Source organism: Endobacterium cereale (genome assembly GCF_009617585.1).
Taxonomy (GTDB): Bacteria; Pseudomonadota; Alphaproteobacteria; order Rhizobiales; family Rhizobiaceae; genus Neorhizobium; species Neorhizobium cereale.
Map to the genome: position 1 here is coordinate 115,142 of NZ_WIXI01000050.1, position 230,686 is coordinate 345,827.

The following is a 230,686-nucleotide window of genomic DNA, read 5'->3' on the forward strand; positions in this document are numbered from 1 at the left end:
GGCGGGCTTGCGTCTGCCGGAGGTGCGGGTCCCTGCCATGGGGGATGCTTTCGAAGCATTGTGCCGCTGGCTGGAAGGTGGCGGACCGAAACGCATTCTGGCGCTTGGTCCGCTCACCAACATTGCCGCCATCGCATTGGCGCGACCGGATCTTGCCGCTCGTATCACCGATCTGGTCTGGATGGGCGGCGCGGTGACAGCCGGCAATCACACGGCCTCTGCCGAATTCAACGCCTTTGCCGATCCCGAGGCCATCGCCATCGTCCTTTCGCACGGCATTCCGTTCAGGATGGTCGATCTCGATCTCTGCCGTCAGGTTCTGGCGGCACCGTCGGATGTTGAACCGGTGCGCTCCGCCGGGGGACGCAACGCGGCTCTGGTTGCCGATCTTCTCGACGGCTTCATCGCCATCGCCACGAGCCGCGGCCGACCGGCCATGGCGCTTTATGATGCCGTCGCCGCCGTCGCATTCATCGACGAAGGCCTTGTCGAATGGCGGCCCGCACGCATCGACGTCGAACTTGCCGGCACCGTCACGCGCGGTCGGACCGTGGTGGAGACGCGATCCGGCAAGGCCGAATTCAACGCCGCCTATGCGGCGACTATAGCGGTCGATCCTGCGCGGTTGATCATTCTGGAAACATTGCATGGGGAGGGAAGCCGTTGAACGAGATCATTGTTAACGTCCATAAATTCATCGATCCCGATTTGCGAAGCCGCGCCATAGCCGCGGCCCGCGGTGATGCGCCTTTCGATGTCCTGATCACCGGCGGCACCCTGGTGGATGTGATGACCGAAGAGCGCCGCCTGGCTGATATCGGCCTGATCGGCCCGATTATCGCCAGCGTGCATGCGCCGGGCAGCCGCTCCGATGCCGACGAGATCATCGACGCCACCGGCGCTTTCATCACACCGGGCCTGATCGACATGCATATGCATATCGAAAGCTCGATGGTGACGCCGTCCACCTACGCGGCATCCGTCATGCCGCGTGGTGTCACCACTATTGTCTGGGACCCGCATGAATTCGGAAATGTCCATGGCGTCGATGGCGTCCGTTGGGCCTGCGAGGCGATCAAGGAACTGCCGTTGCGTTCGGTCGTGCTGGCGCCGTCCTGCGTGCCCTCGGCTCCGGGCTATGAAACAGCCGGGGCGGATTTCGATGCGTCCGTGATCGAAGAGTTGATGCTCTGGCCGAAAATCGGTGGCCTTGCCGAAGTCATGAACATGCGCGACGTGGTGAGCCGCGAGTCGCGCATGGCCGCCATTATGCAGGTGGCGCTGGCGTCCGAAAAATTGGTCTGCGGCCATGCCCGTGGTCTGACCGGTGGCGATCTCGCCGCTTTCATGGTGGCTGGTGTCACCTCCGACCACGAACTGACCTCTGCGGCCGACCTGATGGAAAAGCTGCGCGCCGGCCTGACGATCGAATTGCGCGGTTCGCACGATCATCTTTTGCCGGAATTCGTCGAGGCGCTCAACACGCTGGGCCATCTACCGTCGTCGCTGACGCTATGCACCGATGACGTCTTCCCGGACGATCTCCTGAAGGGCGGTGGCCTTGATGATGTCGTGCGCCGCCTGGTGCGTTACGGCATGAAGCCGGAATGGGCGCTGAAGGCTGCCACCCTCAATGCCTCCAACCGCCTCGACCGCGCCGATCTCGGCCTGATCGCTGCCGGTCGCCGCGCCGATATTGTCATCTTCGAGGATCTTGCCGATTTTCGCGCCCGCCATGTTTTTGCAAGCGGCACGGAAGTGGCGCGGTCGGGCAAGATGACCGTGGCTACGCCGCTGATCGATACCGGGCCGCTGACGGATTCCGTCAAGCTCTCGTCTCTGTCGGAAAATGATTTCCGCGTCGCCTCCAACGGTTCGCGGGTCAAGCTAGCGGTGATCGACCGTCCTCGTTTCACGCAATGGGCAGAGGCCGAGGCCGATGTGGTGGGAGGTTATGTCGTGCCGCCTGAAGGCACGGCGATGATCGCCGTGACACATCGGCACGGTGTCGCGGAAACCTCGACCAAGGTTGGTTTCCTCGGCAGTTGGGGTAAGTGGCGCGGTGCGTTTGCCACCACGGTTGCGCATGACAGCCATAACCTCACCGTGTTCGGTGGCAATGCAGCCGATATGGCGGTAGCGGCCAATGCCGTCATCGATGCCGGCGGTGGTTTGGCTGTTGCAGCGGAAGGCAAGGTGATTGCCATCTTGCCGTTGCCGCTGTCGGGACTGGTTTCCGATGCACCGCTGTCCGATATCGCGGAAGGTTTTGCGGCCGTTCGCTCCGCCATGGACACGATTGTCGAATGGCAGCCGCCCTATCTCATCTTCAAGGCATGCTTCGGCGCAACGCTCGCCTGTAATGCCGGGCCTCACCAGACTGACCGCGGCGTCGCAGACGTCATCACCGGCAAGCTTCTGGAAACGCCCGTCATCGAGACGTTGCGCTGATGCTATCGTCGGGGACGGGGTCTACAGCGTCGTGCGCCATATATGGCGCACGACGCTGTAGCTCCTTTGACTTGTGCATCGTACTTTCCGAAACCGTGCCGGTTTTCGGGTCGATGCACTAGGACCTCGTCTCCGGCGACATCGCACCGGCAAACATGTAACCGACGCCGCGCACGGAACGGATCAGGTGCGGCTTGGCCGGATCGACCTCTATCTTCTTGCGCAGACGCGCCACCTGGGCGTCGATCGACCGGTCGAACACATCGAGATCGCGGCCGCGCGTCTGGTTCATCAGCACTTCACGGGTGAGGACGCGGCCGGCATTGCGGGCAAGCACTGTCAGCATGTCGAATTCGCCGGTGGTCAGTTCGATTTCCTCCCCGGTCGGGTTGAGCAGACGGCGACGTGACTGTTCGAGCTTCCAGCCATTGAACTCGATCGCATCGGATGTTTCCGCAACATGCGTTTCCACCGGCCGCCGGCGGCGCAGAATGCTGCGAACGCGGGCAAGCACTTCGCGCAGGTGAAACGGTTTGGCCATATAATCGTCGGCGCCGACTTCCAGCCCGACGATACGATCGAGCACGTCGTCGCGACCGGTCAGCATGATGATCGGAATGTCGGACGTGGTGCGAATTTCGCGCGCAAGCGTCAGCCCGTCCTCGCTCTGCGGCAGAACGAGATCGAGCAGGATCAGGTCGATCGTGTGCTCGGCCATCAGCTTGCGCATGCCGGTGCCGTCTGCGGCGCCGTGCACGACAAACCCTTCATCCTCGAAGTAACGTGCGACCATCTGGCGAATTCTCGCCTCGTCATCCACGATCAGAATATGGTCCGCACGCTTCTCGATCTTCGCCATTCGCAGCCCGACTCAAAGTCTCTGTTACACACCGTCACACGATTTAACGCACGGTAACATGCACGGCATCAACGTGTCACCGCGACGCAGCAAAACAGGACCTGTCAAATGCTTATCGGGTTCAGGGGATTTCGCGATGCTGTCGGTTGCATATAGTGCTGAAGCAAAACACGTAACGGCGGCAAGGCTTGCTCCGCAGCCGGAGCGGCTGGAAGAAGTTTTTTGTGCGGTGCCGCGCGAATCTTTTGAAGCCGGCGAGGGCGTCTTCTGGGAAGGCGATCAGGCAGACCACGTCTTCAAGGTTTCGGAAGGTGTTCTGCGTGTGTTCAAGATCATCGCAGATGGCCGCCGCGTCATCACCGGTTTTCTTTATGCCGGTGATCTTGTCGGCCTGTCGCTCAAGGATCGGTATCTCTACAGCGCCGAAGCCGTCACGCCGGTTCGCCTGCGTCGCCTGGCCCGCAAGCCTTTTGCCGAAGCGCTCGAAAAATGGCCGGACCTGCGCCCGCAGTTCTTTGCCCGCGTCTGTGACGAAATGGCAACCGCTCAGGACCAAATGGTGCTTTTGTCGCGCAAGAGCGCCGAGGAACGTGTCGCCACCTTCCTGATGCTGCTCGCCCGCCGCTTGCATGGTTGCCACCCGATCGGTCGCCGCATTCACCTGCCGATGAGCCGTCTCGACATGGCCGACTATCTCGGCCTCACCATCGAAACGGTGTCGCGCACCATCACCAAGCTGGTTGCGCGCGGCGTCATCAGCCCTGAAGGTCGCCATGATTTTGCGATCTGCAAACCGGGAAAACTGCTTGCGCTCTGCGGTGATGGCGATAGTTACGAAGATACGATCGACCGCGAGCCAAAGATGCGTCAGGCGATCTGGCCACACTAACGGCCAGGATTGGGATACGGCATGGACGACCAAATTCTCGGACAGGGCGAGGGCGACCTCGCCCTCAAACTTTCTGTACTCGACCCGCTGCACATCGTTGTGCACGATGCAGATGGCGTGATCCGCAACTGGAGCACCGGCAGCGGCAGGCTGTTCGGCTGGTCCGGTGGCGAGGCGGTCGGTCGCACGCTTACAGACATCCTCTCGCCGGAAGAAACCCTGTCGATCCCGGAGATCGATGCCGTCATCCGCATGTATGGCCGCTGGAAGGGCAATCTCGTCTATCGTCACCGCGATGGTCATCCGATTTCGGTGTTGAGCCGCTGGCTGCATCTGCCGCAGGGCAAAGGCCAGCCGCCGCTGATCATGCAGGTCAACGAGGATTTTGATGCCGCAGCTTCGATCCGTGAGGATCTGGCGGCGCGCGAGGCGCATTTCCGCTCCATCCTGCAGACCGTGCCGGAAGCCATGGTCGTCATCGACGAACTCGGCATCATCACCTCGTTCAGTTCTGCCGCCGAAGACCTGTTCGGTTATCAGGCAAGCGAGGTCGAGGGCCGCAACGTTTCCATGCTGATGCCGAACCCGGATCGGGACAACCACGACCGCTATATCGGCAAATATCTCGCCACCGGCAATCGCCGCATCATCGGCATCGGCCGCGTGGTCAAGGGTTTGCGTAAAGACGGCACGACATTCCCGATGGAACTGGCGGTCGGCGAAGCTCTGTCGAACGGCAAGCGCGTGTTCACCGGTTTCGTGCGCGATCTCACCAGCCGTCACAAGATCGAGGAGGAGCTGCGTCAGGCGCAGAAGATGGAGGCGATCGGCCAGCTGACCGGTGGTCTTGCCCACGATTTCAACAATCTGCTGACCATCATCAGCGGCAATCTGGAAATCGCCGAGGCGAAGGTGACCGATCCCAAGGTGCAGGTCCTGTTGCGCGAGGCGCAAGGGGCGACGGATGACGGTGCCAAGCTGACCGGGCAATTGCTGGCCTTTGGCCGCAAGCAGCCGCTCAACCCGAAGCTCACCGATCTCGGCCAGATGATCGCCAGTTTTTCCGAACTGATCCGCCGCACGATCGGTGATCGCATCGAGTTGCGTACCGTCGTGACCGGCGGCGCCAACGAGGCGCTGGTCGATGGGCCGCAATTGCAGAACGTGCTGCTGAACCTGACGCTCAACGCGCGTGACGCGATGCCGGAAGGTGGGGAACTGTCGATCGAGGTCAGCCGGGTCTACCTCGATCAGGATTATGCGCAGATGTACCCGGAAATGCGGGCCGGCGAATATGTGCTGATCGCCGTGACGGATACCGGCATGGGCATGAGCGAGGATGTGAAGGTGCGTGCCTTCGAGCCGTTCTTCACCACCAAGCATGGCGGCGGCGGCACGGGACTTGGCCTCAGCATGGTCTATGGTTTCGTGCGCCAGTCGGGCGGCCATATCCAGCTGGAAAGCGAGTTGGGGCAGGGCACCAGCCTGCGCGTGTTCCTGCCTTCGGTCACACGGCAGACCATGGCGCTCGAAGATTCATCCGTGACGCTGGATCAGCCGGCAATCGTCGCCGGAACTGAGCCGGTTCTTGTCGTGGAAGACGATGCGCGCGTGCGCCGCATCGCGGTGGCGCGGCTGGAAACGGCCGGTTACATCGTGCATCAGGCCGGCGGTGGCGTCGAGGCGCTGGAAATTCTCGGCAAACATCCAGACATCGTGCTGCTGTTCACCGATGTCGCCATGCCCGGCATGTCGGGTGACAAGCTGGCACAGGAGGTGCGCAAGCGCCGGCCGGATATCAAGGTGCTGTTCACCTCCGGTTTTGCCGAGCCGGAAGTGGCATTGCAGCAGTTTGCCGAACATTCGGCGTGGTTGAAAAAGCCGTATACCGCTCGTGAGCTGGCGGCGCAGATGCGGGCGTTGCTGGACTGAGGGTTTTTAATGATGGGTTGGCTGGTATTTGTTGGGGGCGAGACGGTGCGGCTTGCCTCTTCTCCCCGCGCGCGGGAGAAGGTCCGGAGCGACAGCGAGGGGATGAGGGGCAGCAACAGTGCTGAAGTTCGAGGCTCTTGCCCCTCATCCGCCTGCCGGCACCTTCTCCCCGTTTTACGGGGAGAAGGGTCTATGCCGCACCGTCCAGTTCCACACGCAAATGACCCAGCCCCTCACACCGGCTGCAGATGGATCGCCCGTGACTTCATTACCTCCTGGAACAGTTCCTGTCGGCCGATATAGATGATGGCACTGTCCTTCATCTCATCCATCACCTTCAAAATCTCTTCCTGCGTTTCCGGCTCCAGCCCTTCCAGGGCATCGTCAAGGACCAGCCATTTTGGCGCGGTGAGCAGCACGTTGGCGAGGCGCAGGCGGGCCTGATCGTCTTCTTCCAGCACCCGGTCCCAGCGTTCGTGCCGGTCGAGATCGCCGGCCAGCCTTTCCAGCCCGGCGCGTTTCAGCGCATCGGTGATCATGACATCGTCGAAGCCTGAGGGATCGCGTGGATAGGCGACGGCGGCGCGCAGAGGTGTGTCGGGGAAATAACGGCGCTGCGGCATGAACAGGATATCGTCCTGCGGCGGCATGATGATGTTGCCCTTGCCCCATTGCCACAGGCCGGCCATGGCCTGGAACAGCAGGTGGCGGTTGACGCTGGCATCGCCGTTGACCATCACCCGTTCGCCGGGCCCGATGGTGATTTCCGCTTCGGGAATCTTCAGGCCGCGATCGGTGGGCGTGCCGGGTGGGCCGGGCAGAACGGATAGATCCCGCAACACCATTTTCTGTTCCGCGCCATAGCTCTGGGTCAGATCGGACTCTGCAATGTCGGGCTTGTCCATTTCCAGAAGCGCCTTGCGGAAGGTGGAAACGCGGTAAAGCGCCGCCTTCCAGTCGGCGATCTGGCGAAAGTTGTCGATATACCAGCGCAAGGCCGCATTGACCTGCGTGAAGGCGCCAACCGCCACCATCAGCCAGCCAAAAGACAACATGCCGTTGAAATAGACCGGTGAGGCGATCAGGATCGGCGCCACCAGCGTCAGCCAGCCGAAACCGGAGGAGACCCATGTGAGGTTGGTGATGGCAAGCGCCTGTCGCCAGATGACGGCGAGCACCACCGTCACCGCATTCTGGATCTGGCCGCGTTCGCTGCCTTCGCCTCTGGCCAGCGTGATCGAGGCAAGGTTTTCGTTGGCATGCATCAGCGAGAAGCGTAGTTCGGCTTCCTTGGAATACCGCTCGGCATTGATGACTGGCAGGTTACGGCCGACAAAGCTGCTGAGCAGCGACGCGGTGCCGGCATAAATGAGCGCCGCCCAGACCATGTAGCCGGGAATGGCGATATGGTGGCCATAAAGATTGAAGGCGAAATCCGCCGAAATTTCCCAGAGTACGCCGATGAAGCTGACCAGCAGGATCGACGAGCTGACGAGACCAATCGACAGCGACGTGGTGATTTCCGCCAGATTGCGGGCATCCTCGTGCAGGCGCTGGTCCGGATTGACGCCGATCGCGCCAAAATTGGCAAGTTTGATGGCTCGGCCCGCCTTCATCCACTGGTCGATCAGGTCGCGCGTCAGGCCCTCACGCATGGAGAGCGCCATCATCTGGTTGAGAAACGCCTGAATGACGTTGAGCACCAGCAGCACACCGGCAATCACGACGAAGACTTCGAGCTGGATAAGAAAAGCATCGAGATCGCGGCGCTGCAGGCTGTCGTAGAAGGGCGCGTTCCAGCTGTTGAGGCGGTATTGGCCGTAGGTGGTGGCAAGAATGATGGCGAGGAGGGCGATGGTCAGCGTGAGGATGCGGGTCTTGATTTTCGTGCCCCAGAAGGCCCCGAGCATCATGCGCAACTGCGCCAGAAAACCGAAATTCGACGGGTCTATTTCAAGCTGGGCGAGTTGGCTTTCGCTCTCGGTGATCTGCGCCATGCACTCATTCCATCAAACAGGAAGGCCATCACAACAATCAGGATGGGCGCTTCCAGCCTCCTTTATACCGGCAAAGGGTAAACGGGTTACTTTGCCGGCGTGCAGCGGTTGATTTTGCAACTGCTTCCGCAAACTCCTGTAAAACTGCGACTTGACGACGCCTGATATGCAGAAGGACGTCTTTCGCATGTGGAAGTTTCCGCGCAACTGTGAGATGGGAAGAAAAAAGCTCGTTCGGACACAGAATGCCGGCGGCCACAAGACCATGGAACAGTCGAACCAACGGGAGCATGCCATGAAGACCTTTCTGTCAGCAGCCACGCTTACGCTCAGCCTCAGCGTTTCCTCGCTCGCGGTTGCCGAGCCGATCAAGATCGGCCTGATCACCACGCTGTCCGGCGGCGGTGCCGGCCTTGGTGTCGATACGCGAGACGGTTTCATGCTGGCCATCAAGCAGTCCGGCAACAAGGATATCACCGTCATCACCGAGGATGACGCGCAGAAGCCGGAACTGGCCGTGCAGATCGCCGACAAGATGATCCAGAGCGATCAGGTTGATATTTTGACGGGTATCGTCTGGTCGAACCTGTTGATGGCCGTGGCTCCGTCGGCCAATGCGCAGGGGAAATTCTACGTCTCCACCAATGCCGCACCGGCGGCTCTGGCCGGCGCAAAGTGCAATCCGCTCTATTTCAATGCCGCCTACCAGAACGACAATCTTCATGAGGCCATGGGCGAATACGCCAATAAGGACTACAAGAAGATCTTTATCATGGCGCCGAACTATCCGGCCGGCAAAGACTCGCTGACCGGCTTCAAGCGCTATTACAAGGGTGAACTGGCAGCTGAAGTTTACACAAAGGTCGGCCAGGCCGATTATGCCGCCGAGATCGCCCAGATCCGCGCCTCTGGCGCAGACGCCGTGTTTGCCTTCCTGCCGGGCGGTATGGGGATTTCCTTCATGAAACAATATGCCCAGTCAGGCGTCAAAACGCCGATCATGGGTCCGGGTTTCTCCTTCAGCCAGGACGTTCTGCCGGCGATCGGCGATGCCGCGCTTGGCGTGAAAGCGTCCGGTCAGTGGGTGAAAGATCTCGACAACGAGGCCAACAAGAAATTCGTGCCGGCCTTCCAGAAGGAATATGGCCGCCTGCCGTCGCTTTACGCTGTGCAGGCCTATGACGCCGCGCAGCTGATCCTGTCGGCCGCCTCCAAGGCAAGCGTAAAGGACACCAAGGCCTTTGGTGAAGCGATGCAGGCCGCCGACATCCAGTCGCCGCGCGGAAAGTTCAAGTTCAATACCAACCTGCACCCGATCCAGGACATTTACGTCACGGAAGTGGTGAAGGAAGACGGCCTGCTGACCAACAAGACGGTGTCGAAGATCTTCACCGATCACGGCGATGCCTATGCCAAAGACTGCAAGATGTAAGGATTTTTGGTGATCCTGTCTCTTGCCCTCGAGCAGTTGCTTAATGGCCTGCAGCTCGGCGTCATGCTGTTTCTCATGGCGGCCGGGCTGACGCTGATCTTCGGTGTCATGGGCCTAATCAATCTCGCCCATGGTTCGCTTTACATGGTCGGCGCATTCGCCTGCGCCGTCGTGGCCGCTGCCACGGGTTCGTTCTGGATCGGGCTGGCGGCCAGCCTCGTCTGCGCGGCTGCGGCCGGCGCGATCGTCGAGTTTCTGGTGATCCGACGGCTGTATGATCGCGACCATCTCGATCAGGTGCTGGCCACATTCGCGCTGATCCTGATTTTTTCCGAAGGCGCGCGCTGGGTGTTTGGCTCGTTCCCGCTCTATCTCGACATTCCGCCGCTTCTTTCCGGTGCGGTGCCACTGCCCGGCATCGAAGCCTATCCGCTTTATCGCCTCGCCATTATCGGGGTCGGTGCGCTGGTGGCCTTTGGCCTTTATCTGCTGATCTCGAAAACCCGCCTCGGCATGCGTATCCGTGCCGGTGAAAGCGACCGCGAAATGATCGCCGCCCTGGGTGTCGATATCCGCACGCTTTATACCGTCGTTTTCGCGCTCGGCTCTGCCTTGGCGGGGCTTGCCGGTGCTCTGGTCGGTGCGTTGCAATCGGTGCAGGTCGGCATGGGCGAGCCGGTGCTGATCCTCGCTTTCGTGGTCATCGTCATCGGCGGTATCGGCTCGATCAAGGGCGCGCTGGTAGGCGCGCTGATTGTTGGCCTCACCGATACGCTGGGGCGTTTTCTGCTGCCGTCTCTGCTTGGTCTGATCCTGCCGGCTTCGACGGCGGGTGCGGTTGGCGCATCGCTGGCGGCCATGCTGATCTATATCGTCATGGCGCTGGTTCTGGCGTTTCGGCCGCGCGGCCTTTTCCCGGCAAACGCATGACCGGCATGAGCATGACCCGCGAAAACATCATCAATCTCGTGCTGGCGCTGCTGCTGCTGGTCGCGCCTGTCGCGGCCAGCCAGATGGGCCAGCCGTTCACCGTCACGCTTGCCACCCGTATTGCCGTTCTGGCACTGGCTGCTACCGGTCTCAATATCGCGCTCGGTCTCGGCGGTCTCGTGTCCTTCGGTCATGCCGTGTTTTTCGGAATCGGCGGCTATGCGGCGGGCATTCTGGCAAGCCACGTCTTTTCCGGCGAACCGATGATGTTCGGTTTCGAAGGCAGCAACCAGATGCCGGTGATCTGGATCTTTGCCGTCATCGCCTGCGGGCTGGCAGGCTTGGTCATCGGGGCGATCAGCCTTCGGACATCCGGCGTCTATTTCATCATGATCACGCTCGCCTTTGCGCAGATGATCTATTATTTCGCCATTTCCTGGCCGGCCTATGGCGGCGAGGACGGGCTTTCCATTCTGGTGCGCAACCAGTTTCCGGGCATCAACACGATGCTGCCGCTGAGTTTCTTTCTGCTCTGCTACGGTGTGCTGATTGCCTGCATCGGCCTGTTCGCGCTTTTGCGAAGTTCGCGTTTCGGCGCGGCGTTGCAGGCGGCACGGCAGAACGAGGTGCGGGTCGCCTCCGTTGGTATCTCGCCCTATGGTATCAGGCTGGCGGCATTCGTCATCTCGGCGATGATGACCGGCCTTGCGGGTGCGCTTTATGCGGATCTGAACAAATTCGTCAGTCCCTCCATGTTGTCGTGGCACATGTCCGGTGAACTGATCGTGTTGATCATTCTCGGCGGCACCGGCCGTCTGTTCGGACCTGTCGCGGGGGCGATGCTCTACGTCATTTTCGAGTTTGCACTCGGCGGCATCACCGAACGCTGGCAGCTCTTTCTCGGACTGATCCTGCTCGGCGTCGTGCTGTTTGCCCGTGGCGGGCTGATCGGGCTTCTGGCCGGAAAGGCGCGTCATGGCTGATCGTCCGGTTCTGGAAATCACCGATCTCGTCAAAACTTTTGGCGCATTGCGGGCCACCGATGGCGTGACGCTCGACCTGCGTCCGGGCGAAATCCATGCGCTGATCGGCCCCAATGGCGCGGGCAAATCGACGTTGATCCACCAGATTTGCGGCACGGAAAAACAGGATAGCGGCACGATCCGTTTCGCCGGTCAGGATATCGGTCGTTTGGGTGTCGCCGAGCGGGCGCGGCTGGGGCTGGGGCGGACATTTCAGGTATCGTCGCTGGCGCCAGAGTTTTCCTCGCTGCGCAATGTCATGCTGGCGGTGCAGGCGAAGGCCGGATCCAGCTTTCGTTTCTTCAAACCCGTGATGCGTGACCGTGGGCTGATCGATCAGGCAATGGCCATATTGGAGCGCGTCGGGCTGGCCGGGCGTGCAAACATTCCTGCGGCGGAATTGTCGCATGGCGAACGTCGTCAGCTTGAAATCGCCATTGCGTTGGCACTTGGGTCAAAGGCGTTTCTGCTCGATGAACCGATGGCGGGCATGGGGCCGGAAGGCTCGAAACGGTTGACCGGCTTTCTTCATATCCTTCGCCATGAAGCGCCGATCCTCTTGGTCGAACACGACATGGATGCGGTTTTTGCGCTCGCCGATCGCATCTCCGTGCTGGTTTATGGCCGCATCATCGCCACCGGCACGGTGGAGGAGATCCGCCGCGATCCTGCCGTGCGCACGGCCTATCTCGGAGATCATGCCTGATGCTGCTCGAGGTTCAGGATATCACCACCTTCTACGGCAGCAGTCAGGCGCTTTATGGCGTCGATCTCACGGTGGCCGAAGGCGAGGTCGTGGCCCTGATGGGCCGCAACGGCATGGGCAAATCGACAACGATCAAGTCGATCTGCAATCTGATGCCGCCGAAATCCGGTCGTATTTCCTTCAGCGGTCATTCAACCGAAAAACTGCCGCCGCACAGGGTTGCGCGGCTCGGGGTCGGCCTTGTGCCGGAAGGCCGGCGTTGTTTTGCGAACCTCACCGTGCATGAAAACCTCGTCGCCGCCGCGCGTCCGGGGGCATGGACGCTCAAGCGGGTCAATGACCTGTTTCCGCGTCTCGATGAACGGCATGCGCAGATGGCGAAATCGCTGTCGGGTGGCGAGCAGCAGATGCTGGCCATCGGTCGGGCGTTGATGACCAATCCGCGCCTGCTGATCCTCGATGAGGCGACCGAAGGGCTGGCGCCGGTCATCCGTCAGGATATCTGGCGTGCAATCCGTTCGCTGAAGCAGGATGGCCTGTCGATCCTCGTGGTCGACAAGACGCTGTCGGAGCTGCTGCCGGTAGCGGATCGCTGCGTCATTCTCGAAAACGCTCGTAGTGTGTGGAATGGCCAGCCGGATGCGCTGACATCCGACCTGCAGGATCGTTATCTCGGGATTTGATCTATTTCGGAACCAAGTTTTCCGCAGACATGTTATCCTCCTTCAAACGGCAGGAGGACCCGTCATGCAAGACCATACCGGAATGCAAGATCGAGAAGCCCGCAAGTTCGGCAGCAGTCAGCCGAATATCGCCCGCAGTTGTGGCACGGGTGAGCCACATCATTCAGCGGACCCCGCGATGGCGGATATGCGCCGTGCCAAGAAGGAATTCGACGGCGACCGGCCGGCGGGTCAGGTCAGCCATATCGTCGATGCCGGGGATTCCGGTGGTTATGTGACGCCTTACGAGATCGACACGGATGATGATCCGGCCGAGCGCGAGGCCCGGCGGTTGCGGGACGAGGCGGAGTAGGGTTCGTTCAGGTGAGTGCTGCTTGTTTTACGCTGAAATCCGAGATTTTGTTGCGTGAATAGGCCTTAACATCCGTTATCCCGGCCTTGAGCCGGAATCCGGCAGTCACGCGTCTGCGCGACGAATGAGACCCTTTCAGCCCAAGGACTTGGGCTGGCTGGATTCCTGTGACAAGCACAGGAATGACGAAGGGAAGGGCCCGTGCGGCACTTCATAAACTGGTAACGGCGCGTTTCGCTTCAAGCCTTTTTCGCAGCAAGCCTTCCCGCCAGCGCCGCAATCCGCTCCATCGCGGTTGCCAGCACATCTTCCGGCACGGTCAGCGAAATGCGCAGGAAACCGGCGGCCTGATCACCGAAGGACGTCCCCGGCATCACCGCCACCTTTTCCTCGCGCAACAATTCCCAGGCGAATTCCTCGCCGCCCAGACCGGTAGCCGTCACATCCAGCAGGATGAACATGCCGCCTTCCGGCAGCATCGGTTTGACCAGATTGCTGCCGGCAAAGCTTTTCGCGACGATTTCAGCGCGGCGGGCGTAGTTGCCGCGCATCACGTCGGCGGTGTCGAAATGTTTCGAGAGCGCCAGCGCCGTCATGTCGGAAATGAACGGTTGCACGCCAAAAAGCATGGTTTCGGAAACCGGCAGAACCTTTTCACAAAACTCTTCCGGGCCAGCCGCCCAGCCGCTGCGGAAACCCGGTGCGGCATGCGACTTGGAGATGGAAGAGACGGCGATGGTGCGGTCGGCCAGTTCCGGGATATCGAAGGGCGAAGCGAATTTGATGCCGTCGAAGATCAGTTCCTCGTACACTTCGTCCGAGACGATCCAGAGATCGTGCTTGCGGCAGACCTCGCCGATGGCGGCAATTTCGGCTTCGCTCAGCACGGCGCCGGTCGGGTTGTGTGGCGTGTTGAGCAGAAGCACGCGGGCTTCCGGCGTGATGGCGCGTTCGAGATCAGCGGCCTGCAGGTGGAATTTCTTCTCCGGGCGCAGCGGTACCGGGATCATGTGGGCGCCGGTGGAGGCGATGACGCCTTCATAGGTCGCATAAAGCGGATCGCCGACCAGCACTCCGTCGCCGCGTTCAACGAGACCGGTCATGACGCCGTAAAGCGCCGTCTGGGTGCCCGGGAAGCAGAGAAAATTGCGTTCGCTGACGCCAGCGCGGCGCTTCGAATATTTGTCCACCAGAGCCTTCAGCACGGCTGGTTCGCCACGGCCATTGGAATAACGGGTGCGGCCGGCATACATGGCGCGCGAGGCTTCATCGAGCAGTGCCTGATCTGGCGCGACATCCGGTTCGCCGATCGTCAGCTCGATAATGTCCTCGCCGGCTGCCTTCATGCGGCGTGCATTGGTGTGGAGAGCCCAGCGACCGGAGCCGAGATGGGCGAGGCGGTCGGTGATGGAGGCGTAACGCATCAAATGTCTTTCTCGGTTGGTGCGATCACCGGGTGGTTTTCTGTGCCCGGTGTGGTATGTTCTGATGGGGAAAGTTCGCCGGATTTGAGGCCGAGCAGAGCTTCCACGGAGCGGAAGGCGAGGGCGGATAATTCCCCCTCGGCAAAAAGGTCGTTGGCCAAAGTCGCCTCCAGCCACAGCCCATCCAGCAGGCCGGTGAGCGCGACGGTATGGTGGCGACAGCGGGGGATTTCTTGCGTGCGGCCGTTTTCCGTGAAGAAATCGCGCAGAAGATTTTCGAGCGCTGACAAGATCGCCGTATAGTGTTCGCGGTGAATGGCGGCAAACACCGGATCGTGCGGGATATGGCCGATAAAGGCCGCCCAGAGCGACAGCATGCGGGGGTCGGTGACGGTGGCGGAATGGTTGGCATCGATAAAACGGCCAAGCCGCCGTTTTGCCGTGCCGGTGCTGTTAGCGGCCTCGATGGAGCCGGAGGTCATGGCCGCCATCATCTCGCGATAGGCGGCCTGCATCATCTGGTCCTTGCTTTCGAAATAATGCCGGATCAGCCCGCCGGTGACGCCGGCACGGGCCGCAATCTGGCGCACGGTGGCGCCCTGTATGCCGAATTCGGCAATACAGTCGAGCGTTGCGGCGATGAGATCCTCACGCCGCTCCGCTTCGCTTGCCCGGTGAAAGGTCCGTCGGCTCAATGGGTCTCCTTAGGCGGGAGTCTTCTCCCTCAAGATCGGTCGGGTCAGGCAGGTCGGCCCGCCTTCGCAGGCGATGCACAATGCATCTGCCTCAAAGGTTTCCACTGTGCAACCATGCGCTTCCATCGCCGCCTTGGTGGCGGGAAAACCGCTGACCATGATGACATGGTTCGGCGTCACCGGCAAAACGTTGAGGTTGAGGCCGTTGCTATCGGCAAAATCCGCTTCAGGCGCGTGGATCAGCGTGTAACCACGTTCGCGCAGCAGCATGTAGAAGGCAGCCGGCATCAGCGGCGCATGCACCAGCGCCAGTTTCGGGGCAAGCGGGCTCATCACCGACATCAGGTGCAGGCAGGCTTCCTCACCTTGCCAAAGCGGCAGGTCGAAACCGAGAACGGTGACGCCGATGGCCCCAAGGATCGCCTGCATCTGTTCGATGCCGGCCTGATTGGAGCGCACGCCGCGGCCGATGGCCAGCGTCTCGTGATCCACCCAGATGCAATCGCCACCCTCCACCGTACCCGGCGCTTCGATGCGGCCAAGGATCGGGATGCCGGCATCGCGATAGGTCTTTTCGTGCAGGTCCGGTTCGGCTGATCGCAGCGGCTTGCCCATGCGCAGGATCACGGCGCCCTTGTCGGTCATCAGGGAGGGATCGTGGGTGAACATTGAATCTGCGAGACCGTCGCCGTCATCCTCGATCCACAGAACCTCGGCGCCGGACTTTTCCACAAGGTTTACAAACACCTTGTGCTGCTCGATGGCCTTGGATGCATCAAAGGTCGGGCCGTAGTGCCACTTTGCCGCGTCGGCGGCGAGAAGGCTCTTTCCCGGTCGACGCATGACGACCCGCAAAAGCCGCTCCGACATGGCCTGGCAACCGTAATCACTCATCTAATAACCCCTAGAAATGTGTGGGTGGATCATCTGTGGATAGCGCGGAAGCCCTGCCGGGCCCTGCCTAAAGCTTATTATACGCTTGAGTAATTTTTGGACAAGTGCAAAACTTGCATCAAAATCGGGCTGCAATTCCAGCAGGTAGTCCAGTGATATGCGCTGGGGGAACAAGTCAAAACAGCAGATCGGGCACAAGATAAGCCCGGCGGTGACGGTGTGAATGAGTGATACGGCGCAAGCCATTGAGGTCAAAGACCTCCACAAGCGGTTTGGCCCGCTTGAGGTTCTGAAGGGTGTATCCCTGACGGCCAATCAGGGTGATGTGATCGCCATTATCGGCGGTTCGGGTTCCGGCAAGTCGACGCTCCTGCGTTGTATCAACATGCTGGAATTGCCGAGCGCGGGTTCGGTCACGGTCCATGGCGAAGAAATCCAGATGAAGCCCGACGGTGACGGCGGCCTGATGCCGGCCAACCGCCGACAGGTTCAGCGCATCCGCAGCCAGCTTGGCATGGTGTTCCAGAGCTTCAATCTCTGGCAGCACATGACCGTTCTCCAGAACGTCATCGAAGTGCCGGTGCATGTGCTGAAGCAGCCGCGCGACGAGGCGATTGCCGTGGCCGAGACGTTGCTCAAGCGTGTCGGGCTTTACGAGAAGCGCAATGCCTATCCGGCCTTCATGTCCGGCGGCCAGCAGCAACGTGCTGCGATCGCGCGTGCGCTTGCCATCCAGCCGCTGGTGATGCTGTTCGATGAGCCCACTTCGGCGCTCGACCCGGAACTGGTGGGCGAAGTCCTTACCGTCATCGGCGATCTGGCGCGCGAAAAGCGCACGATGATCCTCGTTACCCATGAAATGAAATTTGCCCGCCAGGTGGCGAGCCATGTGGTCTTCCTGCATGGCGGCGTCATCGAGGAACAGGGACCGCCACAGGCGATTTTCGAAAATCCGCAATCGGAGCGGCTGAAGAAATTCATCAGCTCCATTCATTGAAGCACCAAAAAACCTGCCATTGCAAAAAAGGGGACGAACCATGAAGAGCATTTTGAAGACCGTTGCGCTTGCCGCACTCGTCGGCGTTGCCGCTGTCGGCGCCGCATCGGCTGAACCGATCAAGGTCGGCGTTGCCGCAGAACCCTATCCGCCGTTCACCTCGCCGGATGCCAGCGGCAAGTGGGTCGGCTGGGAAGTCGATTTCATGAATGCCGCCTGTGCCTCGGCCAAGCTGGAATGCGTCATCACGCCGATTTCCTGGGATGGCCTCATTCCGGCGCTCACCAGCAAGAAGATCGACGTCATCATGTCGTCCATGTCGATCACCGAAGAGCGCATGAAGACGATCGACTTCACCGACAAGTATTACAACACCCCGACCGGCATCATCGGCCCGAAGGCGGAAAAGTTCGATGCCACGGCTGAAGGCCTGAAGGGCAAGATTCTTGGCGTGCAGGTTTCCACCATCCATGCCGAATATGCCCAGAAGCATTTCAAGGATGCCGTCAGCGAGATCAAGGAATACCAGACCCAGGACGAGGCCAATAATGACCTCGCCGCCGGGCGTCTCGATGCCGTTCAGGCCGACCAGATCACGCTCGACAGCTTCCTGAAATCCGATCAGGGCAAGGAATGCTGCGAAGCCAAGGGCAATGTCGTTGACGATCCGGCCGTTCTCGGCGCCGGCGTCGGTTTCGGCCTGCGCAAGGGTGATGAAGAACTGAAGGGCAAGCTCAACGCTGCCATCAAGGCGATCCGCGCTGACGGCACCTACGACAAGTTCTCCAAGGACTATTTCGACTTCAACGTCTACGGCAAGTGATTGCCTGATGGATTGCGGTTCCGGCGCATATGCGCCGGAACCGTTTTGTTTTCTGATCCTCCTGACGGAGCCGAGCCTGGAATGGCGGTAATTTCATGGACCTGAGCCTGCTTGCTCTTTCTCCCCCGGGATGGGGCGGCGTTCTGCTGGCCGGTCTTTTCAGCTCGCTGCAGCTTGCCGTCGGCGGTTATCTGCTCGGTCTCGTGATTGGCGTCGGCGGTGCGTCCGGCAAGCTTTATGGCGGGCCGATCGTGCGCGACCTTCTGGAAGTCTACACGACACTGGTGCGCGCCATTCCCGAACTGGTGCTGATCCTGCTGCTCTATTACGCCGGCACCGATCTGGTGAACCAGTTGATGCATCTGCTCGGTCTGCCGTCGATGGATATCAGCGGGCTTGCCACCGGCATTTTTGTCATCGGCGTGGTGCAGGGGGCGTATTCGACCGAGGTTCTGCGCGGTGCCATCAAGGCCATTCCGGCTGGCGAGATAGAGGCAGCGCGGGCCTATGGCATGTCGCCATTTCTGACGTTACGCCGCGTCACGCTGCCGGCCATGCTGCCTTATGCGGTGCCGGGCCTCTCCAATCTCTGGCTGATCGCCACCAAGGATACCGCGCTGCTGGCCGTTGTCGGGTTTTCGGAGCTGACGCTGGTCACCCGGCAGGCGGCCGGCTCGACCAAACATTACATGACCTTTTTCCTGGCTGCCGGTGCGCTTTATCTCGCCGTCACGCTCGTTTCGAATGTCATCATCGGCATGATCGAAAAACGTGCGCGCCGTGGCATGGTGCGGGAGGCGTGAGGTCATGATCAAGGACGAAGCCACCATTTTGCCCGCCTACAAGCCACCGAAGGCCCGCAGCCTTCTTGAGCCACATCGCCTATTCCTGATGGCGGTGTTTGCCGGCATTTTCGCCTGCGCCGTCATCTACATGCGCTGGGACTGGCTGCCGAAATATCAGGACCGCCTGATCGCCGGCATCTGGCAGACGCTGGTCCTGCTGTTCACCACGGCGTTTTTCGGATTTCTGCTGGCCGTGCCGCTCGGTCTTGCTCAGGTCACCGGGCCAAAGCCACTGAAATGGCTGGCCAACGGTTTCTGCACGATCATTCGCGGCACACCGCTGCTGTTGCAGCTTTGGCTGCTCTATTACGGTCTCGGCTCGCTGTTTGCGCAGTTTCCGGAAATCCGCCAGTCCTTCATGTGGCCCTATCTGCGGCAGGCATGGCCTTATGGTTTTACGGCGCTGATGCTGTCTTTCGCCGCTTATGAGGGCGAAGTCATGCGTGGCGCCTTTGCCGGTGTTCCGCGTGGCGAGCTGGAAGCGGCACGTGCCTTCGGCATGCGGCCTTTCACCATGTTCCGCCGCATCTGGTTGCCGCGTGCGATCCACCGCTCGCTGCCGACGCTGAACGGCGAAACCGTGCTGCAGCTGAAATCGACACCTCTCGTCGCCACCATTACCGTGGTAGATACCTATTCGGTGATTTCGAAAGTGCGTCAGGACACGTTCCTGACCTATGAACCACTTCTGCTGCTGGCGCTGATCTATCTGGTGCTGACCGGCATTCTGGTCGTGGCCTTCCGCTTTCTGGAAAACCGCATCCCCAGCCGCGGCGCGTGATCTTTCCCTAAAGCCTGATTCTTCCCAAAAGAAAGGCGCTTCCCTCATATGAGGGAAGCGCCAGACGGGGAGGTATCCATGACGCGCCGTCGCGGTTTGAAGCGCCGGCACATTCTCTCAACAACTTCCGCGTGATTTGGTTCCGTCGATACTGACGCTTTCATGTGCTGCCTTCGCGTGCATTGGCGGCGCATCGCTTTCATCCGGATTGGGAAGCGGCACTTCGTCGGGCAAACGATCCGGCTCCGGCTCGTCGATCGGCGACGGTTCCGGTTTCCAGTCCGGCGGCGGCATTGGCGGCGACTCGATTGGTTCCTGCGGGTGCGGCGTCATCATCATCTCCCCTATCTGCATCTTCATTGTCTGCGAAGTCTCTTTGGAAACCCGGCAAAGGCCACGAAGGTTCCGGTCAAAACCCGCAAATTGGGAACCGCCTTAAACCCGCCTGCGTTATCGGCATGATTGAAATGCACGTAGAGCAGAGAGGAGAGGTTGAGCGATGACCCATGTCCAAATCCATTTCGATGCCTGGCTTCGCGATGCATTCGCAGCCGAAGGCCAGTCGATCACCATGCTGAGCAGTCTGGCCAAGCGTATCCAGAATTATCCAGATCTGAAAACGCGCGTGGAGGATCACCTTGTTGAAACCCAGGCACAGCAGGAGCTTTTGCGCGGCCTTTTGGAGCGCACTGCGGGACCACCTCTGATCCGCAGCGTTGCGGGGCGTCTCAGCACCGCCGCGCAGGGAATCAGCGGCATGCTTGCAGGTGACGAGATCATCAAGAGCGCTATGTCGACTTATATCTTCGAACAGGGCGAGATCGCCAGCTATCAGGTTCTTCTGGCTGCTGCTGATGAACTCGGTGACGAGGAAGCCGAGGATGTGCTGTCGCGCATTATGGAGCAGGAGGTCGCCATGGCCAGCTGGCTGCATGACCATCTCGATGTGCTGACGCGCATCTACCTGATGCGTGACGAACGCGACCTGCAAGCCAAACGCTGATAGGGCAAGCAACAAAAAACCGCCAGTTGAGATGCTGGCGGTCGCGTTTCTCGACGTTGAAAACAAGAGGTCAAGCGGTCAGGGCGCGCTCGATATCGCTCTTGGTGCGCGCGCCCTTATGATAAGAGAGCATGATGCGAGCAGCCAGATCTTTAGCCGCGAGGCTGTCTCCGGTGAAGCCGTGTTCAGCGCGGGCATCGTCATAAAGCTTCTGTAGAAATGCCAGATCGTTTGGATCGAGCGTTGGATATGCCATGGATGAATACATGTTTCTGCCTCCACATGGGGGGCGAAAGCTGTTCAGGCCAATGGTCGGCCTGCTCTTCCAGTCGCGGCCGCCCTTTTTCGTCCTGGCCGTCGATGGTATGAGGCTACGCCTTTGCCGGGGCTTTGCAAGGCAAATGCATGCTGCAATACGGCAGCGAACGCCGACAGAATGAAACGCCGGCCGAGGCTTTTGCGACGCTGTGAAGCTCTGTCAGTTTTTCTGTGTCTTAAAGCATTGAAAACATTCGTTTTATAGGCGACATTTTAGTAGTTTTCGGAGACTTTAAATCGGTGAAAATCGACCGATGACCTGCTTTTCACAAAATTGCGAGATGCCGTTTCTCCTCGCCAAAACCGCGCCAATTCAGGCGGAAATGTAGCGCGGGCGGGCGTTTCGGAGATAGCCGAGAAGGCCTAAAATCAGTGCAAGCCCGGTGCCGATGATTGCGCCGGCAATGGCGCCACCGGCAATCAGGACAGGTGTTGCGGGCGGCCAGGTTTTCGATTTCGGCGGTACCGGGTTGGAAATCACCCGCACATTGCTGGTGTCGATTTCCTGTCGCTCGCTGATCTGGTTGGTGCGGGCAAGGTAGGTTTCGTAAACTGCGGCCTTGGCGCGGGCATCGCGTTCGAGTTCGCGCAGTTGCACCTGTGCGTCATTGTTGGTGTAAACGGTGGCGCGTTCGGTATCCGAGCGGCTGCGCAGTTGCCCCAGCGTAGCGCGGGCCTGATCACTTTCCTGTTTTGCCTGCTGGAGGATACGGTCGGCTTCCTCGGCGATCGCGCCTTCCAGCGTGGCACGTTCCGATTGTAGGGCGACAAGGCGCGGGTGGCGGCTGCCATAGGTGCGGGCCAAGGCGCCGATCTGCTGTTCAAGCACAGTGTAATTACCGCGCATCGTGGTCATGGCTGCGGAATCGAAAATGGTGGCGCTCGTTGCACGGCGATCGGCTACGGCGGAGCGCATCTGGTTGTAACGTGCATCGGCCTGGATCAGACGCTGCTGCGCATCGAGAACCTGCGTGTCGAGTGCACTGGAGATGCGGCTGCTAGTTAGTTCGCCGGCACTCGATTGCAGCTTGTTGTCACGCTTGAACTGCTCCACTTTTTCTTCTGACTGGGTGACGGATGTCCGCAACTCATCAAGACGCGCATTGATGCTGGCGGCGATGCGGCCGGCGCTTTCGGAAGAGGACTGGAAGAGCTGCGACTGGAATGCCTCGACCACGGCGTTCGAAAGTCGGATGGATTTCTCCGGATCGGAAGTCCAGACCGACAGAACAACAACGAAGGAGCGTTCCTCGCGCGTGGCCTTGATGCGCTCCTCGAGTGCGCGTTGAACGGATAGTTCGCGGGCTTCCTGCGATGTGTCGCCACCGCTACTGCCGAGAAGCGAGGAGAGGATGCTGGGTTTGAAGAATTCAGTATCCTCGGTCAGCTTCATGTCGCGGATGACCTGGCGTAGGACATTGCCGGAGGTCATGACACGGATTTTGCTGTCGACTTCGAGAAGCTGCGAATCCCGCTGCGGGTTGACGGCGGTGAGATCGTCCGGCGTGACGTTGAAGTTCGAAGGGTCGACGATCAGATCGGTATAGACAGTGTATCGCGGTGTCGTCGTAGCCGAGTAGCCAAAGGCAATAACCGCACCCAATATCGCCATGAACACGATCAGCGCGATGCCCCGCTGCAGCCAGCGCAGGACATGGCCGATACCGATCCGGGTAACGCTCTGCCACTGCGCCTGCAGGCGGGCTTCCAGTGCGGAAGAGCCGTCATCATCCCATGTGGCTTCGGCCTGCGATGCGCTAGCCGGAGCGCTTGCCGGTGCGGGGCGATTGTCACGATAAGTGCGACGAACCGGATCGGCGTCGCTCGAGATGGGGTCCGATTCAGCCTGATCAAGCAACGAGCCGGTCGATGGCGCGCGCTGCAAGGCGGCATTTCCCCGCACTGCACGGCGATTGTCTTCTGGCTCGTTGGAGCGGAACATACTCATCCTCCATCCCGCGCGCGGGAAGAATTCACACCCCCCTAGAATGTTTCAATCGCATGAAAAACAGGTTAATTTAGCAATGTTGATTATTTGTCGGCTTTGGCAGCCTGTGGACATTGTCAGGCCGCCTGCGAGGCGTCGATGGCCGGCGTGACAAACGCGCGGCGCCAGAGTTCCGTAGATAGGATGCCGACAAAGGCAGCGTTATCGCGAAAACCGCTTGCCGGCTTGGCCGCGCATTTGCGGGCGAGCATGGCAACGGCGCCGGGATCGAACAATCCGCCCTCGGCGATTGCCGCTTCGTTCAGGATTGCCGGCACGTAAGCCTGTCCCGCCGAGGTTGCAAACGAAGCGCTGTCCGGCGCGCGATAAGGCTGCTTTGAGCGGTTGGCGACGACGGATGGCAGGAGATCGCGGGCGACGCGGCGCAGAATGTGCTTTTCTTCCAGCCCCTTCAGCTTGAGGCCGGGCGGCAGGCGGTTGGCGAATTCCACGAGGCGATGGTCCAGGAAGGGGAAACGTCCCTCAATGCCATGCGCCATGGCCATGCGGTCGCCCTGGCTGGAGAGAATGTAACCCGGCAACAGGAAACGCATTTCCAGATATTGCGCCTGATTGAGCACGTGCCAGCGGGAGAAATCTGCGGGCAGGCGCGAGGCCAGTTCTTCCGCAGCGTCATAACCCGCCAACTGTTCCTTCAGGGCGGCGGAAAAGAAGATCTTGGCCGATCCGGTATTGCGCAGGCGTGGGAGCAGCGCAAACAGAGGATCGTTCATGTCATCCTTCGTCACCCCGAAAAAGGAAGAGAGGTAGCTGGCCGATTGCTGTTTCAGGCCGGGCAGGTAGGGATAAAGTTTCTTGAACAGATGCGGGCGGATTTTTGAACCCGGCTGGCGGGCGCAAAAACGCCGGACCTTGGCTTCCTTGAAAATGTCGTAACCGGCAAACACCTCGTCTGCGCCTTCACCGGTCAATACGACCTTCATGCCGTTTTCGCGCACCAAGCCGGAAAGCTGGAAAAGCGGTGCGGGCGCGGTGCGGATGATCGGGCGTTCGGTGAAGCGGATGACATCGGGAAAGCAGCCGGCGATTTCGGTTGGGCCGCAGGTGATGGCGTTGTGGCGGGTGCCAAGCGCCATGGCGACTGCCATCTGATGCAGGCTTTCGTCGTGCTCCGGGCTGTCGAAGGTGACGGAAAAGGTGTTGAGGCCGGCGGGGGCCATCGGGGCGGCGAGGGCGGTGATCAACGAACTGTCCAGACCACCCGACAGATAGGCGCCAACTGGTACATCGGCGCGCATGCGCAAGGCCGTGGCATCGGTCAGAAGAGCGCGCAGTTCTTCCACCGCCGCGTCTTCGTCGATCGCGATGTAATCACCGGCATCGGCAAATTGCGGCTGCCAGTAAGGGCGGATATCGACGCGGCCGTTTTCGATGGTGATACGGGTCGCCGGTTCCAGCTCAAAGATGTCGCGAAAAGCGGTGCGTGGCGCGATCGGTGCCCAGAGCGTAAAAATCTGGTCGAGGGCGAACGGATCGAGTTCGGCGACGATGCCCGGTATCTGCAAAAGTGCCTTCACCTCTGAGGCGAAATAGAACGTGCCTTTGCGCTCTGCGTAAAAGAGCGGCCGAACGCCCATCCGGTCACGAGCCAAAAGCATGCGGTGACGGCGTGCGTCCCATATGGCGAAGGCAAAATCGCCGTTGAGGCGCTGCAGGCAGTCATCGCCAAAAGCCTGATAGAGATGCAGGATGACTTCGGTATCCGAGCCGGTGCGAAAGCGGTGGCCGGCAGCCTTCAGCTCGTCGCGCAGTTCCACGTAATTGTAGATTTCGCCGTTGAAGACGATAGTGAGGTTTTCGTCGCCTTCGGTCAGCGACATCGGCTGCTGGCCATCGCCGAGGCCGACGATAGACAGGCGCACATGTGCAAGGCCCAAGCCGGGAGTGGAATGGATGCCGCGTTCATCCGGGCCGCGATGGGCTATCGCCTGCGCCATCGATGTCAGCAGCCCTTGAGACTGCTCCATCGGCACGCCATCACCCAGAAAGCCCGCAAAACCACACATGAAAAACCCTCAGCGCCAGAGTTCACCTAAGCAAACCCGGCTGCAAGGTCGGTTAATGAATGGCCGTTCTCCGGTGCAGATGTAAAACGAGGTGAACCAGCCGTTAAAGGCTGCGCATCGACAGTATCAGCGTCGGCCAAAGCTCGGAAACGGTAGGGTGGATCGGCACTGCCCAACGCAACGTGTCGTAAGGCATGCCGGCATTCATCATGTCGAGCACGCCATGGATCGCCTCATCGCCGCCAGTGCCGAGAATGGAGGCCCCGAGGATTTGTCGCGTGTCGGCATCGGCGATGATCTTCATGAAACCGTGCGTCTCGCCTTTTTCGATGGCGCGGCCGACGCGGCTCATTGGTCTTGTGCCGACGAGAATGTTTTTGCCGCTTTCCCGCGCCTGCTTTTCCGTCAGGCCGACACGGCCAAGTGGCGGATCGATGTAAAGTGCGTAACCGGGGATGCGGTCGGAAACCTTGCGGTTCTGGCCATCCAGCAGATTGGCGGCGACGATCTCGAAATCATTATAGGCCGTGTGGGTGAAGGCGCCGCGCCCATTGCAATCCCCCAAGGCCCAGATGCCTTCGGCACTGGTGGAGAGATCGTCGTCGACCTTGATGTAACCGCGTTCATCGACCTCGACACCGGCCTTGTCGAGGCCGAGATCATCGGTATTGGGACGGCGGCCAACGGCAAGCAGCACATCCGAGCCGATTACCTCTGGTTCGCCCTCGGTGCAGTTCACGCCGACGGCGACACCGCTTTCATGGCGACGAAAACGAATGCATTCGGCACCGGTGCGCACGGTAATGCCCTCCGCCTCGAGGATCTTGCGAATAGTATCGGAGACATCCTCGTCCTCGCGGGAAACGAGGCGCGGGCCTTTTTCGACCACTGTCACCTTGGCGCCGAAACGGCGATAGATCTGCGCGAATTCCAGACCGATATAACTGCCGCCCACCACTACCAGATGTTTTGGCACATGCTCCAGCATTACGATGGAAGTGTTGGTGAGATAAGGCACTTCATCGATGCCGGGAAAATCCGGAATCGCAGCGCGGCCGCCGACATTGAGGAAGATTTTTGGCGCGGTGATCACTTCGCCGCCGATGCGCACCGTGTTTTTGCTTTCCAACCGGGCATGGCCTTCGATGAAGGTGCAGCGCTCCATGCCGCGCAGCCAGGTTTCGTTGTTGTTGCGGGCATTCAGCGTCACCTGATGCGAGCGCAGCTTTACCCGTTTCATGTCGATGCCGATTTCACCGCCGATCGTCACGCCGTAATCCGCGCCCCGGCGAGCCAGATGTGCGGCGTAAGCGCTCGCCACCAGCGCCTTGGTGGGCATGCAGCCCGTATTGACGCAGGTGCCGCCGACGAGTTTGCGCTCGATGATGGCGACCGTTTGCCCGGCCTCCGTGAGGCGACCGGCCAGTGAAGGTCCGGCCTGACCGGTACCGATGATGATGGCGTCGAATTTTTGGCTCATGTGGCAACCAGTGTCGCGGGGATCGATGAAATGATCAGATAGGCCGCGATAATCGCAATGCCATCCTCGATAAGCGCCGCCGGAAGGTCTTTTTTGAAGGCGGTGGCGAGTTTTGTGCGCGCGGCTGCACCACCGTAAGTACCGATGACGGCTCCGATGATGCCCGCAACCAGGCCGCCGATCCAGACACCACTGCCGGCGCCGATGGCTGCCCCGGTAAGCGCTCCCATGATCAGGCGTGCGCCAAATTGCTGAGGCACTTTGCGGCTTGGTGTTGAGGGCAGTTGGTCGGTGACCAGTTCGATGATGGCAAGCACGGAGAAGATGGCGACGGCCCAGAACGACCCCATGAAGGACAGCCATGTGCCGGAAAGATTGAGCCAGCCGAGCCAGGCGGCCCAGCTGATTGCGGCGGGTGCGGTCATGGCCCTGAGGCCCGCGACCACACCGATGAGAAGCGCAAGCAGATATGTCATGAAACCCCACTCCCTCTCAGATGCTGCGGCCAGACAGGATTGCGAGGCGTTCGCAGCCATCACAGAGATAAGCATTGTTCATGTTCTCGCGAAAGCTGCATTTTTCAATCGTCAGATTTGCACGATCTCTTGCTGCGTGGTGACAATCGTCACGTCTTCATTACAATGATGTTATCGCTAAGTGCGGGAGGAGGAGCCCGGGCTTTCTTGAAAAACCGTTTTTTCCTGATTGTGGTCGGGCTGGCAGCCGTGGTGCTGGCGCTGATCGTGCACGGCAGTCATGTCGCCGGGCGCAGTTACATGCACGAGGCGTCCGAGCAGGCCGGCACGACCTTGCGCCTTGCTGTTTCCGCGCTCGACGGACATCTGCGTCGCTTCGAGGCGCTTCCGGCGCTGATTGCAGATCACGACGATGTCGAAGCGTTGATCGTCGATCCCGCCAATCCGGCCTTGCGCGCTGCCACCAATCTCTACCTCAAGGACATCAACGCCCTGCTGAAATCCTCGGACATCTATGTGATGACCATGGACGGCATGACGATTGCCGCCAGCAATTTCGACAGCGATACCAGTTTCGTCGGCGAAAATTTCAGCTACCGCCCGTATTTCCAGGAGGCCGCGGTGGGTCAGCAATCACGCTTTTATGCGCTCGGCACCACGTCCGCCAAACGCGGCTATTATTTTTCGTCACCGATCGAAATCGGCGGCACGATTTTTGGCGTCATCGTCTTCAAGGTGGATATCGACGGCATCGAGGCGTCATGGGGGGATGGTGACAGCCGTATCGTGGTGTCTGATCCGCAAGGCATCATTTTCATGACCGGCACGCCGCGCTGGCTCTACAGCAGTTTTCTGCCGCTGACGCCGGAGCGGCTGGCCAATACAAAAGCCTCGCGGCGTTATTCCGATGCGGTTTTGCGCGAACTTCCCGTTCAGGGTGCAAAGGACGGCGACCATGCCATGCTGTCGATATCGGAAGAGGGGGCGGACAAGGAATTTCTCTTCCTGTCGCAGCCGATGCCCGAAGCGGGCTGGACGGTGGCGGTGCTGATGGACACAGCGTCCGTGCGGGCACAGGCGCAGATCGCCACCATCGTTGCGGTTCTGCTGGTCTGTCTCGCTTTTCTGGGCGGCGCTATTCTGGTGCAGCGGCGCATGCGGCTGGCGGAACGCATCAAGTTGCAGGCTGAGGCGCAGGAAAATCTGGAACGCCGGGTGGAAGAGCGCACCGCCGATCTCGCCCGCGTCAATGGGCAGATCAAGCAGGAGATTGCCGAACGTCGGCTGACCGAACGGCGTTTGCGGCGCACGCAGGCGGATCTCATCCAGGCCGGAAAACTGGCGGGGCTCGGGCAGATGTCGGCGGCGCTGAGCCACGAATTCAACCAGCCGCTGGCGGCGACCAAAACCTACGCGGACAGTGCGGCACTGCTGATCGAGCGGGGCCGTCCGGGCGAGGCGAGCGACAATCTTCGGCGCATTTCGGCGTTGATCGACCGCATGGCCTCGATCAGCCGCCACCTGCGCAATTTTGCACGAAAGCCGGAGGAAAAGCTGTCGGTCGTGTCCTTCGATGACGTGATGCGCGACACGCTGGAAATCGTCGATGCGCGGCTGCGCGCCGCCGATGCGGCATTGCGGGTCGAGATGGATACTCCGCCGCCCGTGGTTTTGGCCGGCGCGGTGCGGCTTCAACAGGTGCTCGTCAACATCATCACCAATGCCGCCGATGCCATCGAGGGGCTGGAGGATCGGCGGATCATCGTGTCCGCCGGCCGCAGCGATGACGGGCGTGTGGTGATCACCGTGCGGGATCATGGCCCGGGCGTGCCCGCCGCCATCCGCGAGCGCATTTTTGATCCGTTCTACACCACAAAGGGTGTCGGTAAGGGATTGGGGCTTGGCCTGTCGATCTCCTACAATATCGTCAAGGATTTTGGCGGCAGCCTCAGTGTGACAGATCATCCGGAGGGTGGCGCGGTGTTTGCCATCGAGTTGACGTCTGCCGATGCCGCCATCGGGAGGGCCGCCGAATGAGCGAACAGCGCGTGCTTCTGATCGACGACGAGGAAGAGTTGCGGCGCTCCACCAGCCAGGCGTTGGAACTGGCGGGCCTGCAAGTGCAGACCTTTTCCAATGCCGATCATGTGCTGGAACTCACCGGTTTCAGTTTCGACGGCATCGTGGTCAGCGATATCCGCATGGCTGGGCTGGATGGCATGACGCTGCTGCACCGCATCCGCGAGCTTGATGCGGAAATTCCGGTTATTCTCGTCACCGGCCACGGTGATGTGCAACTGGCGGTGAAAGCGATGCGCGAGGGGGCGTATGACTTTCTCGAAAAGCCGTTCACCATCCAGCATCTGGCCGGCATCATCCGCCGGGCGCTGGATCGGCGTGCGCTGGTGCTGGAAAACCGCCGGCTGAAAGCCGTCGCTGGCAAGCGTGACGATCTCGAAACCCGGCTGCCGGGGCGCACGCAGGCCATGGTCGATCTGCGCTATGCCATCCGCGCCATCGGGCCGACGGATGCCGATACGCTTGTCATCGGCGAGACGGGCGTGGGCAAGGAAGTGGTGGCGCGGGCGCTGCACGATGTCAGCCCGCGCGCCAATCGGCCGTTCGTCGCCATCAACTGCGCGGCGCTGCCGGAAAACCTCATCGAAAGCGAGCTTTTTGGGCATGAACCGGGCGCTTTTCCGGGCGCGCTACGCTCGCGTTACGGCAAATTCGAGCATGGTCGGGGCGGGACGATCCTGCTCGATGAGATAGGCTCCATGCCCTTCGATTTGCAGGCCAAATTCCTGCGTGTGCTGCAGGAGCGGGTGATCAACCGGCTCGGCTCCAACGAGACGGTGGAACTCGATGTGCGGTTCATCGCGACGAGCAAAGTGGATCTGGAGGCGGAAGTGCTGGCCGGGCGTTTTCGCGCCGATCTGCTCTATCGGCTGAATGTCGCGACCGTACATGTGCCTTCGCTGCGGGAAAGGCGTGCGGATATCCCGCTGCTCTTTCTGCAATTGGTGCGGGAGGCGGCGGCGCGTTATGGTCGTGAAGACCATCCGATCTCGCATGAACTTCTGTCTGCCGTGGCGCAACGTGACTGGCCGGGCAATGTGCGAGAACTCCGCAATGCCGCCGACCGGCTGGTGCTCGGGCTTGATCTCAGTCCAGCCGATCCTTCCGGTTCTGCGAAATCGGCTGACGGGCGCTTGGCGGAGCGCGTAGCGGCTTTCGAACGCACCGTCATCGCCGATGCCATTGCCGCGCATGGTGGGGCGCTGAAACCTGTTTATGAACAGCTCGGCATTTCCCGCAAAACGCTTTACGAAAAGATGCAGCGGCATGGGCTGGACAAGAAATTGCTGGGCATCGACTACGCCTATGTGGGCGAGGGAGATGTCTGACGCACTGCATTCCGTATGAATTGCCGCCTAATGGGTGGAAACATACCCACCTGACAATCGTCATGGGTGGAAATCCACCCAATCAATGCCACTCGACACCGGAAAAACTGGCAAGTGCAGACCGGCTGATTGCGCGTTACGTCGAAGCTGCGGACAGATAGGTCATTCGGGCGTTGCGGGAGGAGCCGTGGCCGTCCGGTTGTGGTTTATCTGGGAGGGTAACAATGAAAATCCTGAATACGATGCTAGGCGCGACGGTTTTTGCCGCAGCGGGTGTAATTTCTTCTCCCGCCTTCGCACAAGACTATCCGACGCGCTCGATCACCATGGTCGTGCCGTTCGCAGCCGGTGGCCCGACCGATACGGTCGCGCGTCTCGTCGCCGAATCAATGTCAAAAGATCTCGGCCAGCAGATCATCGTTGAAAACGTCGGTGGCGCCGGTGGCACGCTCGGTGCCGGTCGCGTCGCCAATGCCGATGCCGATGGCTACACCGTGCTGCTGCATCATATCGGCATGGCCACCAGCGCCACGCTTTATCGCAAGCTGCCGTACGACACGCTGAACGCCTTCGAATATGTCGGCCTCGTGACCGACGTGCCAATGACGGTCGTTGCCCGCAAGGATCTCGACGTCAAGGATTTCAAGGGTCTTGTGGAATATGCCAAGGCCAATAGCGACAAGGTGACGGTGGCCAATGCCGGCATCGGCGCGGCATCCCATCTCTGCGGCATGCTGTTCATGTCCGCCATCCAGACGCCTCTCGTCACCGTACCTTACAAGGGAACCGGCCCGGCGATGACCGATCTTCTCGGCGGTCAGGTCGATATCATGTGCGATCAGACCACCAACACCACCAAGCAGATTCAGGGCGGCACGATCAAGGCTTATGCTGTGACCTCGCCCGAACGTCTGGCGATCTTCAAGGATATTCCGACGGTTGCCGAGGAAGGCATGCCGGCCATGCAGGTGGGTATCTGGCATGGGATCTACACGCCGAAGGGTACACCGAAAGAGGCCAATGAACGCCTGTCGAAGGCGTTGCAGGTGACGCTGAAGGATCCGACCATCGCGTCCCGTTTTGCCGAACTCGGCACGCTGCCGTCACCGGAAAAGGATGGCACGCCGGAAGCGCTGAAGGCCAAGCTCGAAAGCGAAATCGCCCGCTGGGAGCCTGTTATCAAGGCGGCTGGCCAGTACGCGGACTGAGTTGGGCCAGTTGTTGCCTGATCCTTCACCCCTCCAGCAAGAGCAGCGCTAAGACATTGTGATGGAGCCGCTTGCTCCCCGTGATCTCCCTCTGAGGGGGAGATGTCATCGAAAGGTGGCAGAGGGGGAGCAACGTTGCGGCAGAGACGTGGAAAATGGCATTTCGCCGCAACCACCACCCTCTGCCCTGCCGGGCATCTACCCCGCAAGGGGGATCGGCCGAATGGTACCGCTGCAATCACTGTTCGAAGGCTCTGGCCATGAGGAGAAGAAACCTCGGGCAGCAGGCGGCACCACCACCGATCCACACGCATCGGAGACACCATGCATTCTCTGAAATTCGACAAAACCAATCTCATCTGCGGGCTGATCTTTGTCGGCCTAGGCATTTTCTTTGCCCTGCAATCGCTCGATCTCGAACTAGGCACGGCGTTTCGCATGGGGCCGGGTTATTTCCCGTTCATCCTCGCGCTTGCCCTGATCCTGTTCGGCGGCATCATTCTGGTACAGTCACTTCGGGTGGTGCATGAGCCGATCAGCGGCATCGCCTGGCGTGGCATGCTTTTCATTCTTGCAGCTCCCATTCTGTTCGGCATCACCGTGCGGGGCCTTGGTTTTGCTCCGTCGCTGTTCATTTGCTCGTTCGTGGCGTGCTTTGCTTCTACGCGCATGAAACCGCTTGCCGCCGTCGCCCTGTCGGTGACGGTGACGGTGTTTTCGGTACTGGTGTTCACCTACGGGCTGGGCCTGCCTTTCCGCATTTTCGGCCCCTGGCTCGGCTATTAGGATCAGCGCGACATGGAACTTTTTGACAATCTCGCGCTCGGATTTTCGACCGCAGGCTCGCTCGCCAACCTGTTTTTCTGCCTGATCGGCGTGCTGCTCGGCACCCTGATCGGCGTGTTGCCGGGCATCGGCGCCACCGCCACCATCGCCATGTTGTTGCCGATCACCTTCCAGCTGGAGCCTGTCTCCTCGCTGATCATGCTGGCCGGCATCTATTATGGGGCGCAGTATGGCGGCTCGACCACCGCCATCCTCATCAATATGCCGGGCGAATCCTCGTCGGCCGTCACTGCCATCGACGGTTACCAGATGGCCCGCAAGGGCAAGGCCGGTTCCGCATTGGCAATCGCCGCCATCGGCTCGTTTTTTGCCGGCACGGTGTCGACCTTCCTCGTCGCCATCTTTGCGCCGCCTCTCACCGAAGTGGCGCTGAAATTCGGCGCCGCCGAATATTTTTCGCTGATGGTGGTCGGCCTCGTCTCCTCCATCGCGCTGGCGCATGGCTCCATCATCAAAGCGCTGGCCATGGTCTCGCTCGGGCTGCTGCTCGGCCTTGTCGGCACTGACATCTATTCCGGCGCACCGCGCTTCACGCTCGGCATTCGTGAATATTCCGACGGCCTAAACTTTGTCGCCGTCGCCGTCGGTATTTTTGGTATCGCGGAAATCCTGCGTAACCTCGAAAACGAAAGCACCCGTTCGGTGCTGATGTCCAAGGTCAGCGGGTTGATGCCAAGCCGAGAGGATTTTCGAGCGATGATCGCGCCGGTGCTGCGCGGCACGGCGGTCGGTTCCATTCTCGGCATCCTGCCGGGCGGCGGTGCCGTGCTGGCGGCATTCGCCTCCTACACGATCGAAAAGAAGGTTTCTAAACATCCAGAAGAATTCGGCCATGGCGCGATTGCCGGTGTAGCTGGACCTGAAAGCGCCAACAATGCCGGCGCCCAGACCTCGTTCATCCCGCTTTTGACGCTCGGCATTCCGGCCAACCCAGTGATGGCGCTGATGATCGGCGCGATGATCATCCAGGGCATCGTGCCTGGCCCGAATGTGGCGGCCGAACAGCCCGCTTTGTTCTGGGGCATCATCGCCTCGATGTGGATCGGCAACCTGATGCTGGTCATCCTCAACCTGCCGCTGATCGGGCTGTGGGTGAAGCTCTTGACCATCCCCTATTACGTGCTGTTCCCGATCATCATGGCCTTCTGCTCTATCGGGGTTTATAGCGTCAATTCAAACGTCTACGACCTCTACGCCGTCGCCTTCTTCGGCTTCATAGGTTACGTGCTGGTGAAATTGCGCTGCGAGCCGGCGCCGCTGCTTCTGGGCTTTGTGCTCGGGCCTCTGCTGGAAGAGAACCTGCGGCGGGCGATGATCCTGTCACGCGGGGATGCAACGACTTTTGTCACGCGGCCGATCAGTGCCGGTCTGCTGCTCATCGCAGCGCTGGTTCTGGTGGTTGTCTTCCTGCCCAGCGTCAAGGCCAAGCGCGAAACGGTGTTCCAAGAAGAGGAGTGAAACTTCGGCGTAGGCACGAACCTCCACCATCGTCATCCTCGCCCTTGTGGCGGGGATCCAGCCGCGCCGCGTCTGCGGCGCTGTAGACTCAACGACATCAATCTCGAACAAAGTGTTTTCTCACCGCGCGGACGCGCGGTGGCTGGTCCCGGCTCAACCCTCGGGTAAAACCCGAGGGCGGGAAGACGACGGAGAGGTCGTTATTCGTCCGCCAGCCTCTGCAGATGCTGCAATTCGCCAACCGGTAGAGGCCCCGCAATCCGCCGCAAAAGCATCTCGCCCATCAAAAATCCTGCCTCGGTCAGATCCTCGTAAATCGTCTCCACCCTCGGGCGGATCTGGTCGAACAGGCCGGAGGTCTGCTTGGCGACAAAATCCACTTCTCTACCGGGCAGAAGACCGTGATCGTGGCAGGCTGCCATGATCGCCATGGCCACCACTTCACCGCCGCAGACGAAACCGTCCGGTGGTGACGGTTGGCTCAGGCGTTTGTCGAAATAGTGCCGGATATCGTCGGACTTGCTGTCCAGCGTGATGCCGGTGGCGATCTCGTAACCGATGCCTTCCTCGCGCACCGCTGCCATGAAGCCGTGGCGCATGTGATGGGCGAAGGTGAATGTTTCCGGTGGCAACACGATTGTCAGCTTGGCGCAGCCCGATGCGATCAGCTTTTTGGCTGCCCGATAGGCGAAATCGTAATTGTCGTAATCGACGAAGGGATGCGGTGTCGCAAGCTCGGTGCGGCCATGACAGATGAACGGAAAATCGTTCTGCATCAGCAGTTTGACCCGCTCGTCCATCGGCTCGGTGCGGGTAAAGATGATGCCGTCGGCGAGACGGTTGCGGATGATGTGGCTGACCGGTTCGATCTGCGGGCTGTCGGAAAAATGCGGTGAGATGACAAGGTGATAAGGCGTGCCGCGTAGCGCCGAGGTGACGCCCTTGATCATCGAGGTGGCGTAACCGAGAATTTCCTCGTGCGGATCAAGGATCAGGCTGATGACATTGGTGCGGCCTGTGCGCAGGCGCTGGGCGGCACGGTCGGGCAGGTAACCGATTTCGGCTGCCACCTGCGCCACCCGCTGGCGCGTTTCGAGCGCGATCTGCGGCGCGTCGGCCAGCGCCCGCGATACGGTCGTCACGGCAAGTCCGGTCAGGTCGGCAATTGTTCGCAATGTGGGTTTGGCGGCATCGCTGCCGCGCCCAGCACCTTTCGTGCGCCGTGCGGGACGGCGCTCCTCCAGATCGTCCAGCGGCATGTGCGGTCCTCCTCCACGACGCGCGACCGGCTGGAGGCCGCACGACATTCTTGAAAACGTTGCAAAAGCCAACTGATATTTCAAGTTCTGTTTTGGCTGATCCGTGTATTTCGATGAAATTCAGGCGTTTAGGCAGATTTCGCCGTTTTTGATAAACTGCAATTGCCGGGTTGACACCCACCGTAGTTGTATCGTTATAAATTTGCATATCCGGAGAGGAGCCCGGATTTGAGGGAGAGACATCATGAACATGCGTAACTTCGCCAGCCTCGCTGCTGGTGTTGCACTTGTGGCAATGGCTGCCGGTTCGGCAAAAGCTGCGGAAGAAGTTGAAGTCCTGCACTGGTGGACTGCCGGCGGTGAAGCCGCAGCGCTCAACGTGCTGAAGGAAAACCTCGCCAAGGAAGGCGTTTCCTGGAAAGACATGCCGGTTGCCGGCGGTTCGGGCGTTCAGGCCATGACCGCGCTTCGTGCCCGCGTCACCTCGGGTGATCCGCCGACCGCCGTGCAGATGCTCGGTTTCGACATACGCGACTGGGCCGAACAGGGCGTCGTCGGCAATCTCGACGATCTCGCCGAGAAGCAGGGCTGGGGCAAGGTCATCCCGGAAGCGCTGCAGGCGTTTTCGAAATATGACGGTCACTGGATCGCAGCACCCGTCAACGTTCACTCCACCAACTGGCTGTGGCTGAACAAGGCCGCCTTCGACAAGGCTGGTGGCAAAGAGCCCGCCAACATCGACGAGCTGATCGCGCTGCTCGACAAGTTCAAGGAACAGGGCCTGACCCCGCTCGCCCATGGCGGCCAGCCGTGGCAGGACGGCACGCTGTGGGAATCCGTCGTTCTTTCGACTGGCGGCATGGATTTCTACAAGAAAGCCGTCATCGATCTCGATCCGGCCGCTCTTTCGGGCGATCAGATGAAGAAGGTCTTTGACACGATGTCGAAGCTTCGCACCTATTTTGACCCGAACTTCTCCGGTCGTGACTGGAACCTGTCGACGGCTCTGGTCATTGAAGGCAAGGCCGGCGCCCAGCAGATGGGTGACTGGTCGAAGGGCGAATGGCTGCGCGCCAACAAGAAGCCGGGCACCGATTTTGTGTGCATGCGCTTCCCCGGCACGCAGGGCAACGTTCTGTTCAACGCCGACCAGTTCGTGATGTTCGATGTGGGTGATGCCAAGCGCGACGCGCAGATGAAGCTTGCGTCTGCTGTCGAGGATCCGGCCTTCCAGATCGCCTTCAACACCGTCAAGGGTTCTGTTCCGGCCCGCACCGACGTGCCCGGCGACCAGTTCGACGATTGCGGCAAGAAGGGCATCAAGGATGTCGCCGATGCGGCAAAGGCCGGTACGCTGGTCGGTTCGCTCGCCCATGGTTACGCCCAGCCCGGCGCCATCAAGGAAGCCGTGTTCGACGTGATCACCCAGCATCTGAATGGTCAGATCGATACGGCGACGGCCTTGAAGCGTTTGCCGGAAGCGGTTGCTGCTGCCAAGTGATTTGGTGCGGGGTGCGCTCTGTGAGTGGAAAAGACCCCGCCCCAAACCCCTCCCCACAAGGGGGAGGGGCTTAACACGGCCTCACTGTTCTAACTTAATCGGGGCAGGCGTTTGCCGCATGTTTTCTCCCTCCTTGAGGGGGAGATGGCCGGCAGGCCAGAGGGGGACTTTGGCCAATCCCACCACTTGGCCTCATGTCCGGAAGACCTGCCGACATTTTTCCGAACTCTGCCGGAGATCATCATGACCACAATCGAACCGGCCACTGCTTCACCGCCGCGCCGTTCTTTCGCCGATAACCTGCGCGGCTGGCTTCCAAAGCTCGTGCTGGCGCCGTCCTTTGCGGTGATCCTGCTGTTCGTCTACGGTTTCATCCTGTGGACCGTCTATCTGTCCTTCACCAATTCGCGCATCCTGCCGGTCTACAAACTGGTCGGTTTCGATGCCTATGTGCGCCTGTGGTCGCAGCCGAACTGGTATATGGCGATGAAGAACCTCGCCATTTTCGGCGTGCTTTATATTGGCATCTGCATTTCCATCGGTCTTGGCCTTGCCATCCTGATGGACCAGCGCATCCGCGCCGAAGGCATCCTGCGGCCGATCTTTCTTTATCCGATGGCGCTGTCCTTCGTCGTAACCGGCACGGCCTGGAAATGGTTTCTCAATCCCGGCCTCGGCATCGAAAACACCATGCACAATCTCGGCTGGGAAAGTTTCAAATTCGACTGGCTGGTGAACCCGGACATGGCGATCTACACCGTCGTCATTGCCGGTGTCTGGCAGGCCTCCGGCTTCGTCATGGCGATGTTTCTGGCGGGCCTGCGCGGCATCGATGGCGAGATCATCAAGGCCGCCCAGATCGACGGCGCGCCGCTCACCAAGATTTACCGCCGCATCATCATTCCGATGTTGCGCCCGGTCTTCCTGTCGGCCTTCATCGTGCTCGCGCATATGGCGATCAAGTCCTATGACCTGGTGATCGCGCTCACCGGCGGCGGTCCTGGCAATGCCACCGAACTGCCGTCCACCTTCATGTATTCCTACACATTCACCCGCAGCCAGATGGCCGTCGGTTCGGCCAGTGCGGTGATGATGCTGATGGGCATCACGGCGATCATCGTGCCTTATCTCTATTCCGAACTGCGGGAGAAACGCTGATGAGCGGCGCTGTCCACGAAACCGTCAGCGGCGGCTCGGCTAAAACCGCTCGCATCGTCATCTATGGCCTGCTGCTTCTGCTCGCCGCCATCTATCTCCTGCCGCTCTATGTGATGCTTACCACCTCGCTCAAATCGCTCGACGAGATCCGTGGCGGTGACATGCTGTCGCTGCCGGCCTCGCCGTCGATTGCGGCATGGACAAAAGCATGGGGCGAGGCTTGCATCGGCGTCACCTGCACCGGCATCAAGGGGTATTTCTGGAACTCCATCAAGATGGTGGTTCCGGCGGTGATCATTTCCACATTGCTCGGAGCGCTGAATGGCTACGTGCTGACCAAGTGGCGTTTTCCGGGCCACAAGATCGTCTTCGGCATGATGCTGTTTGCCTGCTTCATCCCGTTTCAGGCGGTGCTGATTCCGATGGCGCGCATGCTCGGCATGATGGGCATCGCCAACACCACGACAGGTCTTGTCTTCGTGCACGTGATCTACGGCCTCGGTTTCACGACGCTGTTCTTCCGCAACTATTACGAGGCGTTTCCGGACGAATTGATCAAGGCGGCGATGATGGATGGTGCCGGTTTCTTCCGCATCTTCTGGCGCATTCTTCTGCCGACATCGGGGCCGATCATCGTCGTCACCGTCATCTACCAGTTCACCAATATCTGGAACGACTTTCTGTTCGGCGTGTCCTTCTCGTCAGGCGGTTCCTCGCCGATGACGGTGGCGCTCAACAACCTCGTTGCCTCCTCCACCGGCGTGAAAGAATACAATGTCGACATGGCTGCTGCGGTGTTCGCGGCGCTGCCGACCCTGTTCGTCTACATCGTCGCCGGACGCTATTTCGTGCGTGGCTTGATGGCCGGCGCAGTCAAGGGATAAACTCATGAGCTTTCTTGAAATCAGGAACCTGCGCAAGAAGATCGGTAATGTCGAAGTTCTGAAGGGCATCGATATCGAGCTGGAAAAGGGCGGGTTTCTCGTGCTCGTCGGCCCGTCCGGCTGCGGCAAGTCCACGCTGCTCAATGCCATTGCCGGCCTTTTGCCGCTGACTTCGGGCGATATCGTCATCGACGGACAGGTGGTCAACGACCTGCATCCGTCGCAGCGCGATATCGCCATGGTGTTCCAGTCCTATGCGCTTTATCCGAACATGACGGTGGAAGAGAATATTGCTTTCGCGTTGGAAATGCGCGGTGTGCCGAAGGACGAGCGTGCTGCGGCGGTGAAGGTTGCAGCAAAAACGCTGCAGATCGAACACCTGTTGACCCGCCGTCCGAGCCAACTGTCCGGCGGCCAGCGCCAGCGTGTCGCCATGGGCCGTGCGCTGGTGCGTAAACCCCGCGTCTTCCTGTTCGATGAACCGCTGTCCAACCTCGACGCAAAACTGCGTGTCGAAGTGCGTGCGGAAATCAAGTCGCTGCACCAGAACACGCATGCCACCATCGTTTACGTTACCCACGACCAGATTGAGGCGATGACGCTGGCGACCAAGATCGTCGTGCTGAAGGAAGGCACGGTGCAGCAGATCGGCACGCCGGCGGAAATCTACAATCTTCCCGCCAACCTGTTCGTCGCCGACTTCATGGGCTCGCCGGCCATGAACATGCTGGATGGCAAGGTCGTCGGCTCCGGCTCCGAGGCGCGTATCGCATTGTTCGGCGATCAGAACATCACGGTCCCTGTGCCGCCGACGGTGGCCGCCGGTGCGTTGAGCGAAGGTCAATCCGTATTGCTCGGCCTGCGGCCGGAAGCGATCACCGATACCAGCCTGCTCGACCCGCAAGCCCGTTCGATCGCCGAAATCGAGGCGCCTGTCATCATGACCGAGCCGACGGGGTCAGACACGTTTGTGACAGCCGAGCTGGGGGCCAAACACTTTACCGCCCGTACCCGTGCGGAAGTGTCCTGCCAGCCGGGAGAGCGTTTCCGTTTCGCCTTCAATCTCGACAAGGCAGTCGTGTTCGATCCACAGAGCGGCCTGCGCCTCTAGTCTTTTTTCTACTTGCAGATCATCAAGGGAAGTCCCGGTTATACGGTGGCTTCCCTCTGCATTTGCGCAGCTGTTCATCGTGTGATCGCTAAAAATCCTTTTAAATTATATGCTTATTCGAGGTGAAGATTTCGATTTCATGAGCATCGCACACAATCCAACTTGGCCTCGCGCTTGAATTCGGTTAGAAGGCGTTAACCTCTTTGGACGGGACGAGGGTCAGGACTATCGGAATGCGAATGGCGGGGGCCGCGAAAAAATCTCCGGACTCGAAAGAGTTGAGTATGTTGCATGGGTAGGTTTTCACACCTTTTTCCCAAGGCGACCATTGGCGCCTATCTGATCGCTTTCGCCGCCGTCATCGCTCTTCCGCTTCTAGCCTTCGTCATCTTTCTGATGTTCCAGCTGGAGCAAAACGAGCGCGAAAAACTCAACAGCGAAACCGCGGAAGACGCCCAGATCCTCGGCCGCGCTGTCGATCGCGAGCTGCGCGACATGGCGACAACGCTGCGGCTGCTCAGCAATTCACCGGAAATCGAACGGGGCGAGTTGGCCGATTTCCACCGGCGCACCCAATCCAGCCTGCGCGGCAGTTCGCTTTATGCGCTGCTTGTTGCCGAAGATGGCCAGCTTCTCCTGAACACCCGCGTGCCGTTCGAGACCGCGCTCGGCAAGATGGGCAACATGCCGGCGCTGAGTTCCGCCTTGCGGTCAGGTCGCACGGAAGTGTCCGATGTGTTCCGTGGCGCCACCAGCGGCAACTGGGTTTTCAACGTGACCCTGCCGCTGCCGAAGGAAATGCGCGGTGATGTCGGTGCCCTGATCCTGACGCAAAATGTCTCGGAACTCAAAAACGTGCTGTCGACCGAGGGCCTGCCGAAAGACTGGTCAGTGGCGATCGTCGATCAGACCGGCAAGATCGTCGTGGCTGACGGCGCGACGGAGCTGACCGTGGCAAGCCCGTTCCCGGCCAACATGCTCTCCCTGATGAGAGGGCAGAACGGCACGATCGAGGATGTCGGTGGTTCGCCGCGACAGATGTACGGTTATTACACCCATCCCGAATGGTCGTGGAAAGTCGTCGTCTGGGGGCCAATCGCCTCCGCGCAGGAAAGTATCCTAAGCACATGGCGTTACCTGATTGCCGGTAGCGGCCTTCTGCTGCTCATTGGCTTCGGTTTTGCCTGGCTGGTGGCGCGGCAGTTACGGGTGCCGATCCGCCAGATTTCCGAGATGGCCGACCGGATTGGTCGGGGTGAGATCGTATCGCCGGTCGAAACCAAAATCATCGAAGCCAACCACGTGGCGATTGCGCTCTCCAACGCTTCTTTTGACCGTAGCCAGGCTGAAGACCGCATTCATCTGATTCTCCATGAACTCGTGCACCGGACGAAAAACATCCTGACGCTGATCCAGGCGATGATGCGCCAATTGGCCCGACAGGATACGACGATGGATGAATTCCAGAAGGCGATCAGTACGCGCTTGCAAGGGCTTGGTCGCTCGATCGAGGCACTGGCGCGAGAGCAGTGGGCCGGTGTGCCGATGCGGCGTGTCGTGGAAATTCATCTGTCGAATTTTTCCGAAACGCTTGATCGCGTGGACATGCACGGCGAGGATTTCGTTCTGAAGGCGGAAGCCGTGCAAAACCTTGGTCTCGTGCTGCACGAGTTGACGACCAATTCGATGAAATACGGTGCCTTGTCCTCGCAGAACGGACGTGTGCAGATTTCCTGGTCCGACGTCGCCGCCGAAAGTGGCGAGCGGACGCTGCGGCTGGTGTGGGAAGAAAGCGGCGGACCGCCGGTGCGTGCGCCGTCTTCTACCGGTTTTGGAACGACGATCATCAAGCGGCATGCGGCGGCGGCCTTTGGCGGCCGCGCCGATGCCGAATATCCGGTCGCGGGTTTCCGCTGGACGCTGACGGCCCCGCGCCACCAGTTGGAGCGCACGGCTGAAGACCGCCGACGCGAAGCCGCGCGGCTCGGTTAGTCGGTGGACACGATCTCCACCGTACAAACGGCAAGGTGACGGAACTAGTTGGATGACATCGCCGTTTTGCGAAAATGGACGCGTATTCATCCACCTCCGTTTCCGAGCCCGGCGAAGGGCTCGCCATTCTCTCCACTATCGGCCTGACCTATGTCAGCGACAGAGAGCCGGGAATCCGCCGTCTGCGGCGCGGCAAGGGGTTTTGCTACAAGCTACCGGATGGCTCTCATCTGGCCGACAAGGCGCACAAGCTGCGCATCGGTGCGCTTGGCCTGCCGCCAGCCTATGAAGATGTGTGGATCTGCCTTGATCCGAGCGGCCATCTGCAAGCCACTGGTTTCGACAGCCGCGGGCGAAAGCAGTATCGTTATCATACCGACTGGCAATCATTCCGCAGCGATTTGAAATACGATCAGATGATCGAGTTTGCAGAAGCGCTACCGAAGATACGCCGCAAGGTTCAACGCGATCTTGCTGAAGGGCTGGATGGACCACAGGCGGTGATCGCCGCATTGGTGGCGCTGCTGGATGCCACGCATCTGCGGGTCGGCAATCGTGCCTATGCGAAGGAAAACAAGACCTATGGCGCGACCACGCTTTTGAAGCGGCACATGGTCCTGTCGGATGACAGCATGGTGCTGAAATTCTCCGCCAAGGGTGGCAAGCGTGTCAGCCACACGATCCGCCATCCGCGTCTGCAGCGCATTCTCGAAACCATCGCGGATCTGCCGGGCCGCCAGCTGTTTTCCTGGCCGGATGAGGACGGCGTCCCGCGCGGTATAGACAGTGGCCGCTTGAACGCCTACCTGGCCGCCGCTTCCGGTTTGCCGATCTCGGCCAAGACTTTTCGGACATGGGGCGGCAGCCTGGCCGCTTTCATGGCTGCATGGAAGGCGGCAGCCGATGAGGAGGTCGTGCGTATCAAAATGCTGACGGCAGCCGCGTCGCAGGAATTGCAGAATACGCCGGCGGTATGCCGCTCCAGCTATATCCACCCCGGCATTCTGGCCTTGGCGGAGGATGTGTCGCCGTTGCAGAAGATCATGGCCACCCCGAAGCTGGTGGAAAAGGAGACAAGCGGTCTCAAGGCCGATGAGCGGCGGTTGCTGGCGTTTCTGAAGCTAGTGGGTTGAATCGGTTAAGTCGCAGCTCCCCTGTCATTGCGTGGCTCTTGCCGTCACGAGGCTTTTGCCTCCGGGTAACCTCTGCCCAGTCATTCTCCAGCTCTCCGTCATCAGCCTCGGGTTTGACCCGAGAACCCATACTTCACCCGCTGAGTGTGTTTGGCCGTGGATCCTCGCGCCTAGCCCGAGGATGACGAGAGAGAGAGGGGAGGGCCTACCAACCTGTTACCCCCAGCACAAAAAAACGCTCGCCGAACCGGCGAGCGCTATCTGCATTCCAAATTTCGACAGGGCGTTACGCCGCTCGTCTGTGCAAGCCTTCCTGCACTTCCTCGACGATCTTGCCGACAAAAGCCGGAAGGTCGTCCGGCGAGCGTGAGGTTATGATGCCGTTATCAACGACCACTTCCTCGTCCTTCCACGAAGCACCGGCATTTTTCACATCGGTGCGGATCGATGGATAGGAGGTTGCCTTGCGGCCACGCAACGCATCGGCTTCGATCAGCAGCCACGGCGCATGGCAGATGGCCGCCACCGGTTTGCCGCTTCTGACGAAATCGCGCACCACCTTCATGGCGTCCTTATCGGCGCGCAGCTTGTCCGGGTTGATCTGGCCACCTGGCAAAACCAGCGCATCGAATTCGTCGGCGTTGACGTTGGCCGCCTGCAGATCGACCGTGACGCTGTCGCCCCAATCGGTCTTGTCCCAGCTTTTGATTTCACCGGTCTTGATCGACGCGATTTTCACGTCGGCGCCTTTGCTTCTCAACTCGTCGAGAGGCACGCGCAGTTCGGAGCGCTCATAGCCATCGGTCGCGAGGATGAGGATGCGCGCGGAATCGATCTGTGTCATGCAATTCTCCTTTTGTTGTTCGTTGCGGCCGTCACGGGTGATGTCACAGGCGGCCGGTGGAAAGATCGCGTCCGTTGATGGAGGCAGGGACGCTCATTTCTTCCCGAGGGGATCGCGGCAGAGGAAGCGCAACGGCTTCCGGCACGACCACATGAGGCTCATGGATCGCAACGGTTTTCACCGGCTGCGGTACCCGAGCGATGTTGAAGAGACGGCTCAGTCTACCTAGAATATGGGTCATCGTGTATCTCCGTCGCCCGAAAAGGTCTTTTGCCTTTTCCATGAAGAGCTAACCGTGGGCGGGGATAAACGTTCCAAAGGAACTCGGCAGCGATCTTCGAGAAGACCGCTCACGGTTTGCCGGATATGTCTGCTTCAGATCGGCACGACAAGCATGGCACAAACGGCAACTGCAAGGACGACGCTGGCGGCTTCAAACCATTCTCTGGTCATTGTTTTTACTCCCTGAATTGTGAAGTAAAGAACGATCATCGAGCATTTCAGTTCCACACAATCGCCACATATGTGAACGCGGTCCTAGTGACCGTTATCGAGCTTCTGCTGGGCTTTCATCCGTGCGCGCGCAGCTTCCAGAATGGAACCGGTTTCACGCGCAGCAGCCGTTTCGATGGCAAATCCCTCGCCCGGCGCGATGCCGGGATCTTCTTCGTGATCCTTGAACGTCGCATCCTCGGTCAGCCTGTGCAGCAAGGCTTTCGTGGTTTCCTCGCCACCCATCATTGCCGCTAACCAGGTTATCATCAGTTCGCGATGCGCGTTGAGACGACCTTCCAGTTCTTCCGGTGAGAGTGCAGGCATCGGCAAATTCTCCTTGGTGGTGACGGTTACATCGGCAGATAGAGGAGAGGTCGGGCGAGGGAAGCCCTGTCGGGTTTTTGCCATATTTCGGTTTCCGGACGGAACGAAATGCCGCGCTGCATCATTAATGGCCGAACCTTCACTCATCGGGGCGCGGCATGGATATGACAGTGAATAATTTCGAGATCACAGCGGGATCATGGACCCAGCTCGGCGCCAATTTCGACGGCGAGGGCACCAATTTTGCGATCTTTTCTGCCCATGCCGAGCGCGTCGAGCTTTGCCTGTTTGATGCAAGCGGGTCCCACGAGGTCGCCCGGCTGACCTTGCCAGAATATACCAACGAAATTTTTCACGGTTATGTGCCCGGACTCAAGCCCGGTCAGCTTTATGCCTACCGCGTCCATGGTGTCTTCGACCCGGAAGCCGGCCATCGCTTCAACGCCAACAAGCTGCTGATCGACCCTTATGCCCGCGAACTGGTGGGCGAGTTCAAGTGGAATGAGGCGCATTTCGCCTATGATCTGCTCGCCGAAGACAAGGATCTGACCTTCAACGAGCTGGATAGCGCGCCCTATACGCCAAAATGCAGGGTGATCGACCCCTATGGTTTCGACTGGGGCAAGGATGCCTCGCCGAACATCTCATGGCCGGCGACCATCGTCTACGAAACCCATGTGAAGGGTTTTACCCAGCTCAACAAGGCGATCCCGGAAAAACTGCGCGGCACGTTTGAAGGCATGGGCCACAAGGCGACGGTAGATTACATCAAGAGCCTCGGCATCACGTCTGTCGAACTGATGCCGATCCACGACTTCCCGCAGGATCAGCATCTGCTCGACAAGGGGCTCAACAATTTCTGGGGCTACAATTCGATCGGCTTTTTCGCGCCGGCCTCGCGCTATTACGGCCCGAACGGTATCGCCGGTTTCCGCGACATGGTGCGGTCGTTCCATGATGCCGGTATCGAGGTCATTCTCGACGTGGTCTACAACCACACGGCCGAAGGCAACGAGCTTGGTCCGACGCTGTCCTTCAAGGGCATCGACAACTTTTCCTATTACCGCACGCTGCCCGACCAACATCGTTACTACATAAACGATACCGGCACAGGGAATACGGTGAACACCTCGCATCCGCGCGTGCTGCAGATGGTGATGGACAGCCTGCGTTACTGGACCGAACACATGCATGTCGACGGTTTCCGTTTCGACCTCGGCACAATTCTCGGCCGCGAGCCGGAGGGTTTTGACCAGCGCGGCGGCTTTTTCGATGCGGTGACGCAGGATCCGGTTCTGTCGAAAACAAAGCTGATCGGCGAACCTTGGGATATCGGTCCGGGCGGCTATCAGGTCGGCGGCTTCCCGCCGGGCTGGGCCGAATGGAACGACAAGTACCGCGATACAGTGCGCGAATACTGGAAGGGCGACAACGTGCCGACCGATTTTGCCGCGCGCCTGCTCGGTTCCGGCGATCTTTACGATCAGCGTGGCCGCCGCCCGTGGGCCAGCGTCAATTTCGTCACCGCCCATGATGGTTTTACGCTGAACGACCTCGTTTCCTACAATGAGAAACACAACGAGGCGAATGGCGAGGACAACAACGACGGCCATAACGACAACCGTTCCTACAATTACGGTGAGGAAGGCCCGACCGAGGACGAGGGCATCAACGCGGTGCGCGAGCGCCAGAAGCGCAATTTTCTCGCCACGCTGCTGTTCTCGCATGGCACGCCGATGCTCTTGGCCGGCGACGAGTTTGGTCGCAGCCAGATGGGCAACAATAACGGTTATTGCCAGGACAGCGATATTTCATGGGTCCACTGGGAGGACCTGCCGGAGACCTGCGAGGAGTTGCGCGAGTTTACGCGTCAGCTGATCGGTCTCCGGCAGACTCAACCATTGCTCAGACGCGAAAACTGGCGCGACGGGCTGGATGTGAAATGGTTCAATGCCGGCGGTGGTTTCCAGACCGCGGAGCAGTGGGAAGAGGGCTCGACGATCGGTCTTTATCTCGGTCGTGGCGACCTGAAGGAGGAAGAGGGCATCTGGCACGACGTGCTGATGCTGTTCAATCCGTTCGAAGGCACGGTGCCGTTCCGCATCCCGCAATTCGGCGAGGGCGGCTGGGTGCTGGAATTGACCACGGCTGATGTGACCAAGCATGGCCAGGTGATCACCAAGGAAAAGGATTTTGAGCTGGAAGGCCGCAGTCTGGTGCTCTTCCGCCGGCCGTGAGATCCCCACCGTCTTCCTCGGGACATGCCCGAGGAAGACGTTTGGCGCAATCTCGTATATTCCTTATTTCAAGGCGGGTTGATCGACCCGCCTTATTTTGCGATCACTCTCCAATAGAATTGCGCGAGGGAGACGCATCATAACCGCCGAAAAGAACAAGCATAAGTCCGTTCTGTCTCGCTTGGGCTCGCAAAAGCTGCCGATGCCGTGGAAAATAACGGTCGCATTCTGGGTGGCAATAGCCGTGTTGATGCTGTCGGCGATCGCGACCCAGCATATGGAATGGTACGGCGTTTCCAGCCGTTTGTTCGCCTATATGGCGCTTTGCGCGGTAGGTTATGTCATCAGCTGGCTTTGCCTCGTTTATGTGAATACCCGGCATACGGCGAGGCGGCTGACTGGGCGCAGCCGCGAGGATAAATCGTGACCCTCTTCCTGCGCAGCTATCTGATCTCGCTTGGCTTCTTGCTTGGTGCGGGTGGCGTCGGCGCGCTGCTTCTTGATTGCAGCGGAAAACTGTCCATCGGATGGCTGGGTGGCATCGTCGCGGTTGCTATTGCTCTGTTCGGCACTGTTTTGCTGTTCGTCGGCATGTTTGGTAGCCCGGCGCGAGTCGAAGTCTGGGTAGACTGGACGTCGGTTCACGAAGGCAGCATCGTTCTTGCCATCGTGGCGCTGCCGCTGTTTTTGATATTAAGACTTTTCCAGCATATGGACCGCCGCCCGCCTGTAACGCTTCCGATCACCGAGATTCGCGGAAAGCGTGCCGAGCGTCGGCAGCGTGCAGAGCTTAGGCAAAAACGCCATCAGTAAACCTGACGGCGGGCGCCTTCGTCGCTGGCTGGCGTCGTGCCGCGCACGAGACTATTGTAGACATTGGCGTATTGCTCGGCGCTGCGTTCCCAGGAAAATTTTGTCTTCATGCCCTGGTTCTGCAGGCGTGCCCAGCTGCGCGGGTCGGCATAGGCATCGAGCGTGCGGCGCAATGCCAGTCGCAGGCCGTCGGTGTTGACCGGGTGGAACTGGAAACCGGTGGCGACACGGGCGGAAATTGCCGCGTCATTGGCATCGATGATGGTTTCAGACAGGCCGCCGGTGCGCGAGACCACCGGCACGCAGCCATACCGCAACGCATAAAGCTGGGTGAGGCCGCAAGGCTCGAAACGCGAGGGCTGCACGATGGCATCGGAACCCGCATGGATGAGATGCGCTGTCGGTTCGCCATACCCGATATGCACGGCCATGCGGCCGGGAAAACGGTCGGCGGTTTCCAGCAGTTTCTGCTCTATGTCGTGGTCGCCCTGGCCGAACACGATGATACGCCCACCTTTGAAGATGACCTCGTCGGCCGTATCGGCCAGCATGTCCATGCCCTTCTGCCAGGTCAGACGGCTGACGGCGGAAAAGATTGGGCCATCGCCGCGATCAAGGCCGAAGTGGTCTAGCAGGGCATTGCGGTTGGCGCGTTTGCGGCGCAGGCTTGTGCTGTCATAGGTCTGCGGAATATGCTCATCGGTGGCAGGATCCCATATATCCATGTCGATGCCGTTGACGATGCCGCGCAGGATCGTCACACGTTCGTTCAGCACGCCATCCAGCCCCATGCCGAAACGCGGGGTCAGGATTTCGCGGGCATAGGTGGGACTGACGGTGATGATCGCATCCGCCGTCTGCAAGCCACCTTTCAGGGTGCTGATATCGCCAAAATATTCAAGGCAATCCATCGATAGAGCGCTTTCCGGCAGCCCCATGAAGGGAAGCAGGCTGGAATCATACTGGCCCTGGAAGGCGAGGTTGTGGATCGTGAGCACGACGGGTGTCTTGCAGCCCATTTCACGCATGTAGACGGAGGTCAGGGCCGATTGCCAATCGTGGGTATGGACCAGATCCGGCAGCCAGCCGGGCAGGATGCCATTGGCGATTTCGGCGCCGGCGAGAGACAGCGCGGCAAAACGTTTCCAGTTGTCGGGATGATCATTGCCGGACTGGTCGACATAGGGGCCGCCCGGGCGGTCATAAAGCGTCGGGATGTCGAGGACAAAAAGTTCGAGATCGCCGACCTTGCCGTGCAGCAGCGAAGCGCGCTCACCAAGCAGGTCTTCGAAGACCAGCAACGGCACATGCGAACCAATCGCTCGCATGACGGCCGGATAACCCGGCACAAGCGTCGTGGTCTCTATGCCGGAAGAAAGCAATGCCTTCGGAAGCGAGCCTGTGACATCGGCTAGACCACCCGTCTTGATCAGCGGGAAGACCTCGGATGTCACTGAAAGCACGCGCATGGACTGCATTTCCCCCTTACGAAACAGCTGGCCGGTGGTACGGCCCATATTCTTGCGCGCAATAACGGCAGCGCCCGATTTGTTGCGCATGCCCGCCTGTTCGAAGGTTATAGGTGCATTCATGGTCATGCCTGCCTCCCACATGCTTGCCCCGCATATGCCAGGTTACAGGGGGGCATGCGAAAATGCCTGATACCTGCGTGGCAAGGGGCGTCATCGTCCACCTCAAGGTTCCACGCAAAAGGTAAACGAAACCAATGCTTCACAACAAAACTCGTCAATTACAGACAAAACAATACGTTTGCCGCGGAGATATCCGCGGCAGCGCCATCTATGTGAAAGTCGAAACCGTTTTAGTCGGCAGCGAGCTTTTTGGATCTTGTCTTGGCAGCCGGTTTAGCGTCGGCGGCAATCGCCTTAGCTTTCACAGGCTTGGCGGCCTTTGCAGCCGGTTTTGCCGGTGCCGGCTTGGTTTCGGCTGATTTGGTTTCCGCCGCCTTTTCTGTCGCTGGCTTGGCCTCTACGGATTTCGCAGGGGCAGCCTTGTCAGTTTTCGGCTTTGCAACGTTAGTTACGGCTTCAGTTTTTTTCGTCGCTGCCTTTTCGGTGGCAGCACCGTTGACCTTGGGTTTCTTGCCCTTCGGCAGACCCTTGGTCACACCAAGCGGTGCAAACAGCAGATATTCCTGCCGTGCCCTTTCCCAGTGTTCGCTATCCTTGCCTGTCGGATAACCTTCTTCTTCCCACAACGTGTAGGCACGCTTACTAATCCACTCGTGTTCGGATTCCGCCATGATTACGTCTCCGTTCGCCCGACTGTCACAACAGATGACACTCGCAAAAGTTCCGTTACGCAAGGTAATTTTTTGTGCGGTGCGTCTTTTTTTATTGGAACCTTTTTTAGATCTCGCCGTTCGAGCAACGGGAGGAGATCAGACATGCAAAACTACTTCGATATATTGCCCCACTCGACGGGCTGGATTTACGTGATTGGCGGCATGCCCTCGGCGTCTTATCCAAGCTATGCTTTATGCCTGAAAGCAGCACATCTGCACGCCGAACGTGATCGGCACAGACTGCAGAAACCCGTTTTCCGCCGGCAGGAACTTGATGGCGGAATGGCGCACTGCGATCAGAATGTGACCACGCCCTATCCCCAGATACGCTCCTGAAAAGACATCTGGATGACACGTCAAGGCCCGCCGATGGCGGGCCTTTTATGTTGCGACGCGATAAAATCACGCTGCCTTTTTGGCTGCGGAATTGACGGCGGTGGTGGCAAGAGTGGTCAGCGTCTCGTCGGTCTTGCTTTCTTCGGCAAGCGTTTCTGCCAGCAGCGCCGCAGCTTCCTTCATGCCAAGCTGCTTTGCCCAGGCGACGAGCGTGCCGTAACGGCTGATTTCGTAATGTTCGACAGCCTGCGCGCCGGCAAGCAGGCCAGCATCAAGTGCTGGCGTGCCCTTGAATTCATCCAGGATTTCTTCGCCTTCGGCAAGAATGCCCTCGATGGCGTCACAGGTCTTGCCCTGCGCGCGTTTGCCGATGATCTCAAAAACCTGTTTCAGGCGGTCGATCTGGCCTTCTGTTTCTTCCTTGTGGGTCAGGAACGCCTGCTTCAGCTTTTCGTCCTGTGCGCCGCGGGCCATCTTCGGCAGCGCTTTCACGATCTGGCGCTCGGCGTAATAGATGTCCTTGAGGGTTTCATAGAACAGATCTTCCAACGTCTTCGTTGTTGCCATGACAGGCGTCCTCCTGATTTGCGGGTGATCTTTGAAAAGAAATGTCTGATCGACGTGTGTGATAGACGATCAGCTAACCGGCAGTCGGTCGAATTGTTCCTGCCGTGTCCGCAATCGTACGAACGCAGGAAGTCATGGAACCCGACGAGAAGCGCCGCCGGATCTGATCTCGGGATGAAGATGAAGGGAAGAAAAAGATCAGGCTTTGTCGACGAGTTTTTCGTGGAGAGCTTTCTGAAGGTCCTGTGCCAACTTCAACAGCCGGTCCGGAACATCTTCCTTTTCGATTTCGGTAAGGAGAACGGCAACCTCTTGCGTCACCCGGCTGCCGAGCGTGGCGGGGTCTTCGGGAACAAGCGTGCTGTCTTTCGTCATTCTCGCCTCTGCCGCATGGAGCCGCCGGATTGTGCCGGGTCCTTGATTGCCCCCAAGCGCTTCAGTCTACGGGCGCATGCTTAACTATTCGAAAGCGCAGAATGACAGCCCAAGTCAATGCTCGGTGTGTGCATTGCACCCATGCAGCAGGCGGCGGCGGTGATTCCCTGAAAGCCTGATGCGCGAATGCGACAGGTTTGGCGGCGCGCGGAACCAAATGCGCCGAGCAGGCGTTTGCACCCGTCAATCCCGTCAGTGAGTTTTGCTAAGAGGTGCGCCCCTGTGTCTGAATCACAATTGAAAAGTGATCCTGCACGCGCCGATATCGTCCGGCTGATCCCCGCACTTCGTGCCTTCGCCCGAACATTCTGCCGCAATCCGACCGATGCCGACGACCTTGTGCAGGAAACCCTGATGAAGGCGCTCGGCAATCTCGACAAGTTCGAGCCGGGGACAAAGCTGAAGTCGTGGCTGTTCACCATTATGCGCAACACGTTTTACACCCGCGCCAAGGTTCTGGGCCGCGAGGCGCCGGGGCTGGAGGAAAACGTTTCTGGCGATACGCCGATTGCCGCTTCTCAGGAAGTGGCCGCACGCGCGAAAGAGGTGCAGCGCGCTTTGCAAAAGCTGCCGCCGCATTATCGCGAAGTGCTGACGCTGGTGGCGATCCTTGGCGAAAGTTACGAATCCGCTGCCGAAATCTGCAACTGCGCTGTCGGCACGGTGAAGAGCCGCCTTAACCGTGCCCGCCACCAGATCCTGCTCGAACTGGGCGAGGACAACGAAAACGAAGCCACTCATGTCTGACGGGTTTCGTTTCATAAAACAGGGAGAGATACCATGAAAACCATCACAACCTTTGCCGCGATCGCGCTGGCCTCCAGCGCCACCTTGACCGTCGCTGCCGATCAGGTGGCGCCTGCCACCGCAGCAGGCACGGCAAAATTCGTTGGTGCCAAGGGTGAAGATGCCGGCAAGGCGGACTTGATCACCACGCCATCGGGCGTGCTGATCAATGTCGAGATCAAGGGTCTCCCTGCCTCGCAATGGGTGGCTTTCCATGTGCATGAGACGGGTAGCTGTGACGCTGCTTCGCATCACGAATCTGCCGGTGGGCACTTCAATCCGGATGGCAAGGAGCACGGTTACCAGGCGGCCAATGGCCCGCATGCCGGTGATATGCCGAACCAGTATGTTGGTGCCGATGGTGTGTTGAGGGCGCAGGTGATCAATGACGCTGTGACGCTCGATAAGGGCGAGGTGGGCATTGTCGGCAGGGCGCTGATGGTTCACGCCAAGCCGGACGACTACAAAACCCAGCCATCCGGCGCCGCGGGGGACCGACTGGCCTGCGCCGTCATCGAGTAAAGCTTCCCAAAGTGAAGGACCCGGCTCACGCAGGGTCCTGATCAAGCTCCGAATAGTGCCGGAAAACGTCGGATTCGTTGAAATCCAGCCGTCTGTCCGAGGCTAGGTAGGTCGCAATATTCGGGCGTGCGCCCACCTTCTTGTGCAGCGCCATCACCTTCGGGTAACGCTTATCCAAATCCGAGGTGGCGCGTGGAAAGGCATAACGCAGTCCATCCACGACGTGGAATAACGACAGGTCGATGGTTGTCAGGCTATCGCCCACGACGAAACCGTTTTCGGTCGGGTTTTTGACGATCACCTTTTCGAAGTAGCCGAGAAATTTGGGAATGCGACTTTCGATGAATGCTTCAGATCGCTTCTTTGCTTCCGCCTTCTGGTCCTCGTAATAATCGTCGATGCCGAGCGGATGGTGGGTGTCATGTGCTTCGGCAACGAAATCCGCCAGTGTCAATTGCAGACCCTTTGCAAAGATCCGCTCCTGTTCGTCTGTCGGTGCCAATCCGTGTTTTGGCCCGAGATAATCGAGAATGTTGGCGACATGGGAGACGATCAACTCACCGTCCTTCAGGAATGGTGGCGCAAATGGCGGGTAGGGGCCGGAATTGTCGCCTAAATAATCCATGATCGCTTTCGTGCCGGCTTTGCCCTTGCCCATTTCGCGATAGGGCGCTCCGGTTTCTTCCAGAACCAATCGCACGAATTCGCCGCGTCCGGGGATGTCGTCCCAGTAATAAAGTTCATAGGTCACGTGATGCCTTTCACCGTGTTTTTCGGGTGTCCCGGACAACACCGGTATCACGCCTCAGGTTCCCGCCAGTAACGCGCAAAACTGTCACGGAACTTTTTGGCGCCTGTCAGGTTGACGGGCGGGCGTGGAGCGCAATCTTCCCTCCATACATTCCGTTTTTCGAATGCAATTCTGTTGCAGCAGGGGGCCGACATGGCGATCACCGTTACCGCGATCCTTTTCACTCTGATCGGGATCGCGCTGGCTGCGGGTGGCGGTCACTTGATGATGATCGGGGGCAGCGCCTATTACCTGATCACCGGCGTCGCCTTCGTGCTCACTGCCATTCTTCTGTTCATGCGCCGGCCGCTGGCGCTTTGGTTATACTCCGCAATCATTCTGGGATCGCTTGGATGGGCGGTTTGGGAAGTCGGGCTTGACTGGTGGCAGCTTGGGCCGCGAGGCGGCGTCATCATCGTGCTCGGCATCTGGTTGCTCACACCGTGGATCCGCAGACCGCTTGGTTTTTCCAGCCCCACAACGGGCTTCCGTTATGGCGCCGATGTGCGGCCGCTGGCGGTCTCCGTCTGCATCGCCGTTCTGGTGGCGCTGGTGTCGATGATGTTCGATCCGCATGACCAATCCGGCGATCTGCCGGAAGAGGTGGTGGCGGCAGCTCCCGATCTCGGCGGCAATGTGCCGCCCGGCGACTGGCATCAATATGGTCGCACACCTTTCGGTCAGCGTTATTCGCCGCTCGACCAGATCAACAAGGAGAATGTGGCGTCGCTTACCGAAGTCTGGCGTTTCCAGACCGGTGACGTCAAACTTCCCGAAGATGTTGGCGAAACCACCTATCAGGTGACGCCGCTGAAAGTGGGCAATACGCTGTTTCTCTGCACGCCGCATAACTGGGCGATCGCGCTCGATGCCACGACAGGCAAGCAGATCTGGAAATTCGATCCCAATGCCGGCCTCAACCCGGATCGCCAGCACCAGACCTGCCGCGGCGTCACCTACTATGCGGACCCGACTGCCACTGCCGGCAGCCAGTGCGCTGCCCGCGTTTATCTGCCAACTTCGGATGCCCGGCTGATCGCGCTCGATGCGGGTACCGGCCAGATCTGCGAAAGTTTTGCGGACAAGGGAACGCTTCAGCTTGAAGCCGGCATGCCGTATAATCCGGCCGGCTATTATTATTCGACTTCACCGCCTGCAATTGCCGGCAACAAGATTATTGTCGGGGGCGCCGTCAACGACAACTATTCCACCCAGTCGCAGTCCGGCGTCATTCGCGCTTTCGACGTCAACACCGGACAGCTCATCTGGAACTGGGATAGCGGCAATCCGAGCCAGACAACCCCACTGCCGGAAGGTCAGAAATACACGGTAAACTCGCCCAACAGCTGGTCCGTGTTCAGTGTCGATGAAGCGCTTGGCCTCGTTTATATCCCACTCGGCAACCAGGTGCCGGACCAGCTCGGGATGGGACGTAGCGAACATGTCGAAAAATATTCGTCGTCGATCGTGGCGCTCGACCTCAACACCGGTGCCGATCGCTGGGTCAAACAATTCGTGCATCACGATCTCTGGGACATGGACGTGCCTGCCCAGCCAACGTTGATCGATTTGAAAAAGGCCGATAACAGCACCGTGCCGGCGCTGGTCGGCCCCACCAAGCAGGGCGATATCTATGTGCTCGACCGCCGCACCGGCGAGCCGATCATTCCGATCACGGAGGAGCCTGCGCCGACGGGCGCTATTGCCGGTGATTTCACCGCACCGACGCAGCCGACCTCGGGTCTCAGCTTCAAACCGCCAAAGCTGGAAGAACGCAACATGTGGGGCATCACCATGTTTGACCAGATGGTTTGCCGCATCCGTTACCATTCGCTGCGTTACGAGGGGCGCTACACACCGCCGTCGCTGGAAGGTTCGATCGTTTATCCCGGCAATTTTGGCACGTTCAACTGGGGTGGTGTGGCGGTCGATCCGGAACGGCAGGTCATGTTCGGTATGCCAACCTACCTCGCCTTTACCTCGCAGTTGGTGCCGCGCAACCAGATTCCGCCGAAGGGGCAGGATGAAAAAGGCAGCGAACAGGGGCTCAACCGCAATGATGGCGCACCTTACGGCGTCAAGATGGGGCCGTTCCTCGGGCCGCTGCAGGTGCCTTGCCAGGCGCCGCCGTGGGGTTATGTCTCGGGTGTCGATCTGCGCACCGGTGAGATCGCCTACAAGCACAAGAACGGCACCGTCTACGACATGACGCCGCTGCCGCTGCCGTTCAAGATCGGCGTGCCGGGCATCGGCGGGCCGATGATTACCAAGGGCGGCGTGGCCTTCCTTGGCGCGGCTGTCGACAATTACCTGCGCGCCTATGACCTCACCAATGGTGAGCAGCTCTGGGAAGCCCGGCTTCCGGCCGGTGGTCAGGCGACGCCAATGAGCTATGCGGTGGAAGACGGCCGCCAGTTCCTGGTGATGGTGGCGGGCGGCCATGGTTCGGTCGGCACCAAGCCGGGCGATTATGTGATCGCATATGCCTTGCCGCGGTGATCGCTTCAGCCTTGGTGCGCAAGAGCCGGGATATGATTTTTCCGGCCTTGCTTCGGGCGGGGTGCAGCACGGATTCATCCTGATGGACAGTTGAAGGTATCCGGTGGCTGCGACGCCGGTGTTGTGAGGTTGCGATCCAATTGCCGTTGTTTCCGGCCGAGGCCCGTCTTTTTGGGGCCGGAGACGAGGTTTTGCCGCACCTCAGGTCATCATGACAGCAGGTGGGCAATAAGCCCCGCCTGCAATTGTGTGGTCTAGCGACCCAGTTCCAGCAGCAGGTCGGCGATTTTTGACTCGGGCAGGAATACTGGAATGAAATGTTCCGGGCGAACGATATCCAGCATAGATTTGACGTCTCTCAAGCGCGGATGAACATTCCAGCGAAACTGCTCTGCCCTTCCCGAAGCGATCAGCCCGGCGGCGAGACCTTGGCCAGCGACGTGGCCGGTAAATACGATGCGGACATCTTGGTCGTTCAGATGTTTTTCGACGAAAAGTCTTGCTGTTCCACTTTCGGCCGTGGCACCCGCGGCAATTACCGCACCATCCCCGAACCAGCCATCTTCCGTGGTACCTGCTTGCGCGAGCATCGTTGCAAGCCGTTCGCGACCGCGCAAATCGAGAGCTTCAGGGAATTCGTCAACCAGCAGCCTGCCCACCCGACGATGCGTTGGGCACAACGAAACGGCGACACCGTTTTCGGAAAGGGCTATCGCGGTCTCAAGGCCGCGGCCTTCAGGGGGCATAGGCAAAATGGTCCTATTCCTTTTTGCCGTTGCCAGAAGCTTTTCAAAGCATTCTGATAGGGGAGTATCATATATGCCGTAGGCCACGTCGCATATGAAGTATCGACTTTGCGGCATGCGATCCAGCGGGTAAAGAATGCTTTCCGCAGTCCAGTCTCCACTGTAGAGCACGCCATCCGCGCCACCGATACGGATCCATACGCCTCCTGGTGCATGTGAAGCGCGTCCGGTCTCAACGGTCAGGCCGAGTATCGTCGTTTCTCCCCTCAATGCCAGCGGATGGGCGCAAGCCAAGGCTGGGTGGGGTTGTAATGCTTTAACGGCAGCCGTTGCGTAGACCGGTGGACTGCCGATGGCGGAAAGCAGATCAAGGCTGCCGACATGGTCCTTGTGGCTGTGGCTGATCAATACCGCATCCACTTGGCCGAGGTGAGAGATTTCCGGTTTCACACCGGGTTCAGGGCCTTCTCCGAGATCAAGAAGCAACCGACGCCCAGCCGTCTCGATCAGAAAGCAAGCTGGTCCCTTGACACCGTAGCCGGAAATCGGGGTTATCTTCATGGTGCGTTCCAGAATATCTGCCGTAGTTATTCAGCCACCATACCACCGCGTCGTAGCAGGGCTATCAGGCAAAGCGGCAACAGCGTTGTCAGGATGATTGTGACAAAGGCCATGGCCATGCCGAGCCCGATCGAGCCCTGTTCGAACTGTCGCCAGATGAAAACGGAAATTGTCTGCATGCCGACCGGCGCAACCAGCAGCGAAGCAACAAGTTCGCGCGTTGCGACTGCGAAGACGAGAAGCATGGATGTGACGAGGCTCGGTGCGATCAGCGGCAAAATGATGCGACGAAAGGCAACAAAGGCAGACGCTCCACAAACGCGGGCTGCCGCTTCCAGATTGTCGCCGATCTGATGCAGTGCCGCGGTCGTGTAGCGCACGGGTTGCGGCAGTAGGATGCAGCAATAGGCAAGCAGCAGGATGAAGGGTGTGTTGTAGGGCGTGATCGGCAGCCCGGGGAAATTCCAGGCGAGAATGAGGCCTACGGCAACCACGACGCCGGGCAGGGCATTGGGAAGCACGGTCATGGTATCAAGGATATTACGGCCGCGGAAACGCGTCTTTACAACGACATAGGCTGAAACCGCGCCAAGCAGTCCAGTCAGAAGAGATGCTGAAATGCCAAGCAGAAAGCTGTTGCTCAACGCCTTCAAAGCGCCGGCACTGTTCCCGCTGATCGATGAAAAATTGGATAAGCCGAGGTTGTTCCACGCCAATCCGCCCGAAATCGTCTTGGACAGGGCCGTCGAAAGGATCGCGAACAGGGGTAGGACGGTTGCCAGGAATGTTACGATTGCAAACAAAACCAGAACGGGTAGCGAAAACTTGCCAAGTGGGCGCTTTTCCTTGTGTTGCGGCTTGCTGCCTGTGGTCACATAAGAGCGGCGGTTGAGGATCCAGCGCTGCACGAGGAAGGCCGCGAGCGACAAGAGGACCAGCAGCAAAGAGAAGATCGAGGCGCCCGGCAGGTCTACCGGCCAGTCCGAAACACGCAGATCGATCTCGGTGACCAGTACGTCGAAGCCGGCGCGTCGCCCGAGTGCCGCCGGGGTTCCGTATTCCTCGATGGCCGCCGAAAATACGAGAAGCATGCTGGCGACAAGGCCCGGCGTCGAAAGCGGAAGTGTGATGCGCCAGAAGGACTTCCATGGCGAAGCGCCGAAAACACGGCCAACATCGGCATACCGTGACCCAACGGCCTCGATCGTTCGCGACAGCGCGAAATAGACAAGCGGAAACGTATTGAGCGCCATGACGAAAGTCATGCCGCCAAGCGAAAACAGAAAGCCGGAAAGATTGAAGCCCACAAGCTGCTGGAGATATCCTCTCGGCTGCAGTGTCATGATCCAGCCAAGCGTGGCGATATACGGCGGAATCATGAAAGGAACGAGCAGAGCCACATCCCAGAACAGTGCGAACGGCACCTTGAAAAGGGCACGGGCCAAGGCAAGCGGTATCGCAAAGAGTGCCGCCAGAATCGCGACAGACAGGCCGAGCAGCACGGTATTGCCACCCATGCGCCAGAGCCTGGTATCATCGAACAGGCCGGGCAGATGGGTAAGAGGCGCGGCAAGCGAGCCGCGCCCCAGTTGGGGAAAGATCCCCTGCAGAATGATGAAGACGAACGGCACTGCGACCACCACTATGAGGCCGGCAGTTGCCAGCCAGGTCATGGGGCTGGCGCCCGAAATGCCATTCGACTTCATGACTATTGGCCAGCCTTGAAGATGCCGTTGAATTCAGCCAGCGTTTCCTTGCGCTTCGAATAGACGGAGGCGCTGTCGATGGTCATGACCTTGAGGTCGCTCATCAGCGGGCGGTTGGCCTTGACGTCTGAACGGGCCGGCATCAGATAGGTATCGGCAACCAGCTTCTGGCCTTCATCCGACAGCATGTAGTCGATGAACTGCTTGGCTTCGTCCTGCTGCTTGGACCACTTGAGGATCATCGCCGGACGTGGCGCAACAACGGTGCCGGAGGCGGGGAAGATGACCTCGACGCTTTCGCCCTTGGCCTTGCCGGACAGCGAAATGTAGTCGACAGCGCCGAAAACCGCAGCCTTGGCACCCTGCAGGACCGGGTTCAGCGCTTCTGCATTGGCGCCCGCAACGGCAGCGCCGTTGGCATGCAAGCCCTTGAACAGATCCCAGCCCTTTGCTGCCTGAAGTGCGGCCACCAGTTCGAAGCTGGCACCGGACTGGGCCGGATCGGGCAGGTTCACGAGGTCCTTGTATTCCGGCTTGGCCAGATCTTCCCACTCTGCGGGTTTCGGCGTGCCACTATTCGGGTTCCAGACGATGCCGAGTGCCGAGACACCCTGTGCAACGGCGGTTTCCGTCTTCAGCGCAGCCGGTACCTTTTCGGCATTCGGGCTAGTATAGGAGACCAGCCAGCCGCGGCCTGCAAAGTCGGTCGCCGTATCCCAGGACGCAGAGATCAATACGTCGACGACCGGATTGGCCGCTTCCGCTTCGATGCGGGCCATGATCTTGCCGGTGGTGGCCTGAAACACCTCGACCTTGTGACCGGTCTTGGCAGTGTAGCCCGCCGCCATCTTTTCGATCAGGCTGCCCGGGCCGGCAGAATAAACGGTGATGTCGGCATGGGCGGTGCCGGCTGCGAACATGCTTGCGATGACGGCAAGGCCGGCACCGAGGAACGACTTGGTCATATCTCTCTCCAGAGGGTTGCTTAAACTCAGTTGAACCAGCAAAGCTGGCCGGCATCGACAGTGATTCCCGCCCTTTGACCGGGCGTCAGTCGAACGGAACTCAGAAATGTCAGGTCGGGAATTCCTACTGACGATGCAATTCTGACGGTGGTCAGATGGCCATCGCCACGGAAGCGGGTGGTCATGACGTCTGCATCGAAATTGCCGGCGCCTGCTGCTGTTACGCGCAGAGAACGCGCAGGTATCAGGACTTGTCGGGCAGTCTCCCGGTTAGCGTTTTCGCTTGAAAACCGGATTGACGTGCCCGGTATACGATAGCCGTCCTCGTGGCGTTCCACGGGTGTGACGCTGCCGAGACGCAGGAAGTCTGCCACTTCGGCGCTTGCGGGCTTGAGGATGACCTCCTCAGGTGTCGCCATCTGCTCGATCAACCCGCCGCGCATGACCGCCACCTTGTGGGCGAGCGAAAAGGCTTCGCTTTGATCATGAGTAACGTAAAGTGCGGTCAAACCAAGAGTGGAAACGAGATTGCCGATTTCGTTGACCATGCTTTCGCGCAGTTCACGATCCAGGTTGGAAAGCGGCTCGTCGAAAAGCACGATTTGTGGTTCGGCTACGATTGCACGGGCAATCGCCACGCGCTGCTGCTGTCCGCCGGACATGTCGGCAGGACTTCTCTCAGCAAAACCATCAAGACCAACGCGGGAAAGGGCCGCGCGAACACGGCGTTCTCTATCCGCTCTTGAAACACCGCGCATTTCCAGCGGGAACGCGACATTTGAGCCGACTGTCATATGGGGCCATAACGCATAATCCTGGAATACCATTCCAAGGCCGCGCTTCTCGGGCGGAGTGTAGAGCCCCCTCCCTGCATCGGCAACGGTTGTCCCGGCGATGCTGATGGAGCCGGCCGTCGGCGTTAAAAGACCGGCAACCAGCCTCAACAGTGTAGTCTTGCCGCAGCCTGACGGCCCGAGCAATGCGAGCGTCTCGCCCTTTGGAAGCGTAAAATCAATGCCCTTCAAAATTCGCGTCGCACCATAGGCGAGCTCTATCCTCTCCGCCGCTACAGCCGCGATGTCAGGTCCGGAAAGGATGTCCATGGAAAAGTGCTCACGATTTCGTCAGCTGTGGCTATTTCCTTTTGATGACAGTGATGTGACGAATTTCGCGAGGCCTGTGGCTATACTTTGCACCTGCGCGGGATATTGATCGTAAAAAAAGCGGAGGTGTATGATTGTCTCAAATACATGCGATTAACGCGTATTATGTTTCTTGCACCCCGATCGGTAAGCGTGAATTTCTGCCGAAAGACGATTTTTCAGAGCGGAACTCACCGTCGATGTCTTTTTCCGAGGTCTCGGCAATTTTGTAGGCATACGCTGTATCGGTTGTAGGGATACTGATCTGCTGCGTGAGCGACTTTAACGGTACGGTCAATTTTCCCGCTGACTGGCGTAGGAAGTCTTCTATTCTCCCGGTCCGAATGAAGTTGTTTATAGGTCTCTCGTAAAATTTAAAAATGAGAACAGACAAATATATTCCGAATAAAACTACCGGTATTGCGAAAAATAACAGTGATAATGCGTTGTCTTTATCAATGTATCTGGAGAACGTGCTGTCCGCGAAAAATATCAATAATTGATGTGACATGTATAGGCTAAAAGACGCTTCGCCCAGCAAAACCAGGCGAGGATGTAACAGCATTCTGGAGATTTTTCCTCTTCCTATGGCGAATACGAAAACAGCTATGCTCATAGGAATGATGTAGTACAGGTCCCATAGAAGTATCTTGTTGATGCGAAATTGAAGGCCAATAAATGTTAATGACGCGACGATAATTATCGCTGATATCTCAAGCATAGTCGCGATTCTGTATGTTAATTTTATGTCTGTTCGCTTGTATAATTTGTATATTATAATTCCCGTTAGAAAATCCACGAATCTGTATGCAGGATTTATGTAGAATTGCCATATTTCGGCGTCCTGGCTTTGTGGCGGTATTTTGGTGGCATGGAAGTATATGAGCCCGATCAGCATAAGCCATGTAATCGCAACATACCTTGTGCTGATGTGTATGATGAATATGAACATGGTGTAGAAGAATATTTCGTTTGATATGCTCCAGGATACGCCGTTGTACCCGAAATAATATGACGCATCTGGTACCCAGCTGTGCATCAATGAAATGTTTGCTGTAAATCTACTGATTGAAAATGTTTGAAATGAAAGGTGGTAGCAATATAAATATGTTGCTACTCCCAATGTAAGGATGTGAACCGGAAATAATCGTCCTATTCTATTTCTCATGAATGTATATGGACTGTATTGTCCTGAGGATATCTGTCGGTCCGCGCTGTAGCTGATTATGAATCCAGAAAGAATGAAAAAGAACGTAACGCCGACAAGCCCGGTGCGTATGACGGGCGATATGAGCTCGATCGTCGGGCTTTGCGACGTATTCCAAAAGTTAAAGTGGTTCACGAACACGGCGAAAGCAGCAAAAAATCGCAGGGATGTCAGTGCATTAAGGCGCATTTCGTGATCCTCGGTTCAAAGAGGCACAAGGGGCAGGCCTGCCCCTTTTTTATTGAGTGCTTTGTTGGTGCAGTCAATCCTGGGTAGTATTAGTGATCAGTTGAAATTCGATATGGCAAACTCTTTTATTGAATCATGCCCAACTTTCTTTCGCGTATTGCGATATTGCAACGAGCAGTGCGCTCTCCATGGATGCATGCATGTAGGGCCAATATCATCACGCTCATTGTCTCGAGGAAAATGATGCTTGGCGCGTTCAGCGTTGCCACAGCTCGGCCGAACGGCGCCTTTGCAATCAAGGCTTTCCTGCACGGCATGAATGTTGTTGGGGCTCGCCTGTTGAAAATGCCAGTAATGCCTCTGGCCTGAACGCGAGGCTACGTGGCCAGGTTTCGGGCCGTTTCAGCGCTTGCCGGAAATAGTCAAGCCGCGTCAGTTCCGCCAGGATTGCTTGCGCATCAAAGTGTCATCATGACGCGCATGCGCTCAACCAATTCGTCAAGAATGGCAATCTTCCGGGCCCCGACAGGGCGTATCGCGTAATAGGAGACTTCGATTGCCGGCTCGAACGGTATCGCCACAACCTCGGCGCCGGCGGAGCGCAGGCTGGTCTGGTCTACGAGGCCGACGCCCATGCCGGCCGCCGCGAAATAACAGCAGTTCAACATGGAAGTTTCCATTGTGCTCACCGGTTGATGCTCCTCGATAGAGAAAGCGCGATCGAGCGCGAGCCTCAAAGGGGAGTTTCTCCCGGGAATGAGCACGCGTTCATCGAGCAGGTCGGCTGGGGTGACGACCTGACGGGAGGCAAGACGGTGATCCGACGTCATGGCTGCAACGGCATTCGAGCTGTGCAGAAGCACGGCATTCTTGTCGGCCATCCGGGGCGAGCCGAAAACAAGACCGAGATCATAGCGATTCTGATCCACCATGTCCCAGATGTAACGGCTGTTTTCGACATCGATGACAAGTGGAATGTCCAGCCGTTGGCCGATCACGTCAATGATCGCCTTGTGAAGATATGGCCGGACGAGAGAGGTGACGCTGCCAATCCGAAGAACCGTATTCTTGTGCAGGCGGATATCGTCCGCAGCCTGCGCGATCTGGTCGAGACCGAGATAGAGCCGCTCCACCTCGCGATAGAACTGCGTCGCCTCCGCCGTCGGCACCAATCGGGCGCCGACCCGCTCGAACAGTGTCATCTGCACGATGTCTTCAAGGTCGCGGATAAGGCGGCTGACCGCTGGCTGCGTGACGTTCATCGCGTCGGCAGCAGCCGTGATGCCGCCCGCCATCATAACCGCCCGAAAAGCCTCGACCTGTCTCGGCTTCAATCTCATCCGTCACTCCTCTCATAACATTTCGGCATGACTTGAGTACAAAATGCAATTTTTCTTCTGTCAGGTAAAACGTTAATTGTTTTCAACCCGCAGGGAGAGTGCGGCCATGGACAACCCGGAGGAGTCCCAATCATGAAGTTTTCTGTGTTCGCAGCCGCATTGGCAGCGTCTGTTTTCGCCATGCCGCTCGCAAGCCAGGCTCGGGACCTGACTGTTGGTCTGTCCGCTTCGACGACGTCCATGGACCCGCAATTCTATGTCGTTGGCCCGAACAGCGCGATGGCGCGCAACATTTTCGATGGCCTCGTCAATCAGGACGACAAGCAGCAGATCCAGCCGGCTCTGGCTGTCTCCTGGACGATCGTTGATGACACGACCTGGGAATTCAAGCTGCGCGAAGGCGTGAAATTCCACGACGGCAGCGATTTTACCGCTGAAGATGTGGTTGCCAGCATCAAGCGCATTCCGCTCGCATCGACCAACAGCCCGAGCTCGTTTGCTGCTTACGTCAAGGCGATCACCGAAGTCACCGCCGTCGATCCGCTGACGGTACGCATCAAGACGTCGGGCCCGACGCCGCTTCTCCTCAACAACCTCAGCCGCATCGCCATGCTGCCGGCCGAGATGGAAAAGGTCACGACCGGTGAAATGAACACCGGCAAGGGTGTCATCGGCACCGGCCCGTTCAAATTCGTGTCCTGGTCGCCGGATGACAACGTCGTCGTTGCCCGGAACGATGCCTATTGGGGCGAAAAGGCTGAATGGGACAAGGTGACGTTCCGCGTCTTCAAGAACCCGAGCGCCCGTGTTGCCGCCATGCTTTCGGGCGATGTCGACATGATCGAGAACATCCCGACCGCGGATACGCGCCGTCTGGAAGCTTCCGATCAGATGAAGGTCGTCAACATTGCCGGCAACCGTATCATGTATCTGCATATGGACCAGAACCGCGAACAGTCGCCATTCGCCAAGGGTGCCGATGGCAAGAACCCGCTGCTGAGTGCCGATGTTCGCCGCGCCCTGTCGCTGTCGATCAACCGCGAAGCGCTGGTCGATCGCATCATGGACGGCCAGGGCGTGCCGGCTGGTCAGGTCGTGCCGGAAGGCTATTTCGGTTATGACCCGGCCATCAAGGTGGATGCCTACGATCCGAACAAGGCGAAGGAACTGCTGGACAAGGCCGGTTATCCGGATGGTTTTGCGCTGACCTTTCATGCTTCCAACGACCGTTATCCGAACGACAGCAAGGTTGCGCAGGCGATCGGCCAGTTCTTCAGCCGCGTCGGCATCAAGACCGAAGTCGCCACCCTGCCGGGCAGCGTCTATTTCACCCGCGCTTCCAACCTCGAATTCTCATTCATCATGGGCGGTGCAGCCGTCGAGACCGGCGAAGCGTCGGGTGTTCTCGGGCCGATCCTCGAGAGCTACGGCGAAAAGGCCGGTCAGGGCAATCGCGGTCGTTATTCCAACCCGGAATTCGACAAGGCGCTGAACGACGCCCGTTCGACGCTGGACGATGCCAAGCGCGAGGAACTGCTGAAGAAGGCAACGGAAATCGCCATGGGCGACCTCGGCGTCATCCCGGTCTTCTATCTGGCCAACACATGGGCGGTGAAGAGCGACATCGATTATGCCGGTCGCTCGGATGGTTACACGCTTCCCTACTACGTGAAGCCGAACTGATACCCGGATAAACAGGAGCGATCCGCCATGTCCTTCAGCGGTGTATTTCCCTATCTCGTCTCGCCGATCGATCCGTCCGGCCAGGTGATGCAAGGCGTGCTGACGGACCTGGTGGATCATCTGATCGATGCGGGCGTGCATGGTCTGGCGCCGCTCGGCAGCACCGGTGAATTTGCCTATCTCTCCCAGGACCAGAGACGTCGCGTCGTCGACACGGTGATTTCGGCCAATCGTGGCCGGGTTCCCGTTGTCGCCGGCGTGGCGTCGACCTCGACCGCCGATGCCGTCGCCCAGACGGAATACATGGTCGAAGCGGGAGCGGACGGCATTCTGGCCATTCTCGAAGCTTATTTTCCGATAAGCGACGAGGGTGTGGAAGCCTATTTCACGGCGATTGCCAAGGCAGCCAAGGGCCGGCCGGTGGTGCTCTACACCAATCCGCAGTTCCAGCGTTCGGACCTGTCGCTGCCGGTGATCGAGCGGCTGAGCCATATCGACAACATCCGGTACATCAAGGACGCGTCGACCAATACCGGCCGTCTCCTCTCCATCATCGAGCGCACCCGTGGCCGCATGGAGGTGTTTGCCGCCTCCGCGCATATTCCAGTGTGTGTGATGATGATCGGCGGCGTCGGCTGGATGGCGGGACCGGCCTGCATCGTGCCCAAGCAGAGCATCGCGCTTTACGAGGCGGCCAAGGCCGCCGACTGGGCGCGTGCGATGGAATTGCAGCGACCGATGTGGAAGGTCAACGAGATTTTCGCAAAGTATTCGATCGCCGCCTGCATCAAGACGGCGCTCGACCTGCAGGGTTTTGCCGTCGGTAGCCCCATGCATCCGCAAATGCCGCTGTCTGATGCGGCGCGGGCGGAAATTGCCGGCGTGTTGCGTGATGTCGGCGCGCTCTGAAGCTTTCTTATATCCCAGACATTGAAGGCGTTATTTTATGAAGCCGATTTCGATCATCGTCGATTGTGATCCCGGTATCGATGACACGATTGCGCTCCTGACCGCATTCGTTTCGCCGGAACTGAACATCCTTGGCATCACGCCGGTTTGCGGCAACCAGCCGCTGGAGCGCACGGTGCGCAACGCGCTGCAGGTCTGCGAACTCGGAAATCGCACCGATATCCCGGTTTATGCCGGCTGTTTCCGGCCGATGCTGCGCGAGCCGATCCACGGCCAGTTCCATGGCAAGACCGGGCTTGGCAACACAACGCTGCCGGAGCCGGTGAAAAAGGCGGAAGAAATCACCGCCGTCGATTTCCTCGTCGAGGCGCTCGGCAAGGCTGCCGAGACCGGGGAGCGCATCACGCTCTGCTGCCTTGGCCCGCTCACCAATGTCGCCGTGGCGCTGCGCATGAAGCCGCAGCTGGCGGACGGTATCGAGCGTATCGTCATGATGGGCGGCGCCTATCGCGAGCCGGGCAACCGCACGATGACGTCCGAATTCAACGTTCTGGCCGATCCACATGCCGCCCACGTGGTCTTCTCCAGTGGCATTCCGATCGTGGCGCTGGCGCTCGACGCCACCCATCAGGTCATGCTGAAGCCGGAACATGTCGCCGAATTTTCGCGCGTCAGCGGCCGGATTTCGCAAACGCTTGCCGAACTCATGGCCTTCTGGGACCGCAACGACGTGCGCCGTTACGGCTCACGCGGTGGCCCGCTGCATGATCCGCTGGTCATGGCCTATATTCTTGCGCCGCATCTGTTTGAAACGCAGAAGGCCCGCGTGTTCGTGGAATATGAAAGCGAACTCTGCATGGGCCAGACGATTGCCGACTGGTATGGAAAGAGCGGGCTGGAGCCGAATGCCGATATCGTCACCAAGGTCGATGCGGATGGCGTGATCGCTTTCTTCCTAGAGCGCCTGTCGCGTTACGCGACCGAAAAGGCCGTCGCATGAACATTCACAAGGTCATCATCGATGCGGATCCGGGTGTGGACGATGCCGCCGCCATCCTGATGGCGCTTGCCTCGCCGGAAATCGAGGTGCTCGGCCTGTCGATCGTCGCCGGTAATGTGTCGCTCGAGCATACCGTTGCCAATGCCTGCAAGCTGGTGGGCCTGAGTGGTCGTCGCGATGTGCCGGTTCATGCCGGTGCCAGCGGGCCGCTGGTGCGCGAGCAGGTTTATGGCAAATATGCCCGTATCGGCTCGTTTGACGACAAACTGGTCAAGGCCGGTGATATCGTGCCGTCGGACGAAAACGCGGTGCAGTTCATCATCCGTTCGGCGCGGGCTGCCGCAGCCGAGGGTGAACAGATCACCATCTGCGCCATCGGGCCGATGACGAATGTGGCGCTGGCGCTGATCCAGCATCCGGATGTCGCACGCGGAATCCGCCAGATCGTTTCCATGGGCGGTGCATTTACGGCGCTTGGCCATCGCACGCCCTGGGCGGAATTCAACATCTATGCCGATCCGCATGCGGCCGAGATCGTTTTCCAGTCCGGTGTGCCGATCGTGCTGATGCCGCTCGACATGACGTTTCAGGCGCTGTTTACCGCCGAACATTTCGAAAAATTCCGCGCCGGCGGCGAGGCGGGTGCGGCGCTCTACAACCTGTTTTCGACCTTCGACCGCAGCGATGAAAAGCGCTTTGGTCGTCCGGGCGGGCCGATCCATGATGCGACGACGATCGCATGGCTCATCTGCCCCGAACTGTTCACCAGCCGCGAGGCTTTTGTCGGCGTGCAGGTCACCGGCCTGACGATGGGTTATACCTATGCCGATTTCTACAAGAAGATGGACCGGCCGGCCAACGCCACCGTCGTCACCGATGTCGACGAGACCGGGTTCATCGCGTTGCTGATCGAGCGCATCGCCCGCCATGGCGGTCAGGCGCTTGGCGGTAAAACTCTGGGAGGCTCACACGCATGAGCGGATATCTCTTAAGCCGGTCGCTACAGACCGTGCTCACCCTTCTCGTCATGTCGGTTCTGGTCTTTGCCGGCCTCTTTCTCGTCGGCAACCCGGTGGACGTGCTGTTGAGCCCGACCGCCACGCCCGCCGAGCGTATACAGGTCATCCAGTCTTTTGGCCTCGATAAGTCGGTATGGGAACAGTACTGGATCTTTCTGACCAATGCGCTTTCCGGCGATCTCGGCAATTCCTTCGTGTTCAATCAGCCGGCTTTGACGCTGATCCTGAACCGCATGCCGGCAACGCTGGAACTGGCCTTCGTCGCGCTTGCGATGGCGCTGGTCATCGGCATTCCGCTCGGCGTTTATGCCGGCCTGAAGCCGAAGGGCTTTGTTTCTAAGTCGATCATGACCTTCTCGATCCTCGGCTTCAGCCTGCCGACCTTCTGGATCGGCCTCGTGATGATCATGTATTTCAGCGTCTATCTCGGCTGGCTGCCGTCATCGGGCCGTGGCGACACCGTCAACGTGCTCGGCGTGCCGCTCTCCATGTTCACGCTGGATGGCCTGTCGCATCTGCTGCTGCCGGCCTTCAATCTGGCGCTGTTCAAGATCTCGCTGGTCATTCGTCTCACCCGCGCCGGCGTGATGGAAACCATGCAGCTCGATTTCGTCCGTTTCGCCCGTGCCAAGGGTCTGCCGGAACGCCGCATCGTCACCGTGCATGTGCTCAAAAACACGCTGATCCCGCTGATCACCGTCATCGGCCTCGAACTTGGTTCGCTGATCGCCTTTGCCGTCGTCACCGAAACCATTTTTGCATGGCCGGGCATGGGCAAGCTGATCATCGACGCCATCGGCGTTCTCGATCGCCCCGTCATTCTCGCCTACCTGATGATCACGGTGGTGATGTTCAGCGTCATCAACCTGCTGGTCGACATCCTCTATTCGATCGTCGATCCCCGCGTCCGTCTTGAGGGGAACTCGTGATGACCGACAACAATTCATCCTCGACCACCTCGGTCCATGCGGCCGCCAATAGCGGCGCGAAGTCCGCCGCGCGTTCGCCTGCTGCCGAAGTCATCTACGCCCTGCTGCATGACAAGCTGGCGCTGCTCGGCATCGTGCTGGTGACGATCTTTATTCTTGCCGCCGTGTTCGCTCCACTGATCGCGCCGCAAAACCCCTATGATCTGGCACAGCTCGATATCCTCGACGGCCGCATGGCGCCGGGTTCGGAAAGCATGTCGGGCATAACCTATCTGCTCGGCACCGACACGCAAGGGCGCGACCTGTTCAGCGCCATTCTTTACGGCCTGCGCACCAGTATCCTCGTCGGTCTGTCGAGTGCGGCCATCGCGCTCGTCATCGGTGCCTCGATCGGTCTCACCAGCGCCTATGTCGGTGGCCGCACGGATTCGATCCTGATGCGCATCGTCGATATCCAGCTCAGCTTCCCCGCCATCCTGATCGCGCTGATCTTTCTCGCCATCCTCGGTCAGGGCGTCGACAAGATCATTCTCGCGCTGGTCGTGACGCAATGGGCATACTACGGCCGCACCATCCGCGGCTCGGCGCTGGTCGAGCGCAAGCGCGCCTATGTCGATGCCGCCCGCTCGATGGCGCTGCCGGATCGCAGCATCCTGTTCCGCCATATCCTGCCGAACTGCCTGCCGCCGCTGATCGTCGTCGCCACCATGCGTGTCGCCTATGCGATCATGCTGGAAGCAACGCTGTCCTTCCTCGGTATCGGCCTGCCGGTCACCGAGCCGTCGCTTGGTCTCTTGATCTCGAACGGCTTCGAATATCTGCTTTCCGGCGATTACTGGATCAGCTTTTTTCCGGGCATTGCCCTCCTGTTGCTCATCGTCGCGATCAATCTGATCGGCGATGCCCTGCGCGACATCCTCAATCCGCGTCGTGAGGGCTAAGATCATGACAAAACCAATTCTCTCCATCTCCAACCTCAACACCGCGTTCCGCGTCGGCAGCGAATGGCGCAATGTCGTCAACGGCGTCAGCTTCGATATCGCGCCTAAGGAAACTGTCGCCGTCGTCGGTGAGAGCGGTTCGGGCAAAAGCGTCACCGCCATGTCGATCATGCGGCTTCTGTCGCCCGGCAATTCGCGGGTGACGGGAAAGATCGAGTTCGAGGGCAAGGACCTTCTGTCCATTCCGCTCGACGCCATGCAGAAAATCCGCGGCAATCGCATCGGCATGATCTTTCAGGAGCCGATGACCTCGCTCAATCCGGTCCTGAAGATCGGTGAGCAGATCACCGAGGTTCTGCGTCAGCATCGCGGCATGTCGGAGGCCCAAGCCCAGGCGGAAGCCGTGCGGCTTCTCGAAAAGGTCCGTATTCCGTCGGCCAAATCGCGCCTCAACGAATACCCGATGAATTTTTCGGGCGGCATGCGCCAGCGTGTGGTCATCGCCATTGCGCTCGCCTGCGATCCAAAGCTGCTGATCGCCGATGAGCCGACCACGGCGCTCGACGTCACCATCCAGGCGCAAATCCTCGAACTGATCAAGACGCTGCAGGAAGAGGAGGGCATGTCGGTCCTCTTCATCACCCATGACATGGGCGTGGTCGCGGAAATCTCCGACCGCACCGTCGTTATGTATCGCGGCGAGCAGGTCGAGACCGGCACCACGCACGATCTCTTCGCCGGTGCCAAACATCCTTATACGCGCGCGCTTCTGTCGGCCGTGCCGCAGCTTGGCTCGATGACCGGAAAAGATCGTCCGTTGCGTTTCCCGCATGTCGATATGGCAACGGGAGACATCCAGCCGCCCAAGCCGACCGAGGATACCGTCAAGCGTGACGCACCGCCGATCCTCAAGGTCGATAATCTCGTCACCCGCTTCCCGGTCAAACAGGGTTTTCTGCGCAAGACGATCGGCCGCATCCATGCCGTCGAAGGCGTGTCGCTGGAACTGCGTCAGGGCGAAACCCTGTCTCTGGTCGGCGAAAGCGGCTGCGGCAAGTCGACAACTGGTCGCTCGATCATTCGCCTCACCGATCCGGTGTCCGGTGAAGTGCAGATCGACGGCAAAAACGTCATCAAGGCTGGAAAATCGGAACTGACGGATATCCGCCGCGAAGCGCAGATGATCTTTCAGGATCCGTTCGAAAGCCTCAACCCGCGCATCCGCGTTGGTCAGGCGATTGCCGAACCGATCATCACCCACGGTCTGGTCAAGGCATCGGATGCCCGTCAGCGTGTCGGCGAACTTTTGGAGCGCGTCGGCCTGTCGGCCTCGATGGCGGATCGTTTCCCACACGAGTTCTCCGGCGGCCAGCGTCAGCGTGTCTGTATCGCTCGTGCGCTTGCACTCGAGCCAAAGCTGCTGATCGCCGACGAGAGCGTCTCGGCGCTCGACGTGTCGGTGAAGGCACAGGTCATCAACCTGATGCTCGACCTGCAGGAAAAATTCGGCCTCGGTTACCTGTTCATCAGCCATGACATGGCTGTGGTCGAACGCATCAGTCACCGTGTCGCCGTGATGTATCTCGGTGAAATCGTCGAGATCGGTCCGCGCCAGGCGGTGTTCGAAAACCCGCAGCACGATTATACCAAGCGCCTGATGGCGGCGGTTCCGATTGCCGATCCGTCACGCCGGCAGACGCGCCGCATCTCCAATGACGAGATCAAAAGCCCGTTCCGTGCCGCCGATTATGTGCCGCCGAAGCGCACTTACGAAGAAGCCGGCGAAGGCCACTTCGTTCAGGTCGCGTAAGGGGAAATGCCATGATCATCACCTTCGGCTCCATCAATGTCGATTTCGTCTATGAGGTCGAGGAAATGCCGCAGGCGGGCCAAACCCTGCTTGCCAAGCGTTTTCGCACCGAATCCGGTGGCAAGGGTGCCAATCAGGCGCTGGCGGCAGCGCGCGATGGCGCCGAGGTGGTGATGGTCGGTGCTGTCGGCAAGGATGGTCTGGCCGATGTTGGCTTGCAGAACCTGTCGACAGTGACGGATATCAGCCGTGTCGCGCGTGTCGCGGAACCGACCGGTAATGCGTCGATCCATATCGACGCCGAAGGCCGCAACATGATCGTGGTGGCGGCCGGCGCCAATCTTTCTGCGTCATCTGATGCGGTGGAAGAGACGCTGCTGCAGCGGGCGAATATCGTGCTGATGCAGATGGAAAACGATGTGGTGGAAGCGGAAAAACTGATCCGACGTACACTTGCGGCCAAGGCGATCTCGATCCTCAACCTTGCGCCGGCCTATCCTCTTCCGCAGCAGGTTTTGTCACTGTGTGATCTGATCGTGGTCAACGAGGATGAGGCGGAAGCGCTGGCCCGCTGGCTCGGCTGCGGTTCATCGGCCCAGGCGTTGTCTGCGCATCTTGATACCGGCGTTTTGCGCACACTGGGTGGCAATGGCGCCGAAGCCTGCGCTTTCGGCGAATATGTCCGCATTCCCGCCATGTCCGTGGAGGTGAAGGATACGACGGCCGCCGGTGACTGCTTTGTTGGGGTTCTAAGCTCAGCGCTTGATCGTGGGCAACCTCTCAAATCGGCGATGGAGCGGGCGTCTGTTGCCGCCGGTCTGGCATGCTCCAGAAATGGGAGCCAGCGCAGCATTCCAGAGCGCGGCGAGACGGATCTCGCCAAATCTTGACAGCATCCTGCCAGATGGCGGCGACCACCGCAGCAATGGCGCGATAAAGTCCATAATCGTTGCCGGTCGGGGCTGCCGTCGTCCCCTCGATTGTTAAGCACGGGTCTCTGAACATCGATTTTCTCACGCCGACCAAGGGGGACATTATCCGGTTCCGGCACCGGCTGTTTCTGTGGGGCCGTCAGCTAACGATGCCGCCCCATCCCTGTTGAAGCGGCATTGGTTCCACTCTGAATTTTGCCGCTGCTTTATCTGTTAGGAATCGAAATACTGTTGCAGCCACGGCGCGATTTTTGTCAAAAAAGTATCAATGTAATTTTTGCTGTGATGTAGAAAAGCTTGCAAGACAACGCTTATGATCCTGACAAAGATCAAATCTGCAAAGTCGGAGGTTTGCAGATTTCGATGAAGATCCGTAGGCTCTTTGGGAGGAGATGCTGTGCAACCCGATCTGGAACTGGTCCATATCCGCAAGGGCGAGTCTTTCGCAGCCTGGACGCATGGCTATCCGTTCCGCACGGTTCGCTGGCACTATCATCCCGAATTCGAAATCCATCTCGTCGTCGCGACCTCGGGCCGCTTTTATATCGGCGACCACATTGGCCGCTTCGGGCCGGGTCAGCTGATCATGACCGGGCCAAACCTGCCGCAGAACTGGATTTCCGAAATCGCGCCGGATGAAATCGTGCCGGCGCGTTCGCTGGTCATCCAGTTTCCGCAAAAATTCATCGATGACAGCATTGCCGGCATGGTGGAGATGGAAGCGATTGTGCCGCTTCTCGAGCGCAGCCATCGCGGCCTGCTGTTCGACAATGCCACCAGTGACCGGGTGCGGCCGCTGATCGAGCAGTTGATCGAGACCCGCGGCATTCGGCGGCTGGCGCTGTTTTGGGAAATCCTCGACGTTCTGGCGACCGCACCGGAACCGGAAGTGCTCGCCAGCCTAAGCTACGAGCTGGACCTCTCGAACATCAATGAAAGCGGCATCAACCGCGCCATCGCCCACTTACGCGAACACCTGACCGACGAGGTCGATGAGCGTGATCTGGCGGACATGGTCGGCCACAGCCCGAGCTCGTTTTCGCGGGCGTTCAAGCGGCATACCGGCACGACACTGGTACGCTACCGAAATCAGTTACGTGTCGATCTCGCCTGCCTGGCGCTGCTGACCCGTCCCGATGTGAGAGTTGCCGAGATCTGCTACGAGATCGGCTTCTCCAACCTTTCGAATTTCAACCGACATTTCCAGAAACTCAAGGGAATGTCGCCTTCGCAATTCCGCGCGACTTTTGCGGCCAATGGAGCCTTCAAAGCCGCCGAATAGGCCAGACAACTGAATGCCCCTCATCGGGGATCAACAATTCGGAAAGCGAGGTGCTTTCCGGAAACGGACAGGTGTTGCCTGCCGTCGTCCAAAGGGAGGAATATCGGATGAAAAAGACATTGACCGCATTGTCGATCGCCATCGCCACGCTGACCGCAAGCTCGGCCCTGGCGCAGGATGCCAAACTGAAGATCGGCATGACCTTTCAGGAAATGAACAACCCCTATTTTGTCTCGATGAAGGAAGCTCTGGACGAGGCGGCAAAGTCGCTGGGTGCGGAAGTCGTCGTCACCGATGCCGGCCATGACGTGGCCAAGCAGATTTCCGACGTCGAGGACATGCTGCAGCAGAATATCGATATCCTGCTTTTGAACCCCACGGATTCCGCCGGTGTCGAGGCTGCCGTCAATGCCGCCAAGGCGCAGGATGTCATCGTTGTCGCCGTCGATGCCAATGCCAACGGCCCGGTCGATACGTTTGTCGGCTCCAAGAACAAGGATGCCGGTTACCAGTCGTGCAAGGCGCTCGGTGAAGCCCTGGGCGGCGAGGGCGAAGTCGCCATCCTCGACGGCATTCCGGTCGTTCCGATCCTGCAGCGCGTAGAAGGTTGCAAGGAAGCACTCGCCGAGTTCAAGGGCATCAAGCTGGTCGACACCCAGAACGGTCGTCAGGATCGCTCGGTCGCGCTTGGCGTGGTCGAAAACATGCTGCAGTCGCGTCCGAACCTCAAGGGCATCTTCTCCGTCAATGACGGTGGTGCCATGGGCGCGCTTGCCGCCATTCAGGGCTCCGGTCGTGATGTGAAGCTGACCTCGGTCGATGGTGCGCCGGAAGCGGTGAAGGCGATCGCCGACGGTACGCCGTTCATCCAGACGACAGCCCAGTTCCCGCGCGATCAGGTGCGCGTCGGCCTTGCCATGGCGCTTGCCCAGAAATGGGGCGCACGCGTCGTGCCGAAGGAAGTGCCGATCGACGTTCGCCCGGTCACCAAGGAAAACGCTGCCGAATTCAGCTGGTAAGCGCCTCCCGAGCGCCGCCCTCGCCATTTTTGGCGGGGGCGACTTTTCCAAATAGAACGTGGGAGGAACCGATGCTGGAACTGCGTGCCATCAAGAAAAGTTTCGGGCGGATCGAGGTCCTGCATGGGGTCGATCTGACCGTGCAACCGGGCGAGGTCCACGCTCTGCTGGGCGAAAACGGCGCCGGAAAATCGACGCTGATGAAGATCCTGTGCGGGCTGATCAAGCCAAGCGAAGGCGAAGTCCTCATCGATGGTGAAATTCGCCATTTCAGCGATTACAACGAGGCGATCGATGCTGGTGTCGGCGTTGTTTTCCAGGAATTTTCGCTTGTTCCTTACCTGAATGCCGTCGAAAACATGTTTTTGGCACGCGAACTCAACAACGGGCTGGGGTTCATGAAACGGTCGGCCATGCGCAAGCGCGCGACCGAGATCATGAAGCAACTGGGAATTTCTATCCCGCTCAATGTGCCGATCCGCAATCTTTCGGTTGCGGAGCAGCAGTTCGTGGAAATCGCCAAGGCTTTGGCGCTGGAGGCCCGCATCCTCGTGCTCGACGAGCCGACAGCGACACTGACGCCGGCCGAAGTTGAACATCTCTTTCATGTCATGCGGAGCCTGCGTTCGCAGGGCGTTGCGATCATCTTTATCTCGCATCACCTCGAAGAAATATTTGAGATCTGCGACCGCATCACCATTCTGCGCGATGGCGAATATGTGGCTTCCTGCGCCGTCAGCGATGTTGACCAAGCAAAGCTCGTCGAGATGATGGTCGGCCGACGGATCGAAAACAGCTTCCCACCGAAGCCGGTCATTGCCGCTGACGCCAGCAAAGTTATCGAGGTCGAGGAAGTGCAACTCGCCAAGGGTGGCCCAGTATCGAGTTTTGCACTGCGCGAAGGCGAAATTCTCGGGTTTGCAGGTCTTGTCGGCTCAGGCCGTACGGAAACCGTTCTCGCTATGCTCGGGGCCTATTCCGCGGTGCGTTGCAAGCTGCGGATGAACGGCGTTGAAATCCGTTTCGCTGATCCATCTGAAGCTCTGCAAGCGGGCATCGGCCTTCTGCCGGAAAGCCGAAAGGAACAGGGGCTGATCACGAGTTTCCCGATCCTGCAGAATATTTCGCTCAACAACTATGGCAAATATCTGCTGGGTCACTTCTTCATCAATCGCGCTCGCGAACTGGATGATACCCGAAAGGCCATGCAGCAGGTGCGGGTCAAAGCGCCAAGCCCGCATGCCCGCGTCGATACTCTGTCGGGTGGCAATCAGCAGAAGGTCGTTATCGCGCGCTGGATCAATCACAGCATGAAGGTGCTGATCTTCGACGAGCCGACGCGCGGCATCGATGTCGGCGCCAAGGCCGAGATCTACCAGCTCATGCGCGATTTCACGACCAAGGGTTATTCCATCATCATGATTTCGTCGGAACTGCCGGAAGTAATCGGTATGTCCGACAGGGTCTGCGTCTTCCGCTCGGGAGGCATCGTGGCGACCGTCGAAGGCGACGCGATCACCTCCGAACAGATCATGACCCATGCAACAACCGGGAGGACACACCATGTCGCATGATGCGAACGCGATCACCGGCGGCGCGGCGGAAACAGCCGATCCGCCGTTCTGGAAATCGCTCATCCACTCACCACTGGCACTGCCGCTGGCTGGCCTGATCGTTGTTTCGGTGCTGATGGGCTTTGCTTCGGATAATTTCTTTTCCGTCTCGAACCTCCTCAATGTTCTAAGGCAGGTGTCGATTGTCGCCATCCTCGCCGTCGGCATGACCTTCGTCATCCTCACCGGTGGCATCGACCTTTCCGTCGGAGCCTTGATGGCGCTGGCGGGTACGATGGCAGCCGGCCTGATGGTGCATTTCGGCCTACCTGGTTGGGCGGGCCTGATGGGCGGCATCGGCATCGCCGTCGGGCTCGGCCTGTTCAACGGTCTACTGGTCGCCTATGGCCGCATGCCGGCGATCATCGTCACGCTCGCCACCATGGGCATCGCCCGTGGCGCCGGCCTGATCTATTCCGGAGGTTATCCGATCTCGGGCCTGCCCTCGTGGATTTCCTGGTTCGGCGTTGGTCGCATCGGCATCATTCCGGTACCCGTCATCGCCATGGTGATTGTCTATGCACTCGCCTGGGTTCTGCTGGAACGCACCGCCTTCGGCCGCCATGTCTATGCGATCGGCGGCAATGAAACGGCAGCAAAACTTTCGGGCGTGAAAACCGGGCGCATCAAGATCGCCGTTTACGTCATTTCCGGCCTGACGGCCGGGCTTGCCGCGATCATCCTCACCGGCCGTCTGATGTCCGGCCAGCCCAATGCCGGTGTCGGTTTCGAACTCGATGCCATTGCCGCTGTCGTTCTCGGCGGCACGGCGATCGCCGGCGGCCGTGGTCTTATCCTCGGCACGTTGATCGGCGCGGTGCTGCTCGGCATTCTCAACAACGGCCTCAACCTGATGGGTATCAACCCATACCTTCAGGACATTATTCGCGGCTTCATCATCCTGCTTGCGATCTACATCGCCCGCGAATGGCGCTGACCCAAAACCATCAATCCATTTTCAAAACACAGGAGAAACACCATGGCTCAATCCCTCGAAGGCAAGATTGCCGTCATCACCGGCGCCGCGTCCGGCATCGGTCTCGCCACCACTGAAAAGCTTCTGGAAAACGGCTGCACGGTGGTGATGGTCGACTGGAACGAAAAGGCGCTCAACGACCTTGTCGCCAAGCTCGGCAGCAAGGCCATCCCGCAGGTCACCAATCTGCTCGATGCCGATAGCTGCGCCGCGATGATCCCGGAAATTCTCAAGAAGGTCGATCATATCGACATCCTCTATTGCAATGCCGGTACCTATATCGGCGGCGACCTGACGGAAACGACCGCCGAAGAAATCGACCGCATGCTCAACCTCAACATCAATGCCGTGATGAAGAACGTGCATGCTGTCGTGCCGCATATGAGTGAGCGCAAGACCGGTGACATCGTCGTCACCAGCTCGATCGCCGGCCATTATCCCACCCATTGGGAGCCGGTTTATGCGGGTTCGAAATGGGCGATCACCTGCTTCGTGCAAACAATGCGCCGCCAGATGATCCCGCATGGCGTGCGTGTATCGCAGGTGTCTCCCGGCCCGGTCTTGTCCGCACTGCTGGCCGATTGGCCGGAAGAGAACCTGCGCAAGGCCAAGGAAAGCGGCAGCATCATCGAGCCGGCGGAAGTGGCCGATGCGGTGGAATACATACTCACCCGCAATCGCAACGTGACGATCCGCGACATGCTGGTCCTGCCGACCAATTTCGACCGCGTCTGAGATTTTCCGACTTCCCGTCGCGCCCGGGCCGGATGGTCGGGCGCGGCGGTTGCAGCCGCAAGGAGGATGGAATGAACACCTATTTTATCGGCATCGATGTCGGCACGGGTTCTGCTCGTGCGGGTGTTTTCGATGTGGCCGGCACGATGTTGGCAACGGCCAGACACGACATTACCGTTTTTCGCGACGATCTTGGTCATGTTGAGCAATCGAGCGCCGAGATATGGGATGCTGTCTGTGCTTCCGTTCGCGATGCCGTTGCAAAGGCGGAAATCGATGCTGCATCTGTTGTCGGTCTTGGTTTCGATGCGACCTGCTCGCTGGTGGTCGAGGGAGCCTCGGCCGGTATCGGTGATCCGGCTCATCCGGAACGCGACATCATCGTCTGGATGGATCACCGGGCGATCGAACAGGCGAGGCGGATCAACGCCACCGGCCATACGGTCCTGTCCTATGTCGGCGGTGTCATCTCGCCGGAAATGGAAACGCCGAAACTGCTCTGGCTAAAGGAAAATCGGCCGGAGGTTTATGCCAGCGCGAAAAATTTCTTTGACCTGACGGACTTCCTTACCTGGAAATCGACCGGAGCATTGGAGCGGTCGTCCTGTACGGTTACCTGCAAATGGACCTATCTCGCCCACGAGGACCGCTGGGACGAAAGCTATTTTCGGGAAATCGGTCTGGAGGATCTGGCGGAGGAGGGTTTTCTCCGGATCGGGCAACGGATCGTTCATCCGGGCACGCCGCTCGGCAACGGCCTGAACGCCGAGGCCGCAGCAGCCATGGGACTAAGGCCCGGCACCGCTGTCGCAGCCGGCCTGATCGATGCTCATGCCGGTGGCATAGGCACGGTTGCAGCGCGCGGTGGTGCGCAAAATGCCAAAACCAGCCTCGGTTATGTTTTCGGAACCTCGTCCTGTACGATGACGACAACGGCAGAACCCAAATTCGTACCCGGTGTGTGGGGACCTTATTACTCCGCGATGGTTCCCGGCATGTGGTTGAACGAAGGCGGGCAATCCGCAGCCGGTGCTGCCATCGACCAATTGCTGTCGCTACATCCTCAGGCGGAAAAATTGGCAAAAATCGCGAAAGCCGAAGGCTTGGGATTGCCGCAATGGCTGGCAAAACAGGCCTTGGCTACTGTTGGTCAGCCTTCTGACGTGGTCGGATTGGCGGGCCAGCTGCAGGTCCTTCCTGAATTCCTGGGCAATCGCGCGCCATTTGCCGATCCATCGGCGCGGGCGGCGGTCATGGGGCTTGGCATTGAAAGTGGCCCCGATAGTCTCGTCGCGCTTTATGTTGCCGGCTTGTGCGGCCTCGGCTACGGACTGCGCCAGATCATTGACACGCAGGTTGATAGCGGCGTTTGCGTCGCAACGATTTCGGTTTCGGGTGGAGCGGGTACCCATCCACTCACCCGACAGATTCTCGCGGATGCGACAGGTCTTTCGGTCGAAGTCACCGCCTGCCCGGAGCCGGTACTGCTTGGTTCAGCCATGTTGGCGGCCGTGGCGGCCAAGATTTATCCCGACCTGCAGGCGGCGATGCCCGCCATGTCGTCGGTCGCCGGCCGCAATGAGCCCACAGCCGGTGCCGTCCGGGCGCTGCACGAGGCGCGTTATCAGGCATTTCTCAAGACACAGAAACTTGCCCGCGAGATGCGGGAGAATATCGAACCACTGCTGGCCGCGGTTCTCCGATAAGCCGTAACGACATTCACATAAGGGAGGGTAATATGCAGTTCAAAGGGAAATCGGTCATCATCACCGGTGCCGGCAGGGGCATCGGTCGGGCCTGTGCCGAAATCATGGCTGAGCGCGGCGCCGAGGTCATCGCACTCAGCCGCACGGTATCGGATCTCGACAGCCTTCGCGAAAAGATCGCCGGCCGTTCGATCGCCGTCGATCTTGCCGATCCGGCGGCGACACGCCGGGCGATGGCTGAGGCGGGCACTGCCGATTTCCTGATCAACAGCGCCGGTATCAACGTGCTGGAATCCAGCTTTGACATGACCGAGGCAGGTTATGAGGCCGTGATGGGCATCAACCTGCGGGCAGCCCTTATCACCTGCCAGGAGTTTGGCCGTGCCCGTGTGGCGGCTGGCGGCGGCGGTGCGATTGTCAACATCACCTCCATCGCCGGTCATCGTGGGTTTACCGAGCATCTGTGTTATGCCGCGTCGAAAGCCGGTCTCGAAGGTGCTACGCGCGTCATGGCCAAGGAGTTCGGCCCGCACGGTATTCGCGTCAATGCGGTGGCTCCGACCATCACTCTGACGGAACTCGCGCTCGCGGCCTGGAGTGATCCGGCGAAATCCGCGCCGATGATGGTACGCCATCCGATCGGGCGTTTTGCGGAGGTGGAGGATGTGGCGCGCACGATTGCGACACTGCTGTCACCGGATACGGCGATGGTCAATGGTGCGGTCCTCAGCGTCGATGGCGGTTTTCTGGCCGTCTGATCAGCTGCGTTTGCGGTCGCTCGTAACGCTCGCATACATGCCGGTTGTTCGAAAATCGCTGGGATTGGTGCCATAGAGCCTGCGGAACACTTTTGAGAAATAGTTGGCATCATCAAAACCGCACAGCGCCGACACTTCCTTGATCGGCATGTCTGCGGCCTTGGTCAGCAGTTTTGCCGCCCGGCGCAGGCGTCGCTGAAGCACGAATTCGGCGGGCGGCAGGCCTTCGTTGGCGGCAAAAATGCGGGAGAAATGGGCTCGGCTGAGGCCCGCCACCTCCGCCAGATCGCTGACCGAAAGCCGCTGGTCGAGATGGCTTTCGATGTGGATCAGCACATGCTGCATGGTCCGGTATTCCTGGCTGAAATTCGGATGCGAGCCAAACACGTCGTCGTAGAGTGTCATCGCCGCCTCATAGGCGATGGCGGAGGCGAGGCCCGGCGTTTCGCCGCCGGTCGTCAGACGGTGGCAGCAATGGGCGAGATGATCGATCGTCTGCGGCTGAAGATGCAGGATCGGACCGGTGATCGACAGGATCGAGCGATGGATGCGCAGCGCCTCTTCGCCGTTCATGGAAATCCAGAAAAATTCCCATTCGTCGCCCGGTTCCAGCCAGTAGCGGTGATTGTGCGGCACCAGCACCAGCAGGGTCTCGCCGGGTTTGACCTGCATGGTCCGGTTTTCATAGCGCAGATTGCCGCGCCCGCTGATGCAATGCTGCAGCACGGTGAAGGGAGCCTGTCCGCGTCGACGCCCGTCCCAGTCATAGGCGATATCGCGTCGGACCTCGTAACCGCTGCTGGTCGGCATCGTGTGCAGCGTCTGGCGTCCGCGCGGCAGGGTGACGGAGCGGGTGGCCGGACCGGCATCGATCAGGTTCTTGAGCACAAAATTACCCATGATAGCATAATCCTTCTCTGGCCCGTCGTTTGATAATACGCATAATCGCAACCCGAGGAGAAGTTGAAGGGAGGGCCTGCGGAAGCGATTTCAGCAGAATACAGTCACTTATCCGTATTCGTTTTGCTGTCATGACGGCGTTTTATTGTCGTCGCGTTTGCGCTTGCCATGCCTTTGAAGTTGCAACGAGGATTTGCTTCATGGGTTTCAAAATCGCTATCATCGGCGCGGGAAGCGTCGGTTTCACCAAAAAACTGTTCACCGATATTCTCTGCGTGCCGGAATTCCAGGACGTCGAATTTTCGCTAACCGATCTCAGCGAACGCAATCTGGGCATGATCCGCGAGATCCTGCAGACCATCATCGACGCCAACAAACTTCCTGCCAAAGTGACGGCGACGACGGACCGCCGCCAGGCGCTGACGGGCGCGCGCTACATTATCAGTTGCGTGCGTGTCGGCGGACTGGAAGCTTATGCGGACGATATCGCCATCCCGCTGAAATACGGTATCGACCAGTGCGTGGGTGACACGATATGCGCGGGCGGCATTCTCTATGGCCAGCGCAACATTCCGGTCATTCTCGATTTCTGCAAGGATATCCGCGAGGTCGCCGAGCCGGGCGCAAAATTCCTGAACTATGCAAACCCGATGGCGATGAACACATGGGCTGCGATCGAATACGGCATGGTCGATACGGTCGGTCTTTGCCACGGCGTGCAGCATGGCGCAGAACAGATTGCCGAGGTTCTGGGCGCAAAATCGCTCGATGAACTCGATTACATCTGCTCGGGCATCAACCACCAGACATGGTTCACCGAACTCAAGCTCAACGGTCGCAAGATTGGCAAGGACGAACTGGTTGCCGCCTTCGAAGCGCATCCGGTGTTCTCGCAACAGGAAAAACTGCGCATCGACGTGCTGAAACGGTTTGGCGTCTATTCGACCGAAAGCAACGGCCATCTGTCCGAATACCTGCCATGGTATCGCAAGCGGCCGGAAGAGATTTCCCGTTGGATCGACATGTCGGACTGGATCCACGGCGAAACCGGCGGTTACCTGCGTCACTCGACGGAAACCCGCAACTGGTTCGAAACCGAGTTCCCGCAGTTCCTCGAACAGGCGAAAAAGCCGATCGATCCGGCCAGACGTTCCAACGAACATGCCAGCCATATTCTCGAGGCGCTGGAGACGGGACGTGTTTACCGCGGCCATTTCAATGTGAAGAACAACGGTGTCATCACCAATCTTCCGGCCGATGCCATCATCGAATCTCCCGGTTTTGTCGATCGGTTCGGCATCAATATGGTCTCGGGCATCACTATTCCGGAAGCCTGCGCTGCCACCTGCATGGCGTCGATCAATGTTCAGCGCATGTCGGTGCATGCTGCCGTGACCGGCGATATCGACCTTCTGAAACTCGCCGTGCTGCATGATCCGCTGGTCGGCGCCGTCGCCACGCCGGAGGAGGTCTGGCAGATGGTGGACGAGATGGTTGTGGCGCAGGCCCGCTGGCTGCCGCAATATGCCGATGCGGTGCCTGCCGCCAAGGAAAGGCTCGCGCATTCCACCGTCAAGACACGCGACTGGCAGGGTGCCGCACGCCGCAATGTCCGTTCCATCGAAGAGCTTCGCGTAGAAAAGGCCGCAATGAAAAAGGCAGGCTAGAATTTTTAAAGGCCGTGACCCGGAGGAGCGGGTCACGGCCTCATCGCCATCAAGGCAGGCCGGTGGGGTGCTGCCGTCAGGGAGGAATGACGATGCCGTTTCAGACCAGAATTTCGACTATTGCCGCGCTCAGTCTCGGCGTTTCGTTCATCGCAGTAAGCGCCCACGCGTTCGAGCCGACCACGCCGCCGGAACCGCCAAAGTTTCCGGCAGAAGGCAAGGTCACCTATGTGCCGCGCGATTCCATTCTCGAATTCAAGGCGCTGCCGCAATACAGCCAGCCGGATTGGGTTGCCGAAAAATTCGAAAAGACCGGCAAGCTGCCGCCGCTGAAGGACCGCCTGCCGGAAGAGCCGCTGGTCTACAAGACCGGCAACATGCCGGATGGTGTCGGCGTTTACGGCGATACGATGCGCCATGTGGTCGGCGGACGACCCGAAGGCTGGAACTACATTGCCGGCCAGAGCCAGGGCTGGGGCGGTATCGATATCGCGCTCTCCGAATGCCTGACGCGCACCGCGCCACTGTTTCAGGTGAATGCCGCCGATACCGAGCCGCTGCCCAATCTCGCCAAGAGCTGGGATTGGTCTGAAGATGGTCACAAGTTGACCATGCATCTGGTCAAGGGTGCCAAATGGTCCGATGGCGAAGCCTTCAATGCCGATGACGTGATGTTCTATTGGGAAGATGCCGTCATTGATCCGCAGGTTTCGCCGCTCGGCGGCGGTGCGTCTCCGGAAGCCTTTGGCGAAGGTACAACGCTCAAGAAGATCGATGACTACACCGTCGAGTGGACGTTCAAGGCGGCGTTTCCAAAGCAGTATCTCTACACGATGGCCTATCCGACCTTCTGCCCCGGTCCGTCGCATCTGTTGAAGCCGCAGCATCCAAAGTATTCCAAGAACACCTATAACCAGTTCAAGAACGCTTTTCCGCCGGAATTCATGAACATGCCGGTGATGGGCGCCTGGGTGCCGGTCAGCTATCGGTCGGACGATATCATCGTGCTGCGGCGTAACCCCTATTACTGGAAGGTCGATGAGAAGGGCCAGCAACTGCCTTATCTCGACGAGCTGCACTACAAGCTCTCGACCTGGGCCGACCGTGACGTTCAGGCGGTTGCCGGTTCCGGCGATATTTCCAATCTCGAGCAGCCGGAAAACTTTGTCGCCTCGCTGAAGCGCGCGGCGGATGAAAACGCACCGGCGCGTCTCGCCTTTGGCCCACGTCTCACCGGCTACAATCTGCTGATGAATTTTTCCGCGAACGGCTGGGGCAACCCGGATGAGCGTGGTCAGGCGATCCGCGAACTCAACCGCAATCCGGAATTCCGCAAGGCGGTCACCTCCGCGATCGACCGCAAGGCAGTGGGTGACTCGCTGGTGAAGGGCCCGTTCACGGCCATCTACCCGGGCGGGCTTTCCTCCGGCACGAGTTTTTATGACCGCGCATCCACGGTCTATTACCCCTTCAATCTGGAGGAGGCCAAGGCGGCGTTGAAGACGATCGGGCTGGTCGATACCGACAATGACGGTTTCGTCAATTTTCCGGCGGGGACTGCGGGCGGCAAGAATGTCGAGATCGTGCTGCTGGTCAACAATGGTTATGCGACCGACAAAAGCCTTGCCGAAGGGCTGGTGGGCCAGATGGCCAAGCTCGGCATCCGCATTGTTCTTAATACGCTCGATTCCAACCAGCGTGATGCAAAACATTACGGCGGCCAGTTCGATTGGGCGGTTCGCCGCAACAGTACAGAACTGTTTTCCGTTGTGCAGAACTCGGAGCAGCTGGCACCTGTCGGCCCGCGCACCAGCTGGAACCACCGTGCGCCGGAAGGCAAGCCGCTCGACATGATGCCGTTCGAACAGGACATGGTGGATGTCGTGAACAAGTTCACCGCCTCACAGGACAATGCCGAAAAGGCGGAACTGATGAAGCGGTACCAGAAGCTCTACACCGAAAACCTCTACACGATCGGCCTGACGGAATATCCGGGCGCTCTCATCATCAACAAGCGCTTCTCCAACGTTCCGGCCGGAACGCCGATCAACATGTTCAACTGGGCCGAGGACGCCATCATCCGCGAACGCATGTGGGTGGCGAAAGACAAACAGGGCAAATACGAACTGTTTGCCGAACAACTGCCCGGCAAGCCGGGCGACAAGGGCCCGACCCAGTAATCTCCCTCCCAGAAGAAGTCCCGGTCGCGCGTGAAGCGCGGCCGGTCAAGACATCATACGGGCGCGTTTTTCGCGTCCGCAGAAAGGAGAGAGACGGAAATGCTGAGATTTCTGTTGACCCGCATCGGCTCCGCCATACCGGTGCTGCTGATCCTGAGCGTGGTGACATTCGCCATCATTCAGGCCCCACCCGGCGATTATGCCGATTACATTCGCTCGCAGCTGATGAATCAGGGCGGCGCATCCTTCGAACAGGCGCAAGCGCAGGCGCAGGCCTATCGTGTCGAACACGGTCTCGATCAGCCGATGGTGGTGCAGTATTTCAACTGGATCACCGGCATCATCACGCGCGGCGATTTCGGCTACAGCTTTTATTACAATAAGCCCGTCGCCGAAGTGGTGGGCGAACGCCTGCCGCGCACGCTGGCGCTGGCTGTTGTCTGCCATATTCTCGCGTCGCTGTTCGGCATCGGTTTCGGCATCTGGGCGGCAACCCGCCAGTATTCCTGGATCGACAATGTGCTTTCGGTCGTCTCCTTCCTCGGCATGACCATTCCGCGCTTCCTGATGGCGCTGGTGCTCGTCTATTTCATGGTGTTTCACTACGAAATCTCGGAGATCGGCAGTTTCTTCTCGCCGCAATATGGCGGGGCGCCGTGGTCCTGGGCCAAATTCGTGGATCTGGTCAGTCATGTCTGGCCGGTGGTCGCCATCGCTGTATTCGGCGGGCTCGCTTACAACATGCGCGTCATGCGCGGCAATCTGCTCGATACGCTGAACGCCCAATATGTCGAGACGGCGCGTGCCAAGGGATTGTCGGAGGGCGCTGTCATCATGCGCCATGCGGTGCCCAATGCCGTGCATCCGCTCGTCATGTATCAGGGCGTGGTTCTTCCCTACATGCTGTCGGGTGAAATCGAGACCGCCATCATCTTCTCGCTGCCGACTGTCGGTCCCGCCATCGTCGGTTCCATGGCGGTCGGCGACGTTTATGTCACCGCGACCTTCATGATGGTGCTCGCGGCAACGCTGGTCGTCGGCAACATCATCGCCGACATGCTGCTTGCCTTGCTCGACCCACGCGTTCGCGAATTCGGGAGGGCGTGAGATGACCGCAATCGATCAAACCACCACCAAAATGATCACCCCGGCTACCGAACCGCAGCAGGCCAACGAAAGTTACGTCGCGCTGGTCTGGCGGCGTTTCCGCCGCTCCGTCACCGGCATGATCGGGCTGGCGCTGGTCGCCCTCTTGTTTCTCATCGCCGTCTTCGCGAATTTTTTCGCGCCGATGGATCCGATGGAAACCCATGCGAGCTTTTCACCGCCGCAGGCCATCAGCTTTACCGACAAGGAGGGTACGTTCGGCATTTTCCCGCGGGTTTATGCCACGGCGGAAACGGAAGAACTTGACCCCGTCACCTTCCAGCCGATTGTCGGGCCGGATTACGACAACCCGCATTATCTCGGTTTCTTCGTGAAGGGTGCAGAATACCATCTGTTCGGCCTGATCCCGATGGACCGCCACTTTTTTGGCGCCACCGATGGCCAGCCGGTGCATTTTCTCGGCACCGACAAATTCGGACGCGACGTGCTGTCACGCGCCATCCACGGCTCGCGCATTTCGCTCGCCATCGCGCTGAGCGTGGTGTTCATCGTCACCGTCATCGGCACAACTGTAGGCCTCGTCTCCGGTTATTTCGGTGGCACGGCGGATACGTGGATCCAGCGCTTTGTGGAAGTCGTTTTGGCCTTTCCGCAATTGCCGCTTTATCTGGCGCTGACCTCGCTGATCCCGGTCACGGCACCCACACACGTCTTCCTGACTTTTGTGGTTGTGGTCATGTCGGCACTCGGCTGGGCGCAGATGTCGCGAGAAGTGCGCGGCAAGTCGATGGCGCTTTCCCGCATCGATTATGTGCGAGCGGCGATTGCCGTCGGCGCCACCGATCGCCGCATCATCTTCCAGCATATCCTGCCCAATGTGATGAGCCATGTGATCGTATCGGTCACGCTGCACATCCCGAGCGTCGTGCTGCTGGAATCCTTCCTTGGCTTCCTCGGTTTTGCAGTCAAACCGCCGCTGATCTCCTGGGGGCTGATGCTGCAGGACACATCCACCTATTCCGTCATCGGGTCCTATCCGTGGATCCTTGCCCCCGTCGGCTTCGTGCTGGTCACCGTCTTTGCGTTCAATGCGCTGGGTGACGGTCTGCGCGATGCGGTCGATCCCTATTGAACGGAGGACAGAACATGGCTTTTGCTATCGTCAACAATTACGCACCGCTCGACCGCTTCGATCATGATGCGCAAAAAGGCACCCCGATCATCGATGCCCGCAATGTCGGCGTCACCTTCAAGGTGGAGCATGGCACGGTGGAAGCGGTGAAGGATATTTCCTTCCAGCTCTATCGTGGTGAAACCATCGCCATCGTCGGCGAATCCGGTTCGGGAAAATCGGTGACAGCACGCACGGTGATGGGGCTGCTGTCGAAACGCGCGACTATCTCGCCGAAGGCGACGGTCGGTTTCAACGGCGACAACATTCTGAAATTTTCGCCGCGTGCCCGGCGTGCGCTGCGCGGCAACCGCATTTCGATGATCTTTCAGGAGCCGATGAGTTCGCTCAATCCGCTTTACACGGTGGGCAGCCAGATCGTCGAAGCCATCCGCGCCCATAACCGGGTCAACCGCAAAGACGCGGAGGCCAAGGCGCTCGATCTCCTGAAGCAGGTGCAGATCCCCGAGCCGGAAGCACGGCTGAAACAATATCCGCACCAGTTGTCCGGCGGCCAGCGTCAGCGCGTAATGATTGCCATGGCACTCTCCAACGATCCCGACGTGCTGATCGCCGACGAGCCAACCACGGCGCTCGACGTCACGGTGCAGGCGCAGATCCTCAACCTCATCCGCGAGCTGCAGAAACAGCGCGGTATGGCGGTGGTGCTGATCACCCACGACCTGACGATCGTGAAAAAATTCTCCGACTACGTCTATGTGATGCAGCACGGCGAAATGCGCGAGCACAACACGACGGAGCGTATTTTTGCCGATCCGCGCCATCCCTACACCAAGAAGCTGCTTGGCTCGGAGCCACACGGGCGCGCCGGACCATTGCCGGATGATGCCGGTGTTCTTCTGACCGCGAATGGTGTGCGGGTGTCGTTCATGATGCGCCATGGCGGCGTCTTCAAGCCGGATCTGCGTGAACTGGTGGCTGTCGACAGTCTCGGCCTCACGCTGCGCCGGCATGAAACGCTAGGCATTGTCGGCGAATCCGGTTCGGGCAAAACCACGTTCGGCCAGTCGCTGCTGCGCCTGAACCAGCCGACACAGGCCGAGATCACCTTTGCCGGTGAACGGATCGATGGGCATACGCGCGCGCAGATGCGACCGTTGCGGGCGAAAATGCAGATCGTCTTTCAGGACCCGTTTTCCTCGCTCAATCCGCGCATGACGATTGGCCAGATCATCGAGGAAGGTCTGGTGGTCAACGGGCTGGGCAATACGAGAGCGGAGCGGCTGGAGCGGGTGCGCGAGGCGCTCGATGCGGCCGGAATGCCGACCAACATCCTGTCGCGTTTCCCGCACGAATTTTCCGGCGGCCAGCGGCAGCGTATCGCCATTGCCCGTGCAGTGGCGCTGGAGCCGGAATTCATCCTGCTCGATGAACCGACCTCGGCGCTGGACCTGTCGGTTCAGGCGCAGATCATCGAACTGCTGCGAAAGCTGCAGGATGAGCGCGGCCTCAGCTACCTGTTCATCAGCCATGACCTGAAAGTGGTGCGTGCACTCTGCCACCGCGTCATCGTCATGCAGAACGGCCACATCGTCGAGGAGGGGTCTGTCGAGGACGTGCTGACCAATCCGAAAACCGAATACACCCAGCGGCTGGTGAAGGCCGCTTTCGATATCGCTTGATTATTGCCGAATACCGGAGGAAACAAGATGGCAGGACATCCGAAAATCACATTCATTGGCGCGGGCTCGACGGTGTTCATGAAGAACATTATCGGCGACGTGCTGCAGCGGCCAGCGCTTGCCGAGGCGCATATCGCGCTGATGGACATCAATCCGCAGCGGCTGGAAGAAAGTGCCATCGTCGTCAACAAGTTGATCTCGACGCTTGGTGTGAAGGCGACGGCGGAAACCTTCAACGATCAGCGCAAGGCGCTGGCCAATGCTGATTTCGTGGTCATTGCCTTCCAGATCGGCGGTTATGAGCCCTGCACGGTCACCGATTTCGAACTGCCGAAGAAGTACGGTCTGCGCCAGACGATTGCCGATACGCTCGGCGTTGGCGGCATCATGCGCGGGCTTCGTACCGTGCCGCATCTGTGGAAGATTTGTGAGGACATGCTCGCCGTCTGCCCCAACGCGATCATGCTGCAATATGTCAACCCGATGGCGATCAACACCTGGGCGATCGCCGAAAAATATCCGACCATCCGGCAGGTCGGCCTGTGCCACTCGGTGCAGGGCACGGCGATGGAACTCGCCCACGATCTGGATATTCCTTACGAGGAAATCCGCTACCGCTCGGCCGGTATCAACCACATGGCGTTTTATCTCGAATTCGAGCATCGCCAGAAGGACGGCAGCTACCGCGATCTCTATCCCGATCTGTTGCGCGGTTACCGCGAGGGCAAGGCGCCAAAACCCACTTGGAACCCGCGTTGCCCCAACAAGGTGCGTTATGAAATGCTGACGCGGCTTGGTTATTTCGTCACCGAAAGTTCGGAGCATTTTGCCGAATACACGCCCTATTTCATCAAGGAAGGCCGGGAAGACCTGATCGAGAAATTCGGCATTCCGCTCGATGAATATCCAAAGCGTTGCATCGAGCAGATCGACAAGTGGAAAAACCAGGCGGATGCCTATCGCTCGGCTGAAAAGATCGAGGTCAAGCAGTCCAAGGAATATGCATCCTCGATCATCAACTCGGTCTGGACCGGCGAGCCTTCGGTGATTTACGGCAACCAGCGCAACAATGGCTGTATCACTTCGCTGCCGTTCAATTGCGCCGCGGAAGTGGCCTGCCTTGTCGATCACAACGGCATCCAGCCGACATTTGTCGGTGATTTACCGCCACAGCTGACGGCGCTGATGCGCACCAATATCAACGTGCAGGAACTGACCGTTCAGGCACTGATGACGGAAAATCGCGAGCATATTTTCCATGCCGCGATGATGGACCCGCACACCGCCGCCGAACTCGATCTCGACCAGATCTGGTCGCTGACCGAGGATCTTTTGACGGCGCATCGCGACTGGCTGCCGGAATGGACGCAGAGCGCGCCCGTCCGCCAGGCAAAAGCGAGCTGATCCGAGAAGCGTTTGTCCGCTGCGGTACGCCGCAGCGGCGACGTGGTCTGCTTCCCCAAGGGAAGGCTGGTTCCCTGGCATTGTCACCAAGTCGCTATCTGATGCGCTCTGCCTCCGATCCAAACACAGGGCAGGGCGCTACTTGATGGCGACAGCAAGATATATTTCCGGCCAATCGCGGCGATCTTGCTGATCGAAAGTTCTGCTCAGCCGACCTGTGGCGCAGGAGCGCTCCATTGTAGAGGTTGCATGTTTTCCCTGAAGGCAAAACGCAGGAGATGGCTTTCGATCACCGCCTGCGTTTCCTTCAGTTGATCCTCGTCCGGCGCAGTAATCCTGATGCGCAGCAGCTCTTCGTTTGCATCCAGCACAGCGGTGCCGCAGACGAAACGGCATTCGCCATGGCCCTCCGAATGGGAAACATCCACCCGGTGGGCAAAGTGTTTGCATAACTGGGTGATATATTTTCGCGCATTCTCGGTTTGCACAGTCGTAGCCGTTGCAATCATCCTTTTTCCTTCGACGCTGCCGGATGTGAACCGGCAGCCTGTTGCGTGTTTTCTCAGAAGGTCGCCTTCGCGGTAATCAGAAAACTGCGGCCCGGCTCAAAGAGCGGCGTTACATTGCCGAATTCCTGTCCGTAGGTGGCGCGATCGGAATAACTTTCATCAAACAGGTTTTTGACTTCCGCCCGGAACGTGAAGTGCTGCATCTGCTCCGGCTTCCACTCGGTAAAGACGTTGACGACTTCATATGCCTTATAGGGCTCCGTACCGGAAACAACATGGTCGTATTCCGGGGAGATTTCTATGTCGCCGCCTACTGTCAGGTTCCATTGCTCGAACGTGTGAGCGGCGGTTATGGTTATGATGTCTCCGACCGGAGATGCCAAGTAGTTGCCACTGTCGGAATTGGCCGGCAGGCCATCGACATCTACGTCGATATGGGCGTATTTCACCTTCACATAACCGCTTCCCCAATCGTATCCGAGGCCGAGTTCAAACCCTTCGGACCGCAGGTCGCGATTGCGCAAGGCGCCACCGGCGGCAAGGCCGTAAACCGGCACGCGCGCGTCGGCGATGTCGGTGCGAAACAGGCTCGCCTCAGCGGTAAACCCTTCATATTCGGCCTCAAGCCCAATCATGTAATTCTTGGCCGTAACAGGCTCAGGGCCGTCAGGGCCGTAATTCCATCCCGGATTGATGATGAAGTTCTCCGCCAGCGGCACGCCGGCCCAGACACGGGAAAAACCGGCCTTGGCCGTCAATACGTCCGTCAGGTCATATTCGCCGGATATGTTGGCGCTGAGGCCGGAATTACTGAAGTCCCGGTCATCGACACCCGTAAACCACTGGTGGTCGGCACGTCCCCCAAAGGAAAGACGCGTCCGCTCCCAAGGCTCGATGCGGGCCTGGGCATAAAGGCCGACATTGCTGGCTCGTTCGGTGCCGGGTTCGAAATAGTCGCTCAGTGACGCCTTGTCTCGATAGAAATCGAGACCTGCCACGACGTTGCCGAGACCGAAGGAAAACTTGTTTTCAAGCTTACCGTTGAAGCTTGAGGTTTTACCGATGGCATCATAGGGGGACGGCGTTAGCGGCGGGCGCAGAAAGACCGGAACAGTCACTTCGGTCGAGCTGTAGGCAAGCTGGAATGTGGGGTCCCACCATCCCTCCGAGGTTTCGTCGGTATAGGTGAAGACGGTGTTTTGCCGTTCCATGCGGTAGTCGCGCAAGGCTGGCTCCCAGGGTTTTCCGCTGTTGACCAAGCCGGCATTGGCGCGGAACGGACGGATAGCGTCGTCCACCAGCCGGTCATGGCTGAGTTCGAAACGGTCGCCGCTGTCGAATTCGTAGCCGACTTTGCCGAGGCCGCTGAGCAGATCTGTCTCGGTTCCCTGCACGACGTCGCCATTGCCGCCATGGAATTCGTGGCCTTTTCCGAAGGTGAAATAGCCGAGGAAATCCAGTCCGTCCTTCTGCCCGTAGGCAGACAGACCGGTGACGACCGTATCGCTGTTGAAATTGTAGGTCGAGGTCACGAACCCGCCAACGGATTTTCCGTCAGCTAGCAGGTCCCTGGCATCTTTTGTCTCGTAGTTGATCGCTCCGGCCAGTGCGCCTGGACCGGCATCGGCGGGTGCGATGCCGGAATCGACATCCACGGCCTTGAGGATCGACGGGTCGATCAGGTTGGTGGCGTTGTGGTGGAAAACCTTGTTGTTCTGTCGCGCGCCGTCAATGCTGACGGCGAGGTTCGTTTCCTCGACGCCATGGACATAGACTTTCTGTGACATCGGCAGCGAACTGCCCACCTGAACGCCAGCCTGTTCGCGGAAGACATCGGCAATGCTGCTGGGGTTGAGCCGCTCAAGCTGCTTTGACCCGATGATCGTTTCGCCGATGTCACTCTGGCCGATGGACTGCCCTTCCACCACAATGGGCGCCAATATTGTGCCGTCCTGGCCGCCGACAGCGCCAGCCGTCGTTGCGTCGCGACCGATCACAGCCGTCCCGTTCGAGATGCTGTAGGGAATGCCGGTGCCTTCGAGAAGCTGGGCTAGGGCAGCCTGCGGCGAAAGATTGCCGGAAACGCTGCGTGCGGTGACACCTTTCGATGTCGACGCCGCCAACGAGACCTGCAGGCCGGATTGCCGGCCATAGACATTCAGCGCGGAGGCGAGCGGCTGAGCCGGAATATCGAAGCTGCGTTGCGTCGTCTGCGCCAAGGCCGTCGGTGCATACCCCACAAGGGCAATGCCTGTTGCTGCCGAAGCCATCAGCCTGATCGCCACAACCTTTGCACGGTTAGATTGTCGCGACTGTTCCCCATACTCCTGAAGCGCCATTCCGCCCCATCTCCTCAATGCGTCTTTAAGGCAGACCCCCTGTCTGCGTTCAGGGTAAAGACGATCGGGGTGCACGGATTTTTCACGGCAGCACGAAAAAAAGTGTTTAGAAGAAAGAAAGCACCCGCAGATATGGCGAAACGTGGTGGACCTTGGCGCCATAGGGACTGACGAGCGCGTCAAGAGCCCTGTCGGGATCGGACAAATCATAAAGCCCGGTAATGCGGCGCGCGCCCAGTTCGCCACTGGCGATAGTGATCCACGAAGCGTGATAGCGCTGCAATTCCGCCACCACCGTCGAAATAGGTACATCCTGGACGAACAGCTTGCCGTCACGCCACGCGGCAATGGCATCTATGCTCACGCTGGTTCGCGAGAGCTGTCCATTGCTGCGGTCGAGGCTGACGAAATCGCCGGGTTTCAGTTCCATCCTTGTTCCGGTGGCGAAGGAAGATAGATCGATGACCCCGTGGGCCAGTTGAACGCTGGCCCTCTGAGGCGTGAGGTTGACGTCGAACGCCGTGCCAACGACCGTTATATCAAGTTCACCGCCGGCATTGACAGTAAATGGGCGCGTGGCGTCGGGCCGCACGTCGAAGAACGCCTCTCCTGAGAGAAGCCGGACGTGACGTCCGATCGGGGAAAAATCGACGGCTATAGCGCTGGAAGCGCCCAGGTCGATGGTCGAACCGTCTGCCAGCGTGACGCGGCGAATTTCAGCGGTCGCAGTTGTAAAGTCTGCCTGATATTGCGTCAAAAACGACGGTGCCACTGTCATGACGATAAGGCAGGCGGCGATGGCGCCAAGGCCAATGCCCACTGCCCTGTGCCGGCCATGCTGCCGGGATGGGGAGACGCGCATCGTTCCCGGGCTGTTCCGGTTCGGCAGGTTGATTGGGCTGATTTCCCCCATCACCTCCCAGGCGTGACAGGCTTTAGACCATGCCTGTTGATGATCTGCAGAACGGTTGAACCAGATCGAGAAGTCGTGATCGTCGTTATTCGAGCGCGATGGTTCACGCAAACGCAGGAACCAGTCCATCGCTTCTTCTAGCAATTCTTCGTTTATATGGTCGTGCCGCGTCACGTCATACCCGCTTCGGATTCTTCAAGATACGTACCCGAATTTGCCTGTCGGATGTAAAAACGATTGAGGCGGACAAATTTTTCGCGCCTGGCAAGTGCTCAGGCATTTTTTCTGTCGAGCGCGATGGCGATCTTCACCATCGCGGTTCTTACGTGCCGATGGGCGGTGGCTACGGAGATGCCGAGATACTCGGCCACAGCTTCCAATGTGCACCCGCCATGCCGGTGCATCTCGACAGCAATCTGGATATCCTGCGTCAGCGAGGCAAGTACCTCCTGTGCAATGCGTACTTCGTCACAGAACATCGTTGTCTGCTCGGGCGTTTCATTCGTCCGGGGAACGATCCAGAATGGCGGGTCCTCGTTCTGGGCACGTTGTTCGATCCGGCGGCGCTTGACCGTGTCGAGTGAGAGATTACGCACAATACGATAAAGATAGGCCAGCCCCTGTCGCGCCGTCTGGGCTGGAGAATTGCCAAGGCCGAAACGCAGATAGGCTTCCTGGACGATGTCTTCCGCAGCATCCCGCGAACCTAGAATGCGAGCCGAATAGCTGATCAGCGCGGTGCGATGACCCATAAAAAGGCTATTGGTCTCGGCGCTGAGATCCAGTTGCTGCTTTACTTGTCGTTCTTGCACGCTGTCTTCCGATAGGTGGTCGATTGACGGAAAGATTGGCTCGCGTGCCGGTGATCCGGCTGCGGACGACCTCTCTAACAGTAAAAACATGATTTATAAAGTCATATTTTATAGCGCTTCGGGGAGACGGATAAAAGCAGAATTCTCTCGGGAAAATGCTTTGTCATTTCAAAGTAATAATATTGGCGAGCTGCATTGAGGTCGTGATCACTGAGGCCGAAACTTGGTGCGCCATTCACGGCGAGGGGTGTTGATGCTGTGCTGCGCATGACGATACGGTTGGCAGAAGGTTTGCGGCCAGATCAATAACCTATGCCCGAGATGTGAGTGCATGGCTTTGCGATGTTGCAGCATATGCCTTGAAGGAAAGCCCGGGCTTTGAGATATTCGCTGCACCTCAATTGCATTTTTCCGGATACCTGATGTCTTTCAAAAGCATAACACGCTCGAGCCGAAGGGCCTTTTTCGCCCTCCTGACAATCGTCTTGAGTATCCCGTTGGCGGTGCCGGCTCGATCCGAGATGGTTTCGGCAGCCTGGCCGCATGCACAAAGCGATCTCGTTGCCGAAAAGTGCATAAGATTTGGAACGCTTGCAAACGGAATGCGCTTTGCAATCATGCATAATGCGACGCCACCAAAGCAGGCTGCTATCCGTTTTCGTATCGGTTCCGGTTCATTGAACGAGCAGGACAATCAGCAGGGCCTTGCGCATTTCCTGGAGCACATGGCCTTCAAAGGATCGAAAAATGTCCCAGAGGGGGAGATGATCCGAATCCTTCAGCGCAAGGGGCTTGCTTTCGGCCCGGATACCAATGCCCACACATCGTATGGAGAAACCGTCTATTCGCTCGACCTTCCTCAGGTCGATGCCGATACCATTTCCACGGGTCTGATGTTGATGCGTGAGACGGCCAGTGAACTGACGCTCGATGCTGCCGCTTTTGATCGGGAACGGGATGTGATCCTGTCGGAGGAGCGGTTGCGGGATACGCCGCAATATCGCGCTGGCATCGCAGCCATGAATTCCTTGCTGGATGGCCAGCGAGTGCCCATGCGGTCGCCCATCGGAAAGACGGATATTATCAGAAACGCGCCTGTCAAACTCCTGCGCGATTACTACGAGACCCATTATCGCCCGGATCAGGCGACTTTGATCGTTGTCGGCGATATTGATCCCGCGGGGCTTGAGGCGGAAATTCGTGAGCGTTTCGGTGATTGGGCCGCAGCCGGCCCAGCCGTTGCCATTCCGGATTTGGGCGAACTGAAGAGCAAGGGTGAAACCTTTGAAGTCATTGCAGTCCCTGGAAACGTTACGAGTGTGCAGATTGCGTGGACGAGGGAGTTTGATGGATCGAGGGATACCGTTGCCAAGCGCCGCGGGCAGATCATCGAAGGGCTCGGCCTCCAAGTTCTGCAACGTCGCCTCAGCAATCTCGCCAGCAAGGCAGATGCACCATTTATCAGCGCAGGCGCCGGTGCTCAGGACCTGTTGAAGTCCGCGCATGTCGCTGTGGTCACGGCCAGTTCTGAGCCAGACCAATGGCAAAAGGCGTTGTCTGCCATCGAGCAGGAGCAGCGCCGAGTACAGGAGTTTGGCGTCACCGCGGCGGAAATCCAGCGGGAGATCGTGGAATACCGGTCCGTATTGCGAGCCGACGTAGAAGGTGCCGGAACGCGCAACACGACCGCCTTGGCGGGCATGCTTTCTGCCAGCGTCGACAGCGATCAGGTGTTTACCTCTCCTGCTGATGACCTTGCGCTGTTCGAAGAAGTGGCTGATCAGGTATCTGCCGAGGATGTCAACAAAGCGCTCGTGAATGCATTTTCGGGATACGGACCGCAGGTTCAGCTTAGGGCAGCGCAGGAGCCGACGGGTGGACGGGACACGGTTCGCCAAGTCTATAATGCATCGCGCGAAACTAAAGTTGACGCGCCTTCCGCAGCCACGGACGTGGTGTGGCCCTATACGTCTTTCGGCCCGTCCGGGGCAGTTGTCGAGCGCCGGGCTGTCGACGATCTCGGCCTCACAATGGTGCGTTTTGAAAATGGTGTGCGTCTCAACGTCAAACCGACGAAGTTTCGCGCCAGTGAGGTTCTCATTCGGGAGCATGTCGGTGGCGGACGTATGGCAATGCAAAGCGACCGGTCGCCGCTCATATGGGCTTCTCCGGCTGTTGTGCTGTCTGGAACCAAGGCCATCGATTTTCAGGATATCCAGAAGGCCCTAGCGGCAAAAATCTTCGGTATCGATTTTTCTGTCGGTGACAGTTCCGTAAGGTTCGACGGCCGAACAAGAACCGAGGATATGGCAACTCAGTTGCAGCTCATGGCCGCCTATACCTCGGATCCGACCTACCGTCCCGAAGCCTTCAACCGCGTGCAGCAGGCTTATCTCAGTGGCATAGATCAGTATGACGCAACTGCCGGCGGCGTGCTTGGTCGAGATTTCGCCGGTCTTGTGCATTCCGGTGACCCACGATGGACTTTCCCCGGTCGCACGCAATTGTCGACTGCTACGCCAGATGAGTTTGAAGAGTTTTTCCATCCTCTCGTTACCAAGGGTCCGATAGAACTCACCGTGGTCGGTGATATCGATGTCGAGGAGGCCATCCGGCTAACGGCGGAAACTTTCGGTGCATTGCCGAAGCGGCCTGAGCTTTCTGCTCCCAGCCAGATAGAACAGCTTTTTCCTGCACCAAGCGAAAAATCCGTCGTCAAAACGCATCGCGGCCGCGATGATACGGCAGCTGTCGCGGTCGGTCTGTCGATCGGAGATCTGTTGTCGGATGTTCCGCGCTCCTTCGTCGCCGACATTGCGACACAGATTTTCGAGAACAGGCTGATTGAACAGTTCCGAATTGCTGAAGGTGCGACTTACGGTCTGCAGGGGAGTGCGGATCTGTCGTTGGAACTGCCGGATTACGGTTTCGCTTATTTCTATCTTGAAACCATGCCCGCAAAGATTGGCAGATTTTACACGCTGTTTGCCGATGTCGCACATGATCTGGGATCGACCACAGTTTCGGCGGATGAGCTTTCGCGTGCGCGCGAACCTGCTATCGAAACATTGAAGCACCAGCAGCAAACCAATGAATATTGGGTGCGTTACCTGCGCAATGTCCAGGCAGATCCTCGGCGGCTGGAGTTGATCCGTTATAGCGCGGAAGGGTATGCCAAGGTAACCGGCGAACAGGTGCGGGAATTTGCGAAGACCTATTTTGGGGCAGGCAGATCGTGGAAGCTGGAAGTCCTCCCCGTCGAGGCACAGTGAGCAATCGTTGCTTGATGGTGCGCCGTGAAGATGCTTTGCGGCGCACCCTAATAGAACATCCGGCTGAGAGGCATGATGGCCGCGCCCATGGAGGACGCATCTGACGCAATTTCCGAAATGATCAGTTTCGGGTTGGGGCGTGAAACTCCATAACGCGGTCGGCCGAAAAACTCGGTGCGATCGACTAGCATTTGGGCAAGATCGGGCGGTATCTGTCCACCAAAAACGATTGCCTGTGGATCGTAGACCGCCCAGATTGCATTGACGAGGCGGTTATAGGCGGGCGTGACTTCTTCCACCCATTCTTCCACGCCTTGCCAGTCACGGTCGAAATTCTTGCGCAGGTAGCTGATCGACGGCACGTTGACCTTGTTGCGCTGCAACCGCTCCATCAGATATTGCAGAGCGGGGCGGCGCAGGTTTTCCGCGTGATCGTACATCTGCGAAAATTCGCCGGCATTGCCGTGCCCGCCAAGCAGCAATTCGCCATTGCTGACCAAGCCGCCGCCAAAACCATAATTGAAGCTGAGATAGGCCAGGTTCTTGATGTGGCGGCCAACGCCGAACATGATTTCGGCAATCGTGCCCATTTTGGCGCCGTTCATGGTCCAGACCGGCTTTCCAAAATGTTCGTACAGCATCGGCCCGAGTTCGATCAGCGACCATTCATGCAGGGGCAGGGAGGCGTTGTAGCTCGTTCCGCCCTGATGGACACCGGCAATGCCAAAACCCACGCCGAAGAGGCGGTCCTGCGACAGGCCAAGACGCTGCTGGTGACTGGCCAGTTCTTCGCGCACGAGATCGAGCGATTTGCGCATGCCGCGGTCCCATAAAAGGATACTGCTTTCCGCCAGGGTTTTTCCCGCAAGATCGACAATGCTGATGTCGATGACATCCGAAGTGACGGACAGGCCGCAGGCATAGGCGAACCCGCCGTTGAGTTGCAGCATCGGGCTTGGCTGGCCGCTTCCCAGGCCGGGCTTGGGTTCGCCGAGAAGTACGATGCCGCGTTCGGCCAGTGTGTCGACAATTCGGTGCACCGATTGCTGTGTCAGGTCGGATAATCCTGTCAGTTCCGAGCGCGACAGGCCGGGGTGTCGCCAGATTAGCCGCAGCAGGCTGCGTTCATTGGCCGACACGACGGCATCATCATTGGCACGTAGAAAATGTTGTTCGATCAGCGCATTCGGCGAATATGTCATGGTTGTCCCCTTCACGCGTGTTGTTACTATAAGTGTGTGACAACTTCCATATGAGCATTGTAATCATAGCGGCTTCCCGCCTGAGTTGATGTAGCTTTATAGGGTTCGTAAAAATTTCCGTCGTCTACCTGTCACACACGAAGTGTAACAAACGCTCGTCATTCCTCCCGGGAAAGCTCGGGATATCCAAAAGGGCGAAGCGAATATGAAGATCTCCACTCTTGCGACCACTGTCGCACTTCTCGGCTGTACCAGTGCGGCGCAGGCCACCAATATTGAATTCTGGTATGGCAATACCGGCAATGTCGAAGTGGCTATCAAGGCGCAATGCGATGCCTTCAATGCGTCGCAGAGTGAGCACAAGGTCAACTGCGTCGGTCAGGGCTCCTACGAAGTCTCGATGCAGAAGGCGATCGCCGCCTACCGCGCCAAGAACCACCCGGTCCTCATCCAGTTCTTCGATGCCGGCACGCTCGACCTGATGCTCTCCGGCGCCGTCGAGCCCGTTCAGGATCTGATGCCCGAGGTCAAGTGGGACAGCTATATCGCCGGTGCCCGTGCCTATTACGAAACCTCCAAGGGCAAGCTGTTCGCCCAGCCCTACAATTCCTCGACGCTTCTGTTCTACACCAACAAGACCGAGCTCGAAAAAGCAGGCGTGACCGAGACGCCGAGAAGCTGGGAAGGCATCATTGAAGCCGCCCGCAAGTTGAAGGCTGCCGGACATGCCTGCCCGTTCGTCACCGATGGCGATACCTGGCGTATCCTCGAGCAGTTCTCTGCCCGCCACGGTCTGCCGATCGCCACCAAGCACAATGGTTATGACGGTCTCGACGCCGAATACGTCATCAACTCCACCTTTGCCGCCAAGCACCTCGCCAATCTGGTCGAATGGCGCAAGGAAGGTCTCGTTCGCCTCGCCGCCGATACCAAGGCCGGCAATTACACCGCCGCCTTCAATGCCGGCGAATGCGCGATGATGGAGCAGTCTTCCGGTTCCTACGCCGCTGCTGCCAAGGCATTCGACGGCAAGTACGAGCTGACCGTCAACATGGCGCCGATGTACAAGGATTACACGCGTCACAACACTTTTGTCGGCGGTGCCTCTATCTACGTGATGAAGGGTCACAAGCAGCCTGAGATCGAAGCTGCCAAGGCGTTCCTCGATTTCCTGCGCAAGCCGGAACAGCAGATGTCGTTCACCGCCGCAACCGGCTACGTGCCGGTGACGACGGACGTTCTCGACGTGATCGCCAAGAGCGACGAAGCAAACTCGCCGAAGTACGCCACGGCCAAGGTCGGCGTCGAATCCATGAACCAGCCGGCCACTGCCGACACCCGCGGCATCCGCCTCGGCTTCTACGTGCAGTTCCGCGAAGTCTTCATGGAAGAAACCCAGAAAGCCTTTGCCGGCCAGCAGACCATGCAGGTCGCGCTCGACAACACCAAGAAGCGCGGCGACCAGCTGCTGCGCCGTTTCGAGCAGACCTACAAGGGCAAGCAGCTTCCCTGATCGCGATCTCACAACCTTCTCAGCATGGGGCGGTTTTCCGCCCCATGCCCTCTCATTTTTGGAAGTGATCCATGTCGTCGGAATCCTCCCTGTTCAGCCACCGCTGGCTGCCGGCCCTGTTGCTGGCTCCCCTGATGCTGCTGATCGTGCTGTTCTTTTATGTGCCGGTCTTTCAGGCCTTCTACTGGTCGTTTTTCCTCGAGCAGCCTTTTGGCGGCGGTTCGGAATTCGTCGGCCTGCAGAACTTTCAGCGCGTGCTGAGCGATCCCGAATTCTGGGGCGCGACCGGGCGCACGGTCGTCTTCATGCTGACGGCATCGTCGCTCGCCGTCGTCGTGCCGCTGATGCTGGCGATTGCTGCCGATCGCAAGATCGGCATGTCCTATCCGGCCCGCAACATTCTCGTCTGGCCGAAGGGCATTGCCGGCGCCTCGATCGGTGTGGTCTTCGCCTTCATCTTCAATCCGTTCGTGGGATTGATGGCGCCGCTCAACTCGCTGTTTCCCGGCCTGTGGAATCCCGGCATCGATGGCACGGACGCATTCATAACGCTGGTGTCCGCGCATGTGTGGAGCGGCATCCCGTTCAATTTCGTCATTCTGCTCGCCGGCCTGCGCTCGATCCCGCCGACCATGTATCAGGCGGCAGCGATGGATGGCGCAGGTCCCTGGCGCCGCATCTTCGATGTGCAACTGCCGCTGATCATGCCGCAGCTGTTCCTGACCTTCGTTCTGGAATTCACCGAAAGCATCACCTCGGTCTTCGCGCTGATCGACACCATTACCGGCGGTGGTCCGGGCGGCTCGACGACGCTGCTCGTCTACAAGATCTATGTCGACGGCTTTCGCGGCTTCGATCTTTCCGGCGCTTCCACTCAGACGGCCATCCTCATGGTCTTCGTCCTTCTCCTCGCAGCCTGCCAGTTCTTCTTCATCGGCCGGCGCATCAATTACGAGCGCTGAGCCATGGTCGAAAACGCACGTTCCATCAATATCGTCGCCAGCATACTGCTCGCCATCGGCATCCTCTATATCGTCGGCCCGCTGTATTTGACGTTGTCCACCGCTTCGCAGTCCTATGAATACATGTTGCGCAACGGTCTTGCCTGGGTGCCGGGCACGGAACTGTTCGCCAATATGGGCAAGGTCATCCACGATACGCGCATTCCGGTGCAGATGCTGAACAGCATGATCGTGGCCTTCTCCAATGCGCTCGCCACCTGCGCGCTGTCTTTCCTGTCGGCCTATGCGATCGTCTATTTTCGTATTCGCTGGGCGGGCGTGGCGTTTGCGCTGATCCTCGCCACAATCATGCTGCCGCTCGATATCCGCGTCATCACCACCTATCAGGTGGCGTCGAATATCTTTTCGCCGCTCAATGCAGTCTTGGACTTTACCGGCCTCAACAGCCTGATCGAAATGGCGTTCGGTTCACCCGTTCAACTCGAACTCAGTGTGCTCGACACCCATTTTGGTCTGGTCGCGCCTCTGGTGGCGCATGGCACCGGCACGTTCCTGTTCCGGCAGTTTTTCATGACGCTGCCAAAAGACCTGTTCAAGGCTGCACGCATGGATGGGGCAGGGCCGATCCGCTTCCTGATCGATATCCTGCTGCCATTGGCCCGCGCCAGTTTCGCGTCGCTGTTCGTGCTCACCTTCCTCAGCGGCTGGACACAATATCTGTGGCCGCTGGTCGGCGCCTCGACGCCCGACATGCAGACCGCCGTCGTCGGCCTTGCCCGCCTCGTGCCGGATGCCGACGGCCAGGTGCCCGATTTTCCGATGATCATGGCCGGTGCCGTGCTCGTCTCCCTTGTTCCCCTCACGATGATTGCCGTTCTGCAACGCTTCCTCGTCCAGGGCCTCGTTCTCTCGGAGAAATGATCATGACCGCCATCGACCTAAGCATCCGCGCCGCCGCGGCCGAGATCGCGCTTATCGGCGTCACCAAATCCTACGACGCCAAAAACACCATCATCCCACCGATCGACGTGACCTTGCGTCCCGGTGAATTCACCGTCGTGCTCGGCCCGTCCGGCTGCGGAAAATCCACGCTTCTGCAGATGATCGCCGGTCTGGAGCGCGTTTCGAGCGGCAAGATCGTCATTGGCGGTCGCGAAGTGCAGGATCTGGAGCCAAAACATCGCGGCTGCGCCATGGTGTTCCAGAACTATGCGCTTTATCCGCATATGACGGTCGCCGAAAACATGGCCTACAGCCTCAAGGTCGCCGGTGTTTCCAAGGCGGAACGCGCCGAGCGCGTCGGCACCGTCGCCAAAATGCTGGGCCTTGCCGACTATCTTACCCGCAAACCGAGCCAGCTTTCCGGCGGTCAGCGCCAGCGTGTCGCCATCGGCCGCGCCATCATTCGCGAGCCCGGCGTGCTGCTGTTCGACGAGCCGCTGTCCAACCTCGATGCGCAGTTGCGCCACGACATGCGCGTCGAACTCGCTGAACTGCATCGCCGCATTGGCGCTACCAGCGTGTTCGTGACCCACGATCAGGTGGAGGCGATGACGCTTGCCGACCGTATCCTCATCCTCAACAAAGGTCATATCGAGCAGTTCGACACGCCGAAGGCGATCTATCACCACCCGGCTTCCGTCTTCGTCGCCAAATTCATCGGTTCGCCGCCGATGAATATTTTGGAGGTCGAAGGCGATGGTTCCGTGCTGCGACTGGCCGATGGTCAGGTCGTGGCGAACTATTCGGCTAAGGGCAAATTCCAGCTCGGCATCCGCCCGGAAGATATCGCCGTCAACGAAGGCGGTTCGATCAAGACGGAAATCCGTTACCGCGAAGACCTCGGCTCGCACGAAATTCTGGAAACCAAGATCGCCGACCAGAACCTGCGCATCGCCATGCCTTTCGGCGTCGAGATCGATACGACGCAGACGCTGTCGCTTTCCTTCCCGCAGGCCCGTCTCCACCTGTTCGATGGTGAAACCGGCCGCGCCATTGCCAATGCTTTCGGTGATGCGCATTCGGCTCCGGTGAAGGAATACCAGTGAACTACCGGGAATTTATCGCCGACAAGACCCGCGATTGCGCCGTGGTGGCGCATCGCGGCATCTGGCGCCATGCGCCGGAAAACAGTTTGTCCGCCATCCAGCGTGCCATCGAGGCAGGTTACGATGTCGTCGAGATCGACATTCGCCGCAGCGCGGATGGCGGACTGTTTCTGCTGCATGACGAAACGCTGGAACGCATGGCCGGTCTCGATCAGAGGTCGGAATCTCTGGCTTCGAACGACCTTGCCGTCCTGCGTCTGCGCGACCGCGATGGCGGAGAAGGCAATGCCTTCACGCTTGAAAAACTGCCGAGCCTCGCCGAGGTTTTCGAGCTGACGCGCAGCCGCATTTTTCTGCATCTCGACGTCAAGGAACGCGAGGTGATCCCGGATGTGATCGCTCTCGCCAAGGCCATGGGCGTCGAGCAGGAAGTCGATTTCTGGGCCTCTCTGAAATCCGAAAAGGATCTTGGCTGGATCGGAAAAACGATCCTTCCGCATGACGTGCTGTTTCTGGCCAAGACCCGGCTCAACGTGCCGGGTGCTGCCACCCAGCTGGCTCTGCTGCATGATCTCTCACCCGGCGTCTGCGAAATCTATTTCGACAGGCTGGAAGAACTTTCCGCCCTCAAGGACCTCACCCGCAAAACCGGCATGGCACTCTGGGTGAACACGCTCGATAGCGTCGCCTGCGCTGATTTCACCGATACCGCGGCTCTTGCCGATCCGGATGCCGTCTGGGGACGGCTGATCGATGCCGGCATTTCGGTCATCCAGACCGATGAGGCCGCTGCCCTCAAATCCTATCTCGCGGCTCGCCGCGCTTAAATACTCTCCAAGGAAGAATGACATGACGCATTACGTAGACTACATCGCCGACCAGAAACGCGATCCCGCCATCGTTGCCCATCGTGGCGCCTGGCATGGTGCCCCGGAAAACAGCCTCGCCGCTATCGAGCGTGCCATCGCTGTCGGTGCAGACGTTGTCGAACTCGATATCCGCAAGAGCGCTGACGGCGAACTTTTCATCATGCACGACGACACGTTGTTGCGCATGGCCGGCATCGATCGCGATGCCGAAACCTTCACCATTGCCGAGCTGCAGGCCATTACGCTTCGTGAAGATGATGGTGGTGAACATCGCGCCACGTCCGACCAGCGTATCCCGACCCTGAAGCAGGTGCTGGAAATCATCCGTGGCCGCATCTTTGTCGATCTCGATCTTAAGGATCGCGATCTGTTTTCCGAGGTTGCCGCCTGCGCCCGCGAGATGAATGCCGCTTCTTACGTCGACCTGAAGACCCGAGTGATGGTTCGCGAGGAGCTCGACTGGGTACGCGCCCAGAATATCGAGGGCGTTGCCTTCATGGCGATGTCGAAATTCACGGCCGAAGACATTCATGAGACGATGGCGCTGCTGTCGGAAATCAAGCCTTTCATGTGCGAAATGCGCTTCGACAGCCTCGAGACCATTAAGGCCAACCGCCAGCTGTTCCGCGACGCGAACATGGCGCTGTGGACGAACACGCTCAACATGGAAGCCAGCGGCGAATGGGTGGACAAGACGGCGCTTGTCGATCCCGACAGCATCTGGGGCACGTTGATGGATGCCGGTGTCAGGGTTTTCCAGACGGATGAGCCGGAAGCGTTGAAGGCCTATCTGCAGGGCCGTCGCGGATGAAAGCCGTTTCGGACGAACTGCTCGACGAGCTGATGGGGATCATGCGCGAGGCGTCGGCGGGAGAAATCCTGCCGCGCTTCCGCTCGGTCACCTCGGACAGTATCCGCGCCAAAACCGCAGCCGACGATATCGTCACGGATGCGGATATCGCTTCCGAGCGAATGATCAGCGAGAGGCTGAAGGCGCGTCTGCCGGGCATCACCATCATCGGCGAAGAGGCGGTGTCAGAAGACGCTTCCAACCTCGCAAAACTTGCCGATGCGGATCTGGCGGCTGTTATCGATCCGGTCGATGGCACATGGCATTTTGCGCATGGCACGCCGATGTTCGGCAGTATTCTCGCCATCGTTTCGGGCGAAAAAACCATTGCGGGCATCATCCATTACCCGGTTCTGGGCGATTTTCTGGTGGCACGGCCGGGGCAGGGCGCATGGCATGTGGCGGCGGATGGTTCGCGCACCCGTCTCTCCGTTGCAGCGCCAAGCCCGGTCAATGAAATGCACGGCTTCATTCCGCTGCATATGTTCGAGCCGGGCAGGCGCGCCGAACTGGCGCCACGCGTGCTGAAATTCCTGCGTGTCACGACATGGCGCTGCTCCGCCTGGGAATACAGAATGCTGGCAACAGGCGCGATGAGTTTTTGCCTCAACGACAGCCTGAAACCCTGGGACCATGCCGCCGGTGTGTTGATCCATGCCGAAGCCGGTGGTTTTGCAGCGACGATGGCGGGCGAAGTCTATCGGCCGACGATGACGAAGGGCCATCTTTTGACGGCGCCGGATGAAGCAAGCTGGAACTCAATACTGACGGCTCTGTCGGAAAATTGAAGAAAACGTGGCCTGTTTTGGTCGGTCTGGACCGAAACAGGCTGCGAACAGCGATGTAATACGTCAGCGTGCCTGTGCTTCCTGATATTTTCCTGTTTCGGAAGGGCGAAGGCGAGACGGCTGAACGCCGAAGCGCCGCAAAAACAACTGCGAAAAATGGCTCGGATTGCCATAACCTACGTTCATCGCGGCCTGCGTGACGGTGACCTCGCCGCTTTCAATGCTGCGTCGGGCTTCCAGCAGGCGCTGTTCCTGCAAAAACGCGTAGACGGAATAACCGTACATCGCCTTGAAACCTGTTTGCAGACGTTTCTGGGTTAGGCCGATTTCGCGCGCCAGACCGTCCAGTGCCCATGGATAGGAAAGCTCGGCAATCATCAGATCACGGGCACGCTGTAACGGGCGTCGATCGCGTGGCGGAATGGTCGCTGCCGGTTGAATGCTGCGCATCGCATTGATCGAGGCGTGGACAATGTCGAGTGCGCGTGCCTCGAAGGCCAGATCGTCGTTTTCGACCATGGCGCTGTCGAACAGGGCACGGGCAACGGCAAGCAGTTGCGGCGGTACCGGCAAGACACCGACCCATGTTCCGTTGCCGGAGGCAATGTGAAGGCTGTGGTGTTCGTCGAGCGACGACAGGATGTCGCCGGCACCCAGCTTCTGCCAAAGCGTCGTATCGACACGAATGTCCATGCCCTTGAACCGTGTGCCGACCGGGACGTCGTAAAAGCCGACCGCGCCTTTCGGAGCCGCCATGATATAAATCCTGCCGGGCCGATAGGGCAAACTTGATAGCCGTTCCCCATCCGCGTCCAGAAGCCACCCCTGACCAGCCGCCTCGAACAGGAAGTCGATGGCCACGCAGGGTTCCGTCGCGAAACGTCCGGCGAAATCTGCACCGATCACCATATCGAAAACGGAGATCGTCAAACCCGGCCTGACGCCGAGTATCTTGTAGGCGCCCTCCGTGGATGTGGTTTCGAATGTCGTATCCGCAGGGTTTGGCCCAAGCACCACGACGTCGTCCTGATCCGATTGGGCCAGCGCCCTCTGTTCGACCCGCAAGTTCATGATCGCCCCCTTTGACGACCGGTCGAAAAAAGACCGGATCGCGATAGTCATTAACCTGATTGCAATAGTCAAGTTTGTCGCGTCAATCTACTGAGGTCGTGAAATTCGTTGCGAGGGGCAATGTCCACGACAATCATTCAAGCGAGCGCCCGTTTAAGCGGCTGGATCGTGCTCGGTCTTCTGGCCGGGCTTTATGCTGCGCAATCGGTCACCGGCAGCATGGTGCAATCGTCGTTGCCGGTCGTGTTGCGCGATGCTGGCATGCCGCTCGACCAGATCGGGTTTCTCGCAATTCTCTTCCTGCCATGGGCTCTGAAATTCCTTTGGGCACCGCTGGTGGATCGGTACTTTAGCGAACGTTCGTGGATACTCGTTTGCCAGACAGGTATTACGGCCTGCTTCCTCCTCGCGATGGCCTTTCCGCCGCAGACGCACCTGATGTCACTTGCGGCGGTGCTTCTGGTGATGGCGACGCTTGCGGCCACGCAGGATATTGCCACGGACTCGCTGGCCGTTCGCGCCACCAGCGAGGAGACCCGCGGCGCGGCCAGTGGCGCCTCCACTGCCGGCGCTTATCTTGGTTTCCTGCTCGGCGGTGGCATCTGGTTGATCGTTTACAGTCATGCAGGATGGGCCGTGTCTATGGCGGCAATGGCGGGTTTCGTGGTGCTGCTCAGCATTCCTGTCCTTTTGTCTTCGGGGCTTGCTGCACCAAGGGAAAATACTGCCCGGATCGGGCGCCGCCTGTTGCTGCGTGAAACCCTTTCCAATCGGACCTTGATGACGGGGTTTGTTTTTCTTGCGATCTATCAGATCGGTCTGCGCATGGGATCGGCCATGACCGGCCCCTATCTCGTCGACAAGGGTTTGTCGCTGGAGATGATCGGTACATTGCGGGGTGCAGGCGGAGCCCTTGTCGGCTTTCTCGCCGCAGCACTGTCTGCTTTGATCGTTCAGAGGCTGGGCATCCGCAAAGCGATCCTTGCTGCGGCAACTATCAATACGCTGCTTCTTCTGGCGCTGGCCTCGCTCGAATGGCAAACTTCGGTCTCGCAAACGGTTGCTGCCGGCCTCATGGTCGCACAGGTCGCCGCCATCGCCATGTCCTTCGTGGCGCTTTACGCGGCGATGATGAACTGGTGCGATCCGCACAGAACCGCCACGGATTTCGCCGTCCTTCAAAGCCTCGACGCCATTATCGCGATTGCCGCCTCGTCCCTCGCCGGGCTGCTTGGCAAGGCGTTCGGATATGGCCTGCTGTTTGGCGCTTCAGCTCTTTTCATCCTTCTGGCGATGCTGGCTGCGCCCAAATTCCTGCCGGCCGGCGGTCGTCCGTCTTCGTCATTTCCATCTGTAGAAAAGGTATCGCAGTCATGATGCGCCATCGCCTCTCGGGCGTTTCCGCCCTTGCCATTCTTGCAAGCACATTCTCCCAAGGCGCAATGGCGCAAGACACCTCGGCAGACACTGTACTGGCACCGATCGTCATTACTGCCACGAAACGCAGCGAGGATTATTTTCTGGTGCCGTCGACTGTCGATGTCGTGAATGCGGATGATCTGTCCGTGCGCAATATCGACAGTGTCGCGGACCTCGACCGTGTTTTCCCGGACGTGAATATTCGCACCCGTTCCAGCCGCGCTTATTCGAATTTCACCATTCGCGGGCAAGCCTCGCTGGATTTTTATAATCCCAGCACGCAGGTCTATGTCGACGGTCTGCCGCAGGATAGTTTCAATCTTTCACGCAGCCTGCCCGGCAATCTTGAAAGCGTGGAACTGCTCTACGGTCCGCAGGGCACGCTGTATGGGCGCGGTGCCATCGGCGGCGTTGTCAACATCACCACCCGCAAGCCGGATGACGATTTGCGCTTCGGCTTCAACGGCGATGTCAAATCGGAAGGTGCAGGTGCAACGTTCTATGCCAATCTGCCGATCGTTGATGGTGTTCTTTTCAGCGACCTGACGCTGACCGGGCTTCGTCACAACGATCAGTATACCGATATGCTGAGCGGTGAAGATGTCGGCGGCACGGATGATGTGAACGGTCAGGTGCGGCTGCGGTATGCGCCGGAGGGCAGCCCGCTCGACGTGATGGTGACGGCAGGTCAAGGCCGTGTCACCTCGACAGAAGAATATTTCGTGATGGAATCCATGCTGAAGGACCGCATCGCATTGCCGGTGCCGTCCGAATATACGCTCGACACTTGGACCTTCGGCATCAATGCCAGCTACGATCTGGGCGCTGCCACCGTGACCGCGTTGACCGGTTACCAGAAGAGCGATTTCGATCGCACCGTGTTCGGCAGCTATACGCCGGAAAAGCAGTGGACGCTCAGCCAGGAATTGCGCATCGCCTCCAATCCGGAAGAGGGCAATGCGATCGATTATGTCGCAGGCATCTATTACCAGCATCTCGATTTTACCCGCAGTCTGCCAGCCTATGGCCAGATCGCGCGGCACAAGATCGATTCCTACGCCGCCTTTGCCGATCTCACGTGGCATGCGACGGACCGGCTCAACATCACGCCCGGCCTGCGTTTCGACTACGAGCGCGCGGCGGCTACGGCGACGGGTGGCGTCACGCTTGATGATCGTGACAATTTCAGTGCGCTGTCTCCCAAACTCGGTGCCAGTTACGGATTGTCCGATCAGTTGCGCCTCTATGGTCTGTTCAGCACCGGCTTCAAGGCAGGCGGGTTCACCCGTACACTGACCACGGCCAACATCGCCTATACCTATGATCCGCAGAACACATATAACGGCGAGGTCGGTTTCAAATACCGCAACGAAGAGGGCACACTCGAAGGTCAGCTCTCCGCCTATTACAACGTCACCAAAGACTATCAGATGTTCGTTGGTGTGCAGCCGCTGCAATATCTTCAGAACGTCGGTGAGGTAACCGCCAAGGGGGTAGATCTCAAGCTGCGCGCGAAACCGACGGATGCGCTCGGCATAACGGTCGCTCTCGGTTACAATGATACCAAATTCACGGATTATAAAAATCCGGTCACGCCGGGCACCAATCTGACCGGAAACGGCGTGCCGTATGCGCCGGAATTCACAGCAAACCTCATGCTCGATTACCGGTTTGAACTGGACGAGGGCAATGGTGCGCTTATCCCCTATGCCGCCTTCAGCTATGTCAGCGATGTCTATTTCGATGAAACCAACACCATCGGCCAGAAGGGATATGGTCTTGTCGATCTCGGGGTGAAGTGGGAACTGGATAACAATATTGCCGCCGAGGCCTTCGTCACCAATGTGTTCGACAAGACCTATACGACATACGGCTTCAATGTTGCGCCTTATGGCAATGTCTATCAGTTGGGCGAGGGTAGAGCGTTCGGCGCCCGCCTCGACATGACATTCTGAGGGCGGGCGGATGCGTATTCTGATTGTCGGCGGTGGTCCCGCCGGACTTACCCTTGCCGCCTGCCTGAAATTGCATGGCATCGATTGTGTCGTGACGGAAAAGGCCGCGAAGGGTCGCACGGGCGGTTATTCGATCGGCTTGCATATCAATGGCTGGAATGTCGCGGAGCGATTAGGGCTGATCGACGATTTTCGGGCGCAGGCGATGCCGCTTGGCGCGGCGCTGCATCACGACCGGCACGGCAAAAAGCTGTTCTCCTACGACTATCGGACGCTCGCCAAGGTCTCCGGCGGCCGTATGCTGGCAATCATGCGGGATCGCTTTCAGAATATCATGACCCGGCACGTGGAGGCCGGTGTCGACATTCGTTATGAGACGACCGTGACCGACATCGAAGATGATGGTGAAGGTCTCCATATCCGCTTTTCGGATGGCAGAGCCGATCGTTTCGATCTCGTCGTCGGCGCGGATGGATACCGCAGTAGCTTGCGCGCGATGATTTTTGGGCCGCACGAAGCGTTTCTGCGGCCGCTCGGTTATCGCGCCAGTGCATGGCGCATGGCGATCGACAAACCGTTGGGCGCGAGTTTTGTCGGCATGATGGATATCAATCATCAGGGCGGGCTCTACGCTACCGGCGACGGCCATGCGGCTACGCTGTTTTGTTGGCGCGATGATCGTACGGATCGGCTCGGCGCCGACGAAAAACGACAGGTTCTGAAAGAAGAATTCGGACAGTGGCCGCAGCCTGTGAGAACCGCACTGGAAACATCAATCGATTGGGAAAACGCATTTTTCGACACGGTCTGCCAGATCGAAATGCCCGCATGGTCAAAAGGGCGCGTTGTTTTCCTCGGTGATTCCGCCTGGTGCCTGACCTTTCTGGCGGGGCAGGGAACATCGACGGCCATGGCCGGTGCCTATATCCTTGCCGCAGAGTTGGCGCGCAAACCTTATGCTGAAGCATTCGACACCTACGAGGCTCGGCTCCGACCGTTGGTGACAAATATGCAGGCAGTGTCGCGCAAGATCGGCGGTCACTATATTCCGCAGAGCGCCCTAGGCATGCGTCTGCAGTCCTGGATACTGCCTATCCTATTATCTCGTCCGTTTGCGAAGCTGGCCTCGCGCCAGTTTTCCGCGCCGGCGCTCGATCTCGATGCATGATGCTTGGCAGGGGTCTGTCGCCGGGCAAGTCATGCTTCAAACCAGCTGAAACTGACGGCAATAAGGGCAAGGCGCCCATTGTCGTCAGTTCGTGCTTTCACGGATCAATAAACGTCACGCAGGTAACGTTTGTCCCGCTTGAGGCCTGCCATGTAGTCCGCAGCCTTCTCCGCCGTCATGCCGCCATGCTCGGCGATAATGTCGCCAAGGGCGGTATCGACATCGCGGGCCATGCGGCTGGCATCGCCGCAGACATAGAAGGATGCGCCTTCTTCCAGCCAGGAAAACAGCGCCTTGCCGTTTTCCCGCATGCGGGTCTGGACATAGATCTTGGCGTCCTGATCGCGCGAGAAGGCGAGGTCGAGGCGGGTGAGGAGACCATCGCGGCTCATCGTCGACAGCTCGTCTTCGTAGATGAAATCGCTGTCGCGGCGCTGGTCGCCGAAAAACAACCAGTTGCGGCCCTCAGCGCCACGGGCGCGGCGTTCCTGCAGGAAGGCGCGGAAAGGCGCAATGCCGGTGCCCGGTCCGACCATGATCATCGGTGCATTGTCGTCAGCCGGGACACGAAACGCCTTGTTCTGCGAAACGAAGATGCCGGCGCTTGCGCCTTCTGCGACACGATCGGCCAGATGGGTCGAGCATACGCCGCCACGCTCGCGATTGGCGGCGTGGTAACGGACGCTGGCGATGGTCAGGTGGACGTGGCCGTCGGCCTCTTTCGGGCTGGATGAGATCGAGTAGGCGCGGTGTTGCAGCGGCTTCAGCAGGCCGACAAATTCCGCAGCGCCCAGACCACCCTCGGCAATGAGCGAAACGAGGTCGAGACTGTCCTTGCTCCAGAGGAAGGCATCCAGTGCCTCCTTGTCGCCGTTGCGGACGATGTGGGTCAGTTCTTCGTGGCCGGCACGGCGCTCGACTTCGGCGATCAAATCGCGTGACGGCGTCGAAATCTCGTACTGATTCGAAAGCAGCGCATGAAGCGGCGAACCGTTGACTTCTGTATCCGACGACGCGCCAAGCTTTTCGATCAACAGATCGACCAGCGCCGGGTCGTTGACCGGTATGACGCCGAGCGCATCTCCGGCTTCATAGGTCAGGCCGCTATCGCCGAGATCGAACTCGAAATGGCGGATTTCCTTGCTCGAGGTCGAGCCGGACAGGCGGCGGTTGACGGCCACTGTCGATCCGTAGGGGTTCTTGCGGCTCCAGCCGCTCTGCTCACGCGCCGGCGCGGGCACCGTGGCAGCCGTAACGGTGGCGGGCTTTTCCGAAGCAAGCGGCAGGGTTTCTCCGAGCCACGCGGCGGCGGCATCCTCGAAATCGATATCGCAATCGAGCCGGGTGGTGATGCGTGTCGCGCCCAGTTGTTCAAGGCGGGTATCGATCAGCTTGCCGGCCTGGCAAAAACCGTCATAGCCGGTATCACCCAGCGCCAGCACGGCGAATTTCAGGCTTTCGAGGCGCGGCGCGCTGTCGGCCGATAATGCTTCCCAGAAAAGCTGGGCATTGTCCGGCATCTCGCCCTCGCCATAGGTCGAGGTGACGATGACGAGATGGCGCATTGTCGCCAGTTGCGCCATGTCGATGTCATCCAGCCCATGCACTTCCGGCGCCATGCCGAGGTTTTTGGCTGCGGCCGCGGCATCCATCGCCACCTGTTCGGCATTGCCGGTCTGGGTGCCGTAGAGGATGTGGATGGGTTGGCTGGCACCGGCGGCCGGTGCGCTCGCCGTGCTTTCGCCGGCAAGCAGGCGCGAGTTGAGACCGGCCATGAAGCCGGAGAGCCAGGCGCGCTGGTCGCTGTTGAAGGGAGCGTCCTCTGGGATATGCGGGATCATCATTGTCCGGGTTTCACGATCTTGACATCTGTCATCTTGCCGCCGCGAGGCTGCCGATGGCCTTTGCTGCAAACATTTCCTCGAAGCTCGGGATATGCCCGATCTTCTCGCGGTTGCTCTCCGTCTGCTGGATGATCCATCCATAGGTGCCGGGGCTGTCGATCGACAGCGTGTTGCGGCCGGCCAGTGCCTGCCGATAATCCGACAGCCGCTTTTCCGAGACGAGAACCGCGAGGTCCTGGTCGTCGTAATCGGCAATCGCCTCACGGGCATAACGCGACAGCTTTTGCATCAGCGCGTAATCCTCGGTGAGGATCAGGTTGCGCACCGCCTTTTCGACAGCCGGTTCGGAGGGTCCGAGCGCATTCGGTACGCGGGCGATGGCGAGTGACTGCGCCATGGAAAGGACGGTGTAATTGTTCAGGAGCGTGAACATGTCCTGCGTGTCCGTCTCGCCTTGGCCCGGCGCCTTGCCGTTGAGGATCGGCCGGCGGTCTCGGTAGGCGAGCTTGAACTTGCGCACCTGATGGCCAGCAAGCGCCGTCGAGAGTTCCTCGATCAGGTCCTTGCGGGTTTTCGCCTTCAGGATGGATGCGCTGTCCTGATAAAGCAGCAGCGCGCGCGGCAGGCCGTAAACGAAATTCGAGCGTTCGCTTTCGAAATTGTCGAGCAGCCAGCGCGCCTTTGCCGAACCTGTCGCCTCCATATGCCATTCCAGCATCATGCGGATCGCATCCGCATGGAAGGCGGCGTGCGGGTCGTTCTGGTCGGCAAGCGAGCCGATGAGCACGGAATCGTGGCTCACCTTCTTCGGCAGGTCGCCATAAGGATCGTATTGATAGAAGAAGCCGCCACTCATGCCGTTGCCGACACCCTTGCCGAAGGAGCCGAGATTGAGAACGGCGCCGTTGGTCATATATTCGCAGCAGAAATCGCCGACGCCCTCGACCACAGCGGTGGAGCCGGAATTGCGCACGGCAAACCGGTCACCGGCCTGACCTTCGACGAATAGCCGGCCGCCGGTGGCGCCGAACAGGGCAAAGTTGCCGATCAGCACGTTGCCGCCGGCTTCGAGCGAACCGCCGCCCGGCGCGCGGACGGAAATCGTGCCGCCATTAGCGCTCTTGCCGACGCCATCATTGCAGGTGCCGGTGTGGGTCATCATCATGCCGTCGTTGCAGAAGGCGCCGTAGGACTGGCCTGCGGAACCGGATGTGGCGATCCTGACCGAGCCCGCATCAAGGAAACTGCGGCCGCGCTTGTCCTGCCTGACGGCCGGCAGGTGACGCGTGTCATCCTCGCCCAGTTCGTGATTGAGCATGCGCTCGATATCGACGGCAAGCTGGCCGCCGACACTCTTGTGGCGGTTGCTGAGGTGGTAATTGCCGCCGAGCTCGACCACTGGCAGCCCGCCGTCGATCAGTGCCGAGCGCACCATGTCGATGAAGGCATCATCGACGGCGTAATCCTTTTCCATATAGACCGGATCGGTGATCTTCACCTCCTCGACAACCTGCAGCATCGCGCGGAGGTCAAGCTGCCCGACGCTGGACGGATGGTCGAGAAGGTGAAGAAGATCGCTGCGCCCACGCGCTTCGCGCAGGGACCTGAAGCCGAGCGAGGCAAGGATTTCGCGGGTCTCGTGGGCAATGTTCAGCAGATACTGTGCCAAAGCGCGCGGGTCGCCATCGAACACTTCCGCATTGGTGGTGAGGCCCGCCGGGCACTTGATGTTGCAGTTCTTGGCCATGACGCATTTCAGCATCATCAGCGCCGTCGTGCCGAATTCGAAACTGTCGCCACCGAGAAGCGCCGACTTGACGACGTCGCTGGCCGTCTGGTGCGCGCCGGAGCAACGCAGCAGCACCTTCTGGCGCAGGCCGTTGGCGCAAAGCGCCTGATGCACTTCGGCGATGCCGATTTCGGCCGCGCGTCCGGTATATTTCAGGCTGGTGACGGCGGCGGCACCGGTGCCGCCGGTATTGCCGGCAACATTGATGACATCCGCGCCCGCCTTGGCGACGCCAACCGCGATCGTGCCGATCCCTTCAGACGAGACCAGCTTGACGATGACACGAACGCGTGCCGCCTTGCAGTCATGGATCAGCTGCGCCAGATCCTCGATCGAATAGGTGTCGTGATGCGGAGGAGGCGAGACGAGTTCCACACCCGGCGTACCGCCACGGGCAGCCGCGATCTCCACCGTCACCTTGGCCGCCGGCAACTGGCCGCCTTCGCCGGGCTTGGCGCCCTGGCCGATCTTGATCTCCAGCTCTTCCAGCATCGGGTCAGCGAGATAACCGGCCCAGATGCCGAAACGGCCCGACGCGAACTGCTTGATGCGCGAGGCGCGGATGGTGCCGTAGCGGGAAATGTGCTCGCCGCCTTCGCCTGAGTTCGACATGCCGCCCACCATGTTGGTGCCATGGGCAACTGCTTCGTGGGCATTGGAGACGAGTGCGCCGTGGCTCATGGCGCCGGATGCCAGCAGCGGCGTGATTTCACTTGCCGGCTGCACATCATCCAGCGCGATGCCGGCGGGAGCAGAGCCGAGAAGCTTCAGATAGGCAAGGGCTTGACCCGCTGCCTGAACGGCCAGCGCGCCGCCTTCCAGCCAGTGGCCCAGAATGTCAGTTCCGAAGCGGGCTACAAGAGACTGTCCAAGGGCTGCAAGCCGGGCCAGATCGCCACCCTGCGGGCCGGTCAGTGTCAGGCGGAACGTATCGTCGGGCAGAGCTTCGCAGCCAAGTCCACGTACGAGAAAGCCATTATTGCCCTTCCGGGAAAAGCGCTTCATCTCCTTGCGGAAATCATCCGGCGCGGTGGCGTAGGAAACATCGGCCGGAAATGCCAGCACGTCGCGAAGGGCGGCGGGGCGGCGGGCGCGTTCTTCAGTCATCATGCGCGCGAAGGCGCGGTAACCGGGTGTGATGGAAAAGCGGTTGATCGCTTCCACCGACAAGCGGTCATAGCTGTTATTGGCATAGGCCGCATCATCGATGCCGAAAGCATCATCCAGACGGTTGAGCGTCAGCAGACGCAGGAAAGGATCTTCCTCACCATCCGGTTCGGAGAATGTTACCTTTTCCTCGGTCATATCGACAAAGCCGCGCACAGCCGTTGTGCCGAAAGAATGACCGGCGCCTTCGGCACGTTCCTTGAACAGGCCAAGCAGCGGAATGTCGTCCTCGCTCTTCACCGTCAGCGCCTTGGCGTGCCAGTCGGCGACGGCCTGGGCGATGACCTTGAAGTCGACGCCGCCGACCGGTGTCCTGACGTTGGGGAAGTAACGCTTCAGCACCGGATCGTTGGTGTCGAGAAAGTTCGGCTCGAAAAATTCGCCGCTGACATAACTTTCGGCGGTGCAGAGGCCGACCTTGCCCATGGTCTTCATCAGCGACTTTTCCGCTGCCTTGGCAAAACGCTTGAAGGCCTTGTCGGCTTCCGCGCCGAATTTCTCCTCGGCGCGAAACTGCACGCCGAGCGGATAAACCGCGGAGGCGCCGAAACCGAGGGCCGCCGCAACATGGTGCGACGACGAGATCTGTCCGCTTTCGACCACGAGCGAGACCCGCAGGCGCGCGCCTTCCTCGATGAGCTTCTGGTTGATTGCCGAAACGACGAGGATCATCGGCAGCGCTGCGCGGTCGCGCGCCACATGCCGGTCCGTGACGATGGCGATGCCACCTTCTCCACGGGCGAAGGCAGCGATCGCGTCGCAGAGCTTGCCGATGCCGGCCTCAAGCGCATGCGCATTAGGCTCGGCATCGTCGAGTACAGGCGTGTAGAGCATGTCGAACCGGCGAACCGGCGTCTCGGACTGATCACGCAGTTTCAGCATGTCGAGATGGGTGAGGATTGGCGACGGAACGACGATCTGCCGTGCAGCCTTTACGCCGATATTTGGCTTTGCACCGAGCGCGATGCGCAGCGTCATGCCGTCGGCTTCGCGAATGCTGTCGAGCGGCGGATTGGTGACCTGAGCGAAACGCTGCGAGAAATATTTGGCGACGCCGCCTTCCTGATCGGACAGCGCGTTGATGGCATTGCCATACCCCATGGCGGAGATTTTTTCCGCGCCGGTGGCCAGCATCGGGTCCATCAGGAACTTGAAGCTTTCCTGATTATGGGAATAGGCCACGTAACGCTGGTGGCGTTCGAGATCGCCATTGTAGCGCAGCGGCGAGCCCTGCGCTTCTGCCGGGATATCCGGCAGGTCGGAAAGGCGCACGCGCGCCTCGACCAGCAGATCGCGGTATGGCCTGCGCGACGCCAGCATGTCCAGAGCTTCGATCGTGCCATAGGCGCGCTTTTCGACGTGGTCGTAAACCAGCATGCCACCGGCCTCAATACGGCCGCGATTGAGCACGGTTTCCGGCGGGAAGGCGATCTGGCCGGCTTCCGACATCACGCAGAGATATTCTTGTGTCTCCACCGTGCGCAACGGCCGCAGGCCGAGACGGTCGAGACGCGCGCCGATGACATCGCCATTGCCGAAGATCAGTGCGGCCGGGCCGTCGTTCTTTTCCTCATAGAGCGAGAAATATTCGAGCATGGCTGCAATATCGGCCGATAGCGTATCGTCATTTTCCCAGGCCGGCGGCATCATCGAGACGACGGCCGTGACGAGGTCAAGACCATCTTCCAGCACGCGTGACTGCAGGGTCTGATCGAGGCGGCAACTGTCCGACTGGCCCTTCGGGCGAATGATCGAAGCGTTCTTGGCGGCGGCAATGGCTGCTTCCGACAGACGGTTCTTGCGGTCGGTGTTCAGTTCGCCATTGTGCGCCATCTGGCGGAAGGGCTGCGCCATGGAGGGGTGCGGATCGGTGTTGGTGGAAAACCGCGTGTGAAAATACATGGTGTGGATCGTGTGATCCGGATCCACGAGATCACGGAAATAGGGGATGACCTCGTCCGAGTTCAGTCGCCCCTTCAAAACCTGGGTTCGTGCGCTGAGCGAGATCGGGTAAAGGCCGGCAAGCTCTGCCCGTGTATAGGCATCAGCCTCGATTTCGAGCAGGGCATTGTGGATACGGAAATCGAATTCCGCCAGCGAGGCGGTTTCGCTGTGACAGCCGAAGACCCATTGGCGGATGGTTAGCTGGTGGCGAACGGCAGCGGGCCGGATGACGTCGTTATCGACCGGCACATCGCGCTTTAAGAAAATTGCAAACCCCTGCGCGGCAAGAGCGGTCTCAACCACACGCTCGGCTTCCGCATGGAATGTCGGATCGGCCGGCAGGAAAAAATTGCCAACACCAAAACGGCGTGGCTGGAGATCGGTGAGTCCGGTCAGCTTGCGAAAGAAGCCCAGAGATAGGTCCGCAGAAATACCCGCTCCATCGCCCACGCCCTCGGCGGACATGCCGCCACGGTGTGGAACGGCACAGAGAGCCTCATGTCCTTTGATAAGGACGTCATGAGTCTGGATGCCGTCTTTCCGGGTTATAAACCCGACGCCACAGCTGCTTTTTTCCATGGCAGGATCGTAAAGACCGAAGGGCGTCGCACTCGATTCCATATGTCACCTCCAAGAGAAATAAGTCAGTTGTGCTGACCTAAAATAACAAGATATAATGAGTCAAGTTTAAAAGATTGTGCGCCGCAACACCCTGTTGAAGTCTTGAGCGGCGTCGTGTCCAAATCGGACTAAGCGCCGCGGGGTGAAATCCGCATAGCAACTGCGTGCCGATCACAGCGTTGCGGGTATTTGATCGGGGCAGGTCTCCGAATTTCGGCCATGTCAACGGCAGACATGATCCCGCGCGACTTCCATAAGGATGCGGTCGAAAGCTAGTTGTTCGGCATCGGTGCGGAGAGCGACACGGTTGGTTCCAGCGAATTTTGCATGGGCCATGCGACCAGCCGCAAGACCCCTGCTTTGCCTGGATGCGGGCCACTTTCATCCGACCGAAGTCGTTTCCGACAAGCTGTCTTCCATGCTGCAATTCGTCGATGAAGTGCTGCTGCATGTATCGCGTCCGGTGCGCTGGGATAGCGATCATGTCGTGCTGTTCGATGACGAGTTGCAAGTTATCGCCAACGAACTGATCCGTGGCGATGCGCTTTCCAAGGTCAATATCGGCCTCGACTTCTTCGATACCGGCATCAATCGTTTTGCGGCCTGGGTGATCGGTACGTGCAACATGCGCAAGGCACTTTTGCGTGCCCTTCTGGAACCTGCAGCCGAACTGCAGAAGGCTGAAGCCCTGCGTGATTTTACGGCGCGGCTTGCGATGATGGAAGAAGCCAAATCAATGCCATGGTCCGCCATCTGGGATTTCTATTGCCTCAGCAGAAATGTGCCGGTCGGGATCGCCTGGCTGGATGAGGTCAGAACTTATGAACGCAACGTGCTGAGCGAACGAAAGGCCGCATGATCATGACACAGCATACCGCAAATTCCTGGTTCGTAACCGCGATGGTGAAGGCCACTTCGGACATGTGGCTGAAGGGCTGGGACGAACGCAATGGCGGCAATCTAAGTTTGCGTCTCCTGCCGGAGGACGTTGCCCCCTATCTGGCGCAGTGGTCGGCAAACAGGACTGCTCCGATCAGCGATCCGGTCCCCGAACTGGCAGGCCAGTATTACATCGTCACCGGAACTGGCAAATATTTCCGAAATGTCCAGCTCGATCCTGCATCGAACCTTGGTATCGTACAGGTCGCGGCCGATGGTGCATCGGTGAAGGTTCTCTGGGGCTATGCTGACGGCGGGGCGCCCACGTCGGAGCTCGCTTCACATCTGAAGTCGCATGCTGTCCGCCAGACAGTCAGCAACGGCGCCGATCGTGTGATAATGCACTGCCACGCCACCAATCTTCTGGCGCTGACCTATGTCCTCGATCTCGATCCGGCCAATGTGACACGGGCATTGTGGGAGTCCAGCACCGAGTGTCTTGTCGTCTTTCCGAAAGGGGTCGGCACGATGAACTGGCTGGTTCCGGGGACGGATACGATCGGCGATGCGACTGCTAGGGAAATGGCCAGACACACTCTGGTCATGTGGCCATTCCACGGCATCTTCGGGTGCGGCGAAACGCTTGATGAAGCTTTTGGCCTGATCGACACAGCCGAAAAGGCGTCTGAAGTCCTGGTCAAAGTCCTTTCCATGGGAGGTGCTCGGCAGACGATGACAACGCAGAACCTGATTGATCTGGCTGCCCGCTTTGGTGTCGATCCCTTGCCGGAAGCCATGGCGATCGAACATTGGCGACTGGCCGGCGAATAGGTGAGACCGTTCATCCTTAAACGTGAGACCGCGTATGCCAAAGCAGCGGCGCACATTCTTGGGCCGTCATCGCGATGAGGTGCGTGTCTGCTGTTCGTCGCTGTGCAAAACTGCCGAAAGGGCAGCGGTTGCGATCCGGGGTTCGTCAGGTTGTCTCTGTAGACAGAGCAGTGGCTGGGGCGCCAGGATTCGAACCTGGGAATGCCGGTACCAAAAACCGGTGCCTTACCGCTTGGCGACGCCCCATCAATGACCGGGTTCATGTTGCGAAAAACAAGGATTCGCGCTCCGGATCAAAGCGGTGCCACCCATTAGCAAAGCTTTGTCACATCGGCAATCCGCAAGGCGTTGCTTTTTTGCGTAAAGGTTCAGCCTGGGGATAATGATCCGCGGTTGTTGTTCAGGCGCCCTGATCTGCAGTCCGGGGCCTGAGCAAGTTCGTTTTGCGCGCACCCTTTAAAGAAGAGTCGCCCGGATTTTTTCGACAGCTTCATTATGGTCTGCGCCGTAAGGAATGAGGCCTTTCAACCGGCCATCGGCACCGATCAGAAAAAGGTCCATGGTGTGGCTCATGGAATAGCCGCCGCTGGGGTTGGGTTGTTTGCGCGCGAATGCTTTCCAGCCTGCTATCACTTTCGTCATCTCTTCCGGTTTCCCCGTGACGCCGGTAATGCGGTCGGAAAAGGCAGTGACATAACCCTTCATGACCTCCGGTGTGTCACGCTCCGGGTCGACCGTAAACAGATAGGTTTTCAGAGGTAGTCCGTCCTCTCCAAGTGCGTCCAGATAACCGGCCACTTCATAGAGCGTCGTCGGGCAGACTTCCGGGCAATGGGTATAGCCGAAATAGACCAGTGAGGGATTGCCCTTGAAGATCGAGCGGTCGACAGCTTCTCCCTGGTCGTTGACCAGAGAGAAGGCGGCTCCAAACCGGCCTGAACGCGGCGTGTCATTGGTCATCAAGACCATGACGCCGATGAGGGCCAGCACGAAAATGCCTGAAATGGCGCCCGCGACCAGCATGAACGGTTTTTTTGGCTTCATTTGCCATGCTCCGCATGGGCGCCGTGGCCTTTTTCTCCGGCAACGGGACCAACCGAGAATTCAACGTCGACCGGCCCAGCTTTCTCGAAAACGAGTGTCGCTTTCACCATCTCTCCTTCCTTGAAGGGCTGCGTCACATTCATGAACATCACGTGATAACCGCCGGGCTTCAATTCCACCGTGGATTTCGCCGGCAATGCGATGCCACTGTCGAGTTCCCGCATCTCCATGATCGCGCCATTCATCTTCATTTCGTGGAATTCGACGCTGCCGGCACGTGCCGATGTGGCGCTGACGAGGCGGTCAGCCGCACCGTTGTTGGTCAGCTTCATATATCCGCCGCCCACCTTGGCAACAGGCAACATGGCGCGGGAGTAGGGGTGCCCGATCTCAATCTGTCCAACTTTGAATTCATGTCCCTCGGCTACGCCGAATGCCAGCATGGTGCAGAGAATGGCGCCTGCGCCTGCAATTTTATTCCTGATCATGGTGTCCTCCAAATCTGTGTTGATAAAGACACGCCGGCTGACCCAACGCTTATTGCTGGCCGCATGGCGAACGTGTCTTTCGAAAGCTCGATGGCGGCGCGCAAAGCGCAACTCATCATTCAAACAGTGCGGGAGAGCCGGGGAGGCGCGCGCGGTTGTGCGAGCAGGCGACGCTGCAGGTGAGGCTTTGCCGTGTCGTCAACGGGCGTGATGATCGCGCTTGTCTGCGTCATCATCACGGTGAAAAAGACAAAACTCGGCAGGGCCGTCGGCGTTGTGGAATTGGCCAGACGGCAGAGCATTGCGCAGGAACATTCCACGCTTTTACTCAGCGGGGCGTCGCTGTCTGCCGACTTGATATCGACTGTACCCGATGAAGCGCAAATGACGTGATAGGCGGATTGAGCAGGCTCGAGCATGGACGCCCGGGCGTATCCCCCGGTGAGCCCTTGAAGAACCAGCACATAGGCAAGCACCACCGTCAATGCAGTGGCCAGAACCTTGTCGTACAGGATTTGCCTGATCGCCCTCATTTGCTTTCCATGCCACAAACGCACGGCCATGTCACCGATCTGCATGGTATCAATCTGCGGTGATTTGCCGCTGCAACTTCCGCGGCGCCGGCTCCAGAAATTTTAGGGGAATAGCTGGCAGTAGCGCTTGTACCTATGCGCAAGGATTTTTGTATCGAGAGTGGATCTTGCGTTTCGGCGTGTTTCTTTTGCCCAATTCGAATAGATAATTGCGTTATCTCGATAAAATTTTGAAATGCACATATGTGCAAATTGTCATCCCGCTGTCATTGATCGTTTTTATGGTCCCTCCTCGTTAGACGAGAAAAGGGGCGGCCATCATGGTGGCTATCGACAAGCAAGCGACGCGTAAGGAAACCGGTTTCGGGTTCCGAAAGTTGCGCCATCGGTTTGCCGTGGCCACGCGCGACCCAGTCATCGCCATCGGGTTTCTGCTGGCCGCAATCTTTGCGTTTCTGATCCTTGCGCCTGTCATCTCGATCCTGGTCAATGTGGCGATCGTGCAGATCGGCGATGCGGCGCGCACCAGAGCGCCGGAAGGTGCGTGGACGTTCTACTATCTCACGCGGGCCTTCGCCTCGCGGATGTCATCCATTCTTCTCTGGCAGCCGCTGCTCAACACCGCCTCGGTGGCGCTGGGTGCCATCGTTCTGTCCATGTCTGTGGGTGGTGTGCTCGCCTGGCTGATCAACCGCACGGAGCTTGCCGGGCGCGGCTGGCTGGCAACGGCGCTGATCATTCCCTTCATGCTGCCGACATGGACATTGGCGCTGGCCTGGACGACGATTTTCAAGAACCGCACCGTCGGTGGTCAGCCGGGCTGGCTGGAAAATCTCGGTTTCGCGACGCCGGACTGGCTGGCCTATGGCCGCTTGCCGATGATCGTCATCCTGTCGCTGCATTACGCGCCCTTCGTGATCCTCATTCTTGGCAGCGCCTTGCAGCGTCTCGATGCGCAGCTCGAGGATTCTGCGCGCATTCTTGGCGCCAGCCGCCGTCGCGTTGCTTTCCAGATCGTGTTGCCGTTGATGCGTCCGGCGCTTCTGTCCTGTGGCCTGTTGATTCTCGCGGACTGTATCGGCGAGTTTGCCGTGCCTTATGTGCTCGGCCTGCCGGTCGGTTTCGATACGCTGTCCACCTCGCTCTATCGTGCGATCTCGACACGCCAGACCGGCATGGCGGCAGTCATGGCAGCGGTGATCATGACGATCGGCGTGCTGACGCTCTACATTGATACGCGCATGATGCGTGAGGCGCGGCGTTTCGCCATCATCGGCGGCAAGGGCGCGATGGATCGCCGCCGTGCGCTCGGCCGCTGGCAATTGCCTGCCGCCGGTTTCGCGCTAGTCTTCTTCGCGATTGGCGTTGTGATCCCCTTGGGCACGCTCTTTTTGTCCACGATCATGCGCATTCCGGGCCGTTTCACGCCGGAAAACTTCACCTTCGATTACTGGATCGGCTCCAATCTCGATACGGTCGCGCTGCGTGACGGTATTCTACTTGCACCGGAATTCTGGAGCGCCGGCCTCAACACGCTGATCATTATCGGATCTGCTTCGCTTGCTTCCGGCGTGCTCGGGCTGCTTGTCGGCTACGTGGTCATTCGCAGCCCGTTTGCGACGCTTGGCGCCTTCCTCCGACAGATCACCTTCATGCCCTATCTGGTGCCCGGCATTGCTTTTGCCGCCGCCTTCCTCACGCTTTTTGCCGTGCCGCGCGGCCCCATTCCGGCTTTGTACGGCACCTCCATCATCCTCATCCTGGCGCTGATCGCCGACCAGATGCCCTTTGCCTCCCGTTCCGGCATTGCCGCCATGGCACAGCTCGGCAAGGAACCGGAGGAGGCAGCGCGTGTTGCCGGTGCCGGCTGGTGGCGGCGGATGATCAGCATCGTGCTCCCGATCCAGAAACGGGCACTGGCGAGCGCGATCCTTCTGCCCTTCATTTCCGGCATCAAGGGCGTCAGCCTGTTCATCATCCTCGCCGTGCCGGCAACCGACGTGCTGACGACCTATTCGCTGCGTCTCGTCGATTACAACTACACCCAGGCCGCCAATGCCGTCGTGCTGATGATCGCACTTCTGGCTCTGGCCGGCACCATTCTCATCAACCGTCTCACTGGCAATGGCATCGCCAAGGGACTGGAGAGCTGACATGCCTGATATCACCCTCACTCACGTTACCAAGAACTATGTTAGCCATGGCCAGCCGGCGGTCGATGACCTGAACCTCACCATCGCGAACGGCGAGTTCATGTGCCTGCTCGGCCCCTCCGGCTGCGGCAAGACGACGACATTGCGGATGATCGCCGGGCTGGAGCATCTGAGCGACGGCGAGATCAGGATCGGCGACCGCGTGGTCGACAGTCTCGGCTCCGGCACTTTCGTGCCGCCGGAACAGCGCCGCCTCGGTCTCGTCTTCCAGTCCTACGCGCTGTGGCCGCACATGACCGTCGAGCGCAATATCGATTTCGGTCTGCGCCTACGCAAACTGCCGGAGACGGAGCGTCGCGCCAAGGTCAATGACGTGATGGAAAAACTGCGCATTCGCGACTATGCGAAGCGTTATCCTGCACAGCTTTCCGGTGGACAGCAGCAGCGCGTGGCGCTTGCCCGCATGCTGGCGGTCAGCCCGGAAATCCTGCTGCTCGACGAGCCGCTCTCCAATCTCGATGCAACGCTTCGGCTTGAAATGCGCGCCGAGCTGCGCCGCCTGCATGACGAGTTTGGCACGACGATCGTTTTCGTCACTCACGACCAGTGGGAAGCGATGACGCTGGCGACCACGATTGCGGTGATGAGCGGCGGACGCCTGCAGCAGGTGGGCGCACCGGACGATATCTATTCGCGGCCCGTCAACCGGTTCGTGGCCGAGTTCATCGGCAACCCGCCGATCAACATGATCGAACTGGGTGGCAACCCTTCGCGCGGCGGTCTCGCCTCGCGCCTCTTCAGTGATCGGCCAATCTCGGGCGCGACCGCGGTCGGCATACGGCCGGAAGAGATCACACTGACGTCCCGCGTCGATGCGGTGCCGCTTGGCGCGTTTCGGCTTGAAAGCATCATGCCCACCGGCGGCAGCTGGATCATGGAGTTTTCGCTGGGCGCAGAGCGTCTATTCCATGCAACCCATCTGCGCCCGACGGCAAAACCCGGCGATATGGTTGAGTGTTTTGCAATGCCGGAAGGCCTGCATCTTTTCGATGCCGAAGGTCGCCGGATCGAGGCCAACGAAATCCGCGCCGCAAGCGTGGCACAGCCGGCCGGTATCAGCCGTCCGGCACTTTTACCCGCATAACCTCTCAACAATCCGTCTTTCCATCACTCAAAGGAATACCGATGAGACTTTCCCGCACTCTGATTTCCTCCCTGATGCTTTCCGCAGCCGTCGTGCTGGGCGCCACCAGCGCCGGCGCTGAGGAGGCTTTTGACCTCAACGCCATGATCGAAGCCGCCAAGAAAGAGGCGCCGATCACCGTTTACGATTCCACCGGCAAGATCGTCGAACAGGCCAAGGCCTTTTCAGAAAAATACGGTGTGAAGGCGACCGGTGTAAAATCCGGTGCTCCGGAAACGCTTGAGATCGTCATTCGCGAAGCCCAGGCAAACAACGTCAAGGCTGACGTGGTCATTCTGGCGGATGCCCCGGCTGCCCTGTCGCAGATCGTTGCCAAGGGTTATGCCAAAAGCTGGCTGCCGACCGATCTCGCCAAGGACATTCCTGCTCTCTACCAGGATCCGCTGACGGTGGTTCTTGCTCCAAATGTCTGGACCTACAACACGGCTCTCCATGACAAGTGCCCGGTCAGCAATATCTGGCAACTGACCGAAGCCGAATGGAAGGGCAAGATCGCGATGCAGGATCCGGTCGGCAAACCTTCCTACACCGACTGGTTCAACCAGCTGGCCACCCATGCCGACAAGGCCGTCGCCGACGCCTATCAGGCGCAATACGGCAAGCCGCTGAAAACGGATGAAGCCAGCGCCACCGCCGCATGGGTCAAGGCGCTTGCAGCCAACAGCCCGCTTCTAACCGACAGCGATGGTGCCGCAGCCGAATCCATCGGCGCACCGGACACCAAGGAAAGCTTTGTCGGCCTCGTCAGCACTGCCAAATATCGCGACAACAAGGATGGCATGAAGCTTGGTCTTTGTGCCGGTCTGTCGCCGTTTTCCGGCTGGACCTATCCTTCGCTCGGCCTGATCGCTTCCGGCACCAAGAGCCCGAACGCGGCAAAGCTGTTCATTCGTTACATGATGACGGCCGAAGGCATCGCGCCGCAGGCCAAGGATGGCAAGATGTCGACCAACACCACGATCGGCCTGCCCGACAATGAACCGTCCGGCGTTGGCAAGGTTCGTGACCAACTCCTGTCTTACGATGCCTCGACCGGTGGCGACGACTGGGAAGCCCGTCAGGACTGGCAGGATCTTTGGTCCTTGAACTACAAGAAGTAATCGCCGCATAGTCCTTAACCAAACACGACGGGGCCCGTTTTCATGGAGCCCCGTCACCCTTATGCCGAAAGACCCCATGCTGACTGTCGATGAACTGAACCAACGCGAAACCCTGCTGCGCACCGTAACGGCTTCCGCCGGCGCGCTGGCGCTCGAAGCATTTCGTACCCGCAAGCCCGGCGACTTTACCCTCAAGGGGCGTCAGGATTTCCTGACCGAGGCCGATGGCGCGGTGGAAAACCATGTTCGCGCCGCCATAACCGCCGCCTTCCCGCAGGATGGCATTCTTGGCGAAGAAGCCGGCGGCGCGCTTGCCGAGCTTCTGTGGGTGATCGACCCGATCGACGGCACCGCCAATTTCGCGCGCGGCATCCCGCATTTCTGCGTCGTGATATCGTTTTGTGAAAAGGGCGAGACGCTGCTGGGCGCGATCCTCAATCCGGTGACGGATGAGTTCTATTTCGCTCGCAAGGGGGCAGGGGCAACCAAGAACGGGATGCCGATGTCGGTTGCTGCGACAGACACCATCGCCAACGCCTCGGTCGAGATCGGCTGGTCGCCGCGTGTGGCGACGGCGGATTATCTTGCCGCGCAGGAGCGGGTGTTTGCCAAGGGCGCCAATATCCGCCGTGGCGCCTCGGGTGCGCTTGCCATTGCCTGGGTGGCCGAAGGCAGGACCGATGGTTATGCCGAATACTACATGAATGCCTGGGATTGCCTTGCCGGCCTGCTGATGGTGCGCGAAGCAGGCGGCATCACCGGTGCCTATCCCGCGGCTGAAGGCGAATTGCTGACGGGCGGGGAAATCTTCGCGGCAGCCCCCGGCGTTGCGCTGGATTTTTCCGATGCGATGAAAATTGCCATCGCACCGACAGAGCGCAAGGGGGAAGCGGCATGACGTCCTCTCCGCATTACGAGCGGCCGCACCTTAGCCTTATCCAGAAAAACCTGCCGGGCTGGGACGTCGATCTTTATATCGGCGGCAAGGAAGCTGTCAGCACGCCGGACTTGCTGGATGCGCATGACATCAAGGTCATCGTCAATTGTGCCGTCAACTTCGACGTCAATCTTGTCGGCGACGACCAGAAGGCCGAGGACGGCCGGGTCGCGTCTGGCCCTGGTTTCCTGCGTTATTACAAGCTCGGTCTCGTCGATGGCCCGGGCAATGCGGACACGATGTTCGTGGCGGGCTATTACCTGCTGCGCGGTGCACTCGGCCAGACCTTTCCGGACAAGCCGTCCTATCCGCGACGGGAAAAAGGCAATGTTCTGGTCAATTGCCGCGCCGGCCGCAGCCGTTCCGTGTCGCTGGTTGCTCTCTTCCTGCATCTGGAAATGCCGGAACTTTATCCGACACTGGCTTCAGCCATCGCCCATGTGCGTGAGGCAAGGCAGTTGCATCCGGACGAATGGTTCGAGACCCCGAAGCCCGTACTCATACATGCCATTGAACGTGCTGCCGACATGATCCGTCTCATCGAGGCGAACAAGGACAGAGCTGTCGCATGACGAACCGCCCGCCGCAGAATTTTGCGAGTGCAAGCGAGGTGGCACGCCGGGCCGGAGTTTCCCGCTCGGCCGTCTCGCGCACCTTCACTGCGGGGGCGAGCGTTTCGGACGAGACCCGGGCCAAGGTTCTGGCGGCGGCCGAAGAGTTGAACTACCACGTCAACCATCTGGCGCGTGGCCTGTCGCAGGAAAAGAGCCGTCCCATCTGTATTCTCGGCGGCGATCTCCATGCGCCATACCAGTCGGCGCTTCTCGAAGCGCTGACCCGCCGTATTCAGGCAGCCGGTCGTGCCGTCATGGTCATCAACACCGCCGGCAACGAGGCGGATTCGCGCGCGGCACTGCACCAGACGCTGAACTATCGCGCGTCCGCCACCATCGTCCTGTCCGGCGCTCCGCCTGTCTCGTTGGTGCGCATCTGCATCGAGAGCGGCCAGCACGTCATTCTCGTCAACCGGCAGGGGCAGATCGAGGAAGCCGACCATATCAATCTCGATCACGAGAGTGCCATGAACGACGCCTGGCACATGCTCGCGCGCGCTGGATGCCGGTCGTTTGCGATCGTGTCTTCGACGAATAATTCGCCGAGCCTTCTGGCGCGTGAAAGGCTGTTCAGCGCTGCCGCCATCAAGGCGGGTTTCGAACCACCGCAGGTGATCAAGACCGGCGCCACGAGTTATCGCAGCGGTGCGGAAGCGGCACGTCTGCTGCTGCCGGGCTCAACCCGGCCCGATGCGGTTTTCTGCGTGACCGATCTTCTGGCTTGCGGTTTCATGGATATCGCACGGCAGGATTTTGGCATGAGCATCCCGAAGGATATCTGCGTGCTCGGTTTCGATGATATCGAGCAGGCCGGTTGGGATGGGTATGGCCTGACCACCTTCCGTCAGCCGATCGAGGAAATCGCGGAGATGATTGCGCTCCGCGTCACCGAGGGACGCGAGTTTTCAGTTGCCGATGCGATCACCACGCTGAAGGCGTTGCCGGTCTGGCGAAAGACGGTTCGCTCCGGGCCATAAACAGCTTCCGTCCAAAATGGGGCGAGAGGAAAGGGCAGCTTCGGAGATCATCCCCGCAACGGCATCACCGATGTCGTGACTGCGGCAATACATAAGGCATATGGGCAGCAGGCAGACGGCCGACAGCACCACCGATGCCATAGACCTTGGCGATCACGTCGTCGGTGATCGTATCGGCACAAACGCCGGCCTTGATGACCCTGCCCCCATGCAGGACCACAAGATGATCGGCAAATTCGGCAGCCAGATTGAGATCGTGGAGGATGGCGAGCACGATGCCACCGGCGGCGGCAAAATCGCGTGCCGTTTCCAGTACGGAAATCTGGTGGCCGAGATCGAGGCTTGCGGTTGGCTCATCGAGAAACAGCGCGTTCGGCACACCATTGGTGACGGCTGCCGGAACCTGTGCGAGGGCACGGGCGAATTGCACGCGCTGTTGCTCGCCGCCGGACAGCGAAGGGTAGGGCCGACGCTCGAAGCCGTGCAAGCCGACGCGCGTCAGCGCCTTTTTTGCCTGTTCGGTCGGGTCGAGCGCGCCATGGGCGACGGCACCCATTCGGGCGATTTCCAACGCCGTGAACGGAAAGGCCAGTTGTGTTGCCTGTGGCAAGACTGCCCGGCATCTTGCCAGGTCTTCCGGTCGGCAATTATGCAGGTCCTTGCCATGATAGGTGACGCAACCGTTGTCCGGCCGCATCTCGCCGGACAGGACTTTCATCAGCGTCGATTTGCCGGCACCGTTGGGGCCGATGACAACTGTAAAACAGCCCGGTCGAAGTTCGATATCGACAGATGTGATGAGGTTTTTCCCACCGCGCGCAACAGTGATGTTTTCGGCGGTGATCATGGCAGGTCCCGCATGCTGATGCTGTTCCGGCCCAAAAGCAGGAACAGGAAAACCGGCGCGCCGAAAAGCGCGGTGATGACGCCGATCGGCAATTCGGCGGGTGCCGCGACTGTTCGCGCCACGCTATCGGCAATCAGCAGAAGGGCGCCGCCGCCCAGTGCCGAACCGGGCAGCAGAAAGCGATGCGACGGTCCCATGACCTGACGCAGAAGGTGCGGCACGATAATGCCGACAAAGCCGATCGAGCCGGCGACGGCGACGGTCGAACCGCAGGCCGCGGCAACTGCGATGACAACGATCTTTTTCAGTCTCTGGACCGGTATGCCCATGTGGAAGGCGGCGGCATCGCCCAGAATGAGGGCGTCCAGTCCACGCGCGACGAAAGGAATGATGATCAGTACGGCACCGATGAAGGGCAGGATGGAAAACACCCGCTGATAGGTCGCGCCGCCGAGCGAACCGAGGTTCCAGAAGGTGATGTCGCGCAATTGCCGATCGTCGGCCATGAAAATCAGAAGCCCCATCAGCGCCATCGCCAGCGCGCCGATGGCGATGCCACAGAGGATGAGGGCGGTTGTCGAGGTGCGGCCATCGCGCGTGGCGATCACGTACAGCGCCCAGGTGTTGAAGAGGCCGCCAAAGAATGCCATCAGCGGCAGGAACTGGCTGCCGAGCAGAAACGCCAATGGTGCAAGGATGCCGTTGCCAAGCACGATCGCTGCGACTGCGGCAAGGCCCGCACCGGCTGTGACGCCGACAATACCCGGATCGGCAAGCGGGTTGCGGAACAGGCCCTGCATCATGGCCCCGGACACGGCAAGACCCGCACCAACAAGAAGGCCAAGCGCCGTGCGCGGCAGACGAACAGCCTCGAGGATGACGCGTTCCTGCGTGGTCAGGCTGTCGCTGCTGCCCGTGACATAGGACCAGAGGTCGCCGAGACCGACGCCGGTGGGACCAACGCCGAGCGAGATGAGGCAGGCCATGACAAGCAGCACCGTAAGCCCGAGCAGGACAAAAATGCCCTGATGGGTTCGGTCACCCTCGATTGCGGGCCGCAGCGGCATGGGGAGCGCCTTCATGGCGCCGTGATCTCATCAGGATAAAGTTTTGCGGCGAGTGCGCGGGCAGCTTCCGGCGTGCGTGGGCCAAAACCCAGCAGAAGCAGGCCGTCCATGGAGATCAGTGCCTTGTTTTGCGCAGCCGGCGTCGACTGCATGGAAGGCAGAGCAAAAACCTGCTCGGGCGTGATGGCGTGATCGCCGCGCGACATGGACAGGACGACGTCGGGTGCGGCGGCGATGACGGCTTCGTCCGACAATGGCTTGTAGCCGTTGATGGTCGGCGCAGCGTTGATGCCACCGGCCATGCCGATCACGGCGCCTGCCTCGGTATCGGCGCCGCCGGCCATGACACGGCCATTCGACAGCGACAGAACAAAGAGAACCTTCTTCTTGTCGGCCTTGATCTTGGCGACGTCATCGGCAAGTGCCTTGAGGCCGGTTTCGGTCTTGGCCGCCAGTGTTTCTGCCTTGTCTGTCAGGCCGACGGCCGCGCCGACATCCCGGATTTTCTGTCCGATCTTGTCGGCCTGCGGCGGGGTCGGCACGACCACCATCGGCACTTCGCTGGCTTTGAGGATCTCGATGACAGGAGGTGGGCCGGAACCTTCCTCCATCAGGATCAGGTCAGGCTTCTGGCCGAGAATGCCTTCGGCGGAAAGTGCCCGCATATATCCCACATCCGGTTTCGCATTGGCGGAGGCCGGGTAGAAGCTGGTGGAATCGCGCGCGACGATGCGGTCCTGGGCGCCGAGATCATAGAGAATTTCGGTGATCGTGCCGCCGATCGAGACGATGCGTTTGGCTTCGGTGTTGCCTTTATCGGACGCCATGGCGGCGCCGGAAGCGCTGACAAATCCCAGAAAAGCGAGAGAAACAAAGCGGATGAGATGACGAGAGACCACGGAAATGCCCTTTCTGCCGGCAGGTGCGGTTGTGACAACCACAGTGCCGATCCTATAATTGGACACTGATACTCAAGTTTATTCGCTTTGCAAGTCAGCGGTGGAATGGATTTCCACGAATTCGAATTTGTCACGTCAATATGAAAGTGCGCGATGAGCGGTTGTCACATTCATGTCACCAGACCCGCGCAAGCGTCGCGATGCATCGTCAGTTCTGCATTACGTAAGTTTTGAGGAGTTTTTATGTGGCGTCCGATTGAAAAGCTCGTTTCGGGCAGGCTGGCTTACCTTCACTTCGAAGAAGCAGGCTGCAGCGATTGCCTGGGCTATGTCAACGCCGGCGGCATTGCCGAATGGCCGGACGCAATCAGGGGAATGCGCCCGGATGGCTGGTGCGATGCCAGCGAAATGCTTTTTCTTGCAGCCGACCAGCAAAACTATCCGGCACGGCTTGCTTCGTAGGCCCGCGCCTACGAAGTTTGCAGATCATTCTTCCGGCGCAAGGCCGTCAAACACTTCCAGCATAGCATCGACGATCGCCTGGCCGAGCGCATTGCCGGTTTCAGCGATTTTGTCGTCCTGCATGTCGCGTGCGGCCAGCGCCAGATTGCCGCCCTGATCCGCGACGATGGCGCGTGCCCGCTCGATCGCCCACTGGGCAAAGTCGGCGCGCGTTTCGATGGTGACGGTTTCCATGGAAAAACTTCTTTCGGTTTATCTTTCGTTGAGGATTTGTGGGCAATAAAGCCCCTGCGCGTTTTATTGTATTGCGTACGCGCTACCTTCTCCTGCCGCCTCGCGCAAGTTTTGCGCATTTCCGGCGAGCACTCTTTCCCCGATCGATCAGTCCAGACATGCAGCTGCACGCCCTGATTTCAGGCGCTTGCTCTATCACGGCAACCTCAAACAAATGAAAATGGCCGGTTATAAAAACCGGCCATCTTTTCCTTCAGATGCTACGTGCGGTTACGCTGCCCGGCTGTAGGCGGTGCGTGCGCCTGAAGCATTCCCCAGGCGGAACTGTGCCAGCAATTCCTTGAGGGCCGAAGCTTCGGAGGCGAGGCCGTGGCTTGCTGCCGTCTGTTCCTCAACCATTGCCGCATTCTGCTGCGTGCCCTGGTCCATGGTGTTGACGGCAGTGTTGATTTCCTGCAGCCCGGTCGACTGCTCACGCGATGCGGTGACGATCGCCGCGATATGGCCGTTGATTTCCTGCACTTCGGCGGCAATGGCTTGCAGTGCCTTGCCGGTATCGCCGACCAGCGCTACGCCTTCCTGCACCTGCGTGCCGGAGGTGGTGATCAATGCCTTGATTTCCTTGGCGGCCTTCGCGGAACGCTGGGCAAGTTCGCGCACTTCCTGGGCAACCACGGCAAAACCCTTGCCAGCGTCACCCGCACGGGCGGCCTCGACGCCGGCGTTGAGCGCCAGGAGGTTAGTCTGGAAGGCGATGTCATCGATGACGCTGATGATGTTGGAGATTTCCGAAGACGACTGTTCGATGCCGCTCATGGCGCGGACAGCGTTGCGCACCACGTTGCCGGACTGTTCGGCGTTGTCGCGTGTGCGGTTGACCAGACGGCCGACTTCTTCGGCGCGGCGTGCCGAATCCTTGACCGTGGTGGTGATTTCTTCCAGTGCGGCGGCCGTCTCTTCCACCGAGGCTGCCTGCTGTTCGGTACGGCGGGCGAGATCATCGGCCGCGTGACGAATTTCGCTGGCGCCGGCATCGATGGCGCGGGCGTTGTGACCGACCTTGGTCAGAGCGGCATTGAGTTTGGTGATGGACGTGTTGAAGTCTTCACGCAGTCGATCGAGATCGGCGACAAAAGGCGTCGAGATGCGATATTCGAGATCGCCGTCGGACAGATGGGCAAGGCCCTTCGCCAGTGCATCGACCGCGAAGCTTACGTCGGCGCTGTTGCGCGAGGCGACACGTTCGCGCTCTGCACGTTCCTGTTCGGTCAGCGAGCGGTTGTCTTCTGCGTCCGTTTCCAGCCGCAGGCGCTCGCGCGCATTGGTGCGGAACACGGCAACGGCGGCGGCCATCGAGCCGATCTGGTCGGTACGCTTTTCACCCGGAATGGTGACATTCAGATGGCCATTGGCCAGTTCTTCCATGGCTGCCGTCATCTGCGTCACTGGTTTGACGACGAGGCTGCTGAGGAGGGTCGCAAGGAAGCCGATCATGGCGGCAACGCCGAGCAGGGTGGCGATGGTGGCCGCAATGCGGAACTCGCCGATCGATGCATAGGCGGTCTGTTCGTCTACGACGAAACCGACGCTCCATTCCGCGCCCGGCAGGCCGGCGATGGGCAGGAAGCTGACGAGCTTGGTCTCGCCGGCGCTTGTCGTTTCGCTGACGGCGGTGGACATAGGTGGTGTCGTGCCCTGGAAAAGATCGGACAATGTCTTGTCGACCATCTTTTCATCCGGGTGAATGAGGACCTTGCCGCTCTTGTTGACGAGAAACGCGTATCCCTTCGGACCGGCGTCGATAGACTTGATCGCAGCGACCAGTGATTCCAGCGAGAAATCGCTGCCGGTAACGCCGACGATCTGGCCATTGATCTTCACAGGCACGGCAGCCGTGACATTCAGCTTGTTGGTCGATGCGCTGATATAGGGCTCGGTGAGGATCGACTGGCCGCTATTGGCCGCTGCCTGGTACCATGGGCGCTTGCGCGGATCATAATCGGCAGGGACGCCGGTCATCGGCCATTCGATATATTTACCGTCTGCAGCCGCGCCGAAATATGTGGAAAGAAACTGGCTCTTGAGCACATCGTTCTGCAACAGCAAGAGCTTTGCATCGTCGGTGGCAGCCTGTGCCATGCCCTTGGCGACATTGTCCGTCAGCATGACGCGGCCGTTCAGCCAGTTGGAAATGCTCTGGGCGGCTTGTTTGCCGGAGGATTCGATGTTGTGTTTGACAGAGTCGGCAACGGCCCCGCGCTGCAGGCTATCGATGTAAAGGGAGAAGCCGGCGAACGCGGCGACCACGACGAGAGACGCAGCAAGCAGAATGCGCGTCATCAGATTGGTTTTCTTGGACAAGCAGATGCACCTTGGGAGGGAGAGCGACGATGGGCGTTCAAGATTGAGCATGCCCGCACGGGCTCGGTCGCGGCGCTTCATGCGCGCGGTGTCAGGAAATCTGCAGCACTGCAGCGGAATGAACGGTATTCAGTTTAAATTTGAATTAAAGAAGATAGGAACGTATCGGATACAGGACGGCGAGAGGCTAAATTTGTTTTTATTGTCGCGCTGTCGTCATGGAATACTTGTCTCTGATTGCGCGGCTCACACCAAATATGCATCCAGCAGCTGTATTATGCGCTGAGAGGAATTTTGCTCCGACATTACTTGGAAGTTGCTGGCTGGGCCGCCCGCCTCAACAGCATGCCAAAAAGGTCTCGCGGTTCGTCTGGGTCAGCCACCAGATCGAGGTTTTCGAAACGATTGCTGCCGCGCAACCTGTCGTAGATGTAGCGCAATGCGGAAAAATCCTCGGTGGCAAAACCGACGCTGTCGAACAGCGTGATCTGGCCATCGCTGTCACGGCCGGTCTTCTGACCCGTCACCACCTGCCAGAATTCCGTGACCGGATAATCCGCCGGCAATTGCTGGATTTCGCCCTCGACGCGTGTCTGCGGCGGATATTCGACGAAGATGGAAGAACGCAACAGGATATCGCGATGCAGTTCGGTCTTGCCGGGTGAATCGCCGCCGACCGCATTGATGTGCACACCGGGGCCGATCATGTTGTCGGTGAGGATGGTGGCGTTGCGCTTGTCTGCCGTCGCGGTGGTTATGATGTGCGCTCCTTCGACCGCCTCTTCCGCCGACCGGCAGGCGGTGATGGTCAGGCCGAGGCCGGCAAGGTTGTTACGGCAGCGTTCGGTCGCGGATGGGTCGAGATCGTAGAGACGCAGATTGTCGATGCCCAGGAGCGCCTTGAAGGCGAGCGCCTGAAACTCGCTCTGGGCGCCATTGCCGATCAACGCCATGGTTTTCGCACCCTTCGGCGCGAGATATTTGGCCGCGATTGCGGAAGTGGCGGCGGTACGAAGCGCCGTCAGGATGGTCATTTCCGAGAGCAGCAGCGGATAACCGCTGTCGACATCCGAGAGCACACCAAAGGCGGTCACCGTCTGGCGACCGCTTCGGGTGTTTTTGGGGTGGCCGTTCACGTATTTGAACGCATAGAGCTGGCCATCGCTGGCCGGCATCAGCTCAATGACGCCGTCACGCGAGTGCGAGGCGATGCGGGCCACCTTGTCGAACAGTTCCCAACGCCGAAAATCCTCTTCCACGTAGGTTGCCAGTTCACGCAGAAAGGTCTCCGCGCCGGTGGCAAGCACGAGGTCCATCATGTTCTCGACGCTGACGAAGGGGACGATGTTGAGGTTCTGTTCGGCAGGCATCAATAGCTCCTTGTCGGACGGTCCATGACGGTGCGGCCCATCAGGCTGGCGGTGAGATCAACGAGAAGCGTGGCGGTGCGGCCACGCTCGTCGAGGAAGGGGTTGAGTTCCACGAGGTCGAGGCTGCTGACGAGGCCGCTGTCATGCAGCATTTCCATCACCAGATGCGCCTCGCGAAAGGTGGCGCCGCCCGGCACTGTGGTGCCGACGGCGGGCGCGATCGACGGATCGAGAAAATCGACATCGAGGCTGACATGCAGAAGACCGTTTGCGGCATCTACCTGTTCCAGAAACCGGCGCAGGAGGACGGCCACGCCGTGTTCATCGATCGTGCGCATGTCGTGAACGGTGACACCTGTCTGCTTGATCGCCTCCCGCTCGGCCGTATCGACGCTGCGAATACCGATCATGCAGACTTTTGCCGGATCGACCGGGTGGGTGAGCGGCGGGAAATACCCGTCGAAACCAGCGCGGCCGGTATAATAGGCAACTGGCAGGCCATGAAGGTTGCCGCTCGTCGTTGAGTCGAGCGAATGAAAATCGGTATGCGCATCCAGCCAGAGCACGAAGAGGGGACGCCCCTGTTCGGCGGCACGCCGCGCAACACCCGGAACCGTGCCGGCGGAAAGAGCGTGATCACCGCCCATGAAGATCGGCATGCCGTTGCTGCTTTCGCGATAGGCGACTTCGCTGAGGAGTTTTGTCCAGGCGACGATCTGGGGCAGGTTGCGCAGGGCAGGGTTGGGATGACGCATCTCTGAGACATCATCGATGACGATATTGCCGATATCCGTCACGTCGTGACCGAGTTCCTCAAGGGCTGTGCGGATGCCGGCCACACGCAGGGCGCTCGGCCCCATTTCGCAGCCGAGCCGCGACGCGCCGTCCTGAAGGGGAATACCGATCAATCTGCAATGCATGTGATGTCTCCGTTCAATTGAAAAAGATCATGGCAGGCTGGCAGAATGAATAGATATATTTGCCAAATAAGCTGAAACGGCTTTCCATTTCGGCGGCATGATTTATCAATCTGCCAATGGATGAATTCGACCACAAGCTGGTGACGCTTTTGCGTCACGACGCACGCCGCAGCATATCCGATATTGCCGCTGATCTGAAAACATCGCGGGCGACCGTTCGCGCCCGCATGGAAAAGCTGGAGAAAAGCGGCAACATCATCGGCTACACGGTGATTCTGCGGGCAGATACGGTGGAGCTGCCTGTGCGCGGCATCATGATGATCGAAATCGAGGGGCGTGTTGCCGACCGTGTCATCCAGACGCTCGGCGGCTTTCCGGAAGTTTCGGAAATTCACACGACCAACGGACGCTGGGACCTGATCGTCGAACTTGGCACGGCGACATTGGCCGATTTCGACAACGTGCTGCGGCGCATCCGGCTTGTGCCAGGGATCACGGCCAGCGAGACGAATTTGCTGCTGGCGACGCCGCGCAGCACGAAGGCGCGGTTGTGATTTGGTTTGGAAAAATTGTCGGCCGGGCTGCATAACAGCCCGGCCAATACGGGATTTGTAGAGATTTAGAACTTCTTGGTGATCGAAACGCGGAAGGAACGGCCGGTTTCGCTGAAGAAGTCTCTGGAAGCAACCGTCGTGCCGTCAGGCACGTCGATGGCGTTGAAATACTTCTTGTCGAAGACGTTGAATATGCCAGCCTGAATTTTCAGGCCTTCAATCTGTTCCGGCTGCCACCAGAATGTGGTGTCCACCAAACCGTAACCCGGCGCCTTGAAGCCAGTACCGCTCGTCTTGTTGCGTGCTGCCGCCATGGTCAGGGACACGTCTGTTCCCCATGTGTCGGTCGCGTAGCCAAGGCCGGCAATTGCACGAAGAGGAGCGACCGAGTTCAGGTACTGATCCGTGCCGGTATCCTTGCCATGCGACAAGGCGAATGAACCCCATGTCCGCCAATTGTCGGCAAACTGCCATTCCCCGGACAATTCGATGCCATAGATGCGCACACGGTCCAAATTATCATATCCGGTGATGCCGCCGACCGGGAATTCTCCACCCGGCGGTGCAATCGTTACCGTGTCGATGAAGTTGCGATAGTAATTGTTAAAGACGGTGGCCGAGACGCTATAATCGGTAGCCTTGTAGTTGGCGCCGATCTCGAAACCATTGCTGGTTTCGGTTTTCAGGTCCGGGTTGCCGATGCGTGCATAGGAGCCCGGTGCACCATAGGTCTGATAAAGTTCGGTGGCGCTGGGTGCACGGAAACCCTGCGACCATTGGGCAAATAGCTCCAGTTCGTTCGTTGCCTTGAACGCCGCGCGCAGCTTTGGCGAGAAGCGCGAATCGCTGGTGCCTTCCAGATATTCCGGATCGAAAAGAGGGCTGCCCTGATAGGCAGAGGTGTTTTTTGGCGAGTGTTCGTAATAGTCGAAACGCAGGCCGGGTGTGATCGTCAGCCGATCGTCGAGGAACTTGATATCGTCTTCGACATACATGCCGAACGTGAAGCTGTCGACATCAGGCATGTCGGACGAGTTGGAATGCAGCATGCGGCAACTCTGCGGTCCAAAAGGCTGGGCAATCGTGTTCCAGTTTACGTCCGGGCAATTATCCACGCCTGCGGAATACTGATGGGTATCCTGCCAGTAGATTTCGCCACCGAAGCGGAACGTGTTGGAGAGGCCGCCGAGATCCAGCTCCTTTGAAGCGTTTCCGCTCAAGCCATAGGAGGTTTGTTCCAGCAGGTTGTCACGCTGGTAGACACCTGTGGGGAAGCCGTAGCGGAAGGGATCTCTGGGAATGATCGATGCGCGGCTGTCAGGAAGGCGAAAACCGTCCGTCGTGTTGTTCAGGCTCTGCTTCTGCCAGTAGGCGACCACGTTTGCCTGGTCGAGCCAGTCGCTGTTATCAGGCGAGATGAAATCGTAGGATGCCGAAAGGCGCTTTCGGTCGACCTCTTCGCCCGATTGCAGAGAACCCGGCTGATACGAGGACGTTGTGCCACGCATATTGCTGAAATCTTCTTCGCGATTGAATATTTCGCCGGTCAGGCCGAAACGATGACCGCCATCGAGATACTGATGCAGCTTCACGAGAACGTTGCGCTGGTCGAAGTCGCCGGGATTTTGTTCGGTTCTGGTCGTGCCGTATCCGCCGATCGTGCCTTCATTGCCGGTCTCGTTACCCTTCTTGTAACCGCCCTGCACAAGCAACCAGGTGTCGTTGAACCGTCCCGCTATGGCTGCGTTATTGCCCCAGCTTTCATCGCCGCTGTCATAGGTGCTCTTGACCAGAGCGCCCCAGTTCTTCTTGCCGTCAATGAGGTCTTCCGGATTAAGCGTTCGCAATTCCACGACGCCGCCAAGCGCTCCGGAGCCGTAGCGGCTGGAGTCGGCACCCTTGGTGATGTCAATGGCGGACAGGCTTTCGAAGTCGAATGCATTCACGCCCCCGCGTGCGGAATCACGCGGGTCGGTCAGCCACGGCACGCGAATACCATCCAGCGTCGTTAGTACGCGATCGTTCTGCAGGCCGCGCAGGTTCACGCTGTTGGTCTGGTTGCTAAAGTTGACGCCGGCATCCACGCGGCGCGCAAAATCCTTGAAATCGGTGACCATGCGCTGCTGAATCACGGCCCGCTCGGTTCGTTCGGTCAGGGGAGACGCGGGAGCTTCGGCCGTGCCGCTTTGTCCCTGAACGACGATCGGGCCGAGCTGGGTCTCGTTCTGCTGGGCCGTGTCCTGCGCCAGGGCCGGAAATGTGACGCAGAGGATGGACACCATGGCCGTGCCGCAAATGAGCGCGCGCGATCTGGAATTGTATGACTTCATTACAGGCCCCAAAACAGTTGATTTCCCCACCGGAAATGTCGCTGTTAGCTAGAAAATCCTGCGTCAATGAGTCAAGTTTGAATCTGAGTTAAATACTCATGTTTATAAAATGCATGACAGGTGTCACTTTTCTGCCATTCATTTGAGATCGCGCGGATTGGATCGCTTCCATGCCAGGTTAGGCAGCTATCAGGCAAAGAAGGCCTCAGCGCCAATTGCCGACAAATCCCTCGACATGGATTTCCCTGGACGGCACGTCTACCGTGCCAAGCGCCAGCAATCGGCCACTCAGATTGGCGACGGGGCAGGAGTGATTGGGCAAAATAAGCACTGGTGTTCCGACCTTCGGGCCGCTGCCGCCGAGTTCCAGAAACGCATGCTCTTCCGACAGTTTGGCCACCGGCAGCGGCGCGTCATGCCCGATCATCCATGCTTCGCCGAAAGATTTCGTGGCCGAGGTGCCGTGTGCGCCGAGATCGGATGACAGGGTTTTGGAACCGACATTGGCGATGGCGTAATGGTCGTTGACGGCGATGATCCGCGCGGCCACGCCCAGTGACAGGCTGTCGCGTTCAACCAGTCCCAGCCGAACGGCCGTCAGATCGTAAAAGACGTAATTGCCGGGGCGAACTTCGTCGATGCCCTCGAAACCAGCATTTTTCACAAGTGTCGGCGTGCTGCCGATGGACACGCGAGACACATCTATTCCGGCGGCCTCAAGCTTCCGGCGCATCGCGGTCATGATCGCCAGCTCGCTTTCGGCAATCGTGGTGACGACGACGGGATTGCCGGCGCCATAGGCATGACCGGCATGCGAGAGGATACCTCCAAAGTTAAGGTCCGCGCTGCCGTCAATCGCGGCGGCGATTTTGAGTGCTGTTTCGGCATTCGGGTCGACACCGCAACGATGCAGGCCGACATCGACCTTCATGAACACAGTCGCCCTGCGTCCGGCTTCCCGGGCACCCGCGATCAGGGCATCCACCGTCTCGCAGCTGTCGGCAACGAAGCGAATGTCCTCGGCGCTCGTCGCCTCGCGCAACAGTCCGGCAATGGTCTGCGGGTTGAGAAGCGGATAGGCGAGGGTGACGGGGAAAAGGCCATCGCGCAGCAGCATGGCGGCTTCATAAGGCCGCGCCGTGGTAAAACCGGAAGCGCCGTTTTCCTTCTGCAGTCGGGCAATTTCGAGGCTCTTGTGGGTCTTGATATGCGGATGCAGCGCCGCCCGCCCGCCGACAAGCGTTGCCATATCCTCGATATTGCGGCGAAGAACCGCTTCGTCGATGACCACGCGCGGTTCGTTCAGCGCATCGAAACCGCAAAACCGGGTGGAGAGGTCGAGAGGAGAGGACGGCTGTTCGGACATGGAAAACCTTCTGATGCGTCGATGCGGGTGCAGAAGCATTAGCGTCGAATGAGGCGGTTCGCCATCCTCGAAACCATTCCTGTTTTCGGATCCATGCGCTAGCTTCGCATGAGAGGAAAAAGGGAGGAGCCAAAATCGTGGATCAACAGGGCCGTAAAAATGTTTCGCTGGTGGAGCTTGATCGGTTCTGCCGTTCGGTGCTTGTCGCCTGCGGTGCCAATGACACGACCGCCGATGCGGTGACGAGGGCGATGATGCATGGCACGCGCCATGGCGTGGATAGCCACGGCGTGCGTCTGCTCGATCATTATGTCAGGGTGCTTGAAGGCGGGCGGATCAAAAAGGCGCCGGAGATGAAAGTGGTCAATGCCTTCGGTGCCATCGAGACGCTGGATGCCGGTGACGGACATGGTGCGCTGGCGACCTATACGGCCATGGATCATGCCGTGGCGCTTGCCGGAAAATTCGGCATCGGTGCCGTCGGCATTCGCAACAGCTCGCATTTCGGCCCGGCCGGCGCCTATTCGATGGAGGCGGCAAGGCGGGGTTATATCGGCTTCACCTTCTGCAATTCCGACAGTTTTGTGCGCCTGCATGGCGGTGCGCAGCGGTTTCACGGCACCAATCCGATTGCCGTCGCGGTGCCGTCGGCGCAGGAAAATCCGTGGCTGCTCGACATGGCGACCAGCGCCATCCCCTTCAATCGCGTGCTTCTCTATCGCAGCACCGGAACCGAATTGCCGCAGGCGGTAGCGTCGGATGCTAGCGGCATAGATACACGCGATGCGGAAGCAGTGGACATGCTGGCGCCGCTCGGGGGTGAATTCGGCTTTAAAGGTGCGGGGCTTGCCGGACTTGCGGAAATCTTGAGCGCCGTGGTCACCGGCATGCGACTGAGTTTCGATATTCCCGGCATGATGTCACAGGATATGGCGACGCCGCGCGGGCTGGGTGCCTTCGTCCTTGCCATCAAGCCGGATGCGTTTGGAGATCAGGCGACATTCGATGCAGGCATGATGCGGTATCTCGAGGTTCTGCGCAATTCGCCGACCCGCGAAGGCCAGCGGGTGATGGCACCCGGCGACCGTGAATGGGCAGTGGCGGCCGAGCGCGAGAAAAACGGGGTGGTGATCGATCCGGCCACGCGCGAGGCGTTTTCAGCACTCGGCCAGAAATACGGTGTGACGCTCCAGGGGTGAGCGTCGCAAGGCCCAAGTGTATGTCAAGGCTTACCATTCCTATAGTCGCCTATAGGAATGGGCCCATTTCTTTATAAAATATTGACATCTGCAAATTGGTCAGACAATCTGACCACCTGCGCTGCGGAGGAGGAACTGTCAGCGCCGGGAGGATTTCATGTTTGTGGCTCTGGAGCCGCGCCGCCTTTACCGGCAGGTCGCGGAGCAGTTGCGCGCGCTTATCGAAACGGGAGAGCTGCCTGCTGGCGATCGCTTTCCGGCGGAGCGCGAGCTTGCTGAACGGTTGGGCGTCTCGCGTCCGACCGTGCGGGAAGCGTTGATCGTGCTGGAGGTTGAGGGGCTGATCCAGATCCGCATGGGATCCGGTGTTTATGTCAGTCGCAAGCCACCGACGAACGCCGTTTTGCCGGCCGATGACAGTGACGGACCGTTCGAACTTCTGCAGGCGCGTTGCCTGATCGAGAGCGCCATTGCCGAAGAAGCCGCGCGGATCGCGCGACCGACACATATTGCGGCGCTTGATGCGCTTCTTTCGGAAATGGCGGTTTCGCTGGAGGATTCGCATCAGGCGCTGGCCATCGATCGGGCCTTTCATACGGCGATTGCCAACATCATCGGTAACTCGGCGCTGAACCGTTTTACCGGGCTGATCTACGACCGTCGACTGTCTCCCTATTTTGAAAAGCTCGCCAGCTATTTCGAGGGGCCACATACATGGCAGATGGCGCTGGAGGAGCACCGGATCATTCGTGATGCGATCGCTGCCGGTGACCCGGAAGCCGCACGTCACGCCATGCGCGAGCACCTGACCCGCTCGCAGAAGAGATTTTCGGAAAGCTTTGGAGAGGAGCCGGTACGGGAAGACTGATCCGGCCGCGAGGAGGCGGCGGATTTTTTTTAGACATATCTGAAATCAACTCGGGAGGAGAGCATGACATTCAGGTTCAAAACGCTGCTGGGAGCAGCGGCCGTCATCATGGCATCATCGATGGGGGCACAGGCGCAGACCGCGCTGAAATGGGCGCATGTCTATGAGACGTCCGAACCGTTCCACACGGAATCGGTCTGGGCGGCAGAGGAAATCGCCAAGCGCACCAACAACCGCTACAAGATCGACGTCTTTCCGGCATCGCAGCTGGGCAAGGAAGCTGATATTAACCAGGGCCTGAAGCTCGGAACGGTCGACATGATCATTTCCGGCTCGAGTTTTGCCTCGCGCGACTACAAGCCGATCGGCGTTACCTACTTTCCTTATATCTTCCGCGATCCGGCGCATCTGATCGCCTATACCAAGAGCGACGTCTTCAAGCGTCTTGCCAAGGGGTATGAAGACAAGACCGGCAATGTCATCACGGCGGTCAGCTATTACGGCACCCGCCACACGACATCCAACAAGCCGATCGCCACCTGCGCCGACCTGAAGGGTGTGAAAATGCGCGTGCCGGATGTGCCGGCCTATCTCGCCATGCCGCGCGCCTGCGGTGCCAACACCACGCCGATTGCATTCGCTGAAGTCTATCTGGCGCTGCAGAACGGTACGGTCGATGCGCAGGAAAACCCGCTGACCACGATCGAGGCGAAAAAGTTCTTCGAGGTGCAGAAGAACATCGTGCTTTCGGGCCACATCGTCGACCACCTCAACACGGTCGTTTCCAAGAGCCGCTGGGCAAGCCTGTCGGATGAAGACAAGAAAATCTTCACCGAGGTGATGCTGGAGGCTGCCGAGCGCACCACCAAGATCATCGAGGAGCGTGAAAACAAGCTAGTCGACGATTTCAAGAAGCGTGGCCTCAACGTTGTCGAAGTGGACAAGGCCGATTTCGAGAAGAACGTTCTGGAAAAGGTGACGTTCGAGGAGTTCGGTTACCAGAAATCCGACTGGGAAGCCATCCGCGCCATCAAGTAAAGGCGTCCGGCGCGGCTCCTGGCGGGCCGCGCCATCCCCTCATCTAACGGGATGAAATCCATGTCAACGCAGCCGGAAATTCATACTCAGGTGACGCCTGAGGAGCTTGCGCATACTTTCGATGAAGCGCCAGCCGACGTCGATCTGAAAATCTACGCAATCGAGGATTGGGTGACGCTCGCCCTTTTCTGGGCAATGACGGCCTGTGTGTTTTTGCAGTTCTTCACCCGCTATGTGCTCAACGACAGTTATGCCTGGACCGAGGAAATTGCCGTCAACTGCCTGATCGGCGTGGTGTTTCTGGGGTCCGTCGCCTGCGTGCGCATGTCACGGCATATCCAGGTCGATGTCCTCTACCATTACCTGCCGCCAAAGGTGACGCGCGTCATGGCGACACTGGTGGATCTCATTCGCATTGGCTTTTTCGCCTACGGCTCGTGGCTGATGTGGCGGTACATGGAAATCGTCGCGGACGAGGAAATGGTAACGGTCCAGCTGCCCCGCAACATCGTCTTCTACACTGTTCTGGCCGCGTTCGTGCTGATGTTCCTGCGCTCCATTCAGGTGTTCGTTGCCAACATGCGCCGTGGTTATTCGGTGCTTGAGCGCCCCGAAGAATTCCAGCACGCCGAGGTCTGATCCATGCTTCTTCTTATCGGTTCATTTCTGCTTCTGATGGTGCTCGGCCTGCCCGTCGCCGTTTCCATGGCAACGTCATCTCTGCTCTACATCGTCATTTACGGCGTCGCCCCCGATATCATTGCCGCACAGCGACTGATTGCCGGCGTCGAAAGCTTTCCGTTGCTGGCGGTGCCCTTCTTCATCCTTGCCGGCAACCTGATGAACACGGCCGGCGTCACCGGCCGCATCTACTCCTTTGCGGTCGCGCTGGTCGGCTGGATGAAGGGCGGTCTGGCGCAGGTCAACATCATCGGCTCGGTGGTGTTTTCCGGCATGTCCGGCACGGCATTGGCCGATGCTGCCGGTATCGGCACGATCGAGATCAAGGCCATGAAGGACCATGGTTATCCGGTCGAAGCCGCCGTCGGCGTCACTGCCGCATCCGCGACGCTCGGCCCGATCTTCCCGCCATCTCTGCCCTTCGTCATTTACGGCATGATGGCCAATGTCTCGATCGGCGCGCTGTTCATGGCCGGCATCGTGCCGGGTGTCGTCATGACCGTGCTGATGATGCTGACCGTCGCCGTCTTCGCCTATGTCAAACAGTGGGGTTCCGACACGCCATTCAGCCTGCGCAACCTTTTTGGCGCGTCGCTGGAAGTGCTGATTGTCATGGCCGTGCCGGTCGGCATCTATCTGCTGACGCTTGTCGGTCTGTCGCTCAACTGGGCCATCCTGATTGCGCTCGCAGTCCTGATCGCCTGCGACTGGTACTTTGATTTCTCTGCCGTCATGGCGCTGATGACGCCGGTCATCCTGATCGGCGGCATGACCATGGGCTGGTTCACGCCGACGGAAGCAGCGGTTGCCGCCGTACTCTGGTCGCTTTTCCTCGGCCTCGTGCGTTACCGCACGATGACGCTGAAGACCCTTGCCAAGGCGACATTCGACACGATCGAAACCACGGCATCCGTGCTGTTCATCGTCGCCGCCGCTTCGGTCTTCGCTTGGCTGTTGACGGTCAGCCAGACGGCACAGCTTCTGTCGACGGCGATTACAAGCCTGACCGACAGCAAGTGGGTCTTTCTGATCCTCGTCAATCTCCTGATGCTGTTTGTCGGCTGCTTCCTCGATACGATCGCCGCGATCACCATTCTCGTGCCGATCCTGCTGCCGATCGTGCTGCAGTTTGACATAGATCCGGTACACTTCGGCCTGATCATGACACTCAATCTCATGATCGGTCTTTTGCACCCGCCGCTCGGCATGGTGTTGTTCGTCCTGTCGCGTGTTGCCAAACTATCGGTGGAACGCACGACAATGGCGATCCTGCCCTGGCTTGTGCCGCTGCTGATCGCACTGGTGCTGATCACCTTCATCCCGGCCATCACATTGTGGTTGCCGACCGAGATGGGCCTGATCCGCTGATCGATCATGCCCGCGCCGGAGGAGGGCGCGGGCTTCTCACTGCCGAATTTCTGGGCCGAATTTGTGAATTGAATATCAAGGGACAAGATGCATGAGACATACATGGCGATGGTTCGGACCGGTCGACAAGGTGACCGTGCAGGATGCGGCGCAAGCGGGGGCAAAAGGCATTGTCAGCGCGCTTCATCACATACCGACCGGTGACGTCTGGCCGGTAGACGAAATCGCCAAACGCCACGAGGAGATCAAGGCTGGCGGCCTGTTTTGGGATGTGGTGGAAAGCGTGCCGGTTTCGGAAAGCGTCAAGACCCAGACCGGTGATTGGCGCACGCATGTCGACAACTGGAAAGAGACCCTGCGCCGCCTGTCGGCCAGCGGCATCAAAACCGTCTGCTACAATTTCATGCCGGTGCTGGACTGGACACGCACCGACTTGCGCTGGGAAACCCGCCACGCGGCGCGCGCCATGCGTTTCGATCTGACCGATTTCGTCGCTTTCGACATCAACATACTGAAAAGGCCGGATGCAGCATCCGATTACCCGGAAGCCCTGCAGGATGCAGCGGCCCGACGTTTTTCCGAAATGAACGACGCGAAAATCGCAGCACTCGGCCGCAATATCGGCGCAGGACTGCCGGGTTCGGCGGATGGTTATACGCTCGAGCAGTTGCTGGAGAAACTGCGGACCTATCAGGGCATCACGGCGCAGAAACTGCAGGCCAATCTGATCGATTTCCTCAGCGAGGTCGTGCCGGTGGCCGAACAGGTCGGCATCAACATTTGCGCCCACCCGGATGATCCGCCGTGGCCGCTGCTTGGCCTGCCGCGCATTCTCTCCACCGAGGCGGACTACGCCTATATTCTCGACACGGTCTACAGCCGCGCCAATGGCATGACGTTGTGCTCCGGCTCTTTGGGGGCGCGCGCCGACAACGATCTGCCGGCGATTGCCGAACGGTTTGCGTCGCGTATCCACTTCGTTCACTTGCGCAATGTCACGCGCGACGAGGACAGCCTGCCATGCTCGTTCTACGAGGACGAACATCTGGAGGGCGGCACGGATATGGTCGCCGTCATCGCCGCACTGCTGAAGGAAGAAAAACGCCGGCGTGACGAGGGCAGGGAGGATCATGAAATTCCGATGCGTCCCGACCATGGTCAGGAAATCCTCGATGACGTGACGCGTGGCGCGCAGCCCGGTTATCCGGCCATCGGTCGTCTCAAGGGACTGGCCGAATTGCGCGGCATCGAGCGCACGCTCTTGCACGCACAATATGGAATGCGGTGAACAATGGCGCGACTTGCATCCTCGACCGACCTGCCGGGAGGCGTAAAGACCCCGGCCTATGATCGCTCATTGCTCAAACCCGGTATCGTGCATATCGGGCTTGGCGCCTTCCACCGCGCCCATCAGGCCGTCTTCACCCAACGTGCGCTGGAGAGTATTTTTGGGCCGTGGGGCATTGTTGCGGTCAATTTGCGTTCGCCAGAACCAGTGATGGCGATGCAGGAGCAGGACGGCCTGTTTTCCGTGATCGTTCGCAGCGAAGGGGATGACAGAGCGGAGGTGATTGGCGCAACGGTGGGCTGGATATGCGCGGCTGAGGATCGGGCGAGAGTGCTCGATCTTTTGTCCAGTGAAGAGGTCCGCATCGTCACGCTGACAGTTTCGGAGAAGGCCTATGGCCTTGATCCGGTCAGCGGCGGGCTGGATGTTGCTCATCCGGCTGTCGCGGCTGATCTCGTCAATCCGCATGAGCCCGTCGGAGTTCTCGGTTTTCTGGTCGAGGCTCTGGAGCTGCGCAAGGCAAGCGGCTTGCCGCCATTCACCATTCTTTGCTGCGATAACCTGCCTTCCAACGGCCATATCGTCCGGCGTCTTGTGCTGGACATGGCTGAAGGGCGCGATCCCGAACTGGCTAGATGGATTGCGGAGAATGGCGCTTTCCCGTCCAGCATGGTCGACCGTATCGTGCCCGCCGCCACGGACGAAACACGTGCCCGTGCGAAAAATCTCCTTGGTGTCGAGGATAGGCTTGCGATCGAGACCGAACCTTTCATGCAATGGGTGATCGAGGATCGGTTCGTATCCCGTCGTCCGCAATGGGAGGCGGGTGGTGCGCTGTTCGTCGACGATGTCGAGCCGTATGAAAAGATGAAACTACGGCTGCTCAATGGCAGCCATACGCTGATCGCCCATCTCGGCCTGCTGGATGGTCTGGAATATGTGCGCGATGTCATGGCCATACCGGAGCTGCGAAGGTTGGTGGCGCGGCACATGAAAGCGGTTCTGCCAACGCTCGATCCGGTGCCCGGTATCGATCTCGATGATTATACCAGCCAGTTGATTGCGCGCTTCGCCAACCCGGCGATTGCGCACCGCAATGCCCAGATTGCCTCCGACAGCAGCCAGAAGCTGCCGCAGCGCATTTTTGCGCCGGCAGTGGAAGCGTTGGCGGAAGGCGGAGATGCGGCAGAGTTTGCCTACGTCGTCGCTGCGTGGATCGCTGCGGTCACCAAGCTGAAGGACTGCAATGATCCACGTCGGGAGGAAATTCTCAGAGCTGCGAACACTGTCGACGCTGCAGATCCCTCCGCCCCCTTCTTCGCCATAGAGGGACTGTTTCCCGATGCGCTCGTAAAGGCGCGCGGGTGGCGGGATCTGGTCAATGTCGAGCTCGCCAGATGGAAGCGGTGATGGAATAAATTTCTAAATTTTGTCGGTGGATCAGGTCTACGGCCTGTGCATCCGGATGGTCGATTGCCTATATAGGATTGCAGCGTTTTTCATGCGCCAACTGCTATCCAAGGCAAAGGACCGTTTTGATGACCGATAAATCTTCCGCCGACAATTTTCCGGCAGGTTATGAACCGCCAAAAGTATGGACCTGGGAAAAGGGCAATGGCGGCCAGTTCGCCAATATCAATCGCCCGATCGCCGGGCCGACCCATGACAAGGAACTGCCTGTCGGCAAACATCCGCTGCAGCTTCACTCGCTTGGCACCCCGAATGGAGTCAAGGTCACCATCATGCTGGAAGAGCTGCTGGCGGCAGGGCATTCGGACGCCGAATATGATGCCTGGCTGATCAATATCGGTCAGGGCGACCAGTTCGGTTCGGGCTTTGTCGGCATCAATCCGAATTCAAAGATTCCGGCCCTGCTGGATCGTGCCCCGAAGGGCGGAGGCGAGCCGATCCGGGTCTTCGAATCCGCCTCAATCCTCATCTACCTAGCGGAAAAATTCGACGCCTTCCTGCCGACCGAGCTGCGTGCCCGTGCTGAAGCGATGAACTGGCTGTTCTGGCAGATGGGCTCCGCGCCATTTGTCGGCGGCGGTTTCGGCCATTTTTATGCCTATGCGCCGATCAAGATCAAATACGCGATCGACCGCTACGCGATGGAAACAAAACGCCAACTCGATGTGCTTGATCGCCACCTCGCAGAAAACCGGTTCATGGCCGGAAACGAATACACGATTGCGGACATGGCGATCTGGCCATGGTACGGCAATCTGGCTCTCGGTCAGGCTTATGGCGATGCCGGTGACTTTCTGGAAGTTCAGGGTTACAAGCACCTGCAGCGTTGGACAGCGGAGATTTTCGCACGTCCCGCCGTGAAGCGTGGGCGCATGGTCAACCGGACATCCGGTGAGCCGTCCGAACAGCTGCGCGAGCGTCACGACGCTTCCGATTTCGACACCAAGACGGCCGACAAGGTCGCAAACACTTAAAGGATCAAGACGATGGCAAACCTGCCCGAAATGACCAAACATCGCGGTTTTCCGGGCGGGATGCCAAGCACGGGGATCCAGTTCACCATCCGCCGCGCCAACCCCAAGGGGGTTACGCCGTTGAAAGCCATCCCGCGACGCAAACGTCCGGGCATGGCCGAACATCGCGTCGACGGCGCGTTCCTTCATGCGCTGTGGCACCACTTCGGTGCCGAGCCTTTTGAGCGCGGCAACCTCGATGCCGCGCGTCTCAACCTGCTTTTGGGCCGCGAGGTCATTCCGGCGGACAAGGATTTCGATCCGCTTTCCTATCAGACCATGCTGCAGATCGACGAAAAGGTCGCGCGCAAGAGTTTCCCGGAATCGTTCGAGAACTTTTTCGAGATATGATACCCCTTGGCGATCGACAAGCACGAGGGAGATGTGATGCTTGTACCGATTGTCCACATGGCAAGGCTATTCGATCCGCTCAAGCCTCTAAAGAAGTGGGCGGATCGGCAGCGGAGGCGCAAAGCCCTGCTCCATAATGACCGAAAGCCGCGCATGAGCCAAGAGGCGGCGCGTCGGGATCACCGAGATATGCTGCGTTTCATGGCCCTGAATGCCGTCGGCGGTGCCGTGATCGGTCTGGTGGTCGGCGCGTCGGTCATCCTGCTCGATGTGGGCGGCCTGATGGGTTTGCTGCGCGGTGCGGCAAACCCGATTTTACCCGTCATCCTGGTGGTGTTTCCGTTCGTGTCGCTGTTTGGAGCAGCAGCTGCTGCCACGGCCATCCTGACCATGCCTTACGAGACGAAATTCCGCGATGAAGGTGACGAGCCGCCACCGGAAGGCTGATCTTTCCGGCTGTTTGTGGTCTTGGCCGTGCGGCCCGTTACGAAAATCATCACCACCATTCCGGCGGTCATAAGCGCAATGCCGATCCATTCGGGCAGCGTCGATGCGCTTCTGCAGAGCGCACCGGCAATCAGCAACGCGGCGCCGAAACCGATCAGCACGAGAGAACTGAGGCAGAAAAACCTGCGTAACGCCAAGCCCTTCGAGTGACGGCTGCGGCTGTCTTTCGAGAAATCCCGACGACTGTTCGGCCCTCGAAACGTTTGGAAATCGATATCGGTCATGCTGCCAATACGCTCCTGTTTTGAGCGACATGGTCGCGGATCGCCGCCCTGAGGTCAACCAGGGAGTTGAAACGGTGCTCGTCGAGATCGATGACGTGAAATTTCACCGCGATGAAACGGTAAGCGTCGTCCTGCTGGACGGCAATGCCGACAGGAACTCCGGCGTGTTCAATAACTTGTCTGTTCATGATGCTCACCCTGCCCGTCCGGGCCTGAAACCGATTGTGCTTCTGTCTGATTGGCGTCGAATGCGCCTTGCATTCGCCAAGCATCAGATCGGCAGCAACGGAGGGTGGACCAGCCAAGGCTAATGACGGAAAGAGCGTGCGTTTTTGTGGTGCGTACAATCATTTTTCATCTCCCTGGTTGGTGTGATCGGTGCGAAAGTTACAGTCGCATTGCTGTACATTCAATGAAAATGAGCGGGTATTTGTGAAATAAATCTGCAATTCTATGATCCATACCAATACGTGGAAATGTATTGTTGCGCCGCACCATGTTTTAGGGATGGATTTCCTCAGGCACGCTATGGAAAATTCTTCCAAGAGGAATATCAGGTGGCCGGGACAAGCGCGATTGCGGTAACCGACTGACACAACGAATTTTTTGGTGCCTAAAAAGGACATTGGATCTTCGCCGAGGCAGCGTGTTGTGACCCATGGCTTTCGTTGAGGGCTTCACGACCGGGAAATAGCCGTGTAAAACGACTGGACTGGTCGACTTACCCGCAAGCAGAAATGGAGAAAGCTGATGGCTCATATCCTTCCCGCGCTTGAACATGGTCATGCGCCGATCACCCTGCAGCAATATTTTCGCGATTCGCTGAATGCCTTCGAGGATTGGCAGGTCGGAGACCCGGAGCCGGTTCTCGAACTCGGTGCCGAAAGTATTCCGATCTCCGATATTTTTGCTGCGCTGCGTGGTTGCAGCGATATCATGCCGGCCAACATGGTTGGCGGCGTAACAGAACGTCTGACAAAGCCTTGGGAAGGCGAGGGGCCGCTGGATGAAATGACCTTTTCGACAGCGGCACGCGTCATGAGTGTGCTTGTCCGCAAGCGTCAGCTTGGAGAAGACCGCCTTGCTTCCATGGTGGAAAGTTATTCGCCAAATGCCTGGCATGCGCACTGAGCCGAAACATATTCGGTAAATTCTACAATCTAACATGTTGATCACCGGTTGCGCCGTCGTGCGCAGCCGGTGATTTCGTTTGGGCGTAGCGTATCCAAACTTTCCCGTGCCGCCGGCTGCCGCCGCGTGGCGTTTTGGGGCTGGCACCTCGCTCGGAAATCCGGGATTGACAGGTGGCAACTCCAGTGCTTTGCTAAGATGTCAGACCAATTTAGACGCCGTTCAAGGCGCGGTCGACAGGGGATCTGGAGGTGGCATGAAGCCAAAACTGTCCGATACGCTTCGGCCGTTGCCGACGGTAGACCGCGCAAAGCAGGTTACCTCGGCGCTTGCCCAATACGTTGCCGATGCCAGCCTTAGAACAGGTGATCGGCTGCCTGCCGAGCGTGAGCTGATGGCGGCGCTCGCCGTCGGCCGGTCTACGATCCGCGAGGCAATCCGCCATTTTCAGGCGCTTGGCGTCATCGAAACCCGCAAGGGCAGCGGCACCTATCTGCTGCGGCCGATCTCTCCCGATACCGTGCACATGCCGCTGTCGCTCGACACGACCAAGCTGCGCGACGTGCTTTTGCAAACGCTGCAGGTACGACGCGGCATCGAATGCGAGGCCGGCATGGTGGCGGCGCAGATGCGCACCGCCGATGATCTGGCATTCATCGAGGACAAGCTTGTGAAGATGGAAACCGTCCATCTGGAAAAAGGCTCGTCTGGGCCTGAAGATCTGGCCTTCCATCTCGCCGTCTACGACGCCACCCACAATCCGCTGTTCCGGCAGATCCTTGAGCAGATGCGCGAAAGTTTCGAGCACTTTTGGGCCTCGCCCTTCGATCGCAAGGATTTTGCCCGCCGCTCCTTTCCATTTCATCGCACGCTTTTCGACGCCATCGCCGCCCAGAACGCTGAGCGGGCGCGGCGCGAAACACTGAAAATCCTCGCCGTTGTCGAGGAAGACATCAAGGAAATGTCCAAATGAACGAAATGCTCGATCCGTCGGCGTTTGCTTCGCTGATAACTGCCCATGACGACGGCAATTTTGCCGATGCGGTGGTGCCGCCGATCTTTCAGACCTCGCTGTTCACCTTCTCCGAATATGACGAGATGATCGCCTCCTATCGCGGCGAAAAGGTGCGGCCGATCTATACGCGCGGCCTCAACCCGACCGTGCGCATGTTCGAGGAAATGCTGGCCAAGCTGGAGGGGGCCGAGGATGCGCTCGGGTTCGCCAGCGGCATGTCGGCGATCTCGGCTTCGATACTGAGCTTTGTCGAGCCCGGTGACCGTATCGTGGCGGTCAACCATGTTTATCCCGACGCTTTTCGCCTGTTCGGCACGCTTTTGAAGCGCATGAAGGTGGAAGTGACCTATGTCGATGGCCGTGACGAGGAATCCGTCGCCAAGGCGCTGCCGGGTGCAAAAATTCTCTATCTGGAAAGCCCGACGAGCTGGGTGATGGAAGCGCATGATGTCGGCGCGCTGGCGGCGCTTGCCAGGAAGCACGGCGCGATCTCAATGATCGACAACAGCTGGGCAAGCCCTGTCTTCCAGCGGCCGATCACGCTCGGTGTCGATCTGGTGATCCATTCGGCCTCCAAATATCTCGGCGGCCATAGCGATGTGGTTGCAGGTGTAGTTGCTGGCTCAAAGGAAATGATCGCCCGGCTGAAGGCCGAAGCCTATCCTTATCTCGGCGGTAAACTCTCGCCCTTCGATGCCTGGCTTCTGATCCGTGGTATGCGCACGCTGCCCTTGCGCATGAAGGCGCATCAGGAATCTGCGCTCACCATTGCGCGGCGATTGCAGGAACTGGATGTGGTGGAAACCGTCTGCCATCCGGGTCTGGCGAACCGCCTGCCAGCCGGGCTTAACGGCACGTCGGGGCTGTTTTCCTTCATCTTCAAGGAAGGCGTCGATATCCGCACCTTTGCCGATCATCTGAAACTCTTCAAGCTCGGCGTCAGCTGGGGTGGCCACGAAAGCCTGATCGTTCCCGGCGAAGTGGTGCTGCAGCAGAAGGCCCAGCCGAATTCCGCGCATACTTTTGGCATCCATGCGCGGTCCGTACGCCTCCATGTCGGCCTCGAGGGAACCGAGGTTTTGTGGAGCGATCTTCAGGAGGCGATTGCCGTCGCCTCATAGCGCATCAACCAAAAACAACTGGGAGCAGGACAATGAAAACAATCATAACAGCTGCATTCATCGCGACCATGATGGCGGGGACCGCCATGGCCGATACCACGCTCAAGCTGGTAGAAGTCATCACCAGCCCGGAGCGTACGCAGACGTTAAAATCGCTGGTCGACAAGTTCGAGGCCGCCAATCCGGGCACAAAGGTCGAGATCATCTCGCTGCCCTGGAACGAAGCGTTCCAGAAATTCGCCACCATGGTCTCGGCCGGCGACACGCCCGACGTGATGGAAATGCCGGACACCTGGCTTTCGCTCTACGGCAATAACGGCATGCTCGAAAGCCTCGAGCCCTATCTGGAAAAATGGGAACACACCAAGGCGCTGACACCGCGCGCGCTGGAACTCGGCCGCGACGTCAAGAACACCGCCTATATGCTGCCCTACGGCTTCTATCTGCGCGCCATGTTCTACAACAAGAAGCTTTTGAGCGAAGCCGGCGTGTCCGAGCCGCCGAAGACGATGGAAGAATTCACCAAGGCATCTGAAGCCGTCTCCAAGCTGCCGGGCAAATACGGATATTGCATGCGCGGCGGGGCAGGTGGCCTCAACGGCTGGATGATCTTCGCCGCCTCGATGGCCGGCGACAACAAGTATTTTACCGAGGACGGCACCTCGACCATGAACAGCGAAGGCTGGGCCAAGGGTATCGAGTGGATGGTCGACCTCTACAAGAAGGGGCTGGCGCCGAAGGACAGCGTCAACTGGGGCTTCAATGAAGTCGTCGCCGGCTTCTATTCCGGCACCTGCGCCTTCCTCGATCAGGATCCGGATGCGCTGATCGCGGTGGCCGAACGCATGAAGCCCGAAGATTTTGGCGTTGCGCCGCTGCCCAAGGGCCCGGCCGGCAAGTCCTATCCGACCATCGGTTATGCCGGCTGGTCGATGTTTGCCAAGAGCGAGAACAAGGACCTCTCCTGGAAGCTGATCGAAACGCTGCAGAGCCCTGAAGGCAATATCGAGTGGAACAAGAAGATCGGTGCACTGCCGGCCTATACGGCGGCTGAAAAGGACCCGTTCTACGCCGGTGACCAGTTCAAGGGCTGGTTCCAGGAACTGGCCGACAAGGACACCGTTCCGACCGTGATGCCGACCTTCCTGCAGGAATTCGCCTTCTTCAAGGATTCGCTGGCGATCAAGACCTCGCAGCAGGCTCTGCTTGGCGACATTTCTGCCAAGGAACTGGCCGATGAGTGGGCGGCCTACCTGACCAAGGCACAGCAGAAGAACCTCTCAAGCAAGTAATCGACGCCGTGGCGGCGCAAGCAAAAATGCGCCGCCACCCCGCCTTTCTTCATGCAATACGGCGCAAAGCTTGCGCCGCAAACGGGAACTGTCTGATGACCATGACCGCCGACGTGTATGATCGTCGCCAGGATCGCAGGCCGTGGCAAAAACGCCTTGCCGATGCCTCCGAACCTTATCTCTACAGCGCACCGGCGCTGATCCTCATCATCGTTGTCATGCTGGTGCCGCTGGTCGTCGGTATTTCCTATGCCTTTCGCGATATCCAGCTGCTCAATCCGTTTTCCGGCGGTTTCATCGGGCTTGAACATTTCGAAACCCTGTCGAAGGACAAGGCGTTTTATGTCGCGCTGAAAAACACGTTGTGGTGGACAGGCGCGTCGGTGTTCCTGCAATTCACCTTCGGCCTCATTCTGGCGCTGCTGCTGGACAAGCCTTTTGTCGGGCGTGGTCTCGTTCAGGCGCTGGTCTTTCTGCCATGGGCGGTGCCGTCGTTTCTGGCCGGCCTCAACTGGGCGTGGCTGTTCAATCCGGTCATCGGGCCGATCCCGCACTGGCTGTTCGATCTCGGTCTGATGAGCCAGCCCGGCAATATCCTGTCGGACCCTCAATATGCGATGTGGGGACCGATCATCGCCAATGTCTGGTGGGGCATCCCGTTTTTCGCCATCACGCTTCTGGCGGCACTTCAATCGATCCCGCGCGATCTTTATGAAGCCGCCTCCATCGATGGCGCCTCGTGGTTCCAGCGCTTCTGGTCGATCACGCTGCCGTTTCTGGCGCCGACCATCGCCATCACCGTGCTTCTGCGCACCGTCTGGATTTCCAACTTTGCCGATCTGATCGTCGTCATGACCGGTGGCGGCCCAGCCGATCGCACCCAGATCGTTGCCAGCTACATCTTCACGCAGGCCTTCAAGGCGCTCGATTTTGGTTATGCCTCGGCGATCGCGCTGGTGCTGCTCGTGCTGCTTCTGGCCTATTCCATGCTGATCATCCTGCTGCGGCAGACATTGCTGAACAAGGGGTGAGGGTCATGAAAACATCGCTTCTTCCCACCATCGCGCACCGTCTGGCCATTCTCGCCTACGTCATCTTCGCGCTTTTCCCGCTCTATTGGCTGTTCAAGGTGTCGCTGACGCCGAACGACCTTCTCTATTCCGAAGGCGTGCGCATGTGGCCGTCGCGGACCACGTGGGAACATTATTCCTTCGTGCTGCAGCACAGCGCCTTCCCGACCTTCTTCAAGAACAGCCTGATCGTTTCCGGCTCGACCGCCATTATCGTGACGATCTGCGCATCTCTGTCCGGTTACGCGCTCTCCCGCTTCAATTTTCGCGCCAAATACTGGATCGTCGGTCTGATGCTGCTGACGCAGATGTTTCCACTGGTTATGCTGGTCGCGCCGATCTTCAAGATCCTGACGCCGCTCGGTCTCACCAACAGCCTGACCGGCCTCATCGTCGTCTACACCGCCTTCAACGTGCCCTTCGCGACCTTCCTGATGCAGTCGTTTTTCGACGGCATTCCAAAGGATCTCGAAGAAGCAGCGATGATCGACGGCGCCACAAAATTCACGGCGTTCCGCGAAATCATCCTGCCGCTGACGCTGCCCGGCATCGCCGCGACGCTCGGCTTCGTTTTCACTGCCGCGTGGAGCGAGCTTCTGTTCGCGCTGATGCTGATCAACGGCAACAATGCCGCGACCTTCCCGGTCGGGCTGTTGACCTTCGTTTCCAAATTCTCGGTGGACTTTGGACAGATGATGGCAGCGGGCGTGCTCGCGCTCATCCCGGCCGCTCTCTTTTTCCTGCTCATCCAGCGCTACCTCGTCCAGGGCCTGACGGCCGGCGCGGTCAAGGGGTAATCTTATGGCTTCGATCGATATCCAGAACGTCAAGAAGGCCTATGGCCATGTGCAGGTGCTGCACGACATCGATTTGCAGATCAGGGACGGCGAGTTCGTCGTGCTGGTCGGTCCGTCCGGCTGCGGCAAGTCCACGCTGCTGCGGATGATCGCCGGATTGGAAGGTGTCACCGGCGGCGAGATGCGCATCGACGGCAAGCGCGTCAACGAACTGCATCCAAAAGACCGCGACATCGCCATGGTGTTCCAGTCCTATGCGCTTTATCCGCATATGAATGTCGCCGGCAACATGAGCTACAGCCTGAAGCTCCGCAAGATTGCCAAGGAAAAGATTGCCGCAGCTGTCGCAAGTGCTGCGTCGAAACTCGGCCTCGATCCATTGCTCGACCGCCGTCCAAAAGCACTTTCCGGTGGCCAGCGTCAGCGTGTCGCCATGGGCCGCGCCATCGTGCGTCAGCCCAAGGCGTTTCTGTTCGACGAACCTTTGTCGAACCTCGATGCCCGCCTGCGCGAGCAGATGCGTGCCGAAATCAAGAAAATGCATGGCGACCTCAAGGCCACCTCGATCTACGTCACCCACGACCAGATCGAGGCCATGACCTTGGCGGACCGTATCGTTGCCATGCATGGCGGGGTGGTCCAGCAGGTGGGGGCTCCGCTGGAGCTATACGACCGTCCCGCCAACCTTTTTGTCGCCGGTTTCATCGGCTCGCCGGGCATGAACTTTCTGGAGGCGACCTATTCGGGCGGTAGCGTGACGCTGAAGGATGGAACGGTGGTGGCATTGCCTGTGCCGCTGGCACTGGCTGACGGTGCGAAGGTCACAGTCGGCATCCGCCCGGAACATGTGGTGATGGGCGGCGAAGGCACCGGCATGGCGGCGAGCGTTGATCTCGTCGAGCCGACCGGTTTCGGCATCATCCTGCATCTGTCGCTGCACGGACTGGCCTTCAAGGTGTTCACGCTCGATCGCGCAGCACTTTCTGCGGGGCCAAATGTTCACGTCTCTTTCCCGGCGCAGCATTTGCATGTGTTTGACGAAAAGGGTGATCGCTGCGCGGTCGCGTCTGCCTGATATTCCGTGCCGCGCCAAAGATGGAACCGCTGGCGCGGCAATCCACGAAAGTGCAGTTTCTCCGTCGAGCAGAAGTTCGGTGCCGATAGCCCGAAAGCGCCGGACTTCCCGCGTTACGCAGCCTGAACGTCTCAGGTCGCGCCGGAACCGGTAGTGTCAGCTTCGTTTTCCGCCTTGTTGTCCAGTACCTGCTCAACCGCTTCGCGAATCTCCGCTTCTATGGCCTCACGCTCTTTCGCAGGCATCCGCGCGAGGTCTCCTTCGGTCAAATTGTTATCCTCAAGATACTTGGCGCGAATGAGCTCTGCGATTGTCATCTCCGCAAGGTCGCCGAATTCCTTCTCGGCCCTGGTTCTGCTTTCACCGGCATCCTGCCAGACGGCTTCGTCTCTTGCGCTATGTGTGCCGGCGGAGGCCAAGTCCCACAATGCGCTCGACAGTTTCGTCGAGCCTGTGTCGTCTGGACCCTTCTGGATGTCGCCTATAGGGGAAAGAGCGGAATTGCGCGTGGTGGCCTTATCACCCGCGGTTGGCGTTTGCGCCTCGGATTTCCCGCGGGTTAGTCCGGTATAAGTGATATAGGAATAGGTTGTGCTGCCAATGGTCGTCATAATAAGCAATCCCTTTGAACTTCGGCGAGCTTCGCAACCTAAGCCTGCGTGAAACTGTTTCCGCGTCAGCTTTTGCGGTCGGTATCGGCTATGAACGCATTATGCCGTTCTGGTTCGCATCACCTCGATTTCCTATGCGTCCAGGCGTTACGTCATTCCGTTTTGCATAACGAGGAGACGAACGTGACCGCTCGACTTTCAAACATCCGGACAGTGACGGCGCTGATTACGCCCTTTGCCGGTGACGATCTGAATCGCAGCGCTCTTGCGACCTTGGTCGATTGTCAGGTCAGAGCGGGTATCGATGCGGTGATCGTCTGTGACGTCACCGGCGAAGGTTATGCGCTGAGCGATTATGAGCGCGACACGGTCCTTTCCACTTGCCTTGAGCGGGCCGAAGGTCGCCTTGCGGTGCTGGCCGCCACGAGCACTTACGGGACCGGCCGCAGCATCGCTCTGAGCGAACGCGCGCAGCAGCTTGGGGCCGACGGATTGCTGGTGACGGTGCCCTATTACTCGAAGCCGACCAAGGCGGGCGTCGCCTCGCATTTTAGAAACATTGCCGAAGCAACGCATCTGCCCATCATCATCGACGATGACCCACAACGGACGGTCATCGAAGGTGGCGCGGCACTTCTGTCGGCCCTCTCGGACGTGCATAATGTCGTCGGCGTTCGACATGGTGCTGGCAGACTTGCCGCGTTTGCCCGGCTCGATCCCGTCCTGCGTCGTCGCTATCACCATTATTGCGCCGATGAAGTCGATCTTCCCGCTTTTCTGGCCTGTGGTGCCCACGGGATGATGTCTTCTTATGGGAATCTGTTCCCGTTCCGCCTGGCAGCCGTCGGGCGTGGGTTCGCAGGTGCGGCGGGCCAGTTTCGGCGGGAAATGGCAGCATTGTTAGAGGCGACGGGCGGCCAGTGGGACGCTGCAGTGATCAAGGCCGCTTGCGCCATCCTTCACGGCGATTCCGAGAACGTAAGACTGCCGATGGTCGGGCTTGATGACGAAATGCGTGAGGCTGTCCGACGGGTGTTGGTCAGCCTGGAGGCAGCGGCTGGCGAATTGGCGTCGCAGACTGTTGCCTGAAACCGCGATGATGGTGGGGGCTTCTGTTTTATAGGTCTTTTCCGGAGATCCCTATGGAATGGCTATTTTTTCATGCCGATGCCCCAATCGAAAACCTAGGTGCTGCCCAGTACCTTCCAGACTGCACATCACGACCAAACCGAAGCAGCGCGCACGATGGGCGTGTGCAGCCAGTTTGCGAAACCGAAAATCGATGTGCGATATGGAGCACAGGATGCACGATAGAATGGCCGCAGGCCATCCGGCCTCTCATCAATACGGATATCACCACGCACGACGCCGCCTTGCGCCGATCATCCGAGGATCGTCGGCTGTGGCGACGACCCATGGCCCAGCCGCCAATGCCGGTCAGGCCGATTGGCAGGCGTTTCTTCGGCTGGCGATTGTTCTGGTTCTGACGGGAATTGCCGTCGCTACCGTGCGGTCGCTGGCGCCGTAAGCGCTAAATAATACAATCGTTTCCAAGGAAGGATATGTCTATGGGAAAAGCCCTGCAGCACAATATTGACTACGCTGTCTCAGGTGTGCGCTTCACGGTTGGACGTGATGAAAATGGCTGCTGGATCGTCGATGATCGCGAGGGCCTGGTTGGGGGCATATTTCGCGATCGCGCCTCGGCCGTACATTTTGCAATGTTCGAAAGCGATCATCAGCCCGGCGCCGTCTGCTGCGTGCCGGATGGCATGATCGTATCAGCGAGAATGCCGGATACTGCGCCGGGCTCAAGGCAGTCGAATCAAGCAGTTTTCGCTGCCCCGCGACGGCAGATGGGTTTTCGGGTCGTCTGAGGCCGCCATGCGCCCTCTGTTCGCACTTCATGTAGCCCCTGTCATTGCCGACGCGTTTAGGCGATGCCCTGCGCCCTCCCGACCGATACTCCTGGTGACTGCTGTCACGTTATTGGCAGCGCTTTTGGTCGGGCTGACTGAATTATAATCACCTGTTTCAAATTGCGAGCGTGGTGGCATCTGTTGGTGCCGCCACGTGTTTGCGTGACATCTTGCATCCATGCTCAGGATTGTATAGGATACCCCCCTATACTAAAGAGGTGGTGATGTCTCATACCATTCGTGAAAAGGCCAAGCTGCTTGCGCGTGTGCGACGCATGAAAGGCCAGATGGAAGCTGTCGAGCGCGCCCTTGAGGCTGAGGCGCCCTGTGGGCAGATCCTGCAGCAGCTGGCGTCTATCCGCGGTGCACTTTCGGGCCTGACCGTTGAAGTGATGGAAGATCATCTGCGCGAGCACGTGGCGGAAGCGGAGAGTGAGAAAGAGCGTGCAATGGCCGTCGATGAACTGGCCGACGCACTCAGGACCTACATCCGCTAGGGATTTCGCAATTTGACGATCGTGCCGAAGTCGCACGGTCATTCAGGCAAGAGGAAAGTCCAATGTCCTTTTCACCGGACACGCAAGAGCATGAACATGTCTTCCTGGGAGCCGATCACAATCGCAACGAGCGGCGTGTCTGGCTTGTCATCGCGCTGACCACGGCGATGATGATCGCCGAAATCGTTGCCGGCACGCTTTACGGGTCGATGGCGCTTCTGGCTGATGGCTGGCATATGTCGACCCATGCTGGCGCCATGCTGATCGCGGCCGTTGCCTATCTCGTTGCACGCAAACAGGCACGCAATCGCCAGTTCACCTTTGGTACCGGAAAGCTGGGGGATCTTGCCGGCTTTGCGAGCGCCATTGTGCTGGGCCTGATCGCGCTTCTCATCGCATGGGAAAGCTTACTGCGCCTTGCCAACCCGGTCGCCATCGATTTCGGTCAGGCGATTATGGTGGCTGTGCTTGGACTGGCCGTCAATCTTGCCAGCGCGTGGTTGCTCAAGGATGATCACTCCCATCATGGTGACGCGCATGGCCATGGTCACGAAGCGCACGCACACGACGACCACGCCGAGCACGAGCACGGTGGGCATGCAAAGGATAACAATCTGCGCGCCGCCTATCTGCATGTGCTGGCGGATGCGCTGACCTCGGTCCTTGCCATCGTGGCGCTGGTGCTCGGTAATCTCTATGGCTGGAACTGGCTCGATCCGATCATGGGCGTCGTCGGCGGCCTGGTGATCGCGCGTTGGTCCTGGGGTCTCGTTCGCGCCACGTCAGGCGTCCTGCTCGATGCCTTGCCGCAAGCCAAGGCGATGTCGAAGGAGATTCGCGAGCGTGTGGAGATGGATGGCGACCGCATTACTGATCTACATATCTGGCAGGTGGGTCCGGGCCATCATGCCGCGATCATTGCTATCACGGCACGTCAGCCGCAATCGCCCACGTTTTACAAGGCGAAGCTGCGGGCCATGGCCGGGCTTTCCCATGTGACCGTGGAAGTGTCCCCGCAGACATGAGCCAGAATGACAAAAGTGTGCCGCGATCCGCCAATCGCGACACACTTTCACCCTCGTGAAGGCTGTATCTAGACCGACTTCAATTGAAGTCGGCAAATTCCTGGTAGGCGCCTTCCACCCACTCGATCGATGGCGCTGCCACCGGAAATTGTGGACCAATGTCGCCGTCCTCATAATCGCTGCTACCTTCAACGGCCCAAAGGGCGCTGGCGAGCGATTGCGAAAGAAATGTGCTGCTGCCAGTGAGTGCAAAGGCAGAGCGCTGGCGCGATTCCGTTTCTCGTTGTGGCGCTTCCTCGGTCGTTCGGTCTATCTCGTATGACCGGTGGGAATAGCCATAACCGCTCAGTCCGCTATCGATCTTCATGCGGTCTGTTCCGTTTCTGGTTCCGTTAAATAATGGTTAACGGCCAAAACTTGCGCGAAGCTTGCGCTTTAGCGGTTGCGAAATTAAAAACATCGGATTTTCGGGCGTTTTCGACGATTTTGTACGCTTTGGCGCGCGAGAAGCATGCATCGCACAATTTGGTACGTGTGAATAAATGCGCAGCCGAGTCGTTGAGTAAGAACCAGCTGAGATGGTCGGATGCAGGCGTTAAATCGCAACGCCTGCATCCTTGGCCTTACATCTTGCCGGCAACCTTGATGGCAAATGCATATTCGAAGGCGATCTCTTCAAGCCGCTGGAAACGACCCGATTTGCCACCGTGTCCGGCCGCCATGTTGGTCTTGAGCAGGATTGGCGCCGCGCCGGCCGTATGCTCGCGCAGTTTGGCGACCCATTTGGTCGGCTCCCAATAGGTCACGCGCGGATCGGTGAGGCCGGAAATGGCCAGAATCGGTGGATAGGCGCGACCCGTGACGTTGTCATATGGAGAGTAGGCGGCGATCCATCGATATTCTTCCTCGGATTCGATCGGGTTGCCCCATTCCGGCCATTCCGGCGGCGTCAACGGCAGTGTGTCGTCGAGCATGGTCGTCAACACATCGACAAAGGGCACAGCCGCGATGATGCCGGCGAATTTTTCCGGTGCCATGTTGGCGATCGCGCCCATCAACATGCCGCCGGCGGAACCGCCTTCGGCGATGATGCGGTCATAGGCGGTAAACCCGGTGGCGACGAGATGATCGGCGGCAGCGATGAAATCCTTGAACGTGTTCTGCTTGAATTCCATCTTGCCGTTTTCGTACCAGGCAAAACCCTTGTCCTTGCCACCACGGATATGCGCGATGGCATAAACGATGCCGCGGTCGGCAAGCGACAGCGCGTTGGTCGAGAACGAGGCCGGGATGGTCATGCCGTATGCGCCGTAGCCATAAAGCAGGCACGGCGAAGAGCCATCGAGCGGCGTGTCCTTTCTGTAGAGAAGCGAGACGGGAACCAGTTCACCGTCATGGGCCGGAGCCATCACGCGGCGGGTGACGTAATCGTCCGGATTGTGACCCGACGGCACTTCCTGGGTCTTAAGGAGAGTGCGTTCGCGGGTGACCATGTCATAGTCGAAAAGCTGCGTCGGGGTCGTCATCGATGAATAGGAGAAGCGGATCGTGTTCGTCTCATATTCGGCGGCGCCGGAAAGACCCAGCGAATAGGCCTCCTCATCAAAGGCGATTGCATGTTCTTCGCCACTGGTGCGGTCGCGGATGACGATCTGCGGCAGACCATCCTTGCGTTGCAGCCAGATCAGGTGGCGGGCATACGCCATATGGGAGATGATCAGGCGGCCGGGCACATGCGGCACGACTTCCTTCCAGTTTTCCTTGCCCGGTGCCGAAGCGGGGGCCTCGACGATCTTGAAATCCTTGGCATCGCCGTCGTTTGTCAGGATGTAGAAGACATCGCCGCCTTCGGTCATCGAATACTCGATGCCTTCCTCGCGCTCGGCGACGAGCTTTGGCTCAGCCACCAGGTCCGAGGTTGGGATCAGGCGGTATTCCGAGGTCTCGTGGTCATGGATGTCGATATAGATGAAATCGTCCAGCAGCGAGCCGCCGACGCCCATGAAGAAGCCGGGATCCTTTTCCTCGAACACGAGCCGGTCTTCCGACTGTTTCTGGCCGAGGATGTGATGGAAAACCTTTGACGGGCGATGGTTCTCGTCCTGCAGGGTATAAAAGAAGCTCCGGCCATCGGGCGCCCAGACGCCGCCGCCTGCTGTGTTTTCGAGAATGTCGTCAAGGTCCTCGCCAGTGGTCAGGTCGCGAACCCGCAGCGTGAAATATTCGGAACCCTTGTCGTCATAACCCCAGATGCCATGGCTATGGTCAATCGTATGATCGATGCCGGCAAGACGAAAATAATCCTTGCCTTCCGCTTCCTTGTCGCCGTTCAGCAGCGTCTGTTTTTCGCCGCCATCGCGCGGTGTGCGGAAATAATGTGGCTGTTCGCCGCCAGTGACGAACAGCGAGCCATAAGCAAAAGGGCCATCCTTCATCGGTACGGATGAATCGTCTTCCTTGATCCGGCCGCGCATTTCGGCAAACAGCGTCTTCTGCAGTGCGGCCGTGTCGCCAAGAGCTGCCTCCATATAGTCGTTTTCGGCTTCCAGATGCTTGCGGATTTCAGGATCGAGCAGACTGGGATCCTTGAACATCGCCTGCCAGTTATCGGCACGCAGCCAGGCGTAATCGTCCGTGCGGGTGATGCCGTGATAAGTGTCGCTGACCGGCTTCTTGGGCGCGGTCGGCGCAGCGGGCAGATTGGAGAAAGGCGATTTCGGGGAGGTGGCCAAGGAAACGCTCCGGATTGCATGAAGGAGTGCCACAGATAAGGGGCGGCGTGCGGTGAAGCAAGCGATGGCAGGAACCGGCGCGGTTAGAGCTTTGTGAAGCGACCTTTTGGCTGCCTTATCGATAGGCTCACGGCAATCTCCCCGTGGATCACCGATCGTTGTTTTCCCACATCGGTTGCCAAAACGCCATAATTGCTCCACCTAACCGGCATGGCACACTACCGACAATTAAATGGGGTCACCGCTGAATGCGCATAAAATATGGTCTGATCGGCTTAATCCTCTCACTTTCGGCCCCGGTATATTCACTCGAAGCCAGGGAGCTTCCTGAACTGGCGCCGATGGAACGGCAGGCGCAGGCCGCCCATCTGAGCGCGCAGTTCCTCGGCCGATATGCCTATAAGCCGGTTAAACTCGACGACGCGCTGTCGGCCAAGATCATGAACCAGTTCATCAAATCGCTTGATCCGGACAGAATGCTGTTCGCGCAGGCCGATATCGACGGCTTCATGAAGAACAGCACCAAGATCGATGACGCCATTCTTGACGAGGACCTGACGATCCCGTTTTCGATGTTCAGCGTTTATTCCGAGCGGGTCGTGCAACGGATGACCCATGCTCAGGAGCTGCTGAAGCAGGATTTCGACTTCGGCGCTCAGGAAGAGTTTTCAATAATGCGTGAAGACGCGCCCTGGGCAACCTCGGAGGATGAAAGCAGGGAGCTTTGGCGCAAGCGCGTTAAGAGTGACTGGCTGCGACTCAAACTTGCCGGACAGTCGGACGATGCCATTCGCAAGACGCTTGGCAAACGCTATCAGAATATTCTCGATCGCGTTTATACCTACAAGGGTGACGACGTCTTCCAGACGTTCATGGCGGCCTACACGACCTCCGTCGATCCGCACACCGATTATTTCGGCGCCAAGGCATCGGAGGAATTCGACATATCGATGCGACTTTCGCTGGTCGGTATCGGCGCCGTCCTGCAGGATCGTGATGGCTACACGACCATTCGCGAGCTTGTCGCGGGCGGTCCGGCACAACTGTCAGGCAAGATCGCGGTTGGTGACCGCATCATCGGTGTCGGGCAGGGCGAAGATGGCGCCATCGAGGAGGTTGTTGGTACCCGGCTGGATGAAGTCGTTCAGTTGATCCGCGGCAAGGAAGATTCGGTTGTTCGCCTGGATATTCTGCCGGCGGAAGCCGGCGAAAGCGGCAGCCATCGTGTGATCAGCCTCGTTCGTGAAAAGATCAGTCTCGAAAAACAGGCGGCAAGCAAGGCCATCATTCCGGTCGAGGAGAATGGCACGACGCGCAAGATCGGTGTCATCACGCTGCCTGCCTTTTATGAGGATTTCGACGCGCGGCAGAAGGGTGACAAGGACTATCGGGGCGCAAGCCGCGACGTTGCCAAGCTGCTCGGGGAACTGAAGCAGGAAAAGGTGGACGGTGTCCTGATCGATCTGCGTGACAACGGAGGCGGCTCGCTGACCGAAGCGATCGAGATGACGGGCCTTTTTGTCGGCAAGGGGCCAGTGGTCCAGCAGCGCAATGCGCAAGGTGAAATCAGGATCGAAAGCGACGATCTTCCCAAACCCGAATGGGCAGGGCCACTCGGCGTGCTGATCAATCGCGGCTCGGCATCGGCATCGGAAATCTTTGCTGCGGCGATACAGGATTACGGTCGCGGCGTGATCATTGGTGACCCGAGCTTCGGCAAGGGCAGTGTGCAGACGGTCGTCAATCTGGATCGTATGGTGAAAAACGCAGAAGCCAATCTCGGTGAAATAAAGCTGACGATTGCGCAATTCTTCCGTATCGATGGCGGAACGACACAATTGCGTGGCGTGACCCCCGACATCGGCCTGCCGGGTCTCGCCGATCCCAAGACGTTCGGCGAAGCGAGTTATGAAAACGCGCTGCCCTGGACTGAGATCAAGCCTGCGAAACACAAGGATTTTGCCGATCTGACGGCGCTTATCCCACAGTTGCAGGAACGTCACGAGACGCGTGCCAAGACGGATGCGGACTTCAAGCGATTTGTCGAGGATGCCAACGAGCTGAAGGCGCAGCGCGAAAAGAACACCATTTCCCTCAATGAGGCCGAGCGCCGCAAGGAAATGGATGCCATGACAGCGCGTCTGAAGGCGCGTCAGGAAGCGGGCGGGTCTGCGCCGCAGGACGACGATGGTCTGCAATCGAACGAACGCAGCCTGACTGCAGATCTGGCGATTGAAAACGCCCGCAAAAACGCGAAAGACGTGCTTAAAAACGAAGCGGCTGCCATCGTCGCAGATCATGCGGATCTTCTGGCCGGACCCGGCAAGCGTCCGTAACCGTTTGGCGGGGGAAGGGGCTTTCCTTTCCCCCTCATGACGTCACTGGACCATCAACCTTGGGCCCCTGAAACGCGTCCCGGTTCGTTCCCACGACCGCAAAGATGTAATCTGCTACAGCCCGAAATCGCGGGATATGTGCCGTATCCCGGTGGCGGATCAGCCAGTAATGGCGGGTAAGTTGAACCTCGGCGGGAAGCACGATCTGCAGGTCGGGCTGCTGGCAGGCAATAAAATGCGGCAGGATACAAAGCCCCTGACCGTTCAGCGTCGCCGTCAGTTGTGCGTAGATGCTGGAACTCTGGAAACGCGGCTTGATGCCAGGATGCACATCATCGAGATAGTCGAGGCCGGGTGCGAAAATCATGTCCTGAATGTAGCCGATGAACGGGTGATCAAGCAGATCATTACGTCGTTTCAACTCGGGCTTGTCGGCGAGATAATGTTTCGATCCATAGACGCTGAGCGTGTAATCGGTGATCTTCTCGATCATGTACGGACCGGCCTTGGGCGGATCGAGCGTGACCGCGATATCGGCTTCCTTGCGTGACAGAGACATGATCTGCTGGATCGTCACCAGTTCCAGTGACAGGTTCGGGTTCTGGCGGGTGAAATCATCGATCCGGTGAGCGAAGAAAAAATTTGCAAACCCTTCCGGCATGCTGAGCCGGATTACGCCGCGATGCGCGGCGACACCGTCATTGATGTCGGCCTGCAACCGGTCGGTTTCCAGCTCGATCTTTTCCGCCGTTTCGATGAAACGCTGGCCCATGGCGGTAAGAACGTAACCGCGCGGATTACGCTCGAACAATTTTACCTTGAGCGCGAATTCGAGGCGGTCGATGCGGCGCGACACCGTCGCGTGGCTGGTGCGTAAATGCCGGGCGGCAGTCGATAGCTGCCCTGTTCGGGCAACGGCGAGAAAATACTGCAGATCGTCCCAGGTGAAATTGGGGTTGAAGTTGGTATTTCCGGGCATGCTCCTCCCGTGTCTGTTCAAAAATGCACAGATCCTGTTTGCAATTAATAATGGTCGGCTTCTTGCGTCAACGCATGTTTTCCTCAACCATGCCTTTCAGGAGAACCGCTTTGAGGAGGGTGGTTCGCCAAAACTGCACAGATTTACGCCCAACGACATTTTGCAATCTCTGGGAGGAGACATCATGCGAAAGACGTTTCTGGCATCGCTGGTCCTTGTTTTGACCAGCAGCACGGCATTTGCCCAAACGGCATCCGGAAGCCCGTCCGATGGAAAAGTAAAGATCGGCATCCTGAACGATCAGTCCGGTGTTTATGCCGATTTCGGCGGAAAATCGTCGGTCGAGGCTGCCAAGATGGCAGTGGAGGATTTTGGCGGCAAGGTGCTGGGCGTGCCGGTCGAGATCGTGGATGCTGACCACCAGAACAAGCCGGACGTCGCTTCCAACATAGCGCGCCAGTGGTACGATACCCAGCAGGTCGATGCGATCATGGACCTGACCACGTCCTCGGTCGGTCTTGCCGTACAGGCGCTGTCGAAGGACAAGAAGCGTATCACCATCAACACCGGCGCTGCGACCACGGACCTGACCGGCAAGGCCTGCACACCCTATGGTTTTCACTGGGCTTACGACACCCATGCTCTGGCGGTCGGTACCGGCGGCGCCATGGTCAAGCAGGGCGGTGACAGCTGGTATTTCCTGACCGCCGATTATGCTTTCGGTTATTCGCTGGAACAGCAAACCAGCGATTACGTGAAAGCCAATGGTGGCACTATATTGGGTTCGGTGCGGCATCCGCTTTCAAGCCAGGATTTTTCGTCCTTCCTGTTGCAGGCGCAGTCTTCGGGGGCAAAGGTGATCGGCCTCGCCAATGCGGGTCTCGATACCGCCAATTCCATCAAACAGGCAGCGGAATTCGGTATCGTTCAGGGTGGCCAGAAGCTGGCGGCGCTGCTGTTCACGCTTGCCGAAGTCCACGGTCTTGGGCTTGAAGCCGCGCAAGGGCTGACCCTGACCGAAGGCTATTACTGGAACCTCGACGACCAGAGCCGCGCGTTCGGCAAAAAATTCTTCGCCAAGACCCAGAAGATGCCGAACATGGTGCATGCCGGCACATATTCCGCCGTCACTCATTACCTGAAGGCGGTCGAAAAGGCCGGTACGGATGATGCCGATGCGGTGGCAAAGGCCATGCGCGAACTGCCGGTGGACGATTTCTTCGGTCGCGGTGGTACCGTGGGTGCCAATGGCCGCATGATCCACGACATGTACCTCCTGCAGGTGAAAAAGCCGGATGAAAGCAAGGAGCCGTGGGATTATTTCAATGTGCTCGCCACCATCCCCGGTAAGGAAGCCTATCTCGATCCGGCCAAGGCTGGCTGCGAGCTCGTCAAATAATGGCAGTGGCCACCACAATTATGCACGAGGAACAGCCGCGGGTGGTTTTGTCCGCCCGCGGCCTGTCCAAGGGGTTCGGCGCCTTCATGGCGGTGAAGAACGTCGATCTCGACATTGAGCATGCCCGCGTACATGCGCTGATCGGGCCGAACGGTGCCGGCAAGACCACCGTGTTCAATCTGCTCACCAAATTTTTGCAGCCGACGGCCGGGTCGATCGCCCTGCTTGGAACAGACATTACCAAGCTCGCGCCCGACAAGGTGGCGCGTATGGGGCTGGTGCGTTCGTTCCAGATTTCAGCGGTTTTTCCGCATCTATCCGTGCTCGACAATGTGCGGGTGGCGCTGCAGCGGCCGAATGGCCTTTCGACACAATTCTGGCTGCCGGTGTCGTCGCTCGACCGGCTGAACGAGCGCGGCGACCAACTGATCGAAACCGTCGGCTTGAAACGCGAGCGCAACATGTTGGCGGCCGACCTGTCCTATGGACGCAAACGCGTGCTGGAGATCGCCACCACACTGGCGCTCGATCCGAAGGTGCTGCTGCTGGACGAGCCGATGGCCGGCATGGGGCAGGAGGATATCGGTGCGGTTTCCAATATCATTCGCGAGGTGGCCAAAACCCGGGCGGTGCTGATGGTGGAGCACAATCTCTCCGTCGTCGCCGATATCTGCCACCAGGTGACGGTGTTGCAGCGCGGCGAAATTCTGGCTGAAGGCGATTACGCGACGATTGCGCAGGATGAGCGCGTGCGACTGGCCTATATGGGCACGGAGGAGGCGTGATGGTGCAACCGCTCCTGACAGTTTCCAATCTCAACGCCTGGTATGGTGAAAGCCACATTCTGCACGGCGTCGACATGACGGTGGGTGAAGGTGAAACCATCACCATTCTTGGCCGCAACGGCGTCGGAAAGACCACGACGCTCCGCACCATCATGGGCATCCTGCGCGAGCGCAAGGGTCAGATCCGCTTTGCGGACAAGGACATGTTGTCCGTGCCGCTGCACAAGACGGCGCATGCAGGATTGGGGTTCGTGCCGGAAGAACGCGGCATATTTTCCACGCTCACCGTCGAGGAAAACCTTATGTTGCCGCCGGTCGTGGCGGATGGCGGCATGTCACTGGATGAAATCTACGCGCTATTCCCAAACCTGCATGAACGTCGTTCCAGTCCCGGCACGAAATTGTCCGGTGGCGAACAGCAGATGCTGGCGATTGCCCGCATCCTGCGCACCGGTGTCAGGCTTCTCATTCTCGATGAACCGACCGAGGGTTTGGCGCCGGTTATCGTGCAGCGTATTGGCGAGGTTCTGAAAACACTGAAAGCGCGCGGCATGACGGTGCTGATGGTTGAGCAGAACTTTCGTTTCGCCAGCAAGGTGGCCGATCGCTTCTACCTGATGGATCACGGTAAAATGGTCGCCGACTTTCCTGTCGGTGAACTGCCGCAGCGCATGGACATGCTGCATAAGGTGCTGGGGGTGTGACCATGACGATGATTTTCGGCATTCCGTTGCAAGCCTTCATGGGGCAGTTGCTGATCGGCCTGATCAATGGCTCTTTTTATGCGCTCCTGAGCCTCGGCCTTGCCGTGATTTTTGGACTGCTGCGGGTCATCAATTTTGCCCATGGCGCGCAATATATGCTCGGTGCCTTCGTGGCGATGCTGATGCTGCAATATTTCGGCATCAATTATTGGTTTGCGCTTCTGCTTGCTCCGCTGGTGGTCGGCCTGTTCGGCGCGATCGTTGAACGTCTGCTGCTGTCGCGCCTCTACAAGCTTGATCACCTCTATGGTCTGCTTTTCACTTTCGGTCTGGCGCTGACCATCGAAGGCACGTTCCGTTATCTCTACGGTTCTTCGGGGCAACCCTATGCGCCGCCGCCGCAACTCACCGGCGCCACCAATCTCGGTTTCATGTTTCTGCCTAATTATCGCGGCTGGGTGGTGGTCGTGTCCTTGGTCGTGTGCATCGGCACATGGCTCTTGATCGAAAAGACCAAGCTTGGCGCCTATCTGCGCGCTGCCACCGAAAATGCCACGCTGGTTCAGGCTTTCGGGGTCAACGTGCCGCTGTTGCTGACGCTTACCTACGGCATCGGCGCTGGCCTTGCTGCCTTTGCCGGCGTGCTGGCTGCCCCCGTTTATCAGGTGTCGCCGCTGATGGGATCAAACATCATCATCGTCGTTTTCGCGGTCGTCGTGGTCGGTGGCATGGGATCGATCATGGGCGCGATCCTTACGGGCTACATGCTCGGTATCGCCGAGGGCCTGACCAAGGTGTTTTATCCGGAAGCGTCCAATATCGTCATCTTCGTGATCATGGCGATTGTGCTTCTCATCCGCCCGGCCGGACTGTTTGGCCGGGATGCCTGAGGAAGGAAAGTGACATGAGCGACGCCATTCCAACCACGGCAACTGTACGCAGCGAACGTTCGTCCACCGCATCGAAAACCTATATGGCATTTCTCGCCATCGGCATCCTGCTGCTCGCCATCGCACCGATGTTCTTCTACCCGATCTTTCTGATGAAGCTTTTGTGCTTCGCGCTCTTCGCCTGCGCCTTCAACCTGCTGCTCGGCTACACTGGCCTCTTGTCCTTCGGACACGCGACCTTCTTCGGAGGGGCAGCCTATTTCACCGCCCATGTCGTCAAGGAATGGGGTTTCCCGCCCGAGATCGGCATTCTGGTCGGTGCGGCAGGGGCAGCAGGGCTTGGTCTGATCATGGGCTTTTTCGCCATTCGCCGACAGGGCATCTATTTTGCCATGATCACGCTGGCGCTGTCGCAAATGTTCTTTTTCTTCTGCCTGCAGGCCAAATTCACCCATGGCGAAGACGGTATCCAGTCGGTGCCGCGCGGGCATCTGTTCGGTTTCATCGACCTCGCCGATACCTCCAACATGTATTATTTCGTTCTCGCCGTTTTCCTGATCGGCATGGTGATCATCTGGCGGTTCATCAATTCGCCTTTCGGCATGATCCTTAAATCGATCCGGGAGAACGAACAGCGCGCCATTTCTCTCGGCTATTCGGTTGCCCGTTACAAGCTCGGCGCGTTCGTCATGTCGGCGGCGCTCGCGGGTCTCGCGGGCGGAACAAAGGCGCTGGTCTTCCAGTTCGCCACGCTGACCGATGTCGGCTGGCAGATGTCCGGCGAAGTCATCCTGATGACGCTGCTCGGCGGCATAGGCACCCTGATCGGCCCGGTCTTTGGCGCCGGACTCGTCGTCACGCTGCAGAACTATCTGGCAACCTCGCAATTTCCGGTCACCATCATCACCGGCGTCGTCTTCATGGTCTGCGTTCTGCTGTTTCGTCGTGGCATCATCGGCGAGTTCTACGCCTCGCGGCTCGGCCGAAAACTCGGCTTCGAACACCGGCGCTGATGGGCCAGGACCATGCAAAGTCTAGAGGGAAACTACGACTATATCGTCATCGGTGCCGGTAGTGCCGGCTGCGTTCTGGCCAACCGCCTGTCTGCCGATCCGCGCAACCGCGTGCTCCTGCTGGAGGCTGGCGGTACGGACAACTACCATTGGGTCCATATCCCGGTCGGTTATCTTTATTGCATCAACAATCCGCGCACCGATTGGTGTTTTTCCACCGAAAAGGAGGAGGGGCTAAACGGCCGCTCGCTATCCTATCCGCGTGGAAAACTGCTCGGCGGCTGCTCCTCGATCAACGGCATGATCTATATGCGCGGGCAGGCGCGCGATTACGATCTCTGGCGGCAGGCTGGTTGTGATGGCTGGGGTTGGGACGATGTTCTACCGCTCTTTCGCAAGAGCCAGGATTTCTACAAGGGCGCCGATGACATGCACGGCGCTGGCGGAGAATGGCGTGTTGAAAAGGCGCGTGTCCGCTGGGCGGTTCTCGACAGTTTTCAGAAGGCGGCCGAACAGGCCGGTATTCCCATCATCGAGGACTTCAACCGCGGCGACAACGAAGGATCGAGCTATTTCGACGTCAACCAGCGATCGGGTATCCGCTGGAACACATCGAAAGCGTTTTTGAAGCCCTCGATGAATCGAGCGAACCTGCGTGTTCTCACCAAAGCGCATGTGCGCCGGCTCGTCCTCGAAGAAGGCGAGGTCAAGGGTGTCGAGTTTCACCATGACGGCGTGCTGAAGACGGCATTTGCACGGCGTGAAACGGTTCTGTCGGCCGGCGCGATCGGCACGCCGCATGTTCTGGAATTGTCGGGCATAGGTCGCGGCGAGGTCTTGTCAGAGGCCGGTATCGATGTGGTGAAAGAGGTGAGGGCAGTCGGTGAAAACCTGCAGGATCATTTGCAGCTTCGGCTTGTCTACAAGGTCACCGGCGTGCCGACTTTGAACGAGAAGGCGTCGAGATGGCTCGGCAAGGCAGCGATCGGGTTGGAATATGCGCTGAAACGCTCCGGGCCAATGTCGATGGCGCCGAGCCAGCTTGGCATTTTTACGCGTTCCGGCCCTGACAAGGAAACAGCCGATCTTGAATATCACGTCCAGCCGGTTTCCCTCGACAGGTTTGGCGAGCCGGTACACGCATTTCCGGCGATAACGGCCAGCGTGTGCAATCTGCGACCGGAAAGCCGCGGTTCTGTGCATCTGAAAAGCTCGGATTTCGCTGCCGCACCGGCAATCCGCCCGAATTATCTTTCGACTGCCGCCGATCGTGATGTTGCGGTGCGAGCGGTGCGCCTGACGCGCGAAATCGTGAAACAGCCGGCATTTGCCCGCTATCATCCCCATGAATACAAGCCGGGGGCGGCGCTGGAAACGGACGCCGACCTCGAGAAAGCCGTCGGCGACATCGGCACGACCATCTTTCACCCAGTCGGCACGGCGCGCATGGGGAGCGACCCGGAGAGCGTTGTTGATCCGCGGCTGAAGATGCGCGCGCTTGGGCGGTTGCGCATCGCCGATGCATCGATCATGCCGTCAATCACCTCCGGCAACACCAATTCACCGACGATCATGATTGCCGAAAAAGCAGCCGAGATGATTCTCGCGGGCAATCGTTGAAGGCAATGGTAGCGGCCGACGACAAGGGAGACGATTATGAAGCGTATTGCATTCATCGGTCTTGGAAACATGGGTGGTCCTATGGCCGCCAATCTGGTGAAGGCCGGCCATGCGGTTGTCGGCTTCGATCTTTCCGCAGCGTCCTTGAAGGCAACTGCCGACGCAGGCGTCGACCCGGCGGCATCGCTTGCCGAAGCGGTAAGTGATGCTGAATACGTCATCACCATGCTGCCCAAGGGCCAGCATGTAGTTTCGGTCTGGACTGAGCTCACGGCGCTCGTGGCGGAAGGCACGCTTTTGATTGATTGCTCGACGGTGGATGTGGATAGCGCTCGCCAGGCTCACGGTCTTGCCCGCGCCATGAATTGCCCTTCAATCGACGCTCCGGTCTCGGGCGGAACGACGGGGGCCACTGCCGGTACGCTCACCTTCATGGTCGGCGGCTCGGACGAAGCCTTTGCCTCGGGACTGCCTATCCTCGAAGCCATGGGCAGGAAGGTCGTCCATTGTGGCGGCGATGGCGCGGGACAGGCGGCCAAGATCTGCAACAACATGATCCTCGGCATATCGATGATCGGTGTCAGTGAAGCCTTCGTGCTGGCGGAAAAGCTTGGCCTTTCGCATCAGTCCCTGTTCGACGTGGCCTCGACGTCATCCGGCCAATGCTGGTCACTGACCACCTATTGCCCGGTGCCGGGACCCGTGCCCTCATCGCCCGCCAATGCCGATTATCGTCCCGGTTTTGCCGCTGCCCTGATGTTGAAAGATCTTGCCTTGGCACAGGACGCGGCATCGCTGGCCGGAGCACAGACACCACTGGGAGCCCACGCTGCCAACCTTTATGCCGCATTCGAAGCTGCAGGTCATGGCGGCGAGGATTTTTCAGCCATCATACGGATGCTGAGAACCTAACGCAGCAGGGATTTGCGGTGTCCCACCGCTGCGAATTTCGGTCGAGTCAAAGAAGACCGTGACGAGACGATATGGTGTCCACGGTCTGTGAATCGGCACGTCTTGCGCTCTAAAAACCCCTAAAATGTCACGGGTTTGTCATCGGTAACCGGAATAGTCGGCCATCCTCGCGCTTGATTTGCGCTCACCCACCCTAAAGGATGGAGGCTCCTTCCCATGCGTATCGATGCAAACGCCCGCACACAGGACAACAATCCGGTCGGTTCTGAGGTCGGCAACCTGTTTGAGACCGTTCTTCGGGTCGCCCAGAAGCGGGAAGATCAGGACAAGCCCGGTTACCGTATGGCCAGCGATAATGAGGTTTGGCCACCGGTGCGCGACACCGAGATCGTCGATGTGCCGGAGGAGGCCAGGACCAAGGACGGTGCTAACGGCGAAAACGTGATTGCGTTCAAGGCGGATAGCGAAACAGTCGTCGTTAAGCGTGACGTCAACCCGCGTCTGTTTGACTATATCGAGGGCATCAAGGGCATGGCCGGTGCCGAAATGAACACGATGCAACAGCGTGATGAGCGTATCCTGCGCAATGACGAGACGGTGCCGTTGCGGGACCTCAAGGATATCACCGCATGGATGGTGGATGGCAGGGTTCTGACCTACACGGCCAAGGACAAGGATGGCAAAGGTATTGCCATCAGCAAGGAGTTGACGCCTGATTTCTTCGACAAGGTCGACGCGCTACAGAAGGGCAATGACAAAGGTTTTGTACTGAAGACGGATGGTGCACTGATCGCTCCAGAAGATCTGGCCAAGGCTGAAATCTTGCCGCCGGACGAAAGGAACGGCTTTGTCGGCCTCACCGTGAATGGCGAAAAGCTCCATGTCTCGGAAGAGGTGACGCCCGAAGTCTACGATCAGGTGACCACCTACCAGAAAAGCCAGGCCGATATCAAAGCGTCGGAAGAGGATGGTTACAAGCTGGCGGGACCGACCGATTACCCGGACGACAAGGATATCGTGCGCTGGGGCATGGCCGACGAGTTCGACAACGGTATCATCCGCTTCGAGACGAAGAATGGCGACAAGTTCGTTGTTTCCGAACTCACCAACAAGCCGCTTTATGATCGCATCGTCGAAAAGGCGGAGGGTACGCAGTCCGGTGATATCGATTCCATCCGCAAGGATTTCGGCATCCCGTCCCCATCCAAACTCAGCGTTTTCGAGCAGAAGACCGATGTCGATGTGGATGAGAAAGATGCCAGCAAGGGTAAGCTGACAGTTTCCGAACTGGCCACCAAAAGCCTGATCGAGGATTATCGCAAGGGCGTCGAGGACGGCTCGATCGCCAAGGATGACCCTCGCGCAAAACTGGTGCGCGCGCTTGAGGCGAAGAGCGCTTTCGAAAATGGTCGCGGCATTACCGGTTATGAGGAAACGCAAGGCCTGTTCGGCGGCACCTGGCGTGAAAGCAACGATAAGCAGACGCAGCTGACCGGCGACGACATGCAGGACATCATTGATGGCCATGCTCTCGATACGTGCCTGGAGGAATTGTTCTCCGATCCGACTATTTCCAAAGACTATAGCGCTAAGATGGAAGACGCGATCGGCAAGATCGATCGCGAAGGTCTCGAGAAAAAGCTGGAAGACCTCGTGTTCGGCAAGGACTCCAAGTACATGGAGTATATCGCCGAATTGAAGGAACAGGGGCTGACCCACGCCGCCCAGGCCGATATCGCCCAGGTTGTGCAGAGCCTTTCGGCACTTGACCCCGAAAAGGGAAAGCAGGCTGCCGCGCAGTTGCAAACTGACGCGCTGACGATGGATCTCAACAATCTTGTCGCCAATCCGGATACGATTTCCGAGGTCAACAAGACACAGGCGACCAAGGACCTGTTCGGCCTACTGAAGGCGATTTTCAAGCAGGAAAGCTTCGATGTCCCGCGGCGGACGATCGAGACCATCGAAAAGTTTGTCGAAGGCTTCATCAACGGCAATGTCGATGAGAAGGCGGTTATGAAGGCCGTCAATGGAGCCGCGCAGGAAGCCGCCGCCAATGGTGGCCATATCCCGAAGGAATCGCTCGACAAATACAAGGCCTTCATCCCGCTGAAGGATCAGGAAGGTTTTGTCGGCTTCATGGGCAAGATCAACAGCATGGGCCTGCTGGGTTCACTCGGCGGGGGCGTGTCGCTGATCTCTGGCATCTACCAGCTGGCGGGTCGCGGCGGCGCGCTCGCCGATACGCCAATCGAACGTCTGGCTGTGGCCAAGGATTTCATCAGCTTCGTGGGCGCGACATCGCATTTCGCGACGCTCGGCGACTCGATCACCAAGGCTCTGGGCGGAGAAGGCAAGATGGCCGATGTGCTCGGCCTCAAACAGTCCGTACCGGAAATCTGGGGCGACAAGGGGCTGAACGGTCAGGCATTGCAGGATAGCGTACCAAAGAACAGCTATGTTCTCCCGGAAATCGAGCTGCTGGATTTTGACAGGTTCACCACCGATGCGACCCGCGAGATCAATCAGGCGGCCGATCGCATCGCCACGGGCAAGGGCGTCAACGGCAGCAAGTTCATCGAGAATTTCGATCCCGATGTGGTCGATGGCGTGCAGACCACGATCGAGACCCAGGCCAAGGCAGCGGGCTTGAGCAATCTCGACAATCTCAAGAATATCGGCAGGACCGTGACCCGTGTTCTTGGGCCGGTCGCGGACACCTTTGGCGGCATTGCCGATATCGTTCTTGGCGCCTTCACCATCAAGGATGCGGTTGCGAGCGGCAGCGATCTCGGCAAGGCCGCCGGCAGCCTGCAGGTCATCGGCGGCGCAGCGGGCCTTGCCGCAGGCGGGATCGGTATAGCTGGCGCCTTCGGCATCGGTGGCGCCGTATTGGGGGCCGCCGCTGCACCGCTGTTCCTCGTCGGGGTGGCGCTTTTGGGTATCGGCGGCATTGTCGGCTATTTCCTCGACCACGAAAAGAAGCAGAAGGCGACCGATGCCGAAGGTCAGTGGTACAAGGATCTCGCCGACGATGGTCTTCTCCGGGGCGATTGGGGCGACAAGGTCGAATACGCCCGCTATTCCTCCTATCGCTACGGCGAACGCGACGCCCCGGAGGGCGAGAGCATCTACGATTTCCAGAAGGACGAATGGGAGCACTTCAAGGAAACGCCGCAGGATGACGGGTCCTCCAGCAACCGTCTGGATGAAGAGCTCCATGTCGACAAGGAAATGGCCGGTTACCAGCGCGCGTTTTACGACGAGAACCGTGACGTCATCGAAACGATCCGCTCCAAATGGGACGACTGGAATGGTTCCGACAGCATCGTCAGTGACAAGGATCTGCGCAAATACGCGGCTGATGAAGGCCGCAGCAAGGAAGATCGCGACGCGGCGCAATTCCTGCTCGACAACAAGGGGTTCTTCGATCTCCTCGACATCAGCGCCCATGACAACGGCAAGGACGGCAAGATCAGCAATAACGATCTGAAAGCCTGGCTTGATAAAGTCGGGGCCTGATTTCTGGTGAAAATTACCTTTGCAGGCTCGCTCGCACATTCGCGGGCGCGTCTTTTCCGCCTTTTGAAGTGGCTCGTGATGCGTGCCTAATAAGTGACGCGGTGTCACATGCACTACACACACCACCGTTTAACCTTAACACAATCCTTCATCGAACCGGACTTTAGACGTTACAGCGACAGGAGAGGCGTGACCTATGGCAAAAGTTAACTCGGCAACCAGCACCAATCCAGGCTCGGGAGATCCCGAATCCGTTAAAGCTTGGGAACAGGCCGAAAAAGACGCCAAGGATGTCGGCATTCGTTGGGAAAAGCCTGCCGATGACAAGCGCAGTGCCGAAGAAATCATGAAATACACGCCGATCGACGACGTGGCCGATACAAAGATCCAGACCGCCGACGGTAAAAAGAAAACCGTCGAGGAAGTGCTCAAGGAGAAGGTCGGTGATTACGAGACCGACGAGGACGCGGCATATCGAGCCGCTCAGGTCCTAGAGCATATCGAGAAATTTGATGAAAACGGCAATCGTATTGCCAGCAACAATATCGATAACGGCGAGATCGACGGCTTTACCAGCAGCGATGACGCCAAGAATGGCACTGAGGCGGGCCGCCTGCAGGATTTCGGCAAGTTCGGCTTCACCAATCTGAAGGGCAAGCTCAATGATGTGACCTCGAAGCTCGATGATCCGGAGGCCCGCAAGAAAGCCGAGGACCTCGGCATCGAATGGGAGCGGCCAAAGGGTGATGATCGTTCGGCACAGGACATCATTGACGGTGACCGCCTGCTCAAGGAGCTGGGCAATCAGAGCGGCGTCAAGGACATGCTCAAGGAACAGGTCGGCGATTTCGAAAAGGATGCCGATGCTGCCTACCGTGCATCGCAGGTTCTCGATCACATCGAGAAACTGGACGGAGGGGGCAAGCGGCTTGTCGGCGGTGACGTTGGCGACGGCAAGATCAACGGCTTCACCAGGGATAATGAAGCGCGCGCCAATACCGAGGCCGGCCGTCTTCAGGATTTCGGCAAGAACGGTTTCGCCAGCCTCAATGGCAAGCTGGACGACTACAAGAATGCCGGCAGCGACAAGGATGAGCGTAAAAGGGCGGAAGAAGAGCTGGGCATCAAATGGGAACGTCCCGAAGATGACAAGCGTACCGCCAAGGACATCATCGACGGTGATCCCCTCTTCAAGCAACTAGGCGATCACAGTGGTATCCGCGATCTGATGAAGGAGCGGGTAGGCGACTTCGACAAGGACGCCGATGCCGCCTACCGCGCCGAACAGATTCTTCGCCATGTGGAACTGTTCGACAGCAACGGCAAGGAACTTTCCGGCGGCGATGTCGGCAATGGCGAGATCAACGGTTTCAGCAAGGATCGCGAAGCCTATAACGGCACCGAAGCCGGCCGCCTTCAGGATTTTGCCAAGGACGGCTTCTCCTCCCTCAAGGGTAATCTCGGCGACATCGCTCCCATCAAGGGCAAGGCGGAAGATACCCAGAGCTACAAGGACTACATCAAGGCCAATCCCGATGCCGACGAAGCCTCGAAACAGATCGCCAAATACGGGGCTATTCTCGAGGAAAACTACGACACGATTCGTGAAAAGGCAGGCGGCAGCGATCGCCTGGATGCCGGTGCGATCAAGCGATACATGGATACGACCAAAGGGTTGAGCGACGAAACCAAGGAAGCCTTGAGCTTCTGGTCGCAGCCCGGCGCCATCCTGTCTGTCGATACGGCGAAGAACGAGCTCAAATACAAGCCCGATGGCAAGGTCAGCAAGGACGACCTGAGCACCTGGATGGATAAGCAGGCGCCGAAGGATGCCGGATCACTCATCTCCTTTCTGTCAGGCGTGATCAGCGGAAATGCGGTCGGTGATGTCGATGTTAGTAAGCTGGACAAGGAAGTCTTCAAGGCAGACAGCAAGAGCTCCACGCAGGAGAAGGCCGCCGCGCTGCAGGAATTGCTTCAGGCTCAGCAATTGGTCAGTGCCGGCGCCGGCGCCGGTATGTGGAGCAGCGACTACGGCAAGGTCGCCATCGGAACAAACCCTGATCCCAAGGAAGTTCTCAAGGATATCAATGAGAAGATCAGTATTCTGGAAAGCGATCCAGCCGTTGTCGAATATATGAAGACCAATACCGCCAGCAGGACGGCGGAATTGTTCGAAAACAACAAGGGTCTGAAGGACGTCGTCCAGAAAACCTATGATGATGAAGTGAAATCCGGAAAACTTCTGGACGACTTGTGGAAGACCAATACCAAGGACGGAAAGACCGATCAATTCACGGCACTCGCCGATTTCTACTCCTCGGCGAGCATCTACCAGGATGTTCTCGGCATCAAGGATGGCTCTGCCGAAATTCGCGAGACAGTCGGCAAGTCCGATCATGCCCAGGCGTTCAAGGACTATTACAAGGATTCTCTTGCCTCGGGTAAGCGGCTTGAAGAGTTGATGAAGGATAACCCTTTCGAGGAAGCGCTCAGCACGTTCAGCTCGGAAGTCGCTGTCTACGGCGCTGCGCTCGATTCGGAATTCACCAAGACTTTCGAAAAGGATATCGAAGGCAATTTCAATCGGATCGCGAATGAAAACACATTCAAAGACGGTAGCTTCGACGATCTGAAAAAGGTTTTCGGGAAAAACGGATCAGACGATCTGGACAACGAGAAGCTGGAAAAAATCGTCACCGACTTCGTCAACCAGAATCCCGAATTGGTGGTCAATGGACAGGAAAAAAAGCAGGCCATTGATGCAATCCTGACCGGGATCCGCGGCAGCTGGGACGTCATGCGCCAAGGGACCAAGGCGCTGGCGGATATGCCCGAAGCATGGATGAACGCGGCGACCAAAAAGGGACTGATCAACCCCGATCTGAAGGTTCTTTCAGATAAAGGTGTCATGCACGGCGTCAGCGGTATCTTCCTCGCAGGTGTCACCATCGCCAGGGGTGCACAGAACAGCGGCCAGCTCACCGACAAGAACATCGTCGATATCGTCACAGGATCCGTTCAGACCGTCACGGTTCTGACGGAGGGCGGCATCAAGGGCTACAAGGATCATGTCACGAATAGCGTCGTCAGTGATTCCAAGCTTGCAAATCCTGCGACCGAGGCCGGACGTAACCTTAAGGTCAAGCTCGATGACGTGCGGGAAAAACATCTGGATGAACTGCTGCAATACGACGCGAAACAATACAGCAGAGAGACTATCGCAGATGCAAAGCTGGAGAACCCGCAGACCGAAGAAGGCAAAAAGCTGAAGGCGGACAGAGAGGCGACCATAGCGGATGCCAAGTCCGACAATCCGAAGACAGAACTTGGCAAACAGCTCAAGGTGAGAAGAGCGCAGTATCTGGAAGACGCCAAACTTGATGACCCGGCGAGTGACCTTGGCAAGAAGCTGAAGGACGATCTGAAGTCGACACAAAAGACGTTTTTCGACGATGCCTTCAAAAAGCACGGCAAGCTTGAAAACGCAGCCAAGATAACAGGCGGACTGGCTGGTATCGTCGCCGGGGCTTACGGCATTTTTGATGGCAAGAAGGCCTGGGACAGAGGTGACCACGTGACCGGAGGTCTCAATATCACGGCAGGCTCGCTGGGGATTGCAGCCGGGGTTGCCGCGGCTGGGGAAGGTGCCGCGGCGCTTGCCGGTCAGACGGCAGCAAGGGCTGTCATGGCCGCGCTTTCAGGAGGTCTGGGACTTCTCGCCGCCGGTTTCGGAACGATCGCCATGTTCCTCCCCGGCCTGATCGAGGAAGGCAAGATGCAGGCAAGGCAGGATGATTTTGCTTCGCTGCTCGATCAGTATCTCGGCAAATACGAAATCGATGGCGTGCCCTATGGCGACCCTGGCGATCTGCCAGAGGACGTGTGGGGTAAAACAAGCGAAGGCATGTCCTGATCCCGTCGCTGAAGCCGGGTTTGCAAAGCCCGGCTTCATATCGCTCCAGAGCGGAGCCGGTCGCATTGACTGCGGCGCGACAAGGACGAACGTCACCGGCGACGCAAGTCGTTTGACGCCGAAACAGAAAAAGGGGGCAGTTGCCCCCTTCTTCATGTCGATGGATTTGGATCTCTAGCTTGTCGGTACTGCAAGCTGCGGAATGCCGAGCGTTCCCAGTGCCACTTCGATCTGTGTCACCGAACTCGGGGAGGCATCGCCGCCTTCGACATAAAAACGTTCGCCGAGGAAGGTCTTGTAAGGTGTCACGACCTCGCGATCGTAAAATGTGCTGCTGGTATATTCGTAATCGTCTGGTGCCGTGATCGCCAATTGGGCTTCGTTGCCACCGAAATCATCGATCGTGTGATGCAGGTTGTCGCGCAGGGTTGTCAGCTGGTCGGCTGACATGGCGTTGACCCATTCCGCAAATGCGTTGCGATGATCGTCGTTGTCGAGATCGAAACCCTTCTTTTCGGCATATTCGAGAAGCAACGGAACCGGGCTGTGGCCACCGCCGCTCTGGTCGATAAGGATCGCGGAGGCTTCCTCATCCAGCGCGGAATGATTGAGGAAGCGCTTTGAAGCTTCGGTCTCGTATTTGCTCTTGTCCTGAACGTCGGCGATGACCATCGTGGCGCCGACGCCGAGGATCGTGACCCCGACACCGACCACGCCGAACATCGATCCCGCGCCGATTGCGGCAGTGGCACCGCCGACAGCCGTGACCGCATGGGCTGCGCCCATCCACGGATTGTCGTCCATGAAGGCCTGAACAGAATTCACCCCGTCGAAAACCGCGCCGACCACGCCGATGGCCTTGGTGCCGAGCTTGACGCTGCTGTCGAAGTTTTTGACGACGAAGGAGTCCGGATCCATCATGCCGAGACCGCTGCGGATTTCCACGGAGCGCTGCCACATGCCGACGGAATCGAAGGTCGCCTTAAGGATGTTTTCGACATTCGGCTGGGTGCCCGCCGTCTGCACCGAATTGAACAGGCCGGTCGCGGCGGCCGTGGCGCCGATCGTGCGCAGCAGCTGGCCGGGGATCGTCTTGTTGGAGAATGCCCGGATGCCGTCCTTCTTGTGGCCGGCAAGACCCTGCAGGTCCTTGTCCAGCTTCTCCATCTTGGTCTTGATTTCCGCCTCGCCGTCGGTGGCGGATGGTAGTGACCGCTCGATCGCGTCGATCGCCTTGTTCATGTCCTTTTCGGTCACGCCCAACAGCTTGGCGATCTTGCCGTCGCGGAATGTTGCAAGGCCGGCCTGAACCTCCTTGAGGCTCGCCTCGTCGCCCGGCTTGAAGTTCGCCAGTTTCGGCAGAACGTCGCGTTGCACTACCTGCGTGGTGATTTCATCGACCAGCTTTCTGCCGCGATCGGTCAGGCGTGCCTGCTGGCTGGCAAAGTCCAGAACACCCGGCTTGTCGATGACCGAGGGGTCGTTTCGGATAGCGGCCTGTATGGCAAGGTAGGAACGATCGTCGTTGAGGATTGCCTCGATTTCCTTGTCCACCACCGCGCGCTGTTCGGCCGGCTGATCGGGGACTTCGTTGAGCTGGGAAATCTGGTCAAGCAGCGTATTGCCATGCGCGGTGACATCAGCCTCATATTTCTTTTCGTTGTCGATCCAAGTCGGATCCTCGATGTTTTTCTGTGCCTTGTAGTCGGCGATTGCGGCCTGCATTTCTTCCGGGGTCATGGTCTCCCCGAAATTCTGGGTCATCCAGCGCAGTTCCTCCATATGGGCCGCATAGGTGCTGACGGCGCTGTTGGTTTCCGCCTGTGTCTGGCGGACGCCCGGCAGGATGTCGCGCTCGAGAAGCGTCGTGTCCGTGCCGTTACGCTCCGACAGTTCCAGCGGATATTGCAGGCTGCCACCCTCGCCGATCGAACGCGTCAGCTCGTTCGGGGCGTAAAAACCCATGTCGGCGAAACGGTCGATGGCGGCGTCGCCAACCGGGGTGCCCTCGATACGATCCGCGACCTTGAGAAGGGATCCGACACCGCCATATCCCAGCATCGGGCTGCCGGTGCTTTCCATATGCAGCGCGTTGGCGCGCTCCAGCTCCGGCATGGCGGCCGAAACCAGGGCTGCCGCCAGTTCCGGCGGCATCGCTTCGGTCTTGTCTGCCTCTCCGGTCGGGAGATCGCCCGTCATGGCGTCGAGGCGCAGGAATGTCTCGTAGGGCTTGCTCTGCATGTGAACGGCCGGATCGTAATCGCCGAGCGGCTGCGTTGCGTAATCCGCCATCGAGCGGATGAAATCACCGCCGTAACCCGCGCCGAGCAGCGCCTGTTTCAGTTCGGGGTCGGCATTGGCATAGGTCTCGGCAAAGGCGCGGAACTGCAGCTCGCCATCCTCGCTTGTCGCCTTGGCGCGATCAACGGCGGAGCGCACCTGTCCTTCCAGCTCCGGGCCATTATGGCCGGAGCTCTTCAAGGTGATGCCGGAGGCGGAAGCTGCCTGCTCGATGGCCACCTGTGCCGGGCCGGCATCCCTCCAGTCGCGGTCAAACAGGTTCTGCAGCGCATCGGTGCGGTCCTTTTCGGGCAACGTCTCGAGGAAGGTCCCGATGTCACCGGCAAGCGTGGTGATTTCGCGGCTCTGGTCGATGGAAACCGAAGGATCGGCATATTCCAGCGCATTGCCGCGATCACGCAGCTCGCTTGCAAAAGCCTCGACCGGACCCGTTTCCAGCCCGGATTCGGTGACGGCCTTTTCGACAGCGATACCGGCCGGACCAGCATCCACCCAATCCGTCTGGCTGAGGCGCAGGGCGGCATCCTGACGGGTTTCCGGAGGCAGGGCGGCGAGGTAATCGGCCACATCCTGCTTCATGGCATCGATCTCGGTTGCCGTATCGATACCTTCGACGGGGTCGGCATATTCGACCCGATTGCCACGCTCGTGGAGGGAGGAGATGAGGTCATCCTCGCCGACCGGCTTGCCATCGGCATCGAGTGCCGTTTCTGCGACGATTTCCGGCTCGGGTGCGGGCAGAATGATGATGTCGCCGGGATGGAGAAGATCGCCGTTGTGGTTTTCCGGATCAGCGTTGATCTCCATCGCATCCGCCGGATCGGCATGGTTTTCACGGGCGATGTTTTCGAGTGTGTCGCCGGTTTCGACCACAAAGATGCGATCGCCGATTTCAGCCTGATCCTTGCCGCCGTCGCGTTCACGCCCTTCGCGCTCGCGTGTCACAAGCGCGATATCACGGCGAAAGGCTTCGCCCTGCGCATCCGGGATCGGCGAGGATGCCTCTCCGGTTTCGTTGAAACGATTGCGGGCATTCACATCGATCCGGTAGGCCATGGCGTTCTCTCGAGCTTTTGAAAGGGAAAGGCGTCGACATTGGTCTGGATGGTGAAGCTAGCGCCAAACGCGCGGGATATGCGTTACAGTTTCATGAAAGTTTCGGGGTGATTTCTGGGCGGTATCGAAAGCGCTCAATAGCGTGTTGCGGTTGCCCTGACAGGAGCGCAGAGTCCGCCCTTGGCGATCTTCGGTTTTCAAAAAGCTCCCGGTGTCGTTTCCGGGTCATGTGGCCGGGGCACGTCCTGTGCCTCCTAATTAAATTTTATAATGGCGCACGACGTGCCCCGTTTCGGCGGTTTTTGCCCGCGACTTCGGTTCCTCTGCGAAAGCCATCCCCGGTGTTTCCACCGAGTGGCGATCATGTGTGCCGCACAGGCACGCCCGGCGCGCTCTTTCGGGCTTCAGAGATGCTGCAAGGTTTGACGCTCACAACACCTCCCCCGTGTCGCCGGAGGGGAACCAGTTTCCGCGAACCCCGATGCTGGAGACTTACGTCGTTTCTCCAACACCAGCGCCGGCTCCAACTCGCCGGGACGCCTCCCGGTGTATCCACGATGGAACACGTGAAGTATCGCACGTTTCGAAAATGCATGGATGAACTCGGAGTCAAGATATTGATATCGTTGAATCGACCCCGCAGAACGTCCACGTTGGTCATACCAATTTCGGCGTTTCAGAAGGTGACGAGCACGTTGCTCGCAGGCCGGCAAGCTTGTCTATTGCTGACCGCTTTCTCGCAACGAAGCGCCTAAAACACCCGCACTCTCGCGCCAATTCCGACGCGGCTGTAGAGGTCGATCACATCCGTATTGGTCATGCGAAAGCATCCGGAAGACGCGGCTGTGCCGACCGTTTCCGGCTCGTTGGAGCCGTGGATACGATAGAGCGTATCGCCCAGATAAAGCGCACGTGCGCCAAGCGGATTGTCGGGGCCGCCCACCATGTGGCGGGGCAGGTCCGGGCGGCGGGCGAGCATGTCGGCGGGCGGACGCCAGTCGGGCCATTCGCGTTTGGCGCTGATGCGCTCGCTGCCGTGCCAGCCATAGCCTTCCTTGCCGACACCGACCTGATAGCTCTGGGCAAAACCGTTGCTCTCGATGAGATAAAGACGGCGGGCTGCGGTATCTATCAGGATCGTGCCGGCGGCTTCATTGCTCTGATAGGCAATGCGCTGGCGTGTGCTGCGATCGGCATTTTCGCGACGATGCGCCGGTGGGCCGGATGGCGCTGATGCGCCCGGGCGCGTCGGCGAAAACAGGAAATCGATATAACCTTCATCGAAGGCGGGGCGGGGGCCGGATTGGGCAAAGGCGGGTGCCGCGACCAGCATCAGCGAAGCCGTCAGTGTGAGGAAGCGGTTGGAATATGGATGCGGCATCGGCTGTCGTCCTCACTGTAACAATCAGATCAGCTTGGCGGCGACCAGAAGGTCGGCGACACGCTGGAACATTTTTTCCGGCACCGGCTCGCCGGTTCGGGCGGATTTGGCAATGGCATCGGCGAGAGCCGTTTCGCGGATCACCGGGATATCGGTCAGAAGCGCCTCGGTGATCATCGTGCGTGACTGGCTGGGGCTGGCGCGGGCGACGATCATCGGCACCGGCGTTTCGCCACGCACATAACGGATGCCGACCGTCCAGCCATCCGGTGAGCCGACCAGCAGCGAGGCGTTCATCAGGCCTGTCTTGGTGGCATAGGCCTGCATTTCGCGACGTTCCTTGCGGCGCTGCTGCAGGATGGCGGGGTCACCTTCCGCATCGCGGCGTTCGCGTTTCTGCTCGCTCTTGGTCATTTTCAGATCGCGTTGAAACAGCCAGTGCTGCACGAGAACGTCGATCAGGCCGACGACGATGAAGGCAATGATGGCGGTGATGATCAGCGGCTGCAGCAGGGCGCGGAACGTGTTGGTGATGCAGGGGCCGCCGCAGGTGGAGGACAGCATAAGCGCCTGCAGACCCATGCGGAAGACGATGACGAAGGCGGTGGCGAGAACAGCGACCTTGAACAGTGCCTTGAAGAACTCGACGACACTGCGCATCGAAAAGATGCGTTTGGCGCCGGAGACCGGATTGATGTGCTCAAAATTCGGCGTGATCGGCGTGACCGAGAACACAAAACCACGCATGACGACCAGATTGGTGAGAACGATCGCGGCCACCGTGACGGCCAGAAGCGGTACGGCCAGATTGATCATGATGTTGCCGGCCAGCGCCAGAACCACCGGCCACAATTCGGCGAATGGATCTGTGTGAACGCGCCGCGCGATGAGATCCAGCAGTGCCTCGATTTTCGCCCGCTCGGTGGTGAGCGAAAAGGCGAGATAGGTGATCGAGGCAAGCAGCATCACGCCCGCCACAAGATCCTGGCTTTTCGACACCTGGCCTTTTTCGCGGGCGTCGCGAATCTTCTTGTCTGACGCCGGTTGGCTTTTTTCCTCGCTGGTATCGCCGCTCATGAAATGCTCCGTTTCGAAACATTCTGACGGCTTGGGCGCAGAAAAGTCACCCCTTGTCGGTTGTCAGTCGGTGCCGCAGCGGCTAGAAAAACGCCGGACCTAACGGACGGGATGACATGCGGAATCACTCTTTGAACGCCCTGGTTCTTTGCGGGCTTATGCTTGCCGGCTGTACCACCACCACCGAGACGGTGGAGACCGGCCCCACCAATGAGGAAGCCCGTCTCATCAAGCTGGCGCAGGATATCGAACGGCGTGGCGACAAGACCACGGCGGCTTCTCTCTACGAGCGTGCAGCCCAGTCTTCCGAGGACAAGGTGGGTGCTTATACGCGGCTTGGCGATGCGCAGATCGCCGCCGGTGATCCCGATCAGGCAATCGTTTCCTTCCGCAAGGCGCTCGATGTTTCGCCCAATGATGGCAAGGCTCTTCTCGGCCTCGGTACTGCGCAATTGCAGGCGACGCAGGTCGAAAGTGCGGCCCGCACGCTGGCGGTCGCGGCCCCTCTGGTCAAAAGCTCGTCGGCCTATAACCGACTCGGCACGGCTCTGATCCTGTCGGGTGACGGGCAGGGCGCTGAAAACGCTTTTTCGCAGGCCCGCAACATCGATCCCGGCAATCTCGATACGCAATCCAATCTCGGTCTGGCGCAGGCGATTGCCGGCCGCAATGATGCGGCGGTTTCGACGTTGCGCACCGTCACGCAGTCGCCGCGCGCAGAGGCACGGCATTTCCGCAATCTCATGCTGGCGCTGACGCTCGGCCAGAAGGACAAGGATGCGGCGGCCGTTTCCGTGCCGGATTATCCAGAAGCCGAAAAGCGCACGTTCCTGGCAGAAGCCCGCAAGGTTCGCACGATAAAAGAACCGGCGGCGCGGGCCCGCGCCATCGGTCTTCTGGCGTCCAGCTAAGGCTGGACTGCGACGCATCAGTTCATTGATCCCGTGGTGCTGACATCGCGCTGGTCCTCCGGCGTCTGCTCCGGTTTTACACCATCGATGCTGTTGCGGGCGGCGCGCACGATCGGTGCTGCCATGGCAGGTCCCGTCTTGCGGCCCTGGACGAGATCGCTCTGGCGCTCCACCATCAATTGCAGGTTCATGTTGTTGGCGCAGCCCGGCGGCAGATACATCGGGTCTTCGGTGACGTCAGGTGTCACGCAGGCATCCGGCACGAGACGACCGCTTGCCTGTTTTTCATAACCCTTGCTGACGGCACCAGACCCTTGCGCATAATGATAGTTGGGCGAATAGGGCAGGGGATCGCGTTCCTTGCTGTTCTGGCAACCCGAGAGGGCGAGAACTGCAAGTGCGAGGGCAAGGCGTGGTCCGGTGATGCAGGTCTCAATCGACATAGAAGCCGAACCCCTTGTTGATTTTCGTGCGTTTGGTGGCGACCGGGCCGGAGAGTGCACCGTTCGGGCTGTCGAGCGGGGTTTTCATACTGCGAGCTTCGACCGGCTCCACCAGATAGGGCGTGATCAGGATCACCAGTTCGGTCTCGTTGCGCTGGTAACGTTTTGATTTGAACAGGTCGCCGAGGATCGGCATGTCGCCCAGCATCGGCACCTTCTCGATGTCCTGCGAGGCGCTGCGCTGGAAGAGACCTGCAATCGCAAAGGTCTGGCCGCTGCCGACTTCCACTGTGGTATCGGCGCGCCGCACCTGTAGTCCCGGCACCTGCAGATTGGCGATGTTGACCATGCCGCTGGCCGAGAGGCTCGATACTTCCGGGCGTACCCGCATGTTGATCCGGCCATTAGGCAGCAGTGCCGGCGTGAAGAGCAGCGAGACGCCGTATTGCTTGTATTCGATGCCGATCTGCTGGTTGCCGACCGGTACCGGCACCGGAATTTCGCCGCCCGCGAGGAAGCTGGCGGTTTCGCCGGTGACGGCTGTGATATTGGGTTCGGCGAGAACCGTGAGGATACCGTTCGCCTGCAGGGCTTCCAGCAGGGCGTCGACACGGCCGCCGCTCCATGCGGCGCCGGTGCTCAGCGCATTGGATGCACCGCTTGCCGCATCGCGGGCGAGACTGCCGCCGGAGACGAAACCGAAGGAAAAATTGCCGGCGCTGACAAAGGCGTCCCAGGTGACACCGTAGCGGAGCAGCTGGTTGCGGGACACTTCAGCGAAACGAACGCGGATATTGACTTGGTTGGAGCCGGACACGGTGGTGTTGTTGACCGGCGGCTGGTTTTCCGGCGCATGGGCTTCCATTGCGCTTTGCGTGTCCATCGCCTCCTGCATCGTGTTGGCATGGCCCTTGGCGAAAGGCTGTTCGCCGAAAAGCGAGATCTTGATCGTGCTGTTGGGCTGTACGGCGCGCTGCGCCTCCTGCACGGGGCGCGAATCCGGCATGACCCAGAAATCGACGGAGCCGCGTGTCTGCTCATCGGGGCTGAGAGCGATCAGGTTGGTGCGGCCTGTCTTCAGCGCAAACACGTAGACGACGCCGGGGGAAACGACGCGAACATCGGCGATCTTGGCATCGGCCATGAAGACGGATTCGACCGGCTGATCGAAACGCAGGATGCGGCCTTGGCCGAGCGGCAGGGCGACGGCTTCGCCGGCCTTGGCATCGATGCTGAAGGATTCTGCTTGGGCTTGCGGGGCAAGCAGACAGACGGCGAGGAGGAGCAGAAGGAAATATCGTCCCTTTGCCAGGATGGTCGATTTTGTCATTCTCGCGGTCGTCTCCCCATGCGTCGTGCCGGACCAGGCCAGACACGATTCGCGCGGCAGCCCAGTTGAGGGCTACACGCGCGGTTTATGGTTAACCAAAAGTTAGCGCGGGCTTTTCCTGCGCGGTTTCGGCCTCGTTAGTCTCTGATTTCGTTGATCGATTTCGGATTTGTGAATTTATTGTGACGGACATCAGCGACTGCACGGAATATTCCGGCGCGATCTCCTGATAGGAGATGACCGGCAGTTCGATATCGTTGCGAATGAGGTAGTTGCGCATGACGCGGCGGATATCGAGCGAGGTCAGGAGCACTGATGTCTGCTGGTCGCCGCCATCGGAAAGCGCCTGGCGCAGTTGCGACAGCATGGCGCGCGATGCGTCTTCCGGCAGAGCCAGCATCTTGCCGACACCGGTGCTCTTGATGGCGTTGCGGATCGCATCTTCCGCAGCGCGTGACAGCACATAGGCGGAAAGAACGCGGTTGAGCTGAGCATGGCGATGGCAGATCTGGCGGGCAAGCGCGATGCGCACCCGCTCGGTGAGAAGCAGCGCATCGGTTTCGCGGCCGCCCCATTCGACCAGCGCTTCAAGGATGGCGCGCAGATTGCCGATCGGCACATCCTCTTCCACCAGCCGGCGCAGGATATCGGAGAGCTTGTTGAGCGGCACGACGCGCGTCGCTTCTTTCACCAGTTCCCCATATTCGCCTTCCATCAGGGTCAGCAGCTCGCGGGTTTCCTGAATGCCGATGAAATGTGCCGCATACCGTCGCAGCGAATGCGACAGGCTTTTGGCGAGCGTCGCGGCGGGATCGTGAAAACCGATGCCGGCTTCGGACAATGAGTCCGCTTCAGCGGCGCCAATCCAGATGGCGCGCTGTCCCGCCACGTGGGCTGGACCATTGTGGCGCGGTACCTGCAACAGATCGAGATGCATGGGGTCGTCGTTCAGCAGCAGCGTATTGTGTGGGATTTCGCCCTCGACGATCGGCACGCCTTCAAGATCGATACGAAAACGATCCGGCAAAAGTGACGGGTCGGGACGCATCTCGACGGCCGGCATGTCCAGCCCGAGATCGGCTTTCAGCATGTCGCGGACATGGTCGGCTTCAAGGCGAAAACGCTCGGGCCATACGGCCTCGCCGATATGCGCGCCGACATGGGCGACGACACGGTGGCGGGTCGAGCCGCTGGAGATGACCGTGTGCTCGATGACCGGGCCATCCTCGACCTCGATCATATCCGGTTCCGGCTGCTGAACCGGTGGCTGCGCGGCTTTGGGGCGACGGCGGCCGATCGTGAAGGCAAAGCCACCGAATAAGGCGGCAAGTGCCAGAAAAATCAGCGTCGGAAAGCCGGGAACGAAGGCCGCTCCGAGAAGGATGACGGCGGCGAGCCACAGCGCCTTGTCGCTTGATCCGAGTTGGCGGAAAATTTCGGTGCCGAGGTCGGCTTCGGTTTCGGAGGCGACGCGGGTAACCACGGTGCCGGCGGCAATCGAGATCAGCAGCGCCGGGATCTGGGCGATCAGGCCATCGCCGACCGTCAGCAGCGAATAGGTGTGGGATGCGTCGGAAAAACTCATGCCGCGGCTGAGCATGCCGATCAGCAGCCCGCCGATCAGGTTGACGAACACGATGATGATGCCGGTGATGGCGTCACCCTTCACGAATTTCATGGCGCCGTCCATGGCGCCGTAAAGCTGGCTTTCCCGCTCCAGCCGGCCGCGACGGCTGCGGGCTTCGGTCTGGTCGATGTCGCCATTGCGCAGGTCGTTGTCGATCGACATCTGCTTGCCGGGCATGGCATCGAGCGTGAAGCGGGCGGCGACTTCGGCCACACGTTCTGCACCCTTGGTGATAACGATGAACTGGGCGGCGGTGATGATCAGGAAGACGACGAGGCCGACCACGACTTCGCCGCCGATGACGAATTTGCCGAAGGTTGCGACGATATCACCGGCATCCGCATGCAGAAGGATGAGGCGTGTGGTGGTGATCGACAGGGCGAGACGGAAGAGCGTGGCGATCAGGATGATGGGCGGCAGCGAGGAAAAATCGCCAGGTCGGCCGATATAGAAGGCGACGACGAGGACCAGAAGGCTGAGTGCCATGTTGACGGCGATCAGCATGTCCACAGCCAAGGTCGGTAGCGGAATGACCATCATGATGACAGCCAGCATCATGAAGCTCGCGACGATGACATCGGAGCGATAGGACGCCATGCGCGCAAAACGGTTGAGCGTGCCGAGAATGCCAGTCATTGCGGCCCCCGCAAGTGCAGATAGTCACGAAAGCAGCGATAGGCCTGCGGTTTGTCGTCCAGCACCCAGAAGGCACGCGCACGAAGAAGATGCGAAGACGGATCACCGTCGATTTCCATCAGCCTGTCCAATGCGCCGAGTGCACGCTCACCGGCGCCGTTTTCGATCAGGGCGGCTGCGAGGCTGCGCAGGATGCCGGGATCTTCCGGCTCGATGCGGTTGGCGATCAGTAGGAACACGAGGCCGCGGCCCTTCTGGCCGCTGCGCATGTAGATGTAACCGAGCGCATGCATCAGTTCAGCGGAATCGGCATCGGTGCGGTTCATTCCGGACCGCCTTCCTCATCGATCCGTGCCTGCAATTCGCGGCGGCGGTCGATCTCTTCCTCCAGCATCGCCTTGGCGATGGAGGTGACGTCTTCGTTGGCGTCGAGATTGGGCAGGATGGCGGTGATGACGTGGTCGAGCAGGTTCATGCTCCGCTCATTGCCGAAGATGCCGGAATCGGTGATCTCCGGCATGGTCAGCTGGTCGATCTCGCCGCGCAGCGACGCGCCATGCGCAAGGCTGCCGCGACGGCGCACACGCACGGCGTTCTCGAACGCCTCGATCTGCGCGCGGCTGACCGGATCGGCGCGCTTGGCCGCCTCGGTGAGCGCCCGATCGAGCCGTTGCCGATCGATGGTGACAGGCCGCAATGGTTCGTTCATTGCCACCCTCCTGAACGTCTCATGCGCATCATAAGGTCAGCTTGAACTCCTGCCCGCCGCGCACGACGAGGATCTGGCCGTTCTCGATGGATTTCAGCATCCAGCCGTCCGGCAATGCGGCGCCCGGATAACGGCGCTCGCCACGAGCATCGAGGACATAGGGATTATCGCCGAAAAATACGGCCTGGAAGATGAATTTTGGCGCATCGGTCAGCGCGGCAGGGGCGACGAAACTTGTCAACACATAACGACCGCCATGCGACTGGTCGAACCAGCGTTGTACCCCGCGCCACGCGTCCATGCGCGCCGGAGGCACTTCACCGGCGACATCGATGCGACGACCATCGGATGTCACGGTCAGGTTGCCAAGATTTGCTTCTGCGATCTTTTGCTGAAGGTTGCCGACGATTTCGGCATCCGTAGGCGCGAGCGGCGCGGCCGGGACGGTGCCGACAATCAGGCTGTCTTCGGGCGAGACTGCTTTTTGCGGCATCAGACCGGAAATGCCGGCTTGCACAGCAACGATCGGCATCATGACAAGCGCAACGGCCAGAACAGCCAGATAGGGTCCCCAGCGCCGCGTCATCAGATTTTGGGCGCCGTCACGGGCAATACGGAGTTTTGCGCCGCCGACCACGAGCGTGATCGGCAGATTGGCGCGGCAGCCGAAACCGCGTTGAACGGGCGGGCGGCCCTCGATCACGACCGGACCGCCAATGGCATTGATCGCGACCTGGCGGCCATAAAATCTCAATTGAAGATGTTCTTCGGCGATATCCGCATCGGAAAGCACAAGGTCGCAGGTGCGGGAGGAGCCGATCGTGCAGGCGTCGCCATCAATCGGCGCGCGCACGCCATTGTGCATGCCCGAAATGACATCCAGCGACAGCATTCCTGGTGTCGCTGCAACAACGGCCGTGGACAGCGCGTTTGCGCTGGAAGAACTTAAACTGTTCGGCGGCATGGTTGCACCCCCTTGACCGAATTCATTCGTTAAACAGCCGGTTGGCGCAAACCGGCCACGAGCACCCCTTCATGGAGCGGAGGCGGCGCGGACGCGCAATTTCGTCCGCGCCTAACCGGATTAGTTCTGCGGACGCTGCTTGGTGGCGTCGAGCTCGGTCTTCTTTTCGGTGGTGATCTCGGTGATCTTGGCCGACTTTTCGATGGCTGCGTCGAAGGCAGCTTCCATCTTTGCGATAGCCGCGTCGGAACCGCCGCCGGTGGAAGAAGTCGCAGGTACGTTTGCCATGGGTGGTCTCCATTCCTGTTTCAGGTTCATGAGATACGCCGCATTGATGCGCCGTAGCGCGGCTCTCTCCTCGAAAGGCCGCGACGGGCTGGAACCTAGAGGCGGTTTTCTACAGATTAACGACAAAGTGAAAATTCTTGCCGAAACGTTAAGCCTGACGGTCTATCTATGCATATATGCTGATGTATTTTATCGCTTAAAAACTGTTTTAAAACAACTTATTGCGCCCTCGTATCCACTCGGTTGGCTATGCGAAAAAAGAAATTGAAAATCCGTTTGCGGCGCCGCATTTATTAACAACACGACCGCCATTCACAGGTCGCGGGATCGGGCATCGATCGCAGCAGAGACGAATCCTTTCCGATCGAAAGGAACATGTCTGCTCGCAGGTTCTTACGGTTAAATTTCATTAAAAATTCATATTGGCTTGTTCATTCGTCTGGTGTGTTCCGATAGCCTTCGCGCATGATTTTTCGCTTCGCCCATGTGTCCGCGTTGAAGAGCAGTGCAGCCAGCAATGGACCGCGCAGTCGCCCCGCTTCAGGTGCTGCATTGGCCCTGCTGCTGGCCGTAGGCGTGGCGCTGGCTTCAACCGCCGAAGCCGCACCTGCCTGGTCCGACAGTCCCTATAACTACGTCGTTCTCGATCAGGATGTGCGTGTCGCGCTGACCGAGTTCGGGCGCAATGTCGGCCTTCCAGTTGTGCTCTCGGATGCGGTCAATGGCCGTGTTCGGGGTCGAATCGAGGCAAAAAGTGCGGGCGAGTTCATCGACCGGCTGGCGGCCACCAACGGTCTTGTCTGGTATTTCGACGGTTCGGTTTTGCATGTCAGCGCTGACAGGGAATTTGTGACGCGGGTGATCGATGCCGGTCGCCTCCGCGGTGATGTCGTTGCCAATGAAATGCGCGATCTCGGGCTGGCCGACGAGCGGTTTTCGCTGCGCGCCGCGCGCAACGGCAATGTCATAACCGTGTCAGGACCGCCTGCTTACATCAACGTCGTCAACCAACTCGTCGAGCGTCTGCAGCCGGAACCGGTTGTCGCAGGTGACGATCCGCGCGTTCGCGTATTTCGCGGCGGGGTGATGACGGAAATGGTTTCGACCGGGCCGGCGGACAGTGCGCCCTCCGGTCAACGCCAGGAGAACGCCGCGCGAAAATGATTTTCGGCGGATGAGACTGAAACGGGCGACAGCAGCAAACGCTTTCGCCCACCGATGAAAAGAGGAAGAAGACAATGGCTGTGACCCCTGTTTCCGGTGTGGATTCCGTTTCAACGACCAATGGCGAAGCTGCATTCGATGCCGCCCTCAACAATGCGCAGGGCAGCGAAATGACGCCCGAACTGGAAGAAATGATGATCGAAGGCGCCATCACCATCGGTGGTCAGATGATCATCATGCCGCGCGCCAACGACATCCTCAACGAGGCGATGTCCGACGAATAATCGCTGAAAACAGACGCGATTTTTTCGGAAGGAAAACCGATGACGACACCGATCGTGGCTGCGGGCATGCCGCAGCCGACAGCCGTGCAGGATGTGGCAGCCCAAGCCAGCCAGAACCTGTTCGAACATGTCGCCAGCCAGGCAAAGGCGCTGCCGGAAAGTGCGGGGCCGACACAGCTTGGTCAGGAGGTGCTGCAGAACCTGCAGGGCTTTTTCGAGCGTAGCGGCAGTTTTGCCGAGCGGGCCAGCGGCCTGACTCAGCGCACGCCGCAGGCAACCGGTGGCGAACTTGTCAGCCTCGGCCCGAAAGGCGCCGGCATGACCGACCTGTCGCAGACCCGCAATTCGGCGCTGCCCGTGGATCAGAACCAGATCGACAAGGTGGTCCAGTCGCTTGGCATGATGTTCGACCATTCGATCGAGACCCAGATGGTGGTGCGCGGCACGACGCAGGTTTCCGGCGCGGCCAACACGCTGCTGCGCGGTCAGTGATGCGCATGGAAAATTCGGGGCCTGTCCGTCATCTCGTCACCCCATTCCTGTCCGCGCCGCTGAAGAGACTCGGTAGCGCGGCTCTTGTCGCGTGCACTCTTCTGCTCGCGGGTTGCCAGCAGGATCTGTATACCAACCTTGCGGAACGCGAGGCCAATTCCATGGTCGCGACGCTGCAACGCAACGGCATCCCGGCAAGCCGCGTGCTACAGGACGACGGCAAGATGAAGGTCGTCGTTGATGGCGAGCGGTTCGGCGAGGCTGTGCAGGTGCTGGACGATGCCGGCCTTCCCAAACAGGCCTTTGCCACGATGGGCGAAGTGTTCCAGCAGGAAGGGCTTGTTGCCTCGCCGACGCAGGAACGCGCAAAAATGCTGTATGCGCTGTCGGAAGAACTGTCGCGCACCGTGTCCGAGATCGATGGTGTGCTGTCGGCCCGCATTCACATCGTGCTGCCGGACAATGATCCGTTGCGCCGCGAGGCATCGCCGTCCTCCGCTTCGGTCTTCATCCGCCATGAGGCCGGCCTGAAGATCGATCCGCTCATTCCTCAGATCAAGACGCTGGTTGCCAACGGCATTGCAGGCCTTTCCTATGACAAGGTCTCGGTCGTGCCGGTTGCTGCGGCCGCTGCGCAGCCAGCATCCGCCAGTCAGCCGATGGTGTCTTTCCTCGGTCTGTGGATGTTGGAAAGCAGCGTTTCGCGGGCGATGTGGATCATCGGCGGGTTGGCAGGGCTTGTCGTTGCACTGGTGGCTGGTGTGGCCGCCCTGCTGCTGCGCCAGCGTGATCAAAAGACCTATCAGCTGGAGAGCTTTCGATGAATGCTCTGCTGGCCGAGATGCATCCGGATCGCGTCGCCCTGTGTTTTCGGACGGTCGGGGCCAACGGGCTTCCTGACGGACTTATGGACGAACCTCGGTTCGCTACCCGGCTCACCGAGATTGTCACGTGCCATTACGACCTTGCCGATACGAGCGAAAGCATTGATGAGGTCGATCAGGCGCTCGCCCTGCTTTCGCGCGACAATCTGGAAAAACTGGCAGCTCGTGCCGGTGTCGTGCTGCATGCGCGGCAGTTCGTGCAGGAAATTCGCGGTCCGGTTCTTTCGGCGCTGACGGATCGTTTCGGGGCCGAGGCTCTGGATGATGCGCGTCGCCATGGCGCTCTTGCGACGGACATGGCAAGAACCGACGATCTCGATGAACTTGAAGCCGAGGTGGCGCGGGATGGAACGTCGTGTCTTGCTGCCTGGATCGAGGTGCTGCCGGTTTCCCTGAAGCGCCGTGTGCGACTGAAATGGCCGAACGATCATGCCGTTCCGGCGAAGGATAATGCTGATCTGGTTGAACTTGGGCCGGTCATCCTGCGCCGTCTCTACGCATCTGAAAGCCGGAACGCATGACGGAAATGCCGAACCGACCGCTCGCCCGTATCATCCGGGCGGAGGAGGCCGAATGCTGGATCGACGGTTACGCCTTTCTGGAACAAGCCAAGGCCGAAGCAGCTGCCATTCGCGGCGGGGCGCAGGATGAGGTGGCCAAGGCCCGCGAGGCCGGCCACGAAGAGGGCCGAAAGGCAGGCGAGGCGCACTCAGCTGCTCTTTTGATGCGCACGCAGGCGGATGTGGAACGCTATCTCGGCTCCGTGGAGCCGATGGTTGCTATGCTGGCTATGCAGATCGTCGAACGTGTCATCGGGACCTTCGACGATGCCGAGCTCGTGGCACGCGCCGCGCGTGAGGCGCTAAACGGGCTGCGCGAAGATAAGGCCGTCGTTGTCAATGTTGCGCCCGAGATTTTGGGTGAGGTGCAGCGGCGTCTCGAGGCCATGAATTCCGGTGCCCTGACGGTGCGGGTGGCGGCAGACCGGCATCTGTCCGGCCGGCAAAGCACGGTCACCACAGCATCGACCAGCATCGATGTCGGCATCGATACGCAGCTTGAAGCAATCCGTGCCGCCATGCAGGACCAGTATCAGGAACGGAGCGGCTCATGAACGAGATGCTGCGGCCCAAAAACCTCGAAAGCATTCTGCCGCGATTGTCGCTGGCGGTGTCTTCGGTTGACACACGCCCGACACGCGGACGTGTTCGGGAGATCCGTGGCGTCATCGTGCATGCCAGCTTACCCCAGGCGCGGATCGGCGAACTCTGCCATCTGCGCGATCCGGTGACCGGACGACAGGTGCCTGCCGAAGTGATCGGTTTCGAGGATGAGCGCGCGGTGCTCTCGCCGATCGGTGATCTCGAAGGCATGTCGGCCCGGACCGAAGTCATTGCGACAGGGCGATCCCTGCGGGTGCCGGTCAGCGAGGCGCTGCTTGGTCGTGTCATCGATCCTCTGGGGCGGGCGCTCGATGGAGAAGCCGGCCAGCTCACCACATCGGAAACCTATCCGGTTCAGGCAGATCCGCCGCATGCGCTGAAACGCGATATCATCGAGCATCCTCTGCGTCTCGGTGTGCGGGCCATCGATGGTCTGATGACGGTGGCGCGTGGTCAGCGCGTCGGCATTTTTGGCGAACCGGGTGTCGGCAAATCCTCGCTTCTCGCCTCAATAGTCGCCGGCACGGAGGCGGATGTCATCGTCGTCGGACTGATCGGTGAACGTGGCCGCGAAGTGCGCGAATTCGTCGATGTTCAGTTGAATGCCCAAGCCCGCAAAAAGTCCGTCACGGTGGTGGCTACATCGGATCGGCCGGCGATCGAACGTGTGAAAGCTGCCTATGTGGCGACGGCTATCGCCGAATATTTTCGCGATCAGGGCCGCAATGTGCTGCTTCTGATGGATTCGGTCACGCGGTTTGCACGGGCGCAGCGCGAGATCGGTCTTGCCGCCGGCGAACCGCCCACCCGGCGCGGTTTTCCGCCATCGTTTTTTGCGGCCTTGCCGCGTCTGCTGGAGCGGGCGGGCCCGGGCAGGGGCGGGTCGATCACCGCGCTTTATACGGTTCTGACCGAAGGTGATGGCGGACTGGACCCGGTGGCCGAGGAAACCAAGGCCATCCTCGATGGTCACATCGTGCTCTCTGCCGAACTCGCACAGCGAAACCATTTTCCGGCCATCGATGTTTTGAAAAGCCGCAGCCGCCTGATGAACACTGTTGCCTCGAAGGAACATCGCGATCTGGCTGGCGACATGCGAGAAAGCATGGCGGCCTATCAGGATATCGAGCTTCTTCTGCGTGTCGGTGAATACAAACCTGGCAGCGATAAGCGGGCAGATCAGGCGGTGAACCGTCATGCCGCGATCGAAGCCTTTTTGCGCCAGCCATCGGATGAAATCTGCGACATGGCGACAACGTTGAAGGCGATGAAGGAGGCTCTTGGATGAGTGGCCTTTCAGACCTTTCCCGGCTGCTGGACCTGCGGGCGCTTCGTGAGGAGCGGGCGCGAACCGCTGTGTCGGTCGCTGCCTCACGCCTGAAGGATGCCGAGCATGCTGTGTCGATCGCCGATTCTGACATCGAAGAGCATGATCGCGAGACCGGACAACAGGAAGAGCGGTTTTTCGCCGCCATGGGCATACGTCCGGTCTCCGAAAACGAACTGGGTCGTTCCCGTGATCGTCTCGGAATATCCGACCAGAAACGTGAGGAACTGATCACGGCCCGCGAGACAGTGATTAGGGCTGTTACGACGCGGCAAACGGAACTCGCGGCAGCGCATGCCGAATGGCGGCAGCGACTGTTCGAACGTGACAAACTCGCGCAAGCGCAAGACCGATTGCTGCAGCAGGACCGCGCACGCACGGATGCCGCCAGCGAAATGGAAATGGAAGACATGAGTGCAGACCGGGTGCGGATGTCATGCTGAGGGATACGGGTGTCCATTTTGGTCTGGGCTGTGGTGGCGCCAGCGTCGCCGAGGTTCTGGCGGTGCTGCCGGAACCAGTTCCTGTCTCTCTTGGGGAGCGTCTGTCGCGACCGCGCGGGTCGATTGCCGGTGTGGTGGCGGGGCGTAAAATCAAGATACATCCAGTCGCTGAGCGCACCGATGACATGCTGGTGGCCATGCCGCTCACGATCGGTGCCGAAACCTGCCGACTGCATATGTCTGCCGGCTTGATCGACTGGTTGGCGCAACCGCTCATGCTTGAGGGGGCTCTCATAGATGAGAAGCCTTTGCCGCGCGCCGTGCTTCTGGAACTGGCTGGTCTCGACTTCATTCGCAAACTGGAGACTCACGTCGGGGAAGATATCCGCCTTGGCGACGGCGATGTGACGCAGACACACCATGCGCTGGATATGGCGATCGAAGCAGATGGCGAGATGATGCCCTTGCGGATCGAACTGGCCGAGCGTCATCGCGAAACGCTGGCCGATTTTCTCGACCGCCTGCAGCCGCCAGAACCAGCAGATCTTTCCGGTGTCGCCGTTGAAATGGTCGTCGAGGCCGGGTCGCAGGACCTTTCCATGACGGAGATTGAAAGTCTCTCACCCGGCGACGTGGTAATGCTGGCTCATCATCGCCCTGTTGTGGTGGCGAATGGAAAACTGGTTGCCGCTGCGCGCCGCAAGGCCGACGGGGTGGAACTGGATGGCCCCTTTTATCCATTGAGCCGCCGCGCCATGGTCGGTTCATTGGCCGATATCCGGTCGGGAAAAGAAAACGCTCATCTGGTGCACTTCATTGCCGAATCTGCGCGTATTACCACCACGATAGGCGCTATCGATGCTCTCAAGCCACAACAGGCATTGCCGCTTTCCTCGTTCAATGGAACCGGTGTTGATCTGGTCGTCGATGACAGACGTTTCGGGCACGGCGAACTCATCATGATCGGCGCCGGCCTGGGCGTCCGCGTCGTTTCCCTTTTTCCCGCAGACAGCCGGACAGCATGACCGAATTTCAGCCGAACCTGATTGCCATCATCATTGTCGTCTCGACGATCGGTCTCCTGCCTCTAGCGGTCGTGACCATGACGGGATTTCTGAAAATTTCCGTCGTGCTGTTCCTGATCCGCAATGCGCTCGGCATCCAGCAATCGCCACCGAACCTCGTGCTTTACGGTATCGCGCTGATCCTCACGGTCTATGTGACGACGCCTCTCGTCGGCAACATGTACCGCGCAGTGGAGAGCCGGCCGATCGATATCGAAAGTGTCGAGGGCCTGCGCAATGTAGGCGAGACGCTTGCCGATCCGCTGCGTAATTATCTCAAGCGCTTCGCCAACGAGCGGGAACGGCAATTCTTTATCGAAGCGACGGAAAGTGTCTGGTCGCCGGAAGCGCGCGCGGATCTCAAGGATGACGACCTCGTCGTATTGATTCCGGCTTTCGTGTCGTCGGAACTGACGCGCGCGTTCGAAATCGGCTTTCTTCTCTACATCCCGTTTCTGGTAATCGATTTGATCGTCGCCAACGTGCTGATGGCGATGGGCATGATGATGGTGTCGCCGACGCTCATTTCCATTCCGCTCAAAATCTTCCTGTTCGTGGCGGTGGAAGGTTGGTCGCGGCTGATGCATGGACTGATCCTGAGCTATGGAGGATAGCCGATGGGGCAGGAAATCTTTCTCAACGAGATGAACCGGGCACTGGTAACGGTGCTGATCGTGTCGGCACCCGCACTTGGCGTCGCGATCGTAATCGGCGTGGCCGTCGGTCTCATACAGGCATTGACGCAGATCCAGGACCAGACGCTGCCGCAGGCGGTGAAGCTCGTGGCAGTCATGCTGGTGCTGATCTTTGTCGGTCCGCTTCTGGCCGCTCAGGTGGGCGCGCTTGCCAGCCAGTCGCTGGACAATTTTGCCTCGCTGACGCGGTAGGGTGAGGCGATGAACCTTGCGGCGGTCACGGCAGCAATTACCGAGTTTGCCTACCCCGTTCTGGTGGCAGCGGCGATCGCGGTTGCTCGCGCGATGGGCATGATCATGCTGACACCCGCCTTCATGCGGCTGGGCCTGACCGGCATCATCCGTTCGTCGGTGGCCTTCGCGATTTCTCTGCCGATGATCTTTCCGATCTTCCAGCAACTGGCGGTCACCGGCCAGCCGACAAGTTTTGATCTCGCCGGCCTGCTGATAAAGGAAATGGTGGTCGGGGCGCTGATCGGCCTTGCCTTCGGCATTCCGTTCTGGGCGGCGGAAGTGGCGGGCGACCTGATCGACCTGCAGCGCGGTTCCACCATGTCGCAGCTCGTCGATCCGTTGTCCGCCGGCGAATCGTCGGTCACGGCAACGCTGCTGACGATCACGCTGCTGGCGCTGTTCTTCATGTCCGGCGGCTTTATGCTGCTGCTCGACGGGTTTTATCGCAGCTATCAGCTCTGGCCGGCCGCCAGCTTTTCACCGGTGCTCGATCCCTCTGCATTCATTGGCATTCTGAAGGTGCTCGACCGCATCATGCAGATCGGTGTCCTCATCATCGCGCCATTGGTGATTGCCATCCTGATCGTCGATATCATGATGGCTTTTCTGTCGCGCATGGCATCACAGCTTCATGTCTTCGATCTATCCTTGGCCGTGAAGAACCTGATGTTTTCGTTTCTGATGGTGCTCTACCTGAGTTTCATGGTGCCTTTGCTGCTCGATCAGATGGGCGCGCTGAAGGGCACGTTTGAAATTCTGCGTGGTTTTGTCACCAGCGGTGAGGGGGCCTCATGAACAATCCGATTCTGCCAACGCTTGATGGGCTTCTGAGCCTCAGCCAGACCTTTTCCGAAAGTGTCAGTCAAAAGAATTGGACGGACATCGAGGATCTGGAAAAGGAGCATGGTGCTTCCGACGGCCATGTTCGCCAGATGTTGTCAAATGGCACTGCCCTTTCGACTTTGAGCGGACCTGCAGATCTTCTGCAACGGGCATCCGTCGGGTGGGATGCGTCCTCGACACGCTACGAGTCGTTGAATGTCGAACAATACGGTGAAGATCCGGAAGCCAGTCTCCTGTCATTGCCATCTGTGATTGATGCCGAGAGCGGCGAACCTCTGGATACGCTGACAGGTGAGTTCTCTGCTCGTGCCGCCGCCGCCAGAAGCGATGTAGGGCAGGCCGCCTCGCTGCCCGTGCGTGCCGCGATCGCGGACTGGCAGGTCGTGTCAGAGGTCGCGCTGTCGCCGGGGGCATCCGATATGGGCAGCGGAGAGGCGGCGTTAACTGCTACAGCCGTTATCGAGCATGGGTTGACGACCTCAGGTCCCGTTGTTGCTGCACAAAAACTGCACGCAGCAACGCGTTCGCTATCCGCCGAACAGGTTTCAGTTCTGATCGATAAAGCAGCACCTGTCATCGCCCGGCTTGTCGAGCAGGCAGTTCTCGCCGAAAATTCCGTCGATGTAACAGACAAAAAGCCGCGCGATGCCAAGCTGGCACTCGTGCTTGCCCATGTTGCGGCTGCCATCGACAAGGATCCACGTCAGCCGCCTTCGATCCGTCTCCTGCAGGATATTTCTGCCATCGTTCTGTCGCCTGCCAATCAGAATGACAACACGGTCTTTTCCGGTCTGGCGCGGACGATTGCCGTCGGGGCTGGCTTGCGGCTGGTTCTTGCGGTCGCGGCCGATCTTGCGCATCACGACGAAAACCCGTCGCGGGCGAAAACGCTGGTCGCACTCATGGTCTCGGCATTTGCCGATCTCGGCGCACGGATCGATGCCGCCTATGCCGATCTGCTGCAGCAGGCCGGGCCGCTTTGCCTGCAATGGCTGTCATGGCGGGAGATGGGGGAGGACAAGGCGATTGCCCGCCTGATCGCGCTCATAAACGAGAAAAACAGCTTGCTGGAGGACATGTCCCTCAAACTGGAGCGGCTGGAACAGGCGGGGCTGGATGCCTTTCGCGCCGTTTGCGATCTGGCCGTCTTCACGCTTGATCCGAAACTGGATGAGGTTCGCAGCCACTTCCTCAACAGCTCCAGCGTGTTTGCCTCGATCGCAGGCAGCAGGACTGCCCTGCGCGATATTCGCCAGGCGGTGACCACATCAACGACTGGCGACGAAAATGTGACGCTCGACATGGTGCGGCTGAGCCTGACCGATATCGGCTTTTCCGCACCTAGAGCGGCGTTTCTCGCCGATCTTTGCGAGCTGGAAAACAATGCGCTGATGCTGGGAGCAGGATGGACGGCGCTTGAAAATTTTCAAGCGATGGAAAGGCAGGGGCAAGCGTTCCAGCGCCTTTTGAGCTTTCTCAACGGCCAGTTCGTCATGGCCGTGGCACCGGACGTCATCAATTTTGGCGATGACGACATGCAGGCCTGATCTGCTCGTCAGTGCCATAACCGGAAAGCATATGCCGGCGATCCCATGTGCATCGCCGGCATATTGAGGTCGATAGAATCAGTTCTGGGCGCGCTGCTTGGTGGCGTCGAGATCGGTCTTGCTCTCGGTGGTGATCTCGGTGATCTTAGCCGAGGCGCCGATGGCGCGGTCGAAGGCTTCCGTCATGGCGGCGATGGCCTCCACGGAGGAGCCTTCTAGACCGCCGGCGGCGGCCCATTCGAGGTTCCAGACGCCGGAAAGGCCATCTTCGCCGGCCACGTCATGGGTTTCGATGGCCGTGAAAACGTCTTCGTGACGGACCATGTAGGATGCCGCGGCCGATACTTCGGACGAGACATTGCCATTGGTGTTGTTGGCGAGAGCCGCAAGTTCCTGTTCGTTGATTGCGGACTTGCCGCTTTCCTTCAGATATTCGACCAGAACCTGACTGGATTTTGCGGCATTGAGCTTCTGCTCGAACGAGGCCGTATTGTTGGTCTGGGATGTTGCTGAAACATTGGCTGGCAAAGTGATAGACATAAAAACCCTTCCCTTGGCTTGAAACCGAAGCAGTTTATTAACCACGCGCGTGACGCTGGTGTGAAAGCGGCTGTTGGCGCATCAGGTTCTAAGCTCAGGGTTCGCCGGGAAGCATCATGCCGTGCAAGCAGGTGTTTCGGACACAGCGCTTGATTGAAATATCCAGAGGTTGTCACGGCAAGAATGACGCGCGCTCGCGATTCTGATAGAGCGCGGCTCATGATGCGACAAAATATGCCCGGCATGCCCACCCAATTCGATATGTTTTCAGATGGCCCTACCGCCGAAACAGACACTTCCATCGACCTTCCGCCCAAACGGCCAGTGGGTCGAGGCCTCAACGAGAAGGAGATGGTGGCGCATCTGGTGGATACCGGGCGTTACCGTATCCTGAAAAAACTTGTGCCACGTCAGATTGCTTCCGAGATCAGGCCTCAATTTCTGCTGAAGGGTGTCATACTCGATACGGAAACGACCGGTCTCAACCATCGCAGGGACGAGGTGATCGAGATCGGCATCATTGCCTTCACCTTCGATGAGCAAGGATGCATCGGGGATATCACGGGTGTCTATGGCGCGCTGCAGCAGCCGGGCATTGCCATCCCCTCCGAGATTACAAGGCTAACCGGCATAACCGATGAAATGGTGGCGGGGCAGCGAATTGATCTGGAGACGGTGGATGCCATGATACGGCCGGCCGATCTCGTCATCGCGCACAATGCCGGTTTCGACCGCCCTTTCTGTGAGGCTCTGTCGCCCGTATTCGCGAGCAAGGCATGGGCATGCTCGAATGCGGAGATCGATTGGTCGGCGCGCGGGTTTGAGGGCACAAAGCTCGGATACCTCATCGGGCAGGCCGGCTTTTTCCATGACGGGCACCGTGCAGTCGATGACTGTTTTGCCCTGCTGGAAGTTCTGGATCGCAGCGCAAAACACGATGTCTTGTCGCCATTCGCGGAGCTTTATCGATCAAGTCAAAGATCGCGAGCTAGGATTTTTGCCGAGCACAGCCCGTTCGATATGAAGGATCATCTCAAGGCACGCGGATACCGGTGGTCAGATGGCAGTGACGGCCGCCCGAAATCCTGGTGGATCGAGGTGGATGAAACAGCGCTGGACAACGAACTTTCCTATCTCCGGTCCGACATCTATCGTTATCCGGATGCCGATCCTCCGATCAAGCACCTGACAGCGTTCGACCGATTTCGGGCATGAGGCCGTTTTTTCGGCAGGCATTGCGCGACATCAATGCGCCAGACGCATGGCTGGGCTGCAGTTGGGTATCTAACGAGATTTCCAGAAAGCTGTATAACTACATCCAACGAAGCGATGCACCTCCTCCCGCAGAGCTTCGGGTTTCAGGCGACCTACTCCTCCTCCCAAGGAAGCCTGAGGGAACAGCGGCACTCCTCCTCCCAGTCGCTGTTCAATCTTTTCGAAAAGCCTGCCGCACCTCCTCCCGCGGCAGGCTTTTTCGTTTTGGGTCTCCCTCTCCAGCCATGCCTTAAGTAAAGCCTCAGCCGAACAGTCTGCCACTTTTATCGGGCGGCCTTTGGCCCGTCTTCAAGCGGATGCCCCGGAAGCTCCTCCTGCGGCGTCCCCGGCCATTTGCGATAGATGTCGATCACATGAGTACTGGCATCGCGCAGGTGTTCGCGAAGTTCCTCGCGCAGACGTGTTGCGTCGCGCCGCCGCAACGCCTCGATGATCGGGTCATGCGAGCGCGCCAGTTCGACGGGATCGTCGTAAATTCGCCCGACAAGCGCTATACCCGAACGCAGTTCGGTGGCGATCTGATCGAACAGTCGCAAAATGCGTGAGTTGCCGCCGATCTCGCACAGCATGCGGTGAAATGCGTAGTCTTCGACGACCTGTTCCTGCGATCGGCCTTCGGCGCCGAGCGTCTTCAGCAGCTCGACCTGCGCTTCCAGTCGCTGCAGATCGGCATCCGTCATGCGGGTGACAAGCGCCTCGGCATTATGCAGTTCCAGACACTGACGCAGATCATACGTCTCGGCCAGTTCATCGGCATTGTAGCTCTTGACGAAAAAACCGCGCCGCGGATGTGAAACGATGAGGCCCTGACTTTCAAGCAGCCGCAAAGCCTCGCGCACCGGCGCGCGCGATGTTCCCATTTGTGTGGCCAGACGAGCTTCGGTCACCCGCTCCCCCGGCCTCAGCAGGCCATCTCCAATTGCCTGAAGCACCTGATCGGCGATGCGGCTTGGCAAATCGGCCTGCTCCAGCACTCGAAACATCTTTTGGAAATCCTTTACCTGTGGGCCACGGTCTTACCATTTCAGCATTCCGTCTTTGATGGTGGACACCAAAGTCCGAACGCGACTGATAGAAGAATAGATTGTCATTTGTCGATTGTCGACGATTGACAGTGCGTTTCATGCCGGTATCATGCCCGCAAATTGATCGCTGTTCAGAAATTGCGCAGCGCAAAATAATACGGGGAATAGACGTGACGAAACCGAACGGGGCGGCCGAAAGGGCCGGACTGCGCTTGGCTTGTTGCCTTTTTGTCGGCATCAATTTGGCCGGTAGCGCCCATTCAGAATTCGCATGTTCGTCCCACCGATGTGATGGGCGGGTTCTGTGAGCATGACGTCATCAGTACCGACCATCGAGATCGTTGCGCTGTCGCAGACATTTGATCTGGCGCAGCTGTTCGCGCCCGGCGAGGATCAGGCGGTTCGTGTTGTTCGGCCGGAAGAAGTTTCTAATCCCGAGCGGATAGAAATCGCATTGGCATGGCGGCCGGAGGGCAAGGCGTTTGATGCCTATCCGAACCTGAAAATGGTGTCGTCGATCGCAGCCGGCGTCGACAGCATTCTGGCCTGCCCTTCATTGCGACAGGATACGGTCGTCACCCGCGTGCGGGACCATTCCCAAGCCGATCTGATGGCCGGTTTTGCCGCGTTCCAGGTCATCTGGCACCACCGGCGCATGGGCGATTATATCGCCAATCAGGCCCGCCATGTCTGGGATCGCAGTTTTCGCCCGCAGGCGCCGGGGTCGGTCACGGTCGGTGTTCTCGGTTATGGGCTGATGGGCAGGAAATGCGCGATGGCAATCGCCGCCATGGGGTTTCGCGTGGTCGTCGCGCGCAATTCCGTGTCTGTAGTCTCCGAAGTCGTGCCGGATGGCGTCGAGGTCTTTGCCGGGCCTGACGCCATTCACACGGTTGCCGCGCAGGCCGATATTCTCGTCAATATCCTGCCGCTGACCGACACGACGCGCGATATTCTGGACCACGATTTCTTCGCGCGGATGCGCAAGGGCGCAGCACTGGTGCAGATGGGACGCGGCGAGCACATGATCGAGGATGATCTTCTGTCTGCTCTCGACAGCGGACACTTAAGCGGCGCCAGCGTCGACGTTTTCCGTCAGGAACCGCCCGAAGTAGATCATCCCTTCTGGTCTCATCCCAAAATCATGGTCACGCCGCACAAGGCATCGGACACGTCACCCGCCGAAGTGCTTCGGCAGGTTCTGGAAAATTTTGCTGCCCTTCGCGAGGGCCGCCTGCCGCCGGGTCTCGTCAACAGGGAAGCCGGATATTGAATTTGTAAACATTCCAATCTCGATTTCATAAAGGACCGAAAGCATGACAATGCCCACTCGCCTGCTGATGAACGGAAAGATCTGGTGCGGCCTCAAGGAAGGGTTTTCCGAAGCGATCGCAATAGACGGCGACAAGATCCTCGCCACCGGCACGACGGCAGAGATGATAGCACTGGCTGGTCCCGGAACCGAGATCATCAATCTCGAAGGCAGGCTGGCGACCCCCGGTCTCAATGATGCTCACATGCATCTTCATCACTATGGCATCAGCCTTGTCGAACTGGATCTGAGACCGGCAGCCGGCGTCACCAGCGTGCAGGCGATCGTCGATCTGGTGAAGGATGCGGTCGCCAAGGCAAAACCCGGCGAATGGATTCTTGGGCGCGGTTACGATCATGACAAGCTGAGCGATCTGCGCCATCCGACCAAATACGATCTCGATGCCGTCTCTCCCGACAATCCGGTTTTCATCACTCGCACCTGCGGTCATACGACGGTGGCCAATTCGGTGGCCCTCAAGGCGGGCGGCATCGATCGCGATACGCCGGAACCGTTCGGCGGGAAAATTCGCCGCGAGAACGGTGAACCGGATGGCATCCTGTTCGAAAACGCCCGCGATGCCGTGCGTGCCGTCATGCCGGCCGCGACCGAAAGCTACATTGTCGATGCGATCGAGCGCGGCGGCAAAAAACTCCTGAGCCTCGGTGTCACCTCGATCATGGAGGCGGCGATCGGCCTGACGGTCGGCACGGTCGAACTCGATGCCTATCTGACCGCCCGCAAGGACAACCGCATTCCGATCCGCGTCGCCGGTACGCTAATGGGCGATCTCGAGCGCAATATCCTCGACTATGCCTATTCCAAGGAGCTGGTAACGGGCGCCGGTGACGACATCTTTCGCATCGGCCCGGTCAAATTTTTCACCGATGGCTCGGCGGGTGCCGGCACGGCGTGGTTCTCCATCCCTTACGAAAACGATAGCAGCAATTACGGTGTGCGCTGCCTCACGCAGGAACAGACCGACGAACTGACGCTCAAGGCCCACCGCATGGGTTACCAGATCGCGCCACATGCGATCGGCGATGCCGCCATTTCCATGGTGCTGAATGCCTATGAAAAGGCCTATGCGGAAATGCCCGATCCGAACCGTCGTCACCGTATCGAACATTGCGGCTGGCATGTGCCGGAAGACCTGCCGCGCATGAAGGCGATGGGCGTCATCCCGGCTGGCCAGCCCTCCTTCCTCTATTTCTTCGGCGAAGGCTATTACACCATCCTCGGTTCAGAACGTCCGCAGCATTGCTATCCGTTCAAGACCTGGCTGGACGAAGGCCTGCATCCGTCCGCCTCGACCGATTGCCCGGTCACCGCGCCAGAGCCGATGCCCTGCCTCTACGCCATGGTCGCCCGCAAGTCCGATACCGGCAAACCGCTCGGAACGGCGCAGGCGCTTTCCGTCGCTGAGGCGCTGCATCTCTACACCTATGAAGCGGCCTATGGCGTGCATGACGAGGAGCGGAAGGGACGGCTGATCCCCGGACAACTGGCCGATATCGCAGTCTTTGACACCGACTTTTTCAGCGTCGAACCGGAAGCGTTTCTGTCGGCCAAATGCCTGATGACCCTGCTCGGCGGGGAGGTCGTCTATCGCGCCTGAGGCGCCTTTGAACCTTGCCATGAAGGATCCGCTGCGGCGGGTCCGGAGCCCTGCATCGATCACGCGATACAAGAGAATGGAAGGCCCGATGACGACAACTGCAGACGTAATCCTGACCGGCGGCAAGATCTGGCTCGGTCAGAAGGAAGGTTTCGCCGAGGCGCTCGCCATTCTTGGGGACAAGGTACTGGCCTCCGGCTCAGCCGCCGAGATGGCGACGCTTGCCGGTCCGCAGACCGAGGTGATCGCGCTTGAGGGGCGGCTTGCGACCCCGAGTTTTTACGACGTCCATACCCATCTCGCAGCTTTCGGTCTTGGTCTGAAAAACCTCGATCTCAACCCGCGCAAGATCACCTCCGTCGGTGCACTTCTGGGGGAGGTGGCCGAGGCGGCAAAATCCCGCCAGCCGGGGGAGTGGATCATCGGCCGCGGTTACGACCATTCCAAGCTCTCCGAAAACCGCCACCCGACCCGTAGCGAACTGGATGAGGTCGCGCCCGACAATCCGGTTTATGTGGTGCGTGCCTGCGGCCATGTCGGCGTTGCCAATTCGGTTGCCTTGAAACTTGCCGGCATCGGTCACAATACGCCGGACCCGGATGGTGGCACCATCGGCCGCGCCGACGGCGAACTGACCGGGCTTCTGGCGGAAAACGCGCGCCAGCCGGTTGCCGAACAGATGCCGGTGCCCGGGCTGGAAGAGTATGTCGAGGCGATTGAGGCCGGTGGCCAAAGGATGCTGAGTTACGGCATCACCTCGACCATGGATGCTGCCGTCGGCATGAACCATGGCTGGACGGAATTTCAGGCCTACGAAACGGCAAAACAAACCGGCCGTCTGCCGGTGCGTGTATCCATGTGCCTGATCGGCGACAAGGAACGCAACATCCTCGAACAGGCGACCGAGGAAGGGTATGTCGCCGGGCAGGGCGACGACATGTTGCGGCTGCGTCAGGTCAAGATTTTTGTCGATGGCAGTATCGGCGGCAAGACGGCCGCGATGAAGACGCCCTATCTGGGAACACGCGACGAATACGGGCTTTTCTGCCTGACGCAGGACGAGACCGACGTGCTGGTGAAGCGCGCGCATGATCTCGGTTACCAGATGGCGGTGCATGCCATCGGCGACGCGGCAATCGACCGGATTCTCGATGCCATAAAAGCCGCGCAGTCTGCCAATCCGGCAAACGACCGCCGCCACCGCATCGAGCATTGCGGCTGGCTCAGCCACGAACAGATCGCCACGATGGTCGAGCTTGGCGTCATTCCGGCACCGCAGCCCGATTTCATCTATTATTTCGGTGATCAGTATATCGAGGCGAGGGGTAAAGAGGCTTCCGACTTCGCCTATCCGATGCGCACCTGGATCGATGCGGGCCTGCGTCCCTCGGCCTCCACCGATTGCCCGGTCACGCCGCTCAATCCCTTTGCCGGCCTTTATGCCATGGTCACCCGCACCACCGACAAGGGCACCGTGCTCGGCGCCGATCAGGCGCTCACCATGGAAGAGGCGCTCAACGCCTACACGCTGGAATCCGCCTATGCTGCGCATGATGAAGCGTTCAAGGGCCGGCTGGTGGCGGGGCAACTCGCCGATATCGCCGTGTTCTCGCAGGACCTCTTCGAAATTGCACCATCCGAAATCCTTGACACTACCTGCGAGATGACCCTGCTCGGCGGCAAGGTGGTCTATGTCAGAGGGGAGGTGTCGTCATGATTTCGCTGATCCTGCGTCGCCTCGGACTGGCGATCCCGGTTCTGTTAGGCGTCCTTGCCTTCGGCTTTTTGCTTCTGCAAATGGTGCCGGGTGATCCGGCCGTCGTTCTCGCTGGCCCGACGGCCCCGCCCGATGTCGTCGCCGAAATCCGCAAATCCATGGGGCTCGATCAGCCCATGCTTGTCCAGTTCTGGATGTATCTGGAACGCGTGCTGGTCGGCGATCTCGGCCGTTCGATGATCTCCAACAAGCCGGTGATCGAGGAGCTGGCGACCGCCATCGTGCCGACCATCGAACTGATGCTGGCCTGCCTGATCTGGTCTATCCCGCTCGGCATCACCATGGGCACGGTTGCCGCCATGCGTCGCGGCTCTCTTGTCGATCGCGCCATCATGGCCCTGTCGGTCGCCGGCATCTCCTTGCCGGTCTTCTTCATCAGCCTGATCCTCATCCAGCTTTTCGGTGTCACGTTTCGGCTGTTTCCCTTTGTCGGGCGTGGTGGGCCGCTGTGGACGCTCGATGGTCTCAGCCACATCTTTCTGCCAGCACTGTCGCTCGGCATGGTTTTTATCGGCCCCGTCGCCCGCATGACCCGGTCCTCGGTGCTGGAAGTGCTGGAACTCGATCACGTCCGCACCGCCCGCGCCAAAGGCCTGCCGGAACGAACCGTCGTTTTCCGCCATGGGTTGCGCAATGCGCTGATCCCGGTCGTCACGCTGGTCGGCCTGCAGACCGGATACCTGCTCGGCGGCGCTGTGGTGACGGAGACGATCTATTCCTGGCCGGGGATCGGCCGGCTTGCGGTCGGCGGCATTCTGTCGAGTGATTTCACCATTGCCCAAGGCTGCATCCTTGCCATGGCCGTCACCTTCATTGCGATCAACCTGATCGTCGATCTCCTCTATTCGGTCCTCGACCCAAGGGTGAGCAGATGAGTGCAATCGTATCGAACGGGAAAGCCACGACGACATCGGAGGCACCGGCCAATTCGGCATGGTGGAGACGGTTCCTTCGCGACCCCGCAGCGCTCCTCGCCATCACCATCTTTTTGCTCATCTGCCTTGCCGCCATTTTTGCACCTTTGCTTGCGCCCTACGATCCCTATGCCAGTTCGCGGCGCACCATGTTGCCGCCGGCATGGGCGGCACGCGGCAACATGGAATATCTGCTTGGAACCGACCCGCAGGGCCGCGATATCTTGAGCCGGCTTCTCTACGGCACGCGCCTGACGCTGCTGATCGGCCTTGCATCCGTTGCGATCGGCGGTGTTCTCGGTTCCTTCCTCGGCCTGCTCGCGGCTTTCTACCGCTCGCTTGATCCGTGGATCATGCGTCTGTCGGACATCCTCCTGTCGCTGCCGGCCATTCTTCTTGGACTGGCACTGGTCGCGGCCATGGGGCAGGGGGCAACACCCATCATGCTGGCGTTGATCATTTCCACCATTCCCGATTGCGCCCGTGTGGCACGCGGCATCGGCCTTGGCATCATGGGGCAGGAATTCATTACCGCCGGTCGTTCGCTCGGCATTCGCGATCCGCAGCTCTTTTCGCGCTATCTCGTGCTCAACTGCATTTCCTCGGTGCTGATTTTTCTCAGCCTGCGTTTCGGCCAGTTGATCCTGATCGCCGCGTCGCTGTCCTTTCTTGGTCTCGGCGCCCGCCCGCCGGTTGCCGAACTCGGCATGATGGCAGCACAGGGACGCGACTTCTTCCTGTTCGCACCGCATATCGCGGTCATTCCCTCCGTTCTCATCCTCATCATCGTGATGGCCGCCAATGTGATCGGCGACACGCTGCGGGATGTGCTCGATCCACGCCTCAAAACCTGAGTGGGGCGGCTGACGCCCCCTCGAAAACGAACCGCATGCATTTCGATCGCCTGACATGTCCCCTATCCCAGCAAGGAGCCATTGCCATGATTATGAAACGCCACCGACGTATGATGACAGCGGCTCTCGCCACCGCCGTCACCCTGACATTCGGCACGCTTGCGCTCGCGCAGGAGGTCAATATTTCACGCCGCATCGACAGCAACAATTACGACCCGCACAAGACGACGGCGACGGCCGCTGCCGAAGTGCTGTTCATGCTCGCCGATACACTGGTCACGATCGACTACGACATGCAGACGCTGCATCCGGGCCTCGCCAAAAGCTGGGATGTCTCGGCCGACGGCCTGACCTACACGTTTCACCTGCGAGATGACGTGAAATTCTGCGACGGCAGGGCGATGACGGCGGACGATGTGGTCTACAGCTTCAAACGCTGGATCGATCCGGCTACCAAATCGCCGGTGGGCTGGCGTGCCGGTGAAGTGGAAAGCATCACCGCGACCGATCCGGTGACCGTGCAGTACAAGCTGAAAAAGCCCTATTCCGAGCTGCTTTACCAGCTGACCCAGAGCTTTTCCGTGATCGTCGACAAGGCATCCGTCGAAACGCTTGGCCCCGATTTCGGCGTCAAGGGCATGAATGCCACCGGTCCCTATTGCTGGGGTGAGTGGGCGCCGCGCGACAAGATGGTTCTGACCCGCAATGAGGCCTATACGTGGGGGCCGGAGATCTACGAGAACAAGGGGCCGGCCAAGGTCGAGCGCGTCACGTGGTCTATCATCGGCGAGGAAAACACGCTGACGGCCGCTCTGATGACCGGTCAGACTGATGTCTCGAATTATGTGCCGCCGATCGCGCTGCAGCAGTTCGAAACCATGCCGGGCTTCGTGTCGAGCAAGTCGCAATCGGCCCGCTACACCTATTTCGTCGGCTTCAAAATCGACAAGCCGACCGTCAAGGATCTCGCCGTCCGCCAGGCGATCAACTACGCGGTCGATCGCGTCGCCCTCGTTGAGGACCAGCTCTACGGCACTGTTGATCCGGCCTATACCTACATTACCGAGGACACGCTGGACTGGAGCAAGGATGTCGACAAGGCCGTGATCAAGGATTTCGATCCGGAAAAGGCCAAAAGCCTGCTGGATCAGGACGGCTGGAAGGTCGGCTCGGACGGCATTCGCGAAAAGGACGGCGTCAAGCTCGCACCGGTTCTCTACAGCTTCAATGGCCAGTGGGTGAACATCATGCAGCAGGTGCAGGCCGAACTGTTGAAAATCGGCGTCAATCTGCAGATCCAGACTTTTGATGCCACTGTCGTCTGGGGCAAGCTTGCCACCCAGGAATTCGACATGTTCACCATGGGCTACCCGTATTTTTCGGCGGGTGACGCGATGAACCTCTATTTCCGTTCCGCCAATACACCGGCCCCCAACCGTACCAACTGGAAAGACCCGGAAACGGATGCGCTTCTGGTTGCCGGTTCGGCCGCGACATCCAATGCCGAGCGCGCCAAGGATTTTGGTCAGGTGCTTTACAAGGTGCATGAGGCGGTCAACTGGCTGCCGCTCTATCATGCGCCTATCGTCATCGTTCAGACCGACAAGCTGAAGCCCATGAAGGCGCATCCGATCTATGGTGCGGCCTATTACAAGGGCCTCGATCTGGAATTCAAGGAATAACCCGCAATCGCACCCGGTCGTGCGATGCCGCGACCGGGTGCCTTTACCCCGCAAAATCACTGCGACGGCAAGGGGCCGTGCAGCACGAAAGGTCAAGAGAATGAACATGCTCCCGAACTCGATCGAGGCGCGCGATATCCGCTCACAGATGCCGGCCGTTGCAGACATGCGCAAGCACGAGGAAACCGGCTCGCTCGTCATCGAGCGCGGCGAGGGCATCTATGTCTTCGACAACAATGGCAAGCGTTATATCGAGGGTCTTGCCGGTCTCTGGTCCGTCGCTGTCGGTTTCGGCGAGGAGCGTCTTGCCAAGGCCGCCTATGAGCAGATGGCAAAGCTGCCCTATTACCACATCTTCAACTACAAGACGCACAGCCCCTCGGTCGATCTCGCGGAAAAGATCCTGTCGATGATGCCCTTCGAAATGTCGAAAGTGCATTTTGCGTCGTCGGGCTCGGAGGCCAACGATCTCTCCGTCAAGCTGGTCTGGTATTATAACAATGCACTTGGCCGCAAGGACAAGAAGAAGATCATTGGTCGCATCAAGGGCTATCATGGTGTGACGATCGCCGCCGCCTCAATCAACGGCCTGCCGCGCAACCACGAAAGTTTTGATCTGCCGCTCGACCGGATGATCCACACGTCCTGCCCGTCCTATCCGCATTTCGGCAAGGATGGCGAGACGGAAGCCGAGTTCACGGAACGCACATTGCAGGAACTGGAAGACCTGATCCTTAAGGAAGGCCCGGAAACCATTGCCGCCTTCTGGGGTGAACCGGTCATGGGTGCCGGTGGCGTTCTCATCCCGGCTGCGGGTTATTGGGAAGGCGTGCAGAAGATCCTCAAGAAATACGACATCCTTCTGGTTGCCGACGAGGTGATCTGCGGTTTTGGCCGTACCGGCAAAATGTTTGCCTGCGAAACCTACGACATCGTGCCGGACATCCTCGTCCTGTCGAAACAGCTTTCGTCCTCCTACCTGCCGCTGTCGGCCATCGTCATCAACGACAAGCTCTATCAGGTTATCGCCGATGAATCCCATCGTATCGGTTCCTTCGGTCACGGTTTCACCGCCTCCGGACACCCGGTCGTCACAGCGGTTGCGCTGGAAAACCTGAAGATCATCGAGGAGCGTGATCTGCTGGGCAATGTTCAGCACCTGTCGCCGATGTTCCTCAAGGGTCTGGAAGACCTTGCCGAACATCCGCTTGTCTCGTCCTGGCGCGGCATCGGCCTGCTCGGCGCGCTTGAACTGAAGCCTGCCGAAAAGGCCGGTGTCATGGGCACGAAAGTTGCCGACCGGATGCAGGAAGAAGGCCTGATCATTCGTGGCATCGTCGATGCCATCTGCTTCTGCCCGCCGATGATCATCACCGAAGAACAGATCAACGACATGTTTGCCGTTGCCCGCAAGGCGCTCGATCTGGTTGCCGCCGAACAGGCCTGACAACCCCGACCTTTACAAACCTCGCGCGCCACCGGCGCGAGGTTTTCGCCACATCTGTTGCAGGGAGTCTACCTCATGAGGAAAGTCATTCGTGCAGGCCATGTCATCGCCTTTCAGGATGGTGGGCACCGTAATCTCCGCAATGGTACTATCGTCATTGAGGATGATTACATCGTGCATGTCGGCGGTGGTGAATTCGAGGGCGATGCCGACGAGTTTATCGATGCGTCCGACAAGATCGTCACGCCGGGGTTCATCAACACCCACACCCATATCAGCGAAGGGTTTTTCGATCGCTCCTTCGTGGAGGATCGCGGCCCGCGCAATTTCTATCTCTCCGGCCTGTTCGAATTCCTGACCGCTCGAAATGGCGCAATCACCGAGGAGGCGAGACAGGCATCCATCCGCGCCTCCATGCCCGAACTGATCCGCACCGGCACGACAACCGTCGTCGAGATGGGTTTGAGCGGACGTTATGTCGCCGAACAGACGGAAAAGGCCGGCCTGCGCGCCTATATCGGCGAATTCTACCGCTCCGGTCGCTGGTACACGGACGATGGCCGCAGCGTGAAATATGAATGGCTGGAAGACGACGGCGCAGCGGCGATGAAAAAGGCCGTCGATTTCATCCACGAGATCGACGGCCGTGCCGATGGCCGTATCAAGGGTTTTTTGACACCGGCCCAGGTCGATACCTGCTCCGAAGCACTGCTGCGCCGTACGCGCGAGGTCGCCAATGAGCTGAAAGTGCCGGCGGCGCTGCATGTGTCGCAATCGGTGCCGGAGTTTCAGGAAATGGTCCGTCGCAACGGCTGCTCACCGATCGAGTGGCTGGAGAAGATCGGTTTCCTCGGCAATGACGTCATTCTCGGTCATGCCATCATGCCGGGCGGCTCCAGCTGGGTGAATTATCATGCCGACGACCTGAGCATACTGGCCGATACCGCCACCAATGTCGCGCATGCGGTCTGGGTTTTTGCCCGCCGAGGCATCGCCATGGAAAGCTATTCGAAATACCTTGCGCGCGGCATCAACATGACGCTTGCCACTGACACATCCCCGCAAAGCATGATCGAAGCCCTGCGCTGGACGGCGGTCATCTCGAAAATCATGGACCGGCGCACGGAGGTGGCAACTGCCGCCGATGTCTTCAATTCGGCAACCTTGGCCGGCGCCAAATCGCTCGGTCGTGATGATCTCGGTCGCATTGCGCCAGGCGCCAAGGCCGATCTTCTCTTCTGGGAAGGCGCCAGCCTGTTCATGACGCCGATGCGCGATCCCGTCCGCAACATCGTCTATTCGGCACAGCCGGAAGACCTGAATGCCTCGATGGTGGATGGCACATTCATCATGAAAGATCGTATTGTCCCGGGCTTCGATATCAAGGCAATCACCGCTGATCTGCAAAAGGGCGCGGAGCACATGTGGGCCAACATGCACCACCAGGACTGGGCGCATCGCGATATCGATACCCTTTCGCCAGACAGTTATCGGGCGTTTCGTGCGTAAGCGGATGTCGATCATCGTGTGATATCGACGGGGGGCGCGACGTTCAGGCGCTTTCGCGCACCGTCAGTTTTCCCCGGAAAAGCCGGTCGAAATCGCGATCTTCCCGACTGTCCAATACCTCGACGAGATATTCGGCCATGTCCGTCAGCGGCTGCCGATACGTGGTCAGGCGATAATTGGCGCCCTCTGCCTGCGGCACGTCGTCAAACCCGGTAATGGCGATGTCTTCCGGAATGCGCAGGCCGAGTTTATGGCGGATCACATCCGTGGCGCCTATGGCAAGCGCGTCGTTCTCGCAGACAAGAATATCCGGCAAGCTTGCTTTCTTTCGCGCCGAAAGCGTGGTTTCGACCACCTTGGCCGCCAGTTCAGGATCGTAAGCGGAGACTGCTACCGTTTCCGGCTCGCTGCCAAAATGCTGGCGCCAGTAATCGACAAACGTCTCCTTTCGCAGCAGATGCGCGGACGACGTTCGTGGACCCGCCAGAAACATCGGGCGTCGATAACCGCGCTCGTGCACGTAATTTGCGATTTCCCGCATCGCATGAACGTCATCGACGGCAATCGAGATCGTGTTCGGATTGCGCGAGGTGCGGGCAAAGATGATCAGTTTTCGAAAGCGGCGGGCATGAAGGGCGGTGTCCAGCACATCATCATCGAACTGGATGCCGATAAGGATGACAGCATCGACGCGCCGCTGGCTGGCATTCAGAAGGGCATGGCCTGCATCCGCCCGGTCGAGCGTGTTCACGAGAAGGATATCCCAGCCTTCGCGGCGAAGAATGCGCGTCAGCCTCTCCATCATCACCAATTTGTGGGGATTGGCAAAGTCATCAATCAGCAAGGCCACGAGATTGGAGCGATCAGACGCGAGGCTGGCGGCGCGCAGATCCGGCACATAACCCAGCCGCTCGGCGGCGATGCGCACCTTTTCCAAGCTTTTTGACGAGATCGATGCATCCTTGCGAAAGGCGCGGTTCACCGTCCAGCGCGAGACGCCTGCCTCGGCTGCCACATCGTCGGCAGTGATATTGCCCGCAAAGGCGGGCTTCTTTTCATCCGGCATCGCAGTCTCCCGAATCCGGCTTGGATCGGTTCGCTCATACATAGCGGTTTTTTCGGGCTCTCTGAATTTAATTTTGCTCCCGCGTGCAAATGTCTATTGCTCGCGGGAGCAAAACTTGCAATGTTCAAATTCGAGGCGGTCGGGAGCTGCCTTTCGGGAGGATAACAGTGCTTAAAATTGGATTGCTCGGCGCCGGCCGCATCGGTCGCGTGCATGCCATCAATATTGCCGCTCACGCCCGCAGCCAGCTGGCCGCCGTGTCGGATGTCAACGAAGACTCCGCCCGGTCGCTGGCCGATGCCTATGGCGCAAATGTTGCGACCTCGGAGGACATCCTGTCGGATGCCTCGATCGATGCCGTGCTGATCGCCACCTCGACGGATACCCATTCCGACCTGATGGAAAGAGCCGCTGCCGCTGGCAAGGCGATCCTCTGCGAAAAGCCGGTCGATCTGTCTCTGGAGAGGGCGCAGGCGTGCCTTGATGTCGTCAGCAAGACCGGTGTGCCGGTCATGATCGGTTTCAATCGCCGTTTCGATCCGAATTTTTCCGCCATCAAAGCGTCCATCGCTGCCGGTGAAATAGGCAAGCCGGAACTGCTGTCGATCACGTCCTTCGATCCGGCGCCGCCACCTGTTTCCTATGTCAAAGTGTCCGGCGGCCTGTTCCGCGACATGATGATCCACGATTTCGACATGGCGAATTTCCTGATGGGAGAAGTGCCGAAAACGGTACATGCCGTCGGCACCTCGATCGTCGATCCCGAAATCGGCAAGGCCGGTGATGTCGATACCGCAGTGGTGACGCTGACCTATGCTGATGGCCGTATCGCCGTGATCAAGAACAGCCGTCGTGCTGTTTATGGTTATGACCAGCGTGTCGAAATTCTGGGTTCCGAAGGCCTGCTGTCTGCCGGTAACGTGCTGGAGAACACGGTGTCGAAGGCGACAAAGCAGGGCGTGGTGAGCGCCAAGCCGGAGTTCTTTTTCCTCGAGCGCTACATGCGCGCCTATGCGGCGGAATGGGAGGCCTTCGTTGCCGCCGTTCTTGATGGCGCTGCCATTCCGGTGTCGCTGAAGGATGGTGTTGCAGCGCTGGCGCTCGCAGAAGCCGCAACCGCTTCGGTGAAATCCGGCCAGCCGGTTTCGCTGGCCTGATCAGTACCGCGCCGGCCTATGCCGGCGCAAAAAGGATTGCCGCGGAGCAGGGGAGTGTGCCGCGGGCTTTCGGAGCCGGTCCCGCATGACCGGATGACGGAGCGCCTGGGAGTGGCGTTCCGGTATTCAACTGGGAGGAAGTCATGAAGAAATTGCTTGCAGCCGCAGCAACGATTGCGCTCGTTGCCGCCGCCACCCCGGTGCTCGCCACCGATATCATCGTCGTCGCACACGGTCAGGCCAACGACCCGTTCTGGTCGGTGGTCAAGAACGGTGCCGAAAAGGCCGCCAAGGATACCGGCGTCAATGTCGAGTTCCGTTCGCCGGAAACTTTTGACATGGTGGCCATGGGCCAGCTGATCGATGCCGCCGTCAATCAGGATCCCGATGGTCTCGTCGTCTCGATCCCGGACGGCGATGCGCTCGGCCCGGCGATCAAGCGCGCCGTCGATGCCGGCATTCCGGTCATCTCGATGAATTCCGGCTCGGATGTCGCGCACAAGCTCGGCGCCAAACTGCATGTCGGCCAGTCCGAATTCGATGCCGGCAAGGTTGCCGGTGCCAAGCTTGCCGAAATGGGCGGCAAGAAGGCCATCTGCGTCAACCAGGAGGTCGGCAACGTGTCGCTCGACCAGCGTTGCGCCGGTTTTGCCGAAGGGTTTGGCAAGGAAGTGAAGGTTCTGCCAACCAGCAATGATCCGACCGAAGTGGAATCCAAGGTGCGCGCAGCGCTGGAATCCGACAAGGACGTCAATGTCCTCTTGTCGCTCAACGCCTCGCTGGTTGGTGAACCGGCGGTCAAGGCTGCACAGGCACTCGGCCGCGTTGACGTGCTGATTTCCACTTTCGACATGTCCGCCGGCTTCCTGAAATATATCGCCGACGGCAAGGCTGCGTTTTCGATCGACCAGCAGCAATACCTGCAGGGCTATCTGCCGGTCTCCTTCCTGGCGCTCCACGCACAATACGGTCTGATGCCCGGCGGTGATGTAGCCTCCGGCCCGAACCTCGTGACCAAGGAAACTGCAGCGCAGGTGATCGACCTGTCCTCCAAGGGCATCCGCTAAGCACACCTCCTCCGGGCCGCCGCAGCTTTTGCCGCGGCCCGGCCACCGCCTCCAGGAGACAGATCATGTCGACAGACACGCTGGCGCATAGCGACGAGCGCATCAAGGCCGAGCCTTTTCTTACGAAACTCATGAAACGGCCGGAACTCGGCGCAATCGGGGGTGTGGTCCTCGTCACCATCTTCTTCATGATCACCGCTGACAGCACGATGTTCACGCTGTCGGGCGTGATGAACTTCATGACGCCCGCCGCCCAGCTCGGTATTCTCGGCATTGCCGCCGCCATGCTGATGATCGGCGGCGAGTTCGACCTGTCGATCGGCTCCATGGTCGCCTTTGCCGGCATGGTGTTTGGCGTGTTTGTCGTCAATGTCGGAATGCCGCTCGTCATCGCCATTCCGCTGACGCTAGCGCTCGCCGCCGCCCTCGGCGCAACCAACGGCATGATCGTGCTGCGTACTGGCCTGCCGTCGTTCATCGTCACGCTGGCCGGCCTGTTCGTGCTGCGAGGTGCAGCGCTCGTTGGCCTGAAACTCTTCACCGGTGGCTCGACCCAGCTGCGCGGTATTCGCGAAGCGGTCGAAGGTGATTTCCTGGCGCCGATCTTTTCCGGCGACGCCTTTGGTTTCCTGATGCGTTGGCTGGCGGAAGCCGGCATCGTCGACAGTTTCAAATCAGGCGTGCCAAAAGTGCCGGGCATTCCGGTGGAAATCCTCTGGTTCATCGCCTTTGCCGCGATCGCCACCTACATTCTCCTGCGCACCCCGATCGGCAACTGGATCTTTGCGACCGGTGGCGATTCCCTCGCCGCTCAGAATTCGGGCGTGCCTGTCCGCCGCGTCAAGATTTCGCTGTTCATGCTGACGGCGACGGCTGCCGCCATTGTTGCCATCATCACCGTCATCGATGCCGGCTCCACCGATGCGCGCCGTGGCTTCATGAAGGAATTCGAGGCGATCATTGCGGCTGTCATCGGCGGATGCCTGCTGACCGGCGGCTACGGTTCTGCCATCGGCGCATTCTTCGGTGCCATCATTTTCGGCATGGTCACGATTGGCCTGACCTACACCAAATTCGATCAGGACTGGTTCCAGGTGTTTCTCGGCGCCATGCTTCTGCTCGCCGTCATTTTCAACAACGTCATCCGCCGACGCGTGACCGGGGAGCGCTAAGAGATGTCCGCACCGATCATCCATATGGAAAACATCAAGAAGCATTATGGCAATGTCATCGCGCTCAACGGTGTGACCTTCGACCTTCGCGCCGGCGAATGCCACTGCCTGCTGGGCGATAACGGCGCCGGCAAATCCACCTTCATCAAGACCATGTCGGGTGTTCACAAGCCGACCGAAGGTTCGATCACCTTCGAAGGCAAGCCGCTTTCCTTCGGCAGCCCGCGTGATGCAATGGAAGCCGGTATCGCCACCGTCTTTCAGGATCTGGCAATGATCCCGCTGATGTCGGTCACGCGCAATTTCTTCATGGGGCGCGAGCCGACCAAGGGCAGGAGCATCTTCAAGCGGTTCGATATCGAAACCGCCAACGAGATCACCATGGCCGAGATGCGCAAGATGGGCATCAACCTGCGTGGTCCCGATCAGGCCGTCGGCACGCTGTCGGGCGGTGAACGGCAGACGGTGGCAATTGCGAGAGCGGTCTATTTCGGCGCCAAGGTGCTGATTTTGGACGAACCGACCTCGGCGCTCGGTGTGCGCCAGACGGCCAATGTGCTTTCCACCATCAACCGCGTGCGTGAACAGGGTATCGGCGTCGTCTTCATTTCCCACAATGTCCGTCACGCGATGGCGGTGGGCGACCGTTTCACGGTGCTCAATCGCGGACAGACGCTCGGCACTGCGACACGCGGTGAGATCAATGCGGCGCAGTTGCAGGACCTGATGGCAGGCGGTCAGGAAATGGCCGCGCTCGAAGGCTCGCTCGGCGGAACCATCTGAGGCATTTTTTATGGTACAGACCAAAACTCTCCCGGATCGTCCGCTCGGCATCGCGCTGATCGGCACCGGTTTCATGGGCAAATGCCACGCCATGGCCTGGCGCAATGTCGCCGCAGTGTTCGGCGGCGCGCATCACCGGCTGGAAATCCTCTCCGATGCCACGCTGGAAAGTGCGCAAAAATTTGCCGAACAATTCGGTTTTGCCCGCGCCACCGCGAATTGGGAAGAGGCGGTCAACGATCCGAAGGTGGATGTGGTCTCCATCACCGCCCCCAACGGCATGCACTGGCCGATGGCCGAGGCGGCGCTGAAGGCCGGCAAACATGTCTGGCTGGAAAAACCGATGGCATTGACGCTGGCCGATGCCGAGGCGATGGCAGCGACCGCCGCCGCTCATCCGGGCCAAATGACCATGCTGGGCTACAACTATCTCAGAAGCCCAGCCTTCCAATCGGCGCGCAAGATGATCCGCGATGGCGCGATTGGCAATCCGCTCGCCTTCCGAGGTGTTTATGACGAGGATTATTCCGCCGATCCGCTCCTCCCGTGGTCCTGGCGGATGACTCACGAAGGTGGCGGGCTGGGCGCGCTCGGCGATCTCGGCTGCCACCTCGTGAGCCATATGCTGGCGCTGATGGGACCGGTGACGGAAATTGTCGCGCAGACCCAGGTGGCCGTACCCACGCGGCCTTCGCCGAATGGCCCAAAACCGGTCGAAAACGAGGATAGCGCGCTGGCGATGTTGCGTTTTGCCTCCGGTGCACAGGGTTCGTTTGCCACATCGCGCGTGGCGCGGGGCCGCAAATGCCGGCTGCAATGGGAAGTACATGGCAGCGATGGCACGATCGTTTTCGATCAGGAAAACATGAACGAGTTGTGGGTTCACCGTGTGGGCGAGGCCGGTTTCACGCGTCACCTGACCGGCCCTGATCAGCCGGATTTTGCGGCCTTCTGCCCAGCGCCCGGACACAATTTTGGTTTCAACGAACAGAAGGTGGTGGAGGCTCGCGATCTGCTGGCCGCGATCGCCGGCGGCCCGAATGCGGGCCCGGATTTCGCGCACGGGCTGGAGATCGAAAAGATCATCCACGCCATGGCCGCCTCCAGCGGCCGCAGCATCAGCATGAAAGGGTGAGCAGATGACGAAGACACTCGATGTCATCACCATCGGCCGCGCCGGCGTCGATCTTTATGGCGCACAGGTCGGCGGGCGTCTGGAAGACATGGGCTCGTTCGAAAAATATATCGGCGGATCCCCCACCAATATCGCCTGTGGCAGTGCGCGGCTCGGATTGAAAACGGCGCTGATCAGCCGTGTCGGCAATGAGCATATGGGCCGTTTCATTCTTGAGCAATTGAAGCGTGAGGGCGTCTCCACCGAGGGCGTCAAAACCGATCCCGATCGGCTGACGGCGCTCGTCATTCTCGGTATTCGTGACGACAGCCAGTTTCCGCTGATTTTTTATCGCGAAAACTGCGCTGACATGGCGCTGTGCGAAGACGATATCGACGAGGATTTTATCGCCTCGGCCCGCGCCGTCGTCGTGACCGGCACACATCTGAGCAATACGCGCACCGAAGCTGCCGTCCTCAAGGCGCTGACGCTGGCGCGCAAACACGGCCTGCGCACCGCGCTCGATATCGACTACCGCCCCAATCTCTGGGGCGTGGCCGGCCATGGCGATGGTGAAAGCCGGTTTGTCGAAAGCGTCAAGGTCACGGCGAAGCTGCAGACGACATTGCACCTGTTCGATCTGATCGTCGGCACCGAGGAAGAATTTCATATCGCCGGCGGGTCCACCAACACGCTCGAAGCCCTCATGGCAGTGCGCAAGGTGAGTGCCGCGACACTGGTCTGCAAGCGCGGTCCGCTCGGCGCGACGGCTTTCGAACACGCCATTCCCGCGAGTCTTGATGACGGCCAGAGCGGCCAAGGTTTTCCGATCGAGGTCTTTAACGTGCTCGGTGCCGGTGACGGATTTTTCTCCGGCCTGTTGCGCGGCTGGATGACCGGTGAGGATTGGCCGACATCGCTGAAATTCGCCAATGCCTGCGGCGCCTTCGCCGTCAGCCGCCACGGCTGCACGCCAGCCTATCCGAGTTTTGAAGAGCTGCAGTTTTTCCTCAAACGCGGCGTCGTACGTCCCGATCTGCGCAACGACCGGGAACTGGAACAGCTGCATTGGTCGACAACACGCCAGAGACGGGTCGATGGCGACTGGTCCACCATGCGGGTGTTTGCCTTTGATCATCGTGTGCAACTGGAACAGATGCCCGATTACACGCTGCAAAAAGGGGCGGCCTTCAAGGAGCTTTGCCTTCAGGCAGCGCTTCGAGTGCAGGCCGGCAATCAGGGTTATGGCATCCTCTGCGACAACCGCATCGGCCGCTCTGCGCTGCATCGCGCATCCGGCTCAGGCCTGTGGATCGGCCGTCCCGCCGAGTGGCCGGGCTCGCGACCGCTGACGCTGGAGCCGGAACTCGGCACGGATTGCGGCACGCTGTCCGAATGGGCGCGTGAGGACGTCGTCAAGGTTCTGTGTTTCTGCCATCCGGACGATGACGCTGCCACGCGCGTCGAGCAGGAAGCGACGGTCAAAAGACTGTTCGAGGCGGCGCGGCGCAATCGGCTGGAATTCCTGCTGGAGATCATTCCGTCCAAGGTTGGCGTCACGGATCACAACACCGTCGCGACGCTGATCCACCAATTTTACGCCGCCGGCATCTATCCCGACTGGTGGAAACTGGAGCCGATGAAGACCTCGGCGAGCTGGCAGAACGCCATTGACGCCATCGAGGCGCATGACCGGTTTACGCGCGGCATCGTCGTGCTGGGTCTGGACGCGCCGGAGGTGGAGCTTTCCGCCAGTTTCGAAGTC

202 protein-coding genes and 1 tRNA gene (2 of these 203 cut by a window edge) are annotated in these 230,686 nt (G+C 59.2%); 137 read left to right on the plus strand and 66 right to left on the minus strand.

Features of this window, described 5'->3' with window-relative positions; all coding sequences use genetic code 11:
* Together GAO09_RS24075 and GAO09_RS24080 are read left to right on the plus strand one after the other, a co-directional pair.
* Window positions 1-667: the 3' portion of a nucleoside hydrolase gene (locus GAO09_RS24075; RefSeq protein WP_153358548.1), read on the plus strand. The gene continues 269 nt to the left of window position 1, outside the view; the window shows 667 of its 936 coding nt (coding positions 270-936); its start codon lies beyond the left edge, outside the window; it ends in the stop codon at window positions 665-667.
* A complete protein-coding gene (locus GAO09_RS24080) occupies window positions 664-2,451 on the plus strand; it encodes an adenine deaminase (protein ID WP_235938443.1) in 1,788 nt (595 codons plus the stop codon). The genes GAO09_RS24075 and GAO09_RS24080 overlap by 4 nt, the downstream gene beginning before the upstream one ends.
* A 118-nt stretch (window positions 2,452-2,569) precedes the next feature.
* Here the strand turns inward: GAO09_RS24080 and GAO09_RS24085 are convergent, their stop codons facing one another.
* Entirely contained in the window at window positions 2,570-3,310 is a 741-nt protein-coding gene (locus tag GAO09_RS24085; RefSeq protein ID WP_153358550.1) for a response regulator, read from the minus strand.
* Between the two features lie 136 nt (window positions 3,311-3,446).
* Here GAO09_RS24085 and GAO09_RS24090 point away from each other — a divergent pair, with 136 nt between their 5' ends.
* Window positions 3,447-4,199: a Crp/Fnr family transcriptional regulator gene (locus GAO09_RS24090; RefSeq protein ID WP_153358552.1), complete on the plus strand. Its 753-nt coding sequence runs from the start codon at window positions 3,447-3,449 to the stop codon at window positions 4,197-4,199.
* A gap of 21 nt (window positions 4,200-4,220) precedes the next feature.
* Entirely contained in the window at window positions 4,221-6,131 is a 1,911-nt protein-coding gene (locus tag GAO09_RS24095) for a hybrid sensor histidine kinase/response regulator (RefSeq protein ID WP_153358554.1), read from the plus strand.
* Between the two features lie 233 nt (window positions 6,132-6,364).
* Here GAO09_RS24095 and GAO09_RS24100 read toward each other — a convergent pair whose 3' ends face one another.
* Window positions 6,365-8,128: an ABC transporter ATP-binding protein/permease gene (locus tag GAO09_RS24100; protein ID WP_153358556.1), complete on the minus strand. Its 1,764-nt coding sequence runs from the start codon at window positions 8,126-8,128 to the stop codon at window positions 6,365-6,367.
* Between the two features lie 295 nt (window positions 8,129-8,423).
* Between GAO09_RS24100 and GAO09_RS24105 the strand changes: the two genes are divergently transcribed.
* From GAO09_RS24105 to GAO09_RS24130, 6 genes are all read left to right on the plus strand, one after another.
* Entirely contained in the window at window positions 8,424-9,560 is a 1,137-nt protein-coding gene (locus GAO09_RS24105) for an ABC transporter substrate-binding protein (RefSeq protein WP_153358558.1), read from the plus strand.
* A gap of 9 nt (window positions 9,561-9,569) precedes the next feature.
* Entirely contained in the window at window positions 9,570-10,490 is a 921-nt protein-coding gene (locus GAO09_RS24110; protein ID WP_324185464.1) for a branched-chain amino acid ABC transporter permease, read from the plus strand.
* A gap of 11 nt (window positions 10,491-10,501) precedes the next feature.
* Window positions 10,502-11,473 carry a branched-chain amino acid ABC transporter permease gene (locus tag GAO09_RS24115; protein WP_153359352.1) on the plus strand — a complete coding sequence of 324 codons (972 nt, stop codon included), beginning with the start codon at window positions 10,502-10,504 and terminating at the stop codon, window positions 11,471-11,473.
* Window positions 11,466-12,218, plus strand: a complete 753-nt coding sequence (locus GAO09_RS24120) for an ABC transporter ATP-binding protein (protein ID WP_153358560.1) — start codon at window positions 11,466-11,468, stop codon at window positions 12,216-12,218. The genes GAO09_RS24115 and GAO09_RS24120 overlap by 8 nt, the downstream gene beginning before the upstream one ends.
* A complete protein-coding gene (locus GAO09_RS24125) occupies window positions 12,215-12,901 on the plus strand; it encodes an ABC transporter ATP-binding protein (protein WP_209018852.1) in 687 nt (228 codons plus the stop codon). Before GAO09_RS24120 ends, GAO09_RS24125 begins: the two co-directional genes overlap by 4 nt.
* Before the next feature lie 64 nt (window positions 12,902-12,965).
* Window positions 12,966-13,253, plus strand: coding sequence for a hypothetical protein (locus tag GAO09_RS24130; RefSeq protein WP_153358564.1), 288 nt, complete (start codon window positions 12,966-12,968; stop codon window positions 13,251-13,253).
* A 239-nt stretch (window positions 13,254-13,492) separates the two neighbouring features.
* Here GAO09_RS24130 and GAO09_RS24140 read toward each other — a convergent pair whose 3' ends face one another.
* From GAO09_RS24140 to GAO09_RS24150, 3 genes are read right to left on the minus strand one after another with little or no spacing between them, the layout of a single operon-like run.
* Window positions 13,493-14,677, minus strand: a complete 1,185-nt coding sequence (locus tag GAO09_RS24140; RefSeq protein ID WP_153358566.1) for a pyridoxal phosphate-dependent aminotransferase — start codon at window positions 14,675-14,677, stop codon at window positions 13,493-13,495.
* Entirely contained in the window at window positions 14,677-15,372 is a 696-nt protein-coding gene (locus tag GAO09_RS24145) for a TetR/AcrR family transcriptional regulator (protein ID WP_153358568.1), read from the minus strand. Before GAO09_RS24145 ends, GAO09_RS24140 begins: the two co-directional genes overlap by 1 nt.
* Window positions 15,373-15,381: 9 nt before the next feature.
* Entirely contained in the window at window positions 15,382-16,266 is an 885-nt protein-coding gene (locus GAO09_RS24150; protein WP_153358570.1) for a dimethylarginine dimethylaminohydrolase family protein, read from the minus strand.
* A gap of 223 nt (window positions 16,267-16,489) precedes the next feature.
* Here GAO09_RS24150 and GAO09_RS24155 point away from each other — a divergent pair, with 223 nt between their 5' ends.
* The 4 genes from GAO09_RS24155 to GAO09_RS24170 all read left to right on the plus strand — a co-directional run bounded on the left by GAO09_RS24155 (window position 16,490) and on the right by GAO09_RS24170 (window position 19,712).
* On the plus strand, window positions 16,490-17,263 hold the full coding sequence (locus tag GAO09_RS24155) for an ABC transporter ATP-binding protein (protein ID WP_153358572.1): 774 nt from the start codon (window positions 16,490-16,492) through the stop codon (window positions 17,261-17,263).
* Between the two features lie 40 nt (window positions 17,264-17,303).
* Window positions 17,304-18,086: a transporter substrate-binding domain-containing protein gene (locus GAO09_RS24160; RefSeq protein ID WP_153358574.1), complete on the plus strand. Its 783-nt coding sequence runs from the start codon at window positions 17,304-17,306 to the stop codon at window positions 18,084-18,086.
* A 95-nt stretch (window positions 18,087-18,181) separates the two neighbouring features.
* On the plus strand, window positions 18,182-18,889 hold the full coding sequence (locus GAO09_RS24165; RefSeq protein ID WP_153358576.1) for an ABC transporter permease: 708 nt from the start codon (window positions 18,182-18,184) through the stop codon (window positions 18,887-18,889).
* Between the two features lie 7 nt (window positions 18,890-18,896).
* Window positions 18,897-19,712 (plus strand): ABC transporter permease, encoded by an 816-nt coding sequence (locus GAO09_RS24170; RefSeq protein WP_410769072.1) that lies wholly within the window; start codon window positions 18,897-18,899, stop codon window positions 19,710-19,712.
* Window positions 19,713-19,829: 117 nt separating this feature from the next.
* Here GAO09_RS24170 and GAO09_RS24175 read toward each other — a convergent pair whose 3' ends face one another.
* A complete protein-coding gene (locus GAO09_RS24175) occupies window positions 19,830-20,072 on the minus strand; it encodes a hypothetical protein (protein ID WP_410768997.1) in 243 nt (80 codons plus the stop codon).
* Window positions 20,073-20,211: 139 nt separating this feature from the next.
* Between GAO09_RS24175 and GAO09_RS24180 the strand changes: the two genes are divergently transcribed.
* Window positions 20,212-20,715 (plus strand): ferritin-like domain-containing protein, encoded by a 504-nt coding sequence (locus GAO09_RS24180; protein WP_153358580.1) that lies wholly within the window; start codon window positions 20,212-20,214, stop codon window positions 20,713-20,715.
* A gap of 70 nt (window positions 20,716-20,785) precedes the next feature.
* Here GAO09_RS24180 and GAO09_RS24185 read toward each other — a convergent pair whose 3' ends face one another.
* The 5 genes from GAO09_RS24185 to GAO09_RS24205 form a co-directional block, all read right to left on the minus strand.
* Window positions 20,786-20,983, minus strand: coding sequence for a hypothetical protein (locus tag GAO09_RS24185; RefSeq protein ID WP_153358582.1), 198 nt, complete (start codon window positions 20,981-20,983; stop codon window positions 20,786-20,788).
* A 363-nt stretch (window positions 20,984-21,346) separates the two neighbouring features.
* Window positions 21,347-22,975: a GumC family protein gene (locus tag GAO09_RS24190; protein ID WP_153359356.1), complete on the minus strand. Its 1,629-nt coding sequence runs from the start codon at window positions 22,973-22,975 to the stop codon at window positions 21,347-21,349.
* A gap of 122 nt (window positions 22,976-23,097) precedes the next feature.
* A complete protein-coding gene (asnB, locus tag GAO09_RS24195) occupies window positions 23,098-25,047 on the minus strand; it encodes an asparagine synthase (glutamine-hydrolyzing) (protein ID WP_153358584.1) in 1,950 nt (649 codons plus the stop codon).
* Window positions 25,048-25,150: 103 nt separating this feature from the next.
* Complete coding sequence (locus GAO09_RS24200) at window positions 25,151-26,527, minus strand: FAD-containing oxidoreductase (protein ID WP_153358586.1); 1,377 nt, start codon at window positions 26,525-26,527, stop codon at window positions 25,151-25,153.
* Complete coding sequence (locus GAO09_RS24205) at window positions 26,524-27,003, minus strand: DUF4126 family protein (RefSeq protein WP_153358588.1); 480 nt, start codon at window positions 27,001-27,003, stop codon at window positions 26,524-26,526. Before GAO09_RS24205 ends, GAO09_RS24200 begins: the two co-directional genes overlap by 4 nt.
* A 207-nt stretch (window positions 27,004-27,210) precedes the next feature.
* Between GAO09_RS24205 and GAO09_RS24210 the strand changes: the two genes are divergently transcribed.
* The 5 genes from GAO09_RS24210 (at window position 27,211) to GAO09_RS24230 (ending at window position 33,922) form a co-directional block, all read left to right on the plus strand.
* Window positions 27,211-29,040, plus strand: coding sequence for a sensor histidine kinase (locus GAO09_RS24210; RefSeq protein ID WP_274379784.1), 1,830 nt, complete (start codon window positions 27,211-27,213; stop codon window positions 29,038-29,040).
* A complete protein-coding gene (locus GAO09_RS24215) occupies window positions 29,037-30,410 on the plus strand; it encodes a sigma-54-dependent transcriptional regulator (protein ID WP_153358592.1) in 1,374 nt (457 codons plus the stop codon). The genes GAO09_RS24210 and GAO09_RS24215 overlap by 4 nt, the downstream gene beginning before the upstream one ends.
* A 224-nt stretch (window positions 30,411-30,634) precedes the next feature.
* Complete coding sequence (locus GAO09_RS24220; protein WP_153358594.1) at window positions 30,635-31,618, plus strand: tripartite tricarboxylate transporter substrate-binding protein; 984 nt, start codon at window positions 30,635-30,637, stop codon at window positions 31,616-31,618.
* 324 nt (window positions 31,619-31,942) lie between these two features.
* Window positions 31,943-32,404 carry a tripartite tricarboxylate transporter TctB family protein gene (locus GAO09_RS24225; protein ID WP_153358596.1) on the plus strand — a complete coding sequence of 154 codons (462 nt, stop codon included), beginning with the start codon at window positions 31,943-31,945 and terminating at the stop codon, window positions 32,402-32,404.
* 12 nt (window positions 32,405-32,416) lie between these two features.
* Window positions 32,417-33,922, plus strand: a complete 1,506-nt coding sequence (locus tag GAO09_RS24230) for a tripartite tricarboxylate transporter permease (RefSeq protein WP_153358598.1) — start codon at window positions 32,417-32,419, stop codon at window positions 33,920-33,922.
* 200 nt (window positions 33,923-34,122) lie between these two features.
* Here the strand turns inward: GAO09_RS24230 and GAO09_RS24235 are convergent, their stop codons facing one another.
* The gene (locus GAO09_RS24235; protein WP_153358600.1) at window positions 34,123-35,181 is read right to left on the minus strand and encodes a LacI family transcriptional regulator; all 1,059 of its coding nucleotides are present in this window, start codon (window positions 35,179-35,181) and stop codon (window positions 34,123-34,125) included.
* Window positions 35,182-35,431: 250 nt separating this feature from the next.
* On the opposite strand from GAO09_RS24235, the gene GAO09_RS24240 reads away from it, so the two are divergent.
* The 6 genes from GAO09_RS24240 to GAO09_RS24265 all read left to right on the plus strand — a co-directional run bounded on the left by GAO09_RS24240 (window position 35,432) and on the right by GAO09_RS24265 (window position 42,960).
* A complete protein-coding gene (locus GAO09_RS24240; protein ID WP_153359358.1) occupies window positions 35,432-36,682 on the plus strand; it encodes an ABC transporter substrate-binding protein in 1,251 nt (416 codons plus the stop codon).
* A gap of 243 nt (window positions 36,683-36,925) precedes the next feature.
* A complete protein-coding gene (locus tag GAO09_RS24245; RefSeq protein ID WP_153358602.1) occupies window positions 36,926-37,840 on the plus strand; it encodes a carbohydrate ABC transporter permease in 915 nt (304 codons plus the stop codon).
* The gene (locus GAO09_RS24250) at window positions 37,840-38,724 is read left to right on the plus strand and encodes a carbohydrate ABC transporter permease (RefSeq protein WP_153358604.1); all 885 of its coding nucleotides are present in this window, start codon (window positions 37,840-37,842) and stop codon (window positions 38,722-38,724) included. Before GAO09_RS24245 ends, GAO09_RS24250 begins: the two co-directional genes overlap by 1 nt.
* Before the next feature lie 4 nt (window positions 38,725-38,728).
* A complete protein-coding gene (locus GAO09_RS24255; protein WP_153358606.1) occupies window positions 38,729-39,835 on the plus strand; it encodes an ABC transporter ATP-binding protein in 1,107 nt (368 codons plus the stop codon).
* A 291-nt stretch (window positions 39,836-40,126) separates the two neighbouring features.
* Window positions 40,127-41,827, plus strand: coding sequence for a sensor histidine kinase (locus GAO09_RS24260; protein ID WP_153358608.1), 1,701 nt, complete (start codon window positions 40,127-40,129; stop codon window positions 41,825-41,827).
* A 74-nt stretch (window positions 41,828-41,901) separates the two neighbouring features.
* Window positions 41,902-42,960 carry a DNA topoisomerase IB gene (locus GAO09_RS24265; RefSeq protein WP_153358610.1) on the plus strand — a complete coding sequence of 353 codons (1,059 nt, stop codon included), beginning with the start codon at window positions 41,902-41,904 and terminating at the stop codon, window positions 42,958-42,960.
* A gap of 286 nt (window positions 42,961-43,246) precedes the next feature.
* Here the strand turns inward: GAO09_RS24265 and GAO09_RS24270 are convergent, their stop codons facing one another.
* The 3 genes from GAO09_RS24270 to GAO09_RS24280 form a co-directional block, all read right to left on the minus strand.
* Complete coding sequence (locus tag GAO09_RS24270; RefSeq protein WP_153358612.1) at window positions 43,247-43,804, minus strand: type 1 glutamine amidotransferase domain-containing protein; 558 nt, start codon at window positions 43,802-43,804, stop codon at window positions 43,247-43,249.
* A gap of 43 nt (window positions 43,805-43,847) precedes the next feature.
* Window positions 43,848-44,045 (minus strand): hypothetical protein, encoded by a 198-nt coding sequence (locus GAO09_RS24275; RefSeq protein WP_153358614.1) that lies wholly within the window; start codon window positions 44,043-44,045, stop codon window positions 43,848-43,850.
* Between the two features lie 296 nt (window positions 44,046-44,341).
* Entirely contained in the window at window positions 44,342-44,707 is a 366-nt protein-coding gene (locus GAO09_RS24280) for a hypothetical protein (protein ID WP_153358616.1), read from the minus strand.
* 80 nt (window positions 44,708-44,787) lie between these two features.
* Here GAO09_RS24280 and glgX point away from each other — a divergent pair, with 80 nt between their 5' ends.
* The 3 genes from glgX (at window position 44,788) to GAO09_RS24295 (ending at window position 47,673) form a co-directional block, all read left to right on the plus strand.
* Window positions 44,788-46,860, plus strand: a complete 2,073-nt coding sequence (gene glgX / locus GAO09_RS24285; RefSeq protein WP_153359360.1) for a glycogen debranching protein GlgX — start codon at window positions 44,788-44,790, stop codon at window positions 46,858-46,860.
* Between the two features lie 202 nt (window positions 46,861-47,062).
* A complete protein-coding gene (locus GAO09_RS24290; protein ID WP_153358618.1) occupies window positions 47,063-47,287 on the plus strand; it encodes a hypothetical protein in 225 nt (74 codons plus the stop codon).
* The gene (locus tag GAO09_RS24295) at window positions 47,284-47,673 is read left to right on the plus strand and encodes a hypothetical protein (RefSeq protein WP_153358620.1); all 390 of its coding nucleotides are present in this window, start codon (window positions 47,284-47,286) and stop codon (window positions 47,671-47,673) included. The genes GAO09_RS24290 and GAO09_RS24295 overlap by 4 nt, the downstream gene beginning before the upstream one ends.
* On the opposite strand, the gene glgA is transcribed toward GAO09_RS24295, so the two are convergent.
* Together glgA and GAO09_RS30610 are read right to left on the minus strand one after the other, a co-directional pair.
* Complete coding sequence (gene glgA, locus GAO09_RS24300; RefSeq protein WP_153359362.1) at window positions 47,667-49,142, minus strand: glycogen synthase GlgA; 1,476 nt, start codon at window positions 49,140-49,142, stop codon at window positions 47,667-47,669. The genes GAO09_RS24295 and glgA overlap by 7 nt on opposite strands.
* Window positions 49,143-49,495: 353 nt before the next feature.
* Window positions 49,496-49,936 carry a DUF2934 domain-containing protein gene (locus GAO09_RS30610; protein ID WP_153358622.1) on the minus strand — a complete coding sequence of 147 codons (441 nt, stop codon included), beginning with the start codon at window positions 49,934-49,936 and terminating at the stop codon, window positions 49,496-49,498.
* 144 nt (window positions 49,937-50,080) lie between these two features.
* Between GAO09_RS30610 and GAO09_RS24310 the strand changes: the two genes are divergently transcribed.
* A complete protein-coding gene (locus GAO09_RS24310; protein WP_153358624.1) occupies window positions 50,081-50,314 on the plus strand; it encodes a hypothetical protein in 234 nt (77 codons plus the stop codon).
* A gap of 66 nt (window positions 50,315-50,380) precedes the next feature.
* Here GAO09_RS24310 and GAO09_RS24315 read toward each other — a convergent pair whose 3' ends face one another.
* Together GAO09_RS24315 and GAO09_RS29730 are read right to left on the minus strand one after the other, a co-directional pair.
* Complete coding sequence (locus GAO09_RS24315) at window positions 50,381-50,881, minus strand: YciE/YciF ferroxidase family protein (protein ID WP_153358626.1); 501 nt, start codon at window positions 50,879-50,881, stop codon at window positions 50,381-50,383.
* A gap of 198 nt (window positions 50,882-51,079) precedes the next feature.
* On the minus strand, window positions 51,080-51,256 hold the full coding sequence (locus tag GAO09_RS29730) for a hypothetical protein (protein ID WP_209018828.1): 177 nt from the start codon (window positions 51,254-51,256) through the stop codon (window positions 51,080-51,082).
* A gap of 297 nt (window positions 51,257-51,553) precedes the next feature.
* Between GAO09_RS29730 and GAO09_RS24320 the strand changes: the two genes are divergently transcribed.
* Complete coding sequence (locus GAO09_RS24320; protein ID WP_235938445.1) at window positions 51,554-52,063, plus strand: sigma-70 family RNA polymerase sigma factor; 510 nt, start codon at window positions 51,554-51,556, stop codon at window positions 52,061-52,063.
* 33 nt (window positions 52,064-52,096) lie between these two features.
* Window positions 52,097-52,624 carry a superoxide dismutase family protein gene (locus tag GAO09_RS24325; RefSeq protein WP_153358630.1) on the plus strand — a complete coding sequence of 176 codons (528 nt, stop codon included), beginning with the start codon at window positions 52,097-52,099 and terminating at the stop codon, window positions 52,622-52,624.
* 25 nt (window positions 52,625-52,649) lie between these two features.
* On the opposite strand, the gene GAO09_RS24330 is transcribed toward GAO09_RS24325, so the two are convergent.
* Window positions 52,650-53,375 (minus strand): glutathione S-transferase, encoded by a 726-nt coding sequence (locus GAO09_RS24330; RefSeq protein ID WP_324185467.1) that lies wholly within the window; start codon window positions 53,373-53,375, stop codon window positions 52,650-52,652.
* A gap of 192 nt (window positions 53,376-53,567) precedes the next feature.
* Between GAO09_RS24330 and GAO09_RS24335 the strand changes: the two genes are divergently transcribed.
* The gene (locus GAO09_RS24335) at window positions 53,568-55,913 is read left to right on the plus strand and encodes a glucose/quinate/shikimate family membrane-bound PQQ-dependent dehydrogenase (RefSeq protein WP_153358635.1); all 2,346 of its coding nucleotides are present in this window, start codon (window positions 53,568-53,570) and stop codon (window positions 55,911-55,913) included.
* Between the two features lie 254 nt (window positions 55,914-56,167).
* Here the strand turns inward: GAO09_RS24335 and GAO09_RS24340 are convergent, their stop codons facing one another.
* From GAO09_RS24340 to GAO09_RS24365, 6 genes are all read right to left on the minus strand, one after another.
* Window positions 56,168-57,220, minus strand: a complete 1,053-nt coding sequence (locus GAO09_RS24340) for an MBL fold metallo-hydrolase (protein ID WP_153358637.1) — start codon at window positions 57,218-57,220, stop codon at window positions 56,168-56,170.
* Between the two features lie 26 nt (window positions 57,221-57,246).
* Window positions 57,247-58,926 (minus strand): ABC transporter permease, encoded by a 1,680-nt coding sequence (locus tag GAO09_RS24345; RefSeq protein ID WP_153358638.1) that lies wholly within the window; start codon window positions 58,924-58,926, stop codon window positions 57,247-57,249.
* A 2-nt stretch (window positions 58,927-58,928) separates the two neighbouring features.
* Window positions 58,929-59,891, minus strand: a complete 963-nt coding sequence (locus tag GAO09_RS24350) for an ABC transporter substrate-binding protein (RefSeq protein ID WP_153358640.1) — start codon at window positions 59,889-59,891, stop codon at window positions 58,929-58,931.
* Window positions 59,892-59,917: 26 nt separating this feature from the next.
* Window positions 59,918-60,994 (minus strand): ABC transporter ATP-binding protein, encoded by a 1,077-nt coding sequence (locus GAO09_RS24355; protein WP_153358642.1) that lies wholly within the window; start codon window positions 60,992-60,994, stop codon window positions 59,918-59,920.
* A gap of 163 nt (window positions 60,995-61,157) precedes the next feature.
* On the minus strand, window positions 61,158-62,429 hold the full coding sequence (locus tag GAO09_RS24360) for an acyltransferase family protein (protein ID WP_153358644.1): 1,272 nt from the start codon (window positions 62,427-62,429) through the stop codon (window positions 61,158-61,160).
* Between the two features lie 458 nt (window positions 62,430-62,887).
* Window positions 62,888-63,769 (minus strand): LysR substrate-binding domain-containing protein, encoded by an 882-nt coding sequence (locus GAO09_RS24365; protein ID WP_153358646.1) that lies wholly within the window; start codon window positions 63,767-63,769, stop codon window positions 62,888-62,890.
* A 132-nt stretch (window positions 63,770-63,901) separates the two neighbouring features.
* Here GAO09_RS24365 and GAO09_RS24370 point away from each other — a divergent pair, with 132 nt between their 5' ends.
* From GAO09_RS24370 to GAO09_RS24440, 15 genes are all read left to right on the plus strand, one after another.
* Complete coding sequence (locus GAO09_RS24370) at window positions 63,902-65,452, plus strand: ABC transporter substrate-binding protein (RefSeq protein ID WP_153358648.1); 1,551 nt, start codon at window positions 63,902-63,904, stop codon at window positions 65,450-65,452.
* A 27-nt stretch (window positions 65,453-65,479) separates the two neighbouring features.
* Window positions 65,480-66,361 (plus strand): dihydrodipicolinate synthase family protein, encoded by an 882-nt coding sequence (locus GAO09_RS24375; protein ID WP_153358650.1) that lies wholly within the window; start codon window positions 65,480-65,482, stop codon window positions 66,359-66,361.
* 37 nt (window positions 66,362-66,398) lie between these two features.
* Window positions 66,399-67,361, plus strand: coding sequence for a nucleoside hydrolase (locus GAO09_RS24380; protein ID WP_153358652.1), 963 nt, complete (start codon window positions 66,399-66,401; stop codon window positions 67,359-67,361).
* Window positions 67,358-68,338, plus strand: coding sequence for a nucleoside hydrolase (locus GAO09_RS24385; protein ID WP_153358653.1), 981 nt, complete (start codon window positions 67,358-67,360; stop codon window positions 68,336-68,338). The genes GAO09_RS24380 and GAO09_RS24385 overlap by 4 nt, the downstream gene beginning before the upstream one ends.
* Window positions 68,335-69,309, plus strand: coding sequence for an ABC transporter permease (locus GAO09_RS24390; protein WP_153358656.1), 975 nt, complete (start codon window positions 68,335-68,337; stop codon window positions 69,307-69,309). The genes GAO09_RS24385 and GAO09_RS24390 overlap by 4 nt, the downstream gene beginning before the upstream one ends.
* Window positions 69,309-70,250, plus strand: coding sequence for an ABC transporter permease (locus GAO09_RS24395; protein ID WP_153358658.1), 942 nt, complete (start codon window positions 69,309-69,311; stop codon window positions 70,248-70,250). Before GAO09_RS24390 ends, GAO09_RS24395 begins: the two co-directional genes overlap by 1 nt.
* 4 nt (window positions 70,251-70,254) lie before the next feature.
* Entirely contained in the window at window positions 70,255-72,060 is a 1,806-nt protein-coding gene (locus tag GAO09_RS24400) for an ABC transporter ATP-binding protein (RefSeq protein WP_153358660.1), read from the plus strand.
* Between the two features lie 11 nt (window positions 72,061-72,071).
* Window positions 72,072-72,950, plus strand: a complete 879-nt coding sequence (locus GAO09_RS24405) for a ribokinase (protein WP_153358661.1) — start codon at window positions 72,072-72,074, stop codon at window positions 72,948-72,950.
* Between the two features lie 439 nt (window positions 72,951-73,389).
* Window positions 73,390-74,274 carry an AraC family transcriptional regulator gene (locus GAO09_RS24410; protein WP_338015097.1) on the plus strand — a complete coding sequence of 295 codons (885 nt, stop codon included), beginning with the start codon at window positions 73,390-73,392 and terminating at the stop codon, window positions 74,272-74,274.
* Between the two features lie 107 nt (window positions 74,275-74,381).
* Window positions 74,382-75,293, plus strand: a complete 912-nt coding sequence (locus GAO09_RS24415) for an ABC transporter substrate-binding protein (RefSeq protein WP_153358665.1) — start codon at window positions 74,382-74,384, stop codon at window positions 75,291-75,293.
* Window positions 75,294-75,364: 71 nt separating this feature from the next.
* Window positions 75,365-76,867 carry a sugar ABC transporter ATP-binding protein gene (locus GAO09_RS24420; RefSeq protein ID WP_153358667.1) on the plus strand — a complete coding sequence of 501 codons (1,503 nt, stop codon included), beginning with the start codon at window positions 75,365-75,367 and terminating at the stop codon, window positions 76,865-76,867.
* Window positions 76,857-77,843 (plus strand): ABC transporter permease, encoded by a 987-nt coding sequence (locus tag GAO09_RS24425; RefSeq protein ID WP_153358669.1) that lies wholly within the window; start codon window positions 76,857-76,859, stop codon window positions 77,841-77,843. The genes GAO09_RS24420 and GAO09_RS24425 overlap by 11 nt, the downstream gene beginning before the upstream one ends.
* Window positions 77,844-77,885: 42 nt before the next feature.
* On the plus strand, window positions 77,886-78,617 hold the full coding sequence (locus GAO09_RS24430; protein ID WP_153358671.1) for an SDR family oxidoreductase: 732 nt from the start codon (window positions 77,886-77,888) through the stop codon (window positions 78,615-78,617).
* Between the two features lie 71 nt (window positions 78,618-78,688).
* Complete coding sequence (locus GAO09_RS24435; RefSeq protein WP_153358673.1) at window positions 78,689-80,323, plus strand: FGGY-family carbohydrate kinase; 1,635 nt, start codon at window positions 78,689-78,691, stop codon at window positions 80,321-80,323.
* A 32-nt stretch (window positions 80,324-80,355) separates the two neighbouring features.
* Entirely contained in the window at window positions 80,356-81,081 is a 726-nt protein-coding gene (locus tag GAO09_RS24440; protein WP_153358675.1) for an SDR family oxidoreductase, read from the plus strand.
* Here the strand turns inward: GAO09_RS24440 and GAO09_RS24445 are convergent, their stop codons facing one another.
* Window positions 81,082-81,981, minus strand: coding sequence for an AraC family transcriptional regulator (locus GAO09_RS24445; RefSeq protein ID WP_153358677.1), 900 nt, complete (start codon window positions 81,979-81,981; stop codon window positions 81,082-81,084).
* A 200-nt stretch (window positions 81,982-82,181) separates the two neighbouring features.
* Between GAO09_RS24445 and melA (GAO09_RS24450) the strand changes: the two genes are divergently transcribed.
* From melA (GAO09_RS24450) to melA (GAO09_RS24475), 6 genes are all read left to right on the plus strand, one after another.
* A complete protein-coding gene (gene melA / locus GAO09_RS24450) occupies window positions 82,182-83,648 on the plus strand; it encodes an alpha-glucosidase/alpha-galactosidase (protein WP_153358679.1) in 1,467 nt (488 codons plus the stop codon).
* 92 nt (window positions 83,649-83,740) lie between these two features.
* Window positions 83,741-85,828 (plus strand): ABC transporter substrate-binding protein, encoded by a 2,088-nt coding sequence (locus GAO09_RS24455; RefSeq protein WP_153358681.1) that lies wholly within the window; start codon window positions 83,741-83,743, stop codon window positions 85,826-85,828.
* Window positions 85,829-85,927: 99 nt separating this feature from the next.
* Entirely contained in the window at window positions 85,928-86,935 is a 1,008-nt protein-coding gene (locus GAO09_RS24460) for an ABC transporter permease (protein WP_153358683.1), read from the plus strand.
* A gap of 31 nt (window positions 86,936-86,966) precedes the next feature.
* Entirely contained in the window at window positions 86,967-88,067 is a 1,101-nt protein-coding gene (locus GAO09_RS24465; protein WP_410769076.1) for an ABC transporter permease, read from the plus strand.
* 14 nt (window positions 88,068-88,081) lie between these two features.
* Window positions 88,082-89,749, plus strand: coding sequence for an ABC transporter ATP-binding protein (locus tag GAO09_RS24470; protein WP_153358687.1), 1,668 nt, complete (start codon window positions 88,082-88,084; stop codon window positions 89,747-89,749).
* 27 nt (window positions 89,750-89,776) lie between these two features.
* A complete protein-coding gene (gene melA / locus GAO09_RS24475) occupies window positions 89,777-91,153 on the plus strand; it encodes an alpha-glucosidase/alpha-galactosidase (RefSeq protein ID WP_153358689.1) in 1,377 nt (458 codons plus the stop codon).
* Between the two features lie 206 nt (window positions 91,154-91,359).
* Here melA (GAO09_RS24475) and GAO09_RS24480 read toward each other — a convergent pair whose 3' ends face one another.
* The 4 genes from GAO09_RS24480 to GAO09_RS24495 all read right to left on the minus strand — a co-directional run bounded on the left by GAO09_RS24480 (window position 91,360) and on the right by GAO09_RS24495 (window position 95,726).
* Window positions 91,360-91,662 carry a DUF2218 domain-containing protein gene (locus GAO09_RS24480; protein WP_153358691.1) on the minus strand — a complete coding sequence of 101 codons (303 nt, stop codon included), beginning with the start codon at window positions 91,660-91,662 and terminating at the stop codon, window positions 91,360-91,362.
* Window positions 91,663-91,715: 53 nt separating this feature from the next.
* Window positions 91,716-94,001 (minus strand): TonB-dependent receptor domain-containing protein, encoded by a 2,286-nt coding sequence (locus GAO09_RS24485; RefSeq protein ID WP_153358693.1) that lies wholly within the window; start codon window positions 93,999-94,001, stop codon window positions 91,716-91,718.
* Window positions 94,002-94,107: 106 nt separating this feature from the next.
* On the minus strand, window positions 94,108-95,043 hold the full coding sequence (locus GAO09_RS24490) for a FecR family protein (protein ID WP_153358695.1): 936 nt from the start codon (window positions 95,041-95,043) through the stop codon (window positions 94,108-94,110).
* Window positions 95,044-95,186: 143 nt separating this feature from the next.
* A complete protein-coding gene (locus GAO09_RS24495) occupies window positions 95,187-95,726 on the minus strand; it encodes a sigma-70 family RNA polymerase sigma factor (protein WP_324185470.1) in 540 nt (179 codons plus the stop codon).
* 422 nt (window positions 95,727-96,148) lie between these two features.
* On the opposite strand from GAO09_RS24495, the gene GAO09_RS24500 reads away from it, so the two are divergent.
* On the plus strand, window positions 96,149-98,998 hold the full coding sequence (locus GAO09_RS24500) for a M16 family metallopeptidase (protein WP_153358697.1): 2,850 nt from the start codon (window positions 96,149-96,151) through the stop codon (window positions 98,996-98,998).
* 47 nt (window positions 98,999-99,045) lie between these two features.
* Here the strand turns inward: GAO09_RS24500 and GAO09_RS24505 are convergent, their stop codons facing one another.
* On the minus strand, window positions 99,046-100,200 hold the full coding sequence (locus GAO09_RS24505) for an ROK family transcriptional regulator (protein ID WP_153358699.1): 1,155 nt from the start codon (window positions 100,198-100,200) through the stop codon (window positions 99,046-99,048).
* A gap of 205 nt (window positions 100,201-100,405) precedes the next feature.
* Between GAO09_RS24505 and GAO09_RS24510 the strand changes: the two genes are divergently transcribed.
* The 7 genes from GAO09_RS24510 (at window position 100,406) to GAO09_RS24540 (ending at window position 107,230) form a co-directional block, all read left to right on the plus strand.
* Window positions 100,406-101,713 (plus strand): extracellular solute-binding protein, encoded by a 1,308-nt coding sequence (locus tag GAO09_RS24510; RefSeq protein WP_153358701.1) that lies wholly within the window; start codon window positions 100,406-100,408, stop codon window positions 101,711-101,713.
* A gap of 71 nt (window positions 101,714-101,784) precedes the next feature.
* Window positions 101,785-102,675, plus strand: coding sequence for a carbohydrate ABC transporter permease (locus GAO09_RS24515; RefSeq protein WP_153358703.1), 891 nt, complete (start codon window positions 101,785-101,787; stop codon window positions 102,673-102,675).
* 3 nt (window positions 102,676-102,678) lie between these two features.
* The gene (locus GAO09_RS24520; RefSeq protein ID WP_153358705.1) at window positions 102,679-103,596 is read left to right on the plus strand and encodes an ABC transporter permease subunit; all 918 of its coding nucleotides are present in this window, start codon (window positions 102,679-102,681) and stop codon (window positions 103,594-103,596) included.
* 2 nt (window positions 103,597-103,598) lie between these two features.
* On the plus strand, window positions 103,599-104,723 hold the full coding sequence (locus GAO09_RS24525) for an ABC transporter ATP-binding protein (RefSeq protein ID WP_153358707.1): 1,125 nt from the start codon (window positions 103,599-103,601) through the stop codon (window positions 104,721-104,723).
* Window positions 104,720-105,550 carry a glycerophosphodiester phosphodiesterase family protein gene (locus GAO09_RS30385; protein WP_324185471.1) on the plus strand — a complete coding sequence of 277 codons (831 nt, stop codon included), beginning with the start codon at window positions 104,720-104,722 and terminating at the stop codon, window positions 105,548-105,550. Before GAO09_RS24525 ends, GAO09_RS30385 begins: the two co-directional genes overlap by 4 nt.
* A 22-nt stretch (window positions 105,551-105,572) precedes the next feature.
* A complete protein-coding gene (locus GAO09_RS24535; RefSeq protein WP_153358709.1) occupies window positions 105,573-106,403 on the plus strand; it encodes a glycerophosphodiester phosphodiesterase family protein in 831 nt (276 codons plus the stop codon).
* The gene (locus GAO09_RS24540) at window positions 106,400-107,230 is read left to right on the plus strand and encodes an inositol monophosphatase family protein (RefSeq protein ID WP_153358711.1); all 831 of its coding nucleotides are present in this window, start codon (window positions 106,400-106,402) and stop codon (window positions 107,228-107,230) included. The genes GAO09_RS24535 and GAO09_RS24540 overlap by 4 nt, the downstream gene beginning before the upstream one ends.
* 63 nt (window positions 107,231-107,293) lie before the next feature.
* Here GAO09_RS24540 and GAO09_RS24545 read toward each other — a convergent pair whose 3' ends face one another.
* Window positions 107,294-108,301 (minus strand): helix-turn-helix transcriptional regulator, encoded by a 1,008-nt coding sequence (locus GAO09_RS24545; protein WP_153358713.1) that lies wholly within the window; start codon window positions 108,299-108,301, stop codon window positions 107,294-107,296.
* Between the two features lie 120 nt (window positions 108,302-108,421).
* On the opposite strand from GAO09_RS24545, the gene GAO09_RS24550 reads away from it, so the two are divergent.
* From GAO09_RS24550 to GAO09_RS24560, 3 genes are read left to right on the plus strand one after another with little or no spacing between them, the layout of a single operon-like run.
* Complete coding sequence (locus GAO09_RS24550) at window positions 108,422-109,678, plus strand: MFS transporter (protein ID WP_153358715.1); 1,257 nt, start codon at window positions 108,422-108,424, stop codon at window positions 109,676-109,678.
* Window positions 109,675-111,675 carry a TonB-dependent receptor gene (locus GAO09_RS24555; RefSeq protein WP_209018829.1) on the plus strand — a complete coding sequence of 667 codons (2,001 nt, stop codon included), beginning with the start codon at window positions 109,675-109,677 and terminating at the stop codon, window positions 111,673-111,675. Before GAO09_RS24550 ends, GAO09_RS24555 begins: the two co-directional genes overlap by 4 nt.
* A 10-nt stretch (window positions 111,676-111,685) precedes the next feature.
* Window positions 111,686-112,843 (plus strand): FAD-dependent monooxygenase, encoded by a 1,158-nt coding sequence (locus GAO09_RS24560; protein ID WP_153358717.1) that lies wholly within the window; start codon window positions 111,686-111,688, stop codon window positions 112,841-112,843.
* Between the two features lie 104 nt (window positions 112,844-112,947).
* Here the strand turns inward: GAO09_RS24560 and GAO09_RS24565 are convergent, their stop codons facing one another.
* Window positions 112,948-114,687: a sulfite reductase subunit alpha gene (locus GAO09_RS24565; protein WP_153358719.1), complete on the minus strand. Its 1,740-nt coding sequence runs from the start codon at window positions 114,685-114,687 to the stop codon at window positions 112,948-112,950.
* A gap of 28 nt (window positions 114,688-114,715) precedes the next feature.
* Window positions 114,716-120,208 carry a glutamate synthase-related protein gene (locus tag GAO09_RS24570; RefSeq protein WP_153358721.1) on the minus strand — a complete coding sequence of 1,831 codons (5,493 nt, stop codon included), beginning with the start codon at window positions 120,206-120,208 and terminating at the stop codon, window positions 114,716-114,718.
* A gap of 334 nt (window positions 120,209-120,542) precedes the next feature.
* On the opposite strand from GAO09_RS24570, the gene GAO09_RS24575 reads away from it, so the two are divergent.
* Both GAO09_RS24575 and rhaD read left to right on the plus strand, forming a co-directional pair.
* Window positions 120,543-121,067, plus strand: coding sequence for an L-rhamnose isomerase (locus tag GAO09_RS24575; protein WP_209018830.1), 525 nt, complete (start codon window positions 120,543-120,545; stop codon window positions 121,065-121,067).
* Window positions 121,064-121,918 carry a rhamnulose-1-phosphate aldolase gene (rhaD, locus tag GAO09_RS24580; protein ID WP_235938447.1) on the plus strand — a complete coding sequence of 285 codons (855 nt, stop codon included), beginning with the start codon at window positions 121,064-121,066 and terminating at the stop codon, window positions 121,916-121,918. Before GAO09_RS24575 ends, rhaD begins: the two co-directional genes overlap by 4 nt.
* 171 nt (window positions 121,919-122,089) lie before the next feature.
* Here the strand turns inward: rhaD and GAO09_RS24585 are convergent.
* From GAO09_RS24585 to GAO09_RS24600, 4 genes are all read right to left on the minus strand, one after another.
* Window positions 122,090-122,164 (minus strand) — tRNA-Gln (locus GAO09_RS24585).
* A gap of 210 nt (window positions 122,165-122,374) precedes the next feature.
* On the minus strand, window positions 122,375-122,962 hold the full coding sequence (locus GAO09_RS24590; protein WP_153358723.1) for an SCO family protein: 588 nt from the start codon (window positions 122,960-122,962) through the stop codon (window positions 122,375-122,377).
* Window positions 122,959-123,573 (minus strand): copper chaperone PCu(A)C, encoded by a 615-nt coding sequence (locus GAO09_RS24595; protein WP_235938449.1) that lies wholly within the window; start codon window positions 123,571-123,573, stop codon window positions 122,959-122,961. The genes GAO09_RS24590 and GAO09_RS24595 overlap by 4 nt, the downstream gene beginning before the upstream one ends.
* Window positions 123,570-124,028 (minus strand): hypothetical protein, encoded by a 459-nt coding sequence (locus tag GAO09_RS24600; RefSeq protein WP_153358725.1) that lies wholly within the window; start codon window positions 124,026-124,028, stop codon window positions 123,570-123,572. Before GAO09_RS24600 ends, GAO09_RS24595 begins: the two co-directional genes overlap by 4 nt.
* A 275-nt stretch (window positions 124,029-124,303) precedes the next feature.
* On the opposite strand from GAO09_RS24600, the gene GAO09_RS24605 reads away from it, so the two are divergent.
* The 6 genes from GAO09_RS24605 (at window position 124,304) to GAO09_RS24630 (ending at window position 130,968) form a co-directional block, all read left to right on the plus strand.
* Window positions 124,304-126,136 (plus strand): ABC transporter permease, encoded by a 1,833-nt coding sequence (locus tag GAO09_RS24605; protein WP_153358727.1) that lies wholly within the window; start codon window positions 124,304-124,306, stop codon window positions 126,134-126,136.
* 1 nt (window position 126,137) lies between these two features.
* On the plus strand, window positions 126,138-127,280 hold the full coding sequence (locus GAO09_RS24610) for an ABC transporter ATP-binding protein (RefSeq protein ID WP_153358729.1): 1,143 nt from the start codon (window positions 126,138-126,140) through the stop codon (window positions 127,278-127,280).
* A gap of 41 nt (window positions 127,281-127,321) precedes the next feature.
* Window positions 127,322-128,440 carry an ABC transporter substrate-binding protein gene (locus tag GAO09_RS24615; RefSeq protein WP_153358731.1) on the plus strand — a complete coding sequence of 373 codons (1,119 nt, stop codon included), beginning with the start codon at window positions 127,322-127,324 and terminating at the stop codon, window positions 128,438-128,440.
* A 76-nt stretch (window positions 128,441-128,516) separates the two neighbouring features.
* Window positions 128,517-129,338, plus strand: coding sequence for an inositol monophosphatase family protein (locus GAO09_RS24620; protein ID WP_153358733.1), 822 nt, complete (start codon window positions 128,517-128,519; stop codon window positions 129,336-129,338).
* On the plus strand, window positions 129,335-129,949 hold the full coding sequence (locus GAO09_RS24625; RefSeq protein WP_153358735.1) for a dual specificity protein phosphatase family protein: 615 nt from the start codon (window positions 129,335-129,337) through the stop codon (window positions 129,947-129,949). The genes GAO09_RS24620 and GAO09_RS24625 overlap by 4 nt, the downstream gene beginning before the upstream one ends.
* Window positions 129,946-130,968, plus strand: a complete 1,023-nt coding sequence (locus GAO09_RS24630; RefSeq protein ID WP_153358737.1) for a LacI family DNA-binding transcriptional regulator — start codon at window positions 129,946-129,948, stop codon at window positions 130,966-130,968. Before GAO09_RS24625 ends, GAO09_RS24630 begins: the two co-directional genes overlap by 4 nt.
* Window positions 130,969-131,032: 64 nt before the next feature.
* On the opposite strand, the gene GAO09_RS24635 is transcribed toward GAO09_RS24630, so the two are convergent.
* Genes GAO09_RS24635 through GAO09_RS24645 form a run of 3 tightly spaced genes read right to left on the minus strand, consistent with a single transcriptional unit; the run spans window position 131,033 to window position 133,781 of the window.
* Window positions 131,033-131,815: a heme ABC transporter ATP-binding protein gene (locus tag GAO09_RS24635; RefSeq protein WP_153358739.1), complete on the minus strand. Its 783-nt coding sequence runs from the start codon at window positions 131,813-131,815 to the stop codon at window positions 131,033-131,035.
* Window positions 131,812-132,897 (minus strand): FecCD family ABC transporter permease, encoded by a 1,086-nt coding sequence (locus GAO09_RS24640; RefSeq protein ID WP_153358741.1) that lies wholly within the window; start codon window positions 132,895-132,897, stop codon window positions 131,812-131,814. Before GAO09_RS24640 ends, GAO09_RS24635 begins: the two co-directional genes overlap by 4 nt.
* On the minus strand, window positions 132,894-133,781 hold the full coding sequence (locus GAO09_RS24645; RefSeq protein ID WP_338015103.1) for a heme/hemin ABC transporter substrate-binding protein: 888 nt from the start codon (window positions 133,779-133,781) through the stop codon (window positions 132,894-132,896). The genes GAO09_RS24640 and GAO09_RS24645 overlap by 4 nt, the downstream gene beginning before the upstream one ends.
* A 243-nt stretch (window positions 133,782-134,024) precedes the next feature.
* Between GAO09_RS24645 and GAO09_RS24650 the strand changes: the two genes are divergently transcribed.
* Entirely contained in the window at window positions 134,025-134,243 is a 219-nt protein-coding gene (locus GAO09_RS24650; RefSeq protein WP_153358743.1) for a hypothetical protein, read from the plus strand.
* A 24-nt stretch (window positions 134,244-134,267) separates the two neighbouring features.
* On the opposite strand, the gene GAO09_RS24655 is transcribed toward GAO09_RS24650, so the two are convergent.
* The 4 genes from GAO09_RS24655 to rocF all read right to left on the minus strand — a co-directional run bounded on the left by GAO09_RS24655 (window position 134,268) and on the right by rocF (window position 139,128).
* Complete coding sequence (locus tag GAO09_RS24655; RefSeq protein ID WP_153358745.1) at window positions 134,268-134,477, minus strand: hypothetical protein; 210 nt, start codon at window positions 134,475-134,477, stop codon at window positions 134,268-134,270.
* Window positions 134,478-134,747: 270 nt separating this feature from the next.
* Window positions 134,748-136,838, minus strand: coding sequence for a methyl-accepting chemotaxis protein McpU (mcpU, locus tag GAO09_RS24660; RefSeq protein WP_153358747.1), 2,091 nt, complete (start codon window positions 136,836-136,838; stop codon window positions 134,748-134,750).
* A 305-nt stretch (window positions 136,839-137,143) separates the two neighbouring features.
* A complete protein-coding gene (locus GAO09_RS24665; RefSeq protein WP_153358749.1) occupies window positions 137,144-138,208 on the minus strand; it encodes an ornithine cyclodeaminase in 1,065 nt (354 codons plus the stop codon).
* Window positions 138,208-139,128 carry an arginase gene (gene rocF, locus GAO09_RS24670; protein ID WP_153358751.1) on the minus strand — a complete coding sequence of 307 codons (921 nt, stop codon included), beginning with the start codon at window positions 139,126-139,128 and terminating at the stop codon, window positions 138,208-138,210. Before rocF ends, GAO09_RS24665 begins: the two co-directional genes overlap by 1 nt.
* Window positions 139,129-139,244: 116 nt before the next feature.
* Here rocF and GAO09_RS24675 point away from each other — a divergent pair, with 116 nt between their 5' ends.
* Window positions 139,245-139,682 (plus strand): Lrp/AsnC family transcriptional regulator, encoded by a 438-nt coding sequence (locus GAO09_RS24675; RefSeq protein WP_153358754.1) that lies wholly within the window; start codon window positions 139,245-139,247, stop codon window positions 139,680-139,682.
* A 65-nt stretch (window positions 139,683-139,747) separates the two neighbouring features.
* On the opposite strand, the gene GAO09_RS24680 is transcribed toward GAO09_RS24675, so the two are convergent.
* Both GAO09_RS24680 and GAO09_RS24685 read right to left on the minus strand, forming a co-directional pair.
* Complete coding sequence (locus tag GAO09_RS24680) at window positions 139,748-142,012, minus strand: TonB-dependent hemoglobin/transferrin/lactoferrin family receptor (RefSeq protein WP_153358756.1); 2,265 nt, start codon at window positions 142,010-142,012, stop codon at window positions 139,748-139,750.
* A 205-nt stretch (window positions 142,013-142,217) separates the two neighbouring features.
* Complete coding sequence (locus tag GAO09_RS24685; RefSeq protein ID WP_209018831.1) at window positions 142,218-143,378, minus strand: alanine racemase; 1,161 nt, start codon at window positions 143,376-143,378, stop codon at window positions 142,218-142,220.
* Window positions 143,379-143,515: 137 nt separating this feature from the next.
* Between GAO09_RS24685 and GAO09_RS24690 the strand changes: the two genes are divergently transcribed.
* The 11 genes from GAO09_RS24690 to GAO09_RS24740 all read left to right on the plus strand — a co-directional run bounded on the left by GAO09_RS24690 (window position 143,516) and on the right by GAO09_RS24740 (window position 153,311).
* Window positions 143,516-144,577 (plus strand): Ldh family oxidoreductase, encoded by a 1,062-nt coding sequence (locus GAO09_RS24690; RefSeq protein WP_324185475.1) that lies wholly within the window; start codon window positions 143,516-143,518, stop codon window positions 144,575-144,577.
* Between the two features lie 157 nt (window positions 144,578-144,734).
* Window positions 144,735-145,445 (plus strand): FadR/GntR family transcriptional regulator, encoded by a 711-nt coding sequence (locus GAO09_RS24695; protein ID WP_153358760.1) that lies wholly within the window; start codon window positions 144,735-144,737, stop codon window positions 145,443-145,445.
* A 63-nt stretch (window positions 145,446-145,508) separates the two neighbouring features.
* Window positions 145,509-146,483 carry a sialic acid TRAP transporter substrate-binding protein SiaP gene (locus tag GAO09_RS24700; protein ID WP_153358762.1) on the plus strand — a complete coding sequence of 325 codons (975 nt, stop codon included), beginning with the start codon at window positions 145,509-145,511 and terminating at the stop codon, window positions 146,481-146,483.
* Window positions 146,484-146,543: 60 nt separating this feature from the next.
* A complete protein-coding gene (locus tag GAO09_RS24705; RefSeq protein ID WP_410769032.1) occupies window positions 146,544-147,122 on the plus strand; it encodes a TRAP transporter small permease in 579 nt (192 codons plus the stop codon).
* Between the two features lie 3 nt (window positions 147,123-147,125).
* Window positions 147,126-148,532: a TRAP transporter large permease gene (locus GAO09_RS24710; RefSeq protein WP_153358766.1), complete on the plus strand. Its 1,407-nt coding sequence runs from the start codon at window positions 147,126-147,128 to the stop codon at window positions 148,530-148,532.
* A 91-nt stretch (window positions 148,533-148,623) separates the two neighbouring features.
* A complete protein-coding gene (uxuA, locus tag GAO09_RS24715) occupies window positions 148,624-149,820 on the plus strand; it encodes a mannonate dehydratase (RefSeq protein WP_153358768.1) in 1,197 nt (398 codons plus the stop codon).
* Between the two features lie 3 nt (window positions 149,821-149,823).
* Entirely contained in the window at window positions 149,824-151,230 is a 1,407-nt protein-coding gene (locus GAO09_RS24720) for a mannitol dehydrogenase family protein (protein WP_153358770.1), read from the plus strand.
* 128 nt (window positions 151,231-151,358) lie between these two features.
* Entirely contained in the window at window positions 151,359-152,264 is a 906-nt protein-coding gene (gene yghU / locus GAO09_RS24725; protein WP_153358772.1) for a glutathione-dependent disulfide-bond oxidoreductase, read from the plus strand.
* Window positions 152,265-152,276: 12 nt separating this feature from the next.
* Window positions 152,277-152,654, plus strand: a complete 378-nt coding sequence (locus GAO09_RS24730; protein WP_153358774.1) for a hypothetical protein — start codon at window positions 152,277-152,279, stop codon at window positions 152,652-152,654.
* 189 nt (window positions 152,655-152,843) lie between these two features.
* Window positions 152,844-153,101, plus strand: a complete 258-nt coding sequence (locus tag GAO09_RS30165) for a hypothetical protein (RefSeq protein WP_235938453.1) — start codon at window positions 152,844-152,846, stop codon at window positions 153,099-153,101.
* Between the two features lie 27 nt (window positions 153,102-153,128).
* Complete coding sequence (locus tag GAO09_RS24740) at window positions 153,129-153,311, plus strand: hypothetical protein (RefSeq protein WP_153358778.1); 183 nt, start codon at window positions 153,129-153,131, stop codon at window positions 153,309-153,311.
* A gap of 70 nt (window positions 153,312-153,381) precedes the next feature.
* Here the strand turns inward: GAO09_RS24740 and GAO09_RS24745 are convergent, their stop codons facing one another.
* A complete protein-coding gene (locus tag GAO09_RS24745; protein WP_153359377.1) occupies window positions 153,382-153,573 on the minus strand; it encodes a hypothetical protein in 192 nt (63 codons plus the stop codon).
* Between the two features lie 562 nt (window positions 153,574-154,135).
* Between GAO09_RS24745 and GAO09_RS24750 the strand changes: the two genes are divergently transcribed.
* The 7 genes from GAO09_RS24750 to GAO09_RS24780 all read left to right on the plus strand — a co-directional run bounded on the left by GAO09_RS24750 (window position 154,136) and on the right by GAO09_RS24780 (window position 160,886).
* Window positions 154,136-154,516 carry a BRA0787 family protein gene (locus GAO09_RS24750; protein ID WP_153358780.1) on the plus strand — a complete coding sequence of 127 codons (381 nt, stop codon included), beginning with the start codon at window positions 154,136-154,138 and terminating at the stop codon, window positions 154,514-154,516.
* Window positions 154,517-154,772: 256 nt separating this feature from the next.
* The gene (locus GAO09_RS24755) at window positions 154,773-155,489 is read left to right on the plus strand and encodes a FadR/GntR family transcriptional regulator (protein ID WP_153358782.1); all 717 of its coding nucleotides are present in this window, start codon (window positions 154,773-154,775) and stop codon (window positions 155,487-155,489) included.
* Window positions 155,486-156,652, plus strand: a complete 1,167-nt coding sequence (locus GAO09_RS24760) for a PLP-dependent transferase (protein ID WP_153358784.1) — start codon at window positions 155,486-155,488, stop codon at window positions 156,650-156,652. The genes GAO09_RS24755 and GAO09_RS24760 overlap by 4 nt, the downstream gene beginning before the upstream one ends.
* A 32-nt stretch (window positions 156,653-156,684) precedes the next feature.
* Window positions 156,685-157,944 carry an ABC transporter substrate-binding protein gene (locus tag GAO09_RS24765; RefSeq protein WP_153358786.1) on the plus strand — a complete coding sequence of 420 codons (1,260 nt, stop codon included), beginning with the start codon at window positions 156,685-156,687 and terminating at the stop codon, window positions 157,942-157,944.
* 95 nt (window positions 157,945-158,039) lie between these two features.
* Window positions 158,040-158,975, plus strand: coding sequence for a carbohydrate ABC transporter permease (locus tag GAO09_RS24770; RefSeq protein ID WP_153358788.1), 936 nt, complete (start codon window positions 158,040-158,042; stop codon window positions 158,973-158,975).
* Between the two features lie 5 nt (window positions 158,976-158,980).
* The gene (locus GAO09_RS24775; protein WP_153358789.1) at window positions 158,981-159,811 is read left to right on the plus strand and encodes a carbohydrate ABC transporter permease; all 831 of its coding nucleotides are present in this window, start codon (window positions 158,981-158,983) and stop codon (window positions 159,809-159,811) included.
* 4 nt (window positions 159,812-159,815) lie between these two features.
* Window positions 159,816-160,886 carry an ABC transporter ATP-binding protein gene (locus tag GAO09_RS24780; protein WP_153358792.1) on the plus strand — a complete coding sequence of 357 codons (1,071 nt, stop codon included), beginning with the start codon at window positions 159,816-159,818 and terminating at the stop codon, window positions 160,884-160,886.
* Window positions 160,887-161,017: 131 nt separating this feature from the next.
* On the opposite strand, the gene GAO09_RS24785 is transcribed toward GAO09_RS24780, so the two are convergent.
* On the minus strand, window positions 161,018-161,497 hold the full coding sequence (locus GAO09_RS24785; protein ID WP_153358795.1) for a hypothetical protein: 480 nt from the start codon (window positions 161,495-161,497) through the stop codon (window positions 161,018-161,020).
* Window positions 161,498-161,680: 183 nt separating this feature from the next.
* On the opposite strand from GAO09_RS24785, the gene GAO09_RS24790 reads away from it, so the two are divergent.
* From GAO09_RS24790 to dmeF, 5 genes are all read left to right on the plus strand, one after another.
* The gene (locus GAO09_RS24790) at window positions 161,681-162,586 is read left to right on the plus strand and encodes a dihydrodipicolinate synthase family protein (RefSeq protein WP_209018833.1); all 906 of its coding nucleotides are present in this window, start codon (window positions 161,681-161,683) and stop codon (window positions 162,584-162,586) included.
* A gap of 214 nt (window positions 162,587-162,800) precedes the next feature.
* Entirely contained in the window at window positions 162,801-163,025 is a 225-nt protein-coding gene (locus tag GAO09_RS24795; RefSeq protein WP_153358799.1) for a hypothetical protein, read from the plus strand.
* Between the two features lie 40 nt (window positions 163,026-163,065).
* Window positions 163,066-163,374: a hypothetical protein gene (locus GAO09_RS24800; protein ID WP_235938455.1), complete on the plus strand. Its 309-nt coding sequence runs from the start codon at window positions 163,066-163,068 to the stop codon at window positions 163,372-163,374.
* A 266-nt stretch (window positions 163,375-163,640) separates the two neighbouring features.
* Window positions 163,641-163,913: a Ni(II)/Co(II)-sensing transcriptional repressor DmeR gene (dmeR, locus tag GAO09_RS24805; protein WP_153358806.1), complete on the plus strand. Its 273-nt coding sequence runs from the start codon at window positions 163,641-163,643 to the stop codon at window positions 163,911-163,913.
* A gap of 62 nt (window positions 163,914-163,975) precedes the next feature.
* Window positions 163,976-164,938: a CDF family Co(II)/Ni(II) efflux transporter DmeF gene (gene dmeF, locus GAO09_RS24810; protein WP_153358815.1), complete on the plus strand. Its 963-nt coding sequence runs from the start codon at window positions 163,976-163,978 to the stop codon at window positions 164,936-164,938.
* A 79-nt stretch (window positions 164,939-165,017) separates the two neighbouring features.
* On the opposite strand, the gene GAO09_RS24815 is transcribed toward dmeF, so the two are convergent.
* Complete coding sequence (locus tag GAO09_RS24815) at window positions 165,018-165,305, minus strand: hypothetical protein (RefSeq protein ID WP_153358817.1); 288 nt, start codon at window positions 165,303-165,305, stop codon at window positions 165,018-165,020.
* Window positions 165,306-165,561: 256 nt separating this feature from the next.
* Window positions 165,562-167,670 (minus strand): S9 family peptidase, encoded by a 2,109-nt coding sequence (locus GAO09_RS24820; protein ID WP_153358818.1) that lies wholly within the window; start codon window positions 167,668-167,670, stop codon window positions 165,562-165,564.
* Window positions 167,671-167,918: 248 nt separating this feature from the next.
* Here GAO09_RS24820 and GAO09_RS24825 point away from each other — a divergent pair, with 248 nt between their 5' ends.
* Window positions 167,919-170,006, plus strand: a complete 2,088-nt coding sequence (locus GAO09_RS24825) for a carboxy terminal-processing peptidase (protein ID WP_153358820.1) — start codon at window positions 167,919-167,921, stop codon at window positions 170,004-170,006.
* Between the two features lie 34 nt (window positions 170,007-170,040).
* Here the strand turns inward: GAO09_RS24825 and GAO09_RS24830 are convergent, their stop codons facing one another.
* The gene (locus GAO09_RS24830) at window positions 170,041-170,985 is read right to left on the minus strand and encodes a LysR family transcriptional regulator (protein ID WP_153358822.1); all 945 of its coding nucleotides are present in this window, start codon (window positions 170,983-170,985) and stop codon (window positions 170,041-170,043) included.
* A 184-nt stretch (window positions 170,986-171,169) separates the two neighbouring features.
* On the opposite strand from GAO09_RS24830, the gene GAO09_RS24835 reads away from it, so the two are divergent.
* The 9 genes from GAO09_RS24835 (at window position 171,170) to GAO09_RS24875 (ending at window position 185,746) form a co-directional block, all read left to right on the plus strand.
* Complete coding sequence (locus GAO09_RS24835) at window positions 171,170-172,384, plus strand: ABC transporter substrate-binding protein (protein ID WP_153358824.1); 1,215 nt, start codon at window positions 171,170-171,172, stop codon at window positions 172,382-172,384.
* A complete protein-coding gene (locus GAO09_RS24840; RefSeq protein ID WP_153358826.1) occupies window positions 172,384-173,169 on the plus strand; it encodes an ABC transporter ATP-binding protein in 786 nt (261 codons plus the stop codon). Before GAO09_RS24835 ends, GAO09_RS24840 begins: the two co-directional genes overlap by 1 nt.
* Window positions 173,170-173,171: 2 nt before the next feature.
* Complete coding sequence (locus GAO09_RS24845; RefSeq protein ID WP_410769078.1) at window positions 173,172-173,873, plus strand: ABC transporter ATP-binding protein; 702 nt, start codon at window positions 173,172-173,174, stop codon at window positions 173,871-173,873.
* Between the two features lie 2 nt (window positions 173,874-173,875).
* Window positions 173,876-174,763 (plus strand): branched-chain amino acid ABC transporter permease, encoded by an 888-nt coding sequence (locus tag GAO09_RS24850; protein WP_153358830.1) that lies wholly within the window; start codon window positions 173,876-173,878, stop codon window positions 174,761-174,763.
* 83 nt (window positions 174,764-174,846) lie between these two features.
* Window positions 174,847-175,776, plus strand: coding sequence for a branched-chain amino acid ABC transporter permease (locus tag GAO09_RS24855; RefSeq protein ID WP_420796179.1), 930 nt, complete (start codon window positions 174,847-174,849; stop codon window positions 175,774-175,776).
* A gap of 12 nt (window positions 175,777-175,788) precedes the next feature.
* A complete protein-coding gene (locus GAO09_RS24860; protein WP_153358834.1) occupies window positions 175,789-177,396 on the plus strand; it encodes a GMC family oxidoreductase in 1,608 nt (535 codons plus the stop codon).
* A 36-nt stretch (window positions 177,397-177,432) separates the two neighbouring features.
* Window positions 177,433-178,308: a 3-hydroxyisobutyrate dehydrogenase gene (gene mmsB, locus GAO09_RS24865; RefSeq protein ID WP_153358836.1), complete on the plus strand. Its 876-nt coding sequence runs from the start codon at window positions 177,433-177,435 to the stop codon at window positions 178,306-178,308.
* A gap of 216 nt (window positions 178,309-178,524) precedes the next feature.
* Entirely contained in the window at window positions 178,525-181,830 is a 3,306-nt protein-coding gene (locus tag GAO09_RS24870) for a hypothetical protein (protein ID WP_153358838.1), read from the plus strand.
* Between the two features lie 196 nt (window positions 181,831-182,026).
* Window positions 182,027-185,746, plus strand: coding sequence for a type III effector HrpK domain-containing protein (locus GAO09_RS24875; protein ID WP_153358840.1), 3,720 nt, complete (start codon window positions 182,027-182,029; stop codon window positions 185,744-185,746).
* A gap of 174 nt (window positions 185,747-185,920) precedes the next feature.
* Here the strand turns inward: GAO09_RS24875 and GAO09_RS24880 are convergent, their stop codons facing one another.
* The 3 genes from GAO09_RS24880 to GAO09_RS24890 form a co-directional block, all read right to left on the minus strand.
* Entirely contained in the window at window positions 185,921-189,103 is a 3,183-nt protein-coding gene (locus tag GAO09_RS24880) for a LysM peptidoglycan-binding domain-containing protein (RefSeq protein ID WP_153358842.1), read from the minus strand.
* Window positions 189,104-189,854: 751 nt separating this feature from the next.
* On the minus strand, window positions 189,855-190,484 hold the full coding sequence (locus tag GAO09_RS24885; RefSeq protein WP_235938457.1) for a L,D-transpeptidase: 630 nt from the start codon (window positions 190,482-190,484) through the stop codon (window positions 189,855-189,857).
* Window positions 190,485-190,508: 24 nt separating this feature from the next.
* Complete coding sequence (locus GAO09_RS24890; RefSeq protein WP_153358844.1) at window positions 190,509-191,561, minus strand: EscU/YscU/HrcU family type III secretion system export apparatus switch protein; 1,053 nt, start codon at window positions 191,559-191,561, stop codon at window positions 190,509-190,511.
* 131 nt (window positions 191,562-191,692) lie between these two features.
* On the opposite strand from GAO09_RS24890, the gene GAO09_RS24895 reads away from it, so the two are divergent.
* The gene (locus tag GAO09_RS24895) at window positions 191,693-192,472 is read left to right on the plus strand and encodes a tetratricopeptide repeat protein (protein WP_209018834.1); all 780 of its coding nucleotides are present in this window, start codon (window positions 191,693-191,695) and stop codon (window positions 192,470-192,472) included.
* Between the two features lie 17 nt (window positions 192,473-192,489).
* Here GAO09_RS24895 and GAO09_RS24900 read toward each other — a convergent pair whose 3' ends face one another.
* The 7 genes from GAO09_RS24900 to GAO09_RS29735 all read right to left on the minus strand — a co-directional run bounded on the left by GAO09_RS24900 (window position 192,490) and on the right by GAO09_RS29735 (window position 198,469).
* A complete protein-coding gene (locus GAO09_RS24900) occupies window positions 192,490-192,915 on the minus strand; it encodes a hypothetical protein (RefSeq protein ID WP_209018835.1) in 426 nt (141 codons plus the stop codon).
* A complete protein-coding gene (locus tag GAO09_RS24905; RefSeq protein WP_153358849.1) occupies window positions 192,905-194,245 on the minus strand; it encodes a type II and III secretion system protein family protein in 1,341 nt (446 codons plus the stop codon). The genes GAO09_RS24900 and GAO09_RS24905 overlap by 11 nt, the downstream gene beginning before the upstream one ends.
* Before the next feature lie 91 nt (window positions 194,246-194,336).
* Window positions 194,337-196,508, minus strand: coding sequence for a type III secretion system export apparatus subunit SctV (gene sctV, locus GAO09_RS24910; protein WP_153358852.1), 2,172 nt, complete (start codon window positions 196,506-196,508; stop codon window positions 194,337-194,339).
* On the minus strand, window positions 196,505-196,834 hold the full coding sequence (locus GAO09_RS24915) for a tetratricopeptide repeat protein (RefSeq protein ID WP_153358855.1): 330 nt from the start codon (window positions 196,832-196,834) through the stop codon (window positions 196,505-196,507). Before GAO09_RS24915 ends, sctV begins: the two co-directional genes overlap by 4 nt.
* Window positions 196,831-197,217 (minus strand): hypothetical protein, encoded by a 387-nt coding sequence (locus GAO09_RS24920; RefSeq protein WP_153358857.1) that lies wholly within the window; start codon window positions 197,215-197,217, stop codon window positions 196,831-196,833. Before GAO09_RS24920 ends, GAO09_RS24915 begins: the two co-directional genes overlap by 4 nt.
* A 28-nt stretch (window positions 197,218-197,245) precedes the next feature.
* Complete coding sequence (locus GAO09_RS24925) at window positions 197,246-198,181, minus strand: SctD/MshK family protein (RefSeq protein ID WP_153358859.1); 936 nt, start codon at window positions 198,179-198,181, stop codon at window positions 197,246-197,248.
* A gap of 120 nt (window positions 198,182-198,301) precedes the next feature.
* Window positions 198,302-198,469, minus strand: a complete 168-nt coding sequence (locus GAO09_RS29735; RefSeq protein WP_209018836.1) for a hypothetical protein — start codon at window positions 198,467-198,469, stop codon at window positions 198,302-198,304.
* Window positions 198,470-198,934: 465 nt separating this feature from the next.
* Between GAO09_RS29735 and GAO09_RS24930 the strand changes: the two genes are divergently transcribed.
* From GAO09_RS24930 to GAO09_RS24990, 13 genes are all read left to right on the plus strand, one after another.
* On the plus strand, window positions 198,935-199,633 hold the full coding sequence (locus GAO09_RS24930; RefSeq protein ID WP_153358861.1) for a secretin N-terminal domain-containing protein: 699 nt from the start codon (window positions 198,935-198,937) through the stop codon (window positions 199,631-199,633).
* A 74-nt stretch (window positions 199,634-199,707) separates the two neighbouring features.
* A complete protein-coding gene (locus GAO09_RS24935; RefSeq protein WP_153358863.1) occupies window positions 199,708-199,917 on the plus strand; it encodes a hypothetical protein in 210 nt (69 codons plus the stop codon).
* A 39-nt stretch (window positions 199,918-199,956) separates the two neighbouring features.
* On the plus strand, window positions 199,957-200,409 hold the full coding sequence (locus tag GAO09_RS24940) for a hypothetical protein (protein ID WP_209018837.1): 453 nt from the start codon (window positions 199,957-199,959) through the stop codon (window positions 200,407-200,409).
* Window positions 200,410-200,414: 5 nt separating this feature from the next.
* Window positions 200,415-201,233 (plus strand): type III secretion system inner membrane ring lipoprotein SctJ, encoded by an 819-nt coding sequence (sctJ, locus tag GAO09_RS24945; RefSeq protein ID WP_153358866.1) that lies wholly within the window; start codon window positions 200,415-200,417, stop codon window positions 201,231-201,233.
* A complete protein-coding gene (locus tag GAO09_RS24950; protein WP_153358867.1) occupies window positions 201,230-201,814 on the plus strand; it encodes a hypothetical protein in 585 nt (194 codons plus the stop codon). The genes sctJ and GAO09_RS24950 overlap by 4 nt, the downstream gene beginning before the upstream one ends.
* Window positions 201,811-202,407: a FliH/SctL family protein gene (locus GAO09_RS24955; RefSeq protein WP_153358869.1), complete on the plus strand. Its 597-nt coding sequence runs from the start codon at window positions 201,811-201,813 to the stop codon at window positions 202,405-202,407. The genes GAO09_RS24950 and GAO09_RS24955 overlap by 4 nt, the downstream gene beginning before the upstream one ends.
* Window positions 202,404-203,744 carry a type III secretion system ATPase SctN gene (gene sctN, locus GAO09_RS24960; protein ID WP_410769051.1) on the plus strand — a complete coding sequence of 447 codons (1,341 nt, stop codon included), beginning with the start codon at window positions 202,404-202,406 and terminating at the stop codon, window positions 203,742-203,744. Before GAO09_RS24955 ends, sctN begins: the two co-directional genes overlap by 4 nt.
* Window positions 203,741-204,226 carry a type III secretion system stalk subunit SctO gene (locus GAO09_RS24965; protein ID WP_153358871.1) on the plus strand — a complete coding sequence of 162 codons (486 nt, stop codon included), beginning with the start codon at window positions 203,741-203,743 and terminating at the stop codon, window positions 204,224-204,226. Before sctN ends, GAO09_RS24965 begins: the two co-directional genes overlap by 4 nt.
* Window positions 204,220-205,251: a FliM/FliN family flagellar motor switch protein gene (locus GAO09_RS24970; protein ID WP_153358872.1), complete on the plus strand. Its 1,032-nt coding sequence runs from the start codon at window positions 204,220-204,222 to the stop codon at window positions 205,249-205,251. The genes GAO09_RS24965 and GAO09_RS24970 overlap by 7 nt, the downstream gene beginning before the upstream one ends.
* Window positions 205,248-205,904 (plus strand): type III secretion system export apparatus subunit SctR, encoded by a 657-nt coding sequence (gene sctR, locus GAO09_RS24975; RefSeq protein WP_153358874.1) that lies wholly within the window; start codon window positions 205,248-205,250, stop codon window positions 205,902-205,904. Before GAO09_RS24970 ends, sctR begins: the two co-directional genes overlap by 4 nt.
* A 3-nt stretch (window positions 205,905-205,907) precedes the next feature.
* On the plus strand, window positions 205,908-206,177 hold the full coding sequence (locus GAO09_RS24980; protein ID WP_153358875.1) for an EscS/YscS/HrcS family type III secretion system export apparatus protein: 270 nt from the start codon (window positions 205,908-205,910) through the stop codon (window positions 206,175-206,177).
* A 9-nt stretch (window positions 206,178-206,186) separates the two neighbouring features.
* Entirely contained in the window at window positions 206,187-207,014 is an 828-nt protein-coding gene (gene sctT, locus GAO09_RS24985) for a type III secretion system export apparatus subunit SctT (RefSeq protein ID WP_153358877.1), read from the plus strand.
* On the plus strand, window positions 207,011-208,609 hold the full coding sequence (locus GAO09_RS24990) for a hypothetical protein (protein WP_153358879.1): 1,599 nt from the start codon (window positions 207,011-207,013) through the stop codon (window positions 208,607-208,609). Before sctT ends, GAO09_RS24990 begins: the two co-directional genes overlap by 4 nt.
* A 78-nt stretch (window positions 208,610-208,687) precedes the next feature.
* On the opposite strand, the gene GAO09_RS24995 is transcribed toward GAO09_RS24990, so the two are convergent.
* Window positions 208,688-209,149, minus strand: coding sequence for a hypothetical protein (locus GAO09_RS24995; RefSeq protein WP_153358881.1), 462 nt, complete (start codon window positions 209,147-209,149; stop codon window positions 208,688-208,690).
* Between the two features lie 234 nt (window positions 209,150-209,383).
* On the opposite strand from GAO09_RS24995, the gene GAO09_RS25000 reads away from it, so the two are divergent.
* Window positions 209,384-210,364, plus strand: a complete 981-nt coding sequence (locus GAO09_RS25000; protein WP_410769080.1) for a 3'-5' exonuclease — start codon at window positions 209,384-209,386, stop codon at window positions 210,362-210,364.
* Window positions 210,365-210,687: 323 nt separating this feature from the next.
* Here the strand turns inward: GAO09_RS25000 and GAO09_RS25005 are convergent, their stop codons facing one another.
* A complete protein-coding gene (locus tag GAO09_RS25005) occupies window positions 210,688-211,407 on the minus strand; it encodes a GntR family transcriptional regulator (protein ID WP_153358885.1) in 720 nt (239 codons plus the stop codon).
* 352 nt (window positions 211,408-211,759) lie between these two features.
* Between GAO09_RS25005 and GAO09_RS25010 the strand changes: the two genes are divergently transcribed.
* From GAO09_RS25010 to GAO09_RS25045, 8 genes are all read left to right on the plus strand, one after another.
* Entirely contained in the window at window positions 211,760-212,722 is a 963-nt protein-coding gene (locus GAO09_RS25010; protein ID WP_153358887.1) for a 2-hydroxyacid dehydrogenase, read from the plus strand.
* 43 nt (window positions 212,723-212,765) lie between these two features.
* Complete coding sequence (locus GAO09_RS25015; protein WP_153358889.1) at window positions 212,766-214,379, plus strand: amidohydrolase; 1,614 nt, start codon at window positions 212,766-212,768, stop codon at window positions 214,377-214,379.
* Between the two features lie 88 nt (window positions 214,380-214,467).
* The gene (locus tag GAO09_RS25020) at window positions 214,468-216,096 is read left to right on the plus strand and encodes an amidohydrolase (RefSeq protein WP_153358891.1); all 1,629 of its coding nucleotides are present in this window, start codon (window positions 214,468-214,470) and stop codon (window positions 216,094-216,096) included.
* Window positions 216,093-217,031, plus strand: a complete 939-nt coding sequence (locus tag GAO09_RS25025; protein WP_153358893.1) for an ABC transporter permease — start codon at window positions 216,093-216,095, stop codon at window positions 217,029-217,031. Before GAO09_RS25020 ends, GAO09_RS25025 begins: the two co-directional genes overlap by 4 nt.
* Window positions 217,028-217,924 (plus strand): ABC transporter permease, encoded by an 897-nt coding sequence (locus tag GAO09_RS25030; protein WP_153358895.1) that lies wholly within the window; start codon window positions 217,028-217,030, stop codon window positions 217,922-217,924. The genes GAO09_RS25025 and GAO09_RS25030 overlap by 4 nt, the downstream gene beginning before the upstream one ends.
* An 86-nt stretch (window positions 217,925-218,010) precedes the next feature.
* Window positions 218,011-219,606, plus strand: coding sequence for an ABC transporter substrate-binding protein (locus GAO09_RS25035; protein WP_209018838.1), 1,596 nt, complete (start codon window positions 218,011-218,013; stop codon window positions 219,604-219,606).
* A gap of 100 nt (window positions 219,607-219,706) precedes the next feature.
* Window positions 219,707-221,053: an aspartate aminotransferase family protein gene (locus tag GAO09_RS25040; RefSeq protein WP_153358897.1), complete on the plus strand. Its 1,347-nt coding sequence runs from the start codon at window positions 219,707-219,709 to the stop codon at window positions 221,051-221,053.
* A gap of 75 nt (window positions 221,054-221,128) precedes the next feature.
* Window positions 221,129-222,562, plus strand: a complete 1,434-nt coding sequence (locus GAO09_RS25045; protein WP_153358899.1) for an amidohydrolase family protein — start codon at window positions 221,129-221,131, stop codon at window positions 222,560-222,562.
* A gap of 43 nt (window positions 222,563-222,605) precedes the next feature.
* Here the strand turns inward: GAO09_RS25045 and GAO09_RS25050 are convergent, their stop codons facing one another.
* Entirely contained in the window at window positions 222,606-223,628 is a 1,023-nt protein-coding gene (locus GAO09_RS25050) for a LacI family DNA-binding transcriptional regulator (protein ID WP_153358901.1), read from the minus strand.
* Between the two features lie 167 nt (window positions 223,629-223,795).
* Between GAO09_RS25050 and iolG the strand changes: the two genes are divergently transcribed.
* The 6 genes from iolG to GAO09_RS25080 all read left to right on the plus strand — a co-directional run.
* A complete protein-coding gene (gene iolG / locus GAO09_RS25055; RefSeq protein ID WP_324185478.1) occupies window positions 223,796-224,785 on the plus strand; it encodes an inositol 2-dehydrogenase in 990 nt (329 codons plus the stop codon).
* 143 nt (window positions 224,786-224,928) lie between these two features.
* Complete coding sequence (locus GAO09_RS25060) at window positions 224,929-225,852, plus strand: sugar ABC transporter substrate-binding protein (protein ID WP_153358904.1); 924 nt, start codon at window positions 224,929-224,931, stop codon at window positions 225,850-225,852.
* A 65-nt stretch (window positions 225,853-225,917) separates the two neighbouring features.
* Window positions 225,918-227,024, plus strand: coding sequence for an ABC transporter permease (locus GAO09_RS25065; RefSeq protein WP_153358906.1), 1,107 nt, complete (start codon window positions 225,918-225,920; stop codon window positions 227,022-227,024).
* A gap of 3 nt (window positions 227,025-227,027) precedes the next feature.
* A complete protein-coding gene (locus tag GAO09_RS25070) occupies window positions 227,028-227,807 on the plus strand; it encodes an ATP-binding cassette domain-containing protein (RefSeq protein ID WP_153358908.1) in 780 nt (259 codons plus the stop codon).
* Between the two features lie 10 nt (window positions 227,808-227,817).
* Window positions 227,818-228,942 (plus strand): Gfo/Idh/MocA family protein, encoded by a 1,125-nt coding sequence (locus GAO09_RS25075; protein ID WP_153358910.1) that lies wholly within the window; start codon window positions 227,818-227,820, stop codon window positions 228,940-228,942.
* 4 nt (window positions 228,943-228,946) lie between these two features.
* Window positions 228,947-230,686, plus strand: partial view of a bifunctional 5-dehydro-2-deoxygluconokinase/5-dehydro-2-deoxyphosphogluconate aldolase gene (locus GAO09_RS25080; protein ID WP_153358912.1) — the 5' portion only. Its footprint extends 186 nt past the window's final position; the window shows 1,740 of its 1,926 coding nt (coding positions 1-1,740); its start codon is at window positions 228,947-228,949; its stop codon lies beyond the right edge, outside the window.

What these genes read in the sequence shown, in the direction of transcription:
- GAO09_RS24220 (WP_153358594.1), top strand. Translation starts at nt 30,635, where the DNA reads ATGAAAATCCTGAATACGATGCTAGGCGCGACGGTTTTTGCCGCAGCG.
- GAO09_RS24325 (WP_153358630.1), top strand. Translation starts at nt 52,097, where the DNA reads ATGAAAACCATCACAACCTTTGCCGCGATCGCGCTGGCCTCCAGCGCC.
- GAO09_RS24340 (WP_153358637.1), bottom strand. Translation starts at nt 57,220, where the DNA reads ATGAAGATAACCCCGATTTCCGGCTACGGTGTCAAGGGACCAGCTTGC.
- GAO09_RS24185 (WP_153358582.1), bottom strand. Translation starts at nt 20,983, where the DNA reads ATGTATTCATCCATGGCATATCCAACGCTCGATCCAAACGATCTGGCA.
- GAO09_RS24635 (WP_153358739.1), bottom strand. Translation starts at nt 131,815, where the DNA reads ATGATCACCGCCGAAAACATCACTGTTGCGCGCGGTGGGAAAAACCTC.
- GAO09_RS24745 (WP_153359377.1), bottom strand. Translation starts at nt 153,573, where the DNA reads ATGAACAGACAAGTTATTGAACACGCCGGAGTTCCTGTCGGCATTGCC.
- GAO09_RS24900 (WP_209018835.1), bottom strand. Translation starts at nt 192,915, where the DNA reads ATGTCGATTGAGACCTGCATCACCGGACCACGCCTTGCCCTCGCACTT.
- GAO09_RS24920 (WP_153358857.1), bottom strand. Translation starts at nt 197,217, where the DNA reads ATGAACGAACCATTGCGGCCTGTCACCATCGATCGGCAACGGCTCGAT.
- glgX (WP_153359360.1), top strand. Translation starts at nt 44,788, where the DNA reads ATGACAGTGAATAATTTCGAGATCACAGCGGGATCATGGACCCAGCTC.
- GAO09_RS25035 (WP_209018838.1), top strand. Translation starts at nt 218,011, where the DNA reads ATGATTATGAAACGCCACCGACGTATGATGACAGCGGCTCTCGCCACC.
- GAO09_RS24245 (WP_153358602.1), top strand. Translation starts at nt 36,926, where the DNA reads ATGACCACAATCGAACCGGCCACTGCTTCACCGCCGCGCCGTTCTTTC.
- GAO09_RS24430 (WP_153358671.1), top strand. Translation starts at nt 77,886, where the DNA reads ATGGCTCAATCCCTCGAAGGCAAGATTGCCGTCATCACCGGCGCCGCG.
- GAO09_RS24685 (WP_209018831.1), bottom strand. Translation starts at nt 143,378, where the DNA reads ATGTCCGAACAGCCGTCCTCTCCTCTCGACCTCTCCACCCGGTTTTGC.
- GAO09_RS24315 (WP_153358626.1), bottom strand. Translation starts at nt 50,881, where the DNA reads ATGGCAACAACGAAGACGTTGGAAGATCTGTTCTATGAAACCCTCAAG.
- GAO09_RS24785 (WP_153358795.1), bottom strand. Translation starts at nt 161,497, where the DNA reads ATGACGACCATTGGCAGCACAACCTATTCCTATATCACTTATACCGGA.
- GAO09_RS24505 (WP_153358699.1), bottom strand. Translation starts at nt 100,200, where the DNA reads ATGACATATTCGCCGAATGCGCTGATCGAACAACATTTTCTACGTGCC.
- GAO09_RS24775 (WP_153358789.1), top strand. Translation starts at nt 158,981, where the DNA reads ATGAAAACATCGCTTCTTCCCACCATCGCGCACCGTCTGGCCATTCTC.
- GAO09_RS24855 (WP_420796179.1), top strand. Translation starts at nt 174,847, where the DNA reads ATGGCATTTCTCGCCATCGGCATCCTGCTGCTCGCCATCGCACCGATG.
- GAO09_RS24105 (WP_153358558.1), top strand. Translation starts at nt 8,424, where the DNA reads ATGAAGACCTTTCTGTCAGCAGCCACGCTTACGCTCAGCCTCAGCGTT.
- GAO09_RS24240 (WP_153359358.1), top strand. Translation starts at nt 35,432, where the DNA reads ATGCGTAACTTCGCCAGCCTCGCTGCTGGTGTTGCACTTGTGGCAATG.
- GAO09_RS24205 (WP_153358588.1), bottom strand. Translation starts at nt 27,003, where the DNA reads ATGACATATCTGCTTGCGCTTCTCATCGGTGTGGTCGCGGGCCTCAGG.
- GAO09_RS24750 (WP_153358780.1), top strand. Translation starts at nt 154,136, where the DNA reads ATGGCTCATATCCTTCCCGCGCTTGAACATGGTCATGCGCCGATCACC.
- GAO09_RS24440 (WP_153358675.1), top strand. Translation starts at nt 80,356, where the DNA reads ATGCAGTTCAAAGGGAAATCGGTCATCATCACCGGTGCCGGCAGGGGC.
- GAO09_RS24500 (WP_153358697.1), top strand. Translation starts at nt 96,149, where the DNA reads ATGTCTTTCAAAAGCATAACACGCTCGAGCCGAAGGGCCTTTTTCGCC.
- GAO09_RS24835 (WP_153358824.1), top strand. Translation starts at nt 171,170, where the DNA reads ATGCGAAAGACGTTTCTGGCATCGCTGGTCCTTGTTTTGACCAGCAGC.
- GAO09_RS24425 (WP_153358669.1), top strand. Translation starts at nt 76,857, where the DNA reads ATGTCGCATGATGCGAACGCGATCACCGGCGGCGCGGCGGAAACAGCC.
- GAO09_RS24535 (WP_153358709.1), top strand. Translation starts at nt 105,573, where the DNA reads ATGACGCATTACGTAGACTACATCGCCGACCAGAAACGCGATCCCGCC.
- GAO09_RS25050 (WP_153358901.1), bottom strand. Translation starts at nt 223,628, where the DNA reads ATGCCGGATGAAAAGAAGCCCGCCTTTGCGGGCAATATCACTGCCGAC.
- GAO09_RS24540 (WP_153358711.1), top strand. Translation starts at nt 106,400, where the DNA reads ATGAAAGCCGTTTCGGACGAACTGCTCGACGAGCTGATGGGGATCATG.
- GAO09_RS24520 (WP_153358705.1), top strand. Translation starts at nt 102,679, where the DNA reads ATGGTCGAAAACGCACGTTCCATCAATATCGTCGCCAGCATACTGCTC.
- GAO09_RS24270 (WP_153358612.1), bottom strand. Translation starts at nt 43,804, where the DNA reads ATGACACAGATCGATTCCGCGCGCATCCTCATCCTCGCGACCGATGGC.
- GAO09_RS24730 (WP_153358774.1), top strand. Translation starts at nt 152,277, where the DNA reads ATGGCAAACCTGCCCGAAATGACCAAACATCGCGGTTTTCCGGGCGGG.
- GAO09_RS24795 (WP_153358799.1), top strand. Translation starts at nt 162,801, where the DNA reads ATGCACGATAGAATGGCCGCAGGCCATCCGGCCTCTCATCAATACGGA.
- rhaD (WP_235938447.1), top strand. Translation starts at nt 121,064, where the DNA reads ATGATCATGACACAGCATACCGCAAATTCCTGGTTCGTAACCGCGATG.
- GAO09_RS24525 (WP_153358707.1), top strand. Translation starts at nt 103,599, where the DNA reads ATGACCGCCATCGACCTAAGCATCCGCGCCGCCGCGGCCGAGATCGCG.
- GAO09_RS24870 (WP_153358838.1), top strand. Translation starts at nt 178,525, where the DNA reads ATGCGTATCGATGCAAACGCCCGCACACAGGACAACAATCCGGTCGGT.
- GAO09_RS24405 (WP_153358661.1), top strand. Translation starts at nt 72,072, where the DNA reads ATGATCATCACCTTCGGCTCCATCAATGTCGATTTCGTCTATGAGGTC.
- GAO09_RS24310 (WP_153358624.1), top strand. Translation starts at nt 50,081, where the DNA reads ATGCAAAACTACTTCGATATATTGCCCCACTCGACGGGCTGGATTTAC.
- GAO09_RS24970 (WP_153358872.1), top strand. Translation starts at nt 204,220, where the DNA reads ATGCTGAGGGATACGGGTGTCCATTTTGGTCTGGGCTGTGGTGGCGCC.
- GAO09_RS24155 (WP_153358572.1), top strand. Translation starts at nt 16,490, where the DNA reads ATGAGTGATACGGCGCAAGCCATTGAGGTCAAAGACCTCCACAAGCGG.
- dmeR (WP_153358806.1), top strand. Translation starts at nt 163,641, where the DNA reads ATGTCTCATACCATTCGTGAAAAGGCCAAGCTGCTTGCGCGTGTGCGA.
- GAO09_RS24255 (WP_153358606.1), top strand. Translation starts at nt 38,729, where the DNA reads ATGAGCTTTCTTGAAATCAGGAACCTGCGCAAGAAGATCGGTAATGTC.
- GAO09_RS24700 (WP_153358762.1), top strand. Translation starts at nt 145,509, where the DNA reads ATGACATTCAGGTTCAAAACGCTGCTGGGAGCAGCGGCCGTCATCATG.
- GAO09_RS30165 (WP_235938453.1), top strand. Translation starts at nt 152,844, where the DNA reads ATGCTGCGTTTCATGGCCCTGAATGCCGTCGGCGGTGCCGTGATCGGT.
- GAO09_RS24420 (WP_153358667.1), top strand. Translation starts at nt 75,365, where the DNA reads ATGCTGGAACTGCGTGCCATCAAGAAAAGTTTCGGGCGGATCGAGGTC.
- GAO09_RS24860 (WP_153358834.1), top strand. Translation starts at nt 175,789, where the DNA reads ATGCAAAGTCTAGAGGGAAACTACGACTATATCGTCATCGGTGCCGGT.
- GAO09_RS24115 (WP_153359352.1), top strand. Translation starts at nt 10,502, where the DNA reads ATGACCCGCGAAAACATCATCAATCTCGTGCTGGCGCTGCTGCTGCTG.
- GAO09_RS24705 (WP_410769032.1), top strand. Translation starts at nt 146,544, where the DNA reads ATGTCAACGCAGCCGGAAATTCATACTCAGGTGACGCCTGAGGAGCTT.
- GAO09_RS24980 (WP_153358875.1), top strand. Translation starts at nt 205,908, where the DNA reads ATGGGGCAGGAAATCTTTCTCAACGAGATGAACCGGGCACTGGTAACG.
- GAO09_RS24455 (WP_153358681.1), top strand. Translation starts at nt 83,741, where the DNA reads ATGCCGTTTCAGACCAGAATTTCGACTATTGCCGCGCTCAGTCTCGGC.
- uxuA (WP_153358768.1), top strand. Translation starts at nt 148,624, where the DNA reads ATGAGACATACATGGCGATGGTTCGGACCGGTCGACAAGGTGACCGTG.
- GAO09_RS24990 (WP_153358879.1), top strand. Translation starts at nt 207,011, where the DNA reads ATGAACAATCCGATTCTGCCAACGCTTGATGGGCTTCTGAGCCTCAGC.
- dmeF (WP_153358815.1), top strand. Translation starts at nt 163,976, where the DNA reads ATGTCCTTTTCACCGGACACGCAAGAGCATGAACATGTCTTCCTGGGA.
- GAO09_RS24445 (WP_153358677.1), bottom strand. Translation starts at nt 81,981, where the DNA reads ATGGGTAATTTTGTGCTCAAGAACCTGATCGATGCCGGTCCGGCCACC.
- GAO09_RS24950 (WP_153358867.1), top strand. Translation starts at nt 201,230, where the DNA reads ATGAATGCTCTGCTGGCCGAGATGCATCCGGATCGCGTCGCCCTGTGT.
- GAO09_RS25075 (WP_153358910.1), top strand. Translation starts at nt 227,818, where the DNA reads ATGGTACAGACCAAAACTCTCCCGGATCGTCCGCTCGGCATCGCGCTG.
- GAO09_RS24360 (WP_153358644.1), bottom strand. Translation starts at nt 62,429, where the DNA reads ATGCGCCTTAATGCACTGACATCCCTGCGATTTTTTGCTGCTTTCGCC.
- GAO09_RS24265 (WP_153358610.1), top strand. Translation starts at nt 41,902, where the DNA reads ATGGACGCGTATTCATCCACCTCCGTTTCCGAGCCCGGCGAAGGGCTC.
- GAO09_RS24490 (WP_153358695.1), bottom strand. Translation starts at nt 95,043, where the DNA reads ATGGACTGGTTCCTGCGTTTGCGTGAACCATCGCGCTCGAATAACGAC.
- GAO09_RS24275 (WP_153358614.1), bottom strand. Translation starts at nt 44,045, where the DNA reads ATGACCCATATTCTAGGTAGACTGAGCCGTCTCTTCAACATCGCTCGG.
- GAO09_RS24575 (WP_209018830.1), top strand. Translation starts at nt 120,543, where the DNA reads ATGCGACCAGCCGCAAGACCCCTGCTTTGCCTGGATGCGGGCCACTTT.
- GAO09_RS24930 (WP_153358861.1), top strand. Translation starts at nt 198,935, where the DNA reads ATGATTTTTCGCTTCGCCCATGTGTCCGCGTTGAAGAGCAGTGCAGCC.
- GAO09_RS24370 (WP_153358648.1), top strand. Translation starts at nt 63,902, where the DNA reads ATGAAGTTTTCTGTGTTCGCAGCCGCATTGGCAGCGTCTGTTTTCGCC.
- GAO09_RS24770 (WP_153358788.1), top strand. Translation starts at nt 158,040, where the DNA reads ATGACCATGACCGCCGACGTGTATGATCGTCGCCAGGATCGCAGGCCG.
- GAO09_RS24560 (WP_153358717.1), top strand. Translation starts at nt 111,686, where the DNA reads ATGCGTATTCTGATTGTCGGCGGTGGTCCCGCCGGACTTACCCTTGCC.
- GAO09_RS24885 (WP_235938457.1), bottom strand. Translation starts at nt 190,484, where the DNA reads ATGCCGCATCCATATTCCAACCGCTTCCTCACACTGACGGCTTCGCTG.
- melA (WP_153358689.1), top strand. Translation starts at nt 89,777, where the DNA reads ATGGCAGGACATCCGAAAATCACATTCATTGGCGCGGGCTCGACGGTG.
- GAO09_RS24100 (WP_153358556.1), bottom strand. Translation starts at nt 8,128, where the DNA reads ATGGCGCAGATCACCGAGAGCGAAAGCCAACTCGCCCAGCTTGAAATA.
- GAO09_RS24460 (WP_153358683.1), top strand. Translation starts at nt 85,928, where the DNA reads ATGCTGAGATTTCTGTTGACCCGCATCGGCTCCGCCATACCGGTGCTG.
- GAO09_RS25060 (WP_153358904.1), top strand. Translation starts at nt 224,929, where the DNA reads ATGAAGAAATTGCTTGCAGCCGCAGCAACGATTGCGCTCGTTGCCGCC.
- GAO09_RS24120 (WP_153358560.1), top strand. Translation starts at nt 11,466, where the DNA reads ATGGCTGATCGTCCGGTTCTGGAAATCACCGATCTCGTCAAAACTTTT.
- GAO09_RS24675 (WP_153358754.1), top strand. Translation starts at nt 139,245, where the DNA reads ATGGATGAATTCGACCACAAGCTGGTGACGCTTTTGCGTCACGACGCA.
- GAO09_RS24940 (WP_209018837.1), top strand. Translation starts at nt 199,957, where the DNA reads ATGACGACACCGATCGTGGCTGCGGGCATGCCGCAGCCGACAGCCGTG.
- GAO09_RS24215 (WP_153358592.1), top strand. Translation starts at nt 29,037, where the DNA reads ATGAGCGAACAGCGCGTGCTTCTGATCGACGACGAGGAAGAGTTGCGG.
- GAO09_RS24385 (WP_153358653.1), top strand. Translation starts at nt 67,358, where the DNA reads ATGAACATTCACAAGGTCATCATCGATGCGGATCCGGGTGTGGACGAT.
- GAO09_RS25040 (WP_153358897.1), top strand. Translation starts at nt 219,707, where the DNA reads ATGAACATGCTCCCGAACTCGATCGAGGCGCGCGATATCCGCTCACAG.
- melA (WP_153358679.1), top strand. Translation starts at nt 82,182, where the DNA reads ATGGGTTTCAAAATCGCTATCATCGGCGCGGGAAGCGTCGGTTTCACC.
- GAO09_RS25020 (WP_153358891.1), top strand. Translation starts at nt 214,468, where the DNA reads ATGACGACAACTGCAGACGTAATCCTGACCGGCGGCAAGATCTGGCTC.
- GAO09_RS25015 (WP_153358889.1), top strand. Translation starts at nt 212,766, where the DNA reads ATGACAATGCCCACTCGCCTGCTGATGAACGGAAAGATCTGGTGCGGC.
- GAO09_RS29735 (WP_209018836.1), bottom strand. Translation starts at nt 198,469, where the DNA reads ATGGCAAACGTACCTGCGACTTCTTCCACCGGCGGCGGTTCCGACGCG.
- GAO09_RS24760 (WP_153358784.1), top strand. Translation starts at nt 155,486, where the DNA reads ATGAACGAAATGCTCGATCCGTCGGCGTTTGCTTCGCTGATAACTGCC.
- GAO09_RS24485 (WP_153358693.1), bottom strand. Translation starts at nt 94,001, where the DNA reads ATGGCGCTTCAGGAGTATGGGGAACAGTCGCGACAATCTAACCGTGCA.
- GAO09_RS24625 (WP_153358735.1), top strand. Translation starts at nt 129,335, where the DNA reads ATGACGTCCTCTCCGCATTACGAGCGGCCGCACCTTAGCCTTATCCAG.
- GAO09_RS25025 (WP_153358893.1), top strand. Translation starts at nt 216,093, where the DNA reads ATGATTTCGCTGATCCTGCGTCGCCTCGGACTGGCGATCCCGGTTCTG.
- GAO09_RS24415 (WP_153358665.1), top strand. Translation starts at nt 74,382, where the DNA reads ATGAAAAAGACATTGACCGCATTGTCGATCGCCATCGCCACGCTGACC.
- GAO09_RS24710 (WP_153358766.1), top strand. Translation starts at nt 147,126, where the DNA reads ATGCTTCTTCTTATCGGTTCATTTCTGCTTCTGATGGTGCTCGGCCTG.
- GAO09_RS24965 (WP_153358871.1), top strand. Translation starts at nt 203,741, where the DNA reads ATGAGTGGCCTTTCAGACCTTTCCCGGCTGCTGGACCTGCGGGCGCTT.
- GAO09_RS24655 (WP_153358745.1), bottom strand. Translation starts at nt 134,477, where the DNA reads ATGGAAACCGTCACCATCGAAACGCGCGCCGACTTTGCCCAGTGGGCG.
- GAO09_RS24165 (WP_153358576.1), top strand. Translation starts at nt 18,182, where the DNA reads ATGGACCTGAGCCTGCTTGCTCTTTCTCCCCCGGGATGGGGCGGCGTT.
- GAO09_RS24160 (WP_153358574.1), top strand. Translation starts at nt 17,304, where the DNA reads ATGAAGAGCATTTTGAAGACCGTTGCGCTTGCCGCACTCGTCGGCGTT.
- GAO09_RS24260 (WP_153358608.1), top strand. Translation starts at nt 40,127, where the DNA reads ATGGGTAGGTTTTCACACCTTTTTCCCAAGGCGACCATTGGCGCCTAT.
- mmsB (WP_153358836.1), top strand. Translation starts at nt 177,433, where the DNA reads ATGAAGCGTATTGCATTCATCGGTCTTGGAAACATGGGTGGTCCTATG.
- GAO09_RS24565 (WP_153358719.1), bottom strand. Translation starts at nt 114,687, where the DNA reads ATGATGATCCCGCATATCCCAGAGGACGCTCCCTTCAACAGCGACCAG.
- GAO09_RS24840 (WP_153358826.1), top strand. Translation starts at nt 172,384, where the DNA reads ATGGCAGTGGCCACCACAATTATGCACGAGGAACAGCCGCGGGTGGTT.
- sctN (WP_410769051.1), top strand. Translation starts at nt 202,404, where the DNA reads ATGAACGAGATGCTGCGGCCCAAAAACCTCGAAAGCATTCTGCCGCGA.
- GAO09_RS24765 (WP_153358786.1), top strand. Translation starts at nt 156,685, where the DNA reads ATGAAAACAATCATAACAGCTGCATTCATCGCGACCATGATGGCGGGG.
- GAO09_RS24890 (WP_153358844.1), bottom strand. Translation starts at nt 191,561, where the DNA reads ATGAGCGGCGATACCAGCGAGGAAAAAAGCCAACCGGCGTCAGACAAG.
- GAO09_RS24200 (WP_153358586.1), bottom strand. Translation starts at nt 26,527, where the DNA reads ATGAGCCAAAAATTCGACGCCATCATCATCGGTACCGGTCAGGCCGGA.
- GAO09_RS24510 (WP_153358701.1), top strand. Translation starts at nt 100,406, where the DNA reads ATGAAGATCTCCACTCTTGCGACCACTGTCGCACTTCTCGGCTGTACC.
- GAO09_RS24470 (WP_153358687.1), top strand. Translation starts at nt 88,082, where the DNA reads ATGGCTTTTGCTATCGTCAACAATTACGCACCGCTCGACCGCTTCGAT.
- GAO09_RS24435 (WP_153358673.1), top strand. Translation starts at nt 78,689, where the DNA reads ATGAACACCTATTTTATCGGCATCGATGTCGGCACGGGTTCTGCTCGT.
- GAO09_RS25070 (WP_153358908.1), top strand. Translation starts at nt 227,028, where the DNA reads ATGTCCGCACCGATCATCCATATGGAAAACATCAAGAAGCATTATGGC.
- GAO09_RS24780 (WP_153358792.1), top strand. Translation starts at nt 159,816, where the DNA reads ATGGCTTCGATCGATATCCAGAACGTCAAGAAGGCCTATGGCCATGTG.
- GAO09_RS24390 (WP_153358656.1), top strand. Translation starts at nt 68,335, where the DNA reads ATGAGCGGATATCTCTTAAGCCGGTCGCTACAGACCGTGCTCACCCTT.
- GAO09_RS24515 (WP_153358703.1), top strand. Translation starts at nt 101,785, where the DNA reads ATGTCGTCGGAATCCTCCCTGTTCAGCCACCGCTGGCTGCCGGCCCTG.
- GAO09_RS24545 (WP_153358713.1), bottom strand. Translation starts at nt 108,301, where the DNA reads ATGAACTTGCGGGTCGAACAGAGGGCGCTGGCCCAATCGGATCAGGAC.
- GAO09_RS24935 (WP_153358863.1), top strand. Translation starts at nt 199,708, where the DNA reads ATGGCTGTGACCCCTGTTTCCGGTGTGGATTCCGTTTCAACGACCAAT.
- GAO09_RS24140 (WP_153358566.1), bottom strand. Translation starts at nt 14,677, where the DNA reads ATGCGTTACGCCTCCATCACCGACCGCCTCGCCCATCTCGGCTCCGGT.
- GAO09_RS24180 (WP_153358580.1), top strand. Translation starts at nt 20,212, where the DNA reads ATGACCCATGTCCAAATCCATTTCGATGCCTGGCTTCGCGATGCATTC.
- GAO09_RS24615 (WP_153358731.1), top strand. Translation starts at nt 127,322, where the DNA reads ATGAGACTTTCCCGCACTCTGATTTCCTCCCTGATGCTTTCCGCAGCC.
- GAO09_RS24915 (WP_153358855.1), bottom strand. Translation starts at nt 196,834, where the DNA reads ATGAACCGCACCGATGCCGATTCCGCTGAACTGATGCATGCGCTCGGT.
- GAO09_RS24250 (WP_153358604.1), top strand. Translation starts at nt 37,840, where the DNA reads ATGAGCGGCGCTGTCCACGAAACCGTCAGCGGCGGCTCGGCTAAAACC.
- sctV (WP_153358852.1), bottom strand. Translation starts at nt 196,508, where the DNA reads ATGACTGGCATTCTCGGCACGCTCAACCGTTTTGCGCGCATGGCGTCC.
- GAO09_RS24235 (WP_153358600.1), bottom strand. Translation starts at nt 35,181, where the DNA reads ATGCCGCTGGACGATCTGGAGGAGCGCCGTCCCGCACGGCGCACGAAA.
- GAO09_RS24230 (WP_153358598.1), top strand. Translation starts at nt 32,417, where the DNA reads ATGGAACTTTTTGACAATCTCGCGCTCGGATTTTCGACCGCAGGCTCG.
- GAO09_RS24995 (WP_153358881.1), bottom strand. Translation starts at nt 209,149, where the DNA reads ATGTCTATCACTTTGCCAGCCAATGTTTCAGCAACATCCCAGACCAAC.
- GAO09_RS30610 (WP_153358622.1), bottom strand. Translation starts at nt 49,936, where the DNA reads ATGGCGGAATCCGAACACGAGTGGATTAGTAAGCGTGCCTACACGTTG.
- GAO09_RS24480 (WP_153358691.1), bottom strand. Translation starts at nt 91,662, where the DNA reads ATGATTGCAACGGCTACGACTGTGCAAACCGAGAATGCGCGAAAATAT.
- GAO09_RS24815 (WP_153358817.1), bottom strand. Translation starts at nt 165,305, where the DNA reads ATGAAGATCGATAGCGGACTGAGCGGTTATGGCTATTCCCACCGGTCA.
- GAO09_RS24335 (WP_153358635.1), top strand. Translation starts at nt 53,568, where the DNA reads ATGGCGATCACCGTTACCGCGATCCTTTTCACTCTGATCGGGATCGCG.
- sctR (WP_153358874.1), top strand. Translation starts at nt 205,248, where the DNA reads ATGACCGAATTTCAGCCGAACCTGATTGCCATCATCATTGTCGTCTCG.
- GAO09_RS24825 (WP_153358820.1), top strand. Translation starts at nt 167,919, where the DNA reads ATGCGCATAAAATATGGTCTGATCGGCTTAATCCTCTCACTTTCGGCC.
- GAO09_RS25045 (WP_153358899.1), top strand. Translation starts at nt 221,129, where the DNA reads ATGAGGAAAGTCATTCGTGCAGGCCATGTCATCGCCTTTCAGGATGGT.
- GAO09_RS24955 (WP_153358869.1), top strand. Translation starts at nt 201,811, where the DNA reads ATGACGGAAATGCCGAACCGACCGCTCGCCCGTATCATCCGGGCGGAG.
- GAO09_RS24880 (WP_153358842.1), bottom strand. Translation starts at nt 189,103, where the DNA reads ATGGCCTACCGGATCGATGTGAATGCCCGCAATCGTTTCAACGAAACC.
- GAO09_RS24175 (WP_410768997.1), bottom strand. Translation starts at nt 20,072, where the DNA reads ATGAAGATGCAGATAGGGGAGATGATGATGACGCCGCACCCGCAGGAA.
- GAO09_RS24640 (WP_153358741.1), bottom strand. Translation starts at nt 132,897, where the DNA reads ATGAAGGCGCTCCCCATGCCGCTGCGGCCCGCAATCGAGGGTGACCGA.
- GAO09_RS24355 (WP_153358642.1), bottom strand. Translation starts at nt 60,994, where the DNA reads ATGGACATCCTTTCCGGACCTGACATCGCGGCTGTAGCGGCGGAGAGG.
- GAO09_RS24400 (WP_153358660.1), top strand. Translation starts at nt 70,255, where the DNA reads ATGACAAAACCAATTCTCTCCATCTCCAACCTCAACACCGCGTTCCGC.
- glgA (WP_153359362.1), bottom strand. Translation starts at nt 49,142, where the DNA reads ATGCGCGTGCTTTCAGTGACATCCGAGGTCTTCCCGCTGATCAAGACG.
- GAO09_RS24465 (WP_410769076.1), top strand. Translation starts at nt 86,967, where the DNA reads ATGATCACCCCGGCTACCGAACCGCAGCAGGCCAACGAAAGTTACGTC.
- GAO09_RS24720 (WP_153358770.1), top strand. Translation starts at nt 149,824, where the DNA reads ATGGCGCGACTTGCATCCTCGACCGACCTGCCGGGAGGCGTAAAGACC.
- rocF (WP_153358751.1), bottom strand. Translation starts at nt 139,128, where the DNA reads ATGCATTGCAGATTGATCGGTATTCCCCTTCAGGACGGCGCGTCGCGG.
- GAO09_RS24905 (WP_153358849.1), bottom strand. Translation starts at nt 194,245, where the DNA reads ATGACAAAATCGACCATCCTGGCAAAGGGACGATATTTCCTTCTGCTC.
- GAO09_RS24085 (WP_153358550.1), bottom strand. Translation starts at nt 3,310, where the DNA reads ATGGCGAAGATCGAGAAGCGTGCGGACCATATTCTGATCGTGGATGAC.
- GAO09_RS24620 (WP_153358733.1), top strand. Translation starts at nt 128,517, where the DNA reads ATGCTGACTGTCGATGAACTGAACCAACGCGAAACCCTGCTGCGCACC.
- GAO09_RS25000 (WP_410769080.1), top strand. Translation starts at nt 209,384, where the DNA reads ATGCCCGGCATGCCCACCCAATTCGATATGTTTTCAGATGGCCCTACC.
- GAO09_RS24380 (WP_153358652.1), top strand. Translation starts at nt 66,399, where the DNA reads ATGAAGCCGATTTCGATCATCGTCGATTGTGATCCCGGTATCGATGAC.
- GAO09_RS24095 (WP_153358554.1), top strand. Translation starts at nt 4,221, where the DNA reads ATGGACGACCAAATTCTCGGACAGGGCGAGGGCGACCTCGCCCTCAAA.
- GAO09_RS24755 (WP_153358782.1), top strand. Translation starts at nt 154,773, where the DNA reads ATGAAGCCAAAACTGTCCGATACGCTTCGGCCGTTGCCGACGGTAGAC.
- GAO09_RS24345 (WP_153358638.1), bottom strand. Translation starts at nt 58,926, where the DNA reads ATGAAGTCGAATGGCATTTCGGGCGCCAGCCCCATGACCTGGCTGGCA.
- GAO09_RS25005 (WP_153358885.1), bottom strand. Translation starts at nt 211,407, where the DNA reads ATGTTTCGAGTGCTGGAGCAGGCCGATTTGCCAAGCCGCATCGCCGAT.
- GAO09_RS24680 (WP_153358756.1), bottom strand. Translation starts at nt 142,012, where the DNA reads ATGAAGTCATACAATTCCAGATCGCGCGCGCTCATTTGCGGCACGGCC.
- GAO09_RS25065 (WP_153358906.1), top strand. Translation starts at nt 225,918, where the DNA reads ATGTCGACAGACACGCTGGCGCATAGCGACGAGCGCATCAAGGCCGAG.
- GAO09_RS24600 (WP_153358725.1), bottom strand. Translation starts at nt 124,028, where the DNA reads ATGCAGATCGGTGACATGGCCGTGCGTTTGTGGCATGGAAAGCAAATG.
- GAO09_RS24280 (WP_153358616.1), bottom strand. Translation starts at nt 44,707, where the DNA reads ATGGCAAAAACCCGACAGGGCTTCCCTCGCCCGACCTCTCCTCTATCT.
- GAO09_RS29730 (WP_209018828.1), bottom strand. Translation starts at nt 51,256, where the DNA reads ATGACGAAAGACAGCACGCTTGTTCCCGAAGACCCCGCCACGCTCGGC.
- GAO09_RS24695 (WP_153358760.1), top strand. Translation starts at nt 144,735, where the DNA reads ATGTTTGTGGCTCTGGAGCCGCGCCGCCTTTACCGGCAGGTCGCGGAG.
- GAO09_RS24665 (WP_153358749.1), bottom strand. Translation starts at nt 138,208, where the DNA reads ATGCCTGCCGAACAGAACCTCAACATCGTCCCCTTCGTCAGCGTCGAG.
- GAO09_RS24130 (WP_153358564.1), top strand. Translation starts at nt 12,966, where the DNA reads ATGCAAGACCATACCGGAATGCAAGATCGAGAAGCCCGCAAGTTCGGC.
- GAO09_RS24590 (WP_153358723.1), bottom strand. Translation starts at nt 122,962, where the DNA reads ATGAAGCCAAAAAAACCGTTCATGCTGGTCGCGGGCGCCATTTCAGGC.
- GAO09_RS24875 (WP_153358840.1), top strand. Translation starts at nt 182,027, where the DNA reads ATGGCAAAAGTTAACTCGGCAACCAGCACCAATCCAGGCTCGGGAGAT.
- GAO09_RS25010 (WP_153358887.1), top strand. Translation starts at nt 211,760, where the DNA reads ATGACGTCATCAGTACCGACCATCGAGATCGTTGCGCTGTCGCAGACA.
- GAO09_RS24610 (WP_153358729.1), top strand. Translation starts at nt 126,138, where the DNA reads ATGCCTGATATCACCCTCACTCACGTTACCAAGAACTATGTTAGCCAT.
- GAO09_RS24225 (WP_153358596.1), top strand. Translation starts at nt 31,943, where the DNA reads ATGCATTCTCTGAAATTCGACAAAACCAATCTCATCTGCGGGCTGATC.
- asnB (WP_153358584.1), bottom strand. Translation starts at nt 25,047, where the DNA reads ATGTGTGGTTTTGCGGGCTTTCTGGGTGATGGCGTGCCGATGGAGCAG.
- GAO09_RS24550 (WP_153358715.1), top strand. Translation starts at nt 108,422, where the DNA reads ATGTCCACGACAATCATTCAAGCGAGCGCCCGTTTAAGCGGCTGGATC.
- GAO09_RS24350 (WP_153358640.1), bottom strand. Translation starts at nt 59,891, where the DNA reads ATGACCAAGTCGTTCCTCGGTGCCGGCCTTGCCGTCATCGCAAGCATG.
- GAO09_RS24190 (WP_153359356.1), bottom strand. Translation starts at nt 22,975, where the DNA reads ATGTTCCGCTCCAACGAGCCAGAAGACAATCGCCGTGCAGTGCGGGGA.
- GAO09_RS24850 (WP_153358830.1), top strand. Translation starts at nt 173,876, where the DNA reads ATGACGATGATTTTCGGCATTCCGTTGCAAGCCTTCATGGGGCAGTTG.
- GAO09_RS24290 (WP_153358618.1), top strand. Translation starts at nt 47,063, where the DNA reads ATGCCGTGGAAAATAACGGTCGCATTCTGGGTGGCAATAGCCGTGTTG.
- GAO09_RS24570 (WP_153358721.1), bottom strand. Translation starts at nt 120,208, where the DNA reads ATGGAATCGAGTGCGACGCCCTTCGGTCTTTACGATCCTGCCATGGAA.
- GAO09_RS24150 (WP_153358570.1), bottom strand. Translation starts at nt 16,266, where the DNA reads ATGAGTGATTACGGTTGCCAGGCCATGTCGGAGCGGCTTTTGCGGGTC.
- GAO09_RS24555 (WP_209018829.1), top strand. Translation starts at nt 109,675, where the DNA reads ATGATGCGCCATCGCCTCTCGGGCGTTTCCGCCCTTGCCATTCTTGCA.
- yghU (WP_153358772.1), top strand. Translation starts at nt 151,359, where the DNA reads ATGACCGATAAATCTTCCGCCGACAATTTTCCGGCAGGTTATGAACCG.
- GAO09_RS24925 (WP_153358859.1), bottom strand. Translation starts at nt 198,181, where the DNA reads ATGCCGCCGAACAGTTTAAGTTCTTCCAGCGCAAACGCGCTGTCCACG.
- GAO09_RS24800 (WP_235938455.1), top strand. Translation starts at nt 163,066, where the DNA reads ATGGGAAAAGCCCTGCAGCACAATATTGACTACGCTGTCTCAGGTGTG.
- sctJ (WP_153358866.1), top strand. Translation starts at nt 200,415, where the DNA reads ATGGAAAATTCGGGGCCTGTCCGTCATCTCGTCACCCCATTCCTGTCC.
- GAO09_RS24375 (WP_153358650.1), top strand. Translation starts at nt 65,480, where the DNA reads ATGTCCTTCAGCGGTGTATTTCCCTATCTCGTCTCGCCGATCGATCCG.
- GAO09_RS25030 (WP_153358895.1), top strand. Translation starts at nt 217,028, where the DNA reads ATGAGTGCAATCGTATCGAACGGGAAAGCCACGACGACATCGGAGGCA.
- GAO09_RS24830 (WP_153358822.1), bottom strand. Translation starts at nt 170,985, where the DNA reads ATGCCCGGAAATACCAACTTCAACCCCAATTTCACCTGGGACGATCTG.
- GAO09_RS24365 (WP_153358646.1), bottom strand. Translation starts at nt 63,769, where the DNA reads ATGAGATTGAAGCCGAGACAGGTCGAGGCTTTTCGGGCGGTTATGATG.
- sctT (WP_153358877.1), top strand. Translation starts at nt 206,187, where the DNA reads ATGAACCTTGCGGCGGTCACGGCAGCAATTACCGAGTTTGCCTACCCC.
- GAO09_RS24650 (WP_153358743.1), top strand. Translation starts at nt 134,025, where the DNA reads ATGTGGCGTCCGATTGAAAAGCTCGTTTCGGGCAGGCTGGCTTACCTT.
- GAO09_RS24090 (WP_153358552.1), top strand. Translation starts at nt 3,447, where the DNA reads ATGCTGTCGGTTGCATATAGTGCTGAAGCAAAACACGTAACGGCGGCA.
- GAO09_RS24395 (WP_153358658.1), top strand. Translation starts at nt 69,309, where the DNA reads ATGACCGACAACAATTCATCCTCGACCACCTCGGTCCATGCGGCCGCC.
- GAO09_RS24630 (WP_153358737.1), top strand. Translation starts at nt 129,946, where the DNA reads ATGACGAACCGCCCGCCGCAGAATTTTGCGAGTGCAAGCGAGGTGGCA.
- GAO09_RS24605 (WP_153358727.1), top strand. Translation starts at nt 124,304, where the DNA reads ATGGTGGCTATCGACAAGCAAGCGACGCGTAAGGAAACCGGTTTCGGG.